Origin of the sequence: Bradyrhizobium sp. CCGUVB1N3, from assembly GCF_024199925.1 — a bacterium.
Classification (GTDB): domain Bacteria; phylum Pseudomonadota; class Alphaproteobacteria; order Rhizobiales; family Xanthobacteraceae; genus Bradyrhizobium.
In genome coordinates, this window is record NZ_JANADR010000001.1 from 5,172,608 (window position 1) to 5,396,657 (window position 224,050).

Sequence of the window (224,050 nt, forward strand, 5' to 3'; positions counted from 1 at the left end):
TATACTAGCACGAATACCCCTGGACTGCTGAGAGGCGAGCCGTATCCTAGCGGTAACTGGCTCCACAAAGCGCTTTGGCAGTTATGTCGCTTGAAGAGACCTTCTCATCGGCGAAGCCGTATTTTGCCATGATCTTCTCAACCGTGCCGTCGGCCATTCGCTGCGCCAGGCTTTCATTGAAAAGATTACGAAACTCTGCATCCTCCGGCCGGAACTCAAAGGCGCCATAGGCTTTCTTTTCTCGGCCATTTTCGAGCAATCCCGTGAAGGGTGCCGCACGCTCCACACCTTTCACGTTAGGGTCCCTCAGAATACCGACAGCCGATCCACTTGCGAACAATACCGCATCAACGCGATCAGCTAGAAGCGCTCCCAGAAGAGCATCGTTGTCTGGAAAGAGCTGAATTCGATCCTTGGCAATTCCCGCGGCCACTGCATTCGGCGTGGTCGATGCGCCTCGCATGTCGCCCAATCGAACATGCGGGTCTTTTGCTACGTCTTCGTAGCTGTGGATGTTCAGAGGATTGCCCTTCTTCACCAGAACCGCATCGCCACCGGCTTGGAAGGGGTTCGAGAAGCTTACCTGTTCGCATCGCGCGGCGGTGATCACCATACCGGACGCTACGGCATCGATTCTACGCGATAGAAGGCTTGGAATCAGCGCGCCGAAATCCATGACCACGAAGTCGATCTTCTTCACGCCCAGTGAGTCCGCGACCGCCTTCAGAACCTCCGGATAGAGACCGGAAACGCTTCCATCATCTGTTTTGAATCCCCATGGCCACTTGTTGTGGACACCGATCGTGAGTTTGCCCTCGCTGGCCACCTTCTCCTTGAGGGTTTGCGCGTCTGCACCCGACGCCACAGCGCCTAATGCAACAAGCGCTATAGCTCCAACTCGTGCGGTTCTGCGGAAAATGTCCAAGATCTTCATCGGCAACCCCTATTCTCGCTTTTCAAATGCAACACTGCGAACTATCTGTGCAATTCCTCTTTGCTGCGAACAGTCACAGTTGGGCTTCGAACAGTCGACCCCAGCCATGCAAGACGTCGTGACATTCCGCCAGTCGTAGAGCATGCCAACACAAAGCTTGATTGGATGAGATGATGGATTTTCCAGTCTGGCGCTCCAGTTCGTCGATAACAGCCGCAGCACGCATCTGCGTGCAAGCGATTACGATCGTGTCTACATCCGCTCTCTCAGCCACCTGTCGCACGGCGCCGGAGATGCTCTTCGGAGAAATGAATGGCGCATCGTCAGCGACGCAGCCGTCTTCATTGTGAAACGTACTGACCGTCGGCACCTCGAATCCCGCAGCCTCGATCTCGCCGATCATCCGTTCGGCCACTTCGCGGGAGTAGGGCGAGACATAGCCCACACGGCGGGAACGCAGCGCTCGAAGAGCAGAAAGAATGGCCGTGAAGGGATTTGTGACCTTCGCGCCCGGATGAACGTTACCGATTCGTCGCGCTAGCTCTTTGGGCCCGATGGCCATCGCGGCAGAGGTGCATCCCAGGGCGACAACGTCCGAAGGACGCATCGTGTTGATCAGCCGGAGGGACTCATCAAGGTTGTCGGCCTGCTTCGTCATTCCATCCAGAGTGACTGGCTGATTGCGCTCCCGGGATGCTGGGATGCGACTTTCGTAGAGCGCGACCCCCGGAACTGTCAGCATCGCTCGCGCTTCGTGTGAGAGCGACTGGTCGTTCGCAATGACAACCATTCCGATGTGCGCTCTCGAACCGAAGCCACTATCGATATCGTAGCGAACATCAGTCCAACGCTTGGCGTCCTGCTTGGCTTGTTGCGAGGACATATGACCTCCTAACCTTGTGTTTCTGGACTGGCTCTCTTCACGTCGCACGCAGTTTCGGGCGATGCAGTAAGACGGCTAACGACATTCGAACTCGGAGACGCCCCCTTACCGCTCGGCGCACCCGTGCGGGCCTAGCCACGCCATTCCCGAACCTCGGACATCATACCCGGTATACTCGGACTGCTTAGTTGCCTTGTCAAGCAGGGACCCTTGAAAAGACCCGATTGACCGTGATGGGGACTGCTGGTCGCTCCTAGCGGGCCGACCATCCCGATAGGGTCCAGGATCGTCAACGCGGCTCTGGTAAGCCCAGATGAACTTCGATCTGCTAATTGCGCAACAGTTCACGAAGGAATTGGCGAGTTCGCGCGTGCTCCGGGCTGGCAAAAAACTTGACGGGAGGAGCCTCTTCCACGATTTTCCCGCCGTCCATGAAGATGACCCGGTCCGCCACCTCGCGCGCAAATCCCATTTCATGCGTGACGCAGATCATAGTCATTCCTTCAGCGGCGAGGCCGACCATGGTGTCGAGAACCTCCTTCACCATCTCGGGGTCAAGCGCCGAGGTTGGCTCATCAAAGAGCATGACCTTCGGCTTCATACAGAGCGCGCGCGCGATGGCCACGCGCTGTTGTTGTCCACCCGACAGTTGAGCGGGGTACTTTCGTGCCTGCTGCGGTATGCGGACACGCTCGAGATTCTGCATCGCGAGCGCTTCGGCGGCATCGCGCGCCATCTTTCGCACCCGGATCAAGGCCAACGTACAGTTGTCGAGTACGGTCAGATGAGGGAACAAGTTGAACTGCTGAAATACCATGCCGACGTCGCGACGCACCTCGGCCAACCCCCTCATTCCCGCATGCAACTCCGTACCATTGACAGCAATTCGGCCTCTCTGATGGGTTTCAAGCTGATTGACGCATCGGATCAACGTCGATTTACCTGATCCGGATGGACCGCACACCACGATCCGCTCGCCAACAGCTACAGCGAGGCTGACGTCACATAGGACCTGGAAACTCCCGTACCATTTGGACAGACTCTCGATTAGCACGGCCGCAGGTTCCGCTGCTGTCCGCTGCTGGCCGCCAGCACTGTCCCATTCCGCGGTATCCGACATCATTTCGTCCTCCGTGGCCGCCTTTGTGACGGGTTTAGTGCGACGGGGCGAGTACTCCGAGGCGCCGCTCCAAACCCGTGACCAAAGCGACGGCTATCAATGCCAAACCAAGGATAAGAAGGCCGGCGACAAACATCGGTTCGGCATAACGGTATGTGTCCGACGCCACGTCAAACGCACTGCCGAGCATCTCCGGGACTGCGATCGCCGCCAGGTACGGCGTCGCTTTAAGGACGGAAACGGAATACGCGCCGAGCGGCGCGGCAACGTTGCGCAGCATTTGTGGCGCGATCACAAAGACCAGGGTGTCGCGCCAGCCTAGACCGAGGGTCTGAGCAGCCTCGCTTTGCCCGCGCGGTACGGCGTCTATTCCGGCTTTGAACACTTCAGACATATAGCCGGAGTAATAAAAGCCGAGACCGAACACGCCCACAAACATCGGCGGCAGAGTGACGCCATAGTAGGGAAGCACGTAGAACAGAAAATAGAGTTGAGCCAACACAGGTGTCGAACGAATTGCATCAATGACGAACTGAATGACTGGACGGACAAAAGCGTGGGAGCGTCGAAGGATCTCCCAAAGAAAGCCCATCGCCGCCGCGCAAATGAAGCTGAGGATTGCAACCAGCACCGTGTTGCCCAGGCCCTCCAGGATCCTCGGGACAATGTGCATGGCAAAAGCGAAATCAAAATTCATGGGAGCCTGCACGTCCCTTCGCGACCGACTTTTCGAGATAGCGTCCGAAGATCGTCACCGGATAGCAGATGATGAGATACGCAAGGAGAAGACCAGAGTAGATTGGCACCGGGTTGTAGCTCAATTGAGAGATCTCCTTCGCTCGAAAGGTCATATCGGATAACGTGAGCAATGAAACGAGCGAGGTACCTTTTATCAGCTGTATGCCTAGATTGATGAACGTCGGGATCATCGCGGCTATCGCCTGAGGCAATTCGATTAGGCACAGCACGGCGAAGCGGCTTAGCCCCAACGCAAGTCCGGCTTCGCACTGTCCCTTGTCAATGGCTTGAAGTGCCGCGCGGACTGACTGGCTGCCATAGCCTCCGATATTCAGGCCAAGCACCAACGAGGCGACAGCAATCCCTGATAGATAGATACCGAACGCTGGCAGCGAATAGTAGAACGCGTACAGCAGCACAATTACCGACGAACTGCGCCAGAACTCAATGACAGCGGTAACGCCCCAACGATAGATGCCACTTGAGAAATGCTGCAGTACGCCGGCGACAAGGGCGAACGGGACTGCATACAACAGCCCTAGCAAGGTCACACTCACGGTGATACCAACGCCGGAGTAAATGCCGAGTAAGATCTGCAGCAAGCTCATCTTCGCTCGTCCATGCTGCTACACTCAGCCCCCGAGTTGCCCCGCCGTACGGCTCGACATCGCAGTCGCGAACACCGCATCTTCTGAGCGTCCATCCCTTTGCACGACTTCCGTTCCGCTGGGCGCGCACCAGAGCTGCGGAAGGCGATTATAGTTGAAGTTCAATCCGGGCCGTTGACCCGTGGCATCAGACCCCTGAGCTCGATTAGCCAAGCACCTCTGACGACCTCGAAGACGAAACCGCCTTTTTAGTGCCGGCCGAGGTAGCCTGCTTGGTAGATCGAGGTACGGCCGAGATCGTTCGGATGCCAACGACCTCACCGCCGTTCGGCCAAGCTCGAAGGAGCGACCAACCGAAATCTGCCGCTCGCTCCCTTCACGCTCGACTTCGTCTCAACATTGACCGGTTGATATGGACCCGATATACTCGGTATGTCAAGCTCAGTTATGCTGCGGCCCTCGCCTTCGAATTGTGCAAACCAGCGTCTAGGGGCTCTTCCGGCGGCGGTTTGGGATGCACCCGCGGCCTAGCGAAGAAGCGTATGTCGGTGCGATGGGCGTAAGAACATAGGCGCTCCGGCGCCACCATCTCGGGACTGCCCAATGCCTGACCAATATCAGAATCGCCGGGTGTACGATATAAGACCGGCCGCACAAGTTGATACGGGCAACAGGAGATCAAGTTGGTCAACACAACCAACGCGAAGGCAAACCTGCGGAGATCCAAATTGATCGATGCCGCCAAGACGAAAACGGGGAAATCGAAGTTGGTCAACATAGCCAACGCGAAAGCAAAAAAGACTCAGTCTGCGGCGGGTCCTGCTGGCTCGCAAAATCTGCGTGCCAAGTTTCAGCACGCCTCACGCCCCTTGCATGAGATGGTCCGCATCACTCTACAAGAGCGCATTCAATCTGGAGCCTACTCCAGGGATATTGCACTACCCTCGGTGCCCACGCTGGCTGACGAATTCGGCGTCAGCGCGATCACCTTGAAACGAGCGCTTCGCGACCTGAAAATGGCAGGCCTGGTTCGCTCCGTTGCAGGGCTCGGCACGTTCATCCGCGAACAGGAGCGGTTTGTGCTCAATATGAGCGCTGCACTGAAGCTCTCCGGCATGAAAGACGATGCCCTGCGTTCCCGCCGCTCTCTGCGGATTAAGCTTCTTTCTATCGCTAAGAGCGAAATTCAGGAGCCGGCACTTCTGCCCTTCAATCCACCTACGCAAATTTATCTCCGCGTCGAAAAAATGATATTCGTCGACGAGATTCCTATCGCCTTCGATCGCGCATTCATCTCTCTGCCAATTGACCAAGATTTCATTGATTCACTTGGTGCGCGCTTTATCTATGAAATCATGCGTGGGCGTCAGATGCCGGTTATTTCCAACCGCATGATCATCGATGCGGCGCCGCCGGCTGAGGATGCTCAGGTCGCGCTAGGCATTCCCGACGGGTATCCAACCTTACGAAAATGTTATCACTTTGTGGCGGGTGCCCCGCCGATACGAGTTTATGGGATATCCGTTTCGCCTTTCGATCGCGTCGCGTGCTCGCTGGATTCATCGGAGGCGATCCACACTTGAACGGAGATCCGATCATTCCCTTATAGCATTGAGAATACTTGAAGCGAGCACGCTGGCACCAATTGCGAGAGCGTCCTCGTCGAGATCGAATTCGGAAGTATGGTGCGGCGCGATGATCCCACGGTCGGCATTACCGCATCCGACGAGAAAGTAACATCCGGGAACCCGCAGCAGGAATTCAGCCATATCCTCACCTGCCAACGTAGAATAGTCGACATTCGCATCGCAGACGCCACTCAGCGAGCCGGCCGCCGCGCTCCTCACGTTGGCAACGGCACTCGGGGCGCTAATGCAGGCAGGAATGGAGCCCGAAGCTTCCAATGATATCGAGACCTTGAACTGCCGGCCGATCGCTTCCGCGATTTCCTTCAAGCGCTCGAGGATAAATGCCCGGCTAGAGGGCGACTCGGTCCGCAACGTCCCCCCCGCTGAGATCATCTCGGGTATGACGTTGTGGATCGAGCCGGCTGCCAGTTGCCCTATACTGATCACTGCGGCTTCCTGAGCGTCAACTTCTCGCGCCACGAGATGGTAATTTGCCTGAATCAGCTGCGCGAGAGCGCCGACGGTATCATGCGCGAGATGCGGGATCGCGCCATGCCCACCACTCCCCTTTATGGTCCAGGACAGCTTGTCGCAAGAAGCAAAGAGCGCCTTTTCGGTAACCGCAAGCTGTCCGGTCTGAAGCTCGCTCCATAAGTGCAGACCATAACATTGCGCAGGATTATAGCGTTCAAGCACACCGTCCCGGATCATCGCCAGGGCGCCCCCACCGGGCTCTTCAGAGGGTTGGAAGCAGAGAACAAGCCGACCGGCCAAAGATTGCCTTTGCCGGGCAAGGATGCGGCCCACTGTAAGCGCAATGGCCATATGGCCGTCATGCCCACACGCGTGACTGTTGCCAGGAATTGTCGAGCGACCTTCACGGTCGGCCACTTCCTCGATAGGAAGCGCATCCATATCGGCGCGAAGCATGATCGTAGGGCCCGGCTCAGGCCCTTCGATCGACGCAACCAATCCTGATTGTCCGTAGGCGCGCTCGTCGACGTTGAAGTCCAGTTTCGTCAAAGCTTCCGCGACGAACGCTCTCGTACGCGGCAAATCGAATCCCAGCTCGGGAATTCGGTGCAAAGCGCGTCGGCACGTAAGAGCCCATTCAAAATCATCGTCCGCTATCAACGCTTCTTGCTTGAGATAGGATCTATAACTGCCGATCGACAAACTCGACCTCCGTGCTAACGATCAATTGAATTGCTCAACGCCGCCATGGTCATCTGGCACAGACAGCGGAGTAGGTGGCGTCCGGCATTTCAGCCTCTGAAAACCCATATTTCACCAAGATCTTCAACAGCGTGCCGTCAGTTCGCATCGACTTCAGTTGCTCGTCATAAGCGTTGCGGAAGTCGGCATCTTCCTGGCGGAAGGCGACAGCTGCGTAGTTGAAGCGTGGATTGCCCGCGGCGTCCCGTTTGCCCGTGAAAGGTGTGGCACGTTCAACGCCCTTATCTTTGATGTCGTTGTACAGAGCGGCGATGGACGCGGCGGTGGCCGAGACCGCATCGACGCGACCGGCAACGAGTGCCGAAATCGCGGCCTGATTGTCAGGAAACAGGATCTGCCGGTCGCTTGGCACGCCTGCCGCCAATGCGTCCGCCGCCGTGGTGAAGCCCCGAGCGGTTCCAATTGTTGCGCCGGGATTCTTCGCGACATCCTCATAGCTGTGCAAGTTCTTGGGGTTGCCGGCTTTCACCAACAACGCATCAGCCATTTTGATGTCTGGATCGCCGAACGCTACCAGTCGACAACGTTCGGGAGTGATGAATAATCCTGCCGTCACGACGTCCACCCGATGCGCCTGGAGTGCAGGGATCAGGGCGCCAAATTCCGTGCTGACGGCCTCGAACTTCTTTACGCCCATCCGGCTGAGCGCCGTCCGAAGCACATCAACGGAGAACCCGTTAAACTCGCCGTTCGCGTCCTTTAGTCCCCACGGCGCCTGATTATAAACGGCAACTCGGACTGAACCGGCGCTGAGAGCCTGCTGGTATGTGGAATCGGCATGCGCCGCCGTCGCCGCAATCAATCCTGCGCAAATCGCCAAACACGATGACAAGCTTGACTTGAGCATGACCGCCTCCTCAGCCTCCAGATCCGTTGACCATAAAGCTATACCCGGTATACCGTGTCGTCAATGGACCGGTACCGGGAATTGTAGCCGGTCGGATCGGAAGGGATCACGATGGCAATGAATCTGCAGGGTGAAGAAGTGGCGCGGAGAATGGAGAGGCTTCGCCAAGAGATGGCACACCGCTCCATTGACGCCTTCGTTCTGACTGATCAGTCCAACTTCGAGTACTTTACCGGATACAAGTCGCTGTTCTGGACTTCCAAAACACGTCCATTTTTCGCGGTCATCTTTGCCAACGACAGTGCGGCCATCGCAATCGCAAGCACGGCCGAGGCGCGGACCGTGAAGCAGTCGGCCGGAATGCCTGCAAGCCTCCGATTCGAATTCTACACCGGGTTCATCGAAGCGGGCCTAGCGAAGTTGCTGGAGGTTGTAACACCCAAGCTGCCCGCATCGCCGGTGATTGCAGTTGATTACGGCAATGACCACTTCGGCCGCGGATCGCTGGTACTCCCTCAAATGTGGCGATCGCATAGCCAGAAGGTCGAGGTCATCGACGGGTCAGCCACCATCTGGGCCGTACGCATGATCAAAAGCGAACTTGAAATCCAGTTGAAGCGGCAAGCCATGAAGGTTGCCACTGATGCGTTCTTCACGTGTCTTGAAACACTTAAGATCGGGGACACCGAGGAGCAGTTCGCCGTTTCGTTGAAACGCGAGATGCTTGCCCAGGGTGCAGAGAGCATACCATGGCTTCCGGTTCGATTCGGGCGCTCAGATATGGCGTATAGTCTCCGGCCGACGCAAAGAAAGTTGGCTGAAAACGACTACATCTGGGTCGACATCGGATGTGTTCGCGAGGGCTATATGTCCGATGTCAATCGAATCGCCAAAGCTGGTCGCGTAACGGTGGAAGAACAAGAAGCCTACGGAACTATTCGAAGACTGACGCTCGATTCGCTGCATTCCATCCGCGCCGGCATGACTGGAGGAGACGCGTTCAGAAAATGCGCGGAGCTCGCGTCCGCAACACCATTTGGTGCACCTGCCGGTGCGGCATCTCGCATTGGACACGGTTCAGGTATTGACCTAACCGAACCTCCTTCAATCATGGATAGCTCCGATGAGGTGATCAAGCCTGGCATGATCCTCCATATCGAGCCAAAGTATGAAACGGAACTTGGTGTATTCCAGCTTGAGGAGGTCGGCGTGGTCCGAGACGCTGGCATAGAAATGCTGACGATAACCGCGCCGGAGATATTTCCGACGATTAGATCCTGTGCATAGCAGCTGATCCAGATCGGGAAAGCATAGGCCGCGAAGAGGGTGACAACGTAACTCCGGGGGTTAGGGGATTGAATTGACCTAGCGATGTTCGATCTCCCGGACAGAAGGTATGGCAAGCGCTATTGGAGACTGCGCGCTCGCCGCAACAATTGCTACCGTAGGAGCGTACTACGCCTGCTTCAGCCCGGTCTGTCTACCCTGGTGCGAAAACCGGCCTCGAACTTCCGAGATGGACTTTGCCGAAGGCCAGCAGTTTCCGCAGTTGATGGTCGAGCGGTCTCGGGAGCAACTGGCGACCGCCCCGCACACGGCGCCATAGACTTTGCGATAGTGAGTAGCGAACGAGTCGTGCTTGGAAGTGAAGTTGATGGTCGTTTCAGGGCCGAAGCGAAGGAGGCGCTGAAGCAGCGCAAGCAAATGAAATGACCCATTCAAGAGAAACCTTGGTCACAGACGACTCGCCATAAGGCTTCAACCGTGCCAGTGGAATTTCGCGATCTACGCTGGGCGATCGCCGCGTCCCAGCACCGAAGCCTCCGCCAAGCGGCAGAGACGCTCAGGGTCAAGCAGTCGACGCTTAGTCGCTGCCTGCGCAATCTCGAGCACAAGGTCGGCAGCACGCTGTTCGAACGCACCAACGGCGGCACGCGACCGACTATCCAAGGTCTCGAATTCCTCGACGCCGCCCGGCGCATCGTGGGTGAGACGGAGGCCATAACGGCGCGCCTCAAGACTCACTCGCGTGGCGAGAGCGGCCGATTGATCATCGGCATCCATGCTTCCCTCTCAGCCGGCAATCTCCGGGCTACCCTCCTGGAGCACCGGCAGCGCTTCCCCGATGTCGATCCACATCTGGTCGACGGGACGGGAGACCAACTGATTTCCGATCTCGTCAATTCCGCGATTGATATCGCCCTCGTGGCCGAGCCCAATCCGAGGTGGAACGACAAGTCATTATTGGTCTGGAGCGAACGTGTCGTCGTCGCCCTTCCCGAACATCATCCGCTGACAGCCCGCAATGTGGTTCATTGGGGCGAACTGCGGCAGGAAACCCTGTTGTTGTCACAGCACGGCCCGGGACCGGAATTCCACAAACTGCTCATCAGCAAGTTGGGAGCTTCCGATCCATGCCCGGTGCTTCGTCATGATGTATCGCTCGATCGGCTCCTCACCCTGGTCGGCGCCGGCTGGGGGATGCTGCTGGCCTTGGAAGGTGCGACCGGCGCTGTCTATCCGGGCGTCACCTTCCGCGAGGTGCATGATGCAGAGGGCCCAACCCGGCTGAGCTTCCGCGCTTACTGGCGGCAGGCCAACGGCAATCCATCACTACGCCCATTCCTCGACCTGCTTCGTGAGCGTTATCCGGATCTCTCAGCTGAGCCAGGAACGAGCTGAACAGCACCTCGCCGGGCCTTCGCAAACGCTCGGTCGGTCGCCATAAAGCGCTCGATCATCGGCGAGATCAGTTTGGCGGGCTCGCCCAATGGCTGTCGACCTCGTCCTCGAGCCCGGACAATTGTCTCTGGTGTCCCCGTCCTCGCATTCTCGCCGACCAACATCGTGACCGTGTGCGTTGGGGACATTGATTACGCAGCGTCGATTCTTACCCAGGAATTGCTTGCGATGCACGGTATTGAACCGCTACCGCGGCGGGATTTTCGTCCGCGCGGGTAGGCGATCATCAAACCATCGAGCAGGTTCCCTCACGTGGGCTCGCTCTCCTGAATATCCTCCGGGATCTCCTGCCGGAGCTTCGGCCCTTGATTCAGCCGTCGCCCGAGGGCCGCAACGAAATTGTCGTAGCGCGCACCCGCCTGCGCCCGCGCCGCCTTCGCGGCCGGTTCGGGGAGTGGCGGTGACGTCGTGAGCCAAAACCGAACGAACAGCGCCAAGGTTTCGACCGAGATCCCCATGTCGCGCTCGAGGCGCGCGATGCGACGATCAATTTGGTCGAGTCGCTTGGCAATGGCAGCCTCCCTCCGCTCGTCGGCATCCGGCGACAGGAATGACGCGATCGCGGCTTCGGCGATGAGAGACATCGGCTGCTCGCGGCGGGTGGCATAGGCTGACAACGTTTTCATGACCTCCGGGTCGAGATAGACCGACATCTGAGCTTTCTTCTTCGGTGCGGTCATGCTGCCTCACAATCCGAGATCGTCGCCGGGATCGAGCGATGCTTGGCGCGCGACGCCCTGCATCACATCGTTCATGCGCCTGATCCGCGGGGCATCTTCGTCGAACTCGTCGGCAAGATCGGCCGCGAACTCGTTGTCGAGCGGTTCGGTCTTCTCCACAGTGTCGTGACCCAGTTCATGCTGCCGCCGACGATCGGCGATCTTCGGATCCTCTACGTCGGTCTCGTCGTTGGCCGAGGCCGGAGGGGGCATGGGGCGCGGCGGGAGTGGCCGTAAACTCCAATCGTCCGGCCGTGTGTCGTTGGGCTTGGTCAGCATCGGCGGCGCCAAAATGCGCTCCTGGAAACGAGTGTCCTCGTAGTAGCGCGCCTTCCTCGCGCGGATCGGATGCAGGCCGGACATCATGACGATCTCGTCCGAGGGCGGAAGCTGCATCATCTCGCCAGGCGTCAACAGCGGCCGGGCGGTCTCCGACCGCGATACCATGAGGTGACCGAGCCAAGGTGCCAGCCGGCTGCCGGCATAGTTCTTCATCGCCTTCATCTCAGTCGCCATCCCCAACGCGTCAGACACCCGTTTCGCCGTCCGTTCGTCATTGGTCGCGAAGCTGACCCGGACGTGACAGTTGTCGAGGATCGAATTGTTCGGCCCATAGGCCTTCTCGATCTGGTTCAGCGACTGGGCGATCAGGAAGCTCTTGATGCCGTAACCTGCCATGAAGGCGAGCGCCGACTCAAAGAAGTCGAGCCGGCCGAGCGCGGGGAATTCGTCGAGCATCAGGAGGAGCCGGTGCCGGCCTGCCTTGGCCATCAGATCCTCGGTCAAGCGGCGGCCGATCTGGTTGAGGATCAGCCGGATCAGCGGCTTGGTGCGGTTAATGTCCGATGGCGGCACCACAAGGTAAAGCGTGGTCGCTCGCTCTGCGCCGACGATGTCGGCGATCCGCCAGTCGCAGCGACGCGTCACCTCCGCCACCACGGGATCCCGATAGAGACCGAGGAACGACATCGCCGTGCTGAGGACACCGGAGCGTTCATTACCGGATTTGTTCAAGAGTTCTCGCGCGGCGGAGGCGACGACGGGATGGACACCGGCCTCACCGAGATGCGCCGTCCGCATCATCGCAGCGAGCGTCGATTCGATCGGCCGCTTGGGATCGGATAGGAAGGCCGCAACGCCGGCGAGGGTCTTGTCCTCCTCGGCATAGAGGACGTGGAGGATGGCACCGACCAGAAGCGCGTGGCTGGTCTTCTCCCAATGGTTCCGCTTCTCGAGGCTGCCCTCGGGGTCGACAAGAATGTCGGCGATATTCTGGACATCTCGCACCTCCCACTCGCCGTGCCGCACTTCCAGCAACGGGTTGTAGGCTGACGACTTCGCATTGGTCGGATCGAACAGAAGAACCCGGCCATGCCCCGCACGAAAGCCAGCGGTCAGCTGCCAGTTCTCACCCTTGATGTCGTGGACGATCGCCGATCCCGGCCAGGTCAGCAGCGACGGGATGACGAGGCCGACGCCCTTGCCCGATCTCGTGGGAGCGAAGCACAGGACGTGCTCCGGTCCATCATGGCGGAGATAGGCGCGTTCGAACCGGCCGAGAACCACGCCATCAGGCCCGAGCAGGCCGGCCTGCGCGATCTCCTTCGCCTCGGCCCATCGTGCAGAGCCATAGGTCTCGGCATTTTGGGCTTCGCGGGCGCGCCAGACCGACATGCCGATCGCAACCGCCGCGGCGATGATGCCGCCGGATGCTGCGATATAGGCACCCTCGATGAATACGTGCGGCGCATAGGCATCGTAGGCATACCACCACCAGAAGAAGGCAGGCGGAAGGTAGATCGGAAAACCGAGCAGTTCGAACCAGGGTTGCCCGAGTTGAGATTGGAAGCCGAGCTGCCACGCCGTCCATTCCGTTGCGGTCCAGATCGTCAACAAGACGATCACTAAGACAGTGATAACCTGCCCCCAGAGGATCTTGGTCGCGGACATGGCGGGCCCCTTTCATGAATTCGGTGATTGCTGGGATCGCTCACAGGCCGAGCCCGCGGCTGCGCCCAAAACCCCAGTCGACGCCACCGTGGTCGCGGGCGACGCCGGAGACATGGCGACCGAGTTGCTTTTCGAGTGAGGGGGTCCAGGGCACGAGCTGGAAGCCGAGGCCGTCGTCGATCATGGCAAATCGACCGGAGGCGAGCACGAAGCGCTGTCGATAGGTCCCAGCGACATAATCGCCGGTGACCGACGGATTGTATGGTTGGCCCGTCTCGGCCGCGACCTGCTGACCAAGAGCTTCCACCTCCCGGCGGCGCAGCGTGGCCACGAGGTTCTTCGAAAACACCAATCCGCGTGCCTGGCGCTCAGCAAAACCTTGCTCGATCAGCTGCTCGGCCCGCCGTTCCATGGCTTGCCGCACCTCGGCGCCGAAGCCAGCCTGGCCAAGTGCCACCGGATCGCGCGCGACCGCCTGTCGGTCGAGCCATGTCGCGCCACTCGCCATCACCTGCGCTTCGATCGAAAGATCGGAGCGAACGGCCAGCGCCAGGCGACGCTGTCCTCGCGCATCATCGAATTTGCGGAGTTCGACGATCGAGCCTGGTGCACTGTCGCCGGCAGCATCAAGATCGGCGAGCCTGATATGGTGGGTACGGCCATCGACGCCGTCGACGACGGCATAGGCAGTCCCCTTGAGCTCGTCGTCGAGACCGCGATCGACGAGGCGTCCGATCACGGGGACGTCGAGGCTTTCGCCGGCCAACACGTAACTCGCAGTCCCGCGCTCGATGCCGCGTTCAGTCAGGCTACGGTGAATGCGTTTGATGATGTCGCCGCGATCGCCAAGCTCGCGCAAGGTCGTCTCAGCGGCCTCGTCCATGACCCATTGACCCGGCCCGAGTTGATGCGCAAGGCCAAGGCCCTCGAGGCGCCGCAGCCGGCCAACCTTCAGCGCATGGAACTGATCGGGCTGCTGGGCCGGATCGGGCGCAAGGTCGATGACGCCGTGCCGGCCTGCGTCGCGAACAAGCTGGCGATCGAGCTGGGTCCAGCGTTCGGCGTCGACCTGATGCTCGAGCGAGCGGCGGATGTCGAGATCGGAGCGCAGGCCGAGTTCTTGTGTAACCAAGTCCTGCGCGCGGGCACGCATGCCCTCCTTGATGTAGGCGCGCGAGATCACGAGGTCCTGGCCGTCCTCCGTAACCCCACGCACGAGGATGTGGACGTGCGGATGCTGGGTATTCCAATGATCGACCGCAACCCAGTCGAGCTTGGTGCCGAGATCCTTCTCCATCTGGCCAACCAGTTCGCAGGCGAAACCTTTGAGGTCGGCCATATCGGCTGCGTCCTCCGGCGAGACGATGAAGCGGAAATGGTGCCGGTCATTCTGGCAGCGCTCGGCGAAAGCCTTGGGATCGGCATCGTCGGTCTCGGGGTCGAACAGGTGGGCCTTCTCCCCGTCCCGGGTGACGCCCTCGCGCCGGAGATAGCCGAGATGCGCGGCGAGCGGCGCGGAACGCACTGAATGACGGACGACCCGGGTCTTGATGGTCACCAGACGTGAGCGGCCGGTAAGCTGACGGTTCGCCCGTTCGCTGGCAACCCGGCCGCGGCCGAAGCGCGAGTGACGATGACTCGCGAGACGGCCAGATCGCGACACGCCGCCGCCGGCGCGCTGCGCAGCCGCGAGCGCCTGGGCGATGAACGGCTTGGCTCGCTGGCTCCGCGAGGAGCGGATGCGGCCGGGCCGAGGCTGAAATTCCTTCTCCTCAGCCATGGCTAGCCTCGGCAATGTGCGAATTTGAGAATCCGTGCAATGAGTTGATGGTCGCGCGCACATTGCGTGTCGAAGCCACACATTGCCGGATCAGCAAAAAAAGAAAGCAAGAACAACCGACCGACCGAGCCGCACATTGCGGCCTTTTATCTCGCCATCGTTCCGGTCGCTGGTTCCCAGGGCTCAACTTCCAAGCCAACAGACTTTCGGCACTCGCGGCGATTTGCGACAAAACACGTCGGCTGGCGGCCGATTCATTGCGAACGAGCCGCCGCGACCTGGCGGTTGACTTGCGAAGCCTCCACTGTTTGCGAGCGCTTGCGATAGCGATCGTTACCCGTAGGGCCGAGACACCCATAGGGTGGCTCGGTGAGGAGCGAAGCGACGAGTAGAGCGCGGGCCGAAGGCATCGCCCATATACTATCAGCACGTTATTATCGCACCCCTCCGCTTCGCGGCCGATGGCGGTGGTAAGCTGCCATCGCGCGACCAATAGCCAGACCTCCGCAGCAAGGACGCAGACGGGCGAGCGTCGATCCTTGTGTTCATGCTGATGACAACGTGCAGTCATCGCGATCCTCCCGTTGTCGAGAGTGCGACGAATAGGCCATTCGACTGCGGTGCAATGGCCGAGAGATCGTGCACGGGAACCGCAGCCGGCTTGTCGGTCGCCGGTCGATCAGATGCCGCTCGTGTCGTGGAAGACAGTCCGTCAGCGCGGGTGAAAAACAGCGGAGCCCGCGTCCAGGATGAACGCGAAGAGGCCACGACGAGGAGAGGTCCTGGCGTGCTCTCCACATCGACAAAAGGGACGATGGCAGCAACGTAGGCGACGGTCTCGGCGGGCAGCGGACGATGTCGGTCGCGGTAATCTTCATAGCGGCCGGGACCAGCATTGTAGGCCGCAAGGAATCCCGGCGAGCCGTAGCGGTCGTGCAGTTCGCGAAGGAAAGCGGCGCCCGCAAAGATGTTGTCGTGCGGATCGAAGGGATCGTGTCCGAGGCCGTAGCGCACGCGCATCTCCGTCCAGGTCTTGGGCATGAGTTGCATCAAGCCGAGCGCGCCTTTGGGTGACACAGCGCGCCGATCGCCACCGCTTTCGATCCTCATAACTGCGCGGATCCAGTCCACCGGAATGCCGAAGCGCTGCGCGGCTTCCGCCACAAGAGTGGCATAGCGCTCGCTCACCTGCTGACGTTGGATTGGTGCCGCCTGCGCCGCCACCGTTGACCCACCCATCACCAACAGGCCGGCAAGCAGGATAATGGCAAAGCCTGCTAGGTCTCCGCCGTAGCTTGAGCAAGCCGCAGTGCTCGTGCCCGTCGAAGGCGTGCTCCGTGCGCCAACCCGCGGTCGCCGTTGACGGCCGCGCGCGACCGCCGACTGATGCTTGAGGGGGATCAGGCGAGGAGACGACACGAACAAGGAGATCGAGCTCTGATGCGCCTTGCAGCCAGCACACGCGACGGGATCCTGCATGCGATCAGTCCCGCTCGGCGCGCTTGGGCTGACGATTCCAGTTCAGCGTCCAGATCGATTTGTCGTCGCTCGACTGGAAGAGATTGGCGCGGATCGGGCGCGATAGCGTGGGATCGTCGATGACCAGCGAAACGTACTCGCCCGCCTTTTCGCCGGTGCGCTTCCAGCCAGCGCCGATCTCCGGACCTTCGCCATCGCCGAGGCGGATTCGGTAGTCCGGCGCGTTTTCGGCATCTGAGGATTCGGCCGGGACGAGGGTGAGAATTCGCTCGAAGAACAGCGTTTCAATGCGCCCGGTGAATCCGGATTTCTCGCGGGTGAACTGGCCGATTTGCGTCATGGAAACCTCCTTGCTTGCTGGGTTGTGAAGCGGGTCAATGGGTGGCGGCACGCCAGACGAAACGGCCGTCGCCGGCCTCATCCGTCCAAAGCGGGACGGCGCGCGCGATGATCGAGCTCGCTGGCAGCGAGCCGAAATAGCGTCCGTCCAGGCTGTCCGGGACGGTCGGGTTCATGAGGAAGACCTCGCCCGGCTCAAGCGTGGTGCAACCGCTCCAACGCGGCAGCGGACGGCCGAGATGATCGCGATCCTGCGCGGCGCCGACATCGACAGCATCGACGGTGACGGTGTCGCCGGACCGGCACACGGTCTGTCCGGGCAGCGCCATCACATGCTTCAGCAGCGGCACGCCCTTTGGCAGGAAGCCGCCCTCGGCAAGGAAGTTCGCGATCGCCTCTGGGAGCCGCACCACGACTAGGTCGAGCGCGTGCAGTTCACCGATGGGATGTAGCGCATAGAGCCCCGTCGGCGTGCTTGCTGTGGCGTTCCAGATCAATCGCGGCGCGGGATGAACGAACACTGCGCCGCAGCCGGCGAGCATTATGATGTATGTCATCATGAGGTAGCCGAAGCGGGTCATGGCGTGACACTCCGGCGCTTGAGCCAGGCGACATGCTGCTCGCGCGTGTAGGCGCGTGGCACATGGCCGGCGGCGAGGCGGTTGTGGAGATGCCGCCAGTATTCGGGGGCGGCGTCGGCCGGATCGATGGCGAGTGCCTCAATGGCATCGACCGCCTGCAACACGCGCTCGACCTTCGGCCAGCTATCGACGCGCAGCAGGATCTCGCCGCCGGGACGCACGAAAGGCAGCGTCTGATAGCGCTGGCCATTCTCCACGGCACGAACGATGTCCATGCGCGAGACCACGGTGCCATAGTCGTTGGAGGCCCAGCGGACGAAGCCGAAAATGCTGTCGGGCGCAAAGCTTGAGACGCTGCGGCGACGGTCGAGAATCTTCTCTTCAGTGCGACGGCCGAAGCGCAGCCAGTGCTCGATTCGCTTCTCGATCCAGGTCAGTTCGACATGCGTGAGCGCAACCCTGCGCCGATGCGAGGACGGCACGGCACGTGGCGGCAAGGCCTCATTGTCGTTCATGACGGCTCTCCGGTATCGGTGGGGAACTCGCGCGCCAGCAGCTCGCGCAGCATGTCGGCGACGGTGACACCGCGCTGGAATGCGGCGACCTTGATGCGACCGCGTAGCGCGGGCGTGACGTCGATGGTCAGACGCGCGGTGAACGCGTCTGCATCATCCGTGCGGCGCGGCGACGTATCGCTGGCCTTGATCCAGCTTTCGGCATCGCCCGGCCTGGACGCGAAGCCGCGTTTGGTGGAACGCTCGCTCATGGCGCGAACCTCGCAACTTCAGAGGCGAGCGCGACGATCTCGCGGGCAGCGGGGCTCTCATCGGCAAATTCGAAGACGAGCCGGCCGGACTGGGCGGCATCGGCGAAGACGACGCGCTGACCGATGGTGCTCGCGAGCACCGGCGGATCATGCTCGGCGAGTGTTTCCGCCGTCTCGCGGGCGATCATCGTGCGTGCGCCGCAGCGATTGAGCACAAAGCGGGCGGCGAGCTGCGGACGATAGATACGGGCCTCGCGCAGCAGATCCAGCATCTCGGCGGACGCCCAGCCGTCGAACGGCGAGGGCTGCACGGGGATCAGCACGAGGTCGGCCGCCAGCAGTGCCGAGCGCATCAGTCCGGCGACGCGCGGTGGCCCGTCAATGACGACGTGATCGGCAGCGCGCGCGATCTCCGGCGCCTCGCGATGGAGCGTGTCGCGCGCAAGACCAACGACGCCGAACAGCCGCGCGACGTTCTCCCGCGCCCGTTGCTGCGACCAGTCGAGTGCTGAGCCCTGCGGGTCGGCATCGATCAGCGTCACGCGCTTTCCGCGCAGCGCCCATTCGCCTGCGAGGTGCAGGGCGAGCGTGGTCTTGCCGACACCGCCCTTCTGGTTGAGCACCGCGACAATCATCGCTTGCCTCCCGGCTTGTGGTCGGGAGGAGGCAGGGATTGTTCGCTTGAGTGCGTGGTTGGCGGCTCATCGCTCGCGGCGGTGTTATCCGCAACACGCACCGGCCCACTACAACAGTTAGATTCTAAGTTAGACTCTAAGTTACGGCCCGGGATCGTCGCGTCTTGCCAAAGCGTTAGCTGTGGTTTGCACTCCCGAAATCCCGATACCGGCACGCCCGAAGTCCCGATAGCGCGCACGCCCGAAGTCCCGAGCTGATTCACAGCACCATCCACAGGGGCTGTGGATGACTTACCTGGCAGGATACGCAGTAGCTCGTTGCGATCGGTGCGCTCGATGCTCAGGCGGTAGCCCGGCAGCGGTTGACGGGCAGCGATCCGGCGGAGATCAAAGGCGAAGTCAGCGAGCTTGGCGAGGCTGCCGGATTTCTCGTGAAGATGCGCGACCTCGAACAGCCAACCCATCGGTTGGCGGCCGGCATGCTTGCGCGCGACGCGGTACAGCCAGCGCTCGATCCCGCCGGTCAGGCTGAAGTACGCCGGGTCGATCGTGAGAACGAGGGAGCGATCGATGACGCCACGATAAAACCAGTCGGGGAGGACGAACTCCATGCCTTCGACGCGACCGTCGGCCCTCGCGCATTCCTCCCATTCGTTGATCCAGGAGAATTGGTGACGCCGCCAATGTTCGCCCTGCCGGATGCTGGTGCGGATGACGGTCGCCTGGAGGCGGGCCAGTGCCCCCTTGAGCAGCTTGTAGTCGCGCGCCCCGGTTTGCCGGCGGATTGCGGTCAGAAGCTGGTATGGCGTGAAGCGCAGAAAGCGCGAGGTCTTCAGACCAAGGTTTTCAGCCTCGACGATCTGGCTGGCCGCCCAAATCAGCACGTCGGCGTCCCAAATCGACGCCATGCCATGCTCGGGAACCGCATAGACTTCGACGCGGACGTCGCCGGCCTGGTAGAGAATGGGCTTCGTGCGCTTGGCCTTGGCAAGCGAGAAGAATGGCCGCTCCATCAGGTCGCGCTGATCGCGCGGGCTGGCGTCGCTCGTGGCGACAACGAACGGGTCGAGCTTGCTTCGCTCGCTGGGCACAATGAGGCGGCGCGACGACATGGGCGAGCGTTGCCTTAGCGATGCGCATTGCCGGCGGCGCGGGCCTCGACGTAGCGAGGGTCCGACGTTGACGTGCAGGCGGCCTGATCTGCCCAGGCTTCGAGATCGCCGATGGCGTAGACGACGCGGCCGCCGAGCTTGCGGAAGGTCGGGCCGTTGCCATGGCAGCGGTATTTCTCCAGCGTACGCGGCGAGAGGCCAAGGAGGCGCGCGGCCTCGGGGGTGCGCACGTAGCGCGTGGTAAGCTGCGCGGTCCGGTCGAGCATGGGATATCTCCGTCTTGCCTCGAAGCGCCGCGGCCAAGTCGCGGCATGTCGGGGCCAGAGTGGCGGAGAGTTCAGGCGTTGGGGGTGGACGAAAATATTTGCCGGTGCGTGTCCCCCTACGTTCGCGACAAGGCGAGCTGAGGCATTGCCAGCGGGCGCGGCGCGATCGGTGTGATTGCAGCGGATTACGTAGAAGATTGACGCGCGCGTCAGAAACCGCGCAGGAGTTTTAGATAACCTCGCTCGACCAAGGCTATCGACTCGTGAATGAGGCGGTTCGCCTTACGGCGAGCATGCGAATCCTTCCACTCGACCGAACGACGCTGGGCGTGATCGGAGGCCAGCACCTTCGCAGCCACGTCGCGCGGGCCACCACCTAGGTCGTGGACGTCGAAGGCGTGAAGGAGCTGAATCAATCGCCGCTTCTGAAACGACGTCAACCGCAGAGCCGCCGGCAGAAGACCGATACGCTGGTCCCCAAGACGACGAACGAAGTTTAGCGCGACCTCGAGCCGCAGTTCGCCCATGCTATCGAGCGGCACGAGCACGGCAGGACGTCGCGCGGCCTGCTCGTCTTGCAGGCGCAAGTGAAGCTCGCCTGATCCGTCTGCGATCACCAGCTCGCGTCCGTCGGCATCGGTCCGCTCGATGAGCGGCTGCCCAAGGACGTTACGATCGACGGGTGTGGTGGTTTCGAAGCCGGAAGGCGCCGGCTCCAGGATCACAGTTCCCGGCGATACCTGGGGCAGCCATAGGGTGGGTTCAAGTCCAACGGGAGAGGCGGGGTCATGGGCGACACCGTAACCTCCAACGACGTGCGAGCTCGGAACGGACAGTCTCGGGATCAGCACCCTCGCGTGTGATCTGGCGCTGTGTACGGGCGAAGTCGCGGCGGTAGTCAGCGTTGCGGCGAAGGAACTCGAGGGCGAAGCCCGGGCGTTCGAGACGATTTAGGCGTTCAATCGTCTCCGGCGAGCGCCAATACTGTGTGGGCATGGTGTGTCCTCTTGCTTCTTCACGTTCCGCGCTCCCCAGCGAAGGCCACGGCACGATCAGAAAAGAGGGGTCGGCAAGCTAGACCTCGAAGTTGCATCACGCGTGATCGCAACTTGCGTGACAGGAGCAGCTCACTGCATCGGTGGTTCCAACAAATGCTGATATCCGGCGTCCGTCATCCATCGCGCGCGGGCCAGATGGCTGTCATGGACGATTTTGGCACGATCGGGTTCTCGCGCGGGATCAAGACCGAAGAGCGCTTCAACGACCTCACGCCAATCGGCGCCCTCTTCTTCGGCCATTAGCAACCGAACGTAGATTGCAAGATGTTTCTCGTCGTAGGCGTTCACGCGATCGGTTTGTGGCGGGCGATCCTGAAATGGTGGTACGTTCATTGCAATCATCTCCCCCAGCATCAAAGCAATGCCGGACATTCATTTGACGGCGGGAACTTTGCAACACGCGAAATGTCGCGCGACCCAGACCGTGATGCATAGGCCGCATCACGGTGTGCCCGCAGGTGGCGAACGATGGCTCGTAAGGCACCGGCGCTCTCTAAATCGTGAATCGGCGCCCGCTGAACACGCCCGGCACGAAATCGCAACCCGGTTCGGCATCCTGCTGACGCCCTCGGCGGTACGGAGTCCGTACCGTCGGACCCCCGCGCTGATCGCCAACCGTTCATCATGCATCCGGTTCGGGCTTTGAGGCACATCGACAGCTTCGATCATTGGGGTCTGCCCGATTGTAGAGAATACTCCGTGGTGAAATACTCTTCAATAGACCTCTCTCATCTACCATGGAGATACGGGAGATTCTGGCGCGCAATTTGAGAAAGCACCGGCAGGCCGCAGGCCTGTCTCAGGAGGAGCTTGCCCATCGCGCCGAGATCGATCGCGGTTACATCAGTTCACTCGAGCGCTGCCGGTATGCGGCCAGCATCGACGTGCTCGATCGACTTGCCCGTGAGTTAGGAGTCGAAGCAGCGGATCTCTTGCAGAAGAAAGCGCGCGGCACGCTACGCGGAAAGCGGGCCACTTGACGACTTGAGAAATTGAGCTGGCCGAACATCGTCGAGCGCATTGAAGGCCAACGAAACGCGGCCAATCAAACCGTGACGAGCCCGCCGCCGCTGACCAGGATCTATTCCGCCGTCCCCAACTACTCCGTCGCCGTTCATTGAAAGCCCGCGCGGCACTCCTCGGGGAGGGTGATGCCCCGCCCGGACCAACCGGGCGGGGCATTGTACGCGTCTCAGTCGCTGCGCCGACCGTTGGGGCGGGACCAGATCAGGCTGTGGCCATCGCCCTCCTCGTCGTCGAAGAGATTGGCGAAGATCGGAGCAGTGAAGCTCGGATCGTCGAGCTTGAGGCCGAGATAGTCGCGGCCCTCGTTGGAGCGCTTGGCCCAGGCGGCGCCGATCTCAACCCGGCCAACATAGACGCGGTGGCTGGGGCTGTTCTCACCGGAGCGGTTGGTCTCGGGGACAATCCGGACGTTCTTGGCCTGGAGCGAGAGGGTCACGATTTCGCCGGTGAACTCGTTGTTGCCGGTCTTCTTGAAGGTGCCGATGGTCGCCATGGAAGTTCTCCTTGATCTCTGTTTTCCGAGCCCGCACCTTGCGGCCTCGATGGTGATCGACAGGCCGGAGGCGATCGACGGCGCACCCCGCAGGGGCTCGACAGCAAAGGAGGAACTTTCTTGTCTCGCGCGAGGAATGACGGCGCAGCCGGCAGGGGAAGAAAGTTGCGACGCCGCTGTTGCGCCTTAGGCGATCGAGGCTTCAGCCGGCCTTCGGCCAGATCAATCCATCAAAGAGGCCGTTCGGTGCGCCTCGGCCTGACAGAGCTGGCAATCAGGGAGAACCCGGCGATTTCGACAGCACCGAGAGTCCGGCGAGTGAGTTCGATGGTGGCAGGCCCCCTCTCCTGTCAGCAACGGACGGATTTGGCGCTCGTGATCGCACCTCGGCGGGACGGCCCGTTCACGTTTGTTGTTGGCCATATCCTTCAGACGACACCGCTTGGTCCATGCCTCCATGATGACATGACGAAGCTGGCCCTTGCGACGATCGCTCGAGCTTCGTCAGCCAGATCGACCTCATTCAACTCGGCGACGAGGGCCGCATGCGTTCCGGATATTTGATCCAGTCCCGCCCTCAATGTGAAGCTACAGTCCGCTACCATTAACCGGCAGGTCCGGGTGCGGTCTTTCCAGTGATGCGGACGAACGCCGCGATGCTGGCGGCAATGGCTCCCACGACAGCAAATATCGTCTGCCAGATCGGTGCAGGCATCGCGATTAGCGCGATTCCATGCGTGGCGCTGTAACCGGCGACAGTGGCGGGCGCGACGTAGAGAACGACGATCAGCATTCGAAGCCAGGTCCACGGCACATAGGCGAGCGCAAGCTGGCCGATGCCGAAGGTCGCGCCGGCCGCGCCGAGACCCACGGCAATGCAGCCGAGCACACCGGCACCGGTATGAAAGGCCCAGATGCCGGTCGTGAGGCCAACGAAAAACGGGAGGGCAAAGACAGCAAGGGTGAACAGCAGCCAGCAAAGGAAGCCAATGCCGGTGATGACGAGCAGCGGTCCAACGATGATCATGGCGGAGGGCTCCGTGAGATAGAGGTCTGACGGTCGCGCCTTCCACCACCACCACGGCGCGCGCACGAGTATAGCGGAGACACCTGTGATCGCGAGCGGAAATCCCGTGGGACTCGTACCAGGCCTCCGCGATGCTCGGTTCCTTCATCGCTGGAAGGGTCGAATTCGTGCTCATGAACAGGTGGGCATAACCACGACCACGGGAGACGACAGAAGTTGACCAATTCGATCAGGTCGCACGCCAGAATAATTTACCTGCAAAATCGATGGTTGAGAGAACAAATTGTTAATGGGGCGCCGACAGCCGCTCGCACAGTTTGCAGCTTTTGGATGATCCGGCGTGTCGGCACAGGCCCTGATGCTGCCATGTACCAATGCAACTGGTGCTTGCCCCCTGGAGAGATTGTTATGGCAGAATCCCCTCACATCGTCCTCACGCCGTTCTTCCGCCCTCGCGATGAGGACGCTGATGAGCAACAGATGTACGTGGCAGGATTCGTCGATGAGGAGGACGAGGCGTGGGGTACGCTGATCCCACTGGAGGCGGAGATGGTTGAGCAAGCCGTTATGAGGCACCAGACATTCGGCGTTTGGTGCGACTCCGACGGCCGCATCCAGCCGCAGCCCGATAGCGACGGTCTGTTTGAACACCTTCTCGATAAGGGTCAATTGAAGGGGACGCCGCTAGACGAACTGGTTGCCGAGGCTATCGAAGAAGGCAGGAATGAACCTAATGATGAGATTCTCGACATGTTCGAGACTCTGCATGAGCGGCTGGTGCGCGCCACGAGCGCAGTCGCTGACGAGATTGCGCGGCGTAGGCGATGAAATCCAGGCACGCGAGCGCTGAGTGAAAGAGAATCTGGGCTGCGTTTGATACCTGGCCGAGTGCCGAATATTCCTGTCAAATAGGGTTAGGTAAGGACGGATTCAATCCTCATCAGATTGATCACGCGTCGTGGCGGCTCGCGCCGGCTTCATTTGGATCGAGCGTCAGCCCCAACTGATGGGGGTGTACGGAACTCGACGGCGCTTCAGTTCTTCCTCAAGGCGCAGCGCTTCTCGTTTCGCAGTCTCGCCCAACAGACGATGTTTGCTGCCTAGGCGCAGATCGGCCGCAACTTGCTGCCGAATATTTTCGTAGAGTTTAAGGACGCTCGCGTCACTTAAATCCTGGATGGCCATCGACATCTTCTCAAAGACATTCACGAAACAAAATGGAACCGCAGATGAGATCCGCGGCTCCCCGGGAAATAATTCATTAAGACGCAATGTAGTCCAGCCCCGGCGCCGACCTCAGAGTGCCTCGTTCATTGAGATTTGTGGAGCGTCAATGGCAGTTACGTTTGCGAAAACAAAATTAACGTTGCTTCTTCACCACACCGGACTCAGCCTGGCCTGTTAGACTGCCCAGACGCTCTTGGACTGTCTTGGACGGCAAAGTTGTCGCCTTTCGGTCCCGCGTCACTGTTCAGTCGCTGGTGCATTTCCTTGCTGGCCTTGAAGCGCGGAAGGCGCTTCTCGTCGACTCGCACGAGCGCGCCCGTTCGCGGATTTCTGCTGATGCGCGCCCGCCGTTGCGTGGCAGAAAACACTCCGAATCCGCGAAGCTCAACCCGGTCGCCGCGCGCGAGCGCAGCGACGACCTCGCCCAAGATTGCATCTACAATGTTCTCGACGTCCCGCTGATAAAGGCGCGGATTTCGGCCGGCGATACGCTCGACGAGTTCGGACCTGATCATTGGCACTGGCGTCCACAGAATTTGTGGGTGACCATTTCTCGAAAGCGCTAGCGCCTGTCAAGCCGCAGCAGGCGTCATGACAACCAGAACCTGCCGAGCGCAAGCCGGCTGAAGATGTCAAGCATTTGAAGTTTGTCATCGCCCGGTAGCGCTAGCATTCGTACCTGCCGGTCGCCTGCAACCGCTTCAACTCGAAAGGCTGACCGGGAGCGATACCGAGTTGGCCTTCTATGCGCGCGCTGCACGGATCGCCGTTACCGGCGTTTCGGACTGAATGGGTCCAATCGCGGATATGGGCAATCCGCCGCCTTGCCGCGTTAGCGATTGAAGCCGAATGGCGGAAACACGGCAACGCCGTGGTTCCGGCGCAGCCGAAAGCGCGGCCCGCAGGGCAACGCACAGGCATTGACGATCACCGCCGTAAAGAAGAACGCCCACGATCTACAAGAATTGTCCTGATATTGTCTTATCGAGGAATTGCGATTCTTGACGGTCCCTGACTTCCGGTCAGCCTCTGCGGCACCGAGGTGGTCACGATCATTCGAGCCCAACAGGCAAAACGAGGATACCGGTATGGGAGAGATCAATATCCCCCGCGATCAGCAAGATGCTCTCGCGGCGGTCGATACCAACGAGCTGGACAGGCTTATCGACCAAGCGGTCGGCAAGGAGCAATTGGGTGATCTGCATCGTCTCCGTCTCACGAGCTGCGGACCCTACATTGCAAGAAAGCTCCACTACTTCGAACAGGCGTTGACGGAACAACGCCAGGCTAAGGCACCAGGAAAGCGCGCAAGAACAGCAGACGCCCTCCGACGCGCGGGTCATGACCTATCCTTCGCGGTCGACGCTATGAAGCGCCGAATGGAAACGGAACAAAAGGAAGGGCAGCTCTTCTACGTCGATGACCAGATCATGCCGCCTTATCACTTCGACAAACGCCTAAGTGTCAGAGTGAGCTATCGGTGGCGCCGGACCGTTGATGACGAGTGGACGCTCGGCAGCATAACCTTCATCCATGACGTGGATCTACGTCCCGACTATACGATCCCCGTCCCCAAGCGGAAGCCGAGCGCTGCCAAACAGGAGCAGGATCGACAGACCAAGTTGTATCAAACGTGGGAGCACCTGATGAGAGGAGCGCTCTACTCGGTGAGGGACTACTTTAGAGACGGTGGTGACGGAGACACGATCCCGGAAACATTCCAGGCCACGGTCGATACTCATACCCGCGACCTGAACAATTACAGCACTCAGTTCTGGCGCCAGCGCCCTTGAATTCTTCTGTCTATCCGGAGGATTGAAGGCGGAAGATGGCGGCGCCTAAGCGCCGCGTGTTCCAAACCGCCAGACCGGAATGCCGAGCTTCTTGGCCTTGTCGGCGAGGTTGTCCTGGATCCCGGTGCCCGGGAAGTGCATCACGCCGATCGGCAGCACGTCGAGCATCGCATCGTTGCGCTTGAACGGCGCGGCCTTGTTATGCTTCGTCCAGTCTGGCTTGAAGGCGATCTGCGGGACTTTGCGGTTGTCGGCCCATTTGGCGGCGATCAATTCCGCGCCCTTGGGCGATCCGCCGTGAAGCAGAACCATGTCCGGATGCTTGGCGTGGACCTGGTCGAGCTTGTTCCAGATCAGCCGGTGATCGTTGAAGTCGAGGCCGCCGGTGAGTGCCACCTTTGGCCCTGCGGGCATAAGCACCTGGTTGTCGGCGCGCTTCTTCGCGGCCAGGAAGTCGCGGCTGTCGATCATCGCTGCCGTGAGATGACGGTGATTGACCTTCGATCCGTTCCGCGGACGCCACGCTGAATGGGTATAGCGCTCGAAGTACTCGGCGGCCTGGTCGCGCATCAGCTCGAAGGCGTTGCGTCGCTCAATCAGCGTTTGGCCCTCTGCTGTCAGGCGCTCCAGCTCGACGGATTTGATCTCGCTCCCGTCCTGCTCCCGCTGCGACCGCTGCTGGGCCAGCTCGTTATCGTCGAGCTCGCGCTCGATCTTGTCGATGGCACGATGGAAGACGTTCACCGTCGACCAGAGCAGGTTTTCGAGGTCGGGTTCGAGGCGGGTGTCGGACAGCGCCACCACGAGGGCGTCGAAGATGTCGGAGATGCTGCCAGCGAGGATTTGTGCTTCGGGAAGCGGCCGGGGATCGGGCTCATCGTGGAAGGGCCGGTGGCCGTAGAGCTGGAGTTCCTGGAGGACTTGGTCGGTCGCGGATGAGTTTTGCTGCGGCTCGAAATCGTCGTCATGGTCGGTGATCATTACGGCTATCCTCGTCGGATTGGCCGCGCCCATCGCGGCCTTCATGGCGACGAAAGCGGCGGGCGGACCGGACTTGCACCCGTAGCGCAGCGAAGGGCCGAAGCGGAGCGGAGGACCGAAGGGGGGCGACTATTTTGCCTCGCGATGTAAAGGCGGCTTTGCCGCCGACGGAAAATAGTCGGCCCCCGAGGTTGCCGGTCCGGGCCGCTTGCCGCCCGATCGCCCTCTCAGAAGGCCGTGGGTGCGGTCCCTTCCGGCGCCGAGGGAAGCAGGCCCATCGGCCTCGGAGTGAGAAGCGGCTGCGTCGCCCCTCATCCCGTTCCGGCTATGCCGCCAGCTCCATGAAGCGTGCAACGTCCTGCGCCGCGATCTGTGTCCGACTGATAGTGCGAAGGCTGTCGATCCCGAGCAGGCGGAGATCTTCATTGAAGTCGCCAAGCCGTGGCGAGATCACGATCGCCTCGATACCGGCCGCCTGCGTCCGGTCGATCAAGGTCGCCATGGCGCCATCACCAGCGGGATCATCGTCACGCGCGATGTAGAGCCGGCGGAGCGTGTCCGGGAACAGGATGGAGGACAGGTGCGCTGCCGAGAGCGCCGCCACCATTGGCATGGTGGGCAGAACGCACCGAAGCGACAGCATCGTCTCGATGCCCTCACCGGCCGCCATCACCTCGCCCGCCACACCGAAGCGAACCGCATGTCCGAGCAAATCGCCCATCGCCCGTCGCGGCGTGTCGATCGGCGCCTTGCCGAGATTGGCTTCGCTGAAGCCGCCCGGATCGAGCCAGCTACGATGCGCGCCAGTCACGCGGCCCGAGAGGTCCGTGACGGCGGCGATCATCGCCGGCCATATCTCGGTCGGGGAGTGCTCGTCCGGCCGATAATAGCAACGTGGATGGAAGCGCAGGCTTCCGGTTCCGTGCAAAGCCGTAATGCCGCGACTACGGAGATACGCTTCTACGAGGGTACCCTCGATCGGTTCCGACATCGCGAAAAGCCGTCTTGCCGCATCCGGCGATCCCGCGGGTACGGTCGATTTCGGCGGCCGGACGCGATTCACCTTGGGCTCAGGGTCGGGACGCGGCAAACTGAGGAAGGAGCGCGCTTCGTTGGCGACGTCCTTGAAGTCGACCAGTCCGCAGCTTTCTCGGATCACGTCGAGCAAATCACCATGCTCGGAGGTGGCGGCGTCAGTCCATTTGCCAGCGGGTCCTTTCGCGGACTCCTTGAGCCGCACGAACATCGAGCGGCCGGGGGTGTTGCGCACATCGCCGACAAGCCAGTAGCCGCCTTGTCGCCGTCCTGCGGAGAGATAATGTCGGCACACTGCCTCGGCGTCACGCGCAAGACGGCGGGCCAATTCGGAAGCGTCGTAGCGGGCCATCAGGCGGCCTCCCGCTCGCCGACGCGCTCGACCGGATAATGGTCGATCACCTTCGCCAACACGGCAACACCGGTCGCATCTGTGGGAACGAACATGCGCAGCTTCCACGAGATGATCTCGCTGAAGAGGCCGTAGGCGCGCAGCCGGTCGCGCATCGTGTCGGTGAAGCCGGACAGCTCGATCCGGTGGGCGCCCATCACGCGCACGCGGCGGAGCTGTAGATCCTCTCCGAGGTCAAGGACCGTCCTCCCTTCCATCAGGGCCGCGAACGCCGCCTCCCGTGTGAGGGCCGTGGTCCCGATCATCGAGGCGTTCGCCGCCCAGGCTGGCGAGACCCTGCGGCCGATGATGCGCTCGCCCTCGTCGGTCTGAAGCCGATAGACCCGCGTCGAATCGTTCGGGAGCCGCTTCCAGATCGGCAGCAATAGGCCGGCGACGATGTGGCGCGTGCTCTCGGCGAACTCCGGCACATCAGTGACTTCGCCGGTCCATGCGGCGGCGAACGCCTCGCGCGCGGCCGCCTGCCAGTGGCTCTCGTCCATCATTTTCTGGGAAGCATAATGGTGCTCCATCGGCCGGATCAGCCGCACGCGAGTTTCGATCTCGCCGTCATCGAGCATGAAGCTCGGCGCAGGGATCTGCACCGCGGCGCGGCCCGAGCGTTCGTTGACGAGTAGCACAGCCCGAGCATCGGCCAGATAATCGAGCACTTGATCCAGCGTTAACGGGCGATTGCGCCGGCGCTCGGTGATGGTGAGGAGACGCGTCTCCGCGCCGGTGGCGGGATGCGTGTAGATCGTGCGCCGGTCAGTGACGACGAAGCTCTCGGCCTGGAGCGTTTCGAGCCCGACGTCGTAGACCCCGCCGGCGATCGCGCCCTCGACCTTGGTGTTCAGCAACTGCTCAAACGCCGTGAACAGGACGCCCTGCAAGTTGATGGTGAGCGCCAGCAAGCGATTGAGGAACGTGGTGATCGGCGGCAATTCGTCCTTGATGCCGCTCTCATCCGTCAGCTTGAGGCCAGTGGCGTCCTCGAACATCTGGAGCGAGCAGCCTTCGACCTTGCCGCGTACAAGTAGCAGATACAGCTGGCGCAGCGCATCTCGGGCGTAGTGGCTTTCCAGATTGTCCTCGGGCCGGAACAGGCCCTGGCCGCCGGTCTGGCGCTGGCCGCGCGTGATCGCCCCCAGCGTGTCGAGGCGGCGGGCAATGGTCGAGAGGAAGCGCTTCTCCGCCTTCACGTCGGTGGCGATCGGCCGGAAGAGCGGTGGCTGTGCCTGGTTGGTGCGATTCGTCCGACCGAGGCCCTGGATCGCGGCGTCGGCCTTCCAGCCGGGTTCGAGCAAATAGTGGACCCGAAGTCTGCGATTCTGTGCCGACAGCTCGGCGTGATAGCTGCGCCCGGTACCGCCGGCGTCCGAGAAGACGAGCACGCGCTTTGCGTCATCCATGAAGGCGGCGGTTTCTGCGAGATTGGCGGAAGCGGCCCGGTTCTCGACGGCGAGGCGGTCACCCCTGCGCACCACGCGCCGCGAACGCCCCGTGACTTCCGCCACAAGGTCCGTGCCGAAACGCTGCACGATCTGGTCGAGCGCCCCGGGAACAGGCGGAAGCGAAGCGAGCCGTTCGATCAGCTCGCCCCGGTGGGCGACGGCCTCGCGGCTCTCGACCGGCTGGCCGTCGCGGAAGACGGGGCGGGACGAGAGATTGCCCTCGCTATCGGTGAAGGGCTCGTAGAGCTGCACCGGGAAGGAATGGGCGAGGTAATCAAGCACGTATTCGCGCGGCGTGATGTCGACGCGGACGTCGTTCCATTCTTCGGTCGGAATCTCGGCTAGCCGTCGTTCCATGAGCGCCTCGCCAGTCGAGACGATCTGGATGACCGCGGCATGGCCGTGGGCCAGGTCCCGCTCGATGGAGCGGACCAGGGTCGGCGTCTTCATGCTGGTGAGCAGATGGCCGAAGAAGCGCTGTTTTGCGCTCTCGAAGGCCGAGCGGGCGGCCGACTTGGCCTGGCGGTTCAGCGTGCCGGTCTCGCCGGTGATGTTGGCGGCCTGCATCGCCGCCTCGAGGTGATTGTGGATGACGCTGAATGCGCCAGCATAGGCGTCATAGATCCGGCGCTGCTCGTCGGTGAGTTGGTGCTCGACCAGTTCATACTCGACACCGTCATAAGAGAGCGAGCGGGCGCTGTAGAGACCGAGCGCACGCAGGTCGCGCGCCAGAACCTCCATTGCCGCGACGCCACCGTCCTCGATCGCCTGCACGAACTCCGCGCGAGTGGCGAACGGAAATTCCTCGCCGCCCCACAAGCCGAGCCGCTGGGCATAGGCAAGATTGTGGACGGTGGTCGCGCCGGTTGCCGAGACATAGACGATCCGGGCGTTCGGCAGCGCGTGCTGCAGGCGCAGGCCCGCACGGCCCTGCTGCGAGGGCGCTACATCTCGCCGCTCGCCCTTCCCGCCGCCAGCATTCTGCATGGCATGGCTCTCGTCGAAAATGATGACTCCATCGAAGTCGGAGCCCAACCATTCAACGATTTGCCGGACGCGGGAAAGCTTCTCGCCGCGGTCGTCGGACCGCAGCGTAGCGTAGGTTAAAAATAGGATACCTTCGGAGAGAAAGATCGGGCGCCCTTGCGCGAAGCGCGAGAGCGGTGTGACGAGCAGACGCTCCATGCCGAGCGCCGACCAGTCGCGCTGGGCGTCCTCGAGCAACTTGTCGGACTTCGAGATCCAGACCGCCTTGCGCCGGCCCTTCAGCCAGTTGTCGAGGATGATGCCGGCGGACTGGCGACCCTTGCCGGCGCCGGTGCCATCGCCGAGCATGAAACCGCGACGGAAACGAATGGCGTTCGGCGCGTCGTCGCGCGCGGCCGTGACGAGATCGAAGGTTTCGTCAACTGTCCGTGCGCCCGCCAGATAGTCGCCATGCGCCTCGCCGGCATAGATCAGCGTCTCGAGCTGGGCGTCGGACAGGATGCCGTCACTGACGAGGTTCGCAGGTAGGCGTGGCCGATAGCTCGGCTTCGGCGGCGCGACCGAGGCCATCGCGGCCGACTGCACCAGCTTGGTCGGGTGCGCCTGCGCGCCTGGGAGCCGGATCGATTGGAGCTGGTATTCCTCGTAAATGGCGTCGCTGAGACGCGCGCCCTCGGGCGGCGTCCAGTCGATCGTCTCATAGACGAGGTCGACGGCTTCGGGATCAGCGACCGACGCCTCAGCCGAACGTGCAGCAGACCGTGCGAGATAGCCGCGCACGGTGCGAGGTGCCGGCGAGACCGACGCGGGAAGTGCGCTGTTCGATCCGACGGTCAGGCGCGCCGGCACGCGCTCGCCGATCCAGCGGAGAAGCGTCGCAATGTCGGGCGCGATCCCCGGCGAGTCCGGGAATGTGTGGCGGTCGTCTGCCGGCGCCTTGTCGATGACGGTCAGGCGCGTCCCGATCGTGGTGCCGTGCTTGGCATAGACCGCGCCGTTGATCGCAGCGGTGAACACCACGCGGCCGCGTTCCTGCAATCGGACGAAGGCGTCGCGCCAGGCTGAGGCTTCGGGTGAGAAGTTTGCGCCGGTGATCGCTACCAGCCGGCCACCATCGGCGAGACGCGCCAGGGCGGAGGCGATGTGACGGTACGCAGTGTCGGCCATGCGACCGGACACATTCGCCATCGCCGAGAACGGCGGGTTCATCAGTACGATGCTCGGGACGATCGCAGGATCCAGGTGATCGTCGATTTGGGCCGCGTCGAAGCGCGTGACAGGGACGGCCGGAAAGAGAGAAGAGAGCAACATAGCCCGGGTCTCGGCCAGCTCGTTCAGCACGAGGCTGCCGCCGGCGATCTCCGCCAGGATAGCGAGCAGCCCAGTACCTGCGGACGGCTCCAGCACGCGATCCGCCGGCGTGATGGCGGCCGCGGTCAGCGCAGCCAGGCCCAGCGGGATCGGCGTCGAGAATTGCTGGAAAGTCTCGCTTTCGGCCGAGCGGCGCGTGTGGGTTGGGAGAAGGCCGGCGACTTTCGTCAATGCGGAAAGCAGTGAAGCCGGAGAATCGGCTTTGCGGAACAGCGCCCTTCCGTACTTGCGCAAGAACAGGACAGTGGCAGCCTCACAGGCGTCATAGGCCATCTTCCAATCCCAGGCGCCCGTCGCATCGGATGCACCGAAGGCGGTTTCCATGGCGGCGCGCAGGATCGCGGCGTCGATGCGCCGGCCCTTCTCAAGATGCGGGAGGAGTTGCTCCGCCGCAGCGATGAAGGCCCTGGCGCCCTCGCGAGCGCGGACAGGCGAGATCGGCGCGGCCGGGTTGGCCGCGATCGGGGAAAGATCGGTCATGAGGGGATCCTTAAGGAGAGCGGGAGCGGACGAGCCGGCCGCGCTCTCTCTCGACCGCACCGGCTCAAACCCGTCCCGGCCTGCCTCTCACTCTCCGCCCGATGCCTTGAAACGTTCTGGGCGGGCCACTACCTGTGCTGTGTCAGGGTCGCTGCGCATTGCGCGGCAAGAACCGCTTGTGGCGCGAGCCTCAAGAGCTGAATGGCCTGGTCAACAGGCTGCCGCTGACCTGCCCCCGTGCTTTTGCGCGGGGCGGGTCTCGGCATGCGGTTCACGAGCCCCGACAAGACCATCGAACCGCTTCGTACAATGAAGGACGATTTGATGGCTCAGATTCTAAAATTTCCCAGCAAGAAGATCGAACCCGTAACCGTTCGCAGCGGCAGTAAGCACCGCATCAGCGTCGAAGTGCTCGACGATGTTCGGCCGCGACGCACGCGGTGGACGGTTCAGTTTGAGATCCAGGAAGCGGCAGGGCGTGCTGCCTTGAAAGGCTTTACCGATCGCGCCGTAGCCCAGGGCTATCGACATCGCTTCCAGGTAAGCAGCACGCGGGCGGTACGGCGGTTCGTGGCGGAGACGTCAGGTCTCGTCGCCGCCGGCAGGATCGCGATCTGGATCGATGGCCTGCGGGTGCAGCCGCGGGTGGCCCGCAGCGCATAAGAATAGGCTGGGGCGACATTCGTCGCCCCAGCCTATCTTTCTACTCGGCAGCGATCATGTGCGGCTCGTCCGGTTCGTCGGTCGGAGCTTCCTCGTCGTCGCCCGCGAGGAATTCCGGCAGCGCCGCGTCATCGCGCTCGGGCTCCGTGGTGTGGACGGTCGCCGCGTGGTCGGCGTCGGCCATTCTCAGAGGCTCGGGCAGCCAGCCGGTCTCGGCCAGGAGGCGTTCGGCCTCCTTGGCCATGTCGCCCTTCTTCAGATGGTCGATGAGCTGGGCGGCCCGCTCGCCGGCGCCTTCCCGCACCGCTTCCACGATGCGGCGCTTCGGCACCCGGCCGAGATAGTTCTCGACGGTCGGACGCCAACCGTCTTCCGCCATGTCGAGATCGACGGCTTTGGCGATGCGATCAGCCTCCCTGATGCGCTGCTCGACGGTGTGCGGCGTGACGCCGCCGCCGTAACGGTCGCCCTTCTCGTACAGCGCGTTGACGCCGAACGAGGCGCAGTGTGCAAAGAGTGCCGCCTGCTCGTCGCCGGTCAGGCCGGTGAGCCAATCCCAGAGGTCCGCCTTGTCCTTCGGCATCCGCTCCTCCCAGGTCTTGTGGCGCGCGTCGATCGCTTTAGCCGCCGGCGTGTTCTTCAGCCCCTCCGCCCGCACCGGGAAGCTGGCGCTGCGCACGGAGATCTCCATCGCCGTCCCATAGGAGAAATAGCGGGAAAAGACATCGAGGCAGAACTTGTGCAGCACCGCCTGGAAGGCGACCGAAGGCATGGTCGCCAACTTGTTACGCAGCGCCAGCGTGCGCTCCGCCGTGAGTTCGGTCAGCAGACGGTCGGGCAGCGGTTTGATCGCATCATCATCGTCGTCCTCGGGCTCCACGACCTGGCCCCCGACGGTGATGACGGCGCGCTGGACGACCGGCACCGAGCGCTCCGCGCCGTCTGGATCAACCGAGGCGGCTGATTCGCCGTCGTCGCCCTGCCCCGGCTCGACCACACGCACTTCGTCCTCCGGCCGCACATAGCCTCGATCGACCGACAGCCTGCCTTCGGCGTCGATGCCGACGAACGCGCCCGCGCGAGCAACATCGGCCGGCGGGTAAGTGACGGGTCGATCGTCGAAGGCGGCGATAGCCGTCTCGATCTCGCCAAGTCGCTGATCAACCTCGTCGGGCAGTTCGTCCACGCTGTCATACTCGGCTTCAAGCCTGGCATATTCGGTGGTGAGCGCCTCGATGGTTGTCTGCTCTTCGTCCGTGAGATCAGCGGACACGCCGTCCAGCTCGCGCAAGCCCCGGGTGTGGCCATAGGGGAAATCGGTCGCGGCGACCTCGATCCACTTCCAGCCTTCGGCAGCGATCGTTTCCGCCTCTGCCTTCAACTTCTCGGCGACCAGGCTATCGAGCAGAGCGACTTCCTCCAACCAACCGCCGTCGTCGGACTGGAAAAGGTCGCGCAGCACCACGCCGCCGGCCGCCTCGTAGGCCTTGAGGCCGACAAACACGGCGCGCCGGTCGGAAGCGCGCACCGTCTTCTCTGTCAGCATGCGGCGGATCTGATACGGCTCTTTCTGCCAAGAGCCGGAGATAGCCTGCCAGACCTGCAACTGGCGGCCATGATCAGTGGTGACGGTGAAGGCCATCAACTGCTCGAGCGACATGCCGTCATCGGCATAGACGTCGAGCAACTCGGGCGAGACCGCGGCGAGGCGCAGGCGCTGCTTCACCACGTTGACGGAGGTGAAGAAGGCAGCGGCGATGTCTTCCTCGGTCTGACCTTTCTCGCGCATTGCCTGGAAGGCACGGAATTGGTCGAGCGGGTGAAGCGGCGCGCGCTGGATGTTCTCGGCGAGCGAGTCGTCCTCGGCGAGAATCTCCGTCGTGGGATCGCGCACGACGCAAGGCACCGGCGCGCTCTTGGCCAGGCGTTTCTGCTTCACCAGCAGCTCAAGCGCGCGATAGCGACGCCCGCCGGCTGGGATCTCGAACATGCCGGTCTCGGCACCTTCGGCGTTCAGGACCGGCCGGACGTTGAGGCTTTGGAGCAAGGTACGCCGAGCGATGTCCTCGGCCAGCTCCTCGATGGAGACGCCGGCCTTCACACGGCGGACGTTCGATTGGCTGAGTACCAGCTTGTTGAAAGGAATATCGCGTGAGGACGACAGGGTGATCTTCTGAACGGCAGTGGCCATCGGGGTAGTCTCCGCGGCGGGCAGCCGAGAGACGCTCTCTCGACCTCCAACCCGCCGCGAAAACCGGCGCAGCCCTCTGCCTCTCTTCTTTCGGCGCCATCACAAGGTAACGATGGAGAGGCGCGTCACTCCCACTTCCGCTTGGCCCGCGCCGCGCCATAGAGGACCCGCTCCGCCTCCCGGATGCCGCCGGTCCGCCGTGCGGCCTCGACCCAGACCGAAATCGGGACCATGCCATCGAAGAGAATGTCGCGCTCGATTCCCATGCCGAGCGACAGACGGATCGCCGTCATCTCTGCCAGGCTGAACGACCCCAGTTCGGCTTCGCCGAGATCGATCAGACCGAAGAGAGTATCGCCGTCAGCGTCGAGCTCGGTCGCAAGCCAGACTCCCGCACCGAGCGGGTTGAAGAACTTGACCACAGGAACGTGGTCGACGTCGGGCTCACGGCCATTGGCGAGCAAACGCTCGCGCAGTTCGGCGGTCAGGAGGATCATGCCGCCCTCCTGTCGATGACGCATTGGGCCTGGTCGTCGGGCGGCAGAAAGCCGAGAATCCAATCGGCCGCCTTGCTAGCCTGCGACGCGGCGCGGACGACGGCGCGATTGTCCTCGCGTATCACGTCTAGCCAGGAGCCGATGTAATCGGCGTGCCGGACGGTCGGCACGATGCCGAGTGAGGCGCAGCAGAAGGCCGCGTTCATTTCAGCTACCAACTCTTCGAACGCATATTTCTTGGTGCCGAAGGTGCCGGTGAGATCGCGGCCAAGCCGCGAGGCATGGCCGGCGGCGTGACCAAGTTCGTGCAGAGCCGTGCGATGCCAGTTGATCGGCTCAAAATAAACGTGCGGCGGCGGTACCATGACAAAGTCGGCGTCCGGCGCGTAGTAGGCGCGATTGCCGCCGATCCGAAAGTCGACGCCGGTGGCCCGGATCAGCGCCTCGACCCGGGGCTCGATCAGGCCCGGCGGAGGCGGCGGCGCGACGATCGCCACGTCATTGGGCAGGCCGTCGCACTGCGCCGCATTGAAGACGGTGAACCGTTTCAGGAACGGGATAGTGGCGGCTTCTTCGCCGGTCTCACGCGCGCGCTTCTTCTCGTCGTCCGGCACGAAGCGGTCAGCATAGACGACGGTCGTGCCGTGCTCACCCTTTCGAACGTTGCCGCCGAGCGAGAGCGCCTGGCGAAACGTAAGCCAGCTCTGACCAGGATAGCCATGGGCGACTACGGCGCCCCAGAGAATCAGCACATTGATCCCCGAATATTGCCGGCCTGTGGCGGCGTTCTTCGGCATGGCGAGCGGCGCTTTCGCTGCAGCCGTTCCCCAAGGCTGGACCCATGGCACGCGGCCGGCCTCCAGCTCGCCGATGATCTTGTCGGTGATTTCGTCATAGAGGTTTGCTCGACTCTCGCTGGCGCGCGCTCGAACAGCATGTCTCGACATAGCGAGTCTCCGCGACGGGCGACGCGAGCCTCTCCCGCGACTTCCAACCCGTCACGGCCAACCCTGCCGGCACTCTCACTCTCTTATCGCGGCCGTTCATAGCGCACAGGCTGGCCGAATGGCGCTGACCGGTTCCGCGAGCGCGCGGCGTCAGGGATGGAAGCCCGAAGGGTGAAGACCTGCGAAGCAGGGCTTCAGCGCGGCCAACAGCCCGATCCGAAGGAAGACGCCATAAGGATCAAACCCCTGACACGGCATATATTTTTGTCGTTGTAGCAGTCTCCACCGGTCCGTTGTCTGCACGGCGCTCCGGCCGATTTTCAAAACGTTCGAGGAAGATGTGCAACGCGTTTCGCTTGCGGAGGGGATTGGGAAGGCTAGTTTGGGAACGAGCACTTGCGGCAGCGTGACGGCATACTGTCGGGATCCTGTCGTGTCGAAAGTGCAGTGGCGATGTCAGGTTGGTCAGCATCCAACGGAAAGGCTCATCCATGGACCCAGCAACGCTGACAGCGCTCGACCCGAAGACCCTCGGCTTCTGGGTGAAATGCATTCGCGAAGCGTCGAATTGGTCGCAGGAGGCCGTCGCGGCTTCTGCCGAGCTCGATGTCCGCACCATTCAACGCGTCGAGGCGGGGAAGTCCGCCAGCATCACGACCCGTCGGGCGCTGGCCAAAGGGCTCGGCTACGAGAACCAAGATATCTTCCAAGACCCGGCCTTCATCGCCACGGTGCACCGGCTGCTGGACGAGTTGCTGGCCGGGAATCGCGAGCGGCTAGAGGCGCAGTTTCCCGATCACGTACGCCTGTCCGTGACGCTCGTCGGCGACGGTGATGCTCTCGGCCGTCTCGCCGACGCCTCGGAAGCCACTCTGCTGCATGCGGACGACTCGCTGCCGCCGGAAGCGAAAGAAATCGCCGCGACGCTTTTCGACTATCTCCGCGACGTTGGCGATATCGGCGCCGAGGCGTCGTTTTCCGACAAGCTCGCCTATAACAGAGAGATGGACGCGATGCTGAAGTCGCTGGACGGGCTCGGGGTCTCGGTCTATTCGGGCATCCGGAGCACGAAGATGGCCGGTACGTTCTGGCCCGACAAGACCCCGGTGCCGATCACGATCGGCTACCTCACGGTCGTGCCGTCGGAGCGCCGCGTCACGGAAATCATGGTGCCACGCCGGCTTTCATAGATATCTGACGACGCCCGCGTCTGCGGGGCACTCAAACAGAAGGCAAATAGATGCCAGGTTCCGACCTGTCAGAGCTGATCGCCGGAAAAAGCGAAGACCTCGGGGTCGAATACAAGGCCTGGATGGACACCTCGCAGCCCGAGGTCAGAGCAAAGCTCGCGCGCCACATTGCGGCGCTCTCCAACCACGGTGGCGGCTACCTAATCTTCGGGGTGGACGACACGACACGCGAACCTCAAGGCGCAACGGCGCTGGATCCGTCATTATTCAGTCAGGATGCGATATCGGCAATCGTGAAGCGTTATCTTGATCCGCGCATTCAGGTCCGGGTCGAGCAAGCCGATCACGCTGGCGTACTCTACCCTGTTGTCATCGTGCCATCTCATGGCATCCGGCCGGTGATCGCGGTGACTGACGGCCCTCAGGACGACAAGGGACGGCGCGTTGGTGTCCGGCAAGGCGAGATTTATATTCGAGCCGCAGGTCCGGAGAGTGTGCAAATCAAGCACGCGGATGATTGGAATACATTGCTCGAACGCTGCCTGTCGCAGCGCTCGGATTTGCTCGGCAAGATTCTGCGGCAATCGATCGCGCACCCCTCGCAGCCGAGCACCCGCAGCCGTGATCTCCTGTTGGCTGCTGTCGAGGCCGCCGCGCAGGACTTTGCCGCGCAGACGGAGGCGCTTGCCGGGCTGGTCGAATCGAAGGAGCAGGCGCGTATTCGCGCAGCCGGCCAGCAGTTTTCCTTGCTGGGCTACGTGCTTGTCAACGCGGACGGCGAGCCAATCGATATCGAGAACGTCCGCGGCGTGAATGACCGCGTATCGATCGCGATGCATCGTTACGCGTACACTGGATGGGCGTCCTTCCTGCCTTTGACGGTACCTGAACGCGCGCCCCAGATCCGGACGGGAAGCTTGCTCAGCACGGAGCATGGCTTTCTGGAAGGCATGCGTCTGGAGCACACGGGCGTCCTGACCGGCGCTTTCGACTACTGGCGAATTTACGACTGCGGTATTGCCGTCACGGCGGAGTCATACCACGAGGATTACGCGACCTCGAGGCAAGGTGGCGCGCCCCACCTCTCACCATTGCAGATTCTGGTGAAGCTGCATTCGTTGCTGGCCCATGCGCGCCTGCTCGGCCAGGAGATTCCCGGCGTACAACAGGTCATCGTGCGCATGGACTGGCGAGGCCTGGCTGGGCGCATGCTGATGTGGGATACGACGCGCGTCGTCAGTCCGGTCAAAGTCACTGATGATCGCTTCGTCAAGACAGTAACGCTGCCTTGGTCCGACCTGCGCGATGACTATTTCGCGGCGCTTCGTCGCGTGGCGCTGCCGATCTTCGGTTTGTTTGCCAATGCCGGCTGGCTCGATCCCGATTCTTGGTTCACGCCCGAATTGGTGGAACAGGAGTTTGCGAAGCTCCGGGTCGCAACGATGCGCTTATTCGACAGGTGACAGCTGAGGACGTTAGGCAATAGCCGGGCGACACTATCGTAATATCTAGAACGGCCAAAGTGGTGGGGCGTTAGATATCGACGATGGGCGGTGTTCGGCAGTACGGATTCGGCACATCGTATGTTGTACCGCCGACGGACACTGCCCGACTGAGCAGCAGATTCGAGTCAAACGCTGGGTGACGACTTAACGCATCGGGACTTGCACTGAAACGGATTCGTTCGACGTGAGTCCGGTCGGTGGGGCTTGCGTCGGGATGAAGCGCGTTGGCAACCAACGCATTCAAGCCCGTACCTTTTCCATCCGAAGAAAACTCGGCTAATGCCACGAAATCCCGTTCGGCAAGGCCAACGAAATGCAGCCACACGATACAGGGATTCTGACGCGAGCATTGGTCCGCGGCTTCTTTGATAATCTTGATGACGCGTTGACTCAAAGTGGTTGGCTTGTGAGGGCGCAGGACCAAGCCAAAAAGATGATTCTGGGCCTTGACGATGCAACGAGCCTCGTCTCCGATCTCGGGATCGGCCAGAATTTGCCGCCGCAGTTCATCGTTTTGTCCGGCGTCCAGCAACGCCTGCCAAGCCGGCTTGGCGACGAACTGCAGCGAGAAATCCTGACCGTCAAATGCTGTCGCGGTGTTCCCGCCAAGGGCTTCCTTGAGGTGACGGGCGAGATGTCTGCATTCTGCGGTCGGCCTTTTGAAAGTTAGAACGAACAGACCCGTCCCTTCCACCGGAGGGCTTTTCAGGACGCAAGTGCGGAATGTCTCGGATAGATCAACGTTCAGTTCGACCTTGATCTGCGAGCCCGTATCTTCGGTCACGGTCTTGCATTCAACCTCGATCGGCCCGGTCGGGCTGTCAACAATGAGATCAAAATTTCCTATCCCCTCGAGATCGGCGAAGACCACGGTGCACTGTTTTCGTGAGAAATGCATGAAGCACCGGATCTCGTGTTCGATCTGGCGAATATCGCGATCAGGCTTCAGGTTATCTATCACCATGGAGCGCAGTCGCGTTTGACCTTGCGGCGACAGCGTGCTCCGGATTCTGTTGATACCGGCAATCAGCGATGCCGCTCTCACGGCCTGCAAGTCGGCGAGATCGAGATGAAAGGCAGGCGATCCGTCAGTGAAGCGATCCCATTGATCATGAAAATAGAACCGGTCCCCGAAAAGCGAGCGAATCGATGGGGACAGCGCTTCCAGTTTCTGACGCAGTTTGCGAAGGGCGCTGTCAATATCGGAGGCGCCGATGAAGTCGACAAACCCGGCAAACTCTCGGGGGAACTGAGATTGTGCAAGTCCTTGCTGATCATGGGCTGGCGCAGTGGTATCGACAGCGCGCTGAAGCAATGTCGGGTACGGCATCGGTCGCCCCGCCTCCCACCCTTGCAGAGTCCTGACGGAAATCCCGAGCTGAGCCGCGGCCTCCGCTTGGGAATATCCGTGATGGGCGCGCCATTCCTTCAGGGTCTTGGCAACGTCATCGGTTCGAGGCCGCCCAAGCAAATCGTGCAATTCTTCGACAGAAATCGGCATGCCAGCGTTATATACGCAGATTGCGCATATACGCAATCTGCGTATACTGACAAGCTGCGAGGTGGAACCCACGGTTCCGGCTTGTGACAGCGGACGACATGAATGGCGCAAGCAGGCGGGCCGGCCGCAATCAACGGTTTTCTCTACCAGATCATCCAACATCTCGGTTGGCTGGCGGACATCGCTTTGTCGGGCAGCTTGGATGGCCAGCAGATCGAGGAAGCATGTCTTGTGCTGGAGCCTCGCAGCGGGGGCGATGCACGTGCGGAGGCTTCCGGGACCTACCTCGTAGAGCAGTACAAAACGCGGCGCGGCGGTACATGGGCGGTCTCGGACATACAATCTGTCCTTCGCGATCTCCGAAAGGCCGTGCCACCGTCGCCCCCCGCGATTGGCTGCTACCGCTTCGTAACTGACGGCCGGGCGGGTCGCCTGGAAGAATTGAATTCCTTTCTTGCTGACGTGAAAGGCATTGCAGCACCGAGCGAACTCGATGATGTCGAACGGAAGAACTTTGGAACGGATTTTGTCGGCACCCATCGGGAATTCTTCGATCACCTCGCTGCAGTGACGCGAAGTGCAGGCGCTGAGCCGTCAGCCGATGAGGCGGATCGCGTTTTTCATCTCTTGTCGCACTTCGACATGGAATTTGGCAACGATGGCGTTGGGCGCGCAGAGGCAATAGAAGCGCTCTTACGACGGTACGCAGACAACCTTGGAGATGAGCGGAAAGTTCGTGAGCATCTGGTCGGCGTCCTGATCGAGCGGTTGAGCAAGGGCGAAGTGCGACTTGATGCCAATGCAATCGATGCGATGCTTCGACATGTCGGCCTCAACCCAGAAAGGCTGCGAAAGGCGGCGCTTCTTGGCGAAACGATGAGCGCTTTGACGCGTCGTCGCCTCGCGCCCCTGAAATACCAACCAAGCCGTGATGTAAGATCCGCTCCGCATTGGCCGCAGGACAAACAGATTCTGGTGATCGCGGGACAAAGCGGTGCCGGCAAGTCGTGGCAACTCGGCCGGCTACTGCAAACATTCGCTCAAGAGGGCCAACCGGCCACACTGATATCGGGCGCTACTACGACCGAAGACGTGCTGGCGCGAGCAGCTCGCGATCTATGGCAAACAGGCCTTGGCAATACATCCGACAAGACGCTCGTTGCCGTCTCGCTCTTCTTGCGCGAGATCGCACCGAATGCGTGCGGCTCCCGACTGATCATCGCTGTGGATGATATTCAGGACATCGACTTTGCCCGTCATCTCGTCAGGCAGGACTGGACAGATTGGGATATGCGGCTCGTCTTGACTGCTCCGGATGCGGTCGCGCGGTCACTTGCGGTAACGGATGGCGACGCCATTCATCTCCACCTCGTTTCCGACTTTTCGGTCGACGAGCTCGATGCCCTTCTGAAACAAACCGGGCGGCGCTGGGCCGACCTTCCATCAGACCTCAAGCGGCTCCTCCGCAATCCCATTCTGGCCGGCCTCTTTGTCGAACTTCCCTATTCGTCCATTCAAAGCGCGCCGCGCAGCGAATACGAGATCTTTGGAGGCTTCTGGCAACGGATCGCCGCAAAAGGACGCCCTGGCGATGAAGGGATCGTCATGGCGCTCGCGGCCAATGCGAGCGAGGCGAGACCGTACCCGCTGCCCAGGCCCCAGTGGCGTGACATCGGCCTCGACAGCGACGACGCATTGACTCGATTGGTCGGTGCCGGCTGGCTGCGCAGCACGGCGAATGGCGAAGTCCTATTTTCCCACGACCGTCTGCTTAATTGGGCCGTTGCAAAATCACTGGTACATCGAGTTGAACGCAATCAGTTGTCAACTGACGCTCTTGGAACATTCCTGACCCGTCAAGATGACACGGACAATCGACATATTCGCAGGCGGCTCGGCTATCTGCCGATGGATACACTGTGGCTCTTGGCTGCCGATCCCAACAAGCCTGACGCACCCAGTCAGCTTGTCGCGATGCTGGAAGGCAGTCGTGAATTCGGCAGCTACGGCGAAGACCTTTATACCCATCATCTGCCAACACTCGCTCAACGGGCCGTTCCCATCCTCCTGGAGCGATTGAATGCCCGCGTCTCGGAACCGGAATCTTGGTATCAAATCGGCCTGATCGGCAAGGCTTTCGCCAATCTTGCCTCGCAGGAGAACGTCGACCTGGCGGCGGTGATAGGGCTTCTGCTGAACGCGCCAACTAAGCAACGGCAGAGCGTCGCCATCGCAGCGCTGACGACTGCGCCCGACCCTCTGCTTCTCGACCGGCTCTGGACGATACACCAACAGCGCTTGGACGCATTGGACGACAAGACGGATGCTTCACGGCACGGCGACTATCAGGCGAGCTTCGCAGCACTGCGTGCTGGAGTGGAGCGAGATCCGAGTTGGCTTCGCAACCGCATCTTGGCCGCCGACGCGGAAAAGGAGCGCGTTTCGGAACTCGCTTATCTTCTCAATGGATTGGAGCACGCCAATGCGCCTGGGATCTGGAAGGAGGTCGGGGACGCGCTTATGGTGAAAGTTTCGGCCAGCAAGCCTCGCAGCCTGCTCTATTGCATCGCGCGTTTCGTTGACCGGACAAAGCTGGATTTCGTGATTTCGAATTTGTCACGCTCGCAGGATTTTGCAAACGGCGCGGCGCTGGCTGCACTTTCGATCCTTGATCCGCAAGCCGCGATCGATCGCCTCGTCGAGGTTGATGAGTCCGAGCGATATATGTCCCGAAACGAATGGCTCCCGGTGCTCATGCGTGCGCAGCCGGAGTTGACGCTCAAACGTATCCGCAGCCTGGCAGAATCCGATTCCAAGGGCCGCCGCGTGATCGAACTTCTCTTCGCGGACCGACCGGACGATATGGATGTTGCTACGCTTCGGCTTCTGCTTCGCACCCTGGAGCGGGAGTTGCGGGAGCGTCTTGACGAAGCGGTCACGGGCGAACCGAACTGGCTTTCTCATTCGTTGGAGCTGCTTGGCGGCCTCACGCACCCCGGTCTTCTCGCAATCCTTGAGGCCGAGGCCGGAGGTGAACTTGAGCAGATGATTGTGGCAGTTGCCTGCAGCCGCTTGCGCACCAACAGCAACTATCGCGATGGCATCCGGGAAGGCGCGCGTCGGCTTCTGATCCTCATGGGCGGCGACGGCATTGCAACACTGATCATGCGGGAACTGGAGTCTGAGCATTTCTGGGTTCGCCATGGCGGGCTAAATTGGGCATTCGTACGCGCCAACCCCGGCATTGTTGAACGTCTGGCTATGCTTGCGCGCCGGCCGGTCCCGCAGGATGGCAATGGCAATCTCGAATCAGACCTGTACAGGGAATTCTACGAAGCTACGTTCGCACTGGCCGCACTGGGCGCTGACGCAGCTTTGGTTGAGACGATCCAGAATAGCGGCGTGACCGCTGTATCGGTTTATCTCGCTGAGCTTCGCGCTCATGACGGGCCGGTGTCGAAGTCCCTTACCAAGCAAGCACTCGAAGTTTTGCGGGATGTCGCATCGACCGAGGAAGCCCTCCTGCCGGCGCTGACGGTCGCCTGGCTCAGTGATGACACAGATCTGATTCCGGAAGTGCGCGCTGTGCTCAAGCGCGTGAAACCAGAGGGCCGGGTTGCGGCTTATGCCTGCATGGCGCTTTGCACACTTGGTGATTCATCTGATGAGTTTGCACAGCTCGCTCAAGGCCTCCTGCACACTGACAAGAATGCGAGCTGGGGCTTGAATGCCTTGATTGGCATCGGGGATCGAGGACTCGAGTTGATCGGACACTGGCTTCTGAGCCGGAACGCGGCCAATCGCACCGACAGCGACGACCTCGCTATCCGCGCATTGTACAGTAGCCCCACAACGAGGACGCTGAGTGTTCGTGCGGCAGTTGATCGTTGCCGTCGCGGCCACTTCTTGCGCGACGGTCCTTATGACATCGCAGCGGAATCGGAGGAGCCGGCGATTCGAGAGCAGATTCTAGACAAGGCTTTCGCGGCTCGTCCAACAGTTGTGACACAGTCCCATCGAGCCATCGAAGGCCTGGCAACGTTTGATGCCACGCGGGCAGTTGAGGCAATTGAACTCGGACTTCGCTCTCAGCCGGCGCTCGAACGGCAACTGTGCAGGCTCCTTGTACGCGTTGCGCCGGAGACCGCCGCCGAGAGGCTTGTAGACGCCGCGCTTGCGATCGACCGCGCTTCACTGCGGCGCGCCGCCGGCCGGACATTACGCTGGCTCGACGCAGCGGCAGTCAAGAGTATCCTCATCGAGCGGATGCGAGGTTCGGCCGCCGAACGCAAGGCGGCCTGCGAGGTCGCGAAATACATCGCCACCTCGGAGATTGAGCAAGCTCTTGGTTCTCTAGCTGAGCACGACAGCTCTCGGGAGGTAAGACATGCCGCCTTCGAGGCCATTGCTTTCCAGCGGGAGCTCGCCAACGTCCGCGCATTGTTTGCGGCATTTCCGTCCGCAACGTCCGACCGGCGGTGGAGCTTGTTGATCGCGATACTCGATGCGGTTGATCCGTACTTGTACACGGATGGCGAAGACGAGCTTTGGCTTGGCAGAATTCTCGTGGATGGCATCCCGGCCGTATACGAGCGACACGCCAATACGGTCTTGGAGCGGCGCAGGCAAAACGAAAAGTAGTGCGACACCCCGGCCGGGCTGTTCTGATTGAGGAGCCACGAGATTCGCAGCTACTCGTAAAGACCCCAGTTTCGGTCCGGATCGTTACGCCGATTGTCGGCCTCGGGTGGAATCGTTTCGGAATGCCGTTTCTGGCCATCGGAGCCGATCCAGTCAAACCGTACGGCCCAACCCGTACTCTTCCCGCTGTTGCTTCGATAGCCGATCACGTGCTTGTGCACGGTAGTGCCCGCCAGCACCATTGAGGCTGATCCGGTTCCGATATTCGCGATAAAAACACTGTCGATGAGGCGATGGTTGGTAAGATCGCTTTCTGTAATCAACGAAGGGTCTTTGACCGCGCGCTCTCGTCGTTCTCGTTCCGCGATTTGCGTCCTGAGCTCGTCGGCGCGCGCCAGGTATTCCTCTGCGGCCGGAGCATCCACTAGTTTTTTACCCTTCTTCATCGGCAGACGCCCGTCCTTGTATGCGGCCAGGATTGCTGCCGCTGCATCGGGGCCGACTTCCAAGACGAGGTCGAGAAACGACCTGTCGCGCGAGCGAATGTCGCTGCGCTCGGCGGCGGACAGGAGGTCACCTTCGAGAACGAGCCGTCGCGTCTTGATGGGCATGATGCCCGGAAGGCCAGCCAGGAAATCCGTAAGGGAGCGCATTCGTCAAACGTCTCTTTTACGATGCCAGGATCGAATGATGTGCATTTCACGATCTGCTAATCTTAGGGGTCAAGGACGGGTGCCATTTCATCGATATGTGCGTCGATCCGCGCGAGGACCTGCGCAGGCACAACGTCGCGCTCTGGAAGAACTGACCACTTGTCCCGCACGGCAGCCGCGATCTCGGCTACGGCGGTCACCACCGCTCCTTCCGGAAGACGGCTGCGGTTCGCGAAATTGCGCCAGCGTTCTGGAGTCAACGCCTTGAAAGATTTTTCTCCAGCGAGGCTTAGGGCCAGCCCGTCCTTCGGAATGTAGGGAATTGTTGAGAGCACGTCATAGACAGGCGACAGCGTTGGTGTCCGTCCATCCCCGGGGTAAAGCAGCGACCAATTCTTGAGATGCATATCCCCGTTTCCAGTGATCGCGGTGAGTGCGAGACGCCGAACAAACTCGATTGCCGAATCGAAGGAGACGCCGCTGGTGAGCGCTGCAGCGATATTGTGATATGCCGCGCCAGTGTATTTCTCGGACGGATAGCGGCCGAAGACCTGCGCGAAGTCCTCCATATGCACGCGCGCGCCGTCAGCGCCGCGGTCGAAGCGGCGGACCAGCAGCACCTTGCCTGTGGACATGGTGTTGAACTCTTCCGGAATGCCGGCGAACTCCGTCTTTTCGACGAGTTCGCGTGCTGGCACTTCCATCCCCAACGCTTCCGCCAAGGCCAGGACCGCGAATTCGTTTTCCGATAGTCCGATGTGCGTGAGGGAGGGAAACTTTGCGATGTATTGCCCTTGCTCGTCGTCGACGGCAAGCGTGATCCCCCCCTCCTTTCCTGTGTTCTTCATTACAGAAAGCTTCATCTGAACACCGGCGAGCGAAAAGCGTGCTTTCTTCTTGCCTTCGGCCTCCGGGCCGGCTGGAACGGGGCTGCCGTCACTTGGCACGGCGCGCACCGCTCCTGGCAGGTTAGTTCCAAGCGCGGCCAGGAGATCGAAGTCGTTTCCCGGTCTGACTGACGCGGCGTGGTGCTTTTCCATCGCTTCGCGCAGTTTCTCTTCGGGCAGCAGGTTCGCAAAGAACGGAGGTAGCGCCCCGCGTATAGGTTTGGGATCCCGCCGGAGGCCGCCATCGGCTGAACGAAGCGAAAGGCTGAAGATCGGCGGGTTGTTCATGCTCCGGTAGTCGGGCAGGAGGTTGAACGCGTTGTAGTCACCCGGCGTCCGGACAAGGGTGCCGACGGGAAGATTGTTCAATGAGATATCGAGTGATTGGATGCGTTCAGCCGCGAGGACCGCCTGGTTCATGCCCGTTACTCCTCTTCGACATCTGACGTGAACGCGGGGCGATCATCATCGTCGGTCGCGGGCTGCAGCATCGACTGAATGGCAGGCACCAGAGCCTGCGGGATCAACATCATTTCCATGCCAAGGGCGCGGGCGACATTGACGAGTGTCGTTGCGCGGGCGGCCGCAGCTCCCGTTTCGATGTCGCGATAGCGAGGTCTGCTGATGTTCGCGCGAAGAGCGATTTGCTCCTGAGACAAGCCAGCAGCGATGCGGGCCTTTCGGAAGCGCAGACCGAGTTCTTGGAGAAGCGGGTCTGGGATGGAAGTCATGATACGCTCTCGGATCATTTGATATAGAATGATATGTAAACAGATCATTGAACGCAAACAAGAAGAATCGAAGACAGATCTTTTACATTGCTATTGAGCCGTAAACGCATCCTTGGCGAATGCTCGCCTTCAACAGCCTGACGAAGAAACACGCCTTCGGTCCATCCGGCAATCGAGTCGCGAAGCCAGGGGCGGGTCCTTGACGTCCGACGTATGTAAGATTATCTTACCACACGTCGGATGAAGGAGGTGCCTCATGGATCCCGCCGCATTAAAAGAGAAGCTGATCGCCATCCTCGGCCAGATTCAGGCCGATAGCGGCCTCGAATGCCCGCCTCTCAGCGGCGGCACTAAGCCCGTCGAGAACCTGCCGAAGTTCGATAGCAAGGTCTGGCCTGTTGCGACCACAATTCTCGCCACCGAGATCGGCGCGACGATCCCAAACGACGTGAACATCTTCGTCGACGAGACGACCAAGCTTCCGCGCTCCATCGACGAGACCGCTGCCTTCGTCTGCGATCTACTCAAGAAGCAGAGCGAGAAGGTAGCCGCGGCAGCATGACCGAACTCGATTCCGCCAAACGGTCGCAGATCGCCGAGCGTCTGAAAGAAGCGCGCAAGCTGGCCGGCCTGTCACAAGGCCACGTCGCGAAGATGCTCGGCCTGCATCGTCCCTCCGTCAGCGAAATGGAATCCGGCAACCGCCGCGTATCGGCTGACGAGCTCGCCCGGCTTGCCGAAATCTATGACGTCAGCGTCGCCTGGTTGCTCGGCGAAGCGCCCGAGACGCTCGATGCCCAGGACCCTCGGCTCGAGCTTGCCGCACGGGAACTCTCCAAACTCAAGCCCGATGATCTGGAACGCCTGCTCAAGCTATTAGCCGCCATGCGCAGCGATTCCACCGCGAACGGGGGCGATCGCTGATGAATGTGATGCGCACCACTAAGCTCAGCTTCAACCGCCGCGCCCTGGCGACCCAGGCCATGCAGGCCGCCACGTCCACGCGCGCTAAGGCCAAGCTCGACCAAGCCGGGCCGATTTGCATCTACGGGCTATGCGAGACGCTGAGTGTCGCGGTGCGCTTCAACAACATCAACATGGAGGGAATGTATCAGCGCGGCGCCCTTCCGCGCATCCATCTCTCTGCGCGACGGCCGCTGCCGCGGCGCGCCTACAATTGCGCGCATGAGCTCGGCCATCATGTGTTCGGTCACGGCTCATCGATCGACGAATTGCGCGAGGACGCCAAGGCGAATCCCTGGGAGGACCCAAAGGAGTTTCTGGCCGATACCTTCGCGGGTTTCATCCTTATGCCGATCATTGGCCTGCGCCGTGCCTTCGCGGTTCGCGGGTGGGCTCCGGAAACGGCGACACCGGCGCAGATCTTCACCATCGCCTGCGAGTTCGGCGTCGGATACGCGACGCTGCTCACTCACCTGTCGGCTGGGGTGAACATGTTGTCGCGCGGCCGCGCCGCCGCTCTGCAACGTGTCACGCCCAAGGCTCTGCGCATGGAGATCCTCGGCGCGTTGACGCCGGAGCCGTTAATCGTTGTCGATTGTCATCGCAACGCGCCCACGTTGGACGCGGAGGTCAGGACGCTGCTTCTTCTGCCGGCGGGTGCGGAGGTTTCGGGCGGCGGGCTTGCGTTCGAGCGCGATCTCGCCGTCGGGCGTCTGTTCCGGGCGGTAAAGCCGGGAATCTTCCAGGCCAGCGCTGGTGCCTGGGCGGTCTTCGTGCGCGTCGCTCCGGTCCAGAAAAACGAGCCGTCGTACGGCTACATCGGTCTCGCTCAATATCGCCACTTGGAGGAAGAACCGGATGAGTAAAGCCAAGATTTTGGTGCCGCCGCCGCCGGTGGTGATTGACGACACCAACTTGTCGCGTGGTTGGGCGCGGCTGTTATTGCAAGTTCTCGACGGCGCTGGCACGGAGGTCGCCCCGTTAATGATGAGCCTGAGCGGCTTCGAGCCGAACGGCGTCGCCGCCGAAGATGCAGCACTGCGCCAAGCCCTCGACCGGCTGCTCAAGCGCAAGGGCCGGCTCGTGGTCGACGACGTCGCGTTCACGATCTTCCCTCAGCGCCTCTGGGAGATGTCGCGCGGCGACCGGGCCCGCCTTTTTGCCCTCTATCGCGCGACATTCCCGCGATGGCAGGCGATGAACCGTAAAGCTAATGGCCGCGGCCTATATTTCGAGCGCATGGTGATGTATGGGCGCGGCCCGTGTGACGGCAATCAACTGGAGTGGATTTTGTCTCAGTTCAATTCGAGGACGGGCGTGCGCCGTTCGATGCTTCAAGCGACCACCTTCGATCCAGGCCGCGACCATGTCGCCAGCGCGCAATTGGGCTTTCCCTGCTTGCAGCAGGTGAGTTTTGAGCCGACCGCCGCCGGCCTCGTCACCAACGCTTTCTATGCCACCCAGCAGATATTCGACAAAGCCTATGGCAACTATCTTGGCCTGGCCCAGCTCGGGGCTTTCATGGCCCATGAGATGGACATGCCGCTGGCGCGCCTGAATGTCATGGTCGGAATCGCCAAGCTCGAGCGGATCACCAAGAGCGATACCGACTTCGCGCCGTTGGTCGCGGCTGCCCACGCCCTCACCGAGCCGTCTGTCGCGCTGGCGGCGCGGCCGTCTGTCGCTGCTGCGACGGCAGGAGTGGCGCATTGAGTCCGAAGTCTTCGAACGCCCCGCACAAGCGTCCGCGGGGCCGCCCCCCGAAATCCCGCCCAGTCGCGGCCACCGCATCACTGCCGATGTATCTGCCGGTCGTCACTCGGCCGCCCGAGCCTTCGGCGGCGCCAATACCGATCGTGCTGCGTCATCTGGCCCCCGCCAAGGTATCGGAGGTCTATGAGAGTTATTGGCGCTTCGCCGCCGAACGGCAGGCGGTGTTTTTCCGCCGCACACGAGGCGAGACCTACCCGTGGACCGACAATCCAGTGCTGGCGATCTATAAGTTTACGAACGCCTACCGTGCATCCGACCGCGTCAGCCAATATCTGATCCGGCATGTCATCTATCGCGACGACCTGCCCAAGTCCCCGCGCGAAGTCTTTTTCCGCATCCTGTTGTTCAAGCTGTTCAACAAGATCGAGACCTGGGAGCTTTTGGAGCGAGCGCACGGACCCATCACCTTCGAGGATTATCAGTTCGACGCCTATGACGCGGTTCTAATGCGAGCGATGCGGACTGGTCGGCGTATCTACTCGGCCGCCTACATCATGCCGCCCGGCAGTCGCGCCTTCGGTCGACCCGCCAAGCATCAGAACCATCTGTTGCTGCTTGAGCGCATGATGGCGGATCGGCTAGCGGAGCAGTTGGCGCAGACGCGGACCATGCAGGAGGGCTTCGAGAAGCTGCGCGCCTATCCAACGATCGGCGACTTCCTTGCCTATCAGTTCATCACCGACATCAACTACAGCGAGCTCACCGATTTCAGCGAGATGGATTTTGTCGTGCCAGGACCGGGCGCGCGTGACGGCCTGCGCAAATGTTTCGTCGATCCAGGTGGCCTGAACGAGCCAGAGCTCATCCGACTGATGGCCGACTTACAGGAGCAGGAGTTCGAGCGGCTTGGTCTTGACTTTCAATCGCTCTGGGGGCGCCGGCTGCAATTGATCGACTGCCAGAACTTGTTTTGCGAGGTCGACAAGTATGCCCGTGTGGCGCATCCGCAAGTCGCGGGGAAAACGGGCCGCGTACGCATCAAGCAAAAGTTCGAGCCAACCCCAGAGCCGATCGATCTCTTCTATCCCCCCAAGTGGAAGCTCAATGAGAAGATTTGTGTTGCGGCGTCGCAACGCGCTGCTGCGGGATGACGCCGAAGGAGAGGTGCATGGATTTTGACAGCTATCAGAAGGAGGCGCTGCGTACCGATCGCGTACCTGCGCGCGACGGCACCGACGACGATGCCGCCTCGCTGATCGTCCCTATGCTCGGTCTCGCGGGTGAGACCGGCCAACTGCTGAGTGAATACAAGAAGCATCTGCGTGATGGTGAGGCGCATCGCCTTTTCAAGGAGCGTGTGTCCGAGGAACTGGGCGATCTGCTCTGGTACCTTGCCAACGTCGCGAGCAAGTTCGATCTCTCGCTGTCAGACATCGCCGCCGCGAATTTGGCCAAGGTCAAGCAGCGCTGGGCTACCGAATGTACTGGACCGTTGAGCTTTGATGCAGGGCTCCCGGAAGGCGAGCGGCTGCCACGTCGATTTGAAGTTGAGCTTGTCGATATTGAAGGTGAGGATCGCCAACGGGTACGCGTCGTCATTGATGGCAGACCGTTCGGGGCGGAACTCACCGACAATGCCTATGATCCTGATGGCTATCGATTCCACGACGTCTTCCATTTCGCCTATGCCGCGGTTTTGGGCTGGTCGCCCATCACCCGTGCCTTGCTTCGACGAAAGCGCAAAAGTCGACCGCTGCTCGACGAAGTAGAGGATGGCGGACGCGCCGCTGTCATTGAAGAGGGTGTGGCGGCGCTGGCGTTCGAGTATGCGCGTCGTCACCGTTTCCTCGAGGGCGTGGCGGCGCTCGATTTTCAGCTTCTGCGCACGATCAAGGACATGACGTCTTACCTGGAGGTGCGGCAATGCACCACCGGCGAGTGGGAACAGGCCATCCTGCAAGGTTTCAACGTGTGGCGGGCTGTGCTCTCCGCGCGTGGCGGGCGCATCTCTGTCGATCTCGATGCCCGGTGCATTACCTTTCAAGGGACATCCCGGGATCAGGAGCCGTCAGCTTGAGCGTCGGGGCCGAGCGCAAGAGCACTCGCCATGGCCATTCCGCCGGCGTGGCTGATGCTGAGCAACCACGCGGTCACCCCCAACGTCGCGGCAGCCTTCGCCGCGCCGCCGGTGAGCCGCACGGTTGGCGCCGCGCCAGCCGCGCGGTGAATCACGACATCGGTGAATGCGACTCCTGCGCCAAATCCCGTGCCGAGCGCCTTGAGCACTGCCTCCTTGGCGGCGAACCGTCCGGCCAAACGTTCGATCCGATCGGCCGCATCACCGATCTCATCGAGTTCGGCCGGAACGAAACAGCGTGGTATCAGAGGATCACGGGGGTCCTCGATCCAGCGCCGCAACTCAGCGACCTCAACCATATCTATTCCATGTCCGATGACATTCATGCCGGTCACCAAGCTCCACATCGCACGGTTCCGTTCGCGGGATCCTCTCCATCGCTCCTAGCCCTTTACTGTAGATGAGCATGCCAAATTCCGCGACTTTTCTCCATCTGACCGATGTCCATTTCGCGCTGTCCGGGGTACCTTTCGAGCGTGACGACCACAAGGTCGATATCCCTGCAATCGAGCAAGAGACGCGCGAATCTGCGCTGGAGCTGATGTGCAGTCGTCTGGCGGAGCGCCTGAAGCGAAGCGGACCGAAGTTGGATGGCGTGTTGTTTTCGGGCGATGCGCAAGATCGGGGACGGCCCGGCGGGCATCGGTTTCTCTTCGATCTGCTTCTTCTCCACTTTGGACCGCTGGGCGTGACCCCCGCAAACATCGTCGCGATACCAGGCAATCACGACGTTCCTCGCGATAGTCCACCGAGTTCGAAGGCCCGCTACGAGGCCTTCAGCGAAGTCTGGCGAAAAGCGGGATGCGTGACGCCGTGGCTTGATGGCGTGGACGCAGCGGGCAACGATGGCGGGCCTCATCGGCTTGTCGGCGGGGATGGGCTCTGGGCGATCTTTCCGATCAATACGAGCAACTGGTCGCACGTCACACGGATCTTGCCGGAGCCTCTTGCAAGCGTATGGGCCGATCTACCGGCTCTCGCCGCTTCCGGCGACACCGCCAGCGCGGACAAGCTCCGCGCCCAGCTCGATGACCTGGCGCGTTACGACATGGCGCGTGTCTCGGGCAAGCAATTGGAAATCCTGCGGGAGCTTATCGAGACTACACCTCAGCCGTCGGCGGGGCGTCAACTTCGGATCGCGCTACTTCATCACCATTTGCGCGCTCCAAGCTTGCGTGAGGAGTTGAAGCCGTTTGCGGACGTATCCAATTTGGAGCAGGTCCGAGCCTTTTTGCGAGATCGCGGGATCGCCATTGTGCTCCACGGTCACAAGCATGAGCATTCGGCCCAGTTCGAGCACATTTATAATCAGGAAGGCGATCAGGATCACCGCACCCTCGTGATCTCCGGCGCAACCTTTGAGCCTGGGCGCGAGTCGGACGCGGCGCGCTTGATCACGATCACCGGCATGCCTAACAGCCCAGCGGTGACGATTGAACCGATTGCCATTCCACGCGCTGGTGTGGACTCTCGCGATCCACCGCCGATCGCCCGTCGGATATGGTCGACAGATGTCGTTCCGGGAGCACCTGTACTGATCCAAGGCAGCGACCTGGATGAGGTCTATGACCGCGTTTGCGAAGCGGCGGCAAACGATGCCGCCAACGGGACGCTGATCGTACATCTCGACTTGCCGGCAGGGCTAAACGATGAACTGCCGCTTCCCTCAAACTACCCCTTGCCGGAACCGATGGAGGGACCTGAGCGCCGACGTTGGCTGAAGGAGCTCGTCTCGTGGTGGCAGCTCGAGCGATCCGGGCTGGAGCATCGGATGCCGTTTGTGCATGGCACTCGCCTCCGCCGTTACGGCGGAAAAATCAACCAGGTGGATCGCGTCATTAAGCTGCTCAAGACGAAGGCGAGCACACGCGCGCTTGCGGTGTTGATTGATCCATTTCGAGATTTCACACCCGATGGCGTGGACGAAGAGTTTGCATCCTTCTGTTTGGTGGAATTCAAGCGTCGAGAGCTTGGGGGTGCACAGCGTGCGGTCGATGTGATCGCATTCTACCGTGCGCAAGAATTTGCCCGATGGTGGCCGATTAACATTGCCGAGATGCGTCATCTTCAGTGGGAGATCTGCGCCGCACTTGGATTTTTGCCCGGCCGGATCACTACGATTGCCGCGGACGCGCGCACGCATTCTCGCTCACCGACGCAGGTTGCGATGCCGATTATCGATCGATGGCTGGACCAAGCGCCCGAACGGCTTCATTTGCTCGCGAATGCATTGGTCCACGGCAGCGTCCGAGAGGGCGCCCAGCGGGATGCAGTGAGGGGATGGGAGCGCGCCCTTACGGATCTGGAAGCGACCGCGACGGAGTATAATCCTGACGGTCTCCCGATCGCCATCGAGGGCCTCAAGCTGTTGGCTTCATACCTCGAGGTTGTCGATGAAGAGGGAGACACGACCCTTCAGAACTTCGTTCGCGTTCTACGACGTCTAGCTCGTGACAATGAGAGTTTTGAAGATGGCGCACGCAGCAAGGCGGAGTTTGACCGCTGGGCGGAGAGTGCATTGGAGGCGGTATCAGAATTGCGCGCGCTCACCAAGACGCGGTTAGGAACCGTATAGTTCGGCACAAAATCAATGCCTATGTTGTTAAGAGGGGAGATGAACATGAGGGGCGACCCGACAAATGTGGCGGGCCCGGCTGAGTCGAAGGGCGGACGGGCATTGTCATGCATATCGTCCGGCTGAAGATCTCCGGTTTCCGTGGAGTTCGTTCGGCGGATATCGTGCTAGGTCGTCACGCCGTTCTGGTTGGCCCTAACAATAGCGGCAAAACCACCATCATTGAGGCGTTGGCCCTGCTTTTCGGCCGCGACCGTCTCGTTCGTCGGCTTACCGAGCATGATTTTCACGGTAGCTCGCCAAGCGAGACCGCGCGCATCCTGTGCATCGCCACGGTCACGGGCTTCGCGCCCAATGATCCGCATCATCATGCGTCGTGGTTCAGCCCCGAGCGCGGCGTAGAGAAATGGTTCGACCCGAACGCCAAGACTCTTCGTGCCGCCCCAGACGTGCAACACACCGAACTAGCCGTGCAGATCTGCTTTGCCGCGCGGTTCGATCTGGATGAGCTGGAGGCCGAAACGCTCCGCTTCTTCGTGGATGATGAGGCCACGCTAGGCGACCCGTTCGCGGAAGACACGCACTTGCGAACGATCCACACAAAGGTGCTCCAAGAACTGGGGTTTTTTCTCGTCCCGGCCTCGCGCACATGGGATCGCTGGATTTCCTTCTCGTCCGAATTGTTTCGCCGCGTGGTGGCCACGCGCGGGGACATGCCGGCGCAGGCGGTGCGCGCCGAGCGAGCGCGCCTCTGGACGCCGCCGGAGGGTACGCGCCTCGAAGATCAGCCGGGGCTTTCTGAGATTGTCGGCGCGGCCAATGACGAACTGCGCGCACTTATGGCGAGCACGCCCAAACTTCAACTACGCCTGACCTCGACCGACAGCGATTCTGTTCTGGAAAGCGTCGTACCGCATTTCGTGCAAGGAACGGGGCCGACCCTTCCCTCGCAGAGGCAGGGCACTGGCCTCGTCTCCCTGCAAAGCCTTCTGTTGCTCATGCAATTCGGCAAGGCACGCGCAGAAACGGGGCAGTCCTTCGTGCTGGCCGTCGAGGAACCAGAACTTCACATACAGCCTTCGCAGCAGAAGCGTCTGGTCAACCGCCTCAACGCACTGTGCAACCAAACTATCGTAACCACGCATTCGCCCATCGTCGCCGCGATGTTTCCTGCGCCCGACACGCTGTTCATTGAAACGCGCGAAGGCGTCCTGAATGCCAAGCCGCTCATGGACCCGGTGCCCGCGCAACCGACCAACCACCAGCAGCACCTGCTCTTTGCTTGGCGGCAAAAGCTGGTGGGCGCGCTCATGCACGAATGCGCCCTGATCCCCGAAGGAGTTTCGGACGTCGCGTGGCTTGAGGCGCTGCAAACGGCCCTTGAGCTGCATCAGAGTTGGGACGCCGCTGGCGACGGCGCACCGCTTCTCTCCACCTTCGTTGGCGTCGTGCCGACTATCGACGCAAAGATTGCTGACACATTCGCGTTGGTCAGCGCCGTTCACTCGCGACCCTGCATCCTTGTTGACGGGGACAATGACGGGCGCAGCTATTTCGATGCGGTGAAGGCAAGCAACCCGCCACCGCGCTGTGTCGTGTTCTGGCCGCAGGGCTGGGCGATGGAGCATGTGGTCTCATGGATCGCGGGTGCGGATGGAGGCGCGATGCTGGCTGTGCTTGGAACCGTGTTGGGAACGTCGTTCGCCGACACTCAAGCGCTCGCTGCCTACTTGCTCACTCGGAAATCTTACGCGCCGACTCACGAGAGCGCGGCCGTCGTTCTCATGGCTAATACGGCCTGCCGGGCACGCGCCTCACAGTTGCTCGACGCGTTGTGCGCCGTGCTGCGCGATCCGACGAATGTTAACACACCACTCTTCACGCGCATTGCAGCGGACTCGACCGCCGATATGCACGTTTTCCGGTTCGCGCCGCGATGACATTCGATTTCTTTGAGGGCGCGGCGGGGACGGGCAAGACCCACAATCTTGTGGGGCGCGCAGGAGAGATCGTTCAGGACGGCGCATTGGGCGAGGGTCACAAGCTCCTGGCGCTCACCTTCATGAACGGCGCGCGCCGGCGGCTGGATGCCCGCCTTAGCGAAAATCCAGTGTTCCGCAGGCGCTTTGACTGCCAAACCTTCGATGTGTTCGCTCGGACACTGGCCGCGCGGCGCAGGAGTCTGATTACGCCCGAAATGCGAGTTCGGGCGGACGCCCTAAACGAATTTGATGGACCATGCACTCTGGCGGCAGACCTTCTAGAACACGAACCGGTCCGTCGATGGGTGGCGCGGAGCTTCCCGCTCGTTCTGGTCGATGAGGCGCAAGACCTCGACGCACACCGGATGCGCATCCTTCAAGAGCTTTCGTCATCGTGCCGGATCGTTGCAGCGGCGGACGCTTTCCAGTGCCTTGACAACGGACGCGATACCGCACCCCTCATGGGCTGGCTTGAAGGCGCAGGACAAACCCACCGTCTCACGCAGGTTCGGCGCACGACTCAACAGGGGCTTCTTGCCGCCGCGCTGGCCGTGCGCGAGGGACGGGACATCAAGGCCGTTCTTACGGCCAGAACGTTCAAGAACAGCACAACATGGAGCGGCGGAGGTTTCCGGCTTCTGGATGCGCCCGCGACAAATGCCAACCACGCGCTTCTGGCGTGGGCGATTGCCAACGACATTGCGCAACGTCAAGGCCCGGTGGTCATTCTCACACCGGATGCAGGCAACGCGATTATTCGTGCCGCGCTCAACACCGTTCAGACCAAGCAGCACACGCGCAAAAACAGCGGCGTGACCTTCGGGCCGTATCCGCATACGTGGGACCGTCACGACAATGAGGAAGCCGACGCCTTGCTGGCCGATATCGCTCTGCCGGGAGCGGCGACCTGCGCAGGCTTGCGGGCGCTGCTAATGCCCTTGGCCGGACACGCGCCTATCGCACAGGCCCTTAGTCGCATCGACCGCCTGCGCCGGGCGCATGGGCAGACAACCTTCACCGCCGCGCAAGTCACCGAGTTCGTGCGGCAATCTGTACGTAACCGTTCGCGTCTGGGCTTCCGGCAGCAACGCGGCCACCTTGCCATGACGATCCAGCGCGCCAAGAACCGGGAGTTTCCTAACGTCATCGTGCTTTGGCCGCATACGGCGACGGGTAGCCCGGACCATCTGCGCCGATTGCTCTACAACGGCATCACGCGCGCGCAGAATCATTGTACCGTTATTGTGCTCGGTCAAGGACGGTTGAACACCCCACCTTTCGCGCCATCCGTTGGCTGACCCGAAGATCTGACCTTGTGGGTCATGAACAGGGCGCACTCCTCGGAAGCTAGGCGGCCGCGCGCATAGAATTATCGGCGCGACCGAGAAAGCGGTCGTAGGCGGAAACCGCAGTCTGGCTTGACGTTACGCCGGTCCACGCATCGGATTGATGATCTGGACACCGGCAAAGTCTTTCTCGTTGTCCGTTGCCACAACGCAGTCGTTCGCAGCGGCGACGGCAGCGATAATCATATCGAGCCCGCTGCGTGGCCGGCCGGCGGCTGTCCCTTCCGCCATCAATTCCGCCCAGATGAGGCCCGCCTTCTCGTCGAACACCAGGATGCGATCCGCGAACAAAGCTTGAGGCCCCTCCGGACCAGAGAACCAGGCATCAAGCGCTGCGCGCTTTTTGCCGTTCGGCTTCTCCAGGATACCGCGAAGGATTTCGGCAAGCGTAAGCGAGGCAATGAACAACTGCTCATCGCGCTTACCCGCCATCCAACTCAGGAGCGATTCCGGTGGCTGCGGCTTGACGACGTTACTGATGATATGGGTGTCGAGGAGATAGCGCGTCACAGGTCGACCTTGCGACCTTCTTCGCGTGGGCGCGTCAGGTCGAGATCGGCGCCGACGAGCGGCGAGCGACGCAATGCGTTCAAGATGCCACCGGGCTTGGTGGGCTCGCCGGAAACCGCCTGTTGAACCGTGCGCCGAAGATTGCTCGCTTCCGGCCCTTCCTTGCTCAGCTTGCGCGCAAGCGCTCTAATGAGGTCGCGGTCGGTCTCGAGGGCTTGGAGTTCGAACCGCACAATGCCACGTTTGGTCAGCCGTGATCGGTAATTTTCGATCGCCCTTTTCTGCGCGCTCTTGCCCACTTATGGCCTCCACGGTATATCTGGATATATAGCCGAATCTTAGGTTCGCTGCAAGGCCACGGCTCGTTTGTGATGTCCAGAGCGGCGGAGATGATAAGAGGGTGGAGCTGTGGGCGACATCGCAATTGCGCGAATGGCGGTTTGGACTGGTCATCACGAAAATGTTTTTCGTGCGCTCGACTTCGCGACATCTCGATCTGCTACGCCGCTTATCTCGGATCAACGCGCGAATGCGATGCAAGACATTGATCCTATGAGATGTTTTGCCTTGTCCTGCGACAGCAATTCGTCATCCTTGCCAAGATGCGGAGCGATCCGCCCAATGGCAAGGACGCGGCGGTGGCGCGACAGAGAGGAACGACAGCCGAAAAGCTTCGCGTGGTCGTCGATGCGGTACCTGAAGCCACGGTTGCGTTCGTCGCATCCAAGCCTGATCCTCGCCTTGTCAATCTGGTGCGGCTGCTCGCCCGGCAAGCTGCGCGTGATTTCATCCAGGCCGAAACGGACAGCCGGAAGCGTGACCGTCTCCCGGACTAAGGAGGCGTCATGAAGATCGCACTTTACGCCCGCTACTCGTCCGACAATCAGCGCGACGCATCGATCGAAGATCAGTTGCGGCTCTGCCGCCTCCACGCCGAGAAGCAAGGTTGGACGGTGGTCGACAGCTACACGGACCGGGCGATCTCCGGTGCATCGCTACTTCGCCCAGGCATCCAGGAACTGATCAGCGACGCCATGCGCGGGAAGTTTGCGGTGGTGCTTGCCGAGGCAATGGACCGCCTCAGCCGCGATCAGGAGGACATTGCCGGGCTCTTTAAGCGCATGGCCTTCGCCGGGGTACGGATCGTCACCCTCTCGGAGGGAGACGTCACACATCTGCACGTCGGGCTGAAGGGCACGATGAACGCCTTGTTCCTGAAGGACCTCGCTGACAAGACGCGGCGAGGTCTGCGCGGCCGCGTCGCGGACGGCAAGTCGGGCGGCGGGCTGTGCTTCGGTTATGACGTCGTCAAGCAATTCGCCGCTAATGGCGAGCCGATCCGAGGTGACCGCACCGTCAACGAGGCCGAAGCGGCTGTCGTTCGCCGTATCTTTGCGGACTACCTTGCCAGCAAGTCCTCGCGCACAATCGCATTCGAGCTGAACCGCGAAGGTGTGCCTGGACCGCAAGGCGCTGAATGGGGACCGTCGACCATTCACGGCAACCCAAAGCGCGGCGTTGGCATCCTCAACAACGAGCTCTATGTGGGTCGCCTCGTGTGGAATCGGCTCCGCTATCTCAAAGACCCTGATACCGGAAAGCGCGTTTCTCGGCTGAATCCTGAATCCGAATGGGTGATCCAAGAAGTCCCCGAGCTGCGCATTGTCGATCAGGAAATGTGGGATGCGGTCAAGGCGCGTCAGCAGACGCTCGCCTACGAGCCTTCAGCGCCTGGCGAGAACAGGCTTAATGAGCGCCATCGGCCCAAATACCTCCTCGCCGGCCTCGTGAAGTGCGGATGCTGCGGCGGCGGGTACACAATGATTTCGAAGGACCTGCTCGGCTGCGCAACGGCTCGCAACAAGGGAACGTGCAATAATCGTTTGAACATCCGGCGCGATGCGCTGGAGACCTCTGTGTTGAGCGGCCTTCGCACGCACCTGATGGAACCAGAGCTGTTCAAAGAGTTCTGCGATGAGTTTACCCGCGAGGTGAACCGGCTGCGGATTGACCGAGGAGCGGACCTTGCGGCGATGAGGAACGAGCTTCCGCGCATTGAACGTGAACTTGGAAAGCTGGTGTCCGCCATCAAGGCTGGAGGTCCGATCGAGGCCATTGTCGAGGACATGAAGCGGCTCGAGGCCAGAAAGGTGGAGGTACGGGAGAAGCTCGCGAACGCAGAAGAGCCGCCGCCTCTCCTGCATCCCAACATGGCGGAGATCTATCGGCAGCGCGTGGCCGCGCTGTACGAAAGCCTGCGAAGTGACGACGACAAAGGGGAGGCAGCGGAGGTTTTCCGTACCCTCGTCGATCAGGTGACACTGATGCCCGAGGCGGAGGAACTCGCGATCGTGCTGCGCGGCGACCTAGCCGCGATCCTCCGGTTTGCGGCAGGCAAAAAGAACCCCGACGTCCTTTCGGAAGCCGGGGCTCTGAACGGCTTGCTATCGCAAGCGTCGGTGGTTGCGGGGATAGGATTTGAACCTATGACCTTCAGGTTATGAGGCTGATGATTGCCGAGAGGGTTGTTCAACACGCTGGCCCGCGCGCCAGCCCATCTCCCAGAAGTCTGCCTCGAGCCGAGTGGCTTCCTTGAAGATCGCAATCAGCTCTGCCTCGCGAGCCGGCGTGGCGTAGAGATCGGCAAGATGTTCCATGTGCGCCCGCGCTTTTGCGGCGACCTCCTGGTACGGCGCGCCAGCGTACTCGGCGATCCAAACGCGATAGGAGTTCGTCGCAGCGTCCGCATCGGGTCGCGAGGCGAGCCGTGTTGCGATCTCCGCGTACCCGATCACACAGGGGGCAAGCACCACCTTGAGTGCCAGCAGATCGCCGCGCATTCCTGCGTCGAGCACATAGCGTGTGTAGGCCAGCATTTCGACCGCCGGAGGGGTTTGTTCAAGGTCGCTCAGGGATAGGCCCCAACCCGCACAGAGCTTCACATGCAGGTTCATCTCGACATCAAGGATGGCCGAAAGGCCGGCCGCTGCTTCACGCATGTCGGCAAGTTTAGGCGACTTGTAGACTGAGAGCGCGTAAGCGCGAGCAAACTCGATGAGAAATAGGTAGTCCTGAACAAGGTAGTGACGAAACGCCGCTTCGGGGAGCGAGCCGTCTGCCAATCCGTTCGTGAAGGGATGCTCGGTGTAGGCCCGCCACTCAGCGGATGCTTCTGTCTTTAGACGCTCGAAGAAACTCACGATGCTTTTCGCCTGGCTTGCTTTTCCATGAACGTCTTTGGCCCGCTACCGATAGCGCATTGCGAACCGGGTGGACGCTGACCTTGACAGGCCGCCGCGATCAGCCGGTTCGACGGCGTGGGGAATTCGTTGCCGTCGGTCGCCGGGACTGACTTGGGTTCCCACGTTAGCACACCGCGAATCGCGCAAGGACTGGGGAGAAATTTCATCAGGTCGGGTGGCGTCGCAAACGGTACTCGAACCTGTGACCTCGTCATTACGAAAATTGCTTTTAGAACCAGACCGCGTTTCCATCGCCGTGGTAGCTATATGGTAGCTAGCGGTCGTCGACTTCGCGTGAAGAGTTGAGCAAGTTGTATCCCGCCAAGGTAAGAGCGAGTCGTCCGGACTCAATAAAACCGGGGGTTCTTGAATCCGTAGTGAGTCGGATTCCGCAATAACGGCGAGTCGAAACCGCGGGCTTTCAGGATAACGGCGAGTCGATGTAATTCGATCTACATCTAAGTCATTCTACTATCTACGTTTATTGGCGCACCTTACATTGGCTCTTCGTGGTACCATCACTACGCGGCACCTGCGGCTGGGACCAGCCTACCGGTTTCTTTGCCGCGGCCTGCCCTATTGGGCTTCACCAGCTGAGGTGCCATCGCCGGCATCGACCGGAACTGCCGCGCGCGGGCCCGCGCTCATGATCGTGTCGTACGATACCGGGCTCCACCTTCTGGTCTCGCGGTTGAATTCCACGAACTGCCCACCGTGCACGGAGAATATCCGAAATTGCGGAAAACAGGCGAAGGCGGCGTCTCTGTCGACTTCTCCCTCGCCGCCGAAGAAATGCCTGACGAGGATCGGGCCGAAGGCGAATATTCCGACCGTGCGGTAGCCGCGAACGAGCCACTCGTTGCTGGTTCTGCGCTCGTCGATGCTCCGTGCGCAGCTTTCCGAGGTAGGAGCGTAGCCGCCCGATATGATTTCGCCGGTTGACGGGTTGAACGAGGTGCCGTCGTCGTTGGCCCCAACGGTGACAACGGAGTCGTTCGAAGGGATATCGACAATGATGCCGATGCTGCCACCGGCATTCGGGTCCGCGGGGTGCATGTCGGGATGCTGATATGGCCCGACATCGCCGGCCATGATCGTGCTGAAGGAGAGCGGGACGTCGGCCAGACCGGCCGCCTGCCGAAGGTCGTCAGGAAAGACTAGGCCGGGGTGGTTGCTCATCAGCGTCGAGAAATGGACCAGCAGTGCCTGGCGCTCCCGGAGGAAAGACCGGATCGAGAAGTCGGTCTGGCTGGGCGGCGTGGTTTCGGTGGTGTCTTGAGTGTTCATGGGTATCCTTCTTGGGACCGTTGATATCGTCCTCAGGTTCCGGTCAGGCCTTGGGAAGGACCCCAGGAATTGGGGATCGTTGTATTTAGAAATCGGCAGACTTTGCCCGGGGGATTCCGGCGCCAAAGCCGAAAATATTTTTACGATCCTGGCAGACCTCTTGGCGCCCGGACAAGGTCCGCCTTCCTATAATGGAAATCGCGATCTTAACCCTCGAGGACCCGGCCCGAAGTTCCCAGGACGCGAGGCTTCCGGGCGAGCAACACGGTGGTCGCCCGGAAGATTTGCTCACTACGCCATCATGAGCCGCGGCGGACCTGATTTCTCCCGTAGCTGGAGATCCCTCAGGACTCCCGCAGGCATCCGAACGTTGCCCACGGACGTGACCATCAGCGGCAACAGGTCGATCAGCAGCGGCAATCCGGTGATACCGAACGACTTCAGGCGGGCCTCTTCCTCGGCCTGGCGATGCCGATCCTCCCACGGTGCGGTGGCATCTTCCCAGAACCACGTTTCATCTTGGTGCTTGATCCAGTCTGTCGATGGGACCTGCTGCGGTCGCTGTCCGTCGCGCAGGCGCCAGAGCGGAGCGTAATCTCGCGAGAACAGGACCTTGCTGCCGTCCGGCTCCGTCCAGGCGCCGTAGACGAAGTAGAGCCGGTGCGGCAGAAACGGCGGCAGCGGATCACGAGGAATGGAGATCTCCTCGCGCGTGCAGATCCCACAGCGATTATCGGTGATGATCTGCACCGGGGAATCGCGCCCACGGCCGAAGTCGGCCGTCAGCATGGCAAGGCGCCGGGGTCCGGCGAAGCTCCCTCGGAAACGAACAGTGGTCCCCGCCATTCCAGAAACGGGCCAATCGCCTGTTGCCTTCCAGCACTGCAGGCGGATCGCGAACTGATCCTCGATGGTGCCGGCGTCACCGGTCAGTCTGGACGCCAATAGGACGTACAGCGCCTCCCCGGCCGTGATGTCGAGAGCCCGGGCGAGCTTCAACGTCAGGTCGGCGCTGCGGCTGCGGAAGTCCCCGCGGGAAAGATCTTGGTCCAGCGGCACTGGCGGCTGGGCGGAGTGGGCAAACTCCAGTTCGTGCCAGTCGCGATAGCCGAGCACCGTAGCGAGGCCGTTCTGAACCTTCGACAGCGGTAGGCGATCTCCGAGCAGCCGGGCAACGCGTTTCGCGGCCTTTTTGGGTCGGTCGAGATTGGGAAAATGGAAGCGCATGACAGTCCTCATCGCGGGCGCGCGATATGGCGAGACAAGTCCACTTGGCCTCAAGGCGCCCTAGAAAAGGATGTCCATTGAGAGTTTGTTTGCGATTAGTCTGTCCTGCCCCGAAGGCTTCGCCAATGTGGACGGCCCGGCTGGACAAGCCGGTACCCGGACAGAATGGATGACGGACGCCGATTGTCAAGGATCGGTCCAGGCGAAACGCTCGGGCATCGCACGCGCCTTCACTCTCCGCAATCGCCGGCCCGGATCTGGCTTCGCACAGGGCCGGACCAATGTTCGGCCCGATTTCGCGGACGTCCTAGTTCCAGAGAACTCCGCTCGCCAGCTTCCGCGCGCGCTTGCGCAGCCAAGCATACCGCATCTTCTTGGCTGCTCGGGCCTCTGCCGAGGCCGCATAACTCGCCATGTAGCGCGTGAGCGGCTTGAACGGCCTGCGGATGGTAACCAGCAAGCGTTTGAAGCGGTACTCATAGGTAAAGTAAAAAATGCCAGCGATGACGAAAGACAGCGAGATCATCATTATGGATTGAAGCAATTTCTTCGGGAGGTCCGCAGGGTGCAGGTATGGAGCGGCGTAGAGCGCCGCGACCGCCTGGGCCATGAGAATGCCGGACAGAACGGCAAGAAACTTGATGACGAGCCAGGTGACGGCTGCGGTTATCCATTCGACCAGGATCAGACGGTTTGCACATCCGAAGATGCCGCTGACGAGGTAACTCATGAGTTGCGGAAGCAGGACGGCGATGTAGATCGACGCGATCAGATATCGTTCGTCGCGGAAATCCATCGAAGTATTCTGAAACCAGACGATGAAGCCGCCGAGCGGCGCAGCCCCGCTCATGGCGGAGCCGGCTATGGTCTCCGAATGCGCCCACACATAGAAAAAAAGGCCGGAAAACAGCGTGAACATCAGCCAGAACGCGTACCAGATGGTGAATACGTGACCGGGGTGTTTGTGCCGCAAGTATAAGATAGCACCGACGAGCCCGCCGAGCAGAGCCAGATCGGCCACGCCGAGCGCGATGTAAGTCCAGACAGTCATGGTGTGCCTTTCGCTTGGTCGCTCGCCGAAGCACCCACGCTTCCTCGTTCGCCCTCCTGGCTCGCGTACTTCTGCCTTCGCCGGTCCCGCAATCTCTCCAGAAGCGATGGAGGGCGGTCGCTGGATATCAGCTGGTCGACAAATTCCCGCTCCGAATCGTCGACCCCATAGACGTACTTGACCGCCTGCTTGACGACCCTGGCGTTGACCTCCTGAACCAAATCCTTGGAAGGCTTGCTTTTGAAGCTCCGCTCCACTTCCTCGGTATTGGTCGCTAGGAACAGCCGATGGGGCCCGATGGGCAAGGTCAGGTAGCAACCGGGTTCGCTGAACGTCTTGGACATGTGGAGGGGCCTGTCGGACGAAAGGAACGGCGGCGCGTCGTCTGGCGTGGTCACAACGGACCAGCGCATTCGGTTGAGCGCCTGGCCAATGCCTTCATGATCCATCAGTTCAGGCGCAACGTTCATGACCCAACGGGCCATGTGGTCGGGATCTCTCTTCTCGATAAACTCCTCAATCGTCTCGGGATCGTCCGGCTTACGGTTGGAGGCGTATTTCTGCTTCAGCAGCGTAAGGTCCCGCTTCCAGTCGTCTTCCAGTATCTCCGTGAGAGCGGCCAAGTCCTCGGGCATCCGAGTCATGAGCGTGATCAGGAAGAGCGACCAAGCCGACGTCTGTTCGGCATCGTTCTTTACCTTGTCGACGTTAGCCTCGATCATGTCGAGGGCTTTCGCCGCGAAATTGTCGACAGGGCTCATGAACTCGTCCTCGACCTGCTGCGCGATCGATTTGGGAACGCCTTTCTTTTCGTACAGCCTGTCCTTGAAGCCCGTTTGTTTCGGGTAGACGCGCTGGTGATGGATCTTTTTGTAGGGGCGGCTGAACTCGCAGATCCGGCCGTCGTCTCCGGCCCAGCGCCTCGAATAGAACTGCGGAACGTAGTGATGCCGGATCGATTGTTGGGCTGCCCCGCGCAGCCAGATCATATTAGGGCAGACGGCCTCCGTCTCCGCGGTGCAAGGCTGGATGTACGGATGCCCGCAGAAGCCGCACACCACGGCGCGCGGCCGCGTCGGCGGCATGACATCATCGTCGCTCATTTGCGTACGCAATCGTTTTCAATGCTTTGTTCGCGTCGCCTCGCCCCTGGTAAAGGCCCAGCAATACCCCTTCGTCTTCGATCGTTTCAACGCGAAAAAGCGTCCAGCGCTTATCCTTGCCCTGCACGATACGGAAGGTCCGACCGTTGCGACGGCAATAAAACGAGGCAGAGCTATCGATTGAAGTCCAACCGCAATCCGCTCCGGAGAGAAAGCGCTGTTCTAGCTTTGCACGCTCCTCTTCTTTCAGCTTGCGATATCGCTCCTCCTGCTCTCGCCGGAGCCTTTCGTCCTCCCGCTCCAGATGTTCCTGAAGCATTCCGATGATGGCGCGCATCTCGGTACCTTGCGCCTTTTCCGAGCGATACAGCGCCAGACAACCATCCTTGAGGTCTTCGTTGGGATAGGTCGTGTAGGGCTCCTCCCAGATCGCGCGCAAACGCTGCTCCACGTCCGTCTTGGTCAGCGTCGGACCGGGCAAATTATTGAGAGAGGCAAGCAGGTCTTCTATCGGAATCCAGCACGGAGCAGCAGCCTTCGCCACTTCCTCCCGCTCAGCTTCCCACTTGCTCCAGATCGAGCCCGCTCGATCGATCGCGTTCACGATGTCCCGGGCAAGCTTGTGCACGCTGTGCGGATCGCGCAGATGCCGCAGCGATGGGCTTTTCACGAAGTCGAAGAGCAACGAGGCCACGGCATACTGGCGGTCGGAGTTCATGCGGGCCCCTCCGGTTGGCAGGCTCGACATGCTATCAACTAGAACGCGATTGGACGAATCGCGACGAATGACTGCCAACCAGACGCCCTCCACGCCAAGGATTCGCCTGGAGCGTTCTGCGAGGTCCATCACAGTCTTGATTGCAAGACAGGTGCGCGCCCCTGACGACGAGGCAAGGTACTGACCTCTAGGCGTAGGATTCACCGAGGCGTCGGCGCGCGCAGTTGCGGCGGCAATTCGGCGAGACCGGCGGCCAGCTCGTCGAGGGCTCCCTGATTGAAATACCCCACGCGCTAGGCCTCCACGTCCTCGACCTCTCCGCGGTCGCCGACCAGCGCGATGCGGATGCCGGAGGCGGCGCAGCGGGGCGCCAGTTTGCGCCCGACCCGGCGCGTCACCTCGGTTGCCGGCATGACCGCGACCTGGCGGGTGCCGGGTGCCCTCATCATCAATCTGCCGACGATCTCGCAAAGGCCTTTGTCCAGCTTCGAAAGCCGGCCCGGATGGCGGGTCTCGATGGTGCCGCCTTTGCATTCGGCTTCGATCGTGACCCCGTTGGCTTCGGCGGTGACGTCGCTCAGTCCGGACTGCGGATGGATAACGATGCGCCGCCCATCGGCGTCCTCGAACGTGCCGGCGAACGCGCTGCGGGCCGTTGCTATCCTGCGGAAACCACGCTTCTCCAGCCACCCTGGGAAGTCGATTTGCTGCGCGTGCTGCCCGTCGGGGTGGATCCTCACTTCGCGGACCGGCTCCGTCCGGAATAGGTGCATGGCATAGGCCAACATGACGGCGCCTTCGTAGAAGTGCCGATCTGGCCGATCGGCCGGCGCTCCGGCGGTCGGTGGCCGCTCGACGATCAGGTCATCGAAATCCATGTCTAAAACCCGACAACGTGCAATTGTACGCGGACTGTAGCTACCGTGGGTCAGGCGCGCCAGTCCGCAAGCCTGGCGCGCGGTCGCGACCGGGCTTGCGTTGCGGTCCTGTTCCGAAACGGCCCCGAACGGTATATGATCCAGAAGATCGTGCGGCGCATTTCGGAAGTCGCCAAGACGGATCACGAAATTAGAGATGCCGGAGCCCTGCTCACCGTGTTCTCCGAGTTGCGCGATGCCGGCCGGACCGTCGCGGAGGAGTGGAAGAAGATGAATATTTCCATCGATGTCAACAAAAGCCCGCTCATCAAGGAAGGCCTCGATCGTGAGCGCGCCAAAAGCTTCGGCAAGCTGATCGCAAAGCAGCTTCAGCAGAAGTTCGGTGCCGATCCCGCCGACATCGAGCGGCGTCTCGCCGACCTCAACGCCGACGAACTCGAAGCCATTGGCGAGCGCATCATCCAGGCCATTTCGATCGAAGAAGCTTTGACCGTCCCGGCGCCATCGACCGCGCCACGGTGAGCGAGAGCGGCCCCGAGCCGGTACGCAAGCCATCCCCACGCGGGTCCGATCATGACGCCTCCGTCACCGCTAGAGCCGCCCGAAATCTATCAAGTGGAGATCGCGACAACCGACGGCGGAATGACCGCCGTCGCCGTCACCGACCCCGGCAGCGGCCGCAGACTTACGGGCTCGACCACGGCATCCGCAACGCAAATGGTGGCCGTCCTGATCGAGGACCATCGCGAGCGGGCGGAAGCGGACCCGGTCGATCCCTCGCTCGCCGAAGAGAAACGCAGCCGTCGAGAGAAGATCACCTCCGTCGCCGTCTCCGTGTTCGGCGACGAAACCATCGCCCGCGCGTGGCTCACGAGGCCTCACTGCGACTTCGATGATCGACGCCCGCTGGCCGTGGCCGCCCGCGACGACTGCGGTCTGGCCGCCGTCACCGCCAAACTCGCCTCCTTGGACGCCCACCCCCACGTGGAAGCGCCTCCCGCACGCACCGTCCGGACACTTTACGCGGAGGCTCTGGACGTGCTGCTGCGCGGAGAGATGGCCGATGTCGCAGTGGCGAGAGATTGGGACCTGCTGTCAGAAGTGGCGCGGCTGGCCTTCGACGACGCCTCCACCGACTTGGCGGTCACCGACCCCTCCCTGTTCGCCGCCTGGCGCGAGGCGGTCACGAAGTTTCATCTCAAAGGATGGACGAACATGACCCCGCAGCGTGTGGAGGAAGTCCGGAAACGAGCTGCGGAGCGCGCTGCGGAACGTCAACGTCGTGACGCTGCTACTCTCCGATAGATTGCTCGACGGCATCAAAACACGCCAGCGACCCGATCTCTTGGCGACGAGCCGCGCATTCGCTTCGCGGGAAGACAAATGCGACAACAAGCATCAACGTGCGCGCGCCGACCTCGTGGAGCAGGCTGAACGGCCGGGGCGTTTGCTCTTTGCTCGCGGTCCTCGTCATGACCGCATCCGACGCATGAAGGTCGCTCTCCGACGCGTCATTTCGTCATCGGAGCTCTCCAGCAAGCGATCGAGCGCATTCATCATGGGCGCAGCGGACGTTAAAAGTTGGCCGTCCAGTGCCTTTTCGTCGTCGCGGTAGAGAGCGTCACGCAATCTGTCGAGCAGGCTCTCCGACGGAACGCCGCCCGGCATCTCGACCGAGGACGGCAGCGCGCTGCGGCCGGACCAGCGACCGAAGAAGTCCCAGCCGGGCGGCGAGCTTTCATGTCGCAGCATCAGCTCGAGAATTTCCGGGGTGATGTCGACCGCCCGCATGGTCTGCTCGCAAACCATCGGATCCTCGAAATCCGCACCGTCGAACCAATCTCGAAACTCCGGGCACGTGGGACTCGTCGGACCCGTAGCGATGAAATCGAACGTCCCGTGCTCGTCGGTGCCGCTCGACGCCGAGAAGGGGAAGCCCGGGCACCAGATTCCCGCCGCCGGATTAGGCCAGCCCTTATCGCTCGTCGATCGCGGCCCGGACGCAAGCAAGGTCCAGGATTCCAGAAGCAACAACGCTTTTGCCCTACCGCGTGCACGCGACGGACCGACCGCCAAGTGCACCGCGTAGCAGAGCTTAGCCTTGACCTTGCCGATCGGCCGAGACCGGTTCTTCAGCGATTGCAGCGTGTGCTCTAGGATGTCGGAGCCGTCGTTCTCGCTGCACTCCACCTCGGCATGTCCGACGACGCGGGGAAACAAGAAGATGCGCGGCCAGGTGAGATACCAGCTGAACTCCGGATCTTCCCCACGATATTCGAGCTGCCCCGTCGGCTCGTCGAATTCCAGGCGGCGCTGATCGCAAGCGGCCCAAAGCCGGCTCAGGTCGATAATCGTTCCGTCGGCGGCTTTCCTTGGCCTCGAGAGATATCGGCCGATCTCGGCTAGGCCTTCGGCGAGCTCCTCGAACTCGTCGCGCCGCGCCAAGGGGACGTACGGCTCGAGGAAATCTTGCACGGCGACGGCAAGCTCATCGAGGAGCGGAAGCTGATCGCATTCCGCAAGCGCCGCCGCGGCGACGACCAGGTCTCTGTATCGGACGAGAGTCTTGTTGAAGCGCCCCGCAGCGAATCTCGTCTGCCCTGACTCGCGCTCTTCACGCGTCAGGTGGAAGCGGTAGAAGTTTTTCGGATCGCGCGCGATGTTGGCTGTCTGGCAAATCGCGGAGCAAGAGAGGCCAAGCCGATCCGCGATCCGCGTCACGACCAAGGCCGCCGCCGCGGCCTGATCGTCGGTCAGTTTGCGGCCGGCCGGAAGCTTGTAGCCTGACTTGGGTCGCAACATGTCGCAGACCCTGGTCAAGGTCTGTCCGGGGTGGGCGACGGCGGCGAGAGCGTCGTTCATCAATCTGCTCAAGGGGGTCTCGGTGGTCATGCTCATCTCCTCGCGGGTTCGGGATGGGCGATGGCTACCGGGAAGCCTCCGGACGCGCATTCTGTTCTGCTAAATCTAAAATATCGTATTTTGCAGAACACGGATGAGGAATTTTGCAGAACATCGTGAGCCCCAGCAGGTTGGCTCGCTCGGTTCGCCGGTGGACGGTCGGGATCTTTTGAGTCCTCTTCGTGGGTGGGGGCGCTGGGCCTGGGGTGACGGATGCTGCTGGGGTGCCCGAGCTCATGCTGGAGCCATGGACTCGATCAGCCAGACCCCACCGGAGACGCCATGCCGTCGGCAAAAATGCCGCTCCAGACGCCGATTCCCTGAAAATCGACATCGGGGGGCGCCTAAGGGGGCCGTCCGCCACCCTGAGCCCCGCGTTCGCGCCGTGCCGGAAATCACCTAACTGCGTGCCTCACGACTGCGCTCCGGACCCGGCGCCATCTTTCGGAAACAGGACTGCTCTGGCTCGATCCGCCGTTTCGAGCGACTTCCCCAACACGACCGGGCTCGGCTTCATCCGTCTCGAGTATTCCGAGTGCGCGATGAAATTGTGAAGCGAGCACAGTGGGTCCACGTCTCGGATCTCCTTCACGTAGTCGGACAGCAGCCGTGCAAGCGAAATGGCGCCGGACGCCACCCCGCCTTCCAGGTTCTCCAGATCCTGGATGGTCATGACGATCAGCGGCCTGACGCTCTGGCCGGCATCACCATCGAGCAGCTTTCTCATCTCCTTGCGGAAGAAGACACCTGTGCCGGGGCTGTCCAGGCGCAGATCGTGTGCCACCACGATCGGATAGATTTCGGTGGGGCTCGCGAATTCGTCCGGAAGCTCTGGCCAATCGCGCTTCGAGATTGCGCCGGTGCTCTTCGCGAGTTGCCAGACGGCGTTTCCCTTACTGATGTACTTCTCTCGCAGGTGGCCCACGAAGTCGGCGTACTCGTTGCCGGAGACGAGCTCCTCCTTGAGAAACTTGGCTTTGGCCTCGAACACGAGGATGGCGGCCGCCTCGCCGGCAACGGCATCGACCTCGAACTCCGTCTTCTTGCCGTTGGCCTTCTCGAGATTGAGCCTGGCGTTGCCGAACATGCGCCCGACGATGGCATTCGCATAGTCCTCGAACGCCAAGCCGAACGCGTGGAAGACCGCCCTTCCGCGCTCCGGGTGATCGCGCAGCAGGAAAAACAGAGGCCCGATCGAGAGCTTCGCGGAATAGAAGACCGGATCGATGATGACCGATGCCCCGTCGGGAAAGAGGATGATCGGCCTTTGCCACATCGCCTTTTCGAACTCGGCCTGGCTCCCCTGGCTGGCCTGCGCGAACTGCTCCGGCGTCTGGCTATCCAGCGCGAGATAATCCGGAAACACGCCTCTGTACGTGGTAGCGGCCCCGACCGTGTTGATCTTGAAGACCCGGCCTTCGAGTTCGTTTCCGACCATGATGTAGGACATGAGGCCGGAGACGCAGGTCGAATATTGGTCGAACGTCATCCTGGTCGCCTCCCGGAATTCATCTTCGAACTCCGGGTAGTGCTTCGGGAAATGCTCCGCGAACAGCAGCCATCCGCGTCCGATCGTGTTGACCACGTTCGGCGCAGGGTTGGTTTCCTCGATGACTTTCCGCAGATATCCCATGTGATCTTCGACGGTGTCCTCGGTCACTCGCGCGAAATTCCGGGACGCCATCGTGCGCTCGGTCCACAGCGCGCTCGCGACGAGCGCCGCCTTGAGAAACTGCGCTCGATTCTTGGCGGCTTCGTAAAAGTCGGGACGGGGCCCCGGAGAGCAGTGCCTCACGGCCAGACGCATCAGATGCAGAAGCTGGCCCCGGAAGAATACCGCATGCGTTCGGTGTCCGCCGCGCGGTCCGGTGAAGCTCAGAATCCTCTGTTCCTCCTTCGGCAACGCGATGAACGACATCGCGGCTCTGTTGCGGCGCTCCATGGTTGCGATTCCGATTCCGGAGACGATCGCGTTGAGCCGCGCGCAGAGGATCACGGTCTCCTGGAGAGGGAGAGAGGCCAGCAGATTTGCGGCATACCCTTCGGTGGACGGCAGCCCATAGACGTGGGCTATGTCGGCGAACGAGTTGACGTCGCGCGCGTTGACGTAGCCCATCAGCTGGCGCTCGACAGAAACGGGTCCCGGACCCTGAAGCGCCAGAAAGTCTCCCGGATCGGTTTGGTTTTTCGGCCGTACAACGGATCGCTCCCGCAGCAGGCAGTGGTGAACACTGCCCGGGCCATATAAATGAGGATCCCCTCATAATCGTTCAAGCGAGGTCGCTGGACCGGCCCGATGGGCCTGTCGTCGGCAGGAACGCAGCTACGGACGTCGAAGCCCTGGAATCGATATCTGGACCCCCGAAAACGCCTTGACTCACTGCCGGCTCGCTGATCTCGACTCTGACGCTGGACGCAACGATGAAGCGGCCGCCACACCCTCCCGAGCTTGTGTAATCGAACCCGACCGATCCAAGGTAAGAAGCCGGCGAAGGAGGTGGCGGCGAAGAAGCCCGCAGCCAGACCGCATCGGAAGTCGGCGTAGCGCTCGCTACTTCTTCGAGTAGAGCAATTCGTCGAGCCGGCAGGCGGCCCGGTAGATTGACCCGCGACGATTGCTGCTTCGGGGGTCCGCTCCCTGGGCCCGATCCAGGCAGTCGAGCAGGATTTTTCTGATGCTTTCGAGGTCCTTCGGCTTCGCTGTCGTAGGCAGAGCCTGCACAGCGCCGGCGAAGACTACATCCTCGTCAACGTCGGCCGGCGCCGCGATCTCGCCGCGCGCCAGCTTCGCGCGCAAGGCTTCGGCCTTCCCGGTGGATTGACGGAAGGCAGCGTCCTTTCCGGCGAGCCTATCGACGAGCGCGTCGCGCGACGACGGGTAGGTCGCGACTTGCTTGCGCAGATCCTCGGCGACCTGGTCGGCCGTCGACTGCGTCTGGTCGATATAGAACCACACCGGAAACCATTTGCGTTGGGCGTGAGCCTGAAAGTGGATGTACTGCATGGGCTCCGCGACCTTTTCGTTCCGCAGGAAGTTGCGGACGACCGCGTCGGGGGTCACGTTTTCGCGGATGATTCTCGTTCGCTCCCTTTCCACTTCCGAAACGGGCTCGACGTCGCCGATCAGCCTGAGTGCCGGCGCCCCCTTTTTCTCGTCGAACTCGCCCTCGCGCACGAACTGGATGCTCGGGAGCAGGGATTTGTCGATGAGGAATTTGCCGCTGGTGCCGGCGACTTCGCCGGAGTCCAGATCGATCGTCGCTTCCTTGCCGATTGCGACGCGGTTCATGCGGGCGCTGAACTCGGCGACCGCCCGCTGCTCACGCGCGGCGATGATCTGCCTGAGCTCTCCCGGCTTGATCAGGCGGGTCTCGCCGACGTACCGGAAATAGATCCCACCTTCCTTCACGTCCTGGCCGACGTTCTTGATGGCGATGACGGGCCCATGGTCGTGCTTCTCCACGTAAAGCACGCCGACCTGCTTGCCGCCGAGCTCGATGAGGCCCTTCGTGATGTGAGGAACGGGATCGAGGGCGCCGGCCAGGATTCTGTTGAGGAGCGAGATGTCCGACTTCGTGAAGATGTCGTCCGAAAGCCCATCCGCATGATAAGTCGCGTCGGTGACGCCAAACAGGAGATAGCCGCCCTTGTTGTTGGCCAAGCCCGCGATCGCGCGCAGTGCCTTCGAGAACCGATCCTCCGGCTGAAGCCGGAAACCTGCCTTGCACTCGATGCGGTCGGTCTCGCCGCCGACCAGCCGCCACGTGCCGGTTTCGCGGACGAACAGGGAGCGAAGAATTCGGATGTCGACCGGAGACGGAGCAGGAGGCGACTTGGCATCCGGATCTTGCCGGGCGGCAAGGAAGGCCTCGAGCTCTTCGGGCTGGGCTTCCTCGACGGATGCCCCGTACACCCCTTTCTTGATCTGGGTGATGCGTCCGGAGCTGATCAACCGGTCCGGCTTGTTGAAGTGAAAGTGGATGACGTCGTTCCGCCACCCCTTACGGAGCATCGCCTTCACGATGCCGATCTCGGCATCGGAGAGATTCCGCTTCTTGGCCATGTCGCCCCCGGCGCCGAATCGTCGGGCCGGTGGCGCAGACGGTTCGCACAATGTTGCTTGACGTTGGTGCTACTGGAGGATGCAGGGGCAGCGCAAGAGCCTGCGAAGTTACCTTGCCGAGTCGGGCGGGCACTCCGGGCAGGTGTCCCCCATCGAATCGAGGACGTCGCGAATTTCTGCAAGAGATTCATCAGGAGAGATCCCGGCCGGCGGATCGTGACGAGCGGCGGCGAAGGCGCGGTCGCGCGCATGCGGGTCGGCGCGATCCTGCATCCAGCCGTGCTCCTCGCATTCGTGGATAGCGCCTGACTCCTGCAGCACGCCGATCGCCCATCCGCGCAGCGTCCGGATCGCCGGCCGTCGTTCCATCGTCATCAGCATCGACAATCGCTCCTGCCGTGACGAATCCTTCCGCCCGCCGGCCCGTTCCCGGCCGTTAGCACAAGCCAGGGATTCGAAATCGGGAGGGCTCGAGTTTGTCCACCTGTTCCGCAGGACCTGTGCAGAACGTTATTGGGCTATAGCGGCGTGCCCTTGACGTGTCCCCGCCCGCTCACGAACTATGGGAACCTCTTTTGATGTCACTTGGGCGTCGAGATTTTACGCAGCAAATGGCAGAGGTTGCGCGCGCATGACCCAGGCGGCTTCGACCCGACTCCTCGACGAGAAGAGCGTCATCGCTCCCGTCCGCAAGATGGCGAAGGGATGCTCCGATCTTCGGCTCGCCGTCGCGTTTTGGGGGAAAGGCGCCTCGAAGATGCTGCGCTTGTCGAGCGCAAAGAGGGGCCGCGTCATCTGCAATCTGGAGTCTGGAGCCTGCAATCCGGCGGAGATCCGCAAGCTTCGGGCTTCGAAGAAGTTCAGGATCAAGACTCACGCCCAACTTCACGCGAAACTCTACTGGTCGCCGACAGGCGTCGTCGTCGGCTCCTCGAATGCGTCCGCCAACGGTCTAGTGGTCGGTGCCGACGTCGCGAAGGGTTGGCGGGAAGTCAACGTTCTGTTCGACCAGCAGGATCAAGTCCGCCGCGCCGGCGAGCGCTTCGATGCGCTGTGGAAGCAGGCGAAGCCCATTACAAAGATTTTGCTCGATGAGGCGGACCTCAAGTGGCGGGCCCGGGCCAAGGCTACGAAGGTGCTCTCGGTGAAGAGCAAGACGCTTTTCGGCGCCTACGCGGAAGATCCGTCGATCTTTCGCGACGAGCGGATTTTCCTTGCGATCTACGACAGCTATCTTTCCCGCGAAGCGTCGGCGGAGCAGAAGAAATGGAGAGCGAAGAAGGAGACCGAGCAGTTCGAGGACGGTCTCCTGGCGAAATCGAGCACGCTGACGACGTACGAAGGCTGGCGCAAGATGCCGGCGGGCGCGTGGCTGATCGACTGCTCCTTCATCAATTCCAGAAGGCCGAAATTTCGAGGAATATTCAGGGTCTGGGAAGGCGGACTTCTGGAATTGTCCGAATCCAGCATCCAATTCGCCTATCGGATGCGCTCGATAGTGATAGGAGACCGTTCCTTCAAGCTTTCACCGGCGGAGAAGCGTAGCATCGAGAAGAAGGCGGCCACGCTTATCCGGGCGGCTCATAGAAGTCGCAGCGACCTGCTCGCACTCGGCGATCTTGTGCGTATCTGTCGAAATTGAAAAAGTACGCCCATCCTTCGTGAGGAGGCGGCGTTTCCTCGTCGATCAAGTCGCCGGCGCCGGGTCTTCCTTCGTGCCACGTGCGACGATCCGCAGCGCGCCGTCCGGCAGCGGCCGCTGCAGCTTCAGCGCTTCCTCCGCCGGCGCGGTCATCCAGGTCTCGACCTCGTCGGGCGTCGTCAGGATCACGGGCATCGCCTTCGGGTGGATGGCGCCGACCTCGGCGTTCGGCTCCGTCGTGAGGAACGCGTAGAGGTCGTTCGTGGTCTCGCCTTCCTTGACCTTCCGGACAGACGTCCAGTTCGTCCAGATGCCGGCGAAGCAAGCGAGCGACCGGGTCTCGTCGAGCGCGAACCAGACGTCGCCGCCCTCGGGCTTGTTGAACTCACTGAACGAGTTGAACGGGACGATGCAGCGGTGCTCCGGACCCAGCCAGCGCGCCCAATGTTTGCTCTTCACGTTGCGGATGTTGGTCGTGCCGCCGTCGGGCTCCATCCGGAGCAATTCCTTGAAATCGACCTCCTTGCCCTTGGCTTGGTGCTTCTCGGCGCGCTTCTTGGTGGCATCCATCAGCGCCTTGGACGACGAAGGCATGCCCCACCGCGCGGTTGCAAGCTCGCGGCCGTCTCGTCCGCTGCGAACGATCGGCGCCTTGTAGTCCGGAAAGACGCCCGGCATCGGCGCGAGGTTGCCGACGTAGCGGTTGACCACGCGGAACAGCGCGCTGATGGCGGCTTGATTGGTGGTGATTGAATAGAGGTTGCACATCGTCAGGTCTCCGCAGCGGCCTGGCGAGCGCGCTGTGCCAACTGTAGCAGCGTGGCCGGCGGGCGGCGATTGACCTTGGCGCACTTGCTGCAGCGGAGCCGGCTCGCCAGGTCGTGCACGAAGGTCGTCGGCGGATGGCGCAGCGCGGCCAGGTCGACGTCCCGCTTGGTCTTGCACCGCGAGCATTCGATCTCGAGCCACGGGTAGCCCCCGTTCACCGCTTGGTCGATCGAGGGAGACGGGTCGATGGGCCGGCCGTCGCTCCACATCCGCTCGTTCCATGATTCGCACAGCAGCTTGTCCGCGGTCCGGATCAGAGCCTCGCCTTTGGCCCGGGCTTCGGCGGACTGGCCCGCGAGGATCGAAGTCATCGCGCGGGCCTTCCCCAATTCCTTCTGCAGCGCCTTGCGGTCGCCTCCGGAGAGTGGGGTCGGGTGGTATTTAGGGGCCATGGCCGTCCCGCCAGCGAACTACATGCCGCCAAAGTCCGGCCAGCACCCATCCTCTTCGTGACGCCCGGTCCGCTGGCCGCACGTGTTGTCCAGCAGACGCTGGCCGACGTCACGCCAGAGCGCCGCCGCACCGTACAGCCGGACCGCGTCGGCCTTCTGGATCTCGACGGTCCGCCCGCAGCGCCGGCAGCCGACCCGCAGCAGGTGCTGCGGGACATCGGCAAGTCGCCGCGTCCGGATGCCGGGGTCGGCCTGCCTGGCGTCGGCGCCGGCGTCCCGCAGCAAAGCGTCCCAATATTCAGCTGGCATCGGGTCCGCCGGACCGACGGGAGGCACTGTGGGGACGCGCCTGCCGACCGCAACTTCGGCGGCCATCTTCTCCATCTGCTTGGGGGTCGGCAAGCGCCAGCTGGCGGGGCGATCGGTCATGCCGAACTAGAACATATCATGAACATTGGAGTCCAGCCCGTTTGGCTGGGATAGTGGAACGGAATGTGTTCGCGCGCGACTAAAGTAAAAACGATTGCGCTTGCGGGACGATTCAACCCATGCGACGATTCTGCTGCTTTCGCGGGCACTCGGAGCTCCTAGAAAGCAGCGAGATCAATTTGGCTGGGTCATTTTCTCGACTTCTACATTGCCGACGAACGTCATGCGCGGAGCGCTGAGCATCAGGGAGGACATCACACCCCTGCGGTTCCAACGGCGAAATAGGAGGGAAGGAAGCCGGCCTGAGGCTGAGGTAGGGGCATGGGCATTTTGGAAGCGACCGGCAGACCCGAGCGGATTGTAGCCGCCTGGCGTCTTGCGGCGTCCGGATTCATGATGGCCGCCGTGGGCTGGAGGGCCATCTAAGGTGCCAAGCTATCTTGAGTTCTTCGCAGGCGGAGGAATGGTGCGCGCCGGACTCGGGGGCCGGTGGAAATGCCAGTTCGCGAACGACTTCGATCCTTTGAAGGTCCAAGTCTACTCGGACAATTGGGGCGAAAAGGAAATCCTGGAGGACGATATTCATAAGGTCGAAGCCGCCGACCTCGGGCGGCGCGCCGACCTGGCGTGGGCTTCGTTTCCTTGTCAGGATCTCTCGACTGCGGGCAACGGACTGGGGCTCGGCCAAGCGAATGGCCGCGATCGAACGCGATCCGGAACGTTCTGGGCGTTCATCGACCTCATGAAAAAATTGAAGGCGAACGGCCGCCTGCCCCGCATCGTCGTGCTGGAGAACGTCGTCGGGCTCCTGACCATCAACGGCGGCGAGGAATTCAAGGCGGTCATCGCCGCGCTCGACCGGTTGGGAATGCGCGCCGGCGCCGCCGTGGTGGACGCTCGACACTTCGTTCCGCAGTCACGACAGAGGGTCTTCATCGTCGCCGTTTCAAAGACCGCGAAGGTTGCTGACGCGCTCGTTCGCGACGAACCGCACCCGATCTGGCACCCGGATCCTTTGGTGAAGGCCGTCGGCAAGCTCTCAGGCCAGTGCCGCGAGCAGTGGATGTGGCTCAATCTCGGCGCGCCGCCCGAACTGAAGAAGACCCTGAACAAGATCGTCAAGAACAAGCCCGTCGGCGTCGAATGGCATACGCCGGCGGAGACGAAGCGCCTCCTGGCGATGATGTCGGACGCGCACAAGAAGAAACTGGCTGAGGCTAGGAACTCCGGCAAGCGCATGGTCGGAACGCTCTCGCTGCGGATGCGGCCCTCGCGCGGCAAGACCGTTCAGCGGACCGAGATCTGCTTCCGAGGTCTGGCCGGTTGCCTCCGGACGCCCAAAGGCGGCGGATCGCGGCCCCGCGTCATCGTCGTCAGGGGCGGCAACGTGCGGACGCGCCTCCTTGCGCCCTCGGAGGCGGCTTCGCTGATGGGATTGAAGGCCAGCTACCGACTGCCTGAAGTCTACGAGTACGCATTCAGGGTCATCGGCGACGGCGTGGCGGTGCCTGTCGTCTCGTTCCTGCGCGGAAAGCTCCTGACGCCGCTGCTGCGTTCGATCAAGAAGTCTGGCGGGGCCGAGGCGTCCAGGCCCAAGCAGACTGCGCGAGGGGCCGACCAAAGAAGCCGTCGCGGCCAGCTGGAGCTTCGCATCTGAAAATGACGGTGGCCCTCCCATGCACGTATCTGGAATGGGAGATCGCTCTAACGCGCCACTTCTTGTCTATCGGCCAGGGAGACGCTTCGCCGCTCCGATCTTTCGAAGTCACGGACTACACCCTGACGGAGGCGGTCGGCCAAAAACACACGGATCGGGAACGGGTGATCGAGGCCTTCCGTTCGACTTTGGCGGACAAGCAGGATGCGCTCGTAAAGGCGCTGCAGCGTGGAGAATATCGCAGATATTCGGGCGACGAGATTCCGGGCTGCTTCGCATATTTGGCGCTTACGATGCTGGTCGAGGGAATGATCGATCCCGACGCGAGCGGCCACGCGTTCCGGCCCAAGCTGGCCTCGTTTCTCAAATTGGACCGCGCCTTCCCGCACCTTCCCGGCATCAACCGCATGTGGCTGGACCTCGACGCCTGGCTCAAGGACAGGGCGGCGAGAGGATCGCCTTTCCGCGTGCTCGACCTGCCGCCCGAAGATGAATGGCGAACGCAGATCGGATACTCGGTGCACATGTCTTTTCCTTCCAGGAAAGACAAGCAGGTGGTCCAGAGCTTCCTTTCCGAAAACCGCGACGCGCTGTCCAGCCCGCTCGACTTCCTGGACCGCTTCAGGCGCGTCGCCGACGGCTCCAAGTCGTCCGCATATCTGAAATCGGCTTACAGCGATTTCGCGCGCAGCTATCTCGCCGGGCATCGCGCGCTGTCCGATCATCGCTTCTGGCGTCTGGTTCAGGCAATCAGCTTGGGCAGGAAGACGTCGTCGACGTTCGAGCTCTTGCTCGAGATGGTCCACGACGAGGACGATCTCTGGTCGTTCTTGGTCTCCGACCTGACGACCGGCCGCGGGCTCGGGTCTCACGCAACGCTCGCCAAGGCTCTTGTCGCATGCGCCGCCGTGGAGGGACACGATCTGACGCATGCCATCGATCTCGGCGTGGTCTTCTTCCATCAGACTGGGCATGCCCGCTGGGAAGCGATGCCGTCTCTCGCCGACGGACCCAGCAAGGTCATCGTAGGCCTGTCGCCGCGGGTCGCTGGCAAGATCGGCGCGAAGCTGGGGGTGCTGGAGCAGAGCGGCGATTGGGCCCTCACGCGCATCGTGCCGTCCGGCAAAGCGCACGACGTCATCAGCGCCGTGATCAAGCTTCCGTCGGCGGGAGAGCAGATCAGGAGCGTGCGGGTGTTCGGCGGAGTGCGCAGCGCCGGCGAGTGGCTTGGCAGGCCTCGGGTTCTGCCGAACGTTGCTGCCGATGCATGTGGCCTGTCGATCGCGCCTCGCGGCGGCGCGGCTGACCTCTCGGTCTCATGCGGGGAGAAGTCTCCCGGGACCTATGCGATCCGGAGCGAACGCGCCCTCCATGGGACGTACGTGGTGCAATCGGCCGCCGACGCGACCGGCACATCTCCGTCTTGGTCTCGCAGCCTCACTTTCGTTCGCGACGCGCACGTTCACCGTTCGATAGGCGAGGCAAAGGGCGCATCGGTCCCGGAATGGAGCGATGTCGTCGCCATGCAGGATAAGGTCGCCTCACCGCCTCGGGGATGGAGCGACATCCACCCCGCGCTCGATGACCTCATCGAGGCCGTATACGCGGGTGGAGGATCGTCCGGCTGGTCGGAGGCCGAGCTCGTGCCGATGCTCTCCGACATCCTCTCCGGCGAAGCCAGCCCATGGGACGTTCTGCGGAGCCTTCAGGAGGCGGCCATGATCGAGCCGATCCTGAAGCCAGGATGGAAGGGGCGCACTTGGATGCTGCGCCGGCCGACCATCGCGCCGCTGGGACCGCCCGCGGCCGGACTTGTCGTCGTCGATGGCTGCGTCGGCGCGCGTCTGGCCGAGGACTTCAGGGAGGCCGTCGCAGCCATGGGCGGCCAGCCGTTCCGATCGGGCGGGGTGGCGCGTTGGTCTCCGCCGCTCCTCGGTGCGGCCTCCGTGCAGCCCGACGAGCTTGCCGCGCGCCTTCGTTGGATGGTGGACTCGCCGAAGGTGGCAGGTAAAGCGCCGGCGTCGTTCGTCCGGACGCCGATCAGCCACGAGTTCTATGCTCCGGCTTCCTTTTGGTCATGGAAGCGCGGCCATTTCGTCACGGCCCGCGACGAAGACCGCGAGCCGGTGCGCCTGGTCCGCTGGAAAAGCGTCGCCGACCGTGATCACGATGTCTACGTGGTCTCCACCCGAGGAGGGGAAGCCAGGTTGCTCTCCAGGCAGGCGGCGATCGCGCATGCCCACGTCACTCGCCGCGCCGCGATGTTCAGCTTCGAGGCAGGGACACTTGTCCGGTCCGCCAGCGAGGGCGCGCTTCCGGCGCCGATCTCCTCCTGGCTCCGCTGCCGGAATCTCGCGAATGCAGGCTCGTCCGGCAAGCGGCATTATGCGTATCCCGCAGCGGCGACGGACCTCCCAAGACTCCAGAGCCTGCTTCCGAACATCGTCCAAGCCGATGCGGCTGGGTCAGCGCACGATGCGGCGCTCGCCGTGCGCAGGTCGCGCGACGGGACGCGCCTGCTTTGGATCAACGACAGCGTAAAGGCGGCGCGCGTGTTGCCGCCGGTTGGGTAGGTGCCAAGTGTCAAACGACAGCAACTTCGTGGTGGGCGTCTGCACGAGGACTCAGGGGCCGTCGGCCTTCGTCGAGGTGCGTGCGCAGTCGATCGAAGGCGCGATTACGGACATATCGGCGTCGTCCCATAATCTCTTCGGCAAAAGCGGCGAGATCGAGGTCAGGGCGGTGCGCCCCGCGCTGAAGCCGGGAGACTGGGTGCTCGCGCGTCCTTCGCTCGAAGGTCCTCCGAAACGGCAGCGTTACGTCGCGGCTTCAGGCAAGCGGCTCGTCTCCTTCGAGGATTTGTCGGGCCTCTACGCGCCGGAAGCGGCCCGCAGGCTGCTGGTCGAAACCGGGCGACAAGACGGCTTCGCGGGCGACAAGATCTTCCGCATCAGCGCGTCCGACATGATCGAAGTGCGGATGGCGGTCTCGCCCGATGGACGCTCGCGGATCGTCGATCCAAAAGACCTGAGGTCGCTGCCGCTCTGGCCCTACCAGGCGGACGCGCACATCCGTGTGCCGACCTCGACCGGCCATCTCGACCTCCTCGCCAAGGATGCCGCGGCGTCGCAGAGCGGGGTCGTCAACTGGAGCACGGACGCCGACTTCCTGGCGCAAGTCATTCGAAGCCTGGCAAGCGAGGGCGCGGAAGACGGCGCTCTAAATCAGGTGGCGACGCTCCTTTCTGGCCACGTCGCGAGGCTCGAGAACTCGCTCTCGGAGGCCGAGCGGCTCGATCCGCGGGTCGGGCACGAGATCATGCGCTCGAGACGGCTCGCCGATGTCATGAAGTCGCGCGACGACTTGCTCCGCGACTTCATGAACGTCCTTCGCTCGGATCCGGAAGTAAGGGCACAGCTGACCGCCCGCACCGAGGAGCTCGCGGCGGAAGCTGCTCAAGCCAGAAGCGAGACCCTCGTGCAGGAACGCACGGCCGCGCTCGAAGCCGACCTGAAGGAACGGCGCGCGGGCGGCGAGGCTGAGATAGCCGCAACGCTCCGCGAGCTTGAGGCGGCCGAGCTGGCCTCGATGACTGCGCGCCTGAAAACGGCAGAAGAGGCCGCGCTGGCGGGCATTTCGGCGAAGAAGGCGGAAGTCGAGACCGAGGTCGAGCTCCTCGCGGAAAGAAGTGCGCAAATCGAGGCGCAGAACGCCGCCGAGGGCGGCCGTCTCGCCGAAACGCAGCAGCTGCTGCGAACGCTCGACGCCGAACTCGCGAGCCGAAAGGACGAGATCGACCGCATCGTCCGCATCGAGTCGCTGCTGCACGCCCGAGGGAATGCGCCGGCGGAGAGAGCGCGGATTCCAGGGATCCGCCCCGTCAACGATGCGAAGCCGATCGCGCTCGGCGAACTAGCGGCCTGGGTCGACGCCAGCAAACTGCTATCGACGGCAGGCAAGCATCTCTGCGTTCGGGCCCTGACCGACCTGCTTTCTGGCAGCCTGCCTGTGCTCAGCGGGAGCGAGGTCGACGATTTCGTCGCGCTGCTGGCGGCGGCGGTCGGCGGAGGAAGGCATGTCTCGTTCGACTGCGACCCGACGGTGATCACGTTCGACGATCTCTGGGTCCGTCCCGCCGGCGGGGCGCCAACCGCACTGGGCGAAGCAGTCGCTGAGTGCGCCGGTCAGGGCGCGGTTCGCGTTTGCGTGCTCCGCAACATTGACCGGTCTGCCGCGCATCTCTGGGTGGAGACGCTGGCGGACAAGCTTCGCAGCGGCGTCATCCCTGAAAACATGCTGATCTGCCTGACGTTCGCGGAGCCGCCTAGCGAGGCGCTGGCAGAGGCTCTCAAGCGGCTCCCGTCCATCGACACGAGCGGCGCAATGGAGAAGGCTGGCGTCATTGCCGCGCTTGCGCGATCGCCTGCCGATCGCCTTGAGCGGCGCATCGAAATGTCGACGATCGAGCCGGCGTCCGGGCCTGCAGCCGCCGAAGCGGCCGGGAAGCTTCTGGTCAAGGACGTGCAGATCGGTTTCGCGGACGTCGACTGGTTCGCTCGCCTGGTGACGGTCGCCTCCGCGCTCCTCAAGAAAGACGCGGAAGATTTCATCCTCGCGGCGGCCCGCCGACGGGCGGCGGCCGAGAAGGGCGGCGCGCCGAGCAACGGAAAGCCGGGTCTGCGCGTGATCGAGTCCGGAGGCGCGTCGAATGCTTGACCCGGTCGGCGGCTTCGAACGCATCAAGGACTTCTTCATCGCCTACGTCGAGACGGCGTTCCGTATCTCCGATCGCAGGACCGCCGCAGCGCGCCGATCGCTGCTCGAGTCGGAGGGAATGCTCGCGGCGGCGCCGTTCGTCGAGCCGGTGCTTCGTTACTTGGCGGCCAAGGAGCCTATCGAGGAGCTCATCGACGATCCGGCGCTCGATCGGCTTTCACGAGCCGGAAAGGTCGCTTTCGCCGAGCTTTCACTGTCGGGGTTGTTCGACGGCGAGCCCGCGGACGGCGAGATCAAGCGCAAGTCGATCTTCGCGCCGTACATCCATCAGAAGGACATGCTGCTCCGGGGCGTGCAGCCCGGAAAGCCCGGCATCGTGACGTCGGGCACGGGATCGGGAAAGACGGAAAGCTTCATGCTGCCGCTGCTCGCGCAGCTTTCCGACGAGGCGGTGGGCTGGCCGGCCCCCGGACCCGGCTATCTACAGGGCCGCTGGTGGCGCGGTTCGGAGCGGTACCGGGCGCAGAGAGGCGGCGAGACCAGGCGCGCGGCCATCCGTGCGCTCGTTCTCTATCCGATGAATGCGCTCGTCGACGACCAGATGGTCCGTCTCCGCCGGACGCTGGATTCGGACGCCGCCCGGGCCGTCATGGACGACCGCTTCAAGGGCAATCGGATCTTCTTCGGCCAATACACCAGTGCGACGCCGGTCACGGGCTACGAGCGTCATCCGCGCCGGTTCGCCGATCCGGTGGAGAAGAAGCGCCGAGCACGGCGGCTCGGCAAGCTGCGCGCCGACATGCGCTCGTTCGAGAAGAGCCAGAATGCTGCCCGCGCGCATGACGCAATGAAGGCGGCCGACGCCGCAGCGGGAATCGCTCCGCCGGAAGACCCGACGCGCTACATCTTTCCGAGCGTGGACGGCGGCGAGATGGTCAGCCGCTGGGACATGCACGCCGCGCCTCCGGACATCCTCGTCACCAACGCGTCGATGCTCGGCACGATGCTGTCCCGTGAAGTCGAAGAGCGGATGTTCGAGGAGACCCGCGACTGGCTGCTGAGCGACGACAAGGCGTATTTCTACCTCGTCATCGACGAGCTTCATCTGGTGCGCGGCTCGGCCGGGACCGAGGTCTCGTTCCTGATCAAGTCTTTGCTGCAGCGTCTCGGCCTCGACGATCCGGAGCACATGCACAAGCTCCGGATCCTCGCGTCCAGCGCCTCGCTGCCGCTGGACGAGGTCCGCGGGCCCCAGAGCTTGCGGTATCTGCGGGATCTCTTCGCGCCGTTCGGCACCTGCAAGGAAGCAGGCGACCTCGGGACGACGGAGACCGAGTTCTGGCGCGGTTGCGTCGTGCCAGGCGAGGCGAACGTGCTCCCGTGGGCCGGACGGAGCCTCCCGCCGGAGCCCTTCGAGCGCCTGCTCACGGCGAGCGATCCGGACCAGCACGGGTTCGTCGCCAAGATCGAGCCGACCGAAGAGATTCGATCCACGTTCGCCGACGTGCTGGGCGCGCTTGGGATCGCGCGCGACGCACCCGACCGCGTGGCGCAGGCCGCGGTCCAGGCCGCTGCCGCCTTGACCGCGGCATGCCAAAGCGGCGACGGCGTCCGGGCGACCTCGGTCTCCGACATCGCCGCTCGCCTTTTCGGCCACAAGACTCGGATCGACGCCGTCCGTGGGCTCATGCTCGTCCGCGCGCTGCCCGAGAGCAAGCACGCCGAGTTCAAGACCAAGCTGCCGGAGGGCGTGCCGTCCTTCCGCTTCCACGGATTCATCCGGAACGTCGAAGGACTATTCGGATCGATCCGCGCCGTGGCGGACGGAATCGAAGTGGAGGATCTGACGACCGAGAGGGGCATCTCCCATGGCGTTCCGGCGCAAGGCGAGACGCGAGGCCGCCGCCTGTTCGAACTCCTATACTGCGAAGCTTGTGGAGAGCTCCTGATCGGCGGTCAGCGCGGCGACAAGAACTCGGGCGCCGTCGTCGAGATGCTGCCGTCGGCGGCGGACCTGGAGAACATTCCGGAGAAGGGCATCTCGGAATACTACGACAAGATGCTGTTCGATCAATTCGCGGTCTTCTGGCCACGGCGAGACGCATGGAAGGGCTCCGAGAAGGGGTTCGACCGCTGGGAGCCGGCTTCGCTCGATCCCAACACCGGCGCGGCGACGGTCGGCAGCGACGTGCCGCCCGGCCACATCGGCGGACATCTGTACTTCCAGACCGACGCGGCCGTGACCGTGAAGAGGAGAGTGGCGTTCCCCAAGACGGCGCAGCCCTTCTGCTGCCCGAAGTGCTCGACCGACTATTCGTCCAGGCCGAGGGAAAGCCGGTCCCGCTCTCCGATCCGTGCGTTCCGGACCGGCGTCGGGAAGGCCTCGCAGATGGTCGCCACCGAGATGTTCGAGCTCCTGCACGCCATCGGTGCCGACGCGAAGAGCATCGTCTTCAGCGACAGCCGTCAGGATGCCGCGAACCAGTCGCTCGAGATCGAGCGGCTGCATCTCCGCGACCTTCGACGCGAGATACTCGTTTCCGCCGCGAGAGCGGCGCTCAGCGAGGCGGAAGCCACGTATCTGACGAAGGACCAGCAGAACGCGATGATCGTCGAGATGGCGAAGACCGATCCCGGCGCCATCCCCGCGATGATCGAGGGCTGGAAGAAGAACTCGGGCGGCGGCGCGATCAGCGTCCCGACCCGAAAGGTCCGTCTCGACCACCTGCTGCAGTTCTCCGTCAACAGCACGAGCGTGTCTCGCATCACGTCGGAGCTCGTCCGGCTGGGCATCCATCCCTTCGACGAGTTCGGCAGAAAGCGCTTCAACCGGCAACCTTGGTGGCAGGCGTTCAGCCAGACCGCTGACGAAGTCACGTTCTCCGGCGCGTTGACCCCCGTCCTGCGCGGCGACCTCTCGCAGGAGATCATGAGGAGCCAGTACGAGCTCATCGAGGACGTGATCTTCGCGAACAGCTTCTTCGCGATCGAGGAGACCGGCCTCGCGTACCCGTCTCTGTCGGAGGACGACGGCGACGCCGCGGACGAGATGGACGCATGGCTCCGCGTTTTCGCGAGCGGCAACCGCGTCCAGGAAGGTCAGTATTTCGATCCGACGGACTACAAGCAGTGGCACTCCGCGCAGGATGTCCAGGAATCGAACAAGGTGCGGCGGTTCGCGGACCAGATCTTCGGCGCGCAATGGCAGATCGGCCTCGACGACGTGCTGAGGCGGCTAACGGCGAAGGATCAGCTCGGTGGCACGATTCAGGTCGGAAAGCTCTATCTCAAGATCGCGCGGAAGGACGATCCGTACTGGCGGTGCATCGCATGCGAGCGGGTGCACATGCATCGGGGCGTCGGCAGATGCACGCGCTGCTACGCGCCGCTGCAAGTGCCGCGGACTGGATCCGTCGAGGAGCTTTGGGATTCGAACTTCCTCGGACGGCGGATCGTGCGCGGCGCCGAGCAGGGCATTCCGCGCTTCAGGCTGAAGTGCGAGGAGCTCAGCGGCCAGACCGACGACTTCTCCGACCGCCTGCGGCGATTCAAGGACATATTCGTGGGCCTCGACAACCTGGTCGGCCAGCATGCGCAGGAGATCGACATGCTGTCGGTGACGACGACGATGGAGGTCGGCATCGACATCGGCTCTCTGCAGACCGTCTATCAGGCGAACATGCCGCCGCAGCGATTCAATTATCAGCAGCGCGTCGGCCGCGCCGGCCGAAGAGGGCAGGCGTTCTCGTTCGTCACCACGTTCTGCCGCGGCCGCAGCCACGACGCATTCTACTTCCGTCATCCGGAGTCGATCACGGGAGACCCCCCGCCCGCCCCGTTCCTTGCGGTAGACCACAATCCCATCCCGCTGCGGCTGCTGCGAAAGGTGTGGCTCCGGCAGGCGTTCGCGCTGGTGCGGAACGAAGCCATACGGGACGGGCTGCCGTATCCCGGGGACGATCTCACGCCGCCGGACGTGCACGGCGAGTACGTCCCGACGACTGAGTTCTACGAGGCGGGCTCCGCCTGGCCGGACAAGCTCCGCAAGGCTCTGGACGAAACGGAGGAGGTCCGTCAACGCTTCATCCGGACGGCGGTGCTGAAGCCAGCGCAGCGCCAGCAGCTTCTCGACAGGTCCGCGCCCGAGACGCTCATGGGCGAGATCATGGGCCTCGCCGCGCAGAAGCCACGGGTGCGCGGCGGCCTTGCGCAGTTCCTGGCCGAGCAGGGGCTGCTGCCGATGTACGGCATGCCGACCCGCGTCCGGAATCTCTATCTCGGCGCGAGGCGCGAGCCCGGCGTCGTGCCCGAGGAGTACGACTGGAGCCTGATGGATCGGGACCTCGAGATGGCGATCTACGAGTTCGCGCCGGGGGCGGTTCTCGTCAAGGACAAGGCGCGGCACCGCGTCATCGGCTTCACGGGGCCCCTGCCTGAGCCGGAGCGGCGCGGAAGGGAAATCGTCGTCGATCCGCCCAAGTCCGACTGGTTCGGCGAGGCGACCCACGTGGCGTGGTGCGGCGCTTGCGGCGCTGCGAGCCACACGGCCGACCGTCCCGGAGGGCCGGTCACGTGCGATGATTGCGGAGTCGACATCGCCGAGGATACGTTCAACTATTACGTCTCGCCGAGCGCCTTCCGCACCGACTTCCGCCCGACCCCCAAGGACGTCGAAACGCCCGGTCAAATGGCGATCCGGACGGTCGCGACGATCCAGCACGACGGCGTTCCCAGCACGATCGGCAGTCTGACGGTGCATGCAGGCGCGGGCACCACGATCATGAACCTGAACAGCGGCGTCGAGGACGAGAACGGCCAAGCAAAGTTCTTCAGCGCTGACGTCGCCACCGACAACGACGTGCTGGGCTGGCAGAAGAACGTCACTGTTCCCGAGCAGGCCATCGATCCGGACATCGAGCGGATCGCGGGAAGCCCGAGATGGACCCTTACAGCGCCGCACGGCATGCGTTTCGGGCTCCTCGCGCGCAAGGAGACCGACGCGCTCTTCCTCGAGGCGACCGGCTTCAATCGCCGGCTCAACCTGGATCTCGTTGCCCGGCGCGGCCTTCGGTCCAGAATTGGCGCCAGGTCGGCGGCCGTCAGCGCGACGCATCTGCTGGTGCAGAAAGCGGCGCTCGTTCTCGACGTGGCTCCGGACGAGTTCGAGGCGCTGGAGCCGCGACTCAGAGGCGACAGCCCGATGCTTCAGATCGCGGACACGCTGATCAACGGATCCGGACTCTGCCGGCGGCTTGGCGAGCCCGGGCCCGACGGCCGTCCTCAGATCGTCCGGCTGGTCGAGGATGTCCTCGGAGACGACGGGCAGTGGCCTCTCAGGGACTTTCTGAAGGAAGATCACGTCACTCGCTGCTCGACGTCGTGCTACGTGTGCGTGCAGCAATATCAAAACCGCAGATACCATCCGCTGCTCGACTGGAGGCTGGCGCTGGCGTACCTGCGCGGGATGATGGACCCGCACTATGCGTGCGGACTCGACGGGAATTTCGACGGACACCCTGAGCTTCGAGGTTGGCTCGAGAAGGCCCACTCTCTCGCGCAGGACGTCACGTCGATGCGACCGAGGACGCTTCGCTACGTTCGCGTCGGCCCCCAAGGACGGATCCCGTGCATCGAGGAGCGCACGGTGGATGGACGGCTCGAGCGGCGCTACGCGGTCGTCCATCCACTTTGGAGACTGGATGCCGCCTCGGCGCGCGAATTCGGCATCGCCCCGGACGGCAATCAGCTTTGCTTCGTCGACACGTTCGATCTGGAGAGGCGGCCGCTCAACGCCTTGAGGTTCGCCGCAGTCCGCCCAGAGGACACCGCTCTGACGCGTTGAGGCGGCTGATGTCTTGACGGCAGTCACCGCGTCTTGGGCGACCTCGCGACGACTTTTCGGCGGAGAATTCCAGCGAGCTTTCGGGGATTCTTCGCCTCGCACTCCCAAATGCGGACACATCGCCAGCCGGCCTTTCGCAGGTCGGCGGCGGCGCGCGCGTCCCTGCGTACGTTCCGGTCGAACTTGGCGGTCCAGTATTCGACGTTCGAAGCTGGCATGCTCGCCCTGCGGCAGTCGTGCCTGTGCCAGAAGCAACCATGCACGAACAATGCGATGCGCCTCGACGCGAAAACCAGGTCGGGCGTCCCGGGCAGATCTTTTCGGTGAAGTCGGAACCGCAGCCGCAATGCATGCGCTGCCTTGCGCACCGCCATTTCTGGCTTGGTGTTTTCCGAGCGGACCTGGGCCATCGTCCATGAGCGGAGCGACGGATAGCTTTCCTTCGAGCTGTGCGTATGCATTGCGGTTCGCTTAGCGGCCTTCAGGTAAGGCCGTTTTGGACGTGCTCGGACGGTTGCTCTGCGATGGACTGCCATTGCGCGTCTAAACCGTCGAGTCCAAGTAGTTCGTCAGACACCGAACTCTATTTCGTCATCGACCCTCGGGCACTGCAACTCACGTTTTCAGCTTTGCCCGCTTTTGTTTGCGGCGCTCAACATACTCGCGCGCGGCATCCTCTATTACCGACCATGCAGCCCGCCTCTCTTCGATCGCTACATCTTTGATGTCGGCGACGACCACGGGATCGAGCATCACCAAAACCTTGACCCGATTGCCGATCGGCGTCCGCAGCCCCCTGACGGGAGCTTTCCTCCTGCCGCCCATTCCACCTGTCCGCGTGATTCCACTTTGTTAACCATATCGGACAGGCGCCCGCGGTGCGAGCCATAAAGGCACCGTCTTATATAAGAGTGCGAGTTCCTCTTATATAAGAATTTTCACCAACCGCTTGACTCCAGCTCGCCTTTTGCGTTCTATGTTCTTGTTTTGTTCTAAGTCACGTTGAGGTCGGTAATGTCGGGCGTCGTTGGAAATTGGAGAGTCGAGCTCGTCGAGCGTTACCGCGATCTCTTCCATCCGCCGGCCGGCGCACCGATGTCTGCCCAGGGATCCCCCGAGTGCGGGTCCGGCTGGCGCGACTTGCTCGACAGGATGTGCGTCCGAATCCGGGCCGCGGTCCGGCCTGACGGTGGTGCATTCCGCTTCACCCAGATCAAGTCCAAGTACGGGACGCTGCGCGTCTACTGGGACGGCACGCTGTCTCCGGACGCGGCCGCCCTGGTCGAGGAAGCCATCGCCTTGGCGGAAGCCCGCAGCGCCTGTAGCTGCGAGATCTGCGGCGAGGAAGGCCGGCTCTATGAGGGCGCCTGGCTGACGACGCGCTGCACGACGCATGCCGAAGGTCGCTCGCCGGTCGCCGTCCGCCCTGGCTTCGAGAACATCTACATCGTCAGGTACGTGGTCGGCGGCAAGAGCCGGATCACCTGCCGCCGATACGACCGCGAGAACGACGCCTTCGTTGACGTTGATCCCGCCTCGCTGGACATCGAGGAGGAGTGAGATGGCGCGCACCCACGATTGGCGCATCGACCTCATCGAGGCACACGCCGCTCTCTTCCGCGCTCCCGTTGGACATCCGGAGCAGGCATCCGGCTATCCCTGGTGCAAAGTCGGCTGGCGCGATCTGCTCGAGCGCCTGTGCCAACGGATCGAGACCGCGCTGCGCGAAGGGGAGACCGTCCACTTCAACCAGATCAAGGAGAAGTTCGCCGGATTGCGCTGCTACTGGCGCGGCGACGTTTCGCCGCAAACGGCGGCGAAGATTCATGAGGCGGTGGCGCTCGCGGGGGCCCGCAGCGCCTGCACGTGCGAGCGGTGCGGGGCGGAGGGCAGGCTCTACAATGACAATGGCATCTACATGACGCGTTGCGTCTTGCACGGCCAGGGCATGCCCGTGCCATCCGGACCGGGGCAGCAGAACGTCCACGTTGTACGGCTCCCGACGCCCTCTGGCTTTCGTCTCGTCGCGCGGCGCTACGACCGCGAAGCCGACCGTTTCAGCCAACCGCCGTCGCACGACAGGGAGCACTGAAATGGCCAGATTCCGCTGCCGCGCCTGCGGGCAGGAAGGCGAGTTTACCTACATCGGCGGCCACGAATGCCCACGCTGCGGCTCCGCCGACGTGCAGTTCGCGCTCGGCATCGACGAGATGCCGGTCGAGCTCATAGACCGCATCATCGAGAGCCTCAGTCAGGCTGAGTCCCTGGATGAAACTCCGACCGACGAGGAGGACCGCTGACATGAGGCTCTGGATCATGTCCGACCTCCACATCGAACTCACCCGCGGTTGGGACCTGCCGGCAGCAGCCGATCGTCCGGCTTTCGACGTCTTGATCATCGCCGGCGATCTGATCCCAGGCGCGGAGCGCGGCGTCGCGTGGCTGCGCGAACGCGTGGCGGACCGGCCGGTCATCTATGTCATGGGCAATCACGAATCCTATGGCGGCGACATCGATCGCACGCTCGAAAAGGCCAGGGTCGCGGCCGAAGGAACGAACGTGTTCGTGGTGGAGAACGAGTGCGTCCGGATCGGTCACGTGATCTTTGCCGGCTGCACGCTTTGGACTGACTTCGCCATCCGCGGCGACGCATATCGTGGCATGGCGGTCGCGGGCGAGCGGATGAACGATTTCAAGAAGATCCGGACCGCGAATTACCGGCAGCGTTTCCTGCCACGACACGCGCTTACTCGGCACCTCACGTCCGTGGCGTTCCTGGAGAGCGAGATGCGCAAGCGACGCAACGGCAAACTCGTAGTCGTTTCGCACCACGCTCCAATTCCCGAGATGACCGACGACCCCGGCGGATCGGGCGAGGATCATACGCTCGATCCCGCATATCGGAGCGATCTCAGGCGGCGGCTGATGGTGTCGGTGCCGGACGACGGGAGCGGCGCGCTGCAGCCGGCGGATCTATGGGTCTTTGGCCACACCCACTCGTCTTTCGACGCCGAGATCGGCGAGACAACGCGGGTCGTGAGCAACGCCAAGGGCTACGGCCCGTGGCCCGGCCATCAGCGCGGCTGGGACAACCCGAATTTCAACGAGAAACTCGTCATCGAGATCTGAAAAGGGGGACGGCCATGATCGACGCTAGACAACCAGATTCGCACGGAGACCCGCGCCGCCCTTTCAATGGTTTGGGATGCTTCATCATGTTCACCTTGATGCTCGATGCCGAGCCTCTCGAAGATGAAGGCGAGGACTGACATGAGGCTCTGGATACTCAGCGATCTGCATATCGAACTCACGCGCGGGTGGGACCTGCCGCCCAGAGACGCGCGCCCTCAATTCGACGTCCTCGTCGTCGCCGGCGATCTGATTCCGCGGGCGGAGAGAGGCGTCGCGTGGCTTATCGAGCGCGTGCAGGACAAGCCCGTCATCTACGTGGCAGGCAATCATGAATTTTACGGTTGCGATATCGACAGGACCGTCGAGAAAGCGCGCGCGGCCGCGTCCGGGACGAACATCCACGTGCTGCAGAACGAAGCCGTCTCCATCGACGGCATCACCTTCCTGGGCGCGACGCTTTGGACTGACTTCGATCTGTTCGACGACCCGGAATACGCAATGAGGGTCGCTGGCGATGTCATGAACGACTACCGCAAGATCCGGCACGGCAATTATGAATTCCGGCTGCGCCCGACGCACACCCTGACGCGCCACCTGCAATCGCGCGACTTCATCGCGCGCGAGCTGCGGAAGGGTGGGCGAAACGTCGTGGTCACGCACATGGGGCCGGTGCCGGAAGCCATGCGACGCGGTTGCGAACACGACATTTCGTCGGCGGCTTATACCAGCGATCTCCGGGATCTCATCCGCGAGGGAGCGCCTGAACTTTGGGTGTTCGGCCACACGCATGAGAGTCGCGACTTCGAGGTCCGCAGCACGCGCATCGTTAGCAACGCCAAGGGCTACGGCCCGTGGCGCGAGGGTGAGACCTGGGACAATCCGAACTTCGACGTGAACTACGTCATCGAGATCTGAAAGGGAAAACGTCCATGATCGACGACAACCATCAGCCCGCCGAAACTCGCCCCGTCATTTCAATGCTTTCGGATGCTTCGTCATGTTCACTCCCACCCGCCGCGGCCGCCCCGACTTCTTCACATCCGCCAAGACCCCGACCCCGGTCCCTGCGCGACACGTTGCGTTGCGCGAGGCTCTCGTCCTGGCGTCTCTCGATCCGGCGGTCCGGTCGATCCTTCACGTTCCGTCGGCGCCTGCTGGGGCCGCGCAAGTAGAGGTCGTCGTCCTGCAGCATGACCGCGGACGATTCCATCTCGACGTCGTGCCGGCGCGCCGCGTGCGCGACCTCGACGAGGAGGGTCTCATCCAGATCGCGCTGCGCGACCTCGGTCTGGAGCCGCTCGTCGTCACGGCCGAGGACCTGCGCACCGAGCCCCGCAGATCCAATGCGCGCCTGGTCTGGTCATACAAAGACCGGCCAGTGCCCGTCCCGCTGCGCCTGAATATCCTGAAGACCGTTGCCGACGAGGGCCCGATCGAGCTTGGCCGCCTGCTCGAGATCATCCGCAGCGGCGAGGACCCCTCGCCGGCCGTGATGGCGCTCGCCTGCGCCGACCTGCTCGAAATCGACCTGACGTCCGAACCGCTCGGTCCATCCACCATGTTGAGAGCCCGCACATGAAAAAGCCGACACGCGGTCGCCCGTCCGGCACCGTCATCCGCATGACTCCGAAACGACGCCACGATCAACGCACGGCTCCGCTGATCGACCGCATCTACGACCCCAAGCTCGGCCGGTTCGAGGACGACGATGACGACGACCAGGTCGAGGGAAACTTCCTCCTCGAACCCGAGGAAGACGCGGCCCCGCCGGACGGCGACCGCCCGAACGCGGTGACCGCTCTGGTCGGAGCGGCCTTCGAGGCGGCCACGACGCCGGAGCTGCGGCGCCGCCTCCGCCATAACCAGGCGCTCTGCGCCATCGTCCATGTGCCGAGCACCGCTTGGGTCATGCCGGTCTCGCTCTATTTCCGGAGCACTTTCGGCGAACGCTGGCTGCAGCAGACCAGGCATGGCCCCACTCCGGGCGACAGAGGATTCTCGACCAGCTCTGCCTCGGTCTCCCTCGCCTTGTCGGGCGGCCAATCGGTCGTCGGCATTGCCGCCGATCTGGACCTGCTTCCCCGAGCGCTGATCGGCGCCGCGGACACGACGGTCCGGCTCACGCATCCGAATGGCACCGTGCTGAAGACGGCGATTGCCAGGTTTTCGAAGCGGACGGCCCCGCCGCTCGACGATTCAATCGCGGCCGATCTCGACCTCACCGACCTCGTCGCGGCATTCCGCCCCGGCGCCGGCCCCGCGCGGATCGTGCAGCGGCTCGCTGCGGCCGCCGCCGCGCTGCGCGTCTATGCCGACAAGAGGGAGACGACGCCATGCTCGTCGTGACGGTCGAGATCTTCCCCGGCGGGTTCGAGACCGCGCGGCGGACAGTCGGGACGCTGCGCATCGCGAACGAAAGCAACCTCGCCGACGTGTCGGACTACCAGGTCGTGGCCATTCGGTCCGCCAATCCCTTGACGGACGAGCCGGCAGGGGTCGCCGAATTCCGGGTCCTCGGGCACGACCGCCGGCAAGCCGTCTGGAAGCTCCTGCAGCGCGCCTGCGAGGAGGCCATCGTGGCCGACTGGGTCGAGCTCTAGGCCAATTGAGGAGAGAAAGATGCGCTTTCTGATGGTCCTGATGCCCCCAAATTCAGCGCCCGACCTTGCACCTACGATCGGTTTGCGTCGCCCGCCGGTCCGGCCCCCCTCGAAAAGGGCGGCCTCTAGGTCGCAGGCGCGAGGTTTTCCACAGATCTGTCGAGACCCAGGAAAACTTGGCTTTGTGGTCCGCGACAGGACGCCAGAGCGCGAACGGACCCTGCCGCGGTCCTTGCGAGCCAGAGTCCGGCCAAACCCGCTTTTCAAGGATTCGAGGTTTTTGTCACAAGCGGCGGTAGTGCCGACACCGCGGCCTCGGACGCGGATTCCCCTCCATCCGGAGTTTGCAAGTCCCGAGTCGGCAATGGACCTGGCGATGGAGCCCGAAACGACGTCAGCCTATGCCACACAAACAGATTCAACCAGCCAGTTGTGCTGGCCCAAGGTGGCGATCGTAGATTTGGCGGGGCCGGCGAGGCTTCCGAGATTCTCGTTGCGACCGAAACCAGCGATCGTCATCTTCCCGCCCGTAAACGCAAAAGAGGCCCAAAGCGAAAGGAGACGGACGACCCCATAGGCCAAAAAACGAAAGCGGCCCCGCGCGAACGGGACCGCCTTTCGTTCAAGGGTAGCCGACTTCGAGAAACCGGACACCGCCATCACAGAGACCCGCACCTGAACAGCTTGGCGCGGGCATGGCAAGGTCTCGGCCATCCGGTTTCTCCCAGATCCCCGCAATTCACCGCCCCGCCGGGAACACCCTTCCCGGCGAACGGCGAAGCCTTGCCGAAACCGGCGTCTACGAACTCACGGAGAGCTTTTTGACGAAACGAGACAACCGGATCAGCCGGATCGCCGCCGGCCTGGTGCAGAGCGGACCCCGCATCGTCGAATCCGACGACGGCGGACCGCTGCGCCTCATCATCAACGGCCGGCACATCAAACCTACCAGCCGGTATCCCGCTTTCAAGGCGAACGGGGCAGGCCTCCCGTGCGAGGCGGATCATGAGGAGGGGCTGCTGAAGATCAGCGACGCCGACAAGGCGGTCATCAGAGTCCTAGCCCAACCGCATCGCGTCGTGATCCCTGTGCCGTGGCAGAGCCCGCCGCTGATCTATTTCCCGGACCTGCGCAGAGACTTGGCCGACGGCACGGTCGAGATCATCGAAACCGAAGGAAAGAACGATCGCAGGAAGAAGGAGCCCCACTATCAATTCAAACTCGACGTCGTCCGCGAGGTCTATGCCGGCGAAGGCTGGACGTTCCGGACACTCGTGCAGAAGCAGATATTGGGCGGCCGCCTGTACAGGAACGCCCACGAAATCAGCACCTGGGCCTATGCAAAGATCCCGTCATCCCGCCAGTTTGCGCTGGAAGCCGCCATCGACGAAGCCGCAGGAGCGCTGCCTTTCGGCAAGGCGGCGGAAATCGTCGGCGGCGCGCCGCTGCTCTATGCGCTGGTGGTCCGCCGCTCGGTCTATTTCGACCTGAAGCTGCCGGTTTCGGACGACCTCCCGGTGATGCGCGTGGATCACGACGCACTGCGCCGCCATTCGCCGCCGTTGCTCTGAGGAATCTACGTGACCGTTTCTCTCGCCATCAAGCAAAACGATGTCATCGAACGAAAGCGCGACCTGTACCGCTATGCGCTCGAATTGCCACTGGCTCGCATGCTGTTCATGCCCGTGGAGCCCGGCCAGGGGGCCGAGTTCACCTGCACCGAAGACGAATTCGGGAAGCTCTTGAAGGAATGCGAAATCCGCGCCCACACCATCATCCGGGACCATAACGGCGACATCATCGCGGACGGTGACAAAGACCTCGCCCCCGGCAAGGATGACAGTAAAGCAGTCAATGACGCCCGTTCGCTGTTCTTCTTTCTGAAGAAATGGCACCAAAACCCGACGAGCCTCCACCACCCTCGTCTGGACGATTTCGTCGAAGAGCATGCAACGGAGGCACGCAAGCTCGGCCATACCTGGATGCCGAGTTCCGGCGCCATGCATCGCCACATCCTCAAGTACCCCGATATCGAGCAACTGACCGCCCGGTTCCTCATTTCGAAGTCGGGCACGGTGACGCGCCAGCGCTGGCATCCGGAGATTGGCAAACTCCTGGAAAAAATCATCGATTGGCACTGGGAAGAAGGAACTAGCGGCCGCCATCTGAGCGACTCGATCGCCGAATTCGATGGCTGGTTCAACGAAGCCGCAAAGCGCCTTGCCACGGATACCGCGCTCATCGAGCCGCTGCACAAGCCCAGCGATGAAACCGTGCGCGCCTACATCAACTCGGCGGAGTGCTATGAAACGGTCTGCCGGAAGTTCGGTAAGGCACGCGCCGATGCACAGTTCGCCGGCAACTACCATCCCATACCCGCATCCAAGCTGCTCGAGGTCGTTCTGATCGACAGCACGGTCCTCGACACTTGGTGTGTGCTCGACGACGAATTCATGCTTCCGCTGGGCAGGCCCACGCTGACCGTCGCCATCGACCTTTTCACAAGGATGATCCTGGCGGTCATCATCACGTACGAACCCCCGAGTCTTTACACCGCGATGGCGTGCTTGAAGCGCGTCAACATGTCCAAGGAAGACATCAACGAACGATGGCCGACCATCGTCCGTTCGTCTGACGGATGGGGCAAGCCGACCACGGTCGTGGTCGACAACGAGCTCGCCCAATCCGGAAAATCATATCAATCGGCCTGCGAGGACGCCAAGGTCCACGTCAAGTGGGCTCCTGTCGCTCGGCCTCAGTATAAGGCCGTGATCGAAAGATTCTTCCTGACGCTCAAGAAGATGCTGCTCGATAAGCTTCCTGGCGGCATCCCCTATAAACCAGACGTCATGCGGCAACTTGGTATCGACCCCAAAGAGGTCGCGACCATTCCGCTGAGCAAGCTCACCGAGCTTGTCAACATGTGCATCAACGACGTCTACCACTACGAACCCCATTCGACGATCGGAATGCCGCCGGCGCTGGCCTGGGAAAAATCCAAGCAGAAACACAAGCGCCCGTTCATCGGCGACATCGACTTCCTGGACAAGGCCTTCGGCGCGCTGGAAACAGGGGTGCTCACGACGTCCGGCATCAAGTTCGACAACATGGAGTTTCACGACCCCAAGACCACGGGGGCCCTGATGGACGATCTGGGCGGCAAGGCGCCGCGGCGGAAACGCCGCAAGTCGCTTCTATCATCCCTGAACCCCCAAGTGATGTTCAAGTACAATCCGGCGAACATCGAAGCCATCAGCGTCTGGAACGAGCTCCGGAAGGAATACATCCGCCTACCCAACATCGCCGGAGAAGGCGCCGCCGGTCTGTCGATTTGGCACTGGCGGATCCTGCGGATCTGGACCGAGCAGGAGAGCATCGCGTTCTCGACGCCGTCCGAACAATTGGCGGCCCGCCGCCGGCTCCGCGAAGCGGTCGAGGAACAGATACCGGCGGCGGCGTTCAAGGCTATCAAACAGCAACGCCGCATCCTCCACGAACCCTCGGAGCTCATCGAAGGCAAGATCACCTTGAAGACCAAGGCCCCTCCGACGGTCGGGGGGATGGCGCAGGACGACGTCGAAATCGACGTCGCCGCTTTCGCTCCCGATGGCAATCGCGTCCCGCCGCCGGGCCCCGCACGCGGCCGGAGCAAGGGCAAGAAGGTCGACGGCCGGACGAAGGAACGCATGAAGGAGGCCAAGCAGTCGGCTCCGGAACTTCGCTCAGCAAAAAGGGCCGACCTTGTGGCGGCCTTTGCCCGGGATGCCGCAACGAACCACCCCGCGCCGCCGGTCCAGGCCGGACCGGCTTCGCCTGCCTCGGGCGTCGACGCCTCGCTCGCAGCTTTCTTCCGCAAGCGCAACGCCGGCAAGACCGACGCCGGCGACACCAGCGTGTGAGACCTACACCATGACCCCTGCAATCTATTCGCCAGATGAAATCGCACGGCGCATAGCGCTCTTCGAGCGAATTCGCCACCCGCACAAACTATTGAGCGAGATTCATCGCGCGCTGAACATCGTCCGCGCCGAAGTCAACCAGTCTCGCGCCGACATGGTCGAATTCGCGAAACAAAACCCCGGAATGACGATCAAGCCAAGTCCGCTTCCGCTGATCTGCGTCATCGGACCGTCCGGCACGGCGAAATCTCACGTGATCAAGACCTACTACGAAGATGTCTGCCGAACCGAGAACTGGCAGGTGGGCAGGCGGGCAGTGTTCGACTTCGAACTGTCGGTCGACGCCAACAAGAGACAATTCCACGTCGATGCCCTGACGGCCTTGAAAGACCCCGATCCCGAGAAGGGTAACGAATCCGTGCTGCGGCGCCGCTTCGGCAAATTGACCGACAAGCTCGGCACCGAATTGGGCCTCTGCGACGAGGTGCAGCATTTCATCGCCAGCGACACCGGAAAGCGTACCAAGAGCGTCATCGACGCAATGAAGAAGACCCTCAACACCGGCATCTGCGCACTGGGGCTGTTCGGAACCCAAAAGGCCGCGGACATTTTCGATGCGAGCGAGGAGTTCGGCCAGCGAGCGCACATCCGGTTCGACCTCAAGGGAGGCAATCCCGACGTCGCCGACGACCGCGCGCTGTTCGTCGCCTTCCTGAAGACGTTCAAAACCGAAATCGAAAAGATGGGCATCCTCATCAGCACGAAGACGCTCGAGGACGCCGAGACCATCGGCTGCCTGTTCCTCCAGGCCAGCGGAAGACTGGGCCTGTGTCAGAGGATCATGAAGGCTGCCCTCCGCGTCGCGCTTGAGAGCGGCGCCACTACCCTCCTCCCGGTCCATTTCGCCGTCGCCATCGATCGCGGCAAGTTGCTGTTCGGGATCAAGGAGAACCACTTCGCGAGCCATGCCGAAGCGTTCGCAGACTAGTTCGGGCATCCCATCCATGAACACCTTCCCAATCCCGACGACTCCTCTACCTGATGAAAGCCTCATGGGCTTCGTCGCACGAGCCTGCGACGACAACGGGCATCCTTCGGTCATCCGTGTGCTGGAGCTCGCCGGGTTTGAGACGCTCCGGGCACGCTTTCTTCCGGTCAGCGAAACCGTTGATCTTGAAAGCCTCGCACAATTCTTCGGCTGCAAGGAAGCAGAACTGCGCTCGAGAATGCAGTTGCCCATCGAGGTTCAGGGCTCGCTGCCGAACACTTTCATTTCTCATTTCGGTTCGCCGGTCCGACGCTTGATGCGCGAACCGGCTCTTCGGCGCGTGTCTCCTGCATCCCTTCGCGTTTCGCCGCATCACAGGGCTCTCTCGGCACTGCGACCGCTGCGGTACTGCCCCGAGAGCGGCGAATTGCTGACGTCCGACTGCCCGAACCCGGCATGCGGCAAGCCACTCGGCTGGAATTATGCGCAGGGCATCCCTTTCTGCGAACACTGTCTCGACGACGACTTTTGTCCCACCACGGATCTGCGGGATCTGGAATTGCCGCGTCTTGTTGGGGACGAACTAGCCCTCTACCGCTCGGCAACGGGCTTGCTGACCGGTCACCCCGACGCCATGCGTGCGCTGCCCCCGGCTTTCGCGTCATGGCATGGGTGGGAAGTCTTCGACATGATCGTCATGCTGGGCAACCACCTATGCAGACGCTTTCCCGATCGGTTCAAACTGAGGGGGGCGGCGTGCTTCGCTCTTCCCGACTGGCATCAAAACCTCATGTCGTCCGCTCGCGCGGTTCTGAACTGGCCAGACGGCTTCGGCGACCTGGTGAAGATCCTGAATGATGCTGCCGGCACGCGCACTGGGCACTACGGCCGCCATAAAGAGCTCGGGCCCTTGGCCGACTTCGGTGACAATTACGGCGCGCTTCCGAAGGTCAAGGCCGCGATCGAACTCGCGATCGCCGGCCACTATGAGACCGTCCGCGGGTCAGCCCCCGAACGCAGCTATCAGGCGCCTCCGGAGCGTGCAGATGAGATGATCTCCTACCGCGAGGCCCTCACGAAGTACGATGTGACCACGATCTTCTTGACCTCGCTCGCGAAGAACAAGGACATCGAGGTCATCCAGACCGGGGACGAGAAGTTCGCCCCGACCTATTACAACGAGCGGCAACTCGTTGAATTGCTGGAGGCCCGTCGGGAGGTTTTGTTGATCGATCGCCTGGTGGCGATCACGGGTCTGCCCATGTTCGCGATCGAGGGATTGGTTGGGTCCGGCCACATCCACCTCGCCGCCGGTGCTCTGGCAAGATTTCGCGATCCATCCGTACATAAGTCCGAAATCGAACGGTTCGGAAGCAGGATCGAAGCCAATGCGAGCGCGGCCGGCTTCCAAGATGGCAAGCCTTTGATGAGAACGGTTTTGGATGCCGGCGGCGCCGGCGGCGGCCTGCTGGTGAGGCTGGTTCAACTTTGTCTCGATGGCCGAATTGAGTATTGGCTATCGGAACGCCGCGGCGGCTTCATTTCGCGAGTGGTCCTGTCCGCTAAGGCCGTCGGGCTCGTTGAGACAATGGTCGACGAAGTTGCGCCGGCCCCTACCCCGACGAAGATGACGCGTCGGGACGTCACGATGTATCTCGACATGCCGACCGAAGACATCGTCGCGTTCGTCAAGGCTGGGGTGCTGCAGGCGGAGTACAAGGTAAACGGGGAGAGCGTCCGACGATTCAACGAAAGCTATGTCACTACCTCCACGGTCGCGAGGCGGCTGAACATCAGCGTTCAAGGGGTCAAGCGCATCATGGATGGCCGCGGCGTACAGCCGGCGCATTCGGTCGATCCGCCTGGACGTTCGACGACTTTCGCCTGGCGCAGGGCAGACGTCATTCCGATCATCGAACGAAGCGTTCATGCCCCGCGACATCGTGAAGGTGTTGGATCGAGCACACAGCAGCCATTCGACGAGCATTCGGCTGATGACGACACTATCCCGTCGGACCGCCGATCGTCCAAGACGTCAAAACCGAAAGGAGCCGCTTTCGATGAGTGACAGCAGCACTGCACCGGCGGCGCCGACCGACGTATCTCGCCGGCCGAAAACGGGAGCCGAACGACAACGGGCCTTTCGCCAGCGCCAGCGGGAGAAACGCCAGATTGCGCTGGCTTCTGCCGGCATCGGTTCGCCTGGCCCGATCGGCGATCAAATCGCCGCCTTCGAGCCACCAGTCACGACGAACGTCACGGTCACGCCGGTAACGGTCAGCGCGTTACCCGTGACACTCGTCACGAAAGACGTGACGTCACGCGTCACGGAAGGCGTAACGTCTCGCGTTGCGGACGAAGTAACGGTGTCACGCCGTCACGTCACGGAGCGGAGTTCGATCGCTTCATACTGTCTAACGACGGCGGCACTGGCGCTCGCCGGCGTCGGCCTCGTTATGAATGGGTGGTTCGCCCGAACGCTCGGATCGACCGATCTGGCAGGCTGGACGTTCGTTGTGGGCGGCATGGCAAATGACGTCGTTGCTCTGACGGTGCCTGCAGCAGCCGCAAGGCTTTGGCTTGAACGGCAACGAGTGACTTCGGCAGTGGCGTGGCTGGTATGGTCCGCCTCTTTTGTTTTCGCTCTGATCTCTGGTCTGGGGTTCGCCTCCGTCAACATCGCGGATTCCACCCTGGCTCGCGCGTCACGCGTCACACCTGCCGTGACGATTGCTCAGGACGCGTTACGTGATGCCATGACGTCGCGTGACAGGGAATGCGCGGGCGGCGTCGGCCGCTTTTGTCGCGAGCGCGAGCAAACCGTGATCGAGCGTCAGCGTGCGCTGAATGCTGCGGTCAGTTCGGTCGAGCGGGCCGTCGATCCGCAAACCGAGGCCGCGAGTAAGATCGTCGCTTGGCTCAGTGCCGGGAATGCTAATCCCACAGCGGCGGACTTCGCGATGCTCCGATTGTTGCTGCTGTCGTTGCTTCCGCAGGTCGGTGGCCTCCTCTTGATGATTGGCCGAGTCCGCTGAGGGCTGCGCGCTCTTGCGACCGGGCTCCAGATTTGACAGAATCGGACGGTTCCGCCGCTTTTCCGCGAAACGACTCACCGTTATTGCGGAATCCGACTCACCACGGATTCAAGAACCCCCGGTTTTATTGAGTTCGGGCGACTCGCTCTTACCTGGGGCGGATAAGTTGTTGATTTTGCTGGTACAGTTGGGTGGGCTCGAACCACCGACCTCCTGTTCCACAGACAGGCGCTCTAACCAACTGAGCTACAACTGCATTTTCGCGCGTGCCGCCCTTGAGGCTGCCTGAAAGGCTTGAAGCGCCGAGGGGGGCTGGACGGGCCGGAAACTAGGTGCAACGGCCCTGTTTGGCAAGGCCGCAAGCGACCGAAAATCCGGCGTAAATCACCTTATTCCAGAACAAAACCCGGGCCGTGGGGCCCGGGCTTCTTATTCTTTGGGCATGATCTTGTCGGAAAACCGCTGCACACTTTGCGCTGGCGCGGCCCTTCGGGTCCGGATCATGCCTAACGTGCCGATCGGCTTCAGGCGGCGGGCTTGTAGAACTTCGAGGCGTTGGCCTTGATGGGCTCGACGGTCTCGGCGGCGACGCGCTGACCGATCTCGGCGAGCTCCTTGGCCTGGGCCTGGAAGGTCTCGAGCTGCTTGCGGCTGTGGGTGTTCCACAGCTCCATCGCTTCCGCCGGCGACTTCTGGCCGAGCAGCTCCTGGGCGAAGTCCAGGTGCGCGCTGGTGTTGGCCTTCATGAATTCCATGAGCTTGGCGGTGTACTCGCCGATGCCCTTGTTGGCGGAGGCGAACACCGCCTCGATGGTGCCGTTCTGGCTTTCGGCAGCATCCTTGAACTTGGCGTAGCTTTCGCGGGCCTGTGACACGCCCTTTTCAGCGAACGCACGCATCTGCTCCGGGACCTCGAACGGAATGATGGAGGCGGAGAATGGATCAGTCGCACCTGTCATGGTTAATCCCTCACAATGGTCGAAGAATGAGTGAGCCGTCTGGCGCGCCCGCCGTCCAAGATGGCGGGTACGATAGAGGTGGAAACGCTTAAAACGAGATGGCTCGCCCAGCGCCTCCGATATTCTACGGATATCATGTCAACATTGTGCATCGCAGTGCATTCTGAGGTGCGACGCCGCAATTTAATCTCGGCCAGGACGTAGTTCCTTGCCGGGGAACCCTGGGGTTGCGGGTGGCTGAAGCGCAACCACGAAGGCGGTCCGCTCCCTCTCCCGCTTGCGGGAGAGGGTTGGGGAGAGGGTGTTTCCGCGTCGGGATTGTCCGAGGTTTGCGGAGAAAATCCCTGGATGGAGAAAGCCCCCACCCGGCGCTTCGCGCCGACCTCCCCCGCAAGCGGGAGAGGTTGAGTGAGCCCGCAGCCCGAGCCTGGAATCCATCGGGCCACGGAGCGCGCAGGTAAATGGATTGGGCTCGCGACTTCGTCGCGCCCCGGAATGACAGTGGACTAGTGCTTCGGCTTGGTCGCGTCGATGGCGGCGCGGCTGACGGCCTGGCCCATCTCGCTGGCCTGCTCGGCCAGCGCCTTCATCTGCGCCTGCACATATTCGCCGTGCAGCCGCATGATCTCGGACAGATCCTTGGCGTGGATCAGCGACTCGGCGTAGTCGAGCGAGGCCTCCACGTTCCTCTCGGCAAAACCGAGCGCGCGGGCGTTGAGGTCCCTGGCGCCGGCGCGCATGCTTTCGCCGCGCTCCTCGATCGAGCCGGCCGCGGCCTCCGCGCCGCTGAGGAATTTCTCGAACGCATCACGCGCCTGCTTGAAGCTCGTCTCCGCCATGGATCGCATGTCCTGGGGAATCTCAAAACGTTCACGGGCTGGTTCGCTCATGCTGCCACTCCTGTTGCTTTGGTATCGGCCTTCGTCGGCCGTTTTTTTCGGAAGCGCCGCCGGCGTAGCGGCGAATGGCCTGGCCGATGTGGCGGCCCGCTTCCGTCAGGGCCCCGCAGCCCCTTACCCACATGCAACGCGCGGACGGGCTTGCGGGTTCAGCTTGATTAAGGTTATCGCGGCTTATGGCCGCTTCTTAGGGTCCGCGGACGTGGACCTGCCGGCGGGGGCGGGCGATACTAACCCTTTCTTAAGGCTGCCATTCCCGCGGCGGCCTTGCGATCAAGAGTTGCATGACCACCAAGACAAGCCGGTTGGATGAATAGTTCGGATTTCCAGTTGCAAGGCGTGGACGATCCGCGGCTGGCCGTGCATGCGACGTCTCCCCTGCCCGCATGGCTGTGGTCGATCGACGGCAAGCACGTGGTCTGGGCCAATCCGGTCGGAGCAAAACTCTTTGGCGCAGCCAACGCCACCGAGCTTGCCAAAAAGATCTTCGGGCCGGCCGATCCGCACCGCCGCCAGGTGGCGCAGCTCGGCCGACGCCTGTTGCCCGGCGGCGCGGTGCGGCTCGAGCGGCTGCGCGGTTTCGGTAGCACGCTCGGCATGCTGATGACCTGCGCCTGCGCGCGGCTCGAATTTCCCGACGGCAGCCATGGCCTGCTGGTCGCCGCGATGTCATCGAGCGGCCGCGTCATGCCGCTGGTCGAACGGCTGCAGCGCCTCGTTGAAGGCGCTGGCGTGCCGATGGCGGCATTCACACCGGACGGCCTGTTCATCGGCACGAGCGACACCGCGCGCGTCCTGCTCAGCATTCCCCATCTCGCCGCGGCGGGCCTCGACGCGGCGCGCAGCACCGCGCTCGCGCAGGGCCGGGCCAGGACGCCGCTCGGCATCGGCCATTTGGTGCTGCAACGGGTCGGCGTAGGCGCCGACACCGGTCTCGTCGCGCTGTACGAGCCCGGCGCAGCAGAGCCCGCGCAGGAGCCGCGAGACATTGCGCCGGAGCCCGCGCCCGAGGCGCCGGCGGTCGAGCCCGTTCAAACTGCGGCGCCCATGGCACCGGCGGTACCGGACTACGAGCAGCCGGCGCTGGTCAACGAGGCCCCGGCCGAGTTCGCGCTGTTTGATGCCTTCGCCGAGCCGCTCGAAACCGCGGCGGTGGCAACGCCCGCGCCGGTTGAAGATGCGGTTGATAACCCGGACAATGACATTGTCTCGCCCAAAGCCGCGCCGATCAGTGCCGCGATGGACCAGCCGCCCCCTGCCGCGGACGCGCCCGCCACGCCGCGCAATCAGCCATTGCGCTTCCTGTGGCAGATGGATGCGGTCGGGCGCTTCGTGCTCGGCTCGGACGATTTCATCCGCCTGATGGGCACGCACACCGCCGCCGGCTTCGGCCGTCTGTGGTCGGAGATTTCAGCGGAGTTTGCGCTCGATCCCGAGGGGCGCGTCGCAAGGGCTCTCGCCACCCGCGACACCTGGGCCGGCATCACCGTGAACTGGCCGGTCGATGGCGGCGAACGGTTGCCGGTCGAGCTCGCGGGCATTCCGTTCTATGACCGGTTGCGCAACTTCGCGGGCTTCAAGGGCTTCGGCGTCTGCCGCGATCTCGACGGCCTCAACCGGCTCGATGCGCTCAGGCGCTTCGAGCTGTTCACCGATCCGCCCGCCCACACGATCGAGCCCGTCACCGAGCCCGAATTGAAGGCCGAACCGCCGCCGGCCGTATCAGACATTCCAGAGCCCATTGCCGAACTGCCCGAACCGATCATCGACGCGCATTCACAACAAGCCGATTTGGATAGACAAGTGGAAACGCCCCCCAACGTCGTGCCATTCCGCCCGCTCGGCGACAACAAATTGCCGACGCTGACGCCGGTCGAAAACTCCGCCTTCAACGAGCTCGCCCGGCAATTGTCCGAGCGGCTCGAGCGCGAGAGGGACGCGGCTGCAGCCTCGATCGAGCCGCAAGAGACGACACAGGCGACCATCGAGGAGCCGCCTGCTCCGCCCGCAGAGGAGAGGCCGCGCGAACTGGCCGAGTGGCTGGTGACCGAACCCGAGCCGCCGCCGCGCGGCGAGGCCTTGCGCGACCGCATGCTGCTCGACCTCGTGCCGACGGGCATCCTGATCTACCGGCTCGACCGCCTGCTCTACGCCAACCCCGCCTTCCTCGCGCGCGTCGGCCATCCCAGCCTGGGCGCGCTGGAGGAGGCCGGCGGGCTGGATGCACTCTACGTCGCGCCGGGCGTGTCATCGGAGAGCAGCACGTCGGAGGCCGGCACGCCGGTGACGATCAGCGCGACCGACGGCTCGGACGCGACGGACGCGCACCTGCACACCATCATTTGGGACGGCGACACCGCGCATGCGCTGATCTGCGCGCTGCCGCCAGCCGCGCCTGTCGTTGCCCACACCGTGAGCGCTGCGGCAGAGCCCGAGCCCGCGTTCGAGGACGAGCTGGAGCCTAAAGCTGGCCAGGAAGCCGGCCAAGAACCCGGTCAAGCCAATGCGGAAGATCTCGCCGCGATCCTCGACACCACGGCCGAGGGCATCGTCATGTTCGATGCCGAAGGCAACATCCACGCCTGCAACCGCAGCGCCGAGGCGCTGTTCGGCTATGACGGCGAGACGCTGCTGCAGCAGAACCTCACGACGCTGTTCGCGCCGGAAAGCCAGCGCGTGGTGATCGACTATCTCGACAGCATCAGGGGCGACAACATCGCGAGCCTGCTCGACCACGGCCGCGAGGTGCTGGGACGCGAGAGCAAGGGCGGCGTCATTCCGCTCGCCATGATCATGGGCCGCACCCAGCCCGACGGCCCGAACTTCTTCGCCGTGTTCCGCGATCTCTCCCAGAGCAAGAAGGGCGAGAGCGAATTGAAGCAGGCGCAGCGCCTCGCCGACGGCGCGGCGAACGCCAAGGCCGACATGCTGGCGCGCATCAGCCACGAGATCCGCACCCCGCTCAACGCCATCATCGGGTTTGCCGAGGTGATGATCTCCGAGCGCTTCGGCGCGCTCGGCAACGAACGCTATGGCGACTACATGAAGGACATCCGTGCCTCCGGCGAGCGCGTGATCGCGATCATCGACGATCTCTCGGAGCTTTCGCGGATCGAGACCGGCAAGCTCGATCTCACCTTCGGCAATCTCAACCTCAACGATCTCGTCGAGGCCTGCGTGGTGGTGATGCAGCCGCAGGCCAACCGCGAGCGCATCATCATCCGCACCTCGCTCGCGCATGCGCTGCCGCAGGTCTCGGCTGATGCCCGCGCGCTGCGGCAGATCACCATGAACCTGATCGGCAATTCGATCCGGCTCGCCAGCGCCGGCGGCCAGGTCATCGTCTCGAGCGCGCTCACCGACGGCGGCGAGGTCGCACTTCGCATCCGCGACACCGGCCATGGCCTTTCCGAGAAGGAAGTCGCTGCCGCCATGGAGCCGTTCCGCACCCCGCCGCCGTTGGATGCCTCGGAAAGCGCCGGCCTCAGCCTGTCCCTGATCAGGGCGCTGGTCGAAGCCAACCGCGCGCGCTTCAACATCAAGACCGCGGCGAACACCGGCACGCTGATCGAGGTGGTGTTCGCCCCGTCGCTGGCAAGGGCGTAAGGCCACGCGCACGGCTGCTTCTCCCCCTCTCCCCGTTCTTACGGGGAGAGGGTTGGGGTGAGGGGCTGCATCCGCATAGACGGTAAGAGTTGGACTCGCGGAGACTCCCCCTCACCCGGATTGCATCTTCGATGCAATCCGACCTCTCCCCGCAAGCGGGGCGAGGTAAGGGGCAGCTCAGCGCGCCGCTACGGCCGCGCGCGGGATGGCCAGCGCGCGCCATTTGCTGCCGAGGAGCAGCGGGCCGAAGGCGATCGCAAAGCCTGCGAACGCCGCGATCCAGCCGAACGCTGCGACATGCAGCAGCACCTCGCTATCTGCAGGCGAAATCACGGCACAGATGCGCGCCAGCGCCGCCACGACGATAGCGGCGTAGATCGCTTGCGTCGCGACGGAGGCCGTCAGCGCCTGCCCGGTGTGGCCGAGAGTTGCACGCGTCATCACCGCGAGCGTCATGGTGCCGGCCGCTCCCGCCATCCAGGCGTGAATGCCGGCACTTGCCGGCAGCGCGCCGAACGCGGCCGCCGCATGCAGGAGGAAGCCGAGCGGCACGAAGGCGTAGCCGATATGCAGGATCAGCAGCAGCCGCTCGCGTGTGGTGCGATCGCCGGCCCAGCGCGCCAGACGCACGATGTGCAGCACGCCGGCGAGCGCCATGGCAACGCCGGTGATGGCACTCAACGGGCTCACGATCCAGCACACGAGCGCCAGCGCGCTCAAGCCGATCACGCCGCCGTCGAGGCGGCCGAACGGCACCGGCAGGCGGCCGGGATTCATCTTGACCAGCCAGTTCCGCGTAAAGCTCGGGATGATGCGGCCGCCGATCAACTGTAACAGCAGCACGACCACGGCGATTCCAATTCGGATGCTGTAATCCGCGGCACCCGCGATATGCGCCTCCAGGTGGAACGCGACGTTGCCGGCGAGCAGCAGCAGTACCAGCATCACCACCGGCAGGTTACGCCAGTTCTTCCCCGCCGAGATCTCGCGCAAGGCGGCGGCGACGACCAGTGCCAGGAACGCGGTATCGACGAGAAGCGCAAAGACCCAGCCGAGCCCGGCCGAGCACGTCACCGCAATGCGGCCCGCAAGCCACACGATGGCGAGCACCGCGAGTGGCGTGCCCTGAATCGGCAGCCGCCCCGTCCAGTTCGGGATCGCCGTGAACAGGAATCCCGTGATCACGGCCGGCAGGAAGCCATAGAGCATCTCGTGCACATGCCAGTCGCGCGGCGCGAACGCGGAACTCAGCGACAGCTCGCCATAGAACAGCGGCAACCAGACCAGGATCGACGCGGCGGCCTGGATCGCGGCCAGCAGGAAGAACGGGCGAAAGCTGTGCGCCAGCAGCGGCCAGCCTTGGTGGTTGCGGGTACGGGCGCCAGCCATATCGGTAAACTCCGGCTCAATCGGGCTTTGCACATGAAAATACCGGCGCGGGGTGACCAGGTTTTGCGCTAACGCAAATTGCCGGCCGAATGGCGTGCAATCACAAAGTCCTGAAAGGCTCGCGCCATGGAGGCAGAATGGCCAAGATCGACCCGTCACTGGTTGCTCATTTGCCGCTGTTTGCCGGCTTCACCAACGAGGAGCTCGAGGAGATCCTGTGCGAGGCGCGCTCCTCGCGTCATCCGAAGAACAGTGCGGTCTTTGCGCAAGGCGAGGACGCGCATTCCTTCTTCCTGCTGCTGCACGGCCACGTCCGCGCCGCCAAGACCACGCCGACCGGCGAGCAGATCGTGGTGCGCTATGTGGCGCCCGGCGAGACCTTCGGGCTCGCGATGGCGATCGGGCTCACGCAATATCCGGCGACCGCGACCGCGGTCGACGACAGCGTCGTGCTGGCATGGCCGACCGGCGCCTGGCCGCGGCTGGTCGAGAGGTTTCCGGCACTGGCGACCAACACGCTGCAGACCGTCGGCACGCGCTTGCAGGAGAGCCACACCCGCGTGCTGGAGATGTCGACCCAGCAGGTCGAGCAGCGCGTCGCGCATGCGTTGCTGCGGCTTGCAAAGCAATCCGGCAAGAAGCTCGACCACGGCATCGAGATCGACTTTCCGATCAGCCGCCAGGACATCGCGCAGATGACCGGCACCACGCTGCACACCGTGAGCCGTATCCTGAGCGGCTGGGAGAGCCAGGGCCTCGTCGAAAGCGGGCGCCAGCGCATCATCCTGCGCGAGCCGCACAAGATCTTCGTGCTCGCCGAGCAGAGCGCGGACGGCGGCTCGGCGCGTTGATCACGCCGGCACGTTCTCGCACAGCGCGGCCAGGAATGTTTCGCGATCGATGCCGTGCTCGCGGCATGCGTCGTCGACGGTGTGGAAGCAGGCGATCGGACAGCCGACGCACGCCATCCTGAACCGAAGGAACACGCGGATCGTGTGCGGCGCCGAGCGCATGATGTCGTCGACGAGATCGTCAGATCGGAAGGGCATGGGTAACTCCGTTCCGATGGGACGATAGCGGCGTTGTCGACAGTCTCTTTGTCGAGGCGCAAGCTCGCACCGGTTCCTCCGCCGTCATTCCGGGGCGCGCGAAGCGCGAGCCCGGAATGACGATGGGAAAATACCTAGACCGCCCGGCTGTGCAGCTGCTTGGCGGCGTCCAGATGCGCGTCGAAGGCGGCGGCGACGCTGCGGACGAGGAAGCGGGAATCCCGGGCGACCGCGAGCTGGTTGCCGTCGAGCCTGACCACGCCGTCGGAGATCAGCGTCTGCAGCCGCGGCGCGGACTGCAGCATGCTATCGGCTCGCGCGCCATGCCGGGCACAGATCGCGCCGAGATCGGCGCCGTAGTCGCACATGATGCGCTCGATGATGTCGGCGCGCAGCCGGTCGTCGCCGGTCAGCGCGTAGCCCTTGAGGGTTGCGAGGCGGCCGGCCTCGATGGCCTTCGCATAGGCGACGATCGATACCTCGTTCTGGACGTAGCCCTGCGGCAGATGACCGATGGCGCTGGCGCCGAAGCCGAGCAGCACATCGCTCACATCGGTCGTGTAGCCCTGGAAATTGCGACGCAACGTCTTGCTCGCGAAGGCCAGCGCCATGGCGTCGTCCGGACGTGCGAAATGGTCGAGCCCGATCTGCACATAGCCGGCCGCCTTCAGCGCGTCGGCGATCGCGCAGGCCTGGTCGTGCCGTGCCGGGCCATTGGGCAGAACCGCCGCGTCGATCTTGCGCTGGTGCTTCTTGAAGGTCGGCACATGGGCATAGCCGAACACCGAGAAGCGGTCGGGCTCGAGCTCCAGGCTGCGCCGCACCGTGTCGAGACAGGAGGCGATGGTCTGGTGCGGCAGTCCGTAGATCAGGTCGAAATTGACGCCCTTGATGCCGGCGCGCCGCAAGCTCCGGGTGACGGTCGCAGTCTGCTCAAAGCTCTGCACGCGGTTGATCGCAAGCTGCACGCGCGGATCGAAGCTCTGCACGCCGAGGCTGGCACGGTTGACGCCGGCAAGCGCCAGCGCGTCGGTCATCTCTTGCGTCAGCGTCCGCGGATCGATCTCGATCGCGATCTCGGCCGACGGCAGCACGAAGTACGCCTGCCGGATCGCCGCCATCAATTCGGTGAAAGCCTCGGGCGCCATGATCGTCGGCGTACCGCCGCCGAAATGGATGTGCGTGACCTTGATGCGACGGCCGATCGTGTCGGCCACCAGATCGACCTCGCGGCGCAGCGTCCGCTGATAGGCCGCGATCAGATCGTCGCGGCGGGCGATCTGGGTGTGGCAGCCGCAGTACCAGCACATCTTGCGGCAGAACGGCACGTGCAGATAGAGCGAGGCGCTGACATTGGTGGGAAGCTCGGCGAGCCATTGGCCGTAGGCCTTGGCGCCGACCGCGGGCGAGAAATGCGGAGCGGTCGGGTAGCTCGTGTAGCGCGGCAGACGTTCGTCGCCGTAGCTTGCCGCGAGATCCGCTCTCATGTCCTGATCCATTCCTGATGTCCGAGGTCTTGCGGGACGCGCGCCCCGCAAGTCCTTTGGCTACCCCGGATTTGGCCGTTCCACCTTGCGCTCGCTCAAAGTGCAGCGGAATTGGCGCCGCCAGAACTTTGCGCTCGCGCAAAGCGCCGATGGCGGTTTCGGCGCATGTCGGAAGCTGATCCTGCGACCGATCGGAGCTGGCGCCATGGCGCATCTCGCACTCGACATCGTCCTCTGGCTGGTGGGCGTTCGCGGCCATATTCCGCGGTTCGACGATTTTCGCCCCGCCCCGCCCGCCGCTGCCGCAGGCTCCAATCATGCGCTGCGCGCGCTCGCCGCGGCGGTTGTCATCTTCGCCTCGCTGCCGCTCGCGATCTGGGCCGCGGTGTGGCTCGTCATCCAATTGCTCTAGCTGCGCTTCTTAAAACAAGGGAAACAGCCGTCATGAACACGTCCAAGCGCGCACTCGCCTGCGCAGCCGCCCTGTCGTGCCTTTGGTCGCAACCGGCGCTGGCCGGCGATGCGACGTCCGGCGAACTCGTCATCAGCAAGGCATGGAGCCGCGCAACGCCCGGGGGCGCCAAGGTCGCCGGCGGCTATCTCACCATCGAGAACAAGGGAGCCGCGCCGGAGCGGCTGAAGGCGGCATCGACGACGCTCGCCGCCAAGACCGAGATCCACGAGATATCGATCAACAACGGCGTCATGACCATGCGCCCGCTCGAAGGCGGCCTCGCGATCGCGCCGGGACACTCCGTCCAGCTCGCGCCGGGCGGCGGACATCTGATGTTCGAGGGTCTCAAGGCGCCACTGCAGCAGGGCGATCAGGTGCCGGTCACGCTGTCGTTCGAGCATGCCGGCGAGGTGACGGTGACGCTCGACGTACAGGCCCTTGGCGCGCAAGCGCCCGAACCTGCAAACAGCGCGCGGGCGCCGGAGCAATCAAACTCCGCGCAAGCGTCGGAATCGACAAGCAACGCGCAAGCGCCGCAGCCCGCTAATCGCACGGAAGCAGCAGCGCCTGCGCCGGCAGCCACTGAGGCAGACGAAAGCTTCTTCACGCATCTGCATGCCGAGAAGGCGATGGCGAACGTCACGGTCTCGCCGGGCCGTGCCGGCCCGGTCGAGATTGCGATCCAACTTGAAGATGCGAATGAGTTGCCGCTTGCAGCCAGCTCCGTCTCGGTCACGCTCGGCAATATCGAGCATGGTGTCGCGCCCATCACTGCGAATGCAGAACGCGTCGGCCACGATCAATGGCGCGTCACGATGTCAGCGCCGCTGTCCGGGCGCTGGTCGCTCGGCCTCGACATCCACATCACGCCGTCGGATGCGGTTAACGTCGTGTCACCGATCCTGCTCCGGTAACCGACCTAAGTACTGCTCCGGAGGCAAATCAGGCGAAAGGTTGTTGCAGCGCAAACTCTCTTGCACCAGGAAGCGCAGAGTGGGTCCCGTCATCAAAACCTTTTCAGATGAAGGATGCTTCCGATGCTAACCCGCAGAGCCGCATTGATCAGCGCCGCCGCGACCGCCCTCATGCTGGCGACACCCGCTTTCGCCGCCAATGATCTCAAGCTGCCGCGGCAGAAGGTCGAGCTGGTCGCACCGCCTTTCGTGCACGCGCACGAGCAGGCCACGACGCAGGGCCCCAAGATCATCGAGTTCAAGATGACGATCCAGGAGAAGAAGGTCGTCATCGACGACAAGGGCACCACCTTCCAGGCCATGACCTTCAACGGATCGATGCCCGGGCCGCTGATGGTCGTGCATGAAGGCGACTATGTCGAGTTGACGCTGGTCAATCCCGCGACCAACACCATGCCGCACAACATCGACTTCCATTCCGCGACCGGTGCGCTCGGCGGCGGCGAGCTCACGCTGGTCAATCCGGGCGAGCAGGTCGTGCTGCGCTGGAAGGCGACCCGCACCGGCGTGTTCGTCTATCACTGCGCCCCGGGCGGCCCGATGATCCCCTGGCACGTCGTCTCCGGCATGAACGGCGCCGTGATGGTGCTGCCGCGCGACGGGCTGAACGACGGCAAGGGCCACGCGCTGAAATACGACAAGGTCTACTACATCGGCGAGCAGGACATGTATGTGCCGCGCGACGAGAAGGGCAACTTCAAGTCCTATGACTCGCCAGGCGAGGCCTACACCGACACCGAGGAGGTGATGAAGAAGCTGATCCCCTCGCACGTCGTGTTCAACGGCAAGGTCGGCGCACTCACCGGCAAGAATGCGCTCACGGCCAACGTCGGCGAGAACGTTCTGATCGTGCACTCGCAGGCCAATCGCGACAGCCGTCCGCATCTGATCGGCGGCCATGGCGACTATGTCTGGGAGACCGGCAAGTTCTCCAATGCGCCGGAGACCGGGCTTGAGACCTGGTTCATCCGCGGTGGCTCGGCGGGAGCAGCGATGTACAAGTTTCTGCAGCCCGGCATCTACGCCTATGTCACGCACAACCTGATCGAGGCCGCCGATCTCGGCGCCACCGCCCACTTCAAGGTCGAAGGCAAGTGGAACGACGACCTCATGACCCAGGTGAAGGCGCCTGCGGAAATCCCGGCTCCCAATACCAACTGATCGCGACAAGGGGCCGGCGATGAACCGGCCCCTCTTCTTTCGGGGGACTCCCATGCTGATCGCATTCAAGCTGAAGCTGGCGCTCGCCTGCGTCGCCGGATTCGCAACGCCGCTTGCCGTCGCACCTCTGATGACTGACGTCGCCACGCACAGCGCGCCTGGCGAGCCGGCGATCGTGGAGATCGCCGCAGGCAATTTCACCTATCGTGCCGCCGGCGATTTCACGCGCGCGGGCCAACAGGCGGAGGTGCCACTGCGAACGGTGCGCTTTGCAAAGCCGCTTGCGATCATGCAGCAGCAGGTGTCCTCCGCCGACTATCAGCTCTGCGTGCTGGACGGCGCGTGCCGCGCGCTCGACCGCGACGTCGTGGTCGCATCCGATCATCCCGCGGTGCAGGTGAGCTGGCACGATACGCAGGCCTATGCCGGCTGGCTGTCGCGCAAGACCGGCAAGAGCTGGCGCCTGCCGAGCGATGAGGAATGGGCCTTCGCCGCCGGCAGCAGGTTCAGGGATGACGGATCGCCGGTCGACGCCGCCGATCCCTCAAAACGCTGGATCAGCCGCTACGAGCGCGAATCCGAACGCGACCTGGCGGACACCGCAACCTATCCATTCGGCAAGTTCGGCCCCAACGAGCATGGCATCGAGGATTTCGCCGGCAATGTCTGGGAATGGACCTCGACCTGCTTCGTGCGCGAGCGGGTCGACGAGAACGGCAATGCGGGCCGTCAGACCGTCAATTGCGGCGTGCGCGTCGCCGAGGGCGCTCACCGTGCCTACGTCACCGACTTCATCCGGGACGCCCGCGCCGGCGGCTGCGCGCAAGGCGTCCCGCCCGCCAATCTCGGCTTCCGCCTGGTGCGCGAGGAGACGTCATGGGTCGCGAGCGTGTCGCAGCGGCTCGGCAAGGCGTTGTCGGCGAGGTCTTGATGTGTCGGCACGTTGACGCGTGAATTGAGAGAGCGACGGCGACGCCCCGCTCCGTCATTGCGAGCGCCCTCCTCACTCTCAGGCGCTGTAGGGTGGGCAAAGCGGAGCGTGCCCACCATCGTCACCGCGGACACGGAGGGAATGGTGGGCACGGCGCTTCGCGCCTTTGCCCACCCTACAAGCTCAAACGAAAATGGCCGGGACGAAGCCCGGCCATTTCGCGATTATCCGCCGACCGCGATCTTACGTATTCTTCAGCGCGACACGAAACTCGGCTTCGGTCTTGGACTTCACCTCGTCGAGGGTGACGCCATCGGCGAGCTCGATCAGGGCCATGCCGCCGTCGCCGTGCTTGTCGATGGTGAAGACGGCGAGATCGGTGACGACCATGTCGACGACACGCTCGCCGGTCAGCGGCAGGTTGCACTTCTTCAGGAGCTTCGCGCCGTCCTTGGCGGAATGCTCCATCACCACCACGACGCGCTTGACGCCGGCGACGAGGTCCATCGCGCCGCCCATGCCCTTGACCATCTTGCCGGGGATCATCCAGTTGGCGAGGTCGCCGTTCTGGGCCACCTGCATGGCGCCGAGGATCGACAGGTCCATGTGGCCGCCGCGGATCATGCCGAAGGAATCGGCGCTCGAGAAATAGCTGGTCGAGGGCAGCTCGCTCACAGTCTGCTTGCCGGCATTGATGAGGTCGGCGTCTTCCTCGCCCTCATAGGGGAACGGGCCCATGCCGAGCATGCCGTTCTCGCTCTGCAGGCTGACGTCCATGCCATCGGGGATGTAGTTCGAGACCAGCGTCGGGATACCGATACCGAGGTTGACGTAGTAGCCGTCACGCAATTCCTTTGCGGCGCGCGCGGCCATCTGTTCACGGGTCCAGGCCATCTTATTCTCCTGTAGTCCTTAGTTGCGCATGATCTTGCCGGAAAACCGGTGTCCACTTTTCCGGATCATGCGCTCAAGCTGCCGGGCGCGGGCGGGTGTTGCGGAATTCGATGCGCTTCTTGGCCGTGCCGACCTCGACGATGCGCTTCACGAAAAGACCGGGCGTGTGGATGTGGTCGGGATTGAGCTCGCCGGCCGGAACCAGATGCTCGACCTCGGCGACCGTGATCTTGGCGGCGGTCGCCATCATCGGATTAAAATTGCGCGCGGTCTTGCGGTAAATGAGGTTGCCGGCAGTGTCGCCCTTCCAGGCGTGGACGATGGCGAGGTCGGCGAACAGGCCGCGCTCCATCAGGTATTTCTGGCCGTCGAACTCCTTCACTTCCTTGCCCTCGGCGATCAGCGTGCCGACGCCGGTCTTGGTGTAGAAGGCCGGGATGCCCGCGCCACCGGCGCGGATGCGCTCGGCGAGCGTGCCTTGGGGGTTGAATTCGAGTTCCAGCTCGCCCGCGAGGTACTGCTGGGCGAACAGCTTGTTCTCGCCGACATAGGACGAGATCATCTTCTTGATCTGCCGGGTTTCCAGCAGGCGGCTGAGCCCGATGCCATCGACGCCGGCATTGTTGGAGACCACCGTCAGGCCCTTGACGCCGGAGTCGCGGATCGCGTCCGAGAGCGCCTCGGCAATGCCGCAGAGGCCGAAACCGCCCGACATGATCATCATGCCGTCCTTGAGAATGCCATCGAGAGCCGACTTGGCGTCGGGATAGACCTTGTTCATGCGGGAAACCTTGGGTGTGAGGCGTTGCGCCCTTGTTGGCCGGGATTATTAGGCGAAATGGTCTTGAGCCGTCAATGATACGGGGTTTCCGGCGCGCGGGCCCGATGATAGAGGCTGCCCACGGCGTGGGCATAACCGCCTCCCCGGCCTTGAAAGCGACAAGAAAACCCATCAAGTTGCGGGACTTGTACGTGGGGCACGTTAGGCTCCCGGCTCGTCCCGTTGAGCGCCCGACAACCCAACCCGATCAGGACATGCCATTGACGATGGCCCAAGGAATGAAGCGCCTGGGGACGCCGATTGCGGCGCTGCTCGGCATTGTGCTGATCGCCCTGGTCGCGACCTCCTGGCTGATCAACCGCGACGCGCTGCGCAAGGCGGTCGAGGGCCAGATCCGCGCCGTCACCGGGCTCGAGCTCAATGTCGCCGGCGCCATCGACATCTCGGTGCTGCCGGCGAGCTACGTCTCCTTCCACGACGTCAGCCTGAAGGGTCCCGGCGGGGACAGCGATCCGGCCCTGCATGTCGAGGTGCTCACCGCGAATTTGCGGCTGCTGCCGCTGCTGCTCCAGCGCTTCGAGATCTCCGACCTGATGCTGCTGCGGCCGCATATCCACGTCAGCCTCGAGGCCAATGGCGACAGCAACTGGACCCCTTTCATCCAGACCATCGCGCGCACCATGAAGCCGGGCGCCGACAACCAGGTGTCGTTCTCCGAGATCCGGGTCCAGGACGGCGTGCTCGACTACGAGGACGTCGCCAGCCACGGCACCGAAAAGTTCGAGGACATCGACCTGTCGCTGGCCTGGCCCTCGATCTCGCGCTCCTTTGCAGCCACCGGGCAGTTCGACTGGCGCGGCGAGCGCGTCGACGGCTCGATCAGCTTCTCCGATTTCGTCGCAGCGCTCTCAGGCGACCGCTCGGGCCTGAAGGCGCGGATCACCAGCCCGCCGCTGAAGCTCGCCTTCGACGGCAGCGTCGCCAACCGCACCAGCGCGATGATGGAAGGCACGCTCACCATCGACAGCCCGTCCTTGCGCAACGCGCTGCGCTGGACCGGCCAGCCGCAGCCGGGCAGCGGCGGGTTTGGCCGCTTCGCGCTCAAGGCGCGCGCCAACGTGGTGGGCGCCTCGATCGCTCTCACCAACGTCAATGTCGAGCTCGACGGCAATGTCGCCGAAGGCGTGATGACCTACGCCAACAACGGCCGGCAGACGCTCCAGGCAACGCTGGCCGCCGACGCGCTCGACTTCACGCCCTACATCTCGACCTTCCGCCTGCTGGCAAGCGGCGCGCGCGACTGGAACAGGCAGCTGTTCGACCTCAACGGCCTGTCGACCACCGATCTCGACATGCGCCTGTCGGCGGCGCGTCTGACGGTGGGACCGTCGAAACTCGGCCGCACCGCGATCGGCGCAAACCTGCGTAACGGAACGCTGGCGCTCTCGGTCGGCGAGGCGCAGGTCTATGGCGGCATCGCCAGGGGCTCGTTCGGCATCGCGCGCTCCGACACGGTCGCCGACGTCAAGGCGCAATTCCAGTTCATCGACGTCGATTTGCAGGCCTGCACCTCCGAGCTGTTCGGCATCAACAAGCTGTCCGGCCGCGGCAACATCAATGTGTCGCTGGTCGCCTCCGGCTCGAGCCCGTTCGGCCTCGTGCAATCGCTCGACGGCACCGCCTCGGTAACCGGGCATGACGGCGCGATCTCCGGCTTCAACGCCGAGCAGCTGTTGAAGCGGCTGGAGCGGCGGCCGCTGTCGGGCGGCGGCAATTTCCGCAACGGCTCGACGCCCTATAACAACATGACGTTGTCGGTGAAGTTCGCCGACGGCATCGCGACCGCCGACGACATCCACATCGAGGGACCGGCCGCGAAGATCACGCTGACCGGCACCGCCTCGGTGCCAACGCGCGAATACGATATGAAGGGCGTGGCGAGCCTGAACGGCGCATCCGGCTTCGAGTTGCCCTTCGTCGTGCAGGGGCCCTGGGACGATCCGCTGATCTTCCCCGATCCGGAAAGCCTGATCCGCCGCTCGCCGGCCTCCGCGCCGCTGCTCGAATCCGTGCGCAATCCCAAGACGCGCGACGCCGTGCGCTCGGTGCTCGAGCGCTTCACCGGCACCAAGCCCGCTGCGCCCGACGCCGCGGCCGCACCGACCGCGGACAACGCGAAGGAAAGCGCCAAGGACGGCGCCAAATCGAATTGACGCCGCGCAATCGACAGAGCGCGAATTGATTGCCGTGAATTGATGCCTCGATTGGATCGATGCGCGACGTTAAGACTGTTCGCGGGCGAAATCCCCCTCGACCTAGGTCTGACAAGATGCCGCTAGATCGGCCCCCGCCCATGCGCTAGTGTTTTCCCCGACCGGTTAAACACCGGCGACTTGAGGGAGAAAAACGTGAAATCAAGGGTTATTGGCGCATTTTCACTCGCGGTTGCTGCGGTCGGGCTGTTTGCAGCCACTGCACCCGCGTTTGCCCAGCAGAAGACCATCACGGTCTGGTGGGGCAAGGGCTTCTATCGCTCCGAAGACGACGCGCTCATCGACACTATCAAGAAGTTTGAAGCCAAGACCGGCATCAAGGTCGAATTGTCGCAGTACGCGATCCAGGACATGATTCCGAAGACCGTGGCCGCGCTCGATGCCGGCACCGTGCCGGATGTTGCCTATGCCGACACCTACGACGTTCAGGTACAGGGCAAGTGGGCCTATGAGGGCAAGCTCGAGGATCTGTCCGACGTCATGGAGCCGATCAAGGACAGGTTCGTACCGAACACGCTGGAAGCGTCGATCCTCTACAACGACGTCGCCAAGAAGAAGGCCTATTACGGCTTCCCGCTGAAGCAGCAGAGCATGCACGTCCAGATCTGGGGCGACATGCTGGAGAAGGCCGGCTTCAAGCAGAGCGACATCCCGAACGACTGGGAAGGCTACTGGTCGTTCTGGTGCGACAAGGTGCAGCCGGCGATCCGTAAAGCCACCGGCCAGCGCATCTACGCCGTGGGCCAGCCGATGGGCGTGGAATCCACCGACGCCTTCCAGTCGTTCTACACCTTCATGGACGCCTACCACGTCAAGCTGGTCGACGACGACGGCAAGCTGCTGGTCGACGACCCCAAGGTTCGCGAGAACCTGATCAAGGCGATGAAGGACTACACCGACACCTACATCAGGGGCTGCACGCCGCCCTCCTCCACGACCTGGAAGGATCCGGACAACAACGTCGCCTTCCACAACAAGACCATCGTGATGACCCACAACTTCACGATCTCGATCGCGGCAAAGTGGTTCGAGGATTCCACCAACCAGAACCTGACGCCGGAGCAGCGCGAAGCCGGCAAGAAGGCCTACGAGCAGGACATCATCACCGCGTCCTTCCCCAAGGCGCCGGATGGTTCGACCATCCGCTACCGCTCCGACGTCAAGACCGGGTTGATCTTCACCGCGGCCAAGAACAAGGCCGAGGCCAAGCAGTTCGTCAGTTTCCTGCTGCAGGAGGAGAACGTCCGCCCCTACATCGAGGGCGCGCTCGGCCGCTGGTTCCCGGTGACCAAGGAAAGCCAGGCGAGCCCGTTCTGGCAGGCTGACCGGCACCGCAAGGCGGTCTACAGCCAGTTCACCGGCGGTACGGCGCCGTTCGACTTCACCAAGAACTGGAAGTTCACGATCCTGAACAACGAGAACGTCTGGGCCAAGGCGATGAACCGGGTCGTGAGCGAGAAGGTCCCGGTCGACAAGGCCGTCGACGAGCTCATCGCCCGCATCAAGCAGGTCGTGGGTTAAGTCATCCTGCCTCTCCCCGCTTTGCGGGGAGAGGTGTAGAACAACACCGGCCGCATTTTGCGGCCGGTAGCCCGTTTGAAGAGTTCGAAAAGAATGGCGATCACGCTCTCTGGCGATCAAGCGATAGCCTCGCCGCCTCTGTCGTCGCGGCTGACCCCGGCGCAGGTCTGGGGCATCGTGCTGCTTGCGCCCTATTTCCTCGTCTTCCTCGCCTTCGTCGTCTATCCGGTCGGCTATGGCCTGTGGCTGGCGCGCAATCCCGCGAGCTATGTCGCGCTGTACAACGACCCGATCTTCGCGCGCGCAGCGGTCAACACGCTGATCTTCCTGGTCATCGGCATCAACATCAAGATGCTGATCGCGCTGTTCCTGTCCGGCTTCTTCGCCCAGCAGCGCCCCTGGATCAAATGGCTGTCCGTCATCTTCATCCTGCCCTGGGCGGTGCCGTCGATCCCGACCATCCTGTCGGTGCGCTTCATGCTCAATCCCGAATGGGGCATGGTCAACCACTTCATCTTCAACCTGACGGGCGATGACGGCCCGAACTGGCTGAACGATCCGACGGTCGCGCTCGCGATGGCGATCGCCGTGCACATCTGGAAGTCGCTGCCGTTCTGGACGCTTATCCTGCTGACCGGACGGCTCGCCATCCCCCACGATCTGTACGAGGCATGCGACGTCGACGGCGCCAATTGGTGGCAGAAATTCCGTTTCATCACCTGGCCGTCGATGCAGACGCTCTACATCACCTGCACGCTGCTCTCGATGATCTGGACGCTCGGTGACTTCAACAGCGTTTATCTCTTGACGGGCGGCGGACCGGCCGACCTGACGCATGTGCTGTCGACGCTCGGCATCCGCTATCTCCGCCTCGACCAGCTCTCGCTCGCGATGGCCTCGATCGTCTGCGCCATGCCGTTCGTCCTGCCGCTGGTCTATTTCATGATGAAACGGTTGTCGCGATGAAGCTTCCCACCCTCCGCGAAGTTGGCAACGAGGCCAAGCTGCTGCTGATCGGCATCCCGGTCTTCATCTGGACCATGATTCCGATCTACCACATGTTCCTGTTCGCGATCTCGCCGAAGGAGGACGCGTTCTCGGGCAAGATGTGGCCGGATCATCCGACGCTGCACAATTTCCACATTGTGTTCTTCCAGGAGCACTATTTCCTGCGCGACTTCTGGATCCAGTTCTGGAATTCGACCGTGATCGCGCTCGCCGCCGGCGCGCTGACGCTGTTCGTGGCGACTGCGGCGGCGTTCTCGATCTCGCGGCTCAAGGTGCCCGGCGGCCGCTGGGTGATGAATCTGGCGCTGTTCACCTATTTCATTCCGGCCGCGTTCCTCGCCGTGCCGATGTACCGCACCATGGGCAATTACGGCCTGCTCAACAATCACTGGTCGCTGATCCTGGCGATGGTGACGATCGCTTCGCCTTACGCGATCTGGGTGCTGAAGCAGGCCTCCGACAAGCTTCCGGTCGAACTCGACGAAGCCGCGACCATGGACGGCGCCACCACGCTGCAGCTGTTCCGCCTGGTCTATGTGCCCTTGATGATGCCCTCGCTGGTCGCGATCGGCACCTATGCCGTGCTGCTCGCCTGGAACGAATATCTCTACGCGTTCCTGCTGCTGTCGAACGACCGCGAGATCACCCTCCCCGTCGCGCTCGGCAACTTCCTCGCTGCCGACGATTCGCCGTGGGAACTGTTGATGACGACCGGCTTCATCTACGCGCTGCCGCCCGCCGCGGTCTACTACGCCTTCAAGCGCTACATGGTGGGCGGCCTCACGGCGGGTGCGGTGAAGTCCTAACTATCTGCCGCGCGCTTCCTGCGATAGGCGACCACGAGCGCGATCGTCGAGCCGATGAAATAGCCTGCGGTCGCGCCCGAGACGGCGCGGCCGACGATGATCGCCAACGCGCGGTCGCCGGCGTCGATCGCCGAAATCACGCCGACCGCGTATTGCAGGCCGAATACGGTGAGGTTGCGGACCAGGCCAAACGCGCTGCCCGGACGGATGATCTCGCCGCTCTTGTGATCCACCTCGAACGGGCGCGGCGTCAGGATGCCGAGCGGCATCAGCGCCAACGCCGCCGCAATCCAGGCAACGAGCGGCCACGCGCTGTCCTGATGGCCGAAGCCGATCCGCGAGACGCCCCAGACGATGAACACGACCGGCACGATCAAGGCGCGCCAGATCGGCGTCGTGCGCGGCTGCATCGCCTTGATGCCCTGCCACACCAGGAAGGCGAGCAGCGCGAACACCCAGACCGGGGTGTGGATCAGGATCTCGTAGGCGAAGGTCATGATTGCTCCCTGCTCAAAGCGGCGCGGCGCTCTCGCCCTGCGAGCTCGACAATTTCGAGGCGAGCGAGGCGATGACGATGACGATGGCGATCAGGCCGATCACCAGCGTGCAGATCGCGTTGATCTCGGGCTTCACCCCGAGCCGCACCTCGGAATAGATCCGGATCGGCAGCGTCGCCGAGCCGGGGCCGGTGGTGAAGCTGGCGATTACGAGATCGTCGAGCGACAGCGTGAAGGCGAGCATCCAGCCTGCAATGATGCTGGGCGCGATCAGGGGTAGCGTGACCAGAAGGAAGGCGCGGACGGGGGCGCAGCCGAGATCCATGGCGGCCTCCTCGAGCGAGCGGTCGAGCGAGCCGAGGCGCGACTGCACCACGACAGCGACGAAGCACATGGTGAGCGTGGTGTGCGCGATCGTCACCGTCCAGAAGCCGCGCTCGGCGTTCAAGGCGACGAACAGCAGCAAGAGCGACAGGCCGGTGATCACCTCCGGCATCACCAGCGGCGCATAGAGCATGCCCGAGAACAGCGTGCGGCCGCGAAATCCTTCGCCGCGCGACAGCGCCACCGCGGCCAGTGTTCCGAGCACGGTCGCGATGCTGGCCGAGGCGACCGCGACGCGCAGGCTCATCCAGGCCGCCTCGATCATGGCGCGGTCGTTGAAGAACTCGCGGTACCAGCGCAGCGACCAGCCGCCCCACACCGTCACCAGCCGCGAGGCATTGAAGGAATAGATGACGAGGATGAGGATCGGCAAGTAGAGGAACGCCAGCCCCAGCGCAAGCGAGGCGACGTTGAAGCGCGAGAGGCGGGAGACCTTGCGCATCTCACCGCTCCTCCAATTGCCGCCGCCGGACCCGCTCGTACAGCAACAGCGGCAGGAGCAGCACGACCAGCAGAATGATGGCGGCCGCGGAAGCGACCGGCCAGTCCTTGTTGGTGAAGAATTCCAGCCACAGCGTCTGGCCGATCATCAACGAGTTGGAGCCGGCCAGGAGATCCGGGATCACGAACTCGCCGACGATCGGAATGAAGCACAGCAGGACGCCGGCGCCGACGCCGGGCAGCGACAGAGGAAAGGTGACGAGCCAGAACACCGCTCCCGGCGGCGCGCCGAGGTCGGCGGCCGCCTCCTCCAGCGCGGGCTCCATCTTGGCCAGCGTCGCGTAGAGCGGCAGGATCATGAACGGCAAATAGGAATAGACGATGCCGAGATACATCGCACTGTCGGTGGAGAGCCACACCACCGGCTGGCTGACCAAATGCAGCGCGAGCAGGATCTGATTGAGCAGGCCGTCATGCTGCAAGATATTGATCCAGGCGTAGATGCGGATCAGGAACGAGGTCCAGAACGGCACGATCACCAGCACCATCGCCACCGCCTGCCAGCGCGTCGGCAGCCGCGCCATGCCATAGGCGATGGGATAGCCGATCAGGAGCAGGATCGCGGTGGCGGTGGCAGCGACGGTGAGGCTGCGCGCATAGGCGAAAACGTAGAGGTCGTCGGAGACCAGCAGCTTGAAATTGTCGACCGACAGCGCGCCGAAGGCGGCCTTGATCGCCGCCCATCCCGCCGTCAGGTCGAACACCGGCTCGTAAGGCGGCTGCGCGATCGCCGTCTGCGACAGGCTGATCTTCAGCACGAAGCCGAACGGCACCAGGAAGAACAGCGCCATCCAGAGGTAAGGCGCGATCGCGGCGAAGCGCGCGGGCCTCGCGAAGATGCGGCGCGCGCTCATTGCTCCAGCACCACGCAATCATCAGGCGCGAACCAGGCGACCACCTTCTGGTTCAAGCCGTAGGCATCCATATCGAGCCGCGCGGTATTGGCCATGGACGACTGCACCGTTCCGCCGGCGTCGAGCTTCACCTTGTAGCTGGTGCTGCCACCGAGATAGCAGATGTCGGTGACGGTTCCCTCCAGCCGGTTGACCGCCGATCCCTGGCCCGTCTCGCCCGAGGGGCCGCGGCGCGACAGCTTGACCTTCTCGGGCCGGATCGCGACGGACAATTTGCCCTTGTCGACCGCCTCGCGCGGCCCCGCGACGACAAGCGTTCCGGCATCGCGGGTGGCAATGGTCAGGCGACGGGCTTCCTGCGATTGCAGCTCACCCTCGAACAGATTGATGTCGCCGACGAACTGCGCGATCCAGCGCGAGCGCGGCGCCTCATAGAGCTCGCGCGGCGATGCGACCTGGACGAGCTTGCCGGCGTCCATCACGCCGATCCTGGTTGCCATCGTCATCGCCTCCTCCTGGTCGTGGGTGACGATGATGAAGGTCATGCCGAGCCGGCGCTGCAGCTCCATCAGCTCTCCTTGCGTGCTCTCGCGCAATTTCTTGTCGAGCGCCGCCAGCGGCTCGTCGAGCAGAAGCAATTGCGGGCGGCGCGCCAGCGCACGCGCCAGCGCGACGCGCTGCCGCTGGCCGCCGGAGAGCTGGTCCGGCCTGCGCTTCTCCATCCCCTCCAGCTTCACCAGCGCGACCATCTCGGCTACGCGCGTGGCGATATCGGCGCGCGCCATGCCGGCACGCTTCAGTCCGAAAGCGATGTTGTCGCGCACCGACAGATGCGGAAACAGCGCGTAGCTCTGGAACATCATGTTGATGGGCCGCTCATGCGGCAGCGCCTGCGCGATGTCGTTGCCGCCGAGCAGGATGCGCCCTTGGTCGGGCGCCTCGAAACCGGCCAGCATGCGGAGCAGCGTGGTCTTGCCGCAGCCGGAGGGACCGAGCAGCGCAAAGAACTCGCCGGCCCCGATGTCGAGCGACACGCCGTCGACGGCGCGGAACGCGCCGAAATCCTTCACCACGCCGTCGATGCGCAGCAGCGGCTGATCCGTCGCCGGATGCGCGCCCGGCCTGGCCGCGTCGGCCGCCTCGATCGCTCGTAGTTCGTCAGCCATGTTCCCTGCCGGCCCCAATGCAGCCGCACGCTAGCGGCGGAACGCCGCCGGCTCAACCGGTTCGGTGCGATCTATCCAAAATCAGCCTTCATGTCCCAGCTCAATCGGCGTATGATTGCAGCATGACCAAGTTGCTGGACCAGGCTCTCGAGATTGCACGCAGTCTGCCGTCAGACGCTCAGGACGACATTGCCCGAATCGTTCTGCAGCTCGCCGGCTCGGAAGCAGCCTCCCCCGTTGCGCTATCGGATGACGAGCGATCGGCGATTTCCACCTCCAAGGCTGCAGCCGCCCGAGGCGAGTTCGCGACCGATGCTCAGGTCCGCGCGACCTGGGCCAAACACGGCCTGTGAAGATACGCTATACACTTCCGGCGCTCACCGACCTCGATTCCATTTTGACCTATATCGCGAACGCTTCTCCGCAAGGAGCAGCACGTGTTCAGAAGCGGATTCAAGACGTCATCAATCTGCTGCTGGCGCATCCTGAGATCGGCATTCGAACCGACGATCCGGACATCCGCAGGCTGACCACGACGCCCTACCCGTTCCTCATCTTCTACGAAATCGCCGACCAAGAGATCATCGTTCACGCCATTCGTCACGCGGCCCGCGATCCCGGTGGAATGCCGGGTGCCCGCTGAGCGGCTAGATCGCATTCGCCATGAACGCGGCCAGCGCATCGCGATCGGCGGGCGGCATGGTCAGGCCGAGCTTGGAGCGGCGCCACAGGATGTCGTCGGGGAAGCGGGCCCATTCGGTGTGCATGAGGTAGCGCACCTCGGCTGCCGTTAGTTCGGGACCGAAAGCCGGCCCCAGCTCGGCACGACTCGTCGCCTCGCCCAGCACGGCCGATAGCCGCGAGCCGTAGGCACCGACCAGGCGTTGCGCCTGCGCCTCGGTGAGAAAGCGCCAGCGGTCGCGCGCGGCATCGACTTCCGCCTCGAAGCTCTGCCAGGGAAAGTCCCCGCCCGGAAGCGCTACCGCCGCCGTCCAGGGCCGCGACATCGGATAGAACGGCGTCAGCCTGGTCACCGCTCGCTCCGCGCGCCACCGCACGGTCGTGACGTCACCGCCGAACATCGTGAGCAGCGGCGCCTTGCGCCGCCGCGCGTGGAATGCGAGCGCGCCATCCCGCCAGCGCGACGCTTCGGGCGCCAGATTGGCGCCCGACAGCGTCCGCACCACATCGACTGGCACAACGGGCTCGCGGAAATAGCGGCTGGCGGCCTCGCAGAGATAGGTCACGTCCGTGGCCGGCATGGCGACGATCGCAGGATCGCCCGTGAAGGCATGCGTCACGGTGCCGATCAGGGTAAAATCACGCTCGAAAGGGCTGGCGAAAATCAGCCGGCCATCGCTGTTCTGGAAGACGTAGACATTGTCGGACTCGAACAGCCGCGGCACGACGATCTGGCTGATCTGCGCGGCAGCGCCGGCGCGCGGTGGCGGCTGTCGGAGCACGGTCTCGGCGACGCTCACGCTCCATCCGCCGGCCGTGTTTGCCAGCGCGCGGGTCGTGATGACCCTGCGATGGCCGCGATCGACGACGGCGAGCCGCCAGATATCGGTGCGATCGGCCCGCACACAGCGCGCGCCGGTGCGGATCACCGCGCCGCGTTCTGCCGCATCCAGCGCGGTCAGTACCGTGAGCCTGGAATCATCGACGACGCAGTCCGAATATTCAAAAGCGGTGCCGAACGGCCGTCTCAACGCGTTGCCAACGGGATGATGCGTGATGTCGATGGTCGCGGACGGCGGCAAGCCGCCGCGTCCTGCAAGGCGGTCGTAGAGCAGGAGACCGGCGCGCAGGAGCCAGGGCGGACGTTCGTCGGAATGGGCAGGGATCACGAAGCACATCGGACGAACCAGATGCGGGGCGATCGCGAGCCACACCTTGCGCTCGGCCAGCGCCCGGCGCACGCGACGGAAGCCGCGACGCTCCAGCACCGAGAGATCGCCATGGATCAAATGCGGCGTCGCCGAGGAGGCCGCGCCGCCGAGATCGCCCTGTTCGAACAAAATGACCCGCAGCCCGCGTCCGGCAGCGTCGCGCGCGATGCTGACGCCGTTCAGGCCACCGCCGATGATCGCTAGGTCGTAATCCGCCATGAAGCCGTCGTGAACGAACGAAGCAAGGACTTCGCCATCACTAGCGCATGATCCGGAAAAGTGTGTAGCGGTTTTCCGACAAAGATCGATGGCTGGAGCGAGACCGGCGCTCTAGCCGGTCTTGAGCGCAAGCGCCATCGTCTCGGCGCGGCCGATGAGGCCGGCATATTGCCCGATTGGCAGGGGCCTGCCGAGCAGGAAGCCCTGCACGCCGTCACAGCCCTCCTTGGCGAGGAAGGCGAGTTGCTCGATCGTCTCGACGCCTTCGGCGATGATCGACATTTCGAGGCCATGACCGAGATCGATCACGGCGCGCACGATCGCCGCCGATTGCGGATTGCGGCCGAGATTGATCACGAAGGCGCGGTCGATCTTGATCTTGTCGAACGGGAATGCCTGGAGGTAGCTCAGCGAGGAATAGCCGCTGCCGAAATCGTCCATCGAGATGCGCACGCCCAACGCCTTCAGCCGGCGCAGCAGCGCGAGGCCGCGATCAAAATCCTCGATCAGCACGCCCTCGGTGATTTCGAGCTCGAGCCGGCCGGGCGAAAGCCCGGTCTCCAGCAGGATCGAGTGGACGAGGCCGACCACGTCGCCATGCGCAAACTGCGCCGGCGACAGGTTGACCGCGACCTGGAGCGGCTTGGCCCAGGAGGCCGCCTCGCGGCAGGCCTGGCGCAGGATCCACTCGCCCATCTCGACGATCAGGCTGCTCTCCTCCGCGATCGGGATGAACTCGGCCGGCGAGACCTGGCCGCGGACCGGATGCTGCCAGCGCGCCAGCGCCTCGAATCCGATGATTTCGCTCTCGGCGACGGTGTGGCCGGCGACGCCCTGCGGCTGGAACGCGAGGGAGAGCTCGCCATTCTTGATCGCCTTCGACAGGTCCTGGTGCAGCACGCGGCGGTCGCGGATCTGCTGGTCCATCTCGGGCTGGTAGAGGCTGATCGTGCCACGCGACTTCTGCTTGGCGCGGAACAGCGCCGCCCCGGCATTGGCGAGCAGCGAGGCGCCGTCCGCGCCGTTGTGCGGGAAGACCGATATTCCGGTGGTGACCCCGGCGCGCACCGCGCGGCTGTCGATCTGGAATTCCTGGGTAATGGCTTCACCAAGCTGGCGCGCCAGCGCGAGACCCGTGTCGGGCTGCTTGCCATCGATGATCAGGCCGAACTCGTCACCGGACAGGCGCGCGACCACGCCGCCACGGGCGGCGTCCTGGAGCCGCTGGGCAACCTCGACCAGGAGCTTGTCGCCGAGCGCGTGGCCGAAGACGTCGTTGACCTCCTTCAGCCCGTCGAGATCGACGCAGAGCACGGCGAACTCCTCGCCGGTCCCCTCGCAGGCCTCGATCATTTGCGTCAACGCCTGGAGGAAGGCGGCGCGATTGGGCAGGTCGGTCAGGCCGTCGTGATAGGCCATGTGCGCCATGCGCGACTCGGTCTGGCGGCGGTCGGTGACGTCCTCGTGGGTCTTGATCAGATATTGGGGCTCGCCGGCATCGTTGAGCACGGTGGCGCGGCGCGTAAGGAACAGTCGCAGGCCATCCTTGGTGGAGATCGGATGCTCCTCGGTGATCATCCCCCGCTTCTTGATCGCCGCCTCGTCGCGCGCAATGATCAGCTTGGCCTCTTTGGCATTGAAGATATCGGCGGCGGTCAGACCCGTGGCTTCCTCGCGCTTGCGGTTGAGGATGGTTTCGGCGCTGCGATTGGCGAGCAGATAACGGCCATCGTTGACCTGCTCCACGATCAGCGCCACCGGGATATTGTCGACCACGAGTTCGAGGAATTTCTTGGCGCTCTCCAGCTCCTGCGACAACGAGCGTCGATCGGTAATGTCTTCGAACACCAGCAGCAGGAATTCCGGCTGATTGTTCTCGTTTCGAACCACGATCCGGATCGAGGCAACCATGCGGGGCTCGGCGCCGCGCTCGACCTCGAACTGGTTGCGGAACTGCCCGTCGGGCGCGTCGAGCGCCGCCCGGTCGGCCACCTCGATGCTGGCAGCCGAGGCAGGCGCAAACAGCTCGCGCGCGTTCTTGCCGACGACGTAGTCCCGCGAGAAGCCCCAGAACCGCTCATAAGCACTGTTCGCGAAGATATAGCGGCCGTCCTCGATGGTCTTGGCGGCCACGCAGGCCGGCACGTTATCCAGCACCGTTTCCAGGAACTGCTTGGTCGACGCAAGCTGCCGCGACAGGGTGCGCTGCTCGCTGACGTCGAGATGCGTCGCAACCGAGCCGCCATTCGGCAGCACGAAATATTTCACCAGGATGGCGCGCCCGTCGGGCAGCTCGGTGATCAGGCCGTTCGAGCTGGCGGCCTTCTCGTAGAACTCGTCGTCGGTCACGCCGAGCACGCCGCGATCGCGACGCAGCCCGAGGAGGTCTGCCCCGTCCATGTCGGTCCAGAGATCCGCCCGCGCCAGCCCGTAGATATCGAGATAGCGGTCGTTGCAGAAGATGATCCGCGCTTGCGCATCGGTCATCACCACGCCCTGGTTGAGATTGTTCAGCGCGGACGAGACGAAGGCATTGCGCCTGAGCTGCGTGCGCCTCGCCCGCCGCAACGCCGAATGGATCCACAGCACGATGGCCGCCAGGAACGAGCACACCGCGATGCCGCCAAGCAGCGCCTCCCAGACCAGATTGGCATCGAGCCTGCCCAGATAGCTCTGCGGGGCGAAATTCTCGGACAGCGCAAAGGCGCGCGCGGGCGCGACCGTGCAGGCCAGGCATGCCAGCGCCTGCACAGACGTCAGAATCGTGCCGCTCGCGTGCCAGTTCTTGTCAGCCATCAGCCACCCGCGATTTCAACTTCGGATTGTCTGGCCTCACGGGTTGGGATCGGGTAAACGCCTGTCAGCACGACAGAAAAATGTGACGCCAGATACGGCAATTGCCCTGACATGATAAATTCTTCCTTAATGGAGAACCGCCTTGGGGGCGGTTTCTTAAGTCTCTCGGCGCTGCCGCCGACGGACCTCCCGTTCCACCATGGATAGAGTTGACTGCGTCGTCATCGGAGCGGGCGTGGTCGGGCTCGCGGTCGCGCGAAAGCTCGCCCAGGCCGGGCGGGAGGTGATCGTGCTGGAGGCGGCGGAGGCCATCGGCACCGTTACCTCTTCGCGCAACAGCGAGGTGATCCACGCCGGGATCTACTACCGCGCCGGGAGCTGGATGGCGCGGCTGTGCGTCAGCGGCAAGCATGCGCTCTACCGCTACTGCGCCGAGCGCAACATCCCGCACAAAAATTGCGGCAAGCTGATCGTTGCGACGAATCCGAATGAGACCGAGAAGCTGCAATCGATCAAGGCGCATGCCGAGGCCAATGGCGTGCTCGACATGCAGATGCTCGCAGGCGACGCCGCGCGCGCGCTGGAGCCGGCGCTCGCTTGCGATGCCGCGTTGCTCTCGCCCTCGACCGGCATCATCGACAGCCACGCCTACATGCTCTCGCTGCGCGGCGAGGCCGAAGCGGCGGGAGCTGCGTTCGCGTTTCACACGCCGCTGATCCGCGCCAAGGCGTCAGGCGGCGTCCTCGAAATCGATGCCGGCGGCGAAGCGCCGATGACGCTGCAATGCAGCCTGCTGATCAACGCGGCAGGTCTTTCGGCGACGACGGTGGCGCGCAACGTCGACGGCATGCCGCTCGACCGGATTCCGCCGGCCTATCTCGCCAAGGGCAACTATTTCAGCTGCAGCGCCAAGGCACCGTTCTCGCGGCTGATCTATCCCGTGCCCGAGCCCGGCGGGCTCGGCGTGCACCTGACGCTGGACATGGCAGGCCAGGCGCGTTTCGGTCCCGACGTGGAGTGGATCGAAGCGATCGACTATGCGGTCGATCCCGCACGCGCAGAGCGATTCTATCCGGCAATCCGCAAATACTGGCCGGACCTGCCTGATGGCGCGTTGATGCCGAGCTATTCGGGCATACGCCCGAAGATCGTCCCGCCGGCGGTCGCCACGCAGGATTTCCTGATGCAGGGCGCGCGCGATCACGGCGTGGACGGCCTGATCAATCTCTTCGGTATCGAGTCCCCCGGCCTGACGTCATCGCTTGCGATCGCCGACCACGTCGCCGAGCTCGCAAACATCTAGACGTCGCGCGAAAGTAATCGCACGACGCTTCGCACCTCGACACAGGGATGAGCGCAGCAGCTCTCATCCCTGCGTGAAGGGTGCGATGTCAGACCTACGCTTGTACGGGGGTTACTAGTGGAGCGTGCCGTCGTGCTTCAATCGCTCGATCTGGTCCTTGACCATCAACTTCCGGCGCTTCAACTCAACAATTTGCAGGTCGTCTGTTGAAAGGTGCACAAGAGCTTCGTGCAATTCGTTTTCGAGAAGTTTGTGTTTCCGCTCCAATTCAACAAGATGTGCCTGAATTGTCATTCGAAACCTCCTCGATAGGGTTGAACCTCAGGATTCGATCCGGACGAACAAGTCTACATCACCGATTCGTTCTGTCGATGGGTATCCGTGGTCGTACTGTCATTTTTGAAAATTCATATGTAATGAACCGTGAGTACGGAACTGCGACTAGAATTGTCCATGATTTCAATGCGCTTCCGCGGCGACGCCGCGATCCACTTAAATATCTTGCGAGAGAGCGTTGATAGAGGACCCAGATCGCTTGCGATCACGTCGCGCAAGGACGATACTTTCCACAGGCCTTCCACAGCCTTTCGCAACCTCATCGGGTTTTCCGGCTACCGCACATCATGACCAATGAAGACGAGCGCGAACTCGAATCCGAGCTCGCGCGGTTGCAGCAGGAACACCGAGATCTCGATGCGGCGATCGATGCATTGCATCAATCGCCCGCCCCCGACCTGTTGCGGTTGCAGCGCCTGAAGAAACGCAAGCTGTTGTTGCGCGACCGTATCGCCTTCATCGAAGACCAGATCACGCCCGACATCATCGCCTGATCGCCGCCGCTATACCCAATGCATTTCGCGGGGCATCGAATTCCGCTTGACTCAAAAAGAACAAAAGAAGAACATTTGGGCTTCAACCGCTTCCGGGGAAACGCCATGTCCGCAGCCGCCTTCGACAACAGCCACTATGAACAAGCCTGCGATCAGGCGATCGCGATGTGCGACGGCAATCTGCGCAGCACCATCAAGGCGCTGATCATGGCCAACGAATATCTGGAAGCGGAGCTCGAGGAATTGCAGGCGGCAATTTCGGCCGGCTGCATTCCCGAGACGTCGCGCAACAAGATGCGGAGCACCTCCAGCGCCGCGTGAGCCAACGAGCACTCGGAGCCGACCATGTCCGATGTCACCTACTATGTCGCACTGCCTTTCCTCACCGATGAAGATGGATCGCCTGTCGCGGGCGCCGCGGAGGAATGTCAGACCTCGGCCGCCGCGCTGCGGCGCGCCGAGATCCTGGCGCACGGCGCCGGCCATATCGGCGCAATCGCGTTCAGCCGCAGCGGCGATCCCATGACCGGCGAGTTCGGCGACGCCAAGCTGCTGCGCAAGTTCGGCAACGTGCCGGAAGACCTCAGCGCGCTCTAGTTTAGCTGCTGATCAGCCTGATCCGCGGCTCGTGCCGCCGCTGGGCCTTGCGCACGTACATGGCCGCGTCGGCTTCCTCCAGCGCGCGGCCTGCCTCGGCGTGAGATCCGAGCAGCGCGACGCCGGCGGAGGCGCCCGCATTCACGCGCTGGCCGCGAAAGACAAAGGACAGATCGTCGATCGCCTGCTCGAAGCCTGCGGCCTTCGCCTTGGCGTCGGTCTCGCTGAGATTCCACAACAAGAGCGCAAACTCGTCGCCGCCAAGGCGGCCGACCACGTCGGAGGCTCGCACCTGCCGCGTCAGCGCGGCGGCGATCGCCTTGAGAACCTCATCACCGGCGGCGTGACCGAAGGAGTCGTTGATGGGCTTCAGGCGGTCGACATCGAGCACGATCAGCGCGCCGCGGGCGGCATAGCGCGTCATGTAGGCGATCGCACGATGCAGCTCGCGCTCGAAGCCGCGCCGGTTCGGGATACCGAGCAGGAAGTCGGTGTCGGCGGCAGCCTCGAGCTCGTCGATGCGCCGCTGGGCCTGGGCGAGCCTGGTGCGTAGGCTGCGGATGGTCGCCTTGGCGTCGTGCTTGCGGTCGTTCTTGGCGTCGTTCTTGGCCGCGTCGGCGGTCGCAGCGGGCGGCCTGCCCGGCCGCCTCGCGCGCTTGGCTACGGGTTTGGCCGCGGGTTTGGATCGGCTCCCGCTGCTTTTCCGGCCCTTTTTTGCCTTCGCAGCGATCGCCCTTTTTGGTTTCTTCATGGGCGTCCTGCTCAATGAAGGCTTGCGGGGATTCACCAAGACAGGATAGTGCATTCCCTTCTCCTTGCCACCGCCTTGCGAGCCGCCGGCCGGAACCGTTAATCTGGCCTATGTTTCTGTATTCCCGAGCACAATTAACGTCATGACCGCGCCGATCGCCATCATCATGGGAAGCCAGTCGGATTGGGACACCATGCGGCATGCCGCCGATACGCTCACAGCGCTCGGTGTCGCCTGCGAAAGCCGCATCGTCTCGGCCCACCGTACGCCGGAACGGCTGTTTAACTTTGCCAAGGGCGCCAAGGCCGAAGGCTTCAAGGTCATCATTGCCGGCGCCGGCGGTGCCGCGCATCTGCCCGGCATGACGGCGGCGCTGACGGAACTGCCGGTGTTCGGCGTCCCCGTCGAATCCAAGGCGCTGAGGGGCGTCGATTCGCTCCACTCGATCGTCCAGATGCCCGCCGGCATCCCGGTCGGGACGCTCGCCATCGGCAAGGCGGGCGCGATCAACGCGGCGCTCCTGGCCGCAGCCGTGCTGGCCCTGTCCGATCCGGCGCTGTCGAAGCGTCTCGTGGCCTGGCGCAAGGCGCAGACCGACGCCGTGGCCGAGCGCCCGGAGGACAAGGCGTGACTGGCACCAAACGGGTGAAGCTGAAGCCCGGCGACACCATCGGAATCCTCGGCGGCGGACAATTGGGACGGATGCTCGCGATGGCCGCGGCGCGGCTCGGCCTGCGCTCTCAGGTTTTCTCGCCCGATCCGGACTCACCGGCCTTCGACGTCGTGCTCAACGCGACCTGCGCGGAATATGCCGACGTCGAGGCGCTCGAACTGTTCGCGAACGACGTCGACGTCATCACCTACGAGTTCGAGAACGTGCCGGCCGCGGCCGCGCTGGTGCTGGACGCGCGACGCCCCGTGCTGCCCAACCGCAAGATCCTCGAGACCACCCAGGACCGGCTCGCCGAGAAGGATTTCGTCACTCGGCTCGGGATCGGCACCGCCGCTTATGCCGATGTCACCTCGGTCGCATCGTTGCGCGAGGCAATCGTCAGGATCGGGCTTCCGGCCGTGCTGAAGACGCGCCGCTTCGGCTATGACGGCAAGGGCCAGGCGATCATCCGCGAGGGCGACGACATCGCGAAAGCGTGGACCAGCCTCGGCACCAAATCGGCGATCCTCGAAGCCTTCGTGCCGTTCGAGCGCGAGATTTCCGTGATCGCCGCGCGCTCGGCCGAAGGCCAGGTCGAATGTTTCGACGTCACCGAGAACGAGCACCGCGATCACATCCTCAAGATCTCGCGTGCGCCGGCCGCGATTCCGGACGCGCTTGCCGAAGAGGCGCGCAACGTCGCCGGCAAGATCGCCGACGCGCTCGATTATGTCGGCGTACTGGCGGTCGAGATGTTCGTGCTCGCCAACGGCACAGGACCGAAGGTGCTGGTGAACGAGATTGCGCCGCGCGTGCATAATTCCGGGCACTGGACGCTCGACGGCGCGTCCGTCTCGCAGTTCGAGCAGCATATCCGCGCCATCGCCGGCTGGCCGCTCGGCAAGCCCGTGCGGCACGGCGAAGTCGTCACCATGACCAACCTGATCGGCGATGAGATCAACCGCTACCAGGAATGGCTGACCGTGCCGGGCGCGACCGTCCACATCTACGGCAAGGGCACGCCGCGGCCGGGCCGCAAGATGGGCCACATCACCGAAGTGCTCCCGGCCCGCGACAAGTGAGGGGACCGCGGCGCTTCGCGACCCCGCGCACCGATGATCATGCGGTTTTCACACCCGCGACGACGCCGGCCGGCTCTTCGCTGAGCCAGCGATAGACCACGCCGCCGAGCGCGCCGCCGATCAGCGGTGCGACCCAGAACAGCCAGAGTTGCGCCAGCGCCCAGCCGCCGACGAACAAGGCCGGCCCGGTGCTGCGCGCCGGGTTCACCGACGTGTTGGTGACGGGGATGCTGACGAGATGGATCATCACCAGCGCAAGCCCGATCGCGAGCGGCGCGAAGCCCGCAGGCGCCCTTCCGTGCGTGGCGCCCATGATGATGAACAGGAACATCATGGTCATCACCACCTCGGTGATGAAGCACACCACCATGCCGTACTGGCCGGGCGAATGCGCACCATAGCCATTCGACGCAAAGCCCTTGGTGACGTCGAAGCCCGGGGCGCCGCTGGCGATCACATACAGCAGCAACGCCGCGACGATCGCGCCGACGACCTGCGCGACGATATAGGGCAGGATCTGTCCGGTCGGGAACCGGCCGCCCGCGGCAAGACCGACCGTGACGGCCGGATTGAGGTGGCAACCCGAAATATGGCCGATCGCATAGGCCATCGTGACCACGCTCAGTCCAAAGGCCAGGGACACGCCCACCAGGCCGATCCCGACCTGGGGAAAGCCGGCAGCGATCACCGCGCTACCGCAGCCTGCGAATGTGAGCCAGAAGGTGCCGATTGCCTCGGCGGCGTATTTTTTCATGTCCATTTGGGCGTCTCCCCTGATTTCCAAGACTTCCGGATCAAAGCTCCGGGAACGGCCCCGCGATTGGCACCAAACCACCCAAATCGCGGCCGCACGGGGGCATTTTTGCCCCATTTAATGGCTTAACTTGGCCCGAAATGCCCTCTTGGACGATAGACATCTCAGGTTTTGTCTGATACATCCGCGCGCTCAAGGTTAAGGGCTTGCGCTTTCTGCCATCCCCTTTGACTTACCAGAATTCAAATCCGATCCACTGAAGAGGATGCCGCGTGCAGGTTCTCGTTCGCGATAACAATGTCGATCAAGCCCTCAAGGCGCTGAAGAAGAAGATGCAGCGCGAGGGAATTTTCCGCGAGATGAAGCTCCGCGGTCACTACGAAAAGCCCTCCGAAAAGAAGGCCCGCGAAAAGGCCGAAGCCGTGCGCCGCGCGCGCAAGCTGGCCCGCAAGAAGCTGCAGCGTGAAGGCCTGCTGCCGATGAAGCCGAAGCCGGTGTTCGGCGCTGGCCCCGGTGGCGAGCGTGGCGCTGGCGGCCGTGGCGGCCCGGGCGCAGGTCCGCGCGGACCGCGCTGATTTTGCCGCTTCTGCAAGACTGAGTTTTCGATGACGCGGGCCCTTGGCCCGCGTTATTGTTTTGTGAGCGGTGCCTTTTCTGGGACGGGGCACTACCGATGCGGCACCAGCGCGAGCGAACCCGTAGATGGCCTCCCCTTTCCCCGCGCGCAGCCCGGCACGGTCGTGCCGACTTTGGCGTCGCTCTGTCACACTCACACTGATCGCGATCGCACTGTCCGGCTGCTCGTTCGACCTGGGATCGCTGATGCCGGAGAAGGAGAAGCCGCAGGACGCGCCCAAGGCCGCTGCCGCGCCCGCCGAGAGCGCGGTCAGCGCCGGCAATGTCACTGAGGCCCAGAACCACACGGCAAAGGGCCAGGCGCTTGCGAAATCGGGAGAGACGGCGGCGGCGCTCGAGGAGTTCAACCGCGCGGTCGCACTCGATCCCTACAATGCGCAGGCGCTCTATGGCCGCGCCCTGATCTATCAGGCGAGCAACGAGCATGAGTTCGCGATCGCGGATTTCAGCGCGGCAAGCGGGCTCAATCCGCAGAAGCCGGAGCCGCTGCTCGGCCGCGCCATCAGCTATCTCGCGGTCGGCAAGGTCAAGGAAGCCGCGGCCGACCTCGACGAGGCCTCCGAGGCCGATCCGCACAATGCGCAAGTCTGGAGCACGCGGGGGCTCGCCTATGAGCGCCTCGGCGACAAGGCCAAGGCGGCGGCGTCCTACACCAAGGCGGTCGCACTACGTCCTCGCGACGATGCCGCCCGCAGCGGTCTGGCCCGTGTCGGCGGCTGAGAACAGGATCGAAGGCGCAACGCGCCAGATCAGTCCGGGGTGACGCTCTTCGGCAGGACCGCGTGGAACATCGACTTGACGCCCGACAGCATCTCGTCGGCGACGTTGGTCTTTGCCTTCGGCGTGGGACCGGCAGCATCGGCCCGCAGATCCAGCGGCGGCGCGATCACCACCGGGACCGGGATATCGGCCGGCGGCGTCAGCCGGTTCGCATCATCCGAGCCGACGGATGCGGTGTAAGGCGGATTCGCCGTCGTCGGGGAGCCATAGGCCTCCGGGCCCGGCGTCGACACCGTGATCGGCGGCGGCAGCGGCCGCACGGAAGGCGGAGCCGCCGTCACAAGCCGTGGAGCCTCCTGAACGCGCGGCGCTTCGCCCGCATGCGCCGTTTCCTGCGGGGCAGAATCGGGCGACTTGCGCAGCCGCTCGATCGCCGCGCGGGCGAGATCGTTGGCGTCAGGGGTGGCGGAATTCGATGCCGGAGCCGCAGAGGTCTCGGCGGCCGGCGCAGTGACGACCGGGGCGCTGATGGTCGGGGCAGGCGTGGCCTTGGCCATGGTCTTGCTGTCGCGGGACGCCGTCGGCCGGCCGCGCGGCGTGGCGGGCGCGGCGGCGGTCTCGTTCTCGGCGGGTTTATTCTCGGCCGGCTGGTCAGCAGCCTTGTCCGCCGGCTTCTCGGCCGTCGGCTTATCAGTCACGGACTTCTCGGAGATGCCCTTCTCGGAAACGCCCTTCTCGGAAACGCCCTTGGCCTTCACTCCGGGCGCGGGGAGATTCGCGACCTCGGCCGGCTTGGCTTCCTTCTTGGTCTGGGCAGGAGCGACCGCGGCAGCGGGGGTGTCGGGGGCCGGCCGGGCGTTGATGTAGTGATTAACGATGTACGCCCCGATGATCGTCGCGAGCACCGAGGGGAAGATATCCATGGAGATTTTAGTCAGGTATTTCAGCATTCCGGCCACTCCCCACACGATCTGATGCGGGAACTTTGAGGCAATAGTAAGGGGTCAACAGCGACGGATAGGTGGCAATTGGCACAGCCGCCTTTACGGTTTCAGCTCGATCTCAAGGAACACGATCTCCGTTGCGGTTTCGTTAAGCACGTCGTGTGCGACACCGGCCTTGCGGAAGTAGGACTTGCCCGCCGCAAGCTGCGCCTTGGAGCGCTCGCCATTGGGCCCCACGATCGTCATCTCGCCGGCCGTGACGGGAACAATCACATAGTCCATCCCGTGAATGTGATGGCCGGTGGCGCCGCCGGGCGGCAACCGCCACTCGGTGACCCGGACCTCGTCGTTGTCGACCTGAACCTCGGATTTGGCGGCCAGCATTCCCATTCTCCTGATTACGGCACGAACAGAATGAATACGTAGACGGCAAATACCACCATATGGACCAGTCCGAACAGGACGTTGGTCCTGCCGGTGCCGAAGGTCAGCATGCTCAGCAGAAATGTCAGGAACATCAGCGCCGTGTTCTGGGGGTTCAGGCCGAGAACGAGCGGCTGATCGAGCGCATAGGTGGCAAGTCCGACGGCTGGAATCGTCAGCCCGATGGTGGCCAGCGAGGAGCCGAGGGCCAGGTTGATGCTTTTCTGGAGGTCATTCTTGCGCGCGGCGGCAATCGCCGAGACCCCCTCCGGCATCAGGATCAGCAGCGCAACCAGGAGGCCGGCAAAGGCCGGTGGGGCACCAATCATGGCGGCAACGGCGTCGACCACCAGTGAGAACTTCTTGGCGAGCAGAACGACGGCAAGGAGCGAGACCAGGAGCAGGACCATGCTGAGAACCAGCATTGTGCCTGGCAGATGGCTTTCGCCGCCCTTCCCGTCATCGGCCTGATTGATGAAATAATCCCGGTGCAGCACGGTCTGCGTGTAGAGAAACACGCCATAGAGCACGATCGTCACGAGATCGACGAAGCCGAGCTGGAGCGTCGAATAGATCGGGCCCGGCGTCGTCAGCGTATAGTTGGGCATGATCAGCGTGATGGTCGCCAGCGCGATCAGCGTGCTGAGATAGACGTTGGAGCCTGAGACCTGGAAACCCTGCTCGCGGTAGCGCAGGCCGCCGATGAAGACGCAGAGGCCGACGAGCCCGTTGCAGACGATCATCACCACGGCAAACACGGTATCCCGCGCGAGCTCCGGCGCCGGCTTGTCGCCGAGCATGATGGTGGTGATCAGCGCGACCTCGATGATGGTCACCGCGAGCGTGAGCAGCAACGTGCCGAACGGTTCGCCGATCCGCTCCGCAATCACCTCGGAGTGATGAACGGCAGCGAACACCGTTCCGAACAGGATCACCAGCAGGACGATCGCAAACACGAAGCCGCCGACCGAAAGGGTGAAGCCGTATCCCGTCGCGGTGACGATCAGGAACAGCAGCACCGCCAGGGCGGGAAATAGCCATGACGACCGCGGCATCGGTCCGTGTGCGCTCATGCAGGCGATTCCTTCAAATGGGAGACCGATTATGCGCGAGAAGATCGCGCCCGTCAGCCCTCAGCTGCCATTGATGAAGTTTCGCGCGATCTCAGTGACGCCAAAGCTGCCGAGATCGTCGTGTCCGCCACCGGGGATGCGAACAAATCGCTTCGGTTCATGAGCCAGCGCAAACAGCCTCTCACCAAATACGATCGGAATGGTCGGGTCCTGCGCGCCATGCATGATCAGGAGCGGCACCGTGACGCGCGTGATCCGCTCGTCCGAGTGAAACCGGTCGCGCATCAAGTAGCGGACCGGAACGAACCAGAAATGCGAGGCAGCGACGTCGACCGTCGACGTATAGGGAGCTTCGAGGATCAGCTTCCCGACCGGATGCTCGGACGCGATCGCAACGGCGACACCGGTCCCGAGCGAGAATCCCCAGGCGACGATGCGTTGGGCGTCATAGCGTGCCGTCGCGAACGAATAGGCGGCCGCGGCATCGCGCAGCAGGCCCTGTTCGCTCGGCGCACCGCTCGAGCCGGCATAGCCGCGATAGGACAGCGCGACGAGGCCGGTGCCGTCGGCCGTCATGGCCCTGAAGCGATCGACGCCGCCGGCGAGAAAATCGCCATTGCCGGGGAAGTAGAGGATCACCGGACGGCCGGGCTTTGCCGGCACGTGCCAGACGATGACCTTCTCGCCATCCGACGTGGTGAGCACATGCTCTTCCGCCTCGGGAAGGCCTGCGGCATCCGGCGGCGTTCGACCGACCGGCGGAATCGGGAACAGCATGTCGCGCTGCCTTACATACAGCACGACGAGACCGGCGAGATAGCCGGTCGCGATGACGATGGCGATCCACTTCAGGAATGTCATGGCTGCACAGCCGATCGGTGGCTCAAGCCTTGCGACGGCTTCGCAGCAATTTCAGGACGTCCGGCCGGATGCTTGCTGGAATCTCGCGACAACCGCACGCCGCCCTGTGGGCCGCGTGCCAGGTGATGCGCTGCGCGCGCGTCGCTTTGGGCGGCATGGGATTGGACCGGTGCCATTCCTTGTTGATGGCCACGGTCCGCTCCCGAAGCGCTGTTACATCGCCTTGACGATGTTCTCGGTGACCTTCTTGGCGTCGCCGAGCAGCATCATGGTGTTGTCGCGGTAGAACAGCGGATTGTCGATGCCGGCGTAGCCGGACGCCAGCGAGCGCTTGATGAACATCACGGTACCGGCCTTCCAGACCTGGAGCACTGGCATGCCGTAGATCGGCGAGGTCTTGTCCTCTTCGGCGGCGGGGTTGGTGACGTCGTTGGCGCCGATCACGAAGGCGATGTCGGCCTGCGCGAATTCGGAGTTGATGTCCTCGAGCTCGAACACCTCGTCATAGGGCACGTTGGCTTCGGCCAGCAGCACGTTCATGTGGCCGGGCATGCGGCCTGCGACCGGGTGGATGGCGTACTTCACCTCCACGCCTTCCTTCTTCAGGATGTCGCCCATTTCGCGCAGCGCGTGCTGGGCCTGTGCCACCGCCATGCCGTAGCCGGGCACGATGATGACCTTCTGCGCATTCTTCATGATGAAGGCCGCATCGTCCGCAGAACCGAGCTTGGCAGGCTTCTGCTCTCCGGTGCCGCCACCGGCTGCCGCCGTCTCGCCACCAAAACCGCCGAGGATGACCGAGATGAAGGACCGGTTCATCGCGTGGCACATGATGTAAGACAGAATCGCGCCGGAGGAGCCAACCAGCGCGCCGGTGATGATCAGCGCCGAATTGCCGAGCGTGAAGCCGATGCCAGCCGCGGCCCACCCCGAATAGGAGTTCAGCATCGAGATCACGACCGGCATGTCGGCGCCGCCGATCGGGATGATCATGAGCACGCCGAGCACGAGCGCCAGAATGACGTTGAGCCAGAAGAACACCGGGCTGCCGGTGACGACGAGCCCGACGATGCACGCGACCAGTGCGACCGCGAGCGCAATGTTGATGAGGTGCCGCGCCGGCAGGATGATCGGCGCGCCGCTCATGCGGGCCGACAGCTTCAGGAACGCGATCACCGAGCCGGTGAAGGTCAGCGCGCCGATGGCGACGCCGAGCGACATTTCGACCAGGCTCTGGGTGTGGATGTTGCCGGGAGTGCCGATGTCGAAGGCTTCCGGCGCATAGAACGCGCCGGCGGCGACCAGCACTGCGGCCATGCCGACCAGCGAGTGGAAGGCAGCGACCAGCTCCGGCATCGAGGTCATCGGCACGCGCCGCGCGACCACCGCGCCGATCGCAGCACCGATGGCGATGCCGACGATGACGAGCAGCCAGGCGAGACCGTCGGCCGGCGGATGGTTGGCAAGCGTGGTGGCGACCGCGATCGCCATGCCGATCATGCCGAACAGGTTGCCCTGGCGCGAAGAGGCCGGGCTGGAAAGGCCGCGCAGCGACAGGATGAACAGCACACCCGCCACGAGATACAACAATGCAGAGAGATTAGCGTTCATCTCAGGTCCCCATCTATCCCATCAGCCCGAGGTGGCCGCTTACTTGGCCTTCTTCTTGTACATCGCCAGCATGCGCTGGGTGACAAGGAAGCCGCCGAAGATATTGATGCAGGCGAAGATCAGCGCGATGAAGCCGAAGCCGCGCGCCCAGCCCGAGCCGCTCGACACGTTCGCAACGCCGCCCGCGAGCAGCGCGCCGACCACGATCACCGAGGAGATCGCGTTGGTGACGCTCATCAGCGGCGTATGCAGCGCCGGCGTCACCGACCACACCACGAAATAGCCGACGAACACCGCCAGCACGAAAATTGACAGCCGGAAGATGAAGGGATCGACGACCTGTGCGACGTGCTCCATGGCTGCTCTCCTTAACTCTTCGGCTGGAAGTTCGGGTGAATGACGGCGCCGTCCTTGGTCAGGGCGGTCGCCTTCACGAGCTCGTCGTCCCAGTTCACGGCAAGCTTCTTCTCTTTCTTGTCGATCATCGTCTCGATGAAGGAGAACAGGTTGCGCGCGTAAAGGCCGGACGCCGAGGCCGCGACGCGGCCGGCAACATTGGTGTAGCCGACGATCTTGATGCCATCGACCTCGGCGACTTCGCCGGCCTTGGCACCTTCGACGTTGCCGCCGCGCTCGACGGCGAGGTCGACCAGCACCGAACCCGGCTTCATCGACTTGACCATCTCGGCGCTGACGAGCTTCGGCGCGGGCCGGCCCGGGATCAGCGCCGTCGTGATCACGATGTCCTGCTTCTTGATGTGCTCGGCGGTCAGCGCGGCCTGCTTGGCCTGGTATTCCTTGGACATTTCCTTGGCGTAGCCGCCGGCGGTCTGCGCGTTCTTGAACTCCTCGTCCTCGACGGCGAGGAACTTTGCGCCGAGCGATTCGACCTGCTCCTTGGTGGCGGGGCGCACGTCGGTCGCGGTGACGATCGCGCCGAGACGGCGCGCGGTCGCGATCGCCTGGAGGCCGGCGACGCCGACGCCCATCACGAACACCTTTGCAGCGGGCACGGTGCCCGCCGCGGTCATCATCATCGGGAAGGCGCGGCCGAAGGCTTCGGCGCCCTCGATCACGGCGCGGTAGCCGGCAAGGTTCGCCTGCGACGACAGCACGTCCATCACCTGGGCGCGCGTGATGCGCGGCATCAGTTCCATGGCGAAGGCGGCGATACCGGCATCGGCCATCGTCTTCAGCGCGGCGTCATTGCCATAGGGGTCCATGATGGCGATGACCAGCGCGCCGCGCTTGTACTGGCCGAGCTCGGACGCCTCGGGGCGCTTCACCTTGATGATGATGTCGGCATCAGCAAGCGCATCGGCGCTGACGGTCGCGCCGGCGGCGGTGTAGTCGGAATCGAGCAGGCCCGACTTGACGCCGGCACCGGGCTCGACGGCGATCTCGGCGCCCAGAGCCTTGAACTTCTTCACCGTATCCGGCGAAGCGGCGACCCGCGACTCCGACGGATCGATTTCCTTGGCAACGGCAATCTTCATGAGGCCTCCGGCGGCGCGGGACAGCGCGCACACGAATTTAGCGTTACTCCCGCAACGTTGGATACCGGTTTTGGAACCGGCTTGTCTGCAAATTTTCTGAGCAACCGCCGCCTTTGGCGGTGCAGCCGACGATGGATCAGGTCAGGAAGATCGCCATCAGGATGACGATGAGCGCGACCGTGGCCGTGCCATACTTCACCAGCTTGATGAAGCCCTCATAGGTCTGCTCGTGGGCAACGTAGTCGTTGCCGTCGGCGGTGGTGTACGCCACTTCGCTATGGTCAGCCATGGATGTCCCCAGTCGAAAGTCGAATTCTTGGCTGGCAATACCGCAATCCGCCGGGCAGGGCAACGGCACAGCTGCTCAGTTTTCCCGCAAATCGGCTCATTTGGATTCCCGATTGTTGGGGGCATCCGCTGCTCGCGGGCGGACGCCCCGCCCATCTGATCCGAGACGGCAATCAAGATGGCCTGGACTGGCCTTTGATGATCGGCAGCCCCAAGGCAAACGCGTACCGCATCGACGGCCTCCTCGCCCCCTACGGTGAAACGGCAAGACCCAACGCGGCACGAATCGTTCCGATCGGCTCGATGCCGTCTGCATTGAGGCGCTTCCGCACGGACTTGCCGTCCTTGTCCCTCACGGACACGTCGTCGAGGCCGGCGAGGAACCGATGCGCGATGTGGAAGCCGAGCGCGCGATAGACCTCGAACTGCTCCTCCGAGAAGAACTGGTCTCCCGTGGACTCGTGCGGAAAGCGCTCGTAGCGGCGCGCATAGTCACGGATGTAGTCGTTCTCGTCGCCGGTGAGCGACGACTTGATATAGATGAGATAGCCGATGTCTCCCCCGCCATAATCGATCGTGCCGATCGCAACGTGGGGGCCGTCTGACGATTTGGGCGTCGGCGTCGGAGGCTTTCCCGCATTGCAGGCCATCCAGCCCAGCGTACAGGTCCGAATCGGCGACCAAGGCAGATCGATGATGATGCCGAGATCGATGCGCGCGTATCTCTGCAGCGTGACGAGCGAGGAGGAGTTCATCGGCGCATCAGCCTCGGCGTCGACGGCAATGATGACCCTGCAACGGCGCCGCAACAGCTCGTAGACGCCGAGATTCTCGATGTGCCCTCCGTCCGTCAGATAGACGGCGTCGCTGTTCTCGTAGAGTCGGCCCGATATTTCCGACCAGAGATAGAACGGCGACGGCCGTCGCCGCACCTCGCCGTTGTTCTCGGCGTAGCGCGGATTCTTGAGCCAGAAGCCGAGACGCACGTTCAGCAAGGCGAGCGTCGGTGTCAGCGCCCTGATGGAATCCGATCCCATGTTGGACGAGGCGGCCGCGCCGGAGATTGCCAGTGCCGTCGCCAGATCGAGACCGCGATCGCCGCTCTCGAATTTCAGCGTCGGCGCGTAGCCGGTCGCCTCGCTTCCCACGCACAATGGCGCGAACACGAAGAAATCGGCGTTGCGGCCTCTGCGGTTGGCGAAGTCGGAGCCCTGGATGTTGAGCGCCGTGTTGATCAGGTGATAGGGAGCATGGAGCTTTCCATGGGCGCAGAGCGAGCTGAGCTTGAGCTCGTCCAGAGGTTCGAGGTCACGCCCCTGGTCGATGCTCGCGACGTTCCGAGCCGGCTTGTGGCGGACGTCCGTGTCCGGCGCATGCTCGTTTCGCGGCAGCGGCTTGAACAGGAACGCCTTGCTCAGGCGGTCCCGATAGAGACGATGCAGCGAGTTGGCGTTCGGCGCGAGACACCACGAGCAGCGGAACAGCACGATCGCGAAAATGAGATACAGCGCGATCACCGACCAGCGTACGCTCTCGCCGAACCGAGGCTTGAAGGCATCGATCGCGCCGCCGAGGCCGAACGAGCGAAGCGCATGCGATATCGTGCCGGCGGCCGAATTCACCCAGCCCGGCGCGTGCTCGATTTGCCGCCCTTCGCGGATTTTTCTCGTGTGTGCACGCTGCGTCGTTCTGTCTTTTATTTCAGCGCTTAGGGTTCCGGCATCGGAGTCGAATTGAAGCTTTCCGGACAGGTGGGTCTTCGATCTCCTGACCGTATCGATCTGGTCGAGCGAGGGCCATTCGATCACCGCGTTCGGACAGACGCGCTGCGGCAAAAGCTTGTCGTTGGTGATGCCCCAGAAGGTCAGATAGAGATAGGCGATCCAGATCAGCAACGGCAACGCCGCGCCGGCGATCCAGATCGCCAGGTTGGCGGAGTGGGCCAGCACGATCGCCAGCAAGTCGGAGGTCCCCTTCCCCTTCAGCAGGGCCGCGAATTGCTGCCTGAAGAGCGTGACGGCGGCGGCGATAGGCGCGGTGATCGCGGCCAGGGACTTCAGCCACGTCACGGCGACGCCTGCGACGACGCCGAGCCCGGCATCCGAAGCTGCATCCGCATTGTCGAACATTTCAGCGATCATGAACGGCTGAAACTCGAAGAAGGCGATCAGGAAGAGCAGCACGAGATAAGTCGCAGCTATCGTCGGCAAACGACCGAACAACACCGCGCCTGTGCTGTTGTCCTGCTGCGTTCTGAGGCCGCGAAATTCCTGCAGCCTGTTCGCCGGCAGATACGATCGCCAAATCGCCCACCAGAAGAAGAACATGACCAGCCCCGCGATGCTCGCGGTGAGCGTGAGGCCGAAATGATCGACCGGCATGAACCGCGCCAGATCGCAGATCACCCCCAACGTGATCGCGATTCCCGCCCCGTATGCAAATAACTCCCAGCGGTCTCGTCTGATCTCGTCGAGCGTATCGCCATATCGTCGCGACGGCGCCCCGTAGCGCAACCGGCCGACGACATAGATTGCCAGGCCGAGGACCAGGCCGATCAGGGAGAAGAAGCCTATCCTTTCGGAAATCCAGTGCAGCCGGTCGCAGTCGTTGTTGACGGACACGCCAAAGACGTTCGCCGCATAGAGCGCGGAACGAGCGGGATTCGACATGATGGTGACGATGGCCAGCACCAGAACGATCGGCAGCGTGAGCCCCACATTGGCCACCAGCCCACGGACCACGATCGCAAGGCCGGTCAGGAGGTCGCGCGCGCCGGCCGGAACGAGATAGTTCGAATAGTTGCGGATATGGCCGACTTCGGGCGTGTCGCTGACTTCGCTCGCCTTGGCGCTCTTCGCGCCGGGATTCGGTGGCTGGCCGAACACGAAGCGCTTTGCGACCGTCATGGTCGCCGTCAACGAGCTTCCGATATAACCACCCCCCGAGACCGTGGAGAGATAGTCGATCCGCTTGATCACGTCGTGATGGTTCAGCGCCTGAAGCACCCCGAGGCAGACCGCGGAGGAACGGATGCCACCGCCGGAAAGCGCCAACCCGACGACGTCGATGGTCTGCCCGGGCTTGAGCTGCGCAGTCTCGATCTGGCGGCCGGCCTCCCGACGCGTATTGATGGCTTCGATCTCGCTCTTGACGAGGGCTTGGTGTTTCTCGCCCCAAGGCCGGAAGTCGATCGTCCCCGTGCTCGACGGGTGATCCTCGCCAGACGCATGCACATGCTCGGCCATGGCTGCCTTCCCCCGGCGCCCAACTTAAATCAATCAATAGTTGCAATATGAGGGGCCGGTGCCGCACAAGATTAGTCTTGCCGGTTTTCGCGAACGTTCAATCCCACGTAGCAGGATCGCCAGTCCCGTCTCGAAGGTGGCCTGGAAACGTGCCGGCAGGAAGAAGGGTGTGAAGGCTGCAAGTGCCCTGAAATGCAGGGCAATGACGTCGTTCGAGACCGGTTTCGCCGACAAGGGAGGCGCCCGCGGCACCGCGTCCACGAGCCGATGGCCGAGCTCGCGAAAAAATGTCGCAGCCGCGGCGCCCGTCAATCCCGTCGAGCGCTGAAGCAGGGTTCGCGCCGCTTCAGCCCATCGCCTCCAGCTCGTCGATCATGCCGGCGATCACGGAAAGGCCGCCGTCCCAGAATTCGGGGTCCTTGGCATCGAGCCCGAAAGGACGCAGCAGTTCGGAGTAGTGCTTGGTGCCGCCGGCAGCGAGCATGTCGAGATAGCGCTCGGCAAAGCCGTCGGCTGCATTCTCGTAGACCGCGTAGAGCGAGTTCACGAGGCAGTCGCCGAAGGCATAGGCGTAGACATAGAACGGCGAATGGATGAAGTGCGGGATGTACATCCAGTAATTCTCGTAGCCCGCCTTGATCTCGATCGCCGGCCCCAGGCTCTCGCCCTGCACCGACAGCCAGATCTCGCCGAGCCGCGTCGCGGTGAGCTCGCCGTTCTTGCGCTCGGCATGGACGGCGCGCTCGAAGGAGTAGAACGCGATCTGCCGCACCACGGTGTTGATCATGTCCTCGACCTTGCCGGCGAGCAGCGCCTGGCGTTGCTTCGCGTTCCTGGTCTGCGCGAGCAGCCGCTTGAAGGTCAGCATCTCCCCGAACACGCTGGCGGTCTCGGCCAGCGTCAGCGGTGTCGGCGCCATCAGCGCGCCGTTCCTGGCCGCCAGCACCTGATGCACGCCGTGGCCGAGCTCGTGCGCCAGCGTCATCACGTCGCGCGGCTTGCCCTGATAGTTCATCAGCACGTAGGGGTGCGCCGACGGCGTGGTCGGATGCGAGAAGGCGCCCGGCGCCTTGCCGGGCCGAACCGGCGCATCGATCCAGCGATCGGTGAAGAAGCGCTCGGCGATGTCGGCCATGTCAGACGAGAAGCCGCGATAGGCCGTCAGCACCATGTTCCTCGCATCGGGCCAGGCGATGGTGTCGGTCGCGGCAAAGGGCAGCGGGGCGTTGCGATCCCAATAAGCGAGCCGCTTCCTCTTGAACCAGCGCGCCTTCAGCGCGTAATAGCGATGCGACAGTCTTGGATAGGCCGCGCGCACCGAGGCGACCAGCGCATCCACCACCTCGCGCTCGACGCGGTTGTTCAGATGCCGGGAATCCGCGACGTCCTTGAATCCGCGCCAGCGGTCGGAAATGTCCTTGTCCTTGGCGAGCGTGTTGGTGATCAGCGCAAAAGTGCGCTCATTGGCCTTGAAGGTTTTTGCCAAAGCTTCCGCCGCGGTCTTGCGCTTGGCGCCGTCGCGGTCCTGCAACAAGTTCAGCGTCGGCTCGATCGCGAGCTCTTTGGGCCCGACCTTGAAGCGCAGGCCGGAGATGGTCTGGTCGAACAGCCTGTTCCAGGCCGAATAGCCGGTCTGCGACTTTTCCAGGAAGAGCTGCTCGAGCTTGTCGTCGAGCTGATACGGCTTCTCCTTGCGCAGATCCTCGATCCAGGGGCGATAATGCGCGAGCTCGGAAGCCTGCATCGCGCGGGTCAAAATATCGTCATCGATCCGGTTGAGCTCGAGCGCGAAGAACAGAAGATGGGTGTAGGCGGCCGTCAGCCGCTCTGACACATCGCCGTAAAACTTTGAAATCTTGGGATCAACGCTGTCGCCGGCGTGGACGAGCCCTGCATAGGAGCCGAGCCGGCCGGCGAGATCGTCGATCGCCTCGTAACGCCGCACGGCCTCCGCGAGCCATTTTCCGCCATCTTCCTTTGCTGTCCCTGTCGCGAGCTTGCCCTTGTAGTCCGTCTCGAACGCGACGCAATCGGCATCCATCTTCTCGAGATCGCGCGCCACTTCCGGCGCGGTGATCCCGGAATAGAGATCGGCGAGGTTCCACTCCGGAAGCTTGCCGGTTTTGCTGGCAGCTTTGCCGGAGGGTTTGGCTTTGGCGGCGGCTTTTCTGGTGATCGGCTTGCGGAGAACGGACGTGCTGAGAGCAGACTTGCTAAGAGCGGACTTGCTAAGGGCAGACTTGGAGCGCGAAGTCATTGTGCTGGAAACCTGTGTTCAACGATCGCAATGGATGGGGTCAGCAAGGTTTAAGAGTGCGTTAATCGGCTTCGGCCAGAGTGCCCCGATTCGAGACAGATAGTTGTAGCGTGCGGGGAACACCATGGCTGCCAGTATTTTGATTGCCGATGACGACGCCGTCGCGCGCCGCCTGGTCGAGAACATGGTGCAGAAATGCGGCTATGAAACGATCATCGTCGATTCCGGCGATGCCGCGCTCGCCGCCCTCACCGCGCCCGACGCACCCGCGGTCGACGCGGTCATCCTCGATCTCGTGATGCCCGGCCTCGACGGCATGGGCGTCCTGGCAAAGATCCGCGAAGCCGGCCTCAGCGTGCCAGTCATCGTGCAGACCGCGCATGGCGGCATCGACAACGTGATCTCGGCGATGCGCGCAGGTGCGGCCGACTTCGTGGTCAAGCCGGTCGGCATGGAGCGGCTCCAGGTCTCCTTGCGCAATGCGCTCAACGCGTCCGCGCTCAAGGGCGAATTGCAGCGCATCCGGCACAGCCGCGAGGGCCGGCTGACGTTCTCCGACATCATCACCCGCAGCGATGCGATGGCGCATGTGATGCGCGCCGCGCAGAAGGCGGCAAATTCGTCGATTCCGGTGCTGATCGAAGGCGATTCCGGCGTCGGCAAGGAGATGTTCGCGCGCGCCATCCATGGCAGCGGCGAGCGCAAGGCAAAACCGTTCGTCGCGGTCAATTGCGGCGCAATCCCCGACAATCTCGTCGAATCGATCCTGTTCGGTCATGAGAAAGGCGCCTTCACCGGCGCGACCGAGCGGCACGCTGGCAAGTTCGTCGAGGCCCATGGCGGCACGCTGTTTCTGGACGAGGTCAGCGAGCTGCCGCTGACCGCGCAGGTCAAGCTGTTGCGCGCGCTCCAGGAGGGCGCAGTCGAGGCGGTCGGCGGCCGCAAGCCGGTGAAGGTCGACGTCCGCATCATCTCCGCGACCAACCGCAAGCTGCTGGATCGGGTGAAGCAGGGCCACTTCCGCGAGGACCTGTTCTACCGCCTCCACGTGCTGCCGTTGACGATCCCAAGCCTGCGCGCGCGGCGCGAGGACATCCCGCATCTGTTGCGGCATTTCCTGGCGCGGTTCGCCGCCGAGGAGAACCGCCCGATCAGCGGCATCAGCGGCGAGGCAATGGCGCATCTCTCAACGCTCGACTGGCCCGGCAACATCCGCCAGCTCGAGAACGCGGTCTATCGTGCGGTGGTCATGACCGAGGGCGACCAGCTCGGTCTCGATGATTTCCCGCTGCTCGCCGGCCACCCGCATCAGATGAGCGACGTTCCGACCGCGCCGCTGATCCTGGAGCCGGTTGCGTCCACCGTCCCCGCCATGATCTCAGGTAACGAAATACCGATCGCTCCGCTGCCGGCCGCCGGCTCCCTCGCGATGCTGACCAGCACCGGGGAAGTACGGCCCCTGGAGGAGATGGAGAACGAAATCATCCGCTTCGCGATCTCGCATTACCGCGGGCAGATGTCGGAGGTCGCGCGCCGCCTCAAAATTGGCCGCTCCACGCTCTACCGCAAACTCGACGAGGCCGGCGTTCACGGACATGGCGGCAAAAGCGGCGAGGAGACGCACTGAGCAGGGCCGCGGAACGACGTTCCCTTTATGGCCCAAACGGGGCGCAAGTCCTTCGCATTGCGGACGATTTGAACCGTGACCGGGAAGTGACAGACAAAGGGAAAAGCGCGTGGCAGAAGCGCACAATCCGTTGCCAAGAGGCTTCCTTGAAGTCAGTTTGTCGTGAGTTGTCCCGGGTAGCGCTGGCTGCGAAAACGGGGCCTGTATATCGTCTGCGTCAGAATCGTTGCGTGCAGGCGTGCAACTTTCGAGAAGCCGGCGCGATTGGCCGAAGCTGTTAGACGATAACAAAGCTGTTCCGTGAATCCGTTTCATGGGGACAGTTCACCCGAGGGTGTGACACGATGCGAGACTGTTTGAACAACCGTGCAGGCTTTGACCGCGTGCTGATGACCGTCGCGGCGACCTTCCTCACGGTGTCGGCCACTTCGGCGCTGGCCCAGGACCAGGCGCGCAGCAGCGCCGCAGAGCTCGCGATCGAAGCCGCGATCCCGCGCCCCGAACCGGCCAACGTCCCGCCACCGACCGCCGCCGACGTCAAGCTCGACACCACGGCCACGGTGCAGGAGCCGGCCAAGGACGCAAGCAGCAACGAGCCCGTGAAGGCGGAAGCCGCACCGGCGCCCGAGAAGGTCGAGACGAAAGCTTCCGACGTCGCCACGACGCCCGCCACCGAGGCGCCGAAGAGCGAGACGGCGAAGACCGAACCTGCCAAGACTGAGCCTGCCAAGACTGAGCCTTCCAAGACCGAACCGGCAAAGACCGAAGCTGCGACCGCGCCGGCCACTCCCGCCGCGCCTGCGACCGCTGCGGCTCCGGCCACTGAACCGGTGAAGGCCGCGAGCAAAGTTCCCGCCGCCGATCAGCCGGTAGCGGACAAGATCAAGGACGCGCTCGGCGCCAAGACCTCGCGCTATTTCGATCGCAAGAACGAGCGCGCAGCCGTCGAGAAGTTTTACGGCGCACGCGACTTCGCGCCGGTCTGGACGCAAGGCGGCAGCCTCAGCGCTTCGGCTAAGGGCGTGATCGCACGGCTGAAGGATGCCGCGTCCGACGGCCTCAACGCCGCCGACTATCCGGTGCCGGATTTCGCGGCTGCCACGACGCCCGATGCGCTCGCCGAGGCTGAGCTCAAGCTCACCGCCAGCATGCTGGACTATGCGCGCCAGGCGCAGAGCGGCCGCATGCACTGGTCGCAGGTCAGCGCCGATATCCTCTATCCCGAGCATCCGATCGACCCGAGCGAGGTGCTGGCCAAAGTCACGACCGCGACCGATGCGTCCGCGGCGCTCGACGGCTACAACCCGCCGCAGAAGCTCTACAAGGAGCTGAAGGCGAAGCTCGCCCAGCTCCGCGGCCAGGGCGAAGGCCCGGTGGTCGAGATCACCGACGGCCCGGCGCTGAAGTACACGCCGGCGCGCGGCAAGAAGCAGGCGGAAGTCGTCGTGCAGGATCCGCGCGTGCCGCAGCTCCGCGCCAAGCTCGGCATCGCCGAGAACGCCAACGACGACCACTATGACGCAACGGTTGCGGAAGCCGTGCGGAAATTCCAGGACGGCGCCGAGATGAAGGCGACCGGCGTCCTCGACGCGCCGACCGTGAAGGCGCTGAACAGCCCGAAGCGCGACCGGCAGATCGACACCGTGCTCGTGAACATGGAGCGCTGGCGCTGGCTGCCGCGCGATCTCGGGGTGCCGTCGCTCGGCGATGCCTATGTGATCCTCAACATTCCCGACTACACGCTGAAGGTGATGCAGCGCGGCCAGCAGGTCTGGACCACGCGCGTGGTCACGGGCAAGCCGGGCACGCACGCCACCCCGCTGCTCAGCGAGACGATGAAGTACATCACGGTCAACCCGACCTGGAACGTGCCGCCGTCGATCGTCTACAACGAATATCTGCCGGCGCTGCAGCAGGACCCGACCGTGCTCCAGCGCATGGGGCTACGCCTCGAGCAGAACCGCGACGGCTCCGTGCACATCTCGCAGCCGCCGGGTGAAGCCAACGCGCTCGGCCGCATCCGCTTCAACTTCCCGAACAAGTTCCTGGTCTATCAGCACGACACGCCGGACAAGCATCTGTTCGCCAGGGACGAACGTGCCTTCAGCCATGGCTGCATGCGGGTGCAGAATCCGGATCAGTACGCCTCGGTGCTGCTCAACATCGCGATGCCGAACGAGCACTACACGCCGGAGCGCGTCCGCGGCATGTACGGCTCGAGCGAGGTCGACCTGAAATTCCCCACCCCGATCCCGGTCAACATCACCTACCAGACCGCGTTCGTGGACGACGGCGGCAAGCTGCAATTCCGCAAGGACGTCTATGGTCGCGACGCGACCATGATCAACATCCTGAAGAACAGCCGCGGCAAGGACCTCGAGAACGTCGTCGCGCATTCGCAGCCAAGCTACTCGCGGCCGGCCACGACGCTGCCCTCCGGCGTCGCGGTAGCCAACAGCGGCTTCTCGTCATCCGGCCCATCGTTCCTCGAGCGGCTGTTCGGCGCTCCGACCCCGCCGCCGGCTCCGGTCGGCCGGCGCCAGCAGCGCGTCTTCACCCGCTGATCCTTTCGGCGGTCTCGCGCCTAAGAATAAATTCCTCAATGAAATCAACGATCCCGTCCCCCGACGGGATCGCTTAACGTTAACCATTCTCCACCAGAACCGCCGCGAGGGGCGTTTTTTCGCCACACTCGACCGGTTAGGTCTGTACCCTGACTTGGGTTTTCGACTTGGGTTTTCGACTAGGGATCCCTCTTGGGATTTCGTTGGGTTGGGGGCGGGAAGGTAAACCTCAAATTAACCTTCTCGCTTTAATAAAGCGTTCATCCTCTTTCGCGCGCTAGCGGGGTTGGCGGGAGAGAGTCCATTTGAACGCTCGTCGACTGGGTGGGCTCATTCGTGCTGGCTGGTTTCGCACGCCAATTCGTTGCGGTGTCGTTGTCCCATGCGGGAGTCAGGGCCGGATCCCGGATCGGCCTGACCTCGCTGCTTTTGCTTGCCGGCGCCGGCTCCGTTCACGACGCGACCGCGCTGAACGAGACCCGTACCCTCTCCTTCCACCACACCCATTCCGACGAAGACCTCACCGTCACCTTCAAGCGCGACGGGCGCTATGACGAGGCGGCGCTGAAGCAGCTCAACCACTATCTCCGTGACTGGCGCAGCCAGGACGAGACCGTGATGGACCGCCACCTCTTCGATATCCTCTGGGAAGTCTATCGCGACGTCGACGGCAAACAGCCGATCCAGATCGTCTCCTCCTACCGCTCCCCCGCCACCAACGCCATGCTCCGCCGCCGCTCCTCAGGCGTGGCGCGCTTCAGCCAGCACATGCTGGGCCATGCGATGGACTTCTACATTCCGGGCGTGCCGCTGGAGCAGATCCGCTTCGCGGGGCTCCGCCTGCAACGCGGCGGTGTCGGCTTCTATCCGACCTCCGGCTCGCCTTTCGTGCATCTGGACACCGGCAGCATCCGGCACTGGCCGCGCATGACGCATGACCAGCTCGCCCGTGTCTTCCCGGACGGCCGCACCGTGCACCTGCCGACCGATGGCACGCCGCTGAAGGGCTATGAGCTCGCCAAGGCCGACATCGAGCGGCGCGGCAATGGCGACGACGCCGCGACGATCGGCAAGCCGAGCTTCCTGGCGGCGCTGTTCAGGGGCAAATCAGCCCCCACCAGCGACGAGGATGACGAGGGCGCAGCGGCCGGCGGCGCGAAGCCGGCGGCGCCGACCGTGGTTGCGGCAGCCGTGCCTGCCAAGACGGCTGAGAAGCCCGCCGATCCGGTACCGACGCCGCGCGCCAAGCCGCAAGTTGCAGCCGCGATCCAGCTCGCCGCGGCCGACATGCAGGTCGTGCAGCCGCCCAAGCCGAAGCCTGCTCCCGCCGCCGACAAATCGGCTGAAGCCAGATCAACTGAAGCGAAGCCGCAGACGCCGGCCGACATCATCAACGCCCGCGGCTTCTGGGATGCTCCGGCGGCTCCGCAGCAGGCGACGCCGGCCCAGGTCGCGGCGCTCAGGGCACGCCAGGCACTGGCCTCGGCGACCGATCCGCAGGCGACCGCAAGCGTTTCTTCCTCGGCCTACCAGGCGCTGGCCTATGCGCCGGCCGCCGCTTCGCCGGTCGACCGCGGCAACGTCGTCGCCGCCTCCGCGCCGATCCCGCGTACGGCCCGTCCCCTTGCTGCGACCCGCGGCCTCGCCCCGGCCACCGAGATCAACACCGTCGTTGCCAAGGGACTACAGACCGGCGCGCAGGGCATGATCGCGACCTCGACGCGGCTCTCCGCCGCCAAGGGCGAGAGCATGTGGCTCAAGATCGTGATGCTGGCGCCGAGCGCCAGTCGTTCGATGTCGGTGACGCTGATGGGCGATGTCGACATGACCGCGATGCGCGCTTATTTCCTCAAGCCGCAGGCCGTCGTCACGATGGGCTTCACGGACGATCCGATGCAGGGCATGTCCTGCGACAGCTTCTCGGGCTCCGCGACCGCCAAGCTCGAGACCACGTCCTTCGTGGTGCGCACCGCTTCGCTGCGCTGATTGCGCCTCCCCACTCTCCGCAAATTTGCTGTCGTCCTGGCGCAGCTATCTCCGGCCGCGGCGGTCGAGATGATATGTGAGCGCCAGCGACAGGCAGACCGCGAGCGGCTGCTTCGCCAGCGTACCCGCCACCGGCAACAGCAGCGCACGGTTCTGCCGGTATTCGAACGCATCGGGAAAGCGCTCGCGAAACGCTTCGATCAGCGTCGTCTTGCAGTTGAACAGCACGGCCGCATGCGTCTCGGAGTCCTTCACGCGACCGAGCCGGATGGTGCTGCCGCTTCCGCTTTTCTCCGTCAGATAGGACGGCTCGCCCCATTTCAGCGTCTCGGTCAACGGACCGACGTCGTCGTGCGCCTTGGCCGTTGCAAAGATCAGCTTGCGGACGTCGAGAAGGCGCCGGCGCACCAGCGGCGGAAAAGCCTCGAAGGCTCGGCTCACCTCGCGCGGCAACGGCGGCTCACTCACTGATTCCTCCTGGATGGATCGACGATCAGGCCTCGCGGGTCGTAACAATCAAGCCGGCAGACCAGCCCCGCGAAGGCCCGTCTCGTAGCGCTGACGATCGACCTCGCGCTTATAGTGCTGGGTGACGAGATGATTGGCTACCGAAAATGCCGGCTCACGCTTGAGAACCTCGGCCGCGTGAGCGCCGGCCGCAACGGCGTTATTCATCTGCGCGAAGATCGCGGCGAGGAACGCGTGATGCGTATGGTCGGGCCGCGTGATCCGTGAAAAGGCTTCGGCAGCTTCGGCGTATTTCTCGGCACAATAATAGGCACGCCCGAGATGGCTCCAGAAGCGTTCGGGGTGATAGGGGTTGAGCCGCATCGCCTTCTTGATCCAGTCGATGCCTTCCTCCGGCCGGCCGAGCCAGGTCAGCAGCTCGCCCTGCTGCACCACCACGAGATCATAGTTCGGGTTGAGCGCGAGCGCGCGCTCCTGATGGTAGCTGGCCCTGTCATGGTCGTCGCGGTTCAGATTGAGCGCGGCGAGGATGCGGTGGACGTCGCTGTCATTGTCGTCGAGCGCCAGCGCGGTCTCCAGCTCGGAAGACACATGCTGAAAGGTCAGGTCGCGATCCGCGCACCAGCCGTAAACCCAGGTCTGGCCGAGGACGCATGCCTTCCAGGCGTGCGCATGGGCGTAGTTCGCATCGAGCGAAAGCGCGCGGTCGAGCAGGGACTGCGCCTGCGCGTTGTCGTCGCGGTTCGAGCGATGGTGCAGGATCTTTGCGGCCAGCACGCATTCATAGGCCGCCATATTGTCGGTCGGCTTGCGTTTCGCGCGATCATGGCTCGCCGCCTCGACGCGGCCGGGCAGCGTCGAGGCAATCGCGCGGGTCATCTCGTCCTGGATCGCGAAGATGTCCTCGAGCTCGCGGTCATAGCGATCGGCCCAGATGTGCCGGTCGGTCTCGGCGTCGATCAGCTGCACGGTGACGCGCACGCGCCCTCCCGCCTTTCGCACGCTCCCTTCGACGACATAGTCGACGCCGAACTCGCGGGCGACGTCCTGCACTTTCACCGCCTTGCCCTTGTACACGAAGGCCGAGTTGCGGGAGATGACGAGCAGATCGTGGAAGCGCGACAGCTCGGTAATGATGTCTTCGGTCAGGCCGTCGGCAAAAAACTCCTGCTCCGGATCGCCGCTCATATTGGCGAAGGGCAGCACGGCGATCGAAGGCTTTTTCGAAATGCCCGGCGCGGGCGCGGTGTCGCTCGCCCCGTCCAGCGCGCCGGCCATCACCTCGTTCAGCCGGACGCGGAAGACGCGGATGGGCCGCGCGATGTTCTTGACGTTCTGCTCGCCCAGATCGTCGAAGTCGATGCCATCGAGACGCTGGCCGAGCTGGTCGCGAACCGCGCTCGAGATGCAGATGCCGCCAGGTTCGGCCAGCGCCTCCAGCCGGGCCGCAACGTTGACGCCATCGCCGAAAATATCGTTCTGGTCGACGATCACGTCGCCCAGATTGATGCCGATGCGAAACTGTATCCACCGTCCCGGCGCAACGTCGGCATTACGCCGACCCATGCGGCGCTGAACCTCGGCAGCGCACAGCACGGCATCGACGACGCTGTGGAATTCGACGAGCAGGCCGTCGCCCGTGGTCTTGATGATACGTCCGCGATTGCGGCTGATGACCGGATCGATGAGCTCGATCCGGTGGGTCTTGAGGCGCGCAAGCGTCCCCGCCTCGTCGGCCTCCATGAGACGACTATAGCCGACCATGTCAGCGGCGAGGACCGCGGCGAGCCTGCGCTCTGGTCCAGGCGCATCCATTGCTCGGTCCCTTCACCGAGCAGCTTAGCAGAGAAGCGGATTTTGCCTAGGTTTGGTGCGCTGCAATTGAAAGGCCGGGTGCCTCTCAGAGCATTCCCAGCGCCTGCATGTAGGTCTCGAGGATCGTTTCTGCCTCGGCGCGCTCGTTGGGATCCTGCTTGCGCAGGCGCACGATGGTGCGCAGCGCCTTGACGTCGTAGCCGTTGCCCTTGCTCTCGGCATAGACGTCGCGGATGTCGTCCGAGATCGCCTTCTTCTCTTCCTCCAGCCGTTCGATGCGCTCGATGATGGAACGAAGCTGATCCTTGGCGAATTTCGTGGCGGGCGCTTCTTCGTTGACGGCGGTGGCAATGGCCATCTCGTACTCCTGATAGAACTGGCAAGGTGAGGTAACGCCGGCGCCCTCGCACCGCGCGTGCTGGTTTGACCCTTAAGTTTGGCAGCGGTTACGTCAAGGCAGCATCGCGCTCGTCCACAGCGCACCCACAAGAGATGCGGCAGTGCCGATGGGCAGCGTCCAAGGTTGATGTCATTCCGGGGCGATGCGCAGCATCGAACCCGGAATCTCGAGATTCCGGGTTCGCCTTCGGCGACCCGGAATGACCGGCGAACCTGACCGGCTCAATGCCCGGGATGGACCTTCTTCATGGCTTCGAGCTGCTCGGGCGTGGCCGTGCCCTGGTACTTCGCCTTCCAGGTCTCATAGGGCATGCCGTAGACCGCTTCGCGGCTCTCGTCCTTGCTGAGAGGCACCCCTTGCGCGTCGGCGGCGTCCTTGAGCCAGTTGGACAGGCAATTGCGACAGAAGCCGGCGAGATTCATCAGATCGATGTTCTGGACGTCGGTCCGTGCCTTCAGATGCTCGACCAGGCGCCGGAAGGCCGCCGCCTCGAGCTCTGTTCTGGTTTTGTCGTCGATTGCCATGACGATGACCTCATTGTCCGGACTGACCGTTACGGGACTAGGTAGGCCTTTGTCACAGATTTTGCCATATCCCGGTGCAAACGGATCCCTTGGACCGGTCCTTAGGCAGTTCCCTCGCCCTCTACGCCAAATCGTCAATGATCTGATATAGCTTCCGCGACTATGATCGCCGAATCTCCCGCCTTCCAGCGCCTCTTCACATGGCTCGTTCGCCTCGCCCCGGCGCTGGCAATCGCGTTGCTGTGCCTGTCGGCGAGCCCCGCCTCGGCCGACTTCCGCCTCTGCAACAACACCTCGAGCCGGGTCGGAATCGCGCTCGGTTACAAGGATGCCGAGGGCTGGACCACCGAGGGTTGGTGGAACATCTCGTCCCGCTCCTGCGAGACGCTGCTGCGGGGCACGCTGGTTGCCCGCTACTATTACATCTACGCGATCGACTACGACCGCGGCGGTGAATGGTCGGGCCAGGCCTTCATGTGCTCGCGGGACAAGGAATTCACCATCCGCGGCACCGAGGACTGCCTCGCCCGCGGCTATGACCGGACCGGCTATTTCGAGGTCGACACCGGCGAGCAGCGCGCCTGGACGGTGCAGCTGACCGACGCCAACGAACAACCCTCGCAACAGCGGGTACCCGGTCTGCCGGGCCCCGTTGGCCCGGGTGGCGGCGTTCCGGGTTTGCCCAATAGCCCGCCGGGTGCTACGCCCCCGGGCTCGCCTGGCCTTGCGCCAGCACCCCCGCCCCCGCCTGGAAATAAGCCATGAGGCGACTTCGCCGTATCAAGATTCTCGCGACCCTGGGACCTGCCTCTTCGGACCTCGCGACAATCCGCCGCCTGTTCGAGGCCGGTGCCGACATCTTCCGCATCAATATGAGCCACACTCCGCATGACAAGATGCGGGAGCTGGTGGCGACGATCCGCAATGTCGAGTCCAGCTACGGGCGGCCGATCGGCATCCTGGTCGACCTCCAGGGGCCGAAGCTCCGGCTCGGCTCGTTCGCCGAAGGAGCCGTGCAGCTCCAGAACGGCCAGACCTTCACGCTGGACTCCGACAAGGCGCCGGGCGACACGACCCGCGTCTACCTTCCGCACCCGGAGATCCTGGCCGCGCTCCGGCCCGGCCATGCACTCCTGCTGGATGACGGCAAGGTGCGGCTGATCGCGGAGCAGACCTCGAAAGAGCATGCGGTGACGCGTGTCGTGGTCGGCGGCAAGATGTCGGACCGCAAGGGCGTCAGCCTGCCTGATACCGACCTGCCGGTCTCGGCGATGACGCCGAAGGACCGCGCCGACCTCGAGGCGGCGCTGGTGACCGGCATCGACTGGATCGCGCTGTCCTTCGTGCAGCGCGCCGACGACGTCATCGAAGCCAAGAAGATGATCCGTGGCCGTGCCGCGGTGATGGCCAAGATCGAGAAGCCGCAGGCGATCGATCGCCTCGCCGACATCATCGAGGCCTCCGACGCGCTGATGGTGGCGCGCGGCGACCTCGGCGTCGAGCTGCCGCTGGAGCGCGTGCCGAGCCTGCAAAAGCAGATGACGCGCATGGCGCGCCATGCCGGCAAACCGGTGGTGATCGCAACGCAGATGCTGGAATCGATGATCCAGTCGCCGGTGCCGACCCGCGCGGAAGTCTCCGACGTCGCGACCGCCGTCTATGAAGGCGCCGACGCCATCATGCTCTCGGCTGAATCGGCTGCCGGCAAATTCCCGGTCGAAGCGGTCTCGACCATGAATCGCATCGGCGAGGAGGTCGAACGCGACCCGACCTATCGGTCCGTGATCATGGCCCAGCGGCCGGACCCGGAATCGACAGTGGGCGATGCGATCGCGGATGCCGCGCGCGTGATGGCTGAAACGCTCGACCTGCCGGCGCTGATCTGCTGGACCAGCTCCGGCTCGACCGCGATCCGCGTCGCGCGCGAACGTCCAAAGGCGCCGATCGTGGCGATCACGCCGAACATGACGACGGGACGCAAGCTCGCAGTGGTCTGGGGCGTGCATTGCGTGGTGGCGGAAGACGCGCGCGACCAGGACGACATGGTCAGCCGCGCCGGTCAGATCGCATTCCGAGATGGCTTTGTCCGCGCCGGCCAGCGCGTGATCATCGTCGCCGGCGTGCCGCTCGGCATCCCCGGCACCACCAACATGGTGCGGATCGCTTCCGTCGGCCCCGAGGGCGACGCCAATATGTAACATCCCGTCATTCCGGGACGCCCGCGCAAAGCGCGGGTGAACCCGGAATCGGGAGATTGCGGCGCGAGATTCCGGGTTCGCGCTTACGCGCGCCCCGGAATGACAGCTTCAACTCAAGCCCCCACCAATGTCTTCGCCGGCAACACCGTCTGCTGCACCACGAGACCACGGGCGCGGGCATCCATCACGCCGACGGCGCGCAGCGCGAGCAGCGTGACCGTCTGCACGGCATCGCGCAGCTTGACCGGGTCCTCCAGATTGTCGGGCGCGAGCGGCCCGACCAGTGCCTCGTGCAGCGCGCCGAGCAGCGCGGTTGCCGCCAGCGCGGTATCCTGCACCGGCAGATGGCCGGCGCGCACGGCGGAATCGATCCGGGAGGCGATTTCGCCCGCGATCTCGCGCCGGCTCGCAAGCCGCGAGGCGCTGACATCGACGTCGACGGGCTCGGCCAGAATGCCCCAGGCGAGCTTGCGCTGGGAAAGCGTGTGCACCGCAACCGTGGTAACGGCGGCCGCCAGCGCCGAGGACGGACCGGGCGCGGCGTCGGCTGCCCGTCGGATCGCGGCGAGCTCGTCACGCGACACTTCGGCAATCAGTTCGGAGATCAGGTCGGCTTTTGAGGGAAAATAGCGGTAGACCGTTCCGGCCGCGACGTTGGCCCTGACCGCGACCGGGGCGATCTGCACCGCCACCATGCCGCCTTCCGCTGCAGCCTCCCGCGCCGCCGCCAGAATGGCGCTGCGCCGGGCGGCTAGGCGTTTCACCACTTGATGGGTCCGCCGGTAAACCATGGCGCACTTCCTGTCCCACGCGCCTGGCCGCGCGTTTCGGCCGAACGCTTCTTCACTGTTTTCGCTGCAAATCGCCCCGCAAGAACTGAACAACTATTCAGAGCGGATGACAAGACCTCAAATGTACGAAGCTGATCTACCAGCTCACGACGAGGCAGGGGACGAGGCAAGGCCCGGCGGGGACGCCGGCAGCTCACGCCAGTCGGCGACCGCACGGGCGACGACGAGCGCGGCAACGATCAGCGTCGCCGCAAGCCCGACCGGGATTTTCAGAAACGGGAAGCTCGCAAGCAGCGCGAGCACGAGGCCGAGCGCACAGGGCTCGTAAGCACGGAAGCCGTCATCGTATCCGGCGCGCACAAGCCAGGCGACGGGAATGGCCAACACCGCGAAATCATACATGTAGGTGTAGGGCGAACACAGCAACGTGCCGGTCGCGAGCGCAGCCGCCTTCAGCGCGTAAGGCAACTTGCTGCGCCACATCAGCACGAGCCCGATCGCGACAACACACGCCACCACCACCTGCAACGCCCAACCGAGTGTCTCGCTACCGCCAAGACAGCGCACCATCGCGAACACGCTTTGGAGCCTCAGCCAGGATTCCGTCCCCTCGGAGAGAACCGCCTTCGAGATCATCGGCATCCAATGGAAGAAGGCAGCCCAACTCTCGGCGCCAAACACGAGCATCGACGCGAGCGCGACGGACGCGGCGGTGACGGCTGCCGAGACGAAGACTTTCCATTCTCCGCTCGCGACAAGGACGAGCGGAAACAAGAGTCCGTATTGCGGCTTGTAGGTCAGGAGGCCCAGACAGATTCCGGCGAGCACGGGGCGACGCGGCAATAGATACAGCGTGCCGCCGATCAGGCTGGCGGTCAGAAAGCCGTTCTGTCCGATCGCAAGATTGTCGAAGGTCGCCGGAAACGCGATCGCAAGCATGACACCGAAGCTGCGCCCGACGATCGCGCGCATCAGCGCGACATAGGGCAGCATGCTGGCGAAGACCCAGCCCGCAAAAGCCACGGCATAGGGAAATTGCGCGAGGAAGGCGGCGACGAACAGGAACGGCGGCGGATAATGCCAGGCGAAGTAGCCGGCAAAATCCTGCCCCAACACGGCGACCTCGACCTGCTTCTGCACCTGCCAGTCCCACGCCTGCACCGCATGGCCGTCGAGCGCCAGCCTGCCGGCGGCCCACACGTTCACGAAATCGGTGGGGTTACCCAGCCCGTTCGCGTCATGGATCCAGGAATGCGAGATAAAGGCGAGCGGGAAATGCAGCAGCGTCAGGACGAGCAGCACGAGGCAGACGTTGAACAGCACGGACGGGACCGCGCCTGGCCGCAGGCCTGACGGCAGGCTCAAGGCGAGTTCGGCCATGCTGCATTCCCCTCAAGACGTCGCGCGCAGCGGCTGAAATGAAAGAGCCCCGGGAATACCGGGGCTCTTCGAATTCACGTCGATCGTCCGAACTTACTTCAGGCTGGACGAGATCGAGCCGAACTTGGAGTTCAGCGAGGTGCCGAGGTTATTGACCACGGTGATGATGGCCAGCGCGATGCCGGCGGCGATCAGACCGTATTCAATAGCGGTGGCGCCGGATTCATCCTTCACGAAGCGCGCAACGAGGTTTTTCATAGACTGCTCCAAAGAGTACACAAGGCTACAACTAGTCTGGTCTGACCGGCTTCCCAGCGCCGCGCGACCATGGAACCGACAGTAGCGACAAAGAATTGCACCGCAGTTAATTCGTCCGCGGAAACATGCAGCGGTTTGCGTGTATTCCGCAATGGTAAACCGAAATTGAAAACAATCAGTTAAATCGTCCGGAAACATACCGGCCACACCTCTGCCGGTTTACTCGAAGTTATGACCGTCATGGTCCAATGCCGCCCGCTAAAGCGCGAATCTTCATCGCGCTTTAGGTTCTTGTTTGAGCATGATCTTTTCGGAAAACCGCTTCACACTTTTCCGGATCATGCTTTGGAAGCCGGCAGGATCAACGTCCGGCAGAACGACGAGGCGGAATGTCCCTCTCCTCTACCTACAGCATGGCGATGCAAAGCCGCGCGCGCGTCCTGGTGCCGCTCTGCGTCGGCGCGGGCGCCTACCTATGCTTCCTCTTTATCGGCGACACGCTGCTCCAGGATTCCGACTCGTTCTGGCAGATCAAGATCGGGCAATGGATCCTCGATCATCGCGCGCTGCCCTATACGGACATCTACTCCTTCACGCGGACAGGCCAGCCCTGGATATCCACCTCATGGCTATCGCAAGTGCTGTTCGCGAGCTCCTATGGACAATGGGGTTGGGCCGGACCGGTGATCCTCACGACGGTTGCGATCGCGCTCACTGTCGCAATCTTCGTCTATCTGCTCGACGCACATCTCGAACTTCCGCGCTCGGTGCTGTTTGCGATGCTGGCGCTGCTTTTGTCGCTGCATCACCTGCTGGCGCGTCCGCACATCCTGGCGCTGCCCGTCATGGTGCTGTGGGCCGGCGTGTTGATGGCGGCCGCCGATCGCAGGAGCGCGCCGTCATGGCTCTGGCTCCCATTGATGGCATTGTGGGCGAACCTGCATGGCGGCTTCGTTCTGGGCCTGGCGTTGATCGGTCCGATCGCGCTCGAGGCGGTCGAGCACGCCGAGAAAGGACGACGGATTCAGCTATTCCTGCGCTGGGTGCTGTTCGGCATCGCCGCGCTGATCGCGAGCTGCGCCACGCCGTATGGCTGGAGGACGCTATGGGGCGCGACCAACATCCTCAACCTCGGCGAACTTCTGACGGTAATCTTCGAGTGGATGCCGGCGAATTTCGCCTCGTTCTCGGCGTTCGAAGGCGCACTGCTCGGCCTCATCGCCATCGGCTTCCATCGCGGCCTCGTGCTCTCGGCGCCGCGGATTTTCCTGATCCTGTTCCTGACCTGGAGCGCGCTGACGCATGTCAGGAGCATCGAGGCATTCGCGTTCCTGGTGCCGCTGGTGCTGGCCAAGCCGCTCGGGCAATTGTCACCGCGCCCCGCTCCGGACTCGGGCAGCGACGAAATCTGGCCGGCTCGCTACGTCACCGCAATAGGCGCGCTGATGATCGTGGCCGCTGGCTGGACCTCGACGGCGATCTATATGGGACATCACCGCTTCGCGTTCACGATGTTGCAGACGCCCGTCGCCGCGGCCGACCTGCTCGAGCAGCGCAAGGCGCAGCGGATCTTCAACGCCTACCAGTTCGGCGGCTATCTGATCTCGCGCGACGTCCCGGTCTTCGTCGACGGCCGCGCCGAACTCTATGGCGAGAAATTCGTCATGGACTTCTTCAAGGCGACCGAGGGCAAGCAGCCCGAGCTTCTGCCCCGCCTGCTCGACGAATATAAGATCAACGCGACGCTGCTGGTTGCCGATGCGCCGGGCCCGCAGATTCTCGATCATCTCAAGGGCTGGAAGCGGATCTATACGGATGACATCGCGGTGATCCATGTGCGGGACAATGCGCAAGTGGCTGACGCGCCCTCGTCCGCGACATCGAAATGATCCCCGCGTTCGCTATTTCCGCTGGTTCACGGGAATCACGAATTTCAGCGCCGACCAGACATCGTCCACGGCGCAAACCTTGACGTCGACGAGGCCGAGCGGCAGCGCCGTGTCCCGCACCACGACGTCGGTCAGGTCACTGGCGATGCCGCTCGCCCTTTTCGGCCATGACACCCAGATCATGCCATCAGGCGCGATCACCTGCCGGTAGCGGCGCAGCTTCGCAGCAAGCCCCTTCGCTTCGACCGCGAACAGATGCACGAGGTCGAGCGGAGCCTTGCCAGTGCTCACCAGCTGTACGCCAGCGGGCAACTCTCCGACGAGATCGCCATAGGCGACCGACAGGCCGTCCACAAAAATACAAAAGCCCGGCTTGATGCCGAGCTTTTGCGAGAGCGGTTTGCCGGAATAGCCGGCCATGGGTGCGCGAAGGCCTTACGCCTGCGGCTGCGGCTCCAGGCCGGGATCCGGATCGGGCCGCGGACGCGACTTGCCGGCCGGCGGCACCGCGGAAGCGCGCGGCGTGCTCGGCTCGAGCACAGACTCGCGGTTCGGCTTCTTGCCCTTGAGGAGATCGACGATCTCGTCGCCGCTCAGCGTCTCGAACTCGAGCAGGCCCTTGGCGAGCGTCTCGAGGTCGGCATGCTTCTCGGTGAGGATGCGGGTCGCTTCCTTGTAGCCCTCCTCGACCAGCCGCCTGATCTCGGAGTCGATCTTCTGGACGGTCGCTTCAGACGCGTTCTGCGTCCGCGACACCGACATGCCCAGGAACACCTCGTCCTGGTTCTCGCCGTAGGAGACCGTGCCGAGCTCTTCCGACAGGCCCCAGCGCGTCACCATCATGCGGGCAAGGCGCGTGGCCTGCTCGATGTCGGACGCCGCACCCGAGGTCACCTTCTCGCGGCCGAAGATCAGCTCTTCGGCGACGCGGCCGCCCATCATGATGGCGAGGCGCGAGGTCATCTGCTCAAGCGACATCGACAGCTTGTCGCGTTCGGGGAGCTGCATGACCATGCCGAGCGCGCGACCGCGCGGAATGATGGTCGCCTTGTGGATCGGATCGGTCGCAGGCACGTTGAGGCCGACGATGGCGTGGCCGCCCTCGTGATAGGCCGTCAGCAGCTTCTCTTCCTCGGTCATGACGAGCGACTTGCGCTCGGCGCCCATCATCACCTTGTCCTTGGCTTCCTCGAACTCGGCCTGGGTCACCATCCGCTTGTTGCGGCGGGCGGCAGTCAGGGCAGCCTCGTTGACGAGGTTCATCAGGTCGGCGCCGGAGAAGCCGGGCGTGCCGCGCGCGATGGTCTTGAGGTTGATATCCGGCGCCAGCGGCACCTTGCGGACGTGAACCTTCAAAATCTGCTCACGGCCGACGACGTCCGGATTGGGCACCACGACCTGGCGGTCGAAGCGGCCGGGACGCAGCAGCGCGGGATCGAGCACGTCGGGACGGTTGGTCGCGGCGATCAGGATCACACCTTCGTTCGCCTCGAAGCCGTCCATCTCGACCAGCAACTGGTTCAGCGTCTGCTCGCGCTCGTCATTGCCGCCGCCAAGGCCGGCGCCACGGTGACGGCCAACGGCGTCGATTTCGTCGATGAAGATGATGCAGGGCGCGTTCTTCTTGGCCTGCTCGAACATGTCGCGCACGCGGGAGGCGCCGACGCCGACGAACATCTCGACGAAGTCGGAGCCGGAAATGGTGAAGAACGGCACGTTGGCTTCGCCCGCAACCGCGCGCGCGATCAGCGTCTTGCCGGTGCCGGGCGGGCCGACCAGCAGCACGCCGCGCGGAATGCGGCCACCGAGCCGCTGGAATTTGCCGGGGTCGCGCAGGAATTCGACGATCTCCTGGAGGTCCTGCTTGGCCTCGTCGACGCCGGCGACGTCCTCGAAGGTGACGCGGCCATGCGCCTCGGTCAGCATCTTGGCGCGCGACTTGCCGAAGCCCATCGCCTTGCCGGCGCCACCCTGCATCTGGCGCGACAGGAAGATCCACACGCCGATCAGCGCGATGAAGGGCAGCCAGGAGACCAAGAGCGAGACGAACCACGGCACGTTGTCGCCCGGCGGCTTCGCGGTGATCTGGACCTTGCTGTCATAGAGGCGCTTCACCAGCGTCGGGTCGTTCGGCGCATAGGTCTGGAAGCTCGAGCCGTTGGTGAAGGTGCCGTGAATATCCGGCCCCTGGATCACGACGTCGCGCACATTGCCCCGATCGACCTCGCTCAGGAGCTGGGAGAAGGCGATGTCCTGGGAGGAGGCGCGCTGGCCGGGATTCTGGAAGAGCGTGAACAACGCCAATAGCAGCAAGACAATGATGACCCAGAGGGCGAAATTGCGCAGATTGGCGTTCATCGATCTTCCTTCGTGGTCGCGCGGATCGCGGCCCTATTCCTTGGGCAAGCTAGAGAAAATCCCCAAGGAATCCTCTCGGTTAGACGCATACAATTTAGGTGCCGCACCGGTCGCTGCCAAGGGAACGAGATGGGACTATTTATCCCATCTTAGCCCGATTCCCGCGGAAATAATGGCGGGGCAGGTTGGGTTTTTCCGGCCTGGTTAAGGTGTCCTGAGGGCAAGGGCCGAGCGGGCCGGTGTCATGATCCGCCCCTGATGCGCCGAGCCGGCGCCGGTTCGATCAGGATGCGCCCCCGGGACAGGCTGATGAGGGCCCCCGCGAGCGTCCGCTTGACCTGAGGTCGGCTGGTTCCGACGGTGCGCCGGCCCGAAGCCTCGATGCCGCGCTCAAGGACCGCCAAGAGGGCCTCGACCTTCCCCAGTTCCGCCGGCCCCTCGTGCCCGACGGCGTCGATCGCCCGCATCAGGAGCCGCAGGCGTACCTCCTCGGGCAGTGTGGCGAAGGCCGAGACCTCAAAGCTTCGCGCAGGCACATCGGACGGCGAACGGTCGCGATCTCTGAGCGCGAGAAAGCGCTCGGCGCCGTCAGCCAGCACGTCGACGGCGGCATTGGCGCGGGCTAGCCGCGCCGCGAGCCGCGCCAGGTTGCGCGCACTACCGCCTTCGGCCGCAAGCTGCGGCAAAAGCGCCCGCAGCCGCGGGCGCGTGAACGCGGTGTCGCGGTTGGTCGGATCGTCGGCGAAAGCGATATTGGCGCGCTTCAAGGTCGCAATGAGCTGCGACTTCGGCACGTCGAGCAGCGGGCGCGCCAGCGCGATCCCGTCCCGCTCCGTGACCGGCGCCATCGCGGACAGGCCGGCGATGCCGCTGCCGCGCAACAATCGCATCAGCAAAGTCTCGGCCTGATCGTCGCGGGTGTGGGCGGTGAGCACATGGGTCGCTCCGGTCGCGCGCGCGGCCTGCATGAGCAGGCCATAGCGCGCGTCCCGCGCGGCGGCGGGCAGACCGGTCCTCGGCTTGGCGCCGGTCCAGCGCATCGTCCGATGCGGCAGATCGAGCGACTGCGCCAGATGCTTGACGTCGCGCGCCTCACGCGCCGCTTCCGGCCGGAGGCCATGATCGACGGTGACCGCGACGAGCTGCGGGCCGCGAGCGAGGCTCTTGCGCCAGCGCGCGGCAAGCCACATCAGAGCGACGGAATCCGGTCCACCCGAAACCGCGAGCACGAGCGCCGGCGCGCGTCTGAAGTCGGCGAAGAGCAGCTTCGCCTCACGCGCCGAGATCGGAGAATTGTCGTCGTCTGACATGACGCTGCCCGCAGGATGGCGCGCCTATTTAGCGCAGCGCCATCCGCATTGTCAGCGCTCAAGAGCCGTTTCCGTTCCGATTGAATCGGAGCGGGGCTCCAGGCTCTAGTTTTGACGCGTTTTCTTCACGCGAACCGGTGTCCACTTCGCTGGAAAACGCTCTAATGAGGCAAAGCGGCTAGCACTTCACCCGCTTCTGCTCGCGATCGACGGCGGCCTTGACGCCGGCGGAGGCGCGCGGGAATTTGCGGCCGACCTCGCCAAAGGCCGCGCAGGCGGCTTCCTTCTCCTTCAGCGCGGCCAGCGACTGGCCGAGTCGCAGCAGGGAGTCCGGAGCCTTTGCGGACTTGTCGTACTTTGTGGTGACGGCGAGGAAGGCCTCCGCGGCGTCACGATATTGCTGACGCTGGAAGTAGCTTTCGCCGAGCCAGTACTGGGCGTCGCCGAGCAGGGGATCGCTCGGATATTTCTGCGTGAAGCTCTTCATGGTCTGCTCGGCCAGCGCATAGTCCTTGCGCTGAATGTAGCCGATGCCGAGATCGAACTCGTCGCGCGGCGATTGCGATGGCGGCTGGGTCGCCACACCACCGCCTGCGGCCGGCGCCGGATAACCGGGCTGCGCCGCGGGATAGCCGGGCTGTGCGGCCGGCGCTGCCGCTTGCGGATAGCGTCCGCCGGTGTTGGCGAGATCGAGCGGCTCGCCGGCGCCGCGGCCGCCGGGCGCGCCGACCGGTGCTCCCGCCGCCATCGGCTGCTGACCGCCGCCGAGCGCGCGCGGCGCACCGGGGGCATTGGGATTTTGGTTCGGATCGAACGCATCGCCACGGCGGCGGGTGCCGGGCGCTCCCGGCGCCGGCTGCTCCTGCACGATCGGCGCGGGCGCCGCGATCTGCGGGTCATAGGGTGACTGCTGCCCCGCCTGCTGCTGGCGATAGCCCGGCGCGGACTGCGCTGGCGGCGCGGCCGCGACGTTGGGCTGTTGTGCCGGCGCCTGCCCGGGGGCCCCTTGCGCACCCCCCTCGAGCTGCCGGAGGCGCTCCTCGAGCTGGCGGTTGCGGTATTGCAGCTCTTCATTTTGGCCAGTGAGCTGGCGCAGCTGGTTCTCGAGCCGCTCGATCCGCATCTCCGGGTCGGCGTCGTCCGACTGCGCGAAAACGGGCGAGCACAGCGAAAGCAGCGCGGCGATCGCCACGGTGCCAGTAAAAGCCTGGAATCTGGATGACATCTTGCCCTGACGACGAAAGCGACGTGGCGCGCGGCGGACAACTCGCCGCGCGAGACATTGAGAGAGGGAGTACGCCAAAAATGTGTCTGGGACCAAGGGCTTTCTATGACCTGATCCGTGAAACGAAACCGGCGCCCAAGGGGGCGCCGGCAAATCAGGTTTCCTTAGTCAGGTTTCCTTGGCGGAACGGCGCACGGCGCGCTGGTCAGGAGCTCGCGTTCAGCACGGTGACGGCGCGACGGTTCTGCGACCAGCAGGAGATGTCATTACAGACGGCGACCGGCCGCTCCTTGCCGTAGGAGATGGTACGCATGCGGTTCGGGTCGATGCCGCGCGAAGCCAGGAACGAGCGCACCGACTGGGCACGGCGCGCGCCGAGCGCGATGTTGTATTCACGGGTTCCGCGTTCATCCGCGTGACCTTCAATGGTGAAGGTGTAGCGCGGGTAGCTCTGCAGCCACTGCGCCTGCTTCTCCAGCGTGACGATCGCCTGCGGCGTCAGATCGGTCTGATCGCTCTCGAAGAACACGCGGTCGCCCACGTTGACGACGAAATCCTGCTGGCTACCCGGTGTCGCAGCATTGGCCATCGCATCCGAAGCAAGGTTCTTGTTGGCGCAGGCGCCCATCGACAGCGCGACGGCAAGCACCGCGACCAGCTTCAATCCCTGGAGGATACGCATAGGATGTTTCATTCCGGAGCCTCCACGCTCACGTTAGTCCACTGCCGTCCGGTCTACAGGGGGTTGGTTAAGCGAACGTTCCGTCAACCTTGATGGGACGTTGCCACGGCCGGTCAAATGCCCCCGATCGGCGAAAAGCAACCGCGATGGTTAATGGGTTGTAAATGTGGCGCGACGGTGAAGGCAAGCCGCGTTGGCCGGCAGAAACGCCTGTTTTGCCAGAAATTTGGGCGCGCCGACCCAAGATGAACAGGAAATGCCGGCGGAGCGGCGCAGTGGCTCAGCACCCTGCCCGGATCAGGCGCGGGCTGCGTCCGCCACCAGCACCCGTCGCTGCGCGACCTGGCGCTCACCGCGGCGCCCAAACAGCATCCGCCGCTCGAAAGCGGTCGAACGCATGACCGGATAGCGTTCAAAGACTCTTTGCCGGAAGGTCGGGAAATCCGCTGCCATGAGCCCGAACGGCTTCGTGAGACCGGGAACCAGCCGCGGCTCGCCGATGGTCGCATGCAGGAAAACCCGCCGATAGAAAGCCTGATGCTCGGCACGCACGATCGCGAGGCCGAGATCGGCTTTGAAATGCTCGCAGGCCATGTAAGCGATTCGCAGCGTCAGATACGGCAATTCCGGAACCCGCTTCGCCATGTCGGGATCAGCGACAAAACGTGTCGGATCGACCATGACCTCGCCGCGGTCAAGTCTCGGAAGCAGGATGTCGGGAAACACGTCGGTTGAGGTGGACTCGCGCCATTCCGCTGTCAGCAAACTGATGCGCACGGAGCTACAGAGCTCGCCCTGGAGATAGACGCCGAAGGTCCACGCGTTGGGCAGATCGTCATACCGGTCGGTGACCCGGCCGTCAGGGCTCTCCTTGACGGCCCCTTCCCGCAGATATGCACGGTAGCGGAGGTTGTAGATCTCCTCCTTCTCCTCGTGGGTCTCGGCAAGACGATAGTCGACGTCGGTCAGGAGGTCTGCTCCCTGTCCAGCAGCCGAAATGACCGATCGGGCTGAGGACTGCATCCAAACTCCTTACGCAACACCCATCATAACACGCGAAACAACTTCAGCGCGCGTGACAATCCATTAACACCTTCTTAACCGCGACGCAAAGCAATCGATCGATTAGGGTTAACCCGTGCGACTACGGAGCCCCTGGCAACACACTGATGCTGTTGGAAATTTCAGGAAACCGATTACGCGAAGGAGCGCGATCCGACAACCTGGAGCCCGTCTTCGCCACGGCGGCCATGGGAGGCGTTGAGGAGTTGACGCATCCGTACCGCAGGGACCGGGCGGCTGAACAGATAACCCTGGGCTTCCGTGACGGTGCCGTCGGCGCTGATCAGCTCGAGCTGCTCGTTGGTCTCGATGCCCTCGACCACGACCGCCATGCCGAGATCGGCCGACAGCCGCGCCACGCCGCGCAGCAGCGTGAGCGGCCGGTCGGTGTCGATGCCTTCGAGGAAGGAGCGGTCGATCTTCACCTTCTGCATCGGGAAGTTATGCAGGTAGCTGAGGCTCGAATAACCGGTGCCGAAGTCATCGAGCGAGATGCTGACCCCGAGCGCGTGAAGCTGCGACAGGATGTCGTGGGTGAGCTGGGTGTTGCGCAACAGCGAGGATTCGGTGATCTCGATCTCCAGCCGATGCGCCGGGAGGCCAGAGACCTCCAGCGCGTAACGGATTTCGCTGAGCACGTCGCGCTGGTGGAACTGCTGTGGCGAGAAGTTGACGGCGACGCTGACGCCCTCGGGCCACTTCATGCATTCCATACAGGCGCGGCGCAGGATCCAGCGGCCGAGATCGACGATCAGACCCATGTCCTCGGCAACCGGAATGATGTCGACCGGCGAAACCGTGCCGCGCACCGGATGGTTCCAGCGCAGCAGCGCCTCGCAGGTCGTAATCTTGCCGGTCTTCAGATTGACCAGCGGCTGATAGAACAGCTCGAACTCCTCGTTGGCGAGCGCCTTGCGCAGATCGAGCTCGAGGATGCGGCGGGCCTCGACGGTCGCAGCCATTTCGTCGCGGAAGAAGCAGAAGGTGCCGCGGCCGTCGGCCTTGGCGCGGTAGAGCGCCATGTCGGCGTTCTTCAAAAGCGTATCGGCGCTGGAGCCCTCGGGCGAGGTCAACGCGATGCCGACGCTGGCGCCGATCTCGACCAGATGATTGTCGATACGATAACGCTCGCTGAGCCGCTCGACGATGCGGCGGGCAAGCGCCGCGGCATCCTCGGGCGCGTTGATGTTCTGCTGGAACACGACGAACTCGTCGCCGCCGAAGCGGGCGACGAAATCTTCGGGGCGCAGCATCTCGCGCAGGCGATTCGCCACCGCGCACAGAAGCTGGTCGCCGCAGGGGTGGCCAAGCGTGTCGTTGACCTGCTTGAACTGGTCGAGATCGACGAACAGCAGCGCGGAAAGGCGCTCGGCATCGTGCGAGATCGCGAGCAGCCGCTCGATCTCATCGCGGAAGCTGACCCTGTTCGGCAGCGCCGTGAGCTCGTCATAGCGTGCCAGATGGCTGATCTTGGCTTCCGCATTGGTGCGCTCGGTGATGTCCTCGAGCAGCAGCACCGTGCCGCCGCCGGCCATCGGCTGGAACGTCCATGACAGCGTGCGGCAGCGCTTCAGATCGGGATCGGTGGTGACGATCTCCTTCATCTGCGCGCCCTCGATCTCGCCGAGGATCATGTCGCCGCTCTCCGCCGAGATCGAACCGGCGGCCACGCAGGCCGCGACGATGTCGGCGGCGCTGGCGCCGCGAGTGACGAAATTCTCCGACAGCACCATCAAGTCACCGAAGCGATGGTTCATCACTGCAAGCCGCCCGTCGGCGCGGAACATGCACAGGCCGTGCGGCATGTTGTTCAGCGCGGTATCGAACTGGCTCGCCAGCGCGGATTCGCGGAAACTCGAGGTCAGAGCCTTGACGAAGATCGCGTGCAGGCTGAGGTTGATGTTCTTCAAGCCGATGAAGAACAGGACGAGCAGCACGGCGAGCCCGATGTAGTAGAATCCGCCATGCAGCAGCAGGGCGAGCGACATCGGACCGCAGGCAAGTATGACGTGCCATTGGATCACCCTGGGCTGGCCGTAGTTGCGGGCCGCTCCTCCGGCCGTGTAACCGACCGTGACGGCGACGCAGAGCATGTTCGCGACCGGATCGTCGTTGTTGAAGATGACGACGAAGCACCACAGGCCGAGCACCCCTGCATAGATGAGCGCGCCGAGCCAGTAGCGCGGCTCCAGGTGCCTGGCCTGTTCGAACGTCAAGGCCAGCGTTTGGTCTTCGTATCCTCGCATCTGGAACGCGCGCGCGGTCCCGACTGCGATCAGCAGAAACGCGATCGGCCACAGCAAGACGTCGCCGGTCTTCATCGCAGTCATGACCGCGGCCACGGCTGCGGAAGCCGAGCCTAGGAAGATCGCCCAGAAATTCTGCACCATGGAGTTGATGAGAGCGGCGTAGAGTATGGGCTCCAGCTCGTCTCGATCACTCTGCTTCTGGTCGGCCAGCTGCATCGACTTGTTACGCGTCCTGTTTGGAGCGTACTTTTACCCAGCCGAGATGAAGTCTTTCTGAGGGAACATCGTTAAAGTCGCGTTGTTTTGAACCTTCAGCGAACTAATTTCTGCTGAAATATCAAGCAACTGGGCAAGCTTTGCCGGGCACAAGGTGAAGGAAAGCTTGCCGCAATCGACGAAAGCGGAAAACTCGGCGCTGTTTTTCGAAAACTTCGCGCCGATGAACGCGCAACGATGCCGGCCATTATTGGCCCGACGTCGAGGACAGCAGCGGCGACCAGGCGGGGTCGGACGCGTAGCCCGGTGTCGGCACCTTCTGCTCGTTGCGGCCGGAGATGTCGACGCTGAACAGCGACGGCCCACCATTGCCGCCGGGGTCGCGGAAGAACATCACGACGCGGCCGTTCGGCGCAAACGTCGGGCCTTCATTGTGGAAGCCGGAGGTGAGAAGGCGCTCGCCACTACCATCAGGCTTGATGATGCCGATCGAAAACTGTCCGCCGCCTTGTCGCGTGAACGCGATGTAGTCGCCGCGCGGCGACCACACCGGCGTCGAATAGCTGGCGCTGGTGTCATCCTTGGCGAAGGAGATGCGCTGCGCCGGTCCGCCGCTTGCCGCCATCACATAGATCTGCGGCTTGCCGCCGCGATCGGACTCGAAGCAGATGCGGGTGCCATCCGGTGAGTACGAAGGAGAAGTGTCGATCGCCGGCGTGTCTGTGAGCCGCGTCGTCGAGCGCGAGCGCAGATCCATCACGAACAGGTTCGAATTGCCGCCCTGCTGGAGGCTCATGATCACGCGCTGGCCGTCCGGCGAGAACCGCGGCGCAAAGGTCATGCCCGGGAAATTGCCGACGATTTCGCGCTGCCCGGTTTCGATGTTGTAGAGATAGACCTTCGGATCGCCCTGGCCGAACTCCATATAGGTGATCTCTTGCGAGTTCGGTGAGAAGCGGGGCGTCAGCACGAGGTCCGAGCCGCGCGTCAGATAGCGCACATTGGCGCCGTCCTGGTCCATGATCGCGAGCTTCTTGACGCGGCGCTCCTTCGGCCCGCTCTCGTCGACGAAGACGACGCGGCTGTCGAAATAGCCCGTCTCGCCGGTGAGGCGCTGATAGATCTGGTCGGAGATGATGTGGGCGATGCGGCGCCAATATTCCGGCGAGGTGAAATATTGCTGGCCAGTGAGCTGCTGGCCCGAGACGACGTCCCACAGGCGGAATTCGGCCTTGAGCCGGCCGTCGGGCTGGCGCGTCATGCGGCCGGTGACCAGCGCCTGGGCGTTGATCTGCTTCCAGCTCTGGAATTGCGGCGCGACGTCGATGTTGCTGATGCGCTCCAGATAGGCCGCCTGGTCGATCGGATTGAACAGGCCTGAGCGCTTGAGGTTGTTGGTGATCACCTGCGTCACGCCGGCACCGACCTCGCCATCCGAGGGCGAGCCCGCGACAAAGTTCGGGATCGCGATCGGAATCGGCTGGAAATCGGTCGGGTTCACCTGGAGGCGTCCCTGCGCAAACGCAGAGCGGCCGGCCAGCACGGTGGCGGTCGAGCCTGCGGCGATGATGAAGCCACGTCGAGAAAGCAATTGCATCTTATTCATCTGGGTTATGTCTTTTCACGCTTACAGCATGTCTTTGAGGCCGAACGTCATCGGAATGAACTTCCAAGTGTCGTATTGCGCCTTGGGCAGGAATGCATAGGCCTGACACTCCTCGACCGCGCGCTTCGCGCTCTCGGCCATCGCCGTGCCGACCGAGCGCGACGGTCCGCGCACGGCGACGATCGTGGGCGAGGAGGCAACCGTGCCGTCCGGACGCATCTGGATGTCGATGTCGACCTCGAACTGATCGGCGTCCTGGCCATTATAGGGGAATCTGAAGCAGCGCCTCACGGCGGCGACGAACGCGCCCTTCCAGGTCGCGACGATCGCGGTATCCTTGCCGTTCTGCGTGCCGAGCGCACTGGTCGCATTCGGCGTCGCGCCCGTCATCTCGTGACGCGTCGGATCGCGCTTGTCCTCGAGCTTGGCCATGATGTCCATGGGATTGAACGGTCGGTCCTTCGGCTTCGGCGGCTGCGGCTTGGCAGCTTCCTGCTTCGGCGGCGGAGGCTTCTTCTCCTTCTCCGGCTTGTTCAGGGCCTCGGCGATCGGATCGACCTTTTCCTCGGGCTTCTTCTCGGCCTGCTTGGTCTCGTCCTTGGGCTTGGTCTCCTGGACGGGCTTCGGCGGATCCGGCTTCTTCTCGACGGGCTTCTCCACCGGCTTCGGCGGCGGCGGCGTCGTGTTGGTCTGGATCAGCTCCTTCTTGGTGGTGATCTTGCCCTGGGACTCCTCGGGCGGCGTCACCTCGGGAGCGACCTTGTCGACCTTGGGCTTCTGCTTGTCCTTCTCCGCGGTCTGAATGCCGGCGGTCGCCTTGGCGGGCTGATCCATCGAGATGTCGACGGGAATGATGGACTCTTCCGGAACTTCGAGCGCGCGCGAGCTAAAGGAGATCAACCCCCAGCCGATCACGAGGACGTGGAGGACAATCGACGCAACAACAGTCTTGTCGACTTTGACCTTCATCCCTGCTCCGGGATAATCACGATATTGGCCTTGAAGCCGGCGGCCCGCACCTGCCCAAGCAGCTTCATCATGTCGGTGTAGCAGACGTCCTTGTCACCGCGCAGATAGACGACCCGGTCGGCGTCGGACCGCGTGTCCTTGATCGCCTCGATCTTGGACTGAAGATCGCCAGCCGAGATCGGGCTGTCGCCGAGATACAATTCCACGTTCGAATTGCAGCCGCCGGTCGTCCGCTTCACCGACAGCGTCAAGGGCGGCGCATTCGAGGAGATCGACTTGCCGCCGTTGGCGACCGGCAGATCGATATCGATGTTGGAGGTCATGAGCGGCGCTGCGACCATGAAGATGATGAGCAGCACCAGCATCACGTCGACCATCGGCGTGACGTTGATTTCGGCCATGACCGATTTACGCCGGCTGCGGCGGCCGCCGCCACCGGACGAACTGGCTACGTTCATCGCCATGATCTAGAGCCCACGATCGTCTTCACTATAGCGTCCATCACCCACGCTCGTCGATCTGACGGGACAGGATGGCTGAAAATTCATCCGCAAAGCCCTCGAGGCGCTGGGCCTGCCGGTTCACCTCGGAGGTGAACTTATTGTAGAAAATAGTGGCAGGAATGGCGGCGATAAGGCCGATTGCGGTCGCAAACAGCGCCTCCGCGATGCCGGGCGCGACCACCGCCAGGGAGGTATTTTTCGATGCCGCGATCGACTGGAAGCTCGACATGATGCCCCAGACCGTGCCGAACAGGCCGACGAAGGGGCCGGCCGAGCCGACGGTCGCGAGCACCAGAAGGCGGCGCTCCAGCCGCTCGATCTCACGCGCGATGGACACGTTCATCACCTTCTCGATGCGCATCTGAAGGCCGGCAACCGAGCGCGCGTGGCTCTCGAAGGAACGCTTCCATTCGCGCATCGCCGCGACGAAGCAGGCTGCCATCGAATGGGTCGGCTTGACCGACAGCGTGCGATAGAGTTCCTCGATCGACTCGCCGGACCAGAACGCCTGCTCGAAGCGGTCCATCGAGCGGCGGGTGCGGGCATAGAGAAAGATCTTGTCGATCGCGATCGCCCAGACCCAGACCGAGCAGGACAACAGCCCGAGCATGACCGCCTTCACGATCCAGTGAGCCTGCCAGAACAGCGCGATGAGCGACACGTCGGCGGAAGCAGCAACCGGCAGGGCTGACTGAGCGACGTCGGCCGGGTTCATAAGCAGTATCCTCTCAAGGCGATCGTTCCATGTCCTCCGGGAGCAAATGGCTGCCGGTTCCCCAAAGCCGCGCGGGTCGCGCGCACCTGCCAAGCCTGCGCAAAGCCTTGTCTTTTTGGATTGCAGCGGCCCGTCCGAAGCCGGCCGTCTGCTTTCCCTGCCAAGATGTCAAAACTAAGGGCCTCGACTAAGCCTTTGGGCGCGACTTGCCGACCTTACCAGACGCCGACGATAGTTAATGCGGGGTTAGCGCGGGCGGATTTGCCTGCCGGAATGGTAGGCGGTGCAGGCGGTTGGCGGGGGCGCCTGCCACGAATTGCTCTGGCTGCCGGCCCAGAGCGAGGTCGGTTCCCTCCCCCCTTGCGGGGGGCCAGGGAGGGGGGGTGCCCCTCGGGGACCCCCACGCCCTGTGCTCGATGATATTCGAAAGATAGACTTCCGCCGGGGCTAGCCCTCCCCCGCCCCCTCAGGGCAATCGCATATGCAAAAGAAGCGGGTGAGCGGCCTCTTTGCGGCCCATCCTTCGAGACGCCCGCCGTTGGCGGGCTCCTCAGGATGAGGTCTAGTTTCGCGGCAAAATCTTAGACCCTCATGGTGAGGAGCGCCGCTTGCGGCGCGTCTCGAACCATAAGGCCGAGCACGTTCACCAACCCATATGCGAGGAAAGGTCGAGAGAGCCCAGCGGAGCACGCGCCGCGCGAAATCGCCTGACCGGCCGATCATTCTGCTCGCTCGACAAATGAACCGTATGGTGCGTGTGAGGCACAAAACACGCGAGCACATCCGATGGGAAAGATTCGATGCGAGCTGCACGGCTCATAGGCGTTGTCATGCTCGCGGTTGCCGCAACCACGGCGGCCGCGCAGGCCGGCCGCTGGACCTACCACGAAGAGAGAAATGACGGGCACATCCTCGCCTATGTCGAGGACGGCAAGATCGTGTTCGAGCTCGCGTGTGGCCGCGGCTTCTCCCTGCTCATCAAGCACCCAGCGCAAGCGAAGACGGATGGCAAGGCGCGCCTCACACTCGCCGCCGGAAAGAACAACATCAATCTCGCCGGCGAATACGTTCCGCCGGCCGAAAACTCGGCGGCCAATTTCTACCAGAGCTATCTCGGCTACGGCAAAAACGATGAGAGAGTCTATGGCAAGCGATGGCAGGAGCTCGAGTCCCGCCTGCTCGACGCGATCGAATCCAAATCGGGCTTTACGATCGCGGCCGGCGAGTCAAATTATCATCTGCCAGGGGTCGACATCGACAAGTGGCGCAGGCCCTTCGACCTCTGCGGCTATGGCTTTTGGGTGACGCCAAGCGAATTTCCGAGCGAGACCAACTAGCCTCGCGGCGTTGCGCTCCCCATCGCTCGTTGAATTTCAAGGTCGGTGGTGCACGCGCCTCCGCCTTGCTAGAGCCCCAAACTGTAGCTCTCTTGGCGACAACAACATGTGCCGGGATCACCGGCCCAGCCCAAGGAGCGTCCCGTGCAGAAACCAGAAACAGGTGTGCGGTGGATCGTCGCCGCGATCGTATCGGTCAGCCTCACAACGTTCAGCCCCGCGCGCGCAGCATCGGTCGCGCCGGCCGCCGCGGAAAACGGCATGGTGGTGTCCGCGCAGCATCTGGCGACACAAGTGGGCGTGGACGTGCTCAAGCGCGGCGGCAATGCCGTCGATGCGGCAGTCGCGGTCGGCTACGCATTGGCGGTCGTCTATCCGGCGGCCGGCAATCTGGGCGGCGGCGGCTTCATGACGATCAATCTCGCCGACGGCCGCAAGACCTTCCTCGATTTCCGCGAGATGGCGCCCAGGGGCGCGACGGCCAACATGTATCTCGACAAGGATGGCAACGTCATCAAGGGCATCTCGACCAAGGGACACCTGGCCGTTGGCGTGCCGGGATCCATCTCGGGCATGGAATATGCGCGCGAAAAGTACGGCACCATGAAGCGCGCCGATCTGCTCGCCCCCGCGATCCAACTCGCCGAGCAGGGCTTTGCGCTGGAACAGGGCGACATCGACCTGTTGCTTACCACCACCGCGGATTTTCAGGACGATCCCGCCTCCGCCGCGATCTTCCTCAACAACGGTCAGCCGTTCCGGGTGGGCGAGAAGCTGGTGCAGTCGGAGCTCGCCAAGACCCTGCGCGAGATCAGCAGCAAAGGCACCGACGGCTTCTACAAGGGTTGGGTCGGTAGCGCCATCGTGGCCTCGAGCCAGGCGGGCAAAGGCCTGCTGACGCAGGACGACCTCGACGGCTACAAGACGCGCGAGCTCGCGCCCGCCGAATGCGACTATCGCGGCTACCACGTGATCTCCGCACCGCCGCCGAGCTCCGGCGGCGTCGTCATCTGCGAGATCCTGAATATCCTGGAGGGCTATCCGCTGAGGGAGCTGGGCTATCACTCCGCGCAGGCCGTGCACGTCCAGATCGAGGCCATGCGCCACGCTTACGTGGACCGCAACAGCTATCTCGGCGATCCGGACTTCGTGAAGAACCCGCTCGACCGCCTGCTCGACAAGAATTACGCGACCAAGATCCGCGCCGTGATCGATCCGAACAAGGCTGGCGTCTCCAAGGACATCAAGCCGGGCGTCGCGCCGCACGAGGGCAGCAACACCACGCACTATTCAATCGCGGACAAGGACGGCAACGCGGTATCGGTGACGTACACGCTGAACGACTGGTTCGGCGCCAAGGTGACGGCGGCCAAGACCGGCGTGCTGCTGAACGATGAAATGGACGACTTCACCGCGAAGGTCGGCGTGCCGAACCTCTATGGCCTGGTGCAGGGCGAGGCCAATTCCATCGCTCCCGGCAAGCGACCGCTGTCCTCGATGAGCCCGACCATCGTCACCAGGGACGGCAAGACCGTCATGGTGGTGGGCACGCCCGGCGGCAGCCGCATCATCACGGCCGTGCTGCAAACCATGATCAACGCGATCGACTACGACATGAACGCGCAGGAGGCCGTCGACATGCCGCGCATCCATCAGCAATGGCTTCCGGACCTCACCAACGTCGAGAACTATGCGCTGTCGCCGGACACCCGAAAGATTCTGGAGGGCATGGGCCACAAGTTCGGGCCGCCCCAAGATCCCAACCATCTGGCGGTCATCATCGTCGGCGCGCCGGCGCTGAACGGCAAGCCGGTCGGCAACAACCGCTACTATGGCGCCAACGATCCTCGCCGGAACACAGGGCTCGCCGCCGGGTATTGAGAGCCTTGTAGATGCGTGCCCACCGCTTCTGTCGCAATCGCGGAGAGATGGTGGGCACGGCGCTAACGCGCCTTTGCCCACCCTACTGGATTGTCGTTCGACGGACGGTGGCGAAACCTCGCTATGCGGCTTGTTCCATACGCGAGGGTTTATTTCACCGGTCGATCGGCAACACACTCTATTGTTTTTGCCTGTGAGCCGCCTGACGATGCGGGACTGGGCCGCTCGTCAGACGACTGCAGTGGCTGGCGAACTGCCCGACGACCTCGCACGGGAGATCCGCATGGAACAGATTCTGATCAACCTCGTCTCAGGCGCGCTTGGTGGAATTGGCGCGGGCAAGTCTTCACCGACATTTGATCTCGGAATGGCCGGAAACGTCATTTCGGGTCTGGTCGGTGGCGGAGTGCTCGGCCAGGTCATTACGTTGCTGCTTCCGTCCATCATGGCCGCAGCACAATCCGGAAACTTGAGCGTTGGCGGCATCGTGTCACAAGTCGTCGCCGGTGGCGCCGGCGGGGCGATCCTCACCGCGATCATCGGAGCCATCAAGAACAAGGCTGCCGCCTGATCGGTGAGACAGGGCCTCACCACTTCTCCTTCGACGTCCGCACGTCGAGCTCGAACGACCAGGCGCGTTCGGGCTGGCGGTAGAGGAAGGCGAATGCATCAACGATGCCTTCGATGCTGATCAGGCTGTCTTGCCGGTCCGCAGCATCGGGGAAGCGGTTCATGATCTTGTCGCCGGCGATCGCGCCGTCGACCACGACATGGGCGACGTGAATGCCGTCGGGCGCATATTCCTTGGCCATCGCCTGGGCGAGCGTGCGCAAGCCAGCCTTGGCGGAGTTGAAAGCGCCAAAGCCGGGGCGCCCGCGCAGCGAGGCGCTGGCGCCGGTGAAGAGCAGCGTGCCGGCTTTCTTCGGCGCCATGCGGCGCACCGCCTCGCGGCCGAACAAGAAGCCGCCGAAGCAGACGACGCGCCAGGCCTTCTCGAAATAGTCGGCGTCCATCTCGACGATTTTTCCGGGCGTGTTATTGCCGGCGTTGTAGATCGCGAGATCGAGCTCGCTTCCGGCGGCATCGAACAGCGCGGCGACGTCGCTCTCCTTGGTGGCATCGGCGACGAAGGGAACGGCCTGTCCCCCGGCGGCGACGATATCGCGCGCAACCGACTCCAGAGCGCTCAGCGTGCGTCCTGCGACGATCACCTTGAGCCCGTCGTTTGCAAAACGCTTACAGAGCTGGGCACCCACCCCTCGGTCCGGGCCCACACCGATCACGATCGCAGTCTTCATCGCATCCTCCCGCAGAGTTTGGAGCCCAAGTCGCCACTCGCGCAGCATATAGTTCTAAAATAGAACTATATGCTGTTTCACTGTTCTCGCCTAGGCTGAAGAAAAGTGGTTGTCTCCTCAGCAGCTATCATTCCATTTTGGAATTTTGTATTATCGCTGCACGAACGCGTTGAAAATTCAACCTTTTCGGGGTCGGACGAATGCGATGGGATTCGCTTGAGCAGGAACAGTGCTCGGTCGCCAGGACGGTCGCCGTGATCGGCGACCGCTGGAGTCTCCTGATCCTGCGCGACTGCTTTTTGCGCGTGCGCCGGTTCGAGGAGTTTCAGTCGCGGCTCGGGGTGACCCGGCACATCCTCGCCGATCGCCTGAAGAAGCTCGTCCGGTTCGGTGTGCTCAGGCGTTCGCCTTATCAGGAGAGCCCGACGCGCTATGAGTACATCCTCACCCAGAAGGGACTGGATCTCTATCCGGTGGTGATGGCAATCGTGCATTGGGGTGACACTCACATGGTCGATGAGCGCGGCCGCCCCCTGCTTCACGAGCACAAGCGTTGCGGCAAGATGTTCGATCCGGTGCTGGTCTGCTCCGAATGCGGCGAGCCGATCGTTGCGAAGGAGGTCCATGTCCACGCCGGCCCCGGCGCAACGGAGGGCGCGGCCGAGGAGTTGGCGGCCCGCGAGGCCGCGTCATCGCCGCGCTCACAGTAGATTTGTCGCTCAGGGAGACAGGGCCGGCTCCGGGCAGTTCGTCAATCGAGCGGGGTTGCCGACCGCCGTACAGCCATCAGGCACATCGCTCGTCACGACCGAGGAAGCGCCGATCTTCGCGAAATCGCCGATCCGGATATCGCCAAGAATGGTCGCGCCGGCACCAATGTAAACGCCGCGGCCAATCCTCGGCGAGCGCGTGGGAAGCTCATCGCGACGGCCGATGCTGACATTCTGGAGGATCGTGACGTCGTCGCCGATCACGACATTCGAACCGATCACGATGCCCGTGGCGTGATCTAGGTACACGCATGAGCCGATGTTGGCGGACGGATGAATGCTGACCTGCAACGCGTTGGACGATTCGTTTTGAAAGAGCAGCGCCGGATCGATATGGCCGCGCCGCCAGAGCCAGTTCGACACGCGCCAGGCCTGCAGCGCGACGTAGCCCTTGAAGTGCAAGAGCGGCGTCAACAGGCCGGCGATGGCGGGATCGCTGATCGCAACGGCTTGCAGGTCCTGGCTTGCGGCTTCGATCAGGTTCGGCTGGTCGCAAAAGGCGTCGCTCGACAGTTTTGTGAATTGCGTGCGCTCGCCAGCGTTGCCGCCGAGCCGGCGTCCGATCAGATCGGACAAGGCAGCCGCAAGATCACGATGCGCGAGAATGGAGTCCGCAAGAGTCGCGCCGAACACGGGATCCGCGGCAATCGCACGTTGCGCCTCGCGGCGGATCTCCTGCCAGAGGCCGTCGCCCGATACGATTGCAGCTCTCGCCATCGTCCTCTCCGGTCCTTTGCCGCATGGTTTCGCCGGATGAATATAGAATGTTCGTGGGATTGCGCCATCGAGGCCGGTCAAAAGCCAAACCGCCCGCCTGCGGGGCTCGCAGGCGGGCGGCTCGGGGCCATCAGGACTTTGGGGGCGTGTGCCTGAAGGCTTTGAGGATCAGATCAGCCCTGGGGCGGCGGCTCGTTCGGCGGCGTCGGACGGCTCTTGTGCTGCGCCATGAACTGGTCGAACTCTTCCTTGTCCTTGGCGTGACGCAGACGGTCGAGGAAGCTCTTGAACTCGACCTGCTCCTCTTCGAGACGCCGCAGCGTTTCAGAGCGGTACTCGTCGAAGGCGCGGTTGCCGGAGGACGGCGGGCCGAAGCCGAAGCCGAAGCCGCGGCGCTCCATGCGGTCGCGCATGCGGTCCATCTTGTACTGCATCCGCTCCATCTTGTTCTGCCAGCGATCCTGGTGACTCCAGCACGACATTCTTCTGCTCCCGAGTGTGAAAAAGAGAAGGGCAAGGCCGATCGGCCACCAGATGATGAAGCCGAGGATGGTCACGGCAATCCAGCCGGGGTGCCAGGGCGTGTCGAGCATGTGGGGGCGGTCGTAGGGTTGTTCCGAAGGGCCGCGCCATCGATTGACATCAGCGGTGTAGGCCATTTCCCATCTCCATCACGGCAGTCACGCCGTTGTGAATGTAAATAACATTTACATAGGTAGCCGATCCCGCGGTTTTGTCAAGCTGGCCGCCAGACAGGCCCGCCGATTTATTTGCGCAATTTTATTTCAGCTTGCCCCAAGGACCGCCCGAAGTGCCGCCCGGGGAGCTGCCAGAAGTGGAGGATGCCTCCGGTGGCACCGGCGGCGGCTCGGCGCCCTTCGCCGTGGGCCGGCGGTCGATCGGGAAGCCGAGCCCGCGCAGATAGATCAGCACCTCGGCTTCCAGCAGTTCATCCGGCGACATCGGCAGCTTGCGGCGCGCGCCATCGCCGCGGGAGAACAGCGAGGCTACGCCATGCGACATCGACCAGATGTGCAGCGCCATCATCATCGCCGGCGGCCGCGGCGTGCCCGGCGGCGTCAACGCCGCGAGGCGCTCGGCAGCCGCACGGATGACGCCGAAAGCACGCTCGCCTGCGGCCATCAGCGCCGGATTGGCGTCGGCCGGCAGGCCGGATTCGAACATCGCGGAGTAGAAGGCGGGCTCTTCCCGCGCGAAGGCGAGATAGGCTTTGCCGACGCGCTCGAACGCGGTGACGGTGTCCGGGCGGCCATCGTCCCAGGCCGCGGTCAGGCGCTGTTCGAACTGCTCGAAGCCGCGCTGGGCGATCGAGGAGAGCAGTTCATCGCGATCGCGAAAATGCCGGTATGGAGCGGCCGGGCTGACGCCGGCCATGCGCGCGGCGTCGGCAAAGGTGAAGCCGGCCGCGCCCTTTTCGGCGATCAGCCCCAGCGCCGCCTGGAGCAACGCCTCCTTCAGATTGCCGTGATGATAGCCGCGCTCGGCGCGGCGTTGCTCCTTGCGCCAGCTCATGTGAACGACTTTTACATGAGCCGGGCGCGAAGGTCACTAGCGCGGGCGGGGATTGATTAACCCGTATTTCCCCGGAATGAGAGCTAGCCGCCCGGGATCGGCAGCACCGGCATGATCTCGACCCGCTCACCCGGGAAGATCGCGAAATGCGGATGGTTCTCGAACATTTTTGCCGCGGCCTCGTGCGAGGCGGCGCGGACCACGGTGAAGGCGCCCATCTCGTTGGCGATGTCGGCGACGCCCTTGGTGTCGACCTTCTTGGTCTTGCCGAGCGGGCCGCCCATGGCCTGGATCGCGCCCTGGTGCTTCTGGACCCAGGCGTGCCATGCCGCCATGCCTTCCTTCTCCTTTGCTTTGCGTTCGGCTTCCGGCAGCGCATTCCAGGCGGCCATCTTCGCGCTCTCCTTGCTGCCGAGGAAGACCGCGAGATAGGTGTCGTTGGTGCTCATGGGCTTCACTCCTCCGTTGCGTTGACGCTTTGACGAAAGGCAATCGGGCAGGCTAGCGGCCGGGCTGGCCGCCTTTCCGCAGCTCGGCGAAGCCGGCGGCCGCTTCCTGCACATCTGACGAAAAGTCGGCCATCTCCTGCACCTGGCGGATTTCGATGATCTCGTTCGGCGAGGCCGGGCACTTCTTCGCCCAGGCGATCGCTTCCTCGCGCGAAGCGACCTCGATCATCCAGTAGCCCCCCAAGACTTCCTTGGACTCGGCAAAGGGGCCGTCGGTCACGATCGGCTCGCCGGTCGCAAACGAAACGCGCGCGCCCGTCGAGGGCGGATGCAAACCTTCGAGCGTGATCAGAACGCCGGCATTCTGGAGCGCCTCGTTGTAGCGCATCATGGCGGCGACGCGCTCCGGATCGAGTTGAACGTCCTTCGGCGCAGTCTCGTAGCCGAGCGGGATCATCAGCATCATGAAGCGCATTTGGGGCGTCCTTTGGGTCTTATCAGTCCTATTTCGCTTTTGGGCCGAGATCACCGGCTCTCACGGATAAGACGAACCGCATCTTGCAGTCCCGACACGCCGGTGAAGATTATTTTGGAGGTAAGGCCACGACGGGGCTAGCCCTGCTGCCGCAGGAAGGCGCCGTCCCGATAGGTCGCGCCGAAATAGACGTCAATGCGGGCAATCCGGTCGCCTGCAAAAGTCATGAACTCGGTATTGCGGAAGCTCTTGCCGTCTGTTGCCAGACATCGGTAGGTGACGAAGGCCTCGTCACCCTGGATGAAGATGCGCTCGATGTCGTGGCGCGCGATCCAGCCGGCGTCCCTCCAGCAGCGCTCGAAGTAAGTCTGCTTGTCGAGATTGTCGTCGAAGGGACTGGTGAAGCGGAAGTTGACGGCGAGCGCGTCCGCGACGCGGGCGCGGTCGTTGGCGAGATAGGCGGCGAAGAGATTGCGGATCAGCGTGGCGCGGTCTGCCGGTGTGAGCGTCATGGAAACTCCTGTTGAGGCCGGCGTATAATACCGGCGCCCCTCCAACGGAGACGAAGTTGCGTGCTCGAAACCGACATCTGTGGCGCAATTTATGGAATGCAAGCGCCTCGGCAAGGGAGCGAAGGAGATCTGGATTCTCGTGACCTACAATCCGATCCTCGACGAGGCCGGAAAACCGTTCAAGGTTGTGAAGTTCGCAACCGACGTTACGGAGCAGAAGCTGAAAGCTGCCGACAATGACGGGCAGATCGCGGCAATTTGGAAGTCGCAGGCGGAGCTGATCTCGGGCATCACCGGCCAGATCAATCTGCTCGCACTCAATGCCACGATCGAGTCCGCGCGCGCCGGCGAAGCCGGGCGCGGCTTCGCCGTGGTAGCCTCCGAGGTGAAGAGCCTCGCTAACCAGGCCAAGCAGGCGACCGACACGATCTCCTCGGAGAGCGACGCGCTGAACAGCATCTCGGGCGACGTGGCAAGTTCCCTCGGCGCAATCAAGGCCGCCATCGCCGGCCTGAACGAGTTCATCTCCTCCACCGCCGCAGCGGTCGAGGAGCAGAGCATCGTGACCGCCGACATGTCGTCGAACATGCAGCGTGCGTCGGCGGAGCTGTCCTAGTCCGGCAGCCAGCGCCGCGTCATTTCGCTCGCGCCTTCCGGCAGCGCCTCGAAGATCGGTGCGGCCAGCACGGCGTGGACGTGCAGCGTCACGGTTCCCACGTTGCGGAAGCCGTGCTTGCGCCCTGCCGGCACCAGCACCGAGCGGCCGGCGGTGACCCTTGCGCGCGTCTCCTCGAGCCAGATCTCGCCCTCGCCCTCGCGCACCGTCAGCACCTCCTCGACGGTGTGGCTGTGCGTCGGCGCGCCGGCGCCGGGGTCGACCCATTGCTCGAAGATGCACAGCGCGGTGGTGCCGGTGCGGGCCGAGGCCAGCATGCGGGTCCTGACGCCCGGCCGCCACTCTTCCAGCGCGGATGGATCGGAGAGCTGCATGCGGAGGCCTTTCTTGCGGGGACGAAAGCACAGTAAAAGACGCGAAGGCTGTCCGCCTTGGCGGGGGGCTGTTTCGGACACAGGACAGATTAACAGATGACTTCAAGCCCGCAAAAGGTTGCCCTCGTTACCGGAGCCGCGCGCGGCATCGGCCTTGCGACAGCCAGGAAATTCCTCGCAGAGGGCTGGCGCGTGGCGCTGCTCGACATCGAGGGCGAGTTGCTGACGCACGCCGTCGCTGCGATCGACCAGAACGAGACGACGCTGGCGCTGACTTGCGACATCTCCGATAGCGCGGCGGTCGGTGCGGCGATGAAGGCGGTCGAGCAACGCTTCGGCCGGCTCGACGCGCTCGTCAACAATGCGGGCATCGCGGTGTTCGCACCGCTGATGGAGACGTCGGACAAGGACTGGAGCCGCGTGCTCGAGGTCAACCTCACCGGGCCCTTCATCAGCACCAAGGCCGCGGTGCCCCTGATGCGCGAGGCCGGCGGCGGCGCCATCGTCAACATCACCTCGATCTCGGCTGTGCGCGCCTCGACGCTGCGCTCGGCCTACGGCACGAGCAAGGCGGGGCTGGCGCATCTGACCAAGCAGCTCGCGGTCGAGCTCGCCGCGCTCAACATCCGCGTCAACGCGGTTGCGCCCGGGCCGGTCGATACCGCGATGGCCAAAGAGGTGCACACGCCGGAGATCCGCGCAGATTATCACGACGCCATCCCGCTCAACCGCTATGGCCTGGAAGAGGAACTCGCGGAAGCGATCTTTTTCCTGTGCTCGGATCGGTCGAGCTACATCACCGGCCAAATTTTGGCCGTCGATGGCGGCTTCGATGCAGCTGGCATCGGCCTGCCGACGCTACGCGGACAGCGGAGGAATGGGTAGATCCCCGCGCATGGTGGATTAGCTCTGTAGGGTGGGCAAAGCGAAGCGTGCCCACCGTCTGTCCTGGTTGCGGCTGCATCGGTGGGCACGGCGCTTGGCGCCTTTGCCCACCCTACGAAATTACATGTGTGGAGAGTGCCATGCGACGCGTTGTATTCGTCAGGTCCGTGACGGTCGCGGCCGCGTTGCTCGCCTCTGCATCCGCCTGCGCCGAAATCCGCATCGTCCAGTCTCCAGGCGGACGGGTCGGACCATTTCTCGAACTGTTCGATCGGGTGCGCGAGTCCGGCGAGCGTGTGGTGATCGACGGGCCATGTCTGTCCGCCTGCACGCTGGTGCTGAGTCTGGTGCCCGGCGAGCGCATCTGCGTCACCAAGCGCGCGGTGCTCGGCTTCCATGCCGCCCGCTCGGTCGACCGGCAGGGCCGCTTCTATGCCGAGCCGGAAGCCTCCGAAGCGGTGCTGGCGGCCTATCCGGCACCCGTGCGCGACTGGATCAGAAGCCGCGGCGGACTGACGTCGCGGCTATTGCTGCTGAAGGGCCGCGAGCTCGCCGCGATCTACCCGCGGTGCAGGTAAGTTACGGTGCTGGCAGTTGCCGTGCCCTCTCCCCTTGCGGGAGAGGGTAGCTCCGCTGGCAGACACGATCTCATTGGGGTGAGGGGTCTCTCTCCGCGAGTGAACTTCTCAAAATTGAATTCGCGGAGACACCCCCTCATCCGGCGCCATCGCCGAAGCTTCGCTTCGGCGTTCTTAAGGACGGCGGCCGAAGGCCGCCTATGGCACCTTCTCCCACAAGGGGAGAAGGTGCAGTGTGCGTGCGGCAGCAGTTTGCTTCAATTCTTTCTCACATCCCTTCCGCGGGGCAGTTCACCATCCAGGGGATGCCGAACTGGTCGACGCACATGCCAAAGCCCTTGGCCCAGAACGTCTTGCTGAAGGGCATCGTGACGGTGCCGCCATCGGCAAGCGCGTTGAACTTGCGTTCGGCATCGGCCACGTTGGTGATCGTCAGCGAGATCGAGAAGCCCTGCGGCTTCTGCGAATGCTCCGGCGGCGCGTCGGAGGCCATCAGGACGCTGCCATCGGGAAGCGACATGCGCGCATGCATGATGGTCTTTTCGCGGCCGGGTGCAGCCGGCATCTCCGGCGGGGCGTCGGAGGCGCGCAGCATCGCCTCGACCTTTCCACCGAGCACGCGCGCATAATAGTTGAACGCGGCTTCGCACTTGTCCTGGTAAAACAGGTATGGATTGAGCATGTTTCTCTCCTTGACGTGAGGTTTCTACTTCTCGGTGAGCTTCTTCAGATTGGCGAGGCCGGTCTCGAAATCCTTGCCGATCATGTTGTCCATGTTGACGAACACCTGCATCAGCTTCGAGATGAACGGGGCCGGACCGTACATCGCCCATGTGACCAGTGTTGCACCACCTTGCGGCACAAACGTGAACTCGGCGATGTTGTGACCTTCGAACGGCCGCTCGAAATCGAGCTTGATGCGCAGTTTCGACGGCGTATTCGCTTCGAGAATTTCCATGCGCCCGGCGCCGATGTCCTTGTTCCCGTCCCAGGCATAGGTGGCGCCCCTGCCCTGCGTGGTGCTGCCGAAAGCGCGCTTCATGCCGGGATCGCGCCCTTCGTAGGGCGACCAGCTCGTCCAGCGTTGGAAATCGGCGATGAGGGGGTAGATGGCATCGGCCGGCGCCTTGACGGCGAGCGTGCGTTCCACGCGAAACATGTCCGGCTTGGTGCCGGCGAAGGCGAGAATGCCGGCAATGCCGCCGGCAAGCAAAATGGCGACGATGGCAACAGCTTTCAGCATGACTGGCTCCCTTCGGTTTGGTCCTAGGACGAAGGAGAAGGGCTCAGTTCGACAGGGCCGGAAGATTTTTTTCGCCGACGTTTCCACGTCATTCCGGGTTCGCCCTTCGGGCGCCCCGGAATGACGCCAGAGGCGTCACTTCGCCTTGGCCTTCGGCTGGCTGTCCCTGATCAGGCGATCGAGATGCATGCGGATGTGAGCGGCCTCGGCCGAGGTGTTGGCGAGCGCAATGGCACGGTCGAAGGCGATGCGAGCTTCGTCGTTGCGGCCGAGCTGCATCAGGAAGGCGCCCCGCACGCCGTAGAAATGGAAGTAGTTGGCAAGCTTCGGCGCCAAGGGCTCGATCAGCGCGAGCGCTGCTTCCGCGCCGCGCACCTTGGAGACCGCGACCGCGCGGTTGAGCGTCACCACCGGCGAGGGTTGCACGAGCTCGAGCGCGCCATAGAGCAGGTCGATCTGCGTCCAGTCGGTTTCCTCGGGCGTCGCCGCGCGGGCGTGCAGCGCCGCGATCGCCGCCTGGATCTGATAGGGACCGCTCTTGCGATGGCGCATCGCCTTGTCAATCAGCGCGAGCCCCTCCGCGATCATGGTGCCGCTCCACAGCGAGCGGTCCTGATCCTCGAGCAGGATCAGCGAGCCGTCGCCTGCAAAGCGTGCCGCGCTGCGCGCATGCTGCAGCAGCAACAGCGCGGTCAGTCCCATGATCTCCGGCTCGCCCGGAAACAGCCGCAACAGCAGCCGCGCCAGCCGGATCGCTTCCTCGCATAGCGGCTTGCGGATCTCGGCGGTGTCGCCGCTCGCCGAATAGCCTTCGTTGAAGATCAGGTAGATCATCGCGGCGACGCCGGCGAGCCGCTCGGCGCGCTCGACCGCGCCGGGTGCCTCGAACGGCACACCGGCATCCGCGATCTTCGCCTTGGCGCGCGTGATGCGCTGTTCCATCGCGGCTTCCGAGACCAGGAAGGCCCGCGCGATCTGCTTCACGGTGAGGCCGGAGACGATACGCAGTGCAAGTGCGATCTGCTGCGTCGCCGGCAGATCCGGATGGCAGCAGATGAACATCAGCCGCAAAATGTCGTCGCGATAATGCGAGCCGTCGAGCCGCTCGGCGAGCTTTCCTTCGGCATCGTCGAGATCGGAGATCGCCTGGTCGTCCTCGGGCAACGGCTCCTGCTTGCGCGCGCGGCGCACCTCGTCGATCGCGACGTTGCGGCCGACCATGATCAGCCAGGCTGCGGGATCGCGCGGCGGCCCGTTCTGCGGCCAGGTCTTCAGCGCGCGCAGGCAGGCATTTTGGAACGCTTCTTCCGCGGTATCGAGATCGCGGAAATAGCGCAAGAGCGCGCCCACCGCCTGGGGCCGCGCCGAGGTCAGCGCGGTCTCGATCCAGGCGGCGTCGGTCTCGCTCACGTCAAAGTCCCTCCCGGCCTGAATACGCCGACGGGACGCACCTCATAGGCGCCGCCAGGATTGGCCGCACCGAGATCGCGCGCGACGTCGAGCGCGTCGTCCAGATTCTGGCAGTCGACGATGTAGAAGCCGAGCAGCTGCTCCTTGGTCTCGGCATAGGGACCATCGAGCACCAGCGGAGGGTCTTCTTTCCGCAGCGTCGCGGCCGCCGTGGTGGGCAGGAGCCGCGCGACCGGACCGAGCCGGCCCTGCTTGGTGAGCTTGTCCTGCACCACGGCGAGCTTTTTCATCACGGTTTCGTCCTGCTCCTTGCTCCAGGAGCCGACAAAATCCTCATCGTGGTAGCAAAGGATGGCATAGAGCATGGGCACGTCCTGTTTTCTCTTGTGATGAAGACGACTCAATATGCCCTGCTCCGACACGACTTGCGGAAATTTTTTGCAGGAAATATCCGCGCGTTCGTGCCAAGGAGAGCCATGAACTGGGAACTCGATGGGACATGACGAATGACTAAAGGCGCGCTGGCACTCCTGATCAACAGCAGGCAGCAGAACTGGCTGCCGGAACGCTGGAAAGCGCGTTTTGAGGCGGTCTGCGGCGACCGGCGCGTGGTGCTACTGCCTGATCCGGACCTCGATCCGGCCGAGGTGCACTATGCCGCGGTGTGGAAGCCGGTTCCTGGCACGCTCGGGGCTTTCCCGAACCTGCGCGCGATCTTCAATCTCGGCGCTGGCGTCGACGCGCTGATGGCGGATAAGAGCCTGCCGGACGTACCGCTGGTCCGCGTGGCCGTGCCCGACCTCACGGGACGCATGACCGAATATGTCGTGCTGCACGTGCTGATGCATCATCGACAGGAGCTTTACCTGCGGCAGTCGCAGCGCGAGAAAGCATGGGAGCCGAAATACCAATGGCCGGCGAGCGCAATCACGATCGGCATCATGGGGCTCGGCACGCTGGGGGCGGACGCCGCCGACGTGCTGCGCCGATTCGGCTTCCGCGTGGTGGGATGGAGCCGCAGTCCGCGGAGCGTCGATGGCGTTGAGTCCTTCCATGGCGCGGATCAGATGGACGCGTTCCTGCGCGCGACCGACATTCTGGTCTGCCTGTTGCCCCTGACACCACAGACGCACGGCATCCTCAACCGTGAGGTCTTTGCAAAGCTCAACCGCAACAGTCCGCTCGGCGCGCCGGTGCTGATCAATGCCGGCCGTGGCGGCTTGCAGAACGAGGACGACATCCTGGCCAGTCTCGACGATGGCACGCTCGGCGCCGCCTCGCTCGACGTGTTCGTCGAGGAGCCGCTGCCGGCGAGCAGCCGCCTCTGGAGCCATCCGAAGGTGTTGGTCACGCCGCACAATGCGGCCGATACCGATGCGGATGCGATCTCGGCCTATGTCGCGGGACAGATCGCGCGTTTCGAAGCCGGCGCCGCGCTGGAGAATGTGGTGGATCGGGCGCGCGGGTATTGAAGCGTCGGCTGGCGAAGCGTGGATACAGTTATTGTTTGAGCATGATCTCCGCGCAAACGCGTACCGCGTTTGTCGCGAGGGAAAACCGCTTCACACTTTTCCGGATCATGCTCTAGCGGCGAGCGCCGAAAGCCAGAGGCGACGCGCCGGGCGGCAGCGGCGAGTTGATGTCGCTGTCGACCAATCCGGACGACTGCTGGGTGAAGCTCGCGCCGAACGACAGGCTGAGATTCGACGTCGGGCGGAATTCGATCCCAGCATTGGCGCGATAGCCGCCGGGCAACGTCGGCGAGGTGGAGTCGAAGGGCGTGATCGGACCGCCGGTCCCGAGATTGTATTTCAGTGTGTCGAAGCCGGTGTAGATCGTGACCGGTGCATTCGTGAAGTTGTAGCCGAACTTCACGCCATCGGACGAAAGCGAGCCGTAATTGCCGAACGACCTCGCCTGATCGAAGCCATTCATACTCCACGCCGTGCTGTCACGTGAGCTGCTGAGAAACCAGCCTTTTGGGAGCTTGGACTGCGGATCGCTCGCCTCGAAGGCCGGATTGTCCCCCCAGCCCATCAGCCAGCCCGAGTTCATGTAGGGCACAGGGGCAGCCTGGGCATAGGCCGTTCGCCCGCCCAGACAGAGCGCCAGCAAGATCAATGAGAGAGCCAAACCGCGTGCAAAACCAAACATTCGTGACACCATCGAGCGTCCTCAACTATACGCGCCCGGTATCGCGAAAGCCAGAACCGCCGCGCGGCACCTGCGTGAGAGAGGCCCGTCCTGGCAAAAGCCAGGACGACCCTGGAGAGCGAGGCAGTCCTATCGGACCCTTCCCCGTTCACGCTCTCTTAGCGAGAAATTGATAGTCGTTCTTGACCAACGTGGAAGGAACGAACGGACATGCGCGCGACCCTGGGGCTCAGAATGCGGATCACGGTCGCCCTGGCGGTCACGGCGGCTGCAACCGCCCTGTTCGCGGTGCTGGGAGCGATGTGGATCATCTCCGGCATCATCGACCGCGCCGACCAGCGCGAGCTACACAGCCACTATGATGCCCTGCAGTCGCGCATCGCCGAGGAATCCCGCCGCGCCGCCGCCATGAGCGCGGTCGTCGCCGCCATGCCGGCCACGCAGGAGGCGATGGCGAAGCAGGACCGCGACGCGCTGATGCGCCTGTTCGGGCCGGTCTTCGCTGCCACCAGGTCGGACTACGGCGTCGATCAATTCCAGTTCCACGTGCCGCCGGCGACATCGTTTCTGCGCGTGCATCAGGCGGCGAAATTCGGTGACGACCTCTCCTCCTTCCGCAAGACCGTCGTGATCGCCAACCAGGAGCGCAAGATCGTCGTCGGCCTCGAAGGCGGTATTGCCGGGCTCGGAATCCGCGGCGTGGTGCCGATCGCGCAGGACGGCAAGCACCTCGGCACCGTCGAATTCGGACTGACTTTCGGCCAGCCCTTCCTGGACGACTTCAAGACCAATCGCCACGTCGACGTCGCCTTCCATCTCGCCGACGGCGGCGGTTTCAAGCTGTTTGGCGGAACGCTGAAGGGCCGGAGCTTCTTCGATGCCGCCGATTATGGCCACGCCGCCGAAGGCGGCTTCATGGTGCATCAGGCGAGGCTCGACAGCACGCCGGTGGCCGCATTGCTCGGGCCGATCAAGGACTTTTCCGGCAAGCCGCTCGGCGTGGTCGAACTTGTGATGGACAATGCCGACTATGTCGCATCGGCCGACCGGGCGTGGATGCTCGCGCTCGGCATCGCCGCGCTCGGCCTCGTGCTAGCTGCGATCGTCGGCTATCTGATCGCGCGGAGCATCTCACGGCCGATCCTGTCGATCACCTCGGTAATGCGGGAGCTGGCGGACGGTCGGCTTGATGTCGCCATTCCCCTCGGCAGGTCGAACGATGAAGTGGGCGAGATGGTGAAGGCGGTTGCGGTCTTCCGCGACAACGCCGTCAGCTTCAACCGTCTTCAGACCGAACAGGCCGATGCCAAGGCGGAGTCCGAACAGGAGAAGCGGCGCGCATTTGCGTCGCTTGCAGACAATTTCGAGGCCAGCATCCGCGACGTCGTCAACACGGTGTCGTCGGCCGCGGTCGAAATGGAACAGACTGCGCGTTCGATGTCCGATATCGTCGAGCAATCGCGGCATCAGACGCGCGCGGTCTCGTCGGCCTCGGCGCTCGCATCGGAGAACGTCCAGACGGTGGCGGCCGCGGCCGAAGAGCTGTCGTCATCGATGACCGAGATCAGCCGCAGGCTCGCGCATGCCACCGAGGTCGTCGGCCGGGCCGCGAGCGACGGACGTCATTCCAATGCGCGGGTGCAGAGCCTTGCCGATGCCGCCCAGAAGATTGGCGACGTCGTCTCGTTCATCAATGGCATCGCCGGCCAAACCAATCTGCTTGCGCTCAACGCAACGATCGAAGCGGCACGTGCCGGCGAGGCCGGCCGCGGCTTTGCGGTGGTGGCATCCGAGGTCAAGGCGCTGGCGACGCAAACCGCGAAGGCGACGGAGGAGATCGGCGCCCAGGTGACGGCCGTGCAAGGCGAGACAACTGGCGCGGTCCAGGGCATCCAATCGATCTGCGCCACGATCCAACAGGTCGACGAGATCTCGGCCGCGATCGCGGCCGCCGTCGGCCAGCAGGGCACGGCGACGCAGGAGATCGCACAGAACGTCCAGCAGGCGGCGGCCCGCACCGGCGAGGTCTCGCAAAATATCGCCGGCGTCACCGAAGGCATCGCGGCGACGGGATCGGCGGCGCAGGAGGTGCTGGGCTCGGCCGTCGAGCTCTCGCGCCAATCGCAACGCCTGCGCGATGAAGTCGATCGCTTCCTCGCGCATATCCGGGCGGCGTAATCGGCGGCTTATCGACGCATCCTGCGGAGCGCGAGGGGCGGCGCAAAGCGCGCCACGCACTCACTGCCGTCCTGGGAGAGAGCGCAACGCCACCGCCCTCGCCCCCAGTCAGAGATCGACGACGATATAGGTATCCTCGACCGTCACGTGATATCGCTCGGCCACGTAGGGGCCCATCACGAGATCGCCGCCCGTTTCACGCCTGACCTCGAAACTTCGCACCCTGGTGCGGCGCGGGTCACACCAGGATTGGCCGGTCGCCATATCGAACTCCCAGCCGTGCCAGGGACAGCGCAGGAATTCGCCGCGGCGCTCCAGGCGATAGTCCCCGGGACCGGACGACTGGCTGAGGCCCGTGACCACGCCGGAGCAGATCGCAGCCCCGCCATGCGGACAGCGGTTGAGCAGCGCGTGCAGGCGCCCCTCGACATTGAACAGGCCGATCTCGCGCCCGTCGATGACGACGACCTTGCGCGTGCCGGGCGGCAGCTCGGCGGCCGGGCAGACCACGTGGCGGCTCATGCGAGGCGATACAATGCCATCGCATTGTCCCTGAATATCTTGCGGCGCTGCTCCTCGGTCATCGGGAATTTGAAAGCAAAGGACGGATTGTCATAGTCCCAGTGCGGATAGTCCGATGAATAGAACAGCCGGTCCCAGCCGATCCAATCGATGATCTCGACGATGTGGCGCGACTGCGCCGGCTCCTCGATCGGCTGCGTCGTCCACCAGATATGCTCGCGCAGATATTCGGAGGGACGCCGCTTGAGATGCGCCACCTCGTTGCGGAATTTCTCGAAATGCTTGTCCATGCGCCAGGCGAGCGCCGGGGCCCAACCGAACCCGCCCTCGACCAGCACGACCTTCAGCTTCGGGAAGCGCTCGAACACGCCCTCGATGATCAGGCTGGCGGCAAGCGCCTCCATGCAGGCCACGAAGACATAGTGCTCCTGCAAATAGAATGTCGGCCAACCGGATCCAGTTGAGGGATGGCCGCCATTGTAGCCGACCGGATGCAGGCCGATCGGCAGGCCGGCGCGTTCAGCCGCTTCATAGATCGGCCAGTAGCGCCGATGGCCGAGCGGATCTGACGGCCGCGACGACAGCATGATCTGCACATAGCGCCGATCGCCGGCGCAACGTTCGATCTCGGCGACGGCTGCCTCGGGAAACTCCTGCGGCACGACGATGCCGGCGCGAAGCCGCGGCTCCTCGCGCACCCAGCGGTCGATCTGCCAGTCATTGGTCGCGCGCGATAGCGCGGCTGCAAGACCGGGGTTGCGCTCTTCCATGCCGCCCTTGCTGAGCGCCATCAACAGGCCGAACTCGACGTTGACGGGATCGAGATGCTGCTTGCGCAGGAGATCGAGATCGGAACCCGCAGGGCCGCCATTCTCGGGAAGCGAATCGGCGCGCATACCGGCGGCCATCATGCGCGGATACATCAGCGCGCTCGGCAGCGCCTGCCGCACATGCACGCCATGGGTCTGATAGTGCTCGCGCCAACGCGGCTCGAGATAGGGCAAGAGTTCGCCGGGCGTGCGGTGCGCCGGATGGATGTCGCAATCGACGACCGCGAGCGTCTGCCGGGCTTTCTGTTCGATGAAAGGTGCATTCATCGCACGTCCTCCTTCGGATGCTCGGCGGCGAGCGTGGTCGCGACCTGCGCCAGACGGGGATAGGTCTCAAGCGGATTCTCGACGAGGATTTTCATGAGCGAGTGCGGCGACAACCCGTCCGGTAGCACATCATCGCCGTCGAACTGCCAGTGCGGATAGTCAGTGGAGAACAGCAGCACCTGATCGGTACCGATGCGGTCGATCGTTTGCGCAACCGCCGTCGCGTCGGGCGCATCGAACGGCTGGATGGTGAAGCGCAGATGCTCGCGGATGATCTCCGACGGCCAGCGGTCGACCCAGGGCACTTCCGGCCGCGCGCCGCGCCAGGTCTTATCGGTGCGCCATACGGTCATCGGCAGCCAACTCACGCCGGACTCGAGCATCACCACCTTTAGCCGCGGGAAGCGGCGGAACACGCCCTCTGCGACCAGGCTGATGGTCTGGTTGGCGAAAGCCTGTGCCTGCGCCACGTAATCCTCGAACTGATAGGACGGCCAGCCCACGATCGTCGGCGCGTAACGATAGGTGCTGCCCGCGTGCACGGCAATGACGAGCCCGTGCCGCTCCGCCGCCTCATAGAGTGGAAAGAACTCGCGACGGCCGAGCAGCTTTTCGCCCATGACCGGCAGCAGCACCTGCACAAAGCGTCGGTCGGGCGCGAGGCGCTCGATCTCGGCAACGGCCTGCGCCGGATCCTGCGGCGTCACCAGGATCGAGCCGCGCAACCGCGGCTCGCGGTCCAGCCATTCCGCCCGCAACCAGTCGTTCACGGCACGGCAGATCGCCGCCGCCATGTCGTCGTTGTAGAGCGCGATCGCGCCGTGGATCACATTGGCAATGCCGAACTGAAGCTCAAAGGCATCGAGCACATGGGCGCGCAGCGTGTCGAGGTCGCTCCGCCCGGTGTTGGACGCCCGCCAGTCGGCGCGTGCGCTGATCGGCGCATTCGGCGGATAGCTCATCATGGCGAACGACATGCGGTCGATCGCGCGGTTGGTGATCTGGTCGCGCCAGTAGTCGTCGAGATAAGGCAGCAGCTGCGCCATGCTGGGTGCGGGCGGGTGCAGGTCGCAATCGATCGCTCCTGCGAACGGTATTCTCATCTTCGGCCTCCGTTGCTTCGCGCGAATGCGGCTAGCAGGCTGTTGAAGAAGTCTTCGAGCGACGCGCGATAAATGGGATGTCGTCGCCATTAAGGAGGCAGATTTCACCTTCGAGTGAGCCGTCATCCCGCAGTTCGGCCTAGCCATCACCGTTGGCTGGCTCCATTTCGTCGTTTCCCTGCCAGCCGAACTGGACGGCATCGCCGTCACAGGCTCCATGAATGCAGCCCGTGAGGCAATCGAAGGCGAACTCGCCGCCGTCGTCATCGAACAGGATGTAGGCGCCCGCCACGGCCATGTCGTAGCCTGGTGTCTCGACGACCCGCCATCTACCTCGGATGCTCATGCCGGTGCCGCCAGAAGCTTGGGCAGCCGGATCAGATTATAGGCCGCAAGCGCCAGGACGAAGACGGCATCCACCCGGTCGCGGCCTCGCAGCTTGACCTTGGCCAGGCCAGCGGAACTCTTGATCCAGCCGAAGACTTCTTCGATGCGTTTGCGGCAGCGTTGGCTGATGTCATAGCCGTCGTGACGCGTGGTACGCGCGTCGACCGCCGTCTTGCGCCGCTTGCCGGTCTTACTCAGATGTCCATTGATCGCGATATGCGGAGTAACCGATCTATCTCTCAGGTCATGCACGAACTGCGTGACGTCGTAGGCTTTGTCCGCCCCCAGAGTGACCCGCTTCGCACACCCGCGCCTGTCGATCATGGCAAGCGCAATCTCTCGTTCGGCGGTGCCAGTAGCTTGGCTCACTCCACCTAAAACCGCCAAACCATTGCGGTTCTCCATCAGCGCATGGCCCATATAGCAGAGTTTGGCCGGCTGGCCGTCGCCCTTTTTATAGAGCCTGGCCTCAGGATCGGTCGTGCTCTCATGGGTCTCGTTGGATCGCTTCTCCTTGTGGAAGCTGCGCTCGGCATTGCGTCCCGGACCGTCCTGATCTTTGTCGCTGCCATCCTTCCTCCGGAAGCTCTTGATCGAAGCCCAGGCTTCAATGAGCGTGCCGTCCACCGAGAAGTGATCGCTCGACAAAAGACGCTTCACCTTCGGCTGCGCCAAAAGCGCGTTCAAGAACTTGGCCGCAATCTCACCTTCAAGCAGCCGGTCGCGGTTCTTCGAGAAGGTTGAATGGTCCCAAACCGCATCGTCCACCCCAAGCCCGACGAACCAGCGGAACAGAAGATCGAACTCCATCCGTTCCATCAGATGCCTTTCCGAGCGAACCCCATAGAACGCCTGTAGGAGCATCGCCCGAAGCAGTTTCTCCGGTGCGATCGAGGGCCGACCGAAGTCCGTGTAGAGCTTGCCAAACTCCCCAGAAAGATCGCCCAGCGCCGCATTTGCCAGATCCCTGATCGCCCGCAGCGGGTGGTCGACGCGAACCCGAGCCTCCAGGTCAACATAACTGAACAGCGAGCCAGACCGTTCGTCACTTCCCCGCATCGTGCCACCCCAGCAAAATCCTGATCCTAGGGAATCACGATCCAAAACGCTTCGCCAGAGACTTCTTCAACAGCCTGCTAGAGCATGATCCGGACCCGAAGGGCCGCGTTAGCGCAAAGTGCGAAGCGGTTTTCCCTCGCGACAAGCGCGGAACGCGTTTGCGCGGAGATCATGCTCAAACAACAACCTGAAGCGCGATCACGATTCATCCCGATCTCATCGCGCCTTAGGCTGTTGCCGTCTGGTCAATCTTGCGCGCCGCTGCAGTGTGCTTGCGCTGCGATATCCCCAGCACCAGGACGCAAGCCGCCACCACCAGCGGCGGCAGCGCAGCGAGCAGGAACAGGCTCGAGAACGGCAGGTGCTGCGCGATCAGGATCCCGGCGACCAGCGGTCCGCTGATCGAGCCGATCTTGGCGACCGACAAGGCCCAGCCGACGGCCGTCGTGCGATTGGTGCTGGAATAGAACTGGCCGACCGAGCTGTTCAGGCCCTGGTGACCACCCACCACGAAGAAGCCGACACACGCCATCGTCGCAAGGTAGGCGCTGTCGCCAAGACCGGCCCAGCCAAGCGAAGCGACCAGCGGTGAGGCAATCAGCGGCACGATCGCAATGGCGATGACACCGAAACGATCGAGCACCCGGCCAATGGTGAGGCCGCCGACGGCGCCTCCCAGGCTGAACACGGTCAAGCCCATGGCAGCCTGCGCGGGCGTGTGCCCGGACGCCTCCGCCAGGATCGGCGTCCAGCTGTTGAGGAAGAACATCGTGATCGAGCTTGCGATATAGGCCACCCACAGGAACGGTGTGATGACCGCAAGCCGTCCGTCGAACAGTGTGGCGAGTTGCGACAGGAGCCCCGTGCCGGCGCTGGCAGCGGAAGCTTCATCGCGGAGGACGAAGCGGGTCGTCGCCTCCGCCTGGAGCGAGGGCTCGATCCGGTTCAGGATGCGCGCGATTTCCGCGGGCTCGCGATTGCGTATCGCGAGGAACTTGATCGATTCCGGAAGCGCGAAGTAGCACAGCGCGGCCCCGAGGAGCGGCAGCACGCCACCGATCCAGAACACGATGGTCCAGCCGAACTGCGGCACGAGACCGGCGGCGATGAAGCCACCGATGCTGCTGCCCGCGACATAGCCGACCATGATGATCGCGACCGCCGTGCCGCGATACCGGCTCGGCGCATATTCGAGGTTCAGCGCGTAGCATAGCGGCGACAATCCGCCGATTCCGATGCCGGCGAGGAAGCGAAGCGCGATCAGGCTCGTGATGTCGCTCGCCCACACCGTCGCCAGCGTGAAGCTGCCGAACACCAGCATCGAGGCCACGATCGACAGGCGACGGCCGATGCGGTCGCCGAGCGATCCGAACACGAGGCCACCGACGAGGATGCCGAAAATGCCGGCGCTGAAGACGATCCCAAGCGCGGCCCGCTCGATGCCCCAGGCGCGGATGATCGATGGTGCCGCGAAGGCCATGGCCTGGAGGTCGTAACCGTCCAGGAACATCATCGTCGTCGACAGGATCAGGACGGTGAGGACCAGGCCGTTGCGGCGCTGGCGCTCGATGACATCGGTGACATCGATGACGTCGGGTGCGCTCATTGCTCGTTCCTCCGCGTTGCCGTTTCGCTTGTGGTGACGGCTTATCGCGCCCAGGAGCCTATTTCCTTCCAGAACGAGGGGGAATAAGCTATTTCGCGCGATGATCTTTTCCAGAATGGATTAAATGGCCGATAGCCTCTTGAATATGAAGGCGTTTCTGGCGACGGCGCGGGCCGGCAGCTTCTCCGAGGCGGGCCGGCAGCTTGGGGTGGCGCCATCCGTCATCACCAAGCGGGTCGGACAATTGGAATGGTCGCTGAAGGCCACGCTGTTGCGGCGGAGCACGCGCCGCCTGGCGCTCACCGAGGTCGGCGAGCGCTATCTCGACGTCATCCGCCAGATCGTGCGCGAATACGACGAGATGGCGAAGGGGATCATGCGATCGCCGAACGAGCTCGAGGGCCAATTGCGCATCAAGGCGCCGGCATCACCGATGGTCATCGACCTCGCCCAACTGCTGTCGTCGTTTCAGATCAAATATCCCCGCGTGACGCTCGACGCGGTGCTGGTGGACCGCACCGTAAATCCGGTCGAGGAAGGCTTCGACATCGTGCTCACCATGATGCCGTCGTCCTTTGACGGCGTACTCGAGGAACCCTTGCACGTGTTCGAACGCGTGCTTTGTGCCGCGCCCTCCTATCTGGCGCGGCGCGGCCATCCCCGGCACGCGCGCGATCTCGTCAATCACGATTGCATCGTGTTTTCGCCGATCGGGCCGGCCTGGACCTTTGAAGGCCGCAACGGCGTGACGACGGTCGCGGTTCGGCCGCACCTCGTGACGAACAACGGCGCGCTCGTGATCGACAGCCTGTGCGCGGGCAGCGGAATAGCAATCGCCTCGCGCACCGCGGTGGCGGAGCGGCTCAAAACCGGCACGCTGGTCGAGCTGCTCCCGCAACTCCAGGTCCCTGATCTCTGGCTCAAGGCACTTGTTCCGGCGACGCGTTCCAATCTCGCGCGCGTGCAAACCCTGCTCGGCTCCATTCGCGATGCATTCCGGGAAGCCGCGGCATCCGTGGCGGCACCCGCGCGGAACGATGGGTAGCCGCACTCTCGCTGTCGTCCCGGCGATGGGTTAGCCTTTCACCCCGACCATCATATCGATCGCACCCTTCACGATCGCATCGAGCTCCTTGCGCGGGACGCGGGCGCGGGAACGGATGGCGATGGTGTGGATGGTGGCCGAGGCGAGCTGCGCCAGCACGACCGGATCGGCGCTGTCGGGCAGCTCGCCCTTCTCCTTGGCGCGGCGGAAGCAATTGGCAAAAGCCTTGTCGAGCTCCGATAAGCCATCCAGCACCATGGCGCGGATCTCGGGATCGCCGACGGCCTCGGAGGCCGCGGTCACTACCGTGAAGCAGCCGCGCGGACCGGTCTCGCCGGAGAGATAGATGGCGAGTGCGGAGGCGAAGATACGCTCCAGCCGTTCGCGCAGCGGCAGATCCGCGCGAAAGATCTCCACCATCGAGGCGCGCGCCTGCTCGCGGTAGCGCTGGTAACTCTTGATGTAGAGCTCGCGCTTGTCGCCGAAGGCGCCGTAGAGGCTCGGCCGGTTCATGCCGGTGGCCTCGCTGAGATCGTCGAGCGATGTCGCGGCAAAGCCCTGGGTGCGGAACAGGTCGAGCGCCTTGCCGAGCGCGACATCAGGCTCGTAGGCGCGCGGCCGGCCACGGCGCTTCTGTGGCTCGGGGGGACCGACGGACGGACCTTTTGATTTTTGTACCATCTCGCAAAATAATCCTTGACCGCCTCCATATTATGCAGAACAGTACAAAAATCAATCCGGCCGGGTTGCGAACGCAAGGTCAAACGACACCACGCCCAAAGGAGGCACCCCATGGATCTCTATTTCTCGCCGCTCGCCTGCTCGATGGCGACCCGGGTCGCGCTGTATGAAGCGGGCGCCGAGGCGAACTATCTCGAAGTCGATTCACCGACCAAGACCGTGCTGAAGGACGGCTCCGACTTCCGCGCCGTCAATCCGATCGGCCTGGTGCCGACACTGCGCACCGACGAGGGCGTGGTGCTGACGGAGAACGCAGCAATCCTGCAGTATGTCGCGGACCGCTTTCCGCAGTCCCACCTCGGCACCGCATCCGGCATCGACCGCACGCGGCTGCATCAATGGCTCTGCTTCATCGGCACCGAGCTGCACAAGGGGTTGTTTGTCCCCGTGCTCGATCGCAAATCGCCGCAGGAGAGCAAGGCCTACGCGCTGGAGAAGAACCTGTCACGACTTGATTATGTCGAGAACCACCTGAAGGGCCGCGAGTTCCTGCTCGACCACTTCACCGTCGCCGACGCCTATCTCGTCACGGTGATCAATTGGACCATGGCGACCCCGCCGATCGAGCTGGCGAAATGGCCGAACCTGAAGGCCTATTACGAGCGCCTCAAGCGGCGCCCGTCGATCGCAAAGGCGATTGCGGAGGAGTTCGAACTGTACAAGGCTGAGCAGGCGCGGCGGAAGGCCGCGGCGTAAGCCGCGTCGATCAACAGACCGTCCCGGCCACCGCCGGGACGATCACGTGCCGCGGAAAAATAGTGGCGATTGCGCTCCCCTGGTCGCCCAGTAACCGGCGGGCTGCCGAGGCCGCGACGCACGGCTATTTCGGTGCCTCGAGGACGATACCGTAGCGACGGTAGATCCGATCGATCGTGCCGTCGCCTCGCAAGCGGTCGACTGCCCCATCGATCGCTTCGCGCAACGCGTCGTCCGGGCGAACCATGCCGACGGCGACATTCCAGTTCAAGTCGGTCACGCTCTCGTCGCGAGCGAGGATCCGAAGCGGCTTCTCCGGATGCGTGAGGTTAAAATAGCTCGCCGCCGTCGGCGTAACGGCGGCAGCGTCGAGCTCGTCGTGCGAGAGAGCGTCGAGGCTGTCGCTCTCGAAGCCGAAGGTCGACGTCGGCACGCGGCGCTGGCCGATGATCATGGCGGCGACGGAGCCGACCTGCACCCCAACCTTGGTGTGCTCGTTCAGGCTCTTGAACGAGCTGAGCGTGCTCGAGGACGGCACCGCCAGCGCGACGCCCGTGCGGTAATACGGCTTCGAAATGCGCAGACGGGTTTCGCCTTGCGCCTCACGGTCGGCGATGACGTCGAGAAGGACATCGCAGGCAGCGCTGCGCATCTGATACTGCGTGATGATCAAGTCGAGCCTCAGCGAGACGCCGAGCTCGCGTGCCAGTGCCTGTCCCAATTCGACCTGAAATCCGGGAGGATCGCCAGCCTTGCTGGCGAAAGGAAGCGAGTTGGGATGGGCGCACAGCCCGAGCTCGCCGGATGAGCGGATCGCCTCCAGGGTTCGCGCCCCCGCCTGCGCCGCTGCCGAGAGCACAACGGCAGCACCGACCATGAGCGAGAGGATCATCTTCATCCGAAGGCCTCGTGTTCTCGGACCAAGCTTGGACTTCGCCGCCTCACCCCTCGTGCGGCTTCAATTGTCGGATATACTTTATGATCTCGTCGATCTGCGCGTCGCTGAAGGTCTCGCCGAACGCAGGCATCGCGCCAGACTTGCCATGCCTGATGCGGTCGCGAAGATAATCGTCGTCGCGAGCCGTATTCATGAGCTGCGGCCCCTTGCCGGCCGCGCGCCCCCCATCGGAATGACACCAGCCACACGTCGTTGCGAACAGTTGCCTGGCATCGAATTCCTCGTTGCGCGGCGCCGGAGAAGCCTGTTGCGCGGATGCGGGCATAGCACACGCGAAGCACGTGGACAGCACCGCCGTCCACAGCACCGGCAAATTCAATCTCATGGGGCGGAACTCCATTTTGTTTATGTTCCATCTACCCCTCTGTCCGTCCCAACGCACGGGGAGCGGGCTTGTGCCCGCTCCCCGCTCAACCGTCCGAAAAGGCCTATTTCAAGCTGTAAACGATGAGCGCGCCGTCGTCGCGCGGCATGCTCTTGTAAACGCCGCCGAAGGTCGGCGCATAATCATCCGACGCCATGCCGCCAAAGCCCGCAGTCACCGCGATATACTGCTTACCGCCAGCGGAGTAGCTGATGATTCCACCCTGATGGCCGGTGCCGTCAGAGTGATTCCACAGCTCGGTCCCGCTTTCGGCATCGTAGGCATGAATGATACCGCGCGAGTCAGGCACGAACACCAGATTGCCTGCGGTCGACAGGACGCTCGCGAGCGGCGGCTCGGGGAAACGGACCTCCCACTTCTTGGCACCAGTCACCGGGTCGCGCGCGTCGAGATGACCATAGATCTCCCCGCCTGGAGGAGGCGCAATTTTGAAATCGGCCCCGATATTGAGCTGCGCTTGCGGGGCGACCACCGGCGTCGTCTTCATGACCTCGAGGGTCATGCACCACTCCTGGCCGAGCTTGTAGTAGAGGCCCGTCTTCGGATTGTAGGAGCCAGAATTGAAGCTGACGCCGCCGGAGATGTGCGGGCACAGCGGCTCGTCGACCTTTCCCGCGGCAAAGTCACGCCGGCCGATCAGTTCACCGGTCTTTGGGTCGATGTTCTTGACGAAATTGCTGTTCTCGGTAATCCGCCAGACGTTCTTCAAACCGAGATTGCGATCGTAGACGAAGATGTAGCCGCTCTTGTTCGGATGCACCACAAGCTTCTGGCCGTCGCGATCGAGCATGACGAATTCCCCGACGGCGCTGTCAAAGTCCCAACCGTCGTGCGGCAGCTCCTGATGATAGAATTTCAGCTTGCCGCTATCGAGATCGAGACCGATCACAGAGCTCGTGTAGAGATTGTCGCCGGGACGCGCACCTTGCGTCTTGTAATCCTTGCCCGACCAGTCGTAGAGCGGCGCCGGATTGGCGGTGCCCCAAAGGATGGTGTTGGTCTCGGAGTCGTAGGTGCCCGGCATCCAGCCGCCACCCCCGCCGGTACGCCACGAATCATTTCCCCACGTCTTCATGGCTTCATCGGTGCCGGCTACCGTCAGGAATTCCCATTTCTTTTTGCCCGTGGTGGCATCGACGGCGAAGATCGGGCCGCGGCCCGGCCACTCTCCACCTTGCGCGCCGATGATCACGGTGCCCTTCGCATAAAGCGGCGCACCGGTGAATCCGACCGTGAGCTTTTGCGAGTCGATCAGCTTGGTCTCCCAGAGGACCTTGCCCGACTTCATATCCAACCCGAACAGCCGGCCGTCCATCGTGCCGACAAAGACCTTGCCTTCACCAATCGCTACGCCGCGATTGTAAGGAGAATGGGTCTGCCTGTTGATGAGCGCCTCATCGAGCTCAGGAAAGAAGTTCCAGATCACCTCGCCGGTCGCGCCGTTCAACGCAAACACCCTGCTGTAGGAACCCGAGTAATAGAGCACGCCATCGGCCACGAGTGGCATGGATTGCAGGCCGCGCGTCGACCGTCCCGGAATGTGGATCCAGGCAACGCCCAGATTGCCGACATTGCCCGCATTGATCTGGGCGAGCGGGCTGTAGTGATAGGATTTGTAGGAACCGTGATAGGTCAGCCAGTCGTTCTGGCCGGCGGCGTCGATGCGCGCAGTGTCCACGGTTTGGGCCAAGGCCGGCGACACCATGAGTGCCGCACCAACGACAAGAGGCAGACCAGAATAGCACCACCACGTCTTCATGTGCAGTTCCTTCCCGCTTATGTGTTTCTTGACAATGTCTCGCGAACGTCCTTGCGACGGACGCTGGCAGCCCGGTTCGGTGTCGGTTGGTCTCCTTCAGATGAGTCGGCGACAGCTTTCCATCTCTCTCGGCGCCCATCGCCCAAGGAGGTTGGTCTGTTGGATTGGCTGCTGTTGCTCCCGCTCGCGGGCATAGAGTACGCCGGATCGCGCGGAGTGCAATCGGGGAATGCGCGCCGAACGCGAATGTCAGTGGCACTGACTATCTCAGCGAGATTAACTAATCCAACCGCGATCGACAGTTTACTCGCGGTGGCTCACAGCAGGAAGGCAAGCGCAGCTTCACAGCGCTCCTCAACCTTCAGCGTCAACAGATCGTCCGCGCGGGTGCGTCCGAGATTGACCGCGGCAATCGGAATGTTCTTGCGTGCCGCCATCTGCACGAAGCGAAAGCCGGAATAGACCATGAGCGACGAGCCGACGATCAGCAGGGCGTCGGCCTGCTCCAGATGTTCTTGCGCGGATGCGACGACCTCGCGCGGCACGCTCTCGCCGAAGAACACGACATCGGGCTTGAGGACACCGCCGCAGGATTGGCAAGCCGGCACGTCGAACGTCGAAAAATCCTCGTGATCGAGATCGGCATCGCCATCGGGCGCATCCGCGGCATCGAGCGAGAGCCAGGCAGCATTCGCGCGGCCGAGGGAGCGCTGGAATTCGTTGCGCGGCGTCTTCTCGCCGCAGCCCATGCAACGGACGAGATCGAGCCGGCCGTGCAGATCAATCACCTGCCGGTGGCCCGCCGACTGATGCAGTCGGTCGACATTCTGGGTCAGCAGCATCTCGCACTGCCCGTTCGCCTCGAGGCGAGCCAGCGCATGATGCGCATCGTTCGGCATGGCCTGGCCGAACCGCCGCCAGCCGATCAGGCTGCGCGCCCAGTATCGCTGCCGCGTGCGCGCATCACCCATGAAGGCCTGGTAGTTGACCGGTTGGGTTCGCTTCCAGTTGCCCTGGCTGTCGCGATAATCGGGAATGCCGGAATTGGTGCTGCAGCCTGCCCCGGTCAGAACGAAGAGACGCTGGTGCCGGGCGACGAAATCTTCGAGTGGACGTTTTGCCATTCATAAGGATGTAGTCTGCTTCGATCGGCTTTGCCAGATGGACACGCGCATGATGATGCTGCGCTGCGGCCCGCGCTTGCCGACGAAATTGTGATTATCGGCCCTGCCCCGGACGGCCCATGATGAAAAGGCGCCGACCTGCAATGCAATCCGGGGCACCCCATGACGTCAGTCGCGATGCCGCCCGCCGTCCATCGTCGTCATCAACCCTGGTACAAGATTCTCTACGTCCAGGTGCTGATCGCGCTCGGAATCCTGGTCGGCTATTTCAACCCCGATCTCGGCAAGGAGCTGAAGCCGCTGGGCGACGGCTTCATCGCGCTGATCAAGATGATGATCGCGCCGGTGATCTTCTGCACCGTGGTGCACGGCATCTCCTCGATGGGCGACCTCAAGCGGGTCGGCCGGGTCGGGCTGAAGGCGCTGGTCTATTTCGAGACGGTTTCGACGGTCGCGCTCGCGGTCGGCTTGCTCGTCGGCGAGGTGCTCCAGCCCGGCCACGGCTTCAACATCGATCCCTCCACGATCGATCCGAAGTCGGTGGCGACCTACGTCACCAAGGCCAAGGAAGAGGGCATCGTCGCCCATCTGATGGCGATCATCCCGGACAGCTATATCGGTGCGATCGCACGCGGCGACATCCTCCAGGTGCTGCTGATCTCGATCCTGTCAGGGTTTTCGATCGCGTTCCTCGGCAAGGCCGGCGAGCCGATCGTCGACGCCGTCGACAAGGCCGCAAAGATGTTCTTCGGCATCATCCGCATCGTCGTGCGCGTCGCCCCGATCGGCGCGTTCGGCGCGATGGCCTTCACGGTGGGGGCCTATGGCCTCGGATCGCTGCTCAACCTCGTGGCGCTGATCGGTACGTTCTATCTCACCAGCATCCTGTTCGTGCTGATCGTGCTCGGCGCGATCGCGCGGGTCGCCGGCTTCTCGATCCTGCGTTTCATCGCCTACATCAAGGACGAGCTCTTGATCGTCCTCGGCACGTCATCGTCGGAAACGGTGCTGCCGCAGATGATCCAGAAGATGGAGCATCTCGGCGCTTCGCGCTCCGTGGTCGGCCTCGTCATCCCGACCGGTTACAGCTTCAACCTCGACGGCACCAACATCTACATGACGCTGGCGATCCTGTTTCTGGCCCAGGCGACCAACACCAACCTCACGATCTGGCAGGAGCTCGGCATTTTGGGAATCGCCATGATCACATCCAAGGGCGCCTCGGGCGTGACCGGCGCCGGCTTCATCACGCTGGCAGCGACGCTCTCCATCGTGCCCGACATCCCGGTCCAGTCGATCGCGATCCTGGTCGGCATCGACAAGTTCATGAGCGAGTGCCGCGCGCTGACCAATCTGATCGGCAACGGCGTCGCCTGCGTCGTGATCAGCATGTCCGAGGGCGAACTCGATCGCACCGCGCTGCACGAGACCATGGCGCATCCGCTGGAGATGGGCGAAGCGCTGGAGCCGGGTGGCGGGTCCTGAGACTCAGATCACGATGCGATGTCGTCGAGTCCGTAGATCGCAGTCGCGTTCTCTGACGACACCAGCCCGCTCTCGACGTCCTCCTGCACGCGCGCCCGCTGGCGCTCCCGGGGATCGCCGATGCCGGCGCCGCCGGGCGTCATCACGACGAGGCGGTCCTCCGACGGCACCTGCTGAAAGCCTTTTCCGCGCATCTTCCTGCCGGACTTCAAGCCGACATAGCCAGCCTCGCCGTCACGGCCGCCATCGCGGCCGCGCGGCGGATGATCGATGCGGTCGAACGCGGCCAGAATGTCGAACGGCGCGTCGACACCGCTGCCGACCTCGATGATCTGGCCGAGACCACCGCGGGTGCGGCCCGCGCCGCCGGAATCCGGCCGCAGCTCCTTGCGCCAGAAGATCAGCGGCGTCTGCGTCTCCGCGATCTCGACCGGCGTGCCGCGCACCCCGCTCGGATAGGCGGTTGCCGACAGCCCGTCCTTGGCAAAACGCGCGCCGGTACCGCCATTGCTGGTCACCGCCATCGAGAATCCATAGTTGCCGCCGGCGCCGGAACGCGTCTGTCCGCGCACGTTGAGGTTCCACAGGCATGAGGTGCCTTCGGCCGGAACACGCTCGGGGATGATCTGGCGCAGGCAGCCGAACACGACGTCCGGCAGCATCTGGCCGATGACGTGGCGCGAAGCCACCGGCGCAGGTTTTGGCGCATTGAGGATCGCGCCTGATGGCGCCGACACCGTCAGCGGCGAGAGCGAGCCGGCATTGTTGGGAATCTCCGAGGCGACGACGCAGCCGAGGCCGAACACGGTGTAGGCGGTGGTGTAGGAGAGCGGCACGTTAATGCCGAACTTCGAGGCCGGCGAAGTGCCGGTGAAATCGACGTGAATGCCTTTCTCCGAGGTCGTCAGCATCGCCGATAGCGTCACCGGCGCATCATAGCCGTCGACGACCATGGTGTTGCGCCAGCTTCCCTTCGGCAGCTTCGCGATCTCGGCAAGCACGGCCTCGCGCGATCGGTCGCAGATGTAGTCGCCGAGCTCATCGAGCGTGTCGATGCCGAACTCGGTCATCATCTCCACCAGGCGCTCGCAGCCGACATCGTTGCAGCCGGCGAGCGAATAGGTGTCGCCCTCGGTGTCGATCGGCAGCCGCGTGTTGGTGCGGATCATCGCCATCAGTGTCTCGTTGACGACGCCCTGGTCGATCAGCTTCAGCATCGGAATGTAGAGCCCCTCCATGAAGACGTCGGTGGCGTCGGGCCCGAAGCCGATGCCGCCGATGTCCATCAGATGGCTGGTGCAGGAGAACAGCGCGACCAGCTTGCCGTTCTTGAAGCAGGGCGTGGTGACGACGAAGTCGTTGAGATGGCCGGTGCCCATCCAGGGATCGTTGGTGATGTAGGCGTCGCCCTCCTTCATCGTCTCCAGCGGAAAATGCGCGACGAAGTGCTTGACCGATTCCGCCATCGAGTTGACATGACCCGGCGTGCCCGTCACGGCCTGCGCCAGCATGCGGCCCCTGAGGTCGAACACGCCGGCGGAGAGATCACCGCATTCACGCACGATGGGGCTGAAGGCGGTGCGGAGCAGAACCTGCGCCTGCTCTTCCACCACCGCGATCAACCGATGCCACATGATCTGAAGGTCGATCAGGCTGGTGCTTGCGCTATTCATGGTCACGCCGCCTTTCGTTCCATGACGATGCAGCCGGCACCGTCGATGTGGGCGTCAAAGCTCGTCGAGACGAATGTCGAGGTTTCGTCCTCCGCGATCACGGCAGGGCCGGCGATGGTCGCCCCCAGCTCCATGTCCTCGCGGCGGTACAAGGGGATTTCGACCAGGCGCCCTGCCCTTCCATCGAAGAACTTTCGGCTGCCGGATGCCTTGCCGGCCGGCTTGCGTGCAACGGCATCGACGACCGGTGGATTGCGCGGCTCGGTGGTCGCAAGCACCGACCAGCTCAGCACCTCGATCGCAGCGCCCGGAATCGGCCGCTCGAACATCGCGGCATAATCGGTCTCGAAAGATTTTCTCAGGCCCGCGAGATCGGCCGCGGTCAGCGGCCGGTTCGGCAGCTCGACCGTGATCTCATGGCCCTGGCCGACATAGCGCATGAACGCGGCGCGACGCTCACGGACCGGCGCGCCGGCAGCACCGGGCTCGACCAACGCCCGCGCCTCGGTCGCCATCTCCTGCAGGAGATCCGAGACCGCCGCGGTATCGAAATCGTCGAGCCGGACATGGCGGCTGCGCACCAGCTCATAGGCGATGGGCGCGGCCAGAAACCCGACGGCCGAGCCGACGCCGGCATTCGACGGCACGATCACCCGGGAGACACCGATTTTCTCGGCGACGCGTGCGGCATGCAGCGGCGCGGCGCCGCCGAAGGCGATCAGCGTGTGCTGGCCGACCACAGCGCCACGCTCGACCGCGTGCACGCGCGCCGCGCTCGCCATGTTCTCGCAGACGACCTCGTGCACCGCAAAGGCGGCGTTCTCCGCCGACAGGCCCAGCGCCTCACCGACGTCATGTAGCAACGCCGCTTTCGACAGTTCGGGGTCGAGCTTGATCGTACCGCCGGCAAAGGCATCGGGATCGATCATGCCGAGTGCGACGTCCGCATCGGTCACCGCAGGCCGCGCGCCGCCGCGGCCATAGCAGGCAGGGCCCGGTTCAGACGACGCGCTCTCGGGCCCAACGGTCACGCGCTTCATCGCATCGATCCGCGCAATCGAGCCGCCGCCGGCGCCGATCTCGACCATCTCGATCACGGGAATGCGCACCGGCAGGCCCGAGCCCTTCAAAAAGCGCGCGGCACGATCGACCTCGAACACGCGTGAGGTCTCCGGCTGATACTTCTCGATCAGGCAGATTTTTGCCGTGGTGCCGCCCATGTCGAAGGAGAGCACCCTGCTCTCGCCGAGCCGCGCCGCGATCTGCGCCGCGAAGATCGCGCCGCCGGCGGGACCGGACTCCACGAGGCGCACCGGAAAGCGCCGCGCCGTCTCGATCGAGGTGACGCCGCCGCCGGAGGTCACGAGATAGATCGCGCCGCGGAACTGCTCGACCGTCAGCGCCTCGGCCATGCGTACGAGATAGCCATCGATCAAAGGCTGCACATAGGCATTGGCGACCGCGGTCGAGGTGCGCTCATACTCGCGGATCTCGGGGCACACCGCCGAAGACATCGTCACGGAGATACCAGGCATCTCCTGCTCGAGAATCGCGGCCGTGCGCCGCTCATGCTCGGGATTGGCGTAGGAGTGCAGGAAGGCGATGGCGACGCTTTCGACATTTTGGGCACGCAATTTCGGCGCCAGCGCGCGTACCGCGGCCTCATCCAGCGGCAACCGCACCGCGCCATGCGCATCGACACGCTCGGGGACGGTGAAGCGCAGGGAACGCGGCACCAGCGGCTTCGGCTTGTCGATGGTGAGATCGTATTGATCGTAGCGGCTCTCGGTGCCGATATCGAGCACATCGCGAAAGCCTTCGGTGGCGATCAGCGCGATCTTCGCGCCACGGCGCTCGATGATGGCGTTGGTCGCCAGCGTCGTGCCGTGAATGAAGACGTCGATGTCGCTGATATGCGCGTGAGCGTCAGTGAGAATGAGACGCATGCCGTCGAGCACCGCCTGCTCGGGACGCGTCGGCGTCGTCAGCACCTTACGCGTCTTGCGATCCAACCCTACATCCAGCACGATATCGGTGAACGTTCCTCCGATGTCGACGGCAAGCCGCACTTCGGCTCCCTCAAGCATTCCAATGTCTCCGTGCTGATCGACCGGTTGGGCTCAAATATTCAGCAATTTCTATGCCATCGACTGCACCGATGGCAATGCGCCCGGCCTTTTCGCCGGGCACCTATGCGATAGCTAAGGCTGCGCGCAGCTCAGCCGTTGAAGGCCGCCTGCGCCTCCGGCAGATCCCAGATCTTCCCGATTGCGGCTGCGCCTTGCGACGTGATCGCGGCCTCGTCGCCATGGACGTAGCGGCCGGCATCAATCAGCACGCGACCATCGACGACCACCTGATCGATATTGGCGCGGTTGGCGAGCGCGACCAATGCGCGCCTGGCATCAAAGAGCGGCTGCAAATGCGGATGGGTGAGATCGACGACGGTGAGATCGGCGGTCGCGCCCGGCGCAATCCGGCCGAGATCGGGCCGCTTGATTGTGTCAGCAGCGGTTGCCGTGATCGACTCGATCAGCTCGGGGGAATTCGCGACATCGGCGCGCTGCGACGACGTCTTGGAGATGAGCGAGGCGGCGTTGAGCTCGCCGAGCAGGTCCATGTTGTAGCCGTCGGTGCCGACCACGGTGCGTACGCCATGGCCGGCGAAGCGACTGAATGCCGCAGTCACGCCGGCGCGCGCGAACACGCGCGGGCAGTTCAGCACGGTCGCGCCGCGCGCAGCCATCAGCTTCAGATCGTTATCGGTGCTGGCGATGCAGTGCGCGGCGAGCAGGTCCGGCGCAAGGAGGCCGAGCCAATCCAGATATTCCGCCGGCGTGCGACCGCCATAGCGCGTGCCGATGGTCTCGACCTCCGCGCGGCTCTGCGCCAGATGCGTCGTGATGGAGACACCAAGCTCGCGCGCGCGCGCCGCACACGCCCTCAGCAGATCCGGCCCGCAGGTGTCGGTCGCGTGCGGGCTCATCGCAAGACCGATGCGCCCTTCGCCGCGGCGGTTCCAGCGCTGATAGAGCGCGTCCCATGTCGCCAGATCCGCTGCGCCATCATCGCCGGCGTAGCGGACCACGCCGTCGGGACCGGCCTTGGCGTCCGATGTCGAGAACAGATAAGGCGCACCATAGAAGCGGATGCCCATCTCCTCGGCGGCATCGAACATTTCCGGAATGGAGTTGCGGAACGGCTCCATCACGGTGGTGGCGCCGCCCTTCAGGAGCTGGAGAATGCCGAGCCGCGCGACGGCGAGACGCTCTTCCGGCGACAACAGGTCGGCGCCGCGCTTGGTCAGCGGCAGAAGCACGGTGTAGACAATGCTCTGGTTGTTGCGACGGCCGTTGCCGTCCTCGGTATGACTGCGCGCTACCGCCTCGCTGAAACAGTGATTATGCAGGTTCAACAGGCCCGGCAGGATGAAGCGGCCGGGGCGGTCATAGACCTGATCGGCGCGCGGCTTGTCGCGCGTGACCGCAGCGATCCTCTTGCCCTCGACCAGAACCCAATGATCGCGCAAGACGTCCTGCGCGCCGTCCTTACGTGACAGCACATAGCTGCCGAAGATTGCGATCGTGCTCATGCGGGGCGTACGTTCCAGAAGACGGCGGTACCGTCGAGAATGCCGGTGATGGACTTGCGATAGGCGGTCGGCTGCTTGTACAGCCCGATCGGCAGATAAGGGATCTCCTCGAAGGCCAGCGCCTGGATCTCGCGGCAGATGCGCTGCTGCTCGGCAAGCTCGGATGCGGCCAGCCACTGGCTGCGCAAACCGCCCATCTTCTCGCTCTTGTACCAGCCGGCGACCTTGCCTTCGCCGCGCAAGTTGGTGTTGCCGGCGGGATTGAGCCAGTCGATGCCCTGCCAGTTGCCAACCGCCGCGCTCCAGCCGCCCTGCCCGATCGGCTCCTTCTTCAACTGCCGTTGCAACACGACGGCGAAATCGAGCGCGGCATATTCGACGTTCATGCCGGCCTTGCGCAGCGTGTCGGCGGCGATCTCGCCGAGCGGGCGCTGCGCGAGCGAATTGGTGGGCACGAGCAGCACGATCTTCTCGCCATTGTACCCGGCTGCCTTCAGGTCGGCCCTGACCTTGGCGTAGTCGCGCGGGGCTCGGAAGACGTCGAGCCCGACCTCGCTCGCCATCGGTGTGCCCGGCGCAAAGAACCCGATCGGCGAGACCTGATAGGCGGGATCGGTGCCCGCGACCGCGGTCATGAACGACGACTGGTCGATCGCACCCAGCAATGCCCGGCGAACCGCGGGGTTGTCGAACGGCGGCTGGAGATGATTGAGCCTCAGCATGCAGGTGTAGCCACGAGGATCGAGCACGCGCGTTTCGATGTCGCCGGCCGCCTTGATCACCGGCAACAGGTCGTGCGGTGTGGTTTCCTGCCAGTCCTGCTCGCCGGTCTGGAGCGCGGCGACACCGGTGCCGGCGTCCGGAGTCGTGGTCCAGACCACGCGGTCGTAGTGTACGATCTTGGGACCTGCGGTCCAATCCGGCTTGCCGTCGCTGCGCGGCTGGTAGCGGTCGAAGCGGGCATAGGCGTTGCGCGCGCCCTGCACGCGCTCGTCGGCGAGATAGCGGAACGGACCGCTGCCGATCACCTCCGTCAGCGGCTTGAACGGATCCTGGCTTGCCAGCCGTTCCGGCATCATGAAGCAGGCATTGATCGCGGCCTTGCCGAGCGCCTGCGGCAATAGCGGAAACGGACGCTTGAGGCGGAAGCGGATGGTGCGGTCGTCGGCTGCAAGCAGCTCGTCGGTCGCCTCCATCAGCTCGCCGCCAAAGCCGTCGCGCGCCGCCCAGCGGCGGATGCTCGCGACGCAATCGCGCGCCAGTACGCGCTCGCCATCGTGCCAGAACAGGCCGTCGCGAAGGGTGAGGTCCCACTGGAGCCCGTCATTGGAGATGACATGGCCCGACAGCATCTGCGGCGAGACCTGGAGCGAGGCGCTCATGCCGTAGAGCGTGTCGTAGACCATGAAGCCGTGATTGCGCGAGACCTGTGCCGTCGAATAGATCGGGTCAACGAAAGCGAGATCGATCACCGGGATGAAGCGCAGCGTGGTCTGCTCCTCGGCGCGTAATATCCCCGGCAGCGAGAGAGCCGGCGCGGCAGCAGCGGCCTTGAGCAGGGAACGGCGAGTGATCAGCATCGAACAAGACTCCTAGGACGCAAAGCGCGCGAGACGGCCGATTGGGGCGCCCTGCACCTCGTCGTCACGCATGACGGTGTGGCCACGCACGATGGTGGCAACCGGCCAGCCCGTGATCTTCTTGCCCGCGAAAGGCGTCCAGCCGCAGGGCGAGACGATCCAGGAGTCCTCGATGGTGCGCTTCGCCTTCATGTCGACCAGCGTGACGTCGGCGTCGTAGCCGGCGGCGAGCCGCCCTTTGCCAACGAGACCGTAGACCCGCGCGGGACCGGCGGCCATCAGATCGACCATCCGCGACAGAGAAAGCCGGCCGGCATTGACGTGATCGAGCATCACGGGGACGAGCGTCTGCACGCCGGTGAGACCGGCCGGGCAGTCCGGCCACGGCAATTCCTTGGCGGCGCGCGAATGCGGCGCGTGATCGCTGCCGATGGTGTCGACGATGCCGTCGCGCACCGCGGCCCAGCTCGCCTCGCGATGACGTTCGCCGCGGATCGGCGGGTTCATCACGCCAAAGCCCTTCAGCGTGTCGTAACACTCCGGCGCCACTTGCGTCAGATGATTGACCAGGACCTCGACGGTCGCGACATCGCGATGGTCGCGCAAATAATTCAGCTCCTCGGCGGTGGAGACGTGGAGGATGTGCGCGGGCCGGCCGGTCTTGCGCGCCAGCGCCATCAGGCGGCGGGTGCCGAGGAAGGCGCATTCCTCGTCGCGCCACTCCATGTGCGAGCGATGCGGCATGCCGCGCGAAAACATCGGCTTGCGGGCCTGGAGGCGATATTCGTCCTCGCTGTGATAGGCGATGCGGCGGCGCCCCGCGCGCATCAGCTTTTCCAGATGCTCATCGTCCTCGACCAGCAGCGACGCCGTGGACGAGCCGGCGAACACCTTGATCGCGCATACGCCATGCTCGCTTTCGAGATGCGCGAGCTCGCCGATATTGGTCTTGGCGCCGGCGATGTAGAGGCCGATGTCGCAAAAGCTCTGCGCTTCCGCGTAGCCGCGCTTCCAGTCGAGCCGCTCCTGATCGACGATCGGCGGATTGGTGTTGGGCATATCGAACAGGGTCGCAATGCCGCCGAGCACGGCGGCGCGCGTGCCGGTGCCGAGCGTTTCGACCGCCGCATCGCCGGGATCACGCAGATGGACGTGGCTGTCGATCAAGCCCGGCAGGACGTGAAGGCCGCTGGCGTCGATGACCTGATCGGCCGTGTCGGCTGTGGTCGCGGACAGCGTCGCGATGCGCCCGCCGGAGATGCCGACGTTAGCGGCTTCCTCGCCCCAGGGCGTGACGCAGGTGCCGTTCCGGATCAGGAGATCAAAATGCATCGTCCGCCTTTCATGCTTTCAACAACACCGCGCCGATGGCCGCGGCGACCGCCTGCTGCGCCGGTTCGACCACGGGAACGCCGATAGCGTCCTCGATCGCGGCGCGATGCGAGGCCATGCCGGCGCAACCCATCACGACGACGTCGGCGCGGACTTGCGTGACCAGCGCGCGGCCCGCCTCGATCAGGCGCCCGCGGATATCGGCGCTCGCAGTTTCCGCCGCGCTCGCGCCGACCGACCAGCTTCCGGCATAGCGACCATCCACGCCCATCTGCCGCACCATGCGCTGCTGGCGGCGAATGCTCTGCGGCGACAGCGCGATGATGCCAAACCGCTCGCCGAGCGTCAGCGCGCGCAGGATGCCCCATTCGGCAATGCCCATCACCGGGCGGCCGCCGGCCGCCTCGCGCACCGCATGCAGCCCGGGATCGCTGAAGCAGGCGAGCACGAAGGCGTCGGCATCCTCGCGCGCGACGCGGCTCACGAGTGGCATGACGACGCTGTCGGCATCGCGCTGCGAGGTGATGCTGGGCGGGCCTTCGGCCAGCCCCACCACTACGATCTCCGGCCCACCGGCGATCCTGAGTGGTGCGACGGCCTCATCGATCGCCGCCGTGACCGCCGCGGAGGAGTTCGGGTTGATCGTCAGGATGCGACGGCGGGTCATGCTTGGCTCAGCGCTTCGCTGCCTCGTGGTGCTGGAAGTTGGCGGCGATGGCTTCGCCGGTG

Annotated in this window: 210 protein-coding genes, 2 tRNA genes and 2 pseudogenes (1 of these 214 only partly in view); 79 read left to right on the forward strand and 135 right to left on the reverse strand. The window is 63.5% G+C overall.

The features are described from left to right. Nucleotides 1-46: 46 nt before the first annotated feature. The 5 genes from ehuB (NLM33_RS24675) to NLM33_RS24695 all read right to left on the reverse strand — a co-directional run bounded on the left by ehuB (NLM33_RS24675) (nucleotide 47) and on the right by NLM33_RS24695 (nucleotide 4,283). Complete coding sequence (gene ehuB / locus NLM33_RS24675; protein ID WP_254099669.1) at nucleotides 47-934, reverse strand: ectoine/hydroxyectoine ABC transporter substrate-binding protein EhuB; 888 nt, start codon at nucleotides 932-934, stop codon at nucleotides 47-49. 73 nt (nucleotides 935-1,007) lie between these two features. Next, the gene (locus NLM33_RS24680) at nucleotides 1,008-1,817 is read right to left on the reverse strand and encodes an aspartate/glutamate racemase family protein (protein WP_254099671.1); all 810 of its coding nucleotides are present in this window, start codon (nucleotides 1,815-1,817) and stop codon (nucleotides 1,008-1,010) included. Between the two features lie 328 nt (nucleotides 1,818-2,145). Continuing rightward, a complete protein-coding gene (locus tag NLM33_RS24685) occupies nucleotides 2,146-2,937 on the reverse strand; it encodes an amino acid ABC transporter ATP-binding protein (protein WP_254105875.1) in 792 nt (263 codons plus the stop codon). A gap of 34 nt (nucleotides 2,938-2,971) precedes the next feature. Then, nucleotides 2,972-3,634 (reverse strand): amino acid ABC transporter permease, encoded by a 663-nt coding sequence (locus NLM33_RS24690; RefSeq protein WP_254099673.1) that lies wholly within the window; start codon nucleotides 3,632-3,634, stop codon nucleotides 2,972-2,974. Further along, nucleotides 3,624-4,283, reverse strand: a complete 660-nt coding sequence (locus tag NLM33_RS24695; protein WP_254099675.1) for an amino acid ABC transporter permease — start codon at nucleotides 4,281-4,283, stop codon at nucleotides 3,624-3,626. The genes NLM33_RS24690 and NLM33_RS24695 overlap by 11 nt, the downstream gene beginning before the upstream one ends. A gap of 683 nt (nucleotides 4,284-4,966) precedes the next feature. Here NLM33_RS24695 and NLM33_RS24700 point away from each other — a divergent pair. After that, nucleotides 4,967-5,866: a GntR family transcriptional regulator gene (locus tag NLM33_RS24700; protein WP_254099677.1), complete on the forward strand. Its 900-nt coding sequence runs from the start codon at nucleotides 4,967-4,969 to the stop codon at nucleotides 5,864-5,866. A gap of 12 nt (nucleotides 5,867-5,878) precedes the next feature. Here NLM33_RS24700 and NLM33_RS24705 read toward each other — a convergent pair whose 3' ends face one another. Beyond that, nucleotides 5,879-7,087, reverse strand: coding sequence for a M20 family metallopeptidase (locus tag NLM33_RS24705; protein WP_254099679.1), 1,209 nt, complete (start codon nucleotides 7,085-7,087; stop codon nucleotides 5,879-5,881). 49 nt (nucleotides 7,088-7,136) lie between these two features. After that, nucleotides 7,137-7,994, reverse strand: a complete 858-nt coding sequence (gene ehuB, locus NLM33_RS24710; protein ID WP_254099681.1) for an ectoine/hydroxyectoine ABC transporter substrate-binding protein EhuB — start codon at nucleotides 7,992-7,994, stop codon at nucleotides 7,137-7,139. A gap of 111 nt (nucleotides 7,995-8,105) precedes the next feature. Between ehuB (NLM33_RS24710) and NLM33_RS24715 the strand changes: the two genes are divergently transcribed. After that, nucleotides 8,106-9,281 carry a Xaa-Pro peptidase family protein gene (locus tag NLM33_RS24715; protein WP_254099683.1) on the forward strand — a complete coding sequence of 392 codons (1,176 nt, stop codon included), beginning with the start codon at nucleotides 8,106-8,108 and terminating at the stop codon, nucleotides 9,279-9,281. A gap of 477 nt (nucleotides 9,282-9,758) precedes the next feature. Then, on the forward strand, nucleotides 9,759-10,676 hold the full coding sequence (locus NLM33_RS24720) for a LysR family transcriptional regulator (protein WP_254099685.1): 918 nt from the start codon (nucleotides 9,759-9,761) through the stop codon (nucleotides 10,674-10,676). Here NLM33_RS24720 and NLM33_RS49710 read toward each other — a convergent pair. From NLM33_RS49710 to NLM33_RS24795, 15 genes are all read right to left on the reverse strand, one after another. Continuing rightward, a complete protein-coding gene (locus tag NLM33_RS49710; protein ID WP_371929987.1) occupies nucleotides 10,640-10,864 on the reverse strand; it encodes a DUF2274 domain-containing protein in 225 nt (74 codons plus the stop codon). The two genes, NLM33_RS24720 and NLM33_RS49710, sit on opposite strands and share 37 nt — an antisense overlap. Before the next feature lie 120 nt (nucleotides 10,865-10,984). Then, nucleotides 10,985-11,416 (reverse strand): CopG family transcriptional regulator, encoded by a 432-nt coding sequence (locus NLM33_RS24730; protein WP_254099687.1) that lies wholly within the window; start codon nucleotides 11,414-11,416, stop codon nucleotides 10,985-10,987. 6 nt (nucleotides 11,417-11,422) lie between these two features. Continuing rightward, complete coding sequence (locus NLM33_RS24735) at nucleotides 11,423-13,405, reverse strand: conjugal transfer protein TraG (RefSeq protein WP_254099689.1); 1,983 nt, start codon at nucleotides 13,403-13,405, stop codon at nucleotides 11,423-11,425. A 40-nt stretch (nucleotides 13,406-13,445) separates the two neighbouring features. Next, nucleotides 13,446-15,185, reverse strand: coding sequence for a VirD2 family relaxase/mobilization nuclease (locus tag NLM33_RS24740; protein ID WP_254099691.1), 1,740 nt, complete (start codon nucleotides 15,183-15,185; stop codon nucleotides 13,446-13,448). Nucleotides 15,186-15,752: 567 nt separating this feature from the next. Beyond that, nucleotides 15,753-16,664 (reverse strand): lytic transglycosylase domain-containing protein, encoded by a 912-nt coding sequence (locus tag NLM33_RS24745; RefSeq protein WP_254099693.1) that lies wholly within the window; start codon nucleotides 16,662-16,664, stop codon nucleotides 15,753-15,755. A gap of 4 nt (nucleotides 16,665-16,668) precedes the next feature. After that, a complete protein-coding gene (locus tag NLM33_RS24750; protein ID WP_254099695.1) occupies nucleotides 16,669-17,004 on the reverse strand; it encodes a DUF736 domain-containing protein in 336 nt (111 codons plus the stop codon). A gap of 34 nt (nucleotides 17,005-17,038) precedes the next feature. Next, nucleotides 17,039-17,584, reverse strand: a complete 546-nt coding sequence (locus NLM33_RS24755; RefSeq protein WP_254099697.1) for a S26 family signal peptidase — start codon at nucleotides 17,582-17,584, stop codon at nucleotides 17,039-17,041. Beyond that, nucleotides 17,581-18,099, reverse strand: a complete 519-nt coding sequence (locus tag NLM33_RS24760; protein WP_254099699.1) for a DUF2840 domain-containing protein — start codon at nucleotides 18,097-18,099, stop codon at nucleotides 17,581-17,583. Before NLM33_RS24760 ends, NLM33_RS24755 begins: the two co-directional genes overlap by 4 nt. Then, a complete protein-coding gene (locus tag NLM33_RS24765; RefSeq protein WP_254099701.1) occupies nucleotides 18,096-18,350 on the reverse strand; it encodes a hypothetical protein in 255 nt (84 codons plus the stop codon). Before NLM33_RS24765 ends, NLM33_RS24760 begins: the two co-directional genes overlap by 4 nt. Further along, entirely contained in the window at nucleotides 18,347-18,985 is a 639-nt protein-coding gene (gene parA, locus NLM33_RS24770) for a ParA family partition ATPase (protein WP_254099703.1), read from the reverse strand. The genes NLM33_RS24765 and parA overlap by 4 nt, the downstream gene beginning before the upstream one ends. Then, nucleotides 18,982-20,097, reverse strand: a complete 1,116-nt coding sequence (locus NLM33_RS24775; RefSeq protein WP_254099705.1) for a replication initiator protein A — start codon at nucleotides 20,095-20,097, stop codon at nucleotides 18,982-18,984. The genes parA and NLM33_RS24775 overlap by 4 nt, the downstream gene beginning before the upstream one ends. A 14-nt stretch (nucleotides 20,098-20,111) precedes the next feature. Then, nucleotides 20,112-20,363 carry an AlpA family transcriptional regulator gene (locus tag NLM33_RS24780; protein WP_247532350.1) on the reverse strand — a complete coding sequence of 84 codons (252 nt, stop codon included), beginning with the start codon at nucleotides 20,361-20,363 and terminating at the stop codon, nucleotides 20,112-20,114. Nucleotides 20,364-20,572: 209 nt separating this feature from the next. Continuing rightward, nucleotides 20,573-21,088 (reverse strand): DUF2285 domain-containing protein, encoded by a 516-nt coding sequence (locus NLM33_RS24785; RefSeq protein ID WP_254099707.1) that lies wholly within the window; start codon nucleotides 21,086-21,088, stop codon nucleotides 20,573-20,575. Between the two features lie 61 nt (nucleotides 21,089-21,149). After that, a complete protein-coding gene (locus NLM33_RS24790) occupies nucleotides 21,150-21,359 on the reverse strand; it encodes a transcriptional regulator domain-containing protein (RefSeq protein WP_254099709.1) in 210 nt (69 codons plus the stop codon). A gap of 131 nt (nucleotides 21,360-21,490) precedes the next feature. Continuing rightward, entirely contained in the window at nucleotides 21,491-21,754 is a 264-nt protein-coding gene (locus NLM33_RS24795) for a DUF2285 domain-containing protein (RefSeq protein ID WP_254105876.1), read from the reverse strand. Nucleotides 21,755-22,158: 404 nt separating this feature from the next. Between NLM33_RS24795 and NLM33_RS24800 the strand changes: the two genes are divergently transcribed. Then, nucleotides 22,159-22,401: a helix-turn-helix domain-containing protein gene (locus NLM33_RS24800; protein WP_247293522.1), complete on the forward strand. Its 243-nt coding sequence runs from the start codon at nucleotides 22,159-22,161 to the stop codon at nucleotides 22,399-22,401. 212 nt (nucleotides 22,402-22,613) lie between these two features. Here the strand turns inward: NLM33_RS24800 and NLM33_RS24805 are convergent, their stop codons facing one another. Beyond that, nucleotides 22,614-22,940 (reverse strand): DUF736 domain-containing protein, encoded by a 327-nt coding sequence (locus NLM33_RS24805; protein ID WP_254099716.1) that lies wholly within the window; start codon nucleotides 22,938-22,940, stop codon nucleotides 22,614-22,616. 604 nt (nucleotides 22,941-23,544) lie between these two features. Then, nucleotides 23,545-23,967, reverse strand: a complete 423-nt coding sequence (locus tag NLM33_RS24810) for a hypothetical protein (RefSeq protein WP_254099718.1) — start codon at nucleotides 23,965-23,967, stop codon at nucleotides 23,545-23,547. 408 nt (nucleotides 23,968-24,375) lie between these two features. On the opposite strand from NLM33_RS24810, the gene NLM33_RS24815 reads away from it, so the two are divergent. Further along, entirely contained in the window at nucleotides 24,376-24,795 is a 420-nt protein-coding gene (locus NLM33_RS24815; RefSeq protein WP_254099720.1) for a hypothetical protein, read from the forward strand. 165 nt (nucleotides 24,796-24,960) lie between these two features. Here the strand turns inward: NLM33_RS24815 and NLM33_RS24820 are convergent, their stop codons facing one another. Together NLM33_RS24820 and NLM33_RS24825 are read right to left on the reverse strand one after the other, a co-directional pair. Beyond that, on the reverse strand, nucleotides 24,961-25,152 hold the full coding sequence (locus tag NLM33_RS24820; protein ID WP_247355708.1) for a hypothetical protein: 192 nt from the start codon (nucleotides 25,150-25,152) through the stop codon (nucleotides 24,961-24,963). A 203-nt stretch (nucleotides 25,153-25,355) separates the two neighbouring features. After that, nucleotides 25,356-25,709 (reverse strand): integration host factor subunit beta, encoded by a 354-nt coding sequence (locus tag NLM33_RS24825; RefSeq protein WP_254099722.1) that lies wholly within the window; start codon nucleotides 25,707-25,709, stop codon nucleotides 25,356-25,358. Nucleotides 25,710-26,282: 573 nt separating this feature from the next. Here NLM33_RS24825 and NLM33_RS24830 point away from each other — a divergent pair. Beyond that, entirely contained in the window at nucleotides 26,283-26,987 is a 705-nt protein-coding gene (locus tag NLM33_RS24830) for a hypothetical protein (RefSeq protein ID WP_254099724.1), read from the forward strand. A gap of 45 nt (nucleotides 26,988-27,032) precedes the next feature. Here NLM33_RS24830 and NLM33_RS24835 read toward each other — a convergent pair whose 3' ends face one another. The 3 genes from NLM33_RS24835 to NLM33_RS24845 all read right to left on the reverse strand — a co-directional run bounded on the left by NLM33_RS24835 (nucleotide 27,033) and on the right by NLM33_RS24845 (nucleotide 33,686). Then, the gene (locus tag NLM33_RS24835) at nucleotides 27,033-27,968 is read right to left on the reverse strand and encodes a DUF2493 domain-containing protein (RefSeq protein ID WP_254099726.1); all 936 of its coding nucleotides are present in this window, start codon (nucleotides 27,966-27,968) and stop codon (nucleotides 27,033-27,035) included. A gap of 325 nt (nucleotides 27,969-28,293) precedes the next feature. Beyond that, nucleotides 28,294-29,355 (reverse strand): toprim domain-containing protein, encoded by a 1,062-nt coding sequence (locus tag NLM33_RS24840; protein WP_254099728.1) that lies wholly within the window; start codon nucleotides 29,353-29,355, stop codon nucleotides 28,294-28,296. Continuing rightward, nucleotides 29,355-33,686, reverse strand: coding sequence for a strawberry notch family protein (locus NLM33_RS24845; protein WP_254099730.1), 4,332 nt, complete (start codon nucleotides 33,684-33,686; stop codon nucleotides 29,355-29,357). Before NLM33_RS24845 ends, NLM33_RS24840 begins: the two co-directional genes overlap by 1 nt. 309 nt (nucleotides 33,687-33,995) lie before the next feature. Between NLM33_RS24845 and NLM33_RS24850 the strand changes: the two genes are divergently transcribed. Next, nucleotides 33,996-34,349, forward strand: a complete 354-nt coding sequence (locus NLM33_RS24850; protein ID WP_254099732.1) for a hypothetical protein — start codon at nucleotides 33,996-33,998, stop codon at nucleotides 34,347-34,349. Between the two features lie 40 nt (nucleotides 34,350-34,389). Here NLM33_RS24850 and NLM33_RS24855 read toward each other — a convergent pair whose 3' ends face one another. The 3 genes from NLM33_RS24855 to NLM33_RS24865 all read right to left on the reverse strand — a co-directional run bounded on the left by NLM33_RS24855 (nucleotide 34,390) and on the right by NLM33_RS24865 (nucleotide 37,984). Continuing rightward, on the reverse strand, nucleotides 34,390-36,540 hold the full coding sequence (locus NLM33_RS24855; RefSeq protein WP_254099734.1) for a ParB/RepB/Spo0J family partition protein: 2,151 nt from the start codon (nucleotides 36,538-36,540) through the stop codon (nucleotides 34,390-34,392). A 125-nt stretch (nucleotides 36,541-36,665) separates the two neighbouring features. Beyond that, complete coding sequence (locus NLM33_RS24860; RefSeq protein ID WP_254099736.1) at nucleotides 36,666-37,037, reverse strand: DUF2958 domain-containing protein; 372 nt, start codon at nucleotides 37,035-37,037, stop codon at nucleotides 36,666-36,668. Continuing rightward, the gene (locus tag NLM33_RS24865; RefSeq protein WP_254099743.1) at nucleotides 37,034-37,984 is read right to left on the reverse strand and encodes an ArdC family protein; all 951 of its coding nucleotides are present in this window, start codon (nucleotides 37,982-37,984) and stop codon (nucleotides 37,034-37,036) included. Before NLM33_RS24865 ends, NLM33_RS24860 begins: the two co-directional genes overlap by 4 nt. A 491-nt stretch (nucleotides 37,985-38,475) precedes the next feature. On the opposite strand from NLM33_RS24865, the gene NLM33_RS24870 reads away from it, so the two are divergent. Both NLM33_RS24870 and NLM33_RS24875 read left to right on the forward strand, forming a co-directional pair. After that, the gene (locus NLM33_RS24870; protein WP_254099745.1) at nucleotides 38,476-39,174 is read left to right on the forward strand and encodes a helix-turn-helix transcriptional regulator; all 699 of its coding nucleotides are present in this window, start codon (nucleotides 38,476-38,478) and stop codon (nucleotides 39,172-39,174) included. 50 nt (nucleotides 39,175-39,224) lie between these two features. Then, nucleotides 39,225-40,637: a helix-turn-helix domain-containing protein gene (locus tag NLM33_RS24875; protein ID WP_254099747.1), complete on the forward strand. Its 1,413-nt coding sequence runs from the start codon at nucleotides 39,225-39,227 to the stop codon at nucleotides 40,635-40,637. Between the two features lie 70 nt (nucleotides 40,638-40,707). Here the strand turns inward: NLM33_RS24875 and NLM33_RS24880 are convergent, their stop codons facing one another. Further along, on the reverse strand, nucleotides 40,708-42,180 hold the full coding sequence (locus tag NLM33_RS24880) for a DNA-binding transcriptional regulator (RefSeq protein ID WP_254099749.1): 1,473 nt from the start codon (nucleotides 42,178-42,180) through the stop codon (nucleotides 40,708-40,710). Between the two features lie 102 nt (nucleotides 42,181-42,282). Here NLM33_RS24880 and NLM33_RS24885 point away from each other — a divergent pair, with 102 nt between their 5' ends. Next, the gene (locus tag NLM33_RS24885) at nucleotides 42,283-46,821 is read left to right on the forward strand and encodes an ATP-binding protein (RefSeq protein ID WP_254099751.1); all 4,539 of its coding nucleotides are present in this window, start codon (nucleotides 42,283-42,285) and stop codon (nucleotides 46,819-46,821) included. A 50-nt stretch (nucleotides 46,822-46,871) separates the two neighbouring features. Here NLM33_RS24885 and NLM33_RS24890 read toward each other — a convergent pair whose 3' ends face one another. From NLM33_RS24890 to NLM33_RS24900, 3 genes are all read right to left on the reverse strand, one after another. Beyond that, complete coding sequence (locus NLM33_RS24890; RefSeq protein WP_254099753.1) at nucleotides 46,872-47,474, reverse strand: hypothetical protein; 603 nt, start codon at nucleotides 47,472-47,474, stop codon at nucleotides 46,872-46,874. A 62-nt stretch (nucleotides 47,475-47,536) separates the two neighbouring features. Continuing rightward, the gene (locus tag NLM33_RS24895) at nucleotides 47,537-48,781 is read right to left on the reverse strand and encodes a type II toxin-antitoxin system HipA family toxin (protein ID WP_254099755.1); all 1,245 of its coding nucleotides are present in this window, start codon (nucleotides 48,779-48,781) and stop codon (nucleotides 47,537-47,539) included. Nucleotides 48,782-48,786: 5 nt separating this feature from the next. Further along, nucleotides 48,787-49,092, reverse strand: a complete 306-nt coding sequence (locus NLM33_RS24900) for a helix-turn-helix domain-containing protein (protein WP_254099757.1) — start codon at nucleotides 49,090-49,092, stop codon at nucleotides 48,787-48,789. Between the two features lie 256 nt (nucleotides 49,093-49,348). On the opposite strand from NLM33_RS24900, the gene NLM33_RS24905 reads away from it, so the two are divergent. The 6 genes from NLM33_RS24905 to NLM33_RS24930 are packed head-to-tail and all read left to right on the forward strand — an operon-like array spanning nucleotide 49,349 to nucleotide 53,845. After that, on the forward strand, nucleotides 49,349-49,654 hold the full coding sequence (locus NLM33_RS24905; RefSeq protein WP_254099759.1) for a hypothetical protein: 306 nt from the start codon (nucleotides 49,349-49,351) through the stop codon (nucleotides 49,652-49,654). Further along, nucleotides 49,651-50,016, forward strand: coding sequence for a helix-turn-helix domain-containing protein (locus tag NLM33_RS24910; RefSeq protein WP_254099761.1), 366 nt, complete (start codon nucleotides 49,651-49,653; stop codon nucleotides 50,014-50,016). The genes NLM33_RS24905 and NLM33_RS24910 overlap by 4 nt, the downstream gene beginning before the upstream one ends. An 8-nt stretch (nucleotides 50,017-50,024) precedes the next feature. Further along, nucleotides 50,025-50,921 (forward strand): ImmA/IrrE family metallo-endopeptidase, encoded by an 897-nt coding sequence (locus tag NLM33_RS24915; RefSeq protein ID WP_254099763.1) that lies wholly within the window; start codon nucleotides 50,025-50,027, stop codon nucleotides 50,919-50,921. A 13-nt stretch (nucleotides 50,922-50,934) separates the two neighbouring features. After that, on the forward strand, nucleotides 50,935-51,768 hold the full coding sequence (locus NLM33_RS24920) for a thymidylate synthase (RefSeq protein ID WP_254099765.1): 834 nt from the start codon (nucleotides 50,935-50,937) through the stop codon (nucleotides 51,766-51,768). Then, on the forward strand, nucleotides 51,765-52,919 hold the full coding sequence (locus NLM33_RS24925; protein WP_254099767.1) for a nucleotide kinase domain-containing protein: 1,155 nt from the start codon (nucleotides 51,765-51,767) through the stop codon (nucleotides 52,917-52,919). The genes NLM33_RS24920 and NLM33_RS24925 overlap by 4 nt, the downstream gene beginning before the upstream one ends. Nucleotides 52,920-52,936: 17 nt before the next feature. Beyond that, a complete protein-coding gene (locus NLM33_RS24930; RefSeq protein ID WP_254099769.1) occupies nucleotides 52,937-53,845 on the forward strand; it encodes a nucleoside triphosphate pyrophosphohydrolase family protein in 909 nt (302 codons plus the stop codon). On the opposite strand, the gene acpS is transcribed toward NLM33_RS24930, so the two are convergent. After that, complete coding sequence (gene acpS / locus NLM33_RS24935; RefSeq protein ID WP_254105877.1) at nucleotides 53,827-54,240, reverse strand: holo-ACP synthase; 414 nt, start codon at nucleotides 54,238-54,240, stop codon at nucleotides 53,827-53,829. The two genes, NLM33_RS24930 and acpS, sit on opposite strands and share 19 nt — an antisense overlap. A 71-nt stretch (nucleotides 54,241-54,311) precedes the next feature. On the opposite strand from acpS, the gene NLM33_RS24940 reads away from it, so the two are divergent. From NLM33_RS24940 to NLM33_RS24950, 3 genes are all read left to right on the forward strand, one after another. Then, entirely contained in the window at nucleotides 54,312-56,480 is a 2,169-nt protein-coding gene (locus NLM33_RS24940; RefSeq protein WP_254099771.1) for a metallophosphoesterase, read from the forward strand. 107 nt (nucleotides 56,481-56,587) lie between these two features. Further along, nucleotides 56,588-58,420 (forward strand): ATP-dependent endonuclease, encoded by a 1,833-nt coding sequence (locus NLM33_RS24945; RefSeq protein ID WP_254099773.1) that lies wholly within the window; start codon nucleotides 56,588-56,590, stop codon nucleotides 58,418-58,420. After that, a complete protein-coding gene (locus NLM33_RS24950) occupies nucleotides 58,417-59,760 on the forward strand; it encodes an ATP-dependent helicase (RefSeq protein ID WP_254099775.1) in 1,344 nt (447 codons plus the stop codon). The genes NLM33_RS24945 and NLM33_RS24950 overlap by 4 nt, the downstream gene beginning before the upstream one ends. 126 nt (nucleotides 59,761-59,886) lie before the next feature. On the opposite strand, the gene NLM33_RS24955 is transcribed toward NLM33_RS24950, so the two are convergent. The 3 genes from NLM33_RS24955 to NLM33_RS24965 all read right to left on the reverse strand — a co-directional run bounded on the left by NLM33_RS24955 (nucleotide 59,887) and on the right by NLM33_RS24965 (nucleotide 61,262). Next, nucleotides 59,887-60,318, reverse strand: a complete 432-nt coding sequence (locus tag NLM33_RS24955; RefSeq protein WP_254099777.1) for a type II toxin-antitoxin system VapC family toxin — start codon at nucleotides 60,316-60,318, stop codon at nucleotides 59,887-59,889. Next, nucleotides 60,315-60,617, reverse strand: a complete 303-nt coding sequence (locus NLM33_RS24960) for a hypothetical protein (protein ID WP_254099779.1) — start codon at nucleotides 60,615-60,617, stop codon at nucleotides 60,315-60,317. The genes NLM33_RS24955 and NLM33_RS24960 overlap by 4 nt, the downstream gene beginning before the upstream one ends. Before the next feature lie 219 nt (nucleotides 60,618-60,836). Beyond that, nucleotides 60,837-61,262, reverse strand: a complete 426-nt coding sequence (locus NLM33_RS24965) for a hypothetical protein (RefSeq protein WP_254099781.1) — start codon at nucleotides 61,260-61,262, stop codon at nucleotides 60,837-60,839. Between NLM33_RS24965 and NLM33_RS24970 the strand changes: the two genes are divergently transcribed. Next, a complete protein-coding gene (locus NLM33_RS24970; RefSeq protein ID WP_254105878.1) occupies nucleotides 61,164-62,822 on the forward strand; it encodes a recombinase family protein in 1,659 nt (552 codons plus the stop codon). The genes NLM33_RS24965 and NLM33_RS24970 overlap by 99 nt on opposite strands. Here NLM33_RS24970 and NLM33_RS24975 read toward each other — a convergent pair. From NLM33_RS24975 to NLM33_RS25010, 8 genes are all read right to left on the reverse strand, one after another. After that, nucleotides 62,779-62,865, reverse strand: a tRNA-OTHER gene (locus NLM33_RS24975). The genes NLM33_RS24970 and NLM33_RS24975 overlap by 44 nt on opposite strands. Next, complete coding sequence (tenA, locus tag NLM33_RS24980; RefSeq protein WP_254105879.1) at nucleotides 62,817-63,518, reverse strand: thiaminase II; 702 nt, start codon at nucleotides 63,516-63,518, stop codon at nucleotides 62,817-62,819. Before tenA ends, NLM33_RS24975 begins: the two co-directional genes overlap by 49 nt. Nucleotides 63,519-64,136: 618 nt before the next feature. After that, entirely contained in the window at nucleotides 64,137-64,847 is a 711-nt protein-coding gene (locus tag NLM33_RS24985; RefSeq protein WP_254096939.1) for a hypothetical protein, read from the reverse strand. Between the two features lie 291 nt (nucleotides 64,848-65,138). Beyond that, nucleotides 65,139-66,074 (reverse strand): hypothetical protein, encoded by a 936-nt coding sequence (locus tag NLM33_RS24990; protein ID WP_254096940.1) that lies wholly within the window; start codon nucleotides 66,072-66,074, stop codon nucleotides 65,139-65,141. A 307-nt stretch (nucleotides 66,075-66,381) separates the two neighbouring features. Further along, entirely contained in the window at nucleotides 66,382-67,095 is a 714-nt protein-coding gene (locus NLM33_RS24995; RefSeq protein WP_254096941.1) for a hypothetical protein, read from the reverse strand. A gap of 26 nt (nucleotides 67,096-67,121) precedes the next feature. After that, nucleotides 67,122-68,228, reverse strand: coding sequence for a DUF4238 domain-containing protein (locus NLM33_RS25000; protein ID WP_254096942.1), 1,107 nt, complete (start codon nucleotides 68,226-68,228; stop codon nucleotides 67,122-67,124). Next, complete coding sequence (locus NLM33_RS25005; RefSeq protein ID WP_254096943.1) at nucleotides 68,215-68,946, reverse strand: hypothetical protein; 732 nt, start codon at nucleotides 68,944-68,946, stop codon at nucleotides 68,215-68,217. The genes NLM33_RS25000 and NLM33_RS25005 overlap by 14 nt, the downstream gene beginning before the upstream one ends. Nucleotides 68,947-69,239: 293 nt before the next feature. Next, nucleotides 69,240-69,824 (reverse strand): hypothetical protein, encoded by a 585-nt coding sequence (locus NLM33_RS25010; RefSeq protein ID WP_254096944.1) that lies wholly within the window; start codon nucleotides 69,822-69,824, stop codon nucleotides 69,240-69,242. Nucleotides 69,825-69,959: 135 nt separating this feature from the next. On the opposite strand from NLM33_RS25010, the gene NLM33_RS25015 reads away from it, so the two are divergent. Both NLM33_RS25015 and NLM33_RS25020 read left to right on the forward strand, forming a co-directional pair. After that, nucleotides 69,960-70,346, forward strand: coding sequence for a DUF4351 domain-containing protein (locus NLM33_RS25015; RefSeq protein WP_254096945.1), 387 nt, complete (start codon nucleotides 69,960-69,962; stop codon nucleotides 70,344-70,346). A gap of 120 nt (nucleotides 70,347-70,466) precedes the next feature. Beyond that, entirely contained in the window at nucleotides 70,467-71,129 is a 663-nt protein-coding gene (locus NLM33_RS25020; RefSeq protein WP_254096946.1) for an antitoxin Xre/MbcA/ParS toxin-binding domain-containing protein, read from the forward strand. 165 nt (nucleotides 71,130-71,294) lie between these two features. On the opposite strand, the gene NLM33_RS25025 is transcribed toward NLM33_RS25020, so the two are convergent. From NLM33_RS25025 to NLM33_RS25040, 4 genes are all read right to left on the reverse strand, one after another. Next, on the reverse strand, nucleotides 71,295-72,716 hold the full coding sequence (locus NLM33_RS25025) for a hypothetical protein (RefSeq protein WP_254096947.1): 1,422 nt from the start codon (nucleotides 72,714-72,716) through the stop codon (nucleotides 71,295-71,297). Nucleotides 72,717-73,137: 421 nt separating this feature from the next. Further along, nucleotides 73,138-74,841: a hypothetical protein gene (locus tag NLM33_RS25030; protein ID WP_254096948.1), complete on the reverse strand. Its 1,704-nt coding sequence runs from the start codon at nucleotides 74,839-74,841 to the stop codon at nucleotides 73,138-73,140. Between the two features lie 435 nt (nucleotides 74,842-75,276). After that, a complete protein-coding gene (locus NLM33_RS25035) occupies nucleotides 75,277-76,788 on the reverse strand; it encodes a helix-turn-helix domain-containing protein (RefSeq protein WP_254096949.1) in 1,512 nt (503 codons plus the stop codon). 108 nt (nucleotides 76,789-76,896) lie between these two features. Then, complete coding sequence (locus NLM33_RS25040) at nucleotides 76,897-77,169, reverse strand: hypothetical protein (protein WP_254096950.1); 273 nt, start codon at nucleotides 77,167-77,169, stop codon at nucleotides 76,897-76,899. Between the two features lie 250 nt (nucleotides 77,170-77,419). On the opposite strand from NLM33_RS25040, the gene NLM33_RS25045 reads away from it, so the two are divergent. Then, a complete protein-coding gene (locus tag NLM33_RS25045) occupies nucleotides 77,420-78,430 on the forward strand; it encodes a phospholipase D family protein (RefSeq protein WP_254096951.1) in 1,011 nt (336 codons plus the stop codon). Nucleotides 78,431-78,475: 45 nt separating this feature from the next. On the opposite strand, the gene NLM33_RS25050 is transcribed toward NLM33_RS25045, so the two are convergent. Genes NLM33_RS25050 through NLM33_RS25060 form a run of 3 tightly spaced genes read right to left on the reverse strand, consistent with a single transcriptional unit; the run spans nucleotide 78,476 to nucleotide 80,079 of the window. After that, nucleotides 78,476-79,198: an SOS response-associated peptidase gene (locus NLM33_RS25050; RefSeq protein ID WP_254096952.1), complete on the reverse strand. Its 723-nt coding sequence runs from the start codon at nucleotides 79,196-79,198 to the stop codon at nucleotides 78,476-78,478. A 2-nt stretch (nucleotides 79,199-79,200) separates the two neighbouring features. After that, entirely contained in the window at nucleotides 79,201-79,650 is a 450-nt protein-coding gene (locus tag NLM33_RS25055) for a hypothetical protein (RefSeq protein ID WP_254096953.1), read from the reverse strand. 18 nt (nucleotides 79,651-79,668) lie between these two features. Beyond that, nucleotides 79,669-80,079, reverse strand: coding sequence for a hypothetical protein (locus NLM33_RS25060; protein ID WP_254096954.1), 411 nt, complete (start codon nucleotides 80,077-80,079; stop codon nucleotides 79,669-79,671). Nucleotides 80,080-80,506: 427 nt separating this feature from the next. Here NLM33_RS25060 and NLM33_RS25065 point away from each other — a divergent pair, with 427 nt between their 5' ends. Genes NLM33_RS25065 through NLM33_RS25080 form a run of 4 tightly spaced genes read left to right on the forward strand, consistent with a single transcriptional unit; the run spans nucleotide 80,507 to nucleotide 92,294 of the window. After that, entirely contained in the window at nucleotides 80,507-81,736 is a 1,230-nt protein-coding gene (locus NLM33_RS25065; RefSeq protein ID WP_254096955.1) for a DNA cytosine methyltransferase, read from the forward strand. 2 nt (nucleotides 81,737-81,738) lie between these two features. Beyond that, nucleotides 81,739-84,309 carry a hypothetical protein gene (locus NLM33_RS25070; protein WP_254096956.1) on the forward strand — a complete coding sequence of 857 codons (2,571 nt, stop codon included), beginning with the start codon at nucleotides 81,739-81,741 and terminating at the stop codon, nucleotides 84,307-84,309. Nucleotides 84,310-84,316: 7 nt separating this feature from the next. Further along, entirely contained in the window at nucleotides 84,317-86,452 is a 2,136-nt protein-coding gene (locus NLM33_RS25075) for a hypothetical protein (protein WP_254096957.1), read from the forward strand. Continuing rightward, the gene (locus NLM33_RS25080; RefSeq protein ID WP_254096958.1) at nucleotides 86,445-92,294 is read left to right on the forward strand and encodes a DEAD/DEAH box helicase; all 5,850 of its coding nucleotides are present in this window, start codon (nucleotides 86,445-86,447) and stop codon (nucleotides 92,292-92,294) included. Before NLM33_RS25075 ends, NLM33_RS25080 begins: the two co-directional genes overlap by 8 nt. 23 nt (nucleotides 92,295-92,317) lie before the next feature. Here NLM33_RS25080 and NLM33_RS25085 read toward each other — a convergent pair whose 3' ends face one another. Next, the gene (locus NLM33_RS25085; RefSeq protein ID WP_371929957.1) at nucleotides 92,318-92,830 is read right to left on the reverse strand and encodes a very short patch repair endonuclease; all 513 of its coding nucleotides are present in this window, start codon (nucleotides 92,828-92,830) and stop codon (nucleotides 92,318-92,320) included. Between the two features lie 79 nt (nucleotides 92,831-92,909). Beyond that, nucleotides 92,910-93,119 carry a hypothetical protein gene (locus NLM33_RS25090; RefSeq protein WP_254096960.1) on the reverse strand — a complete coding sequence of 70 codons (210 nt, stop codon included), beginning with the start codon at nucleotides 93,117-93,119 and terminating at the stop codon, nucleotides 92,910-92,912. 189 nt (nucleotides 93,120-93,308) lie between these two features. Between NLM33_RS25090 and NLM33_RS25095 the strand changes: the two genes are divergently transcribed. From NLM33_RS25095 to NLM33_RS25130, 9 genes are all read left to right on the forward strand, one after another. Beyond that, nucleotides 93,309-93,854, forward strand: coding sequence for a hypothetical protein (locus tag NLM33_RS25095; protein ID WP_254096961.1), 546 nt, complete (start codon nucleotides 93,309-93,311; stop codon nucleotides 93,852-93,854). A gap of 1 nt (nucleotide 93,855) precedes the next feature. Beyond that, nucleotides 93,856-94,386 (forward strand): hypothetical protein, encoded by a 531-nt coding sequence (locus NLM33_RS25100; protein ID WP_254096962.1) that lies wholly within the window; start codon nucleotides 93,856-93,858, stop codon nucleotides 94,384-94,386. A gap of 1 nt (nucleotide 94,387) precedes the next feature. Beyond that, nucleotides 94,388-94,594, forward strand: coding sequence for a hydrogenase maturation nickel metallochaperone HypA (locus tag NLM33_RS25105; RefSeq protein WP_254096963.1), 207 nt, complete (start codon nucleotides 94,388-94,390; stop codon nucleotides 94,592-94,594). A 1-nt stretch (nucleotide 94,595) separates the two neighbouring features. Then, nucleotides 94,596-95,423 (forward strand): metallophosphoesterase, encoded by an 828-nt coding sequence (locus NLM33_RS25110; RefSeq protein ID WP_254096964.1) that lies wholly within the window; start codon nucleotides 94,596-94,598, stop codon nucleotides 95,421-95,423. Between the two features lie 14 nt (nucleotides 95,424-95,437). Further along, nucleotides 95,438-95,563 (forward strand): hypothetical protein, encoded by a 126-nt coding sequence (locus NLM33_RS49310; RefSeq protein WP_256570531.1) that lies wholly within the window; start codon nucleotides 95,438-95,440, stop codon nucleotides 95,561-95,563. 1 nt (nucleotide 95,564) lies between these two features. After that, nucleotides 95,565-96,341 carry a metallophosphoesterase gene (locus NLM33_RS25115; protein WP_254096965.1) on the forward strand — a complete coding sequence of 259 codons (777 nt, stop codon included), beginning with the start codon at nucleotides 95,565-95,567 and terminating at the stop codon, nucleotides 96,339-96,341. Between the two features lie 82 nt (nucleotides 96,342-96,423). Continuing rightward, the gene (locus NLM33_RS25120; RefSeq protein ID WP_254096966.1) at nucleotides 96,424-97,005 is read left to right on the forward strand and encodes a hypothetical protein; all 582 of its coding nucleotides are present in this window, start codon (nucleotides 96,424-96,426) and stop codon (nucleotides 97,003-97,005) included. Continuing rightward, on the forward strand, nucleotides 97,002-97,772 hold the full coding sequence (locus NLM33_RS25125) for a hypothetical protein (RefSeq protein WP_254096967.1): 771 nt from the start codon (nucleotides 97,002-97,004) through the stop codon (nucleotides 97,770-97,772). Before NLM33_RS25120 ends, NLM33_RS25125 begins: the two co-directional genes overlap by 4 nt. Then, nucleotides 97,760-98,026, forward strand: coding sequence for a hypothetical protein (locus NLM33_RS25130; RefSeq protein WP_254096968.1), 267 nt, complete (start codon nucleotides 97,760-97,762; stop codon nucleotides 98,024-98,026). Before NLM33_RS25125 ends, NLM33_RS25130 begins: the two co-directional genes overlap by 13 nt. 399 nt (nucleotides 98,027-98,425) lie before the next feature. On the opposite strand, the gene NLM33_RS25135 is transcribed toward NLM33_RS25130, so the two are convergent. Further along, nucleotides 98,426-98,740, reverse strand: a complete 315-nt coding sequence (locus NLM33_RS25135; RefSeq protein ID WP_254096969.1) for a hypothetical protein — start codon at nucleotides 98,738-98,740, stop codon at nucleotides 98,426-98,428. A gap of 107 nt (nucleotides 98,741-98,847) precedes the next feature. Between NLM33_RS25135 and NLM33_RS25140 the strand changes: the two genes are divergently transcribed. From NLM33_RS25140 to NLM33_RS25160, 5 genes are all read left to right on the forward strand, one after another. Further along, complete coding sequence (locus NLM33_RS25140; protein ID WP_254096970.1) at nucleotides 98,848-99,597, forward strand: hypothetical protein; 750 nt, start codon at nucleotides 98,848-98,850, stop codon at nucleotides 99,595-99,597. 9 nt (nucleotides 99,598-99,606) lie between these two features. Next, nucleotides 99,607-101,925 carry a hypothetical protein gene (locus NLM33_RS25145; RefSeq protein WP_254096971.1) on the forward strand — a complete coding sequence of 773 codons (2,319 nt, stop codon included), beginning with the start codon at nucleotides 99,607-99,609 and terminating at the stop codon, nucleotides 101,923-101,925. Between the two features lie 10 nt (nucleotides 101,926-101,935). Beyond that, a complete protein-coding gene (locus NLM33_RS25150; RefSeq protein ID WP_254096972.1) occupies nucleotides 101,936-102,913 on the forward strand; it encodes an ATP-binding protein in 978 nt (325 codons plus the stop codon). Nucleotides 102,914-102,977: 64 nt separating this feature from the next. Further along, complete coding sequence (locus NLM33_RS25155) at nucleotides 102,978-104,981, forward strand: hypothetical protein (protein WP_254096973.1); 2,004 nt, start codon at nucleotides 102,978-102,980, stop codon at nucleotides 104,979-104,981. Continuing rightward, the gene (locus NLM33_RS25160) at nucleotides 104,974-105,948 is read left to right on the forward strand and encodes a hypothetical protein (RefSeq protein ID WP_254096974.1); all 975 of its coding nucleotides are present in this window, start codon (nucleotides 104,974-104,976) and stop codon (nucleotides 105,946-105,948) included. Before NLM33_RS25155 ends, NLM33_RS25160 begins: the two co-directional genes overlap by 8 nt. Before the next feature lie 179 nt (nucleotides 105,949-106,127). Here the strand turns inward: NLM33_RS25160 and NLM33_RS25165 are convergent. The 3 genes from NLM33_RS25165 to NLM33_RS25175 all read right to left on the reverse strand — a co-directional run bounded on the left by NLM33_RS25165 (nucleotide 106,128) and on the right by NLM33_RS25175 (nucleotide 107,797). Beyond that, nucleotides 106,128-106,204, reverse strand: a tRNA-His gene (locus tag NLM33_RS25165). 268 nt (nucleotides 106,205-106,472) lie between these two features. Beyond that, on the reverse strand, nucleotides 106,473-106,907 hold the full coding sequence (locus tag NLM33_RS25170) for a phasin (protein ID WP_254099783.1): 435 nt from the start codon (nucleotides 106,905-106,907) through the stop codon (nucleotides 106,473-106,475). Between the two features lie 506 nt (nucleotides 106,908-107,413). Beyond that, nucleotides 107,414-107,797 carry a phasin family protein gene (locus NLM33_RS25175; RefSeq protein ID WP_254099785.1) on the reverse strand — a complete coding sequence of 128 codons (384 nt, stop codon included), beginning with the start codon at nucleotides 107,795-107,797 and terminating at the stop codon, nucleotides 107,414-107,416. Between the two features lie 318 nt (nucleotides 107,798-108,115). Between NLM33_RS25175 and NLM33_RS25180 the strand changes: the two genes are divergently transcribed. Then, a complete protein-coding gene (locus NLM33_RS25180) occupies nucleotides 108,116-111,412 on the forward strand; it encodes a PAS domain-containing sensor histidine kinase (protein ID WP_254099788.1) in 3,297 nt (1,098 codons plus the stop codon). A gap of 177 nt (nucleotides 111,413-111,589) precedes the next feature. Here the strand turns inward: NLM33_RS25180 and NLM33_RS25185 are convergent, their stop codons facing one another. Next, on the reverse strand, nucleotides 111,590-112,801 hold the full coding sequence (locus NLM33_RS25185; RefSeq protein ID WP_254099789.1) for an NnrS family protein: 1,212 nt from the start codon (nucleotides 112,799-112,801) through the stop codon (nucleotides 111,590-111,592). A gap of 137 nt (nucleotides 112,802-112,938) precedes the next feature. Between NLM33_RS25185 and NLM33_RS25190 the strand changes: the two genes are divergently transcribed. Next, nucleotides 112,939-113,652 carry a Crp/Fnr family transcriptional regulator gene (locus NLM33_RS25190; protein ID WP_254099791.1) on the forward strand — a complete coding sequence of 238 codons (714 nt, stop codon included), beginning with the start codon at nucleotides 112,939-112,941 and terminating at the stop codon, nucleotides 113,650-113,652. Here the strand turns inward: NLM33_RS25190 and NLM33_RS25195 are convergent, their stop codons facing one another. Further along, nucleotides 113,653-113,850, reverse strand: coding sequence for a DUF1858 domain-containing protein (locus tag NLM33_RS25195; protein ID WP_254099793.1), 198 nt, complete (start codon nucleotides 113,848-113,850; stop codon nucleotides 113,653-113,655). Nucleotides 113,851-113,984: 134 nt separating this feature from the next. Next, nucleotides 113,985-115,337 (reverse strand): oxygen-independent coproporphyrinogen III oxidase, encoded by a 1,353-nt coding sequence (gene hemN / locus NLM33_RS25200; protein WP_254099795.1) that lies wholly within the window; start codon nucleotides 115,335-115,337, stop codon nucleotides 113,985-113,987. A gap of 205 nt (nucleotides 115,338-115,542) precedes the next feature. On the opposite strand from hemN, the gene NLM33_RS25205 reads away from it, so the two are divergent. The 4 genes and pseudogenes from NLM33_RS25205 (at nucleotide 115,543) to NLM33_RS25220 (ending at nucleotide 118,857) form a co-directional block, all read left to right on the forward strand. Beyond that, nucleotides 115,543-115,749: a hypothetical protein gene (locus NLM33_RS25205; protein ID WP_254099798.1), complete on the forward strand. Its 207-nt coding sequence runs from the start codon at nucleotides 115,543-115,545 to the stop codon at nucleotides 115,747-115,749. A gap of 32 nt (nucleotides 115,750-115,781) precedes the next feature. Further along, a pseudogene (locus tag NLM33_RS25210) lies at nucleotides 115,782-116,246 on the forward strand (copper chaperone PCu(A)C); the annotation flags it as partial. A 582-nt stretch (nucleotides 116,247-116,828) separates the two neighbouring features. Next, on the forward strand, nucleotides 116,829-117,926 hold the full coding sequence (nirK, locus tag NLM33_RS25215) for a copper-containing nitrite reductase (RefSeq protein ID WP_254099800.1): 1,098 nt from the start codon (nucleotides 116,829-116,831) through the stop codon (nucleotides 117,924-117,926). A gap of 52 nt (nucleotides 117,927-117,978) precedes the next feature. Next, entirely contained in the window at nucleotides 117,979-118,857 is an 879-nt protein-coding gene (locus NLM33_RS25220) for an SUMF1/EgtB/PvdO family nonheme iron enzyme (RefSeq protein ID WP_254099802.1), read from the forward strand. A gap of 243 nt (nucleotides 118,858-119,100) precedes the next feature. Here NLM33_RS25220 and NLM33_RS25225 read toward each other — a convergent pair whose 3' ends face one another. Both NLM33_RS25225 and NLM33_RS25230 read right to left on the reverse strand, forming a co-directional pair. Then, nucleotides 119,101-119,751: a CoA transferase subunit B gene (locus tag NLM33_RS25225; RefSeq protein WP_254099804.1), complete on the reverse strand. Its 651-nt coding sequence runs from the start codon at nucleotides 119,749-119,751 to the stop codon at nucleotides 119,101-119,103. Nucleotides 119,752-119,824: 73 nt separating this feature from the next. Next, nucleotides 119,825-120,532 carry a CoA transferase subunit A gene (locus NLM33_RS25230; RefSeq protein ID WP_254099806.1) on the reverse strand — a complete coding sequence of 236 codons (708 nt, stop codon included), beginning with the start codon at nucleotides 120,530-120,532 and terminating at the stop codon, nucleotides 119,825-119,827. Between the two features lie 266 nt (nucleotides 120,533-120,798). On the opposite strand from NLM33_RS25230, the gene NLM33_RS25235 reads away from it, so the two are divergent. The 4 genes from NLM33_RS25235 to NLM33_RS25250 all read left to right on the forward strand — a co-directional run bounded on the left by NLM33_RS25235 (nucleotide 120,799) and on the right by NLM33_RS25250 (nucleotide 126,140). Next, on the forward strand, nucleotides 120,799-122,745 hold the full coding sequence (locus tag NLM33_RS25235) for an AsmA family protein (protein ID WP_254105880.1): 1,947 nt from the start codon (nucleotides 120,799-120,801) through the stop codon (nucleotides 122,743-122,745). Nucleotides 122,746-122,940: 195 nt separating this feature from the next. Next, the gene (locus NLM33_RS25240) at nucleotides 122,941-124,326 is read left to right on the forward strand and encodes an ABC transporter substrate-binding protein (RefSeq protein ID WP_254099808.1); all 1,386 of its coding nucleotides are present in this window, start codon (nucleotides 122,941-122,943) and stop codon (nucleotides 124,324-124,326) included. 93 nt (nucleotides 124,327-124,419) lie between these two features. After that, nucleotides 124,420-125,292: a carbohydrate ABC transporter permease gene (locus tag NLM33_RS25245; protein ID WP_254099810.1), complete on the forward strand. Its 873-nt coding sequence runs from the start codon at nucleotides 124,420-124,422 to the stop codon at nucleotides 125,290-125,292. Continuing rightward, complete coding sequence (locus NLM33_RS25250; RefSeq protein ID WP_254099812.1) at nucleotides 125,289-126,140, forward strand: carbohydrate ABC transporter permease; 852 nt, start codon at nucleotides 125,289-125,291, stop codon at nucleotides 126,138-126,140. Before NLM33_RS25245 ends, NLM33_RS25250 begins: the two co-directional genes overlap by 4 nt. On the opposite strand, the gene NLM33_RS25255 is transcribed toward NLM33_RS25250, so the two are convergent. The 4 genes from NLM33_RS25255 to NLM33_RS25270 are packed head-to-tail and all read right to left on the reverse strand — an operon-like array spanning nucleotide 126,137 to nucleotide 129,542. Continuing rightward, on the reverse strand, nucleotides 126,137-126,637 hold the full coding sequence (locus NLM33_RS25255; protein ID WP_254099814.1) for a DUF6622 family protein: 501 nt from the start codon (nucleotides 126,635-126,637) through the stop codon (nucleotides 126,137-126,139). The genes NLM33_RS25250 and NLM33_RS25255 overlap by 4 nt on opposite strands. A 13-nt stretch (nucleotides 126,638-126,650) precedes the next feature. After that, nucleotides 126,651-127,463, reverse strand: coding sequence for an ABC transporter permease (locus NLM33_RS25260; protein WP_254099816.1), 813 nt, complete (start codon nucleotides 127,461-127,463; stop codon nucleotides 126,651-126,653). A gap of 1 nt (nucleotide 127,464) precedes the next feature. Next, nucleotides 127,465-128,376, reverse strand: a complete 912-nt coding sequence (locus tag NLM33_RS25265; protein ID WP_254099818.1) for an ABC transporter permease — start codon at nucleotides 128,374-128,376, stop codon at nucleotides 127,465-127,467. Further along, nucleotides 128,373-129,542: an ABC transporter ATP-binding protein gene (locus NLM33_RS25270; RefSeq protein ID WP_254099822.1), complete on the reverse strand. Its 1,170-nt coding sequence runs from the start codon at nucleotides 129,540-129,542 to the stop codon at nucleotides 128,373-128,375. The genes NLM33_RS25265 and NLM33_RS25270 overlap by 4 nt, the downstream gene beginning before the upstream one ends. 122 nt (nucleotides 129,543-129,664) lie before the next feature. Between NLM33_RS25270 and NLM33_RS25275 the strand changes: the two genes are divergently transcribed. After that, nucleotides 129,665-129,895 (forward strand): hypothetical protein, encoded by a 231-nt coding sequence (locus tag NLM33_RS25275; protein WP_254099824.1) that lies wholly within the window; start codon nucleotides 129,665-129,667, stop codon nucleotides 129,893-129,895. Beyond that, entirely contained in the window at nucleotides 129,892-130,185 is a 294-nt protein-coding gene (locus NLM33_RS25280) for a type II toxin-antitoxin system RelE/ParE family toxin (protein WP_256570552.1), read from the forward strand. Before NLM33_RS25275 ends, NLM33_RS25280 begins: the two co-directional genes overlap by 4 nt. Before the next feature lie 4 nt (nucleotides 130,186-130,189). Here the strand turns inward: NLM33_RS25280 and NLM33_RS25285 are convergent, their stop codons facing one another. Continuing rightward, complete coding sequence (locus NLM33_RS25285) at nucleotides 130,190-131,653, reverse strand: glycerol-3-phosphate dehydrogenase (RefSeq protein WP_254099828.1); 1,464 nt, start codon at nucleotides 131,651-131,653, stop codon at nucleotides 130,190-130,192. Nucleotides 131,654-131,764: 111 nt separating this feature from the next. Beyond that, the gene (locus NLM33_RS25290; protein WP_254099830.1) at nucleotides 131,765-134,449 is read right to left on the reverse strand and encodes an EAL domain-containing protein; all 2,685 of its coding nucleotides are present in this window, start codon (nucleotides 134,447-134,449) and stop codon (nucleotides 131,765-131,767) included. Nucleotides 134,450-134,648: 199 nt separating this feature from the next. On the opposite strand from NLM33_RS25290, the gene NLM33_RS25295 reads away from it, so the two are divergent. After that, nucleotides 134,649-135,752, forward strand: a complete 1,104-nt coding sequence (locus NLM33_RS25295) for an NAD(P)/FAD-dependent oxidoreductase (RefSeq protein ID WP_254099832.1) — start codon at nucleotides 134,649-134,651, stop codon at nucleotides 135,750-135,752. A gap of 114 nt (nucleotides 135,753-135,866) precedes the next feature. Here NLM33_RS25295 and NLM33_RS25300 read toward each other — a convergent pair whose 3' ends face one another. Then, the gene (locus tag NLM33_RS25300) at nucleotides 135,867-136,046 is read right to left on the reverse strand and encodes a YdcH family protein (protein ID WP_254099834.1); all 180 of its coding nucleotides are present in this window, start codon (nucleotides 136,044-136,046) and stop codon (nucleotides 135,867-135,869) included. A 329-nt stretch (nucleotides 136,047-136,375) separates the two neighbouring features. On the opposite strand from NLM33_RS25300, the gene NLM33_RS25305 reads away from it, so the two are divergent. The 3 genes from NLM33_RS25305 to NLM33_RS25315 all read left to right on the forward strand — a co-directional run bounded on the left by NLM33_RS25305 (nucleotide 136,376) and on the right by NLM33_RS25315 (nucleotide 137,179). After that, on the forward strand, nucleotides 136,376-136,582 hold the full coding sequence (locus NLM33_RS25305) for a YdcH family protein (protein WP_247319678.1): 207 nt from the start codon (nucleotides 136,376-136,378) through the stop codon (nucleotides 136,580-136,582). Between the two features lie 105 nt (nucleotides 136,583-136,687). After that, nucleotides 136,688-136,903 carry a hypothetical protein gene (locus tag NLM33_RS25310; protein ID WP_254099836.1) on the forward strand — a complete coding sequence of 72 codons (216 nt, stop codon included), beginning with the start codon at nucleotides 136,688-136,690 and terminating at the stop codon, nucleotides 136,901-136,903. A 24-nt stretch (nucleotides 136,904-136,927) separates the two neighbouring features. Next, on the forward strand, nucleotides 136,928-137,179 hold the full coding sequence (locus NLM33_RS25315; RefSeq protein ID WP_254099838.1) for a hypothetical protein: 252 nt from the start codon (nucleotides 136,928-136,930) through the stop codon (nucleotides 137,177-137,179). A 1-nt stretch (nucleotide 137,180) separates the two neighbouring features. On the opposite strand, the gene NLM33_RS25320 is transcribed toward NLM33_RS25315, so the two are convergent. Then, nucleotides 137,181-137,930: a GGDEF domain-containing protein gene (locus NLM33_RS25320; protein ID WP_254099841.1), complete on the reverse strand. Its 750-nt coding sequence runs from the start codon at nucleotides 137,928-137,930 to the stop codon at nucleotides 137,181-137,183. Between the two features lie 142 nt (nucleotides 137,931-138,072). Here NLM33_RS25320 and purE point away from each other — a divergent pair, with 142 nt between their 5' ends. Both purE and NLM33_RS25330 read left to right on the forward strand, forming a co-directional pair. Further along, nucleotides 138,073-138,561: a 5-(carboxyamino)imidazole ribonucleotide mutase gene (gene purE, locus NLM33_RS25325; protein ID WP_254099843.1), complete on the forward strand. Its 489-nt coding sequence runs from the start codon at nucleotides 138,073-138,075 to the stop codon at nucleotides 138,559-138,561. Beyond that, nucleotides 138,558-139,664, forward strand: a complete 1,107-nt coding sequence (locus NLM33_RS25330; RefSeq protein WP_254099845.1) for a 5-(carboxyamino)imidazole ribonucleotide synthase — start codon at nucleotides 138,558-138,560, stop codon at nucleotides 139,662-139,664. The genes purE and NLM33_RS25330 overlap by 4 nt, the downstream gene beginning before the upstream one ends. Before the next feature lie 37 nt (nucleotides 139,665-139,701). Here NLM33_RS25330 and aqpZ read toward each other — a convergent pair whose 3' ends face one another. Further along, on the reverse strand, nucleotides 139,702-140,424 hold the full coding sequence (gene aqpZ, locus NLM33_RS25335) for an aquaporin Z (protein WP_254099847.1): 723 nt from the start codon (nucleotides 140,422-140,424) through the stop codon (nucleotides 139,702-139,704). 266 nt (nucleotides 140,425-140,690) lie between these two features. On the opposite strand from aqpZ, the gene rpsU reads away from it, so the two are divergent. Beyond that, a complete protein-coding gene (rpsU, locus tag NLM33_RS25340) occupies nucleotides 140,691-140,993 on the forward strand; it encodes a 30S ribosomal protein S21 (protein ID WP_027525171.1) in 303 nt (100 codons plus the stop codon). 127 nt (nucleotides 140,994-141,120) lie between these two features. Further along, nucleotides 141,121-141,774: a tetratricopeptide repeat protein gene (locus tag NLM33_RS25345; protein ID WP_254099849.1), complete on the forward strand. Its 654-nt coding sequence runs from the start codon at nucleotides 141,121-141,123 to the stop codon at nucleotides 141,772-141,774. 29 nt (nucleotides 141,775-141,803) lie between these two features. Here the strand turns inward: NLM33_RS25345 and NLM33_RS25350 are convergent, their stop codons facing one another. The 11 genes from NLM33_RS25350 to NLM33_RS25400 form a co-directional block, all read right to left on the reverse strand. After that, nucleotides 141,804-142,724 (reverse strand): hypothetical protein, encoded by a 921-nt coding sequence (locus NLM33_RS25350; RefSeq protein ID WP_254099851.1) that lies wholly within the window; start codon nucleotides 142,722-142,724, stop codon nucleotides 141,804-141,806. A 93-nt stretch (nucleotides 142,725-142,817) separates the two neighbouring features. After that, nucleotides 142,818-143,102 (reverse strand): cupin domain-containing protein, encoded by a 285-nt coding sequence (locus NLM33_RS25355; protein ID WP_254099853.1) that lies wholly within the window; start codon nucleotides 143,100-143,102, stop codon nucleotides 142,818-142,820. Nucleotides 143,103-143,116: 14 nt separating this feature from the next. Beyond that, on the reverse strand, nucleotides 143,117-144,214 hold the full coding sequence (locus tag NLM33_RS25360; RefSeq protein ID WP_254099855.1) for a calcium:proton antiporter: 1,098 nt from the start codon (nucleotides 144,212-144,214) through the stop codon (nucleotides 143,117-143,119). A 60-nt stretch (nucleotides 144,215-144,274) separates the two neighbouring features. After that, nucleotides 144,275-145,075: an alpha/beta hydrolase gene (locus tag NLM33_RS25365; RefSeq protein ID WP_254099857.1), complete on the reverse strand. Its 801-nt coding sequence runs from the start codon at nucleotides 145,073-145,075 to the stop codon at nucleotides 144,275-144,277. A 22-nt stretch (nucleotides 145,076-145,097) separates the two neighbouring features. Then, nucleotides 145,098-145,268, reverse strand: a complete 171-nt coding sequence (locus NLM33_RS25370) for a hypothetical protein (protein ID WP_254099859.1) — start codon at nucleotides 145,266-145,268, stop codon at nucleotides 145,098-145,100. Nucleotides 145,269-145,288: 20 nt separating this feature from the next. Then, entirely contained in the window at nucleotides 145,289-146,686 is a 1,398-nt protein-coding gene (locus tag NLM33_RS25375; protein WP_254099861.1) for an NAD(P)(+) transhydrogenase (Re/Si-specific) subunit beta, read from the reverse strand. A 39-nt stretch (nucleotides 146,687-146,725) separates the two neighbouring features. Then, complete coding sequence (locus NLM33_RS25380) at nucleotides 146,726-147,043, reverse strand: proton-translocating transhydrogenase family protein (RefSeq protein WP_254099863.1); 318 nt, start codon at nucleotides 147,041-147,043, stop codon at nucleotides 146,726-146,728. An 11-nt stretch (nucleotides 147,044-147,054) separates the two neighbouring features. After that, entirely contained in the window at nucleotides 147,055-148,182 is a 1,128-nt protein-coding gene (locus NLM33_RS25385; RefSeq protein WP_254099865.1) for a Re/Si-specific NAD(P)(+) transhydrogenase subunit alpha, read from the reverse strand. Between the two features lie 136 nt (nucleotides 148,183-148,318). Then, nucleotides 148,319-148,471: an aa3-type cytochrome c oxidase subunit IV gene (locus NLM33_RS25390; protein WP_027521930.1), complete on the reverse strand. Its 153-nt coding sequence runs from the start codon at nucleotides 148,469-148,471 to the stop codon at nucleotides 148,319-148,321. A gap of 250 nt (nucleotides 148,472-148,721) precedes the next feature. Continuing rightward, nucleotides 148,722-151,715: a patatin-like phospholipase family protein gene (locus NLM33_RS25395; protein WP_254099867.1), complete on the reverse strand. Its 2,994-nt coding sequence runs from the start codon at nucleotides 151,713-151,715 to the stop codon at nucleotides 148,722-148,724. Nucleotides 151,716-152,061: 346 nt separating this feature from the next. Then, nucleotides 152,062-153,972: a M3 family oligoendopeptidase gene (locus NLM33_RS25400; protein ID WP_254099869.1), complete on the reverse strand. Its 1,911-nt coding sequence runs from the start codon at nucleotides 153,970-153,972 to the stop codon at nucleotides 152,062-152,064. 124 nt (nucleotides 153,973-154,096) lie between these two features. On the opposite strand from NLM33_RS25400, the gene NLM33_RS25405 reads away from it, so the two are divergent. The 3 genes from NLM33_RS25405 (at nucleotide 154,097) to NLM33_RS25415 (ending at nucleotide 160,149) form a co-directional block, all read left to right on the forward strand. Further along, the gene (locus NLM33_RS25405; RefSeq protein WP_254099872.1) at nucleotides 154,097-155,599 is read left to right on the forward strand and encodes a sigma-54 dependent transcriptional regulator; all 1,503 of its coding nucleotides are present in this window, start codon (nucleotides 154,097-154,099) and stop codon (nucleotides 155,597-155,599) included. A gap of 344 nt (nucleotides 155,600-155,943) precedes the next feature. Continuing rightward, entirely contained in the window at nucleotides 155,944-158,163 is a 2,220-nt protein-coding gene (locus tag NLM33_RS25410) for a murein L,D-transpeptidase (protein WP_254099874.1), read from the forward strand. Between the two features lie 336 nt (nucleotides 158,164-158,499). Then, a complete protein-coding gene (locus NLM33_RS25415) occupies nucleotides 158,500-160,149 on the forward strand; it encodes a DUF882 domain-containing protein (RefSeq protein ID WP_254099876.1) in 1,650 nt (549 codons plus the stop codon). A 45-nt stretch (nucleotides 160,150-160,194) separates the two neighbouring features. Here the strand turns inward: NLM33_RS25415 and NLM33_RS25420 are convergent, their stop codons facing one another. The 4 genes from NLM33_RS25420 to NLM33_RS25435 form a co-directional block, all read right to left on the reverse strand. Then, entirely contained in the window at nucleotides 160,195-160,617 is a 423-nt protein-coding gene (locus tag NLM33_RS25420) for a DUF1801 domain-containing protein (RefSeq protein ID WP_254099878.1), read from the reverse strand. Between the two features lie 48 nt (nucleotides 160,618-160,665). Further along, nucleotides 160,666-162,432 carry an adenylate/guanylate cyclase domain-containing protein gene (locus NLM33_RS25425; protein ID WP_254099880.1) on the reverse strand — a complete coding sequence of 589 codons (1,767 nt, stop codon included), beginning with the start codon at nucleotides 162,430-162,432 and terminating at the stop codon, nucleotides 160,666-160,668. An 85-nt stretch (nucleotides 162,433-162,517) separates the two neighbouring features. Beyond that, nucleotides 162,518-162,790, reverse strand: coding sequence for a DUF2312 domain-containing protein (locus tag NLM33_RS25430; protein WP_254099882.1), 273 nt, complete (start codon nucleotides 162,788-162,790; stop codon nucleotides 162,518-162,520). Nucleotides 162,791-163,053: 263 nt separating this feature from the next. Then, on the reverse strand, nucleotides 163,054-163,356 hold the full coding sequence (locus NLM33_RS25435; RefSeq protein WP_254099884.1) for a DUF1244 domain-containing protein: 303 nt from the start codon (nucleotides 163,354-163,356) through the stop codon (nucleotides 163,054-163,056). A 162-nt stretch (nucleotides 163,357-163,518) separates the two neighbouring features. Between NLM33_RS25435 and NLM33_RS25440 the strand changes: the two genes are divergently transcribed. Together NLM33_RS25440 and pyk are read left to right on the forward strand one after the other, a co-directional pair. Continuing rightward, nucleotides 163,519-164,121, forward strand: a complete 603-nt coding sequence (locus NLM33_RS25440; RefSeq protein ID WP_254099886.1) for a DUF1036 domain-containing protein — start codon at nucleotides 163,519-163,521, stop codon at nucleotides 164,119-164,121. After that, entirely contained in the window at nucleotides 164,118-165,554 is a 1,437-nt protein-coding gene (gene pyk / locus NLM33_RS25445; protein WP_254099888.1) for a pyruvate kinase, read from the forward strand. The genes NLM33_RS25440 and pyk overlap by 4 nt, the downstream gene beginning before the upstream one ends. A gap of 113 nt (nucleotides 165,555-165,667) precedes the next feature. On the opposite strand, the gene NLM33_RS25450 is transcribed toward pyk, so the two are convergent. The 3 genes from NLM33_RS25450 to NLM33_RS25460 form a co-directional block, all read right to left on the reverse strand. Next, entirely contained in the window at nucleotides 165,668-166,345 is a 678-nt protein-coding gene (locus tag NLM33_RS25450; protein WP_254099890.1) for a TetR/AcrR family transcriptional regulator, read from the reverse strand. Between the two features lie 144 nt (nucleotides 166,346-166,489). After that, complete coding sequence (locus NLM33_RS25455) at nucleotides 166,490-167,725, reverse strand: glycosyltransferase family 87 protein (protein WP_254099892.1); 1,236 nt, start codon at nucleotides 167,723-167,725, stop codon at nucleotides 166,490-166,492. A gap of 93 nt (nucleotides 167,726-167,818) precedes the next feature. Further along, nucleotides 167,819-167,983: a Flp family type IVb pilin gene (locus NLM33_RS25460; protein ID WP_027521915.1), complete on the reverse strand. Its 165-nt coding sequence runs from the start codon at nucleotides 167,981-167,983 to the stop codon at nucleotides 167,819-167,821. A gap of 389 nt (nucleotides 167,984-168,372) precedes the next feature. Here NLM33_RS25460 and NLM33_RS25465 point away from each other — a divergent pair, with 389 nt between their 5' ends. Continuing rightward, entirely contained in the window at nucleotides 168,373-169,872 is a 1,500-nt protein-coding gene (locus NLM33_RS25465; RefSeq protein WP_254099894.1) for a hypothetical protein, read from the forward strand. 12 nt (nucleotides 169,873-169,884) lie between these two features. Here NLM33_RS25465 and NLM33_RS25470 read toward each other — a convergent pair whose 3' ends face one another. The 11 genes from NLM33_RS25470 to tolQ all read right to left on the reverse strand — a co-directional run bounded on the left by NLM33_RS25470 (nucleotide 169,885) and on the right by tolQ (nucleotide 182,767). Beyond that, the gene (locus tag NLM33_RS25470; protein ID WP_254099896.1) at nucleotides 169,885-170,292 is read right to left on the reverse strand and encodes a DUF3052 domain-containing protein; all 408 of its coding nucleotides are present in this window, start codon (nucleotides 170,290-170,292) and stop codon (nucleotides 169,885-169,887) included. Between the two features lie 15 nt (nucleotides 170,293-170,307). Then, complete coding sequence (gene ftsH / locus NLM33_RS25475; RefSeq protein WP_254099898.1) at nucleotides 170,308-172,230, reverse strand: ATP-dependent zinc metalloprotease FtsH; 1,923 nt, start codon at nucleotides 172,228-172,230, stop codon at nucleotides 170,308-170,310. A gap of 242 nt (nucleotides 172,231-172,472) precedes the next feature. Next, nucleotides 172,473-173,540: a tRNA lysidine(34) synthetase TilS gene (gene tilS, locus NLM33_RS25480; protein WP_254099900.1), complete on the reverse strand. Its 1,068-nt coding sequence runs from the start codon at nucleotides 173,538-173,540 to the stop codon at nucleotides 172,473-172,475. A 178-nt stretch (nucleotides 173,541-173,718) separates the two neighbouring features. Further along, the gene (ybgF, locus tag NLM33_RS25485) at nucleotides 173,719-174,765 is read right to left on the reverse strand and encodes a tol-pal system protein YbgF (RefSeq protein WP_254099902.1); all 1,047 of its coding nucleotides are present in this window, start codon (nucleotides 174,763-174,765) and stop codon (nucleotides 173,719-173,721) included. Between the two features lie 205 nt (nucleotides 174,766-174,970). Then, nucleotides 174,971-175,459, reverse strand: a complete 489-nt coding sequence (gene pal / locus NLM33_RS25490; protein WP_254099904.1) for a peptidoglycan-associated lipoprotein Pal — start codon at nucleotides 175,457-175,459, stop codon at nucleotides 174,971-174,973. A 285-nt stretch (nucleotides 175,460-175,744) separates the two neighbouring features. Next, nucleotides 175,745-176,470: a hypothetical protein gene (locus tag NLM33_RS25495; protein WP_254099906.1), complete on the reverse strand. Its 726-nt coding sequence runs from the start codon at nucleotides 176,468-176,470 to the stop codon at nucleotides 175,745-175,747. A gap of 173 nt (nucleotides 176,471-176,643) precedes the next feature. Next, entirely contained in the window at nucleotides 176,644-178,974 is a 2,331-nt protein-coding gene (locus tag NLM33_RS25500) for a bifunctional diguanylate cyclase/phosphodiesterase (RefSeq protein WP_254099908.1), read from the reverse strand. A gap of 247 nt (nucleotides 178,975-179,221) precedes the next feature. After that, nucleotides 179,222-180,580 (reverse strand): Tol-Pal system beta propeller repeat protein TolB, encoded by a 1,359-nt coding sequence (gene tolB, locus NLM33_RS25505; RefSeq protein WP_254099910.1) that lies wholly within the window; start codon nucleotides 180,578-180,580, stop codon nucleotides 179,222-179,224. A gap of 21 nt (nucleotides 180,581-180,601) precedes the next feature. Next, the gene (locus NLM33_RS25510; RefSeq protein ID WP_254099912.1) at nucleotides 180,602-181,549 is read right to left on the reverse strand and encodes a protein TolA; all 948 of its coding nucleotides are present in this window, start codon (nucleotides 181,547-181,549) and stop codon (nucleotides 180,602-180,604) included. Next, complete coding sequence (locus tag NLM33_RS25515) at nucleotides 181,546-182,013, reverse strand: biopolymer transporter ExbD (RefSeq protein ID WP_254099914.1); 468 nt, start codon at nucleotides 182,011-182,013, stop codon at nucleotides 181,546-181,548. Before NLM33_RS25515 ends, NLM33_RS25510 begins: the two co-directional genes overlap by 4 nt. Nucleotides 182,014-182,050: 37 nt before the next feature. After that, nucleotides 182,051-182,767: a protein TolQ gene (gene tolQ, locus NLM33_RS25520; RefSeq protein WP_254099916.1), complete on the reverse strand. Its 717-nt coding sequence runs from the start codon at nucleotides 182,765-182,767 to the stop codon at nucleotides 182,051-182,053. A gap of 800 nt (nucleotides 182,768-183,567) precedes the next feature. Here tolQ and NLM33_RS25525 point away from each other — a divergent pair. The 3 genes from NLM33_RS25525 (at nucleotide 183,568) to NLM33_RS25535 (ending at nucleotide 186,556) form a co-directional block, all read left to right on the forward strand. Further along, nucleotides 183,568-184,104, forward strand: a complete 537-nt coding sequence (locus NLM33_RS25525; protein ID WP_254099918.1) for a hypothetical protein — start codon at nucleotides 183,568-183,570, stop codon at nucleotides 184,102-184,104. Nucleotides 184,105-184,248: 144 nt separating this feature from the next. Next, nucleotides 184,249-185,985 carry a gamma-glutamyltransferase gene (ggt, locus tag NLM33_RS25530; RefSeq protein ID WP_254099920.1) on the forward strand — a complete coding sequence of 579 codons (1,737 nt, stop codon included), beginning with the start codon at nucleotides 184,249-184,251 and terminating at the stop codon, nucleotides 185,983-185,985. Between the two features lie 283 nt (nucleotides 185,986-186,268). Continuing rightward, nucleotides 186,269-186,556, forward strand: a complete 288-nt coding sequence (locus NLM33_RS25535; RefSeq protein WP_027553210.1) for a hypothetical protein — start codon at nucleotides 186,269-186,271, stop codon at nucleotides 186,554-186,556. Nucleotides 186,557-186,572: 16 nt separating this feature from the next. Here the strand turns inward: NLM33_RS25535 and NLM33_RS25540 are convergent, their stop codons facing one another. Next, nucleotides 186,573-187,283, reverse strand: coding sequence for an SDR family NAD(P)-dependent oxidoreductase (locus tag NLM33_RS25540; RefSeq protein WP_254099922.1), 711 nt, complete (start codon nucleotides 187,281-187,283; stop codon nucleotides 186,573-186,575). Nucleotides 187,284-187,483: 200 nt separating this feature from the next. Between NLM33_RS25540 and NLM33_RS25545 the strand changes: the two genes are divergently transcribed. Beyond that, nucleotides 187,484-187,993 carry a helix-turn-helix domain-containing protein gene (locus NLM33_RS25545; protein ID WP_254099924.1) on the forward strand — a complete coding sequence of 170 codons (510 nt, stop codon included), beginning with the start codon at nucleotides 187,484-187,486 and terminating at the stop codon, nucleotides 187,991-187,993. 9 nt (nucleotides 187,994-188,002) lie between these two features. On the opposite strand, the gene NLM33_RS25550 is transcribed toward NLM33_RS25545, so the two are convergent. The 6 genes from NLM33_RS25550 to NLM33_RS25575 form a co-directional block, all read right to left on the reverse strand. Then, on the reverse strand, nucleotides 188,003-188,770 hold the full coding sequence (locus NLM33_RS25550; RefSeq protein WP_254099926.1) for a serine acetyltransferase: 768 nt from the start codon (nucleotides 188,768-188,770) through the stop codon (nucleotides 188,003-188,005). A 173-nt stretch (nucleotides 188,771-188,943) separates the two neighbouring features. Continuing rightward, complete coding sequence (locus NLM33_RS25555) at nucleotides 188,944-189,429, reverse strand: DUF2852 domain-containing protein (protein WP_254099928.1); 486 nt, start codon at nucleotides 189,427-189,429, stop codon at nucleotides 188,944-188,946. Nucleotides 189,430-189,550: 121 nt separating this feature from the next. Beyond that, nucleotides 189,551-190,303 (reverse strand): TetR/AcrR family transcriptional regulator, encoded by a 753-nt coding sequence (locus tag NLM33_RS25560; RefSeq protein ID WP_254099930.1) that lies wholly within the window; start codon nucleotides 190,301-190,303, stop codon nucleotides 189,551-189,553. An 83-nt stretch (nucleotides 190,304-190,386) separates the two neighbouring features. Then, nucleotides 190,387-190,752: a hypothetical protein gene (locus NLM33_RS25565; protein ID WP_254099932.1), complete on the reverse strand. Its 366-nt coding sequence runs from the start codon at nucleotides 190,750-190,752 to the stop codon at nucleotides 190,387-190,389. Between the two features lie 52 nt (nucleotides 190,753-190,804). Then, the gene (locus NLM33_RS25570) at nucleotides 190,805-191,227 is read right to left on the reverse strand and encodes a YciI family protein (protein ID WP_254099934.1); all 423 of its coding nucleotides are present in this window, start codon (nucleotides 191,225-191,227) and stop codon (nucleotides 190,805-190,807) included. A 137-nt stretch (nucleotides 191,228-191,364) separates the two neighbouring features. Continuing rightward, nucleotides 191,365-191,739: a nuclear transport factor 2 family protein gene (locus tag NLM33_RS25575; protein WP_254099936.1), complete on the reverse strand. Its 375-nt coding sequence runs from the start codon at nucleotides 191,737-191,739 to the stop codon at nucleotides 191,365-191,367. Between the two features lie 85 nt (nucleotides 191,740-191,824). Here NLM33_RS25575 and NLM33_RS25580 point away from each other — a divergent pair. Next, nucleotides 191,825-192,355, forward strand: a pseudogene (locus NLM33_RS25580) (methyl-accepting chemotaxis protein); the annotation flags it as partial. Here the strand turns inward: NLM33_RS25580 and NLM33_RS25585 are convergent. Next, entirely contained in the window at nucleotides 192,352-192,729 is a 378-nt protein-coding gene (locus tag NLM33_RS25585; protein ID WP_254099938.1) for a cupin domain-containing protein, read from the reverse strand. The pseudogene NLM33_RS25580 and the gene NLM33_RS25585 sit on opposite strands and share 4 nt — an antisense overlap. 96 nt (nucleotides 192,730-192,825) lie before the next feature. On the opposite strand from NLM33_RS25585, the gene NLM33_RS25590 reads away from it, so the two are divergent. Both NLM33_RS25590 and NLM33_RS25595 read left to right on the forward strand, forming a co-directional pair. After that, nucleotides 192,826-193,614: an SDR family NAD(P)-dependent oxidoreductase gene (locus NLM33_RS25590; RefSeq protein WP_254099940.1), complete on the forward strand. Its 789-nt coding sequence runs from the start codon at nucleotides 192,826-192,828 to the stop codon at nucleotides 193,612-193,614. Nucleotides 193,615-193,754: 140 nt separating this feature from the next. After that, the gene (locus tag NLM33_RS25595) at nucleotides 193,755-194,192 is read left to right on the forward strand and encodes a hypothetical protein (RefSeq protein ID WP_254099942.1); all 438 of its coding nucleotides are present in this window, start codon (nucleotides 193,755-193,757) and stop codon (nucleotides 194,190-194,192) included. Nucleotides 194,193-194,460: 268 nt separating this feature from the next. Here the strand turns inward: NLM33_RS25595 and NLM33_RS25600 are convergent, their stop codons facing one another. The 4 genes from NLM33_RS25600 to NLM33_RS25615 form a co-directional block, all read right to left on the reverse strand. Continuing rightward, the gene (locus tag NLM33_RS25600) at nucleotides 194,461-194,874 is read right to left on the reverse strand and encodes a VOC family protein (RefSeq protein WP_254099944.1); all 414 of its coding nucleotides are present in this window, start codon (nucleotides 194,872-194,874) and stop codon (nucleotides 194,461-194,463) included. A 24-nt stretch (nucleotides 194,875-194,898) separates the two neighbouring features. Further along, nucleotides 194,899-195,435: an SRPBCC family protein gene (locus tag NLM33_RS25605; protein ID WP_254099945.1), complete on the reverse strand. Its 537-nt coding sequence runs from the start codon at nucleotides 195,433-195,435 to the stop codon at nucleotides 194,899-194,901. Between the two features lie 135 nt (nucleotides 195,436-195,570). Continuing rightward, complete coding sequence (locus NLM33_RS25610; protein WP_254099947.1) at nucleotides 195,571-196,845, reverse strand: RNA polymerase sigma factor; 1,275 nt, start codon at nucleotides 196,843-196,845, stop codon at nucleotides 195,571-195,573. After that, nucleotides 196,842-197,210 carry a YciI family protein gene (locus NLM33_RS25615; protein WP_254099949.1) on the reverse strand — a complete coding sequence of 123 codons (369 nt, stop codon included), beginning with the start codon at nucleotides 197,208-197,210 and terminating at the stop codon, nucleotides 196,842-196,844. The genes NLM33_RS25610 and NLM33_RS25615 overlap by 4 nt, the downstream gene beginning before the upstream one ends. Before the next feature lie 141 nt (nucleotides 197,211-197,351). Between NLM33_RS25615 and NLM33_RS25620 the strand changes: the two genes are divergently transcribed. Continuing rightward, nucleotides 197,352-198,317, forward strand: coding sequence for a glyoxylate/hydroxypyruvate reductase A (locus tag NLM33_RS25620; protein WP_254099951.1), 966 nt, complete (start codon nucleotides 197,352-197,354; stop codon nucleotides 198,315-198,317). Between the two features lie 112 nt (nucleotides 198,318-198,429). On the opposite strand, the gene NLM33_RS25625 is transcribed toward NLM33_RS25620, so the two are convergent. Beyond that, on the reverse strand, nucleotides 198,430-198,999 hold the full coding sequence (locus NLM33_RS25625; RefSeq protein ID WP_254099953.1) for a hypothetical protein: 570 nt from the start codon (nucleotides 198,997-198,999) through the stop codon (nucleotides 198,430-198,432). 210 nt (nucleotides 199,000-199,209) lie between these two features. Between NLM33_RS25625 and NLM33_RS25630 the strand changes: the two genes are divergently transcribed. Continuing rightward, nucleotides 199,210-201,177 carry a methyl-accepting chemotaxis protein gene (locus NLM33_RS25630; protein WP_254099955.1) on the forward strand — a complete coding sequence of 656 codons (1,968 nt, stop codon included), beginning with the start codon at nucleotides 199,210-199,212 and terminating at the stop codon, nucleotides 201,175-201,177. A gap of 108 nt (nucleotides 201,178-201,285) precedes the next feature. Here the strand turns inward: NLM33_RS25630 and NLM33_RS25635 are convergent, their stop codons facing one another. The 6 genes from NLM33_RS25635 to NLM33_RS25660 form a co-directional block, all read right to left on the reverse strand. Continuing rightward, nucleotides 201,286-201,699, reverse strand: coding sequence for a Rieske (2Fe-2S) protein (locus NLM33_RS25635; RefSeq protein ID WP_254099957.1), 414 nt, complete (start codon nucleotides 201,697-201,699; stop codon nucleotides 201,286-201,288). Then, complete coding sequence (locus NLM33_RS25640; protein ID WP_254099959.1) at nucleotides 201,696-202,796, reverse strand: amidohydrolase family protein; 1,101 nt, start codon at nucleotides 202,794-202,796, stop codon at nucleotides 201,696-201,698. The genes NLM33_RS25635 and NLM33_RS25640 overlap by 4 nt, the downstream gene beginning before the upstream one ends. After that, a complete protein-coding gene (locus tag NLM33_RS25645) occupies nucleotides 202,793-203,899 on the reverse strand; it encodes an amidohydrolase family protein (RefSeq protein ID WP_254099961.1) in 1,107 nt (368 codons plus the stop codon). Before NLM33_RS25645 ends, NLM33_RS25640 begins: the two co-directional genes overlap by 4 nt. A 139-nt stretch (nucleotides 203,900-204,038) precedes the next feature. Continuing rightward, nucleotides 204,039-204,245, reverse strand: coding sequence for a hypothetical protein (locus NLM33_RS25650; RefSeq protein ID WP_254094631.1), 207 nt, complete (start codon nucleotides 204,243-204,245; stop codon nucleotides 204,039-204,041). Next, nucleotides 204,242-205,345 carry an IS5 family transposase gene (locus NLM33_RS25655; RefSeq protein ID WP_254094633.1) on the reverse strand — a complete coding sequence of 368 codons (1,104 nt, stop codon included), beginning with the start codon at nucleotides 205,343-205,345 and terminating at the stop codon, nucleotides 204,242-204,244. Before NLM33_RS25655 ends, NLM33_RS25650 begins: the two co-directional genes overlap by 4 nt. A 226-nt stretch (nucleotides 205,346-205,571) precedes the next feature. Next, entirely contained in the window at nucleotides 205,572-206,951 is a 1,380-nt protein-coding gene (locus NLM33_RS25660; protein WP_254099964.1) for an MFS transporter, read from the reverse strand. Nucleotides 206,952-207,075: 124 nt separating this feature from the next. On the opposite strand from NLM33_RS25660, the gene NLM33_RS25665 reads away from it, so the two are divergent. Then, on the forward strand, nucleotides 207,076-207,996 hold the full coding sequence (locus tag NLM33_RS25665; protein ID WP_254099966.1) for a LysR family transcriptional regulator: 921 nt from the start codon (nucleotides 207,076-207,078) through the stop codon (nucleotides 207,994-207,996). A gap of 30 nt (nucleotides 207,997-208,026) precedes the next feature. On the opposite strand, the gene NLM33_RS25670 is transcribed toward NLM33_RS25665, so the two are convergent. Then, nucleotides 208,027-208,677, reverse strand: a complete 651-nt coding sequence (locus tag NLM33_RS25670) for a TetR/AcrR family transcriptional regulator (protein WP_254099968.1) — start codon at nucleotides 208,675-208,677, stop codon at nucleotides 208,027-208,029. A 111-nt stretch (nucleotides 208,678-208,788) separates the two neighbouring features. On the opposite strand from NLM33_RS25670, the gene NLM33_RS25675 reads away from it, so the two are divergent. After that, complete coding sequence (locus NLM33_RS25675; protein WP_254099969.1) at nucleotides 208,789-209,433, forward strand: glutathione binding-like protein; 645 nt, start codon at nucleotides 208,789-208,791, stop codon at nucleotides 209,431-209,433. A 124-nt stretch (nucleotides 209,434-209,557) separates the two neighbouring features. Here the strand turns inward: NLM33_RS25675 and NLM33_RS25680 are convergent, their stop codons facing one another. From NLM33_RS25680 to NLM33_RS25695, 4 genes are all read right to left on the reverse strand, one after another. Beyond that, nucleotides 209,558-210,331, reverse strand: coding sequence for an ABC transporter substrate-binding protein (locus tag NLM33_RS25680; RefSeq protein ID WP_254099971.1), 774 nt, complete (start codon nucleotides 210,329-210,331; stop codon nucleotides 209,558-209,560). Nucleotides 210,332-210,374: 43 nt separating this feature from the next. Then, nucleotides 210,375-210,698, reverse strand: a complete 324-nt coding sequence (locus NLM33_RS25685) for a cytochrome c (RefSeq protein WP_254105881.1) — start codon at nucleotides 210,696-210,698, stop codon at nucleotides 210,375-210,377. Nucleotides 210,699-210,819: 121 nt separating this feature from the next. Beyond that, nucleotides 210,820-212,535, reverse strand: coding sequence for a PQQ-binding-like beta-propeller repeat protein (locus tag NLM33_RS25690; protein WP_254099973.1), 1,716 nt, complete (start codon nucleotides 212,533-212,535; stop codon nucleotides 210,820-210,822). A 317-nt stretch (nucleotides 212,536-212,852) separates the two neighbouring features. Further along, nucleotides 212,853-213,659 (reverse strand): NAD-dependent protein deacetylase, encoded by an 807-nt coding sequence (locus NLM33_RS25695; RefSeq protein ID WP_254099975.1) that lies wholly within the window; start codon nucleotides 213,657-213,659, stop codon nucleotides 212,853-212,855. A gap of 162 nt (nucleotides 213,660-213,821) precedes the next feature. On the opposite strand from NLM33_RS25695, the gene NLM33_RS25700 reads away from it, so the two are divergent. After that, nucleotides 213,822-215,144 (forward strand): dicarboxylate/amino acid:cation symporter, encoded by a 1,323-nt coding sequence (locus NLM33_RS25700; protein WP_254099977.1) that lies wholly within the window; start codon nucleotides 213,822-213,824, stop codon nucleotides 215,142-215,144. A gap of 8 nt (nucleotides 215,145-215,152) precedes the next feature. On the opposite strand, the gene NLM33_RS25705 is transcribed toward NLM33_RS25700, so the two are convergent. From NLM33_RS25705 to NLM33_RS25735, 7 genes are all read right to left on the reverse strand, one after another. After that, nucleotides 215,153-216,817, reverse strand: coding sequence for a hydantoinase B/oxoprolinase family protein (locus NLM33_RS25705; RefSeq protein WP_254099979.1), 1,665 nt, complete (start codon nucleotides 216,815-216,817; stop codon nucleotides 215,153-215,155). 2 nt (nucleotides 216,818-216,819) lie between these two features. After that, nucleotides 216,820-218,904, reverse strand: coding sequence for a hydantoinase/oxoprolinase family protein (locus NLM33_RS25710; RefSeq protein ID WP_254099981.1), 2,085 nt, complete (start codon nucleotides 218,902-218,904; stop codon nucleotides 216,820-216,822). Between the two features lie 131 nt (nucleotides 218,905-219,035). Then, complete coding sequence (locus NLM33_RS25715; RefSeq protein WP_254099983.1) at nucleotides 219,036-220,409, reverse strand: amidohydrolase family protein; 1,374 nt, start codon at nucleotides 220,407-220,409, stop codon at nucleotides 219,036-219,038. Beyond that, nucleotides 220,406-221,989, reverse strand: coding sequence for an ABC transporter substrate-binding protein (locus NLM33_RS25720; protein ID WP_254099985.1), 1,584 nt, complete (start codon nucleotides 221,987-221,989; stop codon nucleotides 220,406-220,408). The genes NLM33_RS25715 and NLM33_RS25720 overlap by 4 nt, the downstream gene beginning before the upstream one ends. 12 nt (nucleotides 221,990-222,001) lie before the next feature. Further along, the gene (locus tag NLM33_RS25725; protein ID WP_254099987.1) at nucleotides 222,002-223,321 is read right to left on the reverse strand and encodes a dihydroorotase; all 1,320 of its coding nucleotides are present in this window, start codon (nucleotides 223,319-223,321) and stop codon (nucleotides 222,002-222,004) included. Between the two features lie 10 nt (nucleotides 223,322-223,331). Then, nucleotides 223,332-223,988: an aspartate/glutamate racemase family protein gene (locus NLM33_RS25730; protein ID WP_254099989.1), complete on the reverse strand. Its 657-nt coding sequence runs from the start codon at nucleotides 223,986-223,988 to the stop codon at nucleotides 223,332-223,334. Nucleotides 223,989-223,995: 7 nt separating this feature from the next. Continuing rightward, on the reverse strand, nucleotides 223,996-224,050 hold the 3' portion of the coding sequence (locus NLM33_RS25735; protein ID WP_254099991.1) for a polysaccharide deacetylase. 830 nt of this gene lie beyond the right edge of the window; only the last 55 of its 885 coding nucleotides appear in the window; its start codon lies off the right edge, out of view; the stop codon is at nucleotides 223,996-223,998.

What these genes read in the sequence shown, in the direction of transcription:
- ehuB (WP_254099669.1), bottom strand. Translation starts at nt 934, where the DNA reads ATGAAGATCTTGGACATTTTCCGCAGAACCGCACGAGTTGGAGCTATA.
- NLM33_RS24680 (WP_254099671.1), bottom strand. Translation starts at nt 1,817, where the DNA reads ATGTCCTCGCAACAAGCCAAGCAGGACGCCAAGCGTTGGACTGATGTT.
- NLM33_RS24685 (WP_254105875.1), bottom strand. Translation starts at nt 2,937, where the DNA reads ATGTCGGATACCGCGGAATGGGACAGTGCTGGCGGCCAGCAGCGGACA.
- NLM33_RS24690 (WP_254099673.1), bottom strand. Translation starts at nt 3,634, where the DNA reads ATGAATTTTGATTTCGCTTTTGCCATGCACATTGTCCCGAGGATCCTG.
- NLM33_RS24695 (WP_254099675.1), bottom strand. Translation starts at nt 4,283, where the DNA reads ATGAGCTTGCTGCAGATCTTACTCGGCATTTACTCCGGCGTTGGTATC.
- ehuB (WP_254099681.1), bottom strand. Translation starts at nt 7,994, where the DNA reads ATGCTCAAGTCAAGCTTGTCATCGTGTTTGGCGATTTGCGCAGGATTG.
- NLM33_RS24715 (WP_254099683.1), top strand. Translation starts at nt 8,106, where the DNA reads ATGGCAATGAATCTGCAGGGTGAAGAAGTGGCGCGGAGAATGGAGAGG.
- NLM33_RS49710 (WP_371929987.1), bottom strand. Translation starts at nt 10,864, where the DNA reads ATGTCCCCAACGCACACGGTCACGATGTTGGTCGGCGAGAATGCGAGG.
- NLM33_RS24730 (WP_254099687.1), bottom strand. Translation starts at nt 11,416, where the DNA reads ATGACCGCACCGAAGAAGAAAGCTCAGATGTCGGTCTATCTCGACCCG.
- NLM33_RS24735 (WP_254099689.1), bottom strand. Translation starts at nt 13,405, where the DNA reads ATGTCCGCGACCAAGATCCTCTGGGGGCAGGTTATCACTGTCTTAGTG.
- NLM33_RS24740 (WP_254099691.1), bottom strand. Translation starts at nt 15,185, where the DNA reads ATGGCTGAGGAGAAGGAATTTCAGCCTCGGCCCGGCCGCATCCGCTCC.
- NLM33_RS24745 (WP_254099693.1), bottom strand. Translation starts at nt 16,664, where the DNA reads ATGCAGGATCCCGTCGCGTGTGCTGGCTGCAAGGCGCATCAGAGCTCG.
- NLM33_RS24750 (WP_254099695.1), bottom strand. Translation starts at nt 17,004, where the DNA reads ATGACGCAAATCGGCCAGTTCACCCGCGAGAAATCCGGATTCACCGGG.
- NLM33_RS24755 (WP_254099697.1), bottom strand. Translation starts at nt 17,584, where the DNA reads ATGACCCGCTTCGGCTACCTCATGATGACATACATCATAATGCTCGCC.
- NLM33_RS24760 (WP_254099699.1), bottom strand. Translation starts at nt 18,099, where the DNA reads ATGAACGACAATGAGGCCTTGCCGCCACGTGCCGTGCCGTCCTCGCAT.
- NLM33_RS24765 (WP_254099701.1), bottom strand. Translation starts at nt 18,350, where the DNA reads ATGAGCGAGCGTTCCACCAAACGCGGCTTCGCGTCCAGGCCGGGCGAT.
- parA (WP_254099703.1), bottom strand. Translation starts at nt 18,985, where the DNA reads ATGATTGTCGCGGTGCTCAACCAGAAGGGCGGTGTCGGCAAGACCACG.
- NLM33_RS24775 (WP_254099705.1), bottom strand. Translation starts at nt 20,097, where the DNA reads ATGTCGTCGCGCCGCCTCATTGTGCCCAGCGAGCGAAGCAAGCTCGAC.
- NLM33_RS24780 (WP_247532350.1), bottom strand. Translation starts at nt 20,363, where the DNA reads ATGCTCGACCGGACCGCGCAGCTTACCACGCGCTACGTGCGCACCCCC.
- NLM33_RS24790 (WP_254099709.1), bottom strand. Translation starts at nt 21,359, where the DNA reads ATGCCCACACAGTATTGGCGCTCGCCGGAGACGATTGAACGCCTAAAT.
- NLM33_RS24795 (WP_254105876.1), bottom strand. Translation starts at nt 21,754, where the DNA reads ATGAACGTACCACCATTTCAGGATCGCCCGCCACAAACCGATCGCGTG.
- NLM33_RS24800 (WP_247293522.1), top strand. Translation starts at nt 22,159, where the DNA reads ATGGAGATACGGGAGATTCTGGCGCGCAATTTGAGAAAGCACCGGCAG.
- NLM33_RS24805 (WP_254099716.1), bottom strand. Translation starts at nt 22,940, where the DNA reads ATGGCGACCATCGGCACCTTCAAGAAGACCGGCAACAACGAGTTCACC.
- NLM33_RS24810 (WP_254099718.1), bottom strand. Translation starts at nt 23,967, where the DNA reads ATGATCATCGTTGGACCGCTGCTCGTCATCACCGGCATTGGCTTCCTT.
- NLM33_RS24815 (WP_254099720.1), top strand. Translation starts at nt 24,376, where the DNA reads ATGGCAGAATCCCCTCACATCGTCCTCACGCCGTTCTTCCGCCCTCGC.
- NLM33_RS24820 (WP_247355708.1), bottom strand. Translation starts at nt 25,152, where the DNA reads ATGGCCATCCAGGATTTAAGTGACGCGAGCGTCCTTAAACTCTACGAA.
- NLM33_RS24825 (WP_254099722.1), bottom strand. Translation starts at nt 25,709, where the DNA reads ATGATCAGGTCCGAACTCGTCGAGCGTATCGCCGGCCGAAATCCGCGC.
- NLM33_RS24830 (WP_254099724.1), top strand. Translation starts at nt 26,283, where the DNA reads ATGGGAGAGATCAATATCCCCCGCGATCAGCAAGATGCTCTCGCGGCG.
- NLM33_RS24835 (WP_254099726.1), bottom strand. Translation starts at nt 27,968, where the DNA reads ATGATCACCGACCATGACGACGATTTCGAGCCGCAGCAAAACTCATCC.
- NLM33_RS24840 (WP_254099728.1), bottom strand. Translation starts at nt 29,355, where the DNA reads ATGGCCCGCTACGACGCTTCCGAATTGGCCCGCCGTCTTGCGCGTGAC.
- NLM33_RS24845 (WP_254099730.1), bottom strand. Translation starts at nt 33,686, where the DNA reads ATGACCGATCTTTCCCCGATCGCGGCCAACCCGGCCGCGCCGATCTCG.
- NLM33_RS24850 (WP_254099732.1), top strand. Translation starts at nt 33,996, where the DNA reads ATGAAGGACGATTTGATGGCTCAGATTCTAAAATTTCCCAGCAAGAAG.
- NLM33_RS24855 (WP_254099734.1), bottom strand. Translation starts at nt 36,540, where the DNA reads ATGGCCACTGCCGTTCAGAAGATCACCCTGTCGTCCTCACGCGATATT.
- NLM33_RS24860 (WP_254099736.1), bottom strand. Translation starts at nt 37,037, where the DNA reads ATGATCCTCCTGACCGCCGAACTGCGCGAGCGTTTGCTCGCCAATGGC.
- NLM33_RS24865 (WP_254099743.1), bottom strand. Translation starts at nt 37,984, where the DNA reads ATGTCGAGACATGCTGTTCGAGCGCGCGCCAGCGAGAGTCGAGCAAAC.
- NLM33_RS24870 (WP_254099745.1), top strand. Translation starts at nt 38,476, where the DNA reads ATGGACCCAGCAACGCTGACAGCGCTCGACCCGAAGACCCTCGGCTTC.
- NLM33_RS24875 (WP_254099747.1), top strand. Translation starts at nt 39,225, where the DNA reads ATGCCAGGTTCCGACCTGTCAGAGCTGATCGCCGGAAAAAGCGAAGAC.
- NLM33_RS24880 (WP_254099749.1), bottom strand. Translation starts at nt 42,180, where the DNA reads ATGCCGATTTCTGTCGAAGAATTGCACGATTTGCTTGGGCGGCCTCGA.
- NLM33_RS24885 (WP_254099751.1), top strand. Translation starts at nt 42,283, where the DNA reads ATGGCGCAAGCAGGCGGGCCGGCCGCAATCAACGGTTTTCTCTACCAG.
- NLM33_RS24890 (WP_254099753.1), bottom strand. Translation starts at nt 47,474, where the DNA reads ATGCGCTCCCTTACGGATTTCCTGGCTGGCCTTCCGGGCATCATGCCC.
- NLM33_RS24895 (WP_254099755.1), bottom strand. Translation starts at nt 48,781, where the DNA reads ATGAACCAGGCGGTCCTCGCGGCTGAACGCATCCAATCACTCGATATC.
- NLM33_RS24900 (WP_254099757.1), bottom strand. Translation starts at nt 49,092, where the DNA reads ATGACTTCCATCCCAGACCCGCTTCTCCAAGAACTCGGTCTGCGCTTC.
- NLM33_RS24905 (WP_254099759.1), top strand. Translation starts at nt 49,349, where the DNA reads ATGGATCCCGCCGCATTAAAAGAGAAGCTGATCGCCATCCTCGGCCAG.
- NLM33_RS24910 (WP_254099761.1), top strand. Translation starts at nt 49,651, where the DNA reads ATGACCGAACTCGATTCCGCCAAACGGTCGCAGATCGCCGAGCGTCTG.
- NLM33_RS24915 (WP_254099763.1), top strand. Translation starts at nt 50,025, where the DNA reads ATGCGCACCACTAAGCTCAGCTTCAACCGCCGCGCCCTGGCGACCCAG.
- NLM33_RS24930 (WP_254099769.1), top strand. Translation starts at nt 52,937, where the DNA reads ATGGATTTTGACAGCTATCAGAAGGAGGCGCTGCGTACCGATCGCGTA.
- NLM33_RS24940 (WP_254099771.1), top strand. Translation starts at nt 54,312, where the DNA reads ATGCCAAATTCCGCGACTTTTCTCCATCTGACCGATGTCCATTTCGCG.
- NLM33_RS24945 (WP_254099773.1), top strand. Translation starts at nt 56,588, where the DNA reads ATGCATATCGTCCGGCTGAAGATCTCCGGTTTCCGTGGAGTTCGTTCG.
- NLM33_RS24950 (WP_254099775.1), top strand. Translation starts at nt 58,417, where the DNA reads ATGACATTCGATTTCTTTGAGGGCGCGGCGGGGACGGGCAAGACCCAC.
- NLM33_RS24970 (WP_254105878.1), top strand. Translation starts at nt 61,164, where the DNA reads ATGAAGATCGCACTTTACGCCCGCTACTCGTCCGACAATCAGCGCGAC.
- NLM33_RS24985 (WP_254096939.1), bottom strand. Translation starts at nt 64,847, where the DNA reads ATGAACACTCAAGACACCACCGAAACCACGCCGCCCAGCCAGACCGAC.
- NLM33_RS24990 (WP_254096940.1), bottom strand. Translation starts at nt 66,074, where the DNA reads ATGCGCTTCCATTTTCCCAATCTCGACCGACCCAAAAAGGCCGCGAAA.
- NLM33_RS25000 (WP_254096942.1), bottom strand. Translation starts at nt 68,228, where the DNA reads ATGAGCGACGATGATGTCATGCCGCCGACGCGGCCGCGCGCCGTGGTG.
- NLM33_RS25005 (WP_254096943.1), bottom strand. Translation starts at nt 68,946, where the DNA reads ATGAACTCCGACCGCCAGTATGCCGTGGCCTCGTTGCTCTTCGACTTC.
- NLM33_RS25010 (WP_254096944.1), bottom strand. Translation starts at nt 69,824, where the DNA reads ATGGATTTCGATGACCTGATCGTCGAGCGGCCACCGACCGCCGGAGCG.
- NLM33_RS25015 (WP_254096945.1), top strand. Translation starts at nt 69,960, where the DNA reads ATGATCCAGAAGATCGTGCGGCGCATTTCGGAAGTCGCCAAGACGGAT.
- NLM33_RS25020 (WP_254096946.1), top strand. Translation starts at nt 70,467, where the DNA reads ATGACCGCCGTCGCCGTCACCGACCCCGGCAGCGGCCGCAGACTTACG.
- NLM33_RS25025 (WP_254096947.1), bottom strand. Translation starts at nt 72,716, where the DNA reads ATGACCACCGAGACCCCCTTGAGCAGATTGATGAACGACGCTCTCGCC.
- NLM33_RS25030 (WP_254096948.1), bottom strand. Translation starts at nt 74,841, where the DNA reads ATGGGCTACGTCAACGCGCGCGACGTCAACTCGTTCGCCGACATAGCC.
- NLM33_RS25035 (WP_254096949.1), bottom strand. Translation starts at nt 76,788, where the DNA reads ATGGCCAAGAAGCGGAATCTCTCCGATGCCGAGATCGGCATCGTGAAG.
- NLM33_RS25040 (WP_254096950.1), bottom strand. Translation starts at nt 77,169, where the DNA reads ATGCTGATGACGATGGAACGACGGCCGGCGATCCGGACGCTGCGCGGA.
- NLM33_RS25045 (WP_254096951.1), top strand. Translation starts at nt 77,420, where the DNA reads ATGACCCAGGCGGCTTCGACCCGACTCCTCGACGAGAAGAGCGTCATC.
- NLM33_RS25050 (WP_254096952.1), bottom strand. Translation starts at nt 79,198, where the DNA reads ATGTGCAACCTCTATTCAATCACCACCAATCAAGCCGCCATCAGCGCG.
- NLM33_RS25055 (WP_254096953.1), bottom strand. Translation starts at nt 79,650, where the DNA reads ATGGCCCCTAAATACCACCCGACCCCACTCTCCGGAGGCGACCGCAAG.
- NLM33_RS25060 (WP_254096954.1), bottom strand. Translation starts at nt 80,079, where the DNA reads ATGACCGATCGCCCCGCCAGCTGGCGCTTGCCGACCCCCAAGCAGATG.
- NLM33_RS25070 (WP_254096956.1), top strand. Translation starts at nt 81,739, where the DNA reads ATGACGGTGGCCCTCCCATGCACGTATCTGGAATGGGAGATCGCTCTA.
- NLM33_RS25080 (WP_254096958.1), top strand. Translation starts at nt 86,445, where the DNA reads ATGCTTGACCCGGTCGGCGGCTTCGAACGCATCAAGGACTTCTTCATC.
- NLM33_RS25085 (WP_371929957.1), bottom strand. Translation starts at nt 92,830, where the DNA reads ATGGCAGTCCATCGCAGAGCAACCGTCCGAGCACGTCCAAAACGGCCT.
- NLM33_RS25090 (WP_254096960.1), bottom strand. Translation starts at nt 93,119, where the DNA reads ATGGGCGGCAGGAGGAAAGCTCCCGTCAGGGGGCTGCGGACGCCGATC.
- NLM33_RS25095 (WP_254096961.1), top strand. Translation starts at nt 93,309, where the DNA reads ATGTCGGGCGTCGTTGGAAATTGGAGAGTCGAGCTCGTCGAGCGTTAC.
- NLM33_RS25100 (WP_254096962.1), top strand. Translation starts at nt 93,856, where the DNA reads ATGGCGCGCACCCACGATTGGCGCATCGACCTCATCGAGGCACACGCC.
- NLM33_RS25105 (WP_254096963.1), top strand. Translation starts at nt 94,388, where the DNA reads ATGGCCAGATTCCGCTGCCGCGCCTGCGGGCAGGAAGGCGAGTTTACC.
- NLM33_RS25110 (WP_254096964.1), top strand. Translation starts at nt 94,596, where the DNA reads ATGAGGCTCTGGATCATGTCCGACCTCCACATCGAACTCACCCGCGGT.
- NLM33_RS49310 (WP_256570531.1), top strand. Translation starts at nt 95,438, where the DNA reads ATGATCGACGCTAGACAACCAGATTCGCACGGAGACCCGCGCCGCCCT.
- NLM33_RS25115 (WP_254096965.1), top strand. Translation starts at nt 95,565, where the DNA reads ATGAGGCTCTGGATACTCAGCGATCTGCATATCGAACTCACGCGCGGG.
- NLM33_RS25120 (WP_254096966.1), top strand. Translation starts at nt 96,424, where the DNA reads ATGTTCACTCCCACCCGCCGCGGCCGCCCCGACTTCTTCACATCCGCC.
- NLM33_RS25125 (WP_254096967.1), top strand. Translation starts at nt 97,002, where the DNA reads ATGAAAAAGCCGACACGCGGTCGCCCGTCCGGCACCGTCATCCGCATG.
- NLM33_RS25130 (WP_254096968.1), top strand. Translation starts at nt 97,760, where the DNA reads ATGCTCGTCGTGACGGTCGAGATCTTCCCCGGCGGGTTCGAGACCGCG.
- NLM33_RS25135 (WP_254096969.1), bottom strand. Translation starts at nt 98,740, where the DNA reads ATGGCCGAGACCTTGCCATGCCCGCGCCAAGCTGTTCAGGTGCGGGTC.
- NLM33_RS25150 (WP_254096972.1), top strand. Translation starts at nt 101,936, where the DNA reads ATGACCCCTGCAATCTATTCGCCAGATGAAATCGCACGGCGCATAGCG.
- NLM33_RS25155 (WP_254096973.1), top strand. Translation starts at nt 102,978, where the DNA reads ATGGGCTTCGTCGCACGAGCCTGCGACGACAACGGGCATCCTTCGGTC.
- NLM33_RS25160 (WP_254096974.1), top strand. Translation starts at nt 104,974, where the DNA reads ATGAGTGACAGCAGCACTGCACCGGCGGCGCCGACCGACGTATCTCGC.
- NLM33_RS25170 (WP_254099783.1), bottom strand. Translation starts at nt 106,907, where the DNA reads ATGACAGGTGCGACTGATCCATTCTCCGCCTCCATCATTCCGTTCGAG.
- NLM33_RS25175 (WP_254099785.1), bottom strand. Translation starts at nt 107,797, where the DNA reads ATGAGCGAACCAGCCCGTGAACGTTTTGAGATTCCCCAGGACATGCGA.
- NLM33_RS25180 (WP_254099788.1), top strand. Translation starts at nt 108,116, where the DNA reads ATGAATAGTTCGGATTTCCAGTTGCAAGGCGTGGACGATCCGCGGCTG.
- NLM33_RS25185 (WP_254099789.1), bottom strand. Translation starts at nt 112,801, where the DNA reads ATGGCTGGCGCCCGTACCCGCAACCACCAAGGCTGGCCGCTGCTGGCG.
- NLM33_RS25190 (WP_254099791.1), top strand. Translation starts at nt 112,939, where the DNA reads ATGGCCAAGATCGACCCGTCACTGGTTGCTCATTTGCCGCTGTTTGCC.
- NLM33_RS25195 (WP_254099793.1), bottom strand. Translation starts at nt 113,850, where the DNA reads ATGCCCTTCCGATCTGACGATCTCGTCGACGACATCATGCGCTCGGCG.
- hemN (WP_254099795.1), bottom strand. Translation starts at nt 115,337, where the DNA reads ATGAGAGCGGATCTCGCGGCAAGCTACGGCGACGAACGTCTGCCGCGC.
- NLM33_RS25205 (WP_254099798.1), top strand. Translation starts at nt 115,543, where the DNA reads ATGGCGCATCTCGCACTCGACATCGTCCTCTGGCTGGTGGGCGTTCGC.
- nirK (WP_254099800.1), top strand. Translation starts at nt 116,829, where the DNA reads ATGCTAACCCGCAGAGCCGCATTGATCAGCGCCGCCGCGACCGCCCTC.
- NLM33_RS25220 (WP_254099802.1), top strand. Translation starts at nt 117,979, where the DNA reads ATGCTGATCGCATTCAAGCTGAAGCTGGCGCTCGCCTGCGTCGCCGGA.
- NLM33_RS25225 (WP_254099804.1), bottom strand. Translation starts at nt 119,751, where the DNA reads ATGGCCTGGACCCGTGAACAGATGGCCGCGCGCGCCGCAAAGGAATTG.
- NLM33_RS25230 (WP_254099806.1), bottom strand. Translation starts at nt 120,532, where the DNA reads ATGAACAAGGTCTATCCCGACGCCAAGTCGGCTCTCGATGGCATTCTC.
- NLM33_RS25235 (WP_254105880.1), top strand. Translation starts at nt 120,799, where the DNA reads ATGGCCCAAGGAATGAAGCGCCTGGGGACGCCGATTGCGGCGCTGCTC.
- NLM33_RS25245 (WP_254099810.1), top strand. Translation starts at nt 124,420, where the DNA reads ATGGCGATCACGCTCTCTGGCGATCAAGCGATAGCCTCGCCGCCTCTG.
- NLM33_RS25250 (WP_254099812.1), top strand. Translation starts at nt 125,289, where the DNA reads ATGAAGCTTCCCACCCTCCGCGAAGTTGGCAACGAGGCCAAGCTGCTG.
- NLM33_RS25255 (WP_254099814.1), bottom strand. Translation starts at nt 126,637, where the DNA reads ATGACCTTCGCCTACGAGATCCTGATCCACACCCCGGTCTGGGTGTTC.
- NLM33_RS25260 (WP_254099816.1), bottom strand. Translation starts at nt 127,463, where the DNA reads ATGCGCAAGGTCTCCCGCCTCTCGCGCTTCAACGTCGCCTCGCTTGCG.
- NLM33_RS25265 (WP_254099818.1), bottom strand. Translation starts at nt 128,376, where the DNA reads ATGAGCGCGCGCCGCATCTTCGCGAGGCCCGCGCGCTTCGCCGCGATC.
- NLM33_RS25270 (WP_254099822.1), bottom strand. Translation starts at nt 129,542, where the DNA reads ATGGCTGACGAACTACGAGCGATCGAGGCGGCCGACGCGGCCAGGCCG.
- NLM33_RS25275 (WP_254099824.1), top strand. Translation starts at nt 129,665, where the DNA reads ATGACCAAGTTGCTGGACCAGGCTCTCGAGATTGCACGCAGTCTGCCG.
- NLM33_RS25285 (WP_254099828.1), bottom strand. Translation starts at nt 131,653, where the DNA reads ATGGCGGATTACGACCTAGCGATCATCGGCGGTGGCCTGAACGGCGTC.
- NLM33_RS25290 (WP_254099830.1), bottom strand. Translation starts at nt 134,449, where the DNA reads ATGGCTGACAAGAACTGGCACGCGAGCGGCACGATTCTGACGTCTGTG.
- NLM33_RS25295 (WP_254099832.1), top strand. Translation starts at nt 134,649, where the DNA reads ATGGATAGAGTTGACTGCGTCGTCATCGGAGCGGGCGTGGTCGGGCTC.
- NLM33_RS25300 (WP_254099834.1), bottom strand. Translation starts at nt 136,046, where the DNA reads ATGACAATTCAGGCACATCTTGTTGAATTGGAGCGGAAACACAAACTT.
- NLM33_RS25305 (WP_247319678.1), top strand. Translation starts at nt 136,376, where the DNA reads ATGACCAATGAAGACGAGCGCGAACTCGAATCCGAGCTCGCGCGGTTG.
- NLM33_RS25310 (WP_254099836.1), top strand. Translation starts at nt 136,688, where the DNA reads ATGTCCGCAGCCGCCTTCGACAACAGCCACTATGAACAAGCCTGCGAT.
- NLM33_RS25315 (WP_254099838.1), top strand. Translation starts at nt 136,928, where the DNA reads ATGTCCGATGTCACCTACTATGTCGCACTGCCTTTCCTCACCGATGAA.
- NLM33_RS25320 (WP_254099841.1), bottom strand. Translation starts at nt 137,930, where the DNA reads ATGAAGAAACCAAAAAGGGCGATCGCTGCGAAGGCAAAAAAGGGCCGG.
- purE (WP_254099843.1), top strand. Translation starts at nt 138,073, where the DNA reads ATGACCGCGCCGATCGCCATCATCATGGGAAGCCAGTCGGATTGGGAC.
- aqpZ (WP_254099847.1), bottom strand. Translation starts at nt 140,424, where the DNA reads ATGGACATGAAAAAATACGCCGCCGAGGCAATCGGCACCTTCTGGCTC.
- NLM33_RS25345 (WP_254099849.1), top strand. Translation starts at nt 141,121, where the DNA reads ATGGCCTCCCCTTTCCCCGCGCGCAGCCCGGCACGGTCGTGCCGACTT.
- NLM33_RS25350 (WP_254099851.1), bottom strand. Translation starts at nt 142,724, where the DNA reads ATGCTGAAATACCTGACTAAAATCTCCATGGATATCTTCCCCTCGGTG.
- NLM33_RS25355 (WP_254099853.1), bottom strand. Translation starts at nt 143,102, where the DNA reads ATGCTGGCCGCCAAATCCGAGGTTCAGGTCGACAACGACGAGGTCCGG.
- NLM33_RS25360 (WP_254099855.1), bottom strand. Translation starts at nt 144,214, where the DNA reads ATGAGCGCACACGGACCGATGCCGCGGTCGTCATGGCTATTTCCCGCC.
- NLM33_RS25365 (WP_254099857.1), bottom strand. Translation starts at nt 145,075, where the DNA reads ATGACATTCCTGAAGTGGATCGCCATCGTCATCGCGACCGGCTATCTC.
- NLM33_RS25375 (WP_254099861.1), bottom strand. Translation starts at nt 146,686, where the DNA reads ATGAACGCTAATCTCTCTGCATTGTTGTATCTCGTGGCGGGTGTGCTG.
- NLM33_RS25380 (WP_254099863.1), bottom strand. Translation starts at nt 147,043, where the DNA reads ATGGAGCACGTCGCACAGGTCGTCGATCCCTTCATCTTCCGGCTGTCA.
- NLM33_RS25385 (WP_254099865.1), bottom strand. Translation starts at nt 148,182, where the DNA reads ATGAAGATTGCCGTTGCCAAGGAAATCGATCCGTCGGAGTCGCGGGTC.
- NLM33_RS25390 (WP_027521930.1), bottom strand. Translation starts at nt 148,471, where the DNA reads ATGGCTGACCATAGCGAAGTGGCGTACACCACCGCCGACGGCAACGAC.
- NLM33_RS25395 (WP_254099867.1), bottom strand. Translation starts at nt 151,715, where the DNA reads ATGGCCGAGCATGTGCATGCGTCTGGCGAGGATCACCCGTCGAGCACG.
- NLM33_RS25400 (WP_254099869.1), bottom strand. Translation starts at nt 153,972, where the DNA reads ATGACTTCGCGCTCCAAGTCTGCCCTTAGCAAGTCCGCTCTTAGCAAG.
- NLM33_RS25405 (WP_254099872.1), top strand. Translation starts at nt 154,097, where the DNA reads ATGGCTGCCAGTATTTTGATTGCCGATGACGACGCCGTCGCGCGCCGC.
- NLM33_RS25410 (WP_254099874.1), top strand. Translation starts at nt 155,944, where the DNA reads ATGCGAGACTGTTTGAACAACCGTGCAGGCTTTGACCGCGTGCTGATG.
- NLM33_RS25425 (WP_254099880.1), bottom strand. Translation starts at nt 162,432, where the DNA reads ATGGATGCGCCTGGACCAGAGCGCAGGCTCGCCGCGGTCCTCGCCGCT.
- NLM33_RS25430 (WP_254099882.1), bottom strand. Translation starts at nt 162,790, where the DNA reads ATGGCCATTGCCACCGCCGTCAACGAAGAAGCGCCCGCCACGAAATTC.
- NLM33_RS25435 (WP_254099884.1), bottom strand. Translation starts at nt 163,356, where the DNA reads ATGGCAATCGACGACAAAACCAGAACAGAGCTCGAGGCGGCGGCCTTC.
- NLM33_RS25440 (WP_254099886.1), top strand. Translation starts at nt 163,519, where the DNA reads ATGATCGCCGAATCTCCCGCCTTCCAGCGCCTCTTCACATGGCTCGTT.
- pyk (WP_254099888.1), top strand. Translation starts at nt 164,118, where the DNA reads ATGAGGCGACTTCGCCGTATCAAGATTCTCGCGACCCTGGGACCTGCC.
- NLM33_RS25450 (WP_254099890.1), bottom strand. Translation starts at nt 166,345, where the DNA reads ATGGTTTACCGGCGGACCCATCAAGTGGTGAAACGCCTAGCCGCCCGG.
- NLM33_RS25455 (WP_254099892.1), bottom strand. Translation starts at nt 167,725, where the DNA reads ATGGCCGAACTCGCCTTGAGCCTGCCGTCAGGCCTGCGGCCAGGCGCG.
- NLM33_RS25460 (WP_027521915.1), bottom strand. Translation starts at nt 167,983, where the DNA reads ATGAAAAACCTCGTTGCGCGCTTCGTGAAGGATGAATCCGGCGCCACC.
- NLM33_RS25465 (WP_254099894.1), top strand. Translation starts at nt 168,373, where the DNA reads ATGTCCCTCTCCTCTACCTACAGCATGGCGATGCAAAGCCGCGCGCGC.
- NLM33_RS25470 (WP_254099896.1), bottom strand. Translation starts at nt 170,292, where the DNA reads ATGGCCGGCTATTCCGGCAAACCGCTCTCGCAAAAGCTCGGCATCAAG.
- ftsH (WP_254099898.1), bottom strand. Translation starts at nt 172,230, where the DNA reads ATGAACGCCAATCTGCGCAATTTCGCCCTCTGGGTCATCATTGTCTTG.
- tilS (WP_254099900.1), bottom strand. Translation starts at nt 173,540, where the DNA reads ATGTCAGACGACGACAATTCTCCGATCTCGGCGCGTGAGGCGAAGCTG.
- ybgF (WP_254099902.1), bottom strand. Translation starts at nt 174,765, where the DNA reads ATGTCATCCAGATTCCAGGCTTTTACTGGCACCGTGGCGATCGCCGCG.
- pal (WP_254099904.1), bottom strand. Translation starts at nt 175,459, where the DNA reads ATGAAACATCCTATGCGTATCCTCCAGGGATTGAAGCTGGTCGCGGTG.
- NLM33_RS25495 (WP_254099906.1), bottom strand. Translation starts at nt 176,470, where the DNA reads ATGCAGTCCTCAGCCCGATCGGTCATTTCGGCTGCTGGACAGGGAGCA.
- NLM33_RS25500 (WP_254099908.1), bottom strand. Translation starts at nt 178,974, where the DNA reads ATGCAGCTGGCCGACCAGAAGCAGAGTGATCGAGACGAGCTGGAGCCC.
- tolB (WP_254099910.1), bottom strand. Translation starts at nt 180,580, where the DNA reads ATGAATAAGATGCAATTGCTTTCTCGACGTGGCTTCATCATCGCCGCA.
- NLM33_RS25510 (WP_254099912.1), bottom strand. Translation starts at nt 181,549, where the DNA reads ATGAAGGTCAAAGTCGACAAGACTGTTGTTGCGTCGATTGTCCTCCAC.
- NLM33_RS25515 (WP_254099914.1), bottom strand. Translation starts at nt 182,013, where the DNA reads ATGGCGATGAACGTAGCCAGTTCGTCCGGTGGCGGCGGCCGCCGCAGC.
- tolQ (WP_254099916.1), bottom strand. Translation starts at nt 182,767, where the DNA reads ATGAACCCGGCCGACGTCGCTCAGTCAGCCCTGCCGGTTGCTGCTTCC.
- NLM33_RS25525 (WP_254099918.1), top strand. Translation starts at nt 183,568, where the DNA reads ATGCGAGCTGCACGGCTCATAGGCGTTGTCATGCTCGCGGTTGCCGCA.
- NLM33_RS25535 (WP_027553210.1), top strand. Translation starts at nt 186,269, where the DNA reads ATGGAACAGATTCTGATCAACCTCGTCTCAGGCGCGCTTGGTGGAATT.
- NLM33_RS25540 (WP_254099922.1), bottom strand. Translation starts at nt 187,283, where the DNA reads ATGAAGACTGCGATCGTGATCGGTGTGGGCCCGGACCGAGGGGTGGGT.
- NLM33_RS25545 (WP_254099924.1), top strand. Translation starts at nt 187,484, where the DNA reads ATGCGATGGGATTCGCTTGAGCAGGAACAGTGCTCGGTCGCCAGGACG.
- NLM33_RS25550 (WP_254099926.1), bottom strand. Translation starts at nt 188,770, where the DNA reads ATGGCGAGAGCTGCAATCGTATCGGGCGACGGCCTCTGGCAGGAGATC.
- NLM33_RS25555 (WP_254099928.1), bottom strand. Translation starts at nt 189,429, where the DNA reads ATGGCCTACACCGCTGATGTCAATCGATGGCGCGGCCCTTCGGAACAA.
- NLM33_RS25560 (WP_254099930.1), bottom strand. Translation starts at nt 190,303, where the DNA reads ATGAGCTGGCGCAAGGAGCAACGCCGCGCCGAGCGCGGCTATCATCAC.
- NLM33_RS25565 (WP_254099932.1), bottom strand. Translation starts at nt 190,752, where the DNA reads ATGAGCACCAACGACACCTATCTCGCGGTCTTCCTCGGCAGCAAGGAG.
- NLM33_RS25570 (WP_254099934.1), bottom strand. Translation starts at nt 191,227, where the DNA reads ATGCGCTTCATGATGCTGATGATCCCGCTCGGCTACGAGACTGCGCCG.
- NLM33_RS25575 (WP_254099936.1), bottom strand. Translation starts at nt 191,739, where the DNA reads ATGACGCTCACACCGGCAGACCGCGCCACGCTGATCCGCAATCTCTTC.
- NLM33_RS25585 (WP_254099938.1), bottom strand. Translation starts at nt 192,729, where the DNA reads ATGCAGCTCTCCGATCCATCCGCGCTGGAAGAGTGGCGGCCGGGCGTC.
- NLM33_RS25590 (WP_254099940.1), top strand. Translation starts at nt 192,826, where the DNA reads ATGACTTCAAGCCCGCAAAAGGTTGCCCTCGTTACCGGAGCCGCGCGC.
- NLM33_RS25595 (WP_254099942.1), top strand. Translation starts at nt 193,755, where the DNA reads ATGCGACGCGTTGTATTCGTCAGGTCCGTGACGGTCGCGGCCGCGTTG.
- NLM33_RS25600 (WP_254099944.1), bottom strand. Translation starts at nt 194,874, where the DNA reads ATGCTCAATCCATACCTGTTTTACCAGGACAAGTGCGAAGCCGCGTTC.
- NLM33_RS25605 (WP_254099945.1), bottom strand. Translation starts at nt 195,435, where the DNA reads ATGCTGAAAGCTGTTGCCATCGTCGCCATTTTGCTTGCCGGCGGCATT.
- NLM33_RS25615 (WP_254099949.1), bottom strand. Translation starts at nt 197,210, where the DNA reads ATGCTCTATGCCATCCTTTGCTACCACGATGAGGATTTTGTCGGCTCC.
- NLM33_RS25620 (WP_254099951.1), top strand. Translation starts at nt 197,352, where the DNA reads ATGACTAAAGGCGCGCTGGCACTCCTGATCAACAGCAGGCAGCAGAAC.
- NLM33_RS25625 (WP_254099953.1), bottom strand. Translation starts at nt 198,999, where the DNA reads ATGTTTGGTTTTGCACGCGGTTTGGCTCTCTCATTGATCTTGCTGGCG.
- NLM33_RS25630 (WP_254099955.1), top strand. Translation starts at nt 199,210, where the DNA reads ATGCGCGCGACCCTGGGGCTCAGAATGCGGATCACGGTCGCCCTGGCG.
- NLM33_RS25635 (WP_254099957.1), bottom strand. Translation starts at nt 201,699, where the DNA reads ATGAGCCGCCACGTGGTCTGCCCGGCCGCCGAGCTGCCGCCCGGCACG.
- NLM33_RS25640 (WP_254099959.1), bottom strand. Translation starts at nt 202,796, where the DNA reads ATGAATGCACCTTTCATCGAACAGAAAGCCCGGCAGACGCTCGCGGTC.
- NLM33_RS25645 (WP_254099961.1), bottom strand. Translation starts at nt 203,899, where the DNA reads ATGAGAATACCGTTCGCAGGAGCGATCGATTGCGACCTGCACCCGCCC.
- NLM33_RS25650 (WP_254094631.1), bottom strand. Translation starts at nt 204,245, where the DNA reads ATGAGCATCCGAGGTAGATGGCGGGTCGTCGAGACACCAGGCTACGAC.
- NLM33_RS25655 (WP_254094633.1), bottom strand. Translation starts at nt 205,345, where the DNA reads ATGCGGGGAAGTGACGAACGGTCTGGCTCGCTGTTCAGTTATGTTGAC.
- NLM33_RS25660 (WP_254099964.1), bottom strand. Translation starts at nt 206,951, where the DNA reads ATGAGCGCACCCGACGTCATCGATGTCACCGATGTCATCGAGCGCCAG.
- NLM33_RS25665 (WP_254099966.1), top strand. Translation starts at nt 207,076, where the DNA reads ATGGCCGATAGCCTCTTGAATATGAAGGCGTTTCTGGCGACGGCGCGG.
- NLM33_RS25670 (WP_254099968.1), bottom strand. Translation starts at nt 208,677, where the DNA reads ATGGTACAAAAATCAAAAGGTCCGTCCGTCGGTCCCCCCGAGCCACAG.
- NLM33_RS25675 (WP_254099969.1), top strand. Translation starts at nt 208,789, where the DNA reads ATGGATCTCTATTTCTCGCCGCTCGCCTGCTCGATGGCGACCCGGGTC.
- NLM33_RS25680 (WP_254099971.1), bottom strand. Translation starts at nt 210,331, where the DNA reads ATGAAGATGATCCTCTCGCTCATGGTCGGTGCTGCCGTTGTGCTCTCG.
- NLM33_RS25690 (WP_254099973.1), bottom strand. Translation starts at nt 212,535, where the DNA reads ATGAAGACGTGGTGGTGCTATTCTGGTCTGCCTCTTGTCGTTGGTGCG.
- NLM33_RS25695 (WP_254099975.1), bottom strand. Translation starts at nt 213,659, where the DNA reads ATGGCAAAACGTCCACTCGAAGATTTCGTCGCCCGGCACCAGCGTCTC.
- NLM33_RS25700 (WP_254099977.1), top strand. Translation starts at nt 213,822, where the DNA reads ATGACGTCAGTCGCGATGCCGCCCGCCGTCCATCGTCGTCATCAACCC.
- NLM33_RS25705 (WP_254099979.1), bottom strand. Translation starts at nt 216,817, where the DNA reads ATGAATAGCGCAAGCACCAGCCTGATCGACCTTCAGATCATGTGGCAT.
- NLM33_RS25710 (WP_254099981.1), bottom strand. Translation starts at nt 218,904, where the DNA reads ATGCTTGAGGGAGCCGAAGTGCGGCTTGCCGTCGACATCGGAGGAACG.
- NLM33_RS25715 (WP_254099983.1), bottom strand. Translation starts at nt 220,409, where the DNA reads ATGAGCACGATCGCAATCTTCGGCAGCTATGTGCTGTCACGTAAGGAC.
- NLM33_RS25720 (WP_254099985.1), bottom strand. Translation starts at nt 221,989, where the DNA reads ATGCTGATCACTCGCCGTTCCCTGCTCAAGGCCGCTGCTGCCGCGCCG.
- NLM33_RS25725 (WP_254099987.1), bottom strand. Translation starts at nt 223,321, where the DNA reads ATGCATTTTGATCTCCTGATCCGGAACGGCACCTGCGTCACGCCCTGG.
- NLM33_RS25730 (WP_254099989.1), bottom strand. Translation starts at nt 223,988, where the DNA reads ATGACCCGCCGTCGCATCCTGACGATCAACCCGAACTCCTCCGCGGCG.